This window comes from Brucella tritici (assembly GCF_008932285.1).
Lineage (GTDB): Bacteria > Pseudomonadota > Alphaproteobacteria > Rhizobiales > Rhizobiaceae > Brucella > Brucella tritici.
In genome coordinates this window covers 683,302-912,328 of record NZ_WBVY01000001.1, presented here as the reverse complement: position 1 = coordinate 912,328, position 229,027 = coordinate 683,302, and the positions used below count along the sequence as shown (strand labels likewise).

Here is a 229,027-nt window from a genome sequence, read left to right as displayed (position 1 = left end):
AAAGCTGATGGTAAGCCGTGTCGATCGCGGTCCTGTCGCCAATTGGTGGTGGACAATAGACCGCTTCTTCCTCGCTGCATGTCTGGCCCTGATGGGGCTTGGCATTCTGCTGTCATTCGCCGCAAGTCCTGCCGTGGCCCAGCGTATCGGCCTCGACGGGTTCCATTTCGTCGAGCGCCAGATTTTCTTCATGGTTCCGGCGGTGGCCGTCATGATCGGCGTGTCGTTTCTGTCGCCGCGTCAGATCAGGCGATTTGCTTTGATCCTGCTTGGTATTTCCCTCGTATTGATGGTTGCAGCATTGTTCTTCGGTATCGAAGTGAAGGGTGCGCGGCGCTGGGTCAATCTGGCGGGTATCTCCATCCAGCCATCGGAATTCATGAAGCCTGCATTTGTCGTGGTTTGCGCCTGGCTGTTCTCAGAGCGGGAACGCGGTGGCGAAATGCCCGGCAATTTTCTAGCCATGCTGCTGTTCGGCACTGTTGCCGCTCTGCTCGTTCTCCAGCCTGACCTTGGCCAGACAATGCTGACCACGGGCACATGGGGTGCGATGTTCTTCCTCGCAGGTCTGCCGATGTTCTGGATTCTGGTCCTGGGTGGTCTTGCTGTTTGCGGCGGCGTTTCAGCCTATTTCATGTTCGATCACGTGGCCGGGCGTATCAATCGGTTCATGACGGGTGAGGGCGATACGTTCCAGGTCGATGCCGGTCGCGAAGCGATCCTGCGTGGCGGCTGGTTCGGACAGGGGCCGGGCGAAGGCACCATCAAGCGCATCATCCCGGACAGTCATACCGACTTCATTTTCTCGGTTGCGGCAGAAGAATACGGCATCATCCTGTGCATGATCATCATGCTGCTGTTCGCATTCATCGTCGTGCGCGGTCTTTCGATTGCGCTGCGCGAGCGTGATCCGTTCACCCGTCTGGCAGTCTCGGGGATTGTCATTCTGTTCGGTTTCCAGTCGATCATCAACATGGCCGTGAACCTGCATCTCATGCCTGCAAAGGGCATGACCCTGCCGTTCATTTCCTATGGCGGTTCCTCGCTTATCGCCATCGCCATTACGATGGGTATTCTTCTGGCTCTGACGCGCCGCCGTCCGGAAGCCCGCATGACCCACACGGTCGGTAGCGGTGTCGATATGGGCAAACGCATTCCTGCGCTGTGAGGGGCCGATGGTAAAAGGCGTAATCGTACTGGCCGCCGGTGGAACGGGTGGCCATCTCTTTCCGGCGGAAGCGCTGGCGCATGAATTGAAGGCACGCGGATGGGACGTCCATCTGGCGACCGATGCGCGCGCGCAGCGTTTCGCCGGTGCCTTCGCGGAAGACCATATTCATGTCATTCGTTCGGCGACAATTGCAGGCCGTAACCCGATAGCGCTCCTGAAGACGTTCTGGTCACTATGGCAGGGCAATCTCGATTCCCGTAAATTGTTCCGCCGGCTGAAGCCCAAACTCGTCGCGGGCTTTGGTGGCTATCCGACACTGCCGCCGCTCTATGCCGCGAGCAACATGAACATCCCGACGATGGTGCACGAGCAGAATGCCGTCATGGGCCGCGCCAACAAAGGGCTTGCAGGTCGCGTGAAAGCAATTGCTGGTGGTTTCCTGCCCGAGACCGGCGGGGTCTATGCCGAAAAGACGGTCACGACCGGCAATCCGGTCCGTCCTCCAGTTCTGGCCGCGGCTGAGACTTCTTACAAGCCGGTCAAGGCGGATGAACGGTTCCGCCTGCTGGTCTTTGGCGGTAGCCAGGGCGCACAGTTCTTTTCGACAGCCATTCCCGCTGCTGTGGCCTTGCTGCCGGATAGAGACCGGGCACGGTTGCTGATTACCCAGCAGGCGCGCAAGGAAGACGAAGCCGCCGTGCGGGACGCTTACGAGAAACTTGGTGTTCCCGCTGATGTTGCGCCGTTTTTCAACGATATGCCGGCACGCATGGCGGATGCCCAGTTCGTGATTTCGCGATCCGGTGCTTCGACTGTTTCGGAGATCACGGTGATCGGTCGCCCGGCAATGCTGGTGCCGTTTCCACATGCGCTCGATCATGATCAGGCGGCGAATGCAGCCGCACTTGCTTCAGCAGGCGGTGGCGAGGTCGTTCGCCAGTCGGAATTGTCGCCAGAACGCTTGGCCGAGATACTCCAGGCTGCAATGAATCAGCCGGAGCGCCTCGAAGCACAAGCAAAAGCTGCAAAAAGCGTTGGTAAGCCGGATGCAGCGCGGTTGCTTGCTGATCTGGCAGAGGCTATTGCAGCAGGTAAATCTGTTCAGGAATTTAAAGAAGGAACTCGGCCATGAAAATGCCGCTGAATATCGGGCTTGTCCATTTCATCGGAATTGGCGGCATCGGCATGAGCGGTATTGCCGAAGTGCTGCACAATCTCGGCTATCATGTGCAGGGCTCGGACCAGTCCGACAGCGCCAATGTACAGCGCCTGCGTGAAAAAGGCATTGAGGTCTTTGTCGGCCACAAGGCTGAAAACATCGGCGATGCCGAAGTGGTTGTCGTTTCGACGGCGATCAAGAAGAACAATCCCGAGTTGGTTGCTGCACGCGAAAAACTGTTGCCCATCGTGCGCCGCGCCGAAATGCTGGCCGAACTGATGCGCTTCCGTCATGCGGTCGCGATTGGCGGCACGCATGGCAAGACCACCACGACGTCGATGGTTGCGGCCTTGCTGGATGCCGGGCACCTCGATCCAACTGTTATCAATGGCGGTATCATCAACGCCTATGGCACCAATGCCCGCATGGGCGATGGTGACTGGATGGTGGTGGAAGCGGATGAAAGCGACGGTACGTTCCTCAAGCTTCCTGCCGATATTGCGGTCGTCACCAATATCGACCCGGAACATCTCGACCATTACGGCAATTTCGACAATGTGCGCGCGGCTTTCGCGCAGTTTGTCGAGAATGTGCCGTTCTATGGCTTTGGCGTGATGTGCCTTGACCATCCCGAAGTGCAGGCTCTGGTGAGCCGCATCGAAGACCGCCGTATTGTGACTTATGGCCAGAACCCGCAGGCCGACGTGCGTTTTGTCAATCATCGCATGGATGGTGCGGCGAGCCTGTTCGATGTCGTGATCCGCTCCCGCAAGGGCGAGGCGACCGAGATCAAGGATCTGCGTCTGCCGATGCCGGGCCAGCACAACGTATCCAATGCGACGGCAGCAATCGCTGTTGCGCATGAACTGGGTATCTCTGCCGACGATATTCGTCGCGGTCTCGGCTCGTTCGGCGGCGTGAAACGTCGCTTTACCCATACGGGCACATGGAACGGCGTCGAGATATTCGACGATTACGGCCATCACCCGGTTGAAATCCGCGCCGTGCTGAAAGCTGCGCGCGAAGCCACGAAAGGCCGTGTGGTCGCCATCGTGCAGCCGCACCGCTATACGCGTCTGGCAAGCCTGTTTGACGAATTCGCGGCATGTTTCAACGATGCCGATACAGTCATCGTGGCGCCGGTCTATACGGCAGGCGAAGACCCTATCGAAGGCGTCAATTCCGAAACGCTCGTATCACGCATCAAGACCGCAGGTCATCGCGATGCGCGCTATGCCAGCGGTCCAGAGGCGCTGGCGCCGTTGGTCGCGTCGATTGCAGAGCCGGGCGATTTCGTAGTCTGCCTCGGCGCAGGCAATATTACGCAGTGGGCATATGCACTGCCGAAAGAACTGGCAGAACAGGGTAAGAAATAAGATGGAAAGCGGCGAGACGCTTCTGAAGAAGCTCGACGGCAAACTGTCGGGCTTGCGTGGTCGGCTGACGCCCGATACCGGCATGGACAAGATCACCTGGTTCCGCGCTGGCGGACCGGCACAGGTCCTGTTTCAGCCTGCCGACGAAGAAGACCTCTCCACATTTCTGAAAGCCGTGCCGGAAGAGATACCGATTCTCGTTGTCGGCATCGGCTCCAATCTGCTCGTACGCGATGGCGGGGTTCCCGGCTTCGTCGTGCGGCTTTCTGCAAAAGGCTTCGGCGAAGTCGAACAGGTTTCCGATACGCAGTTGCGGGCCGGGGCGGCCACGCCTGACAAGCGTGTGGCCGCAGCGGCTCTGGACGCGGGGCTGGCTGGCTTTCATTTCTACCACGGCATACCCGGCGGCATTGGCGGCGCTTTGCGCATGAATGCAGGCGCAAACGGCGTGGAAACACGCGAGCGCGTTGTTGAGGTTCGCGCCCTTGATCGAAACGGCGAGGTACATGTGCTTTCCAATGCCGGTATGGGCTACGCCTATCGGCATTCTTCTGCGCCATCGGATATGATTTTTACCTCCGTCTTGTTCGAGGGAGTTCCGGGTGAGCCAGATGAGATCCGGCGGGCCATGGACGAGGTGCAGCATCATCGCGAGACGGTGCAGCCTGTGCGCGAAAAGACGGGTGGTTCGACCTTCAAGAATCCGGAAGGCACATCGGCCTGGAAGGAAATCGACAAGGCAGGCTGTCGCGGTTTGCGTGTCGGTGGCGCGCAGATGTCCGAAATGCACTGCAATTTTATGATCAATACAGGCACCGCAACGGGGCGTGATCTGGAGACTTTGGGCGAAACGGTACGCGCCAAAGTTTTCGAAAATTCGGGTATTCGCCTTCATTGGGAAATCAAACGTCTCGGTTTGTTCCGCGAGGGTGAGCCGGTTGAAGAGTTTCTTGGAAAATTTTGATAAAAAAGTTGCCCGGATTTTCTACCTGATATTCCGGGCTTTTTTGCCTTCACAAGCGACGCGTAAGGTTCGTCCCTTCCTATAGGGTCTTGTCACGGAATCAATCCTCTGATTCTTTAGGGTTAACCACACAGTGATTTGATTCGGCAGGATTTTCCTGCCGCGGGTGCCTGCGGCCTGTGCTGCTGGGTTACTCGGATTCTGTTTAATTGATGCGCAGGGGATTGCGCAGAGGGGATGCTAACATGACGGGAAAGCACGTCGCCGTTTTGATGGGCGGTTTCTCTTCGGAGCGTCCGGTCAGCTTGTCCTCCGGAGCAGCTTGCGCTGCGACCCTTGAAGAGCGCGGCTATCGCGTGACGCGTGTCGATGTGGATCGCAATGTTGCCAGCGTTCTTGCCGAGCTGAAGCCTGACGTTGCGTTCAATGCGCTGCATGGTCCTTTCGGTGAGGATGGCGCTATTCAGGGCGTTCTCGAATATCTCCAGATTCCCTATACGCATTCGGGCGTGCTCGCTTCGGCGCTTGCCATGGACAAGGATCGCGCCAAGAAGGTTGCGGCTGCTGCTGGCGTTACTGTTGCCCCCTCGCTTCTGCTCAACCGTTTTGAAATCGGTACCGAACATCCGATGGAGCCGCCTTACGTCGTCAAGCCGGTTCGTGAAGGTTCGAGCTTTGGTGTTGTGATCGTTAAGGAGGATCAGACGCATCCTCCGCAAATCATCAGTTCGGCTGAGTGGAATTACGGTGCCGAAGTGCTGGTCGAGAAATACATCCCCGGTCGGGAATTGACCTGCGCGGTGATGGGTGATCGCGTCATGGATGTGTGCGAGATCATTCCGGTAGGGCATCAGTTCTACGACTATGATTCAAAATATGTTGCAGGCGCGTCTTCTCACGTGTGTCCGGCAAAAATTTTACCAAATATTTACCAAAAAATACAAACAATGGCCCTTACGGCGCATCGGGCAATCGGGTGTCGGGGCGTAAGCCGGTCAGACTTCCGTTTCGATGATCGTTTCTCTGAAGATGGCGAAGTTATCTGGCTGGAAATCAATACCCAGCCGGGGATGACTCCTACCTCGCTCGTGCCTGATATCGCCAAAGCGGCTGGTATCTCTTTCGGTGAATTGTTGAGTTGGATGGTGGAGGACGCGTCTTGTTTGCGTTGAACGGAAAATCGGACGGATATGGGCGCTCGGGCTCGATGCGGGATGCATCGGGGGCGATGGGTGCTGCTTTTGTCCTGCCGCGCTTCCTGCGCAAGCCGTTCCGCTTTGCCGTCCGCCTTTTCCAGGGCAATGTTAATATTCCGCGCCATGCCGGCACTGTCGGCATGCTGGGTTTCCTCGGTGCTACCGGCTTTTATGGCATGGCGGTTGGCGGTCATACGCCGGAGGTGGTCAAGGCGACTGCTTCCACGCTCGGTTTTGCAATCGAGGATGTAAAGGTCGTTGGAAACAACGAGACCTCCGATATCGATGTTCTGGGCCAGCTTGATCTCGACGGCGAGACGTCTCTTGTCGGTCTGAGCGCAGAAGAAGCGCGCCAGTCCATCGACAAGCTGCCCTGGGTTGAAAGCGCAGAAGTTCGCAAGGTTTATCCCGGCACCGTTCTTGTTTCGCTGCATGAGCGCAAGGCGTTCGCCATCTGGCAGAACGACAAGGACCTGTCGCTGATCGACGCCGCTGGCGACACGATCGTTCCGTTCCGTTCCGGCCGTTACAATTCGCTGCCGCTCGTCGTGGGCGAGGGCGCGGAAAAGAAGGTCAAAGGGTTCGTTGACGAGATTGCCGCCTATCCCGGTCTGGCCGGAAAGGTTCGCGCCTACATCCGCGTCGGCGACCGTCGCTGGGATCTGCTTCTCGATAATGGCGTGCGCATCATGCTGCCGGAAACCGATCCGCTGAAGGCATTGGCGCAGGTCGAAAAGCTCGATCAGGACCAGCATCTTCTGTCGCGCGATATCGCTGCGGTCGATCTTCGTCTCGGTGATCGTGTGACGGTCCAATTGACGGCAACTGGCATGGAGCAGCGCCAGAAGTTTCTGGCAGAGCGTAAAAAAGAACTATCCCGCACGGGGAAGCGCGTATGAGTATTCTGGGCGGCAAGGGATCATCACAAGGCGGAACTGCAGGGCGCAAGGTGCGCCTGTTAACGGTTCTGGATGTCGGATCGAGCAAGGTTTCCTGCGTCATCGCACGGTTGCGTCCGCATGAAGGCGGCGCACTGCTGCCAGGTCGCACGCACCGTATGGAAGTGCTGGGCATCGGCCATCAGCGTTCGCGCGGCGTCAAGTCGGGCGTCATCATTGATCTGGATGCGGCTGAGCAGTCGATTCGTCTTGCCGTCGATGCAGCGGAACGCATGGCTGGCCTTACCGTCGATAGCCTGATCGTCAATATTTCGGCCGGTCGCCTCAAGAGCGAAACCTTCACGGCAAGCGTCAATCTGGGCGGCCATGAAGTCGAGCAGACTGATATTCGCCGCGTTCTGGCCGCCGGTGCCAAGCAGGCGCTCGCAGCCGAGCGCCATCTCGTTCATTCGCTGCCGGTCGGTTATACGCTCGACGGTGAACGTGGCATTCGCGATCCTCTCGGAATGTTGGGCGACAGCCTTGGTGTCGACATGCATGTGCTGACTGCCGATGCGGCGCCGTTGCGCAATCTGGAACTTTGCATCAATCGCTGCCACCTGTCGGTGGAAGCCATCGTAGCGACGCCTTATGCCAGCGGTCTTGCGGCTCTGGTCGGCGACGAGGCTGAAATGGGTGCGGCCTGCATCGATATGGGCGGCGGTACGACGACGATTTCCGTCTTCTCCGAAGGCAAGTTCATTCACGCCGATGCAGTGGCCATTGGCGGCAATCACGTGACGATGGACGTGGCTCGCGGCTTCTCCACCCGGATGGAAGATGCCGAGCGCCTGAAGGTCATGTACGGCTCTGCTCTGCCGAGCGCTGCCGATGACCGCGATCTCATCTCCGTGCCACCCATCGGTGACGATGAGCGTGACGTACCCAATCAATATCCGCGCTCGGTGCTGACGCGGATTATCCGTGCAAGAGTGGAAGAGACGCTGGAACTGGTGCGCGACAGGCTCAACCAGTCAGGTCTTGGACATATTGTCGGCAAGCGTGTGGTTCTGACCGGCGGCGCAAGCCAGCTGCCAGGAATGCCAGAGGCGGCCCGGCGAATCCTTGCAAGAAATGTACGAATCGGGCGTCCTCTAGGAATAGCGGGATTGCCTGAGGCGGCTAAGGGGGCAGCTTTTGCCGCGACCGTTGGACTTCTGATTTACCCGCAGGTGGCCGGGATAGAAGAGCGGTCGGTGAAAGCAGCTTCCTCCGGTCTCATGACCGGTACGGGTGGGCGCATTCAACGTGTCAGCCAATGGCTGAAAGAGAGTTTCTGAGTAGCAAGTGTTGTGTAAGCTGTTGAAATAGCGTGTTGAATTATTGGGGCGTGACCATCTGGGTAACAACCAATCCACACCGCGGCGGCGAAGCGGTGGTAAGGCTTAAGAGGAACAAGGACCTATGACTATCAATCTGCAAAAGCCGGATATCACCGAGCTGAAGCCCCGCATCACCGTATTCGGTGTCGGCGGCGGCGGCGGCAATGCGGTCAACAATATGATCAATGCCGGTCTGCGCGGCGTGGATTTTGTCGTGGCCAACACCGACGCTCAGGCTTTGACGATGTCGAAGTCCGAACGCATGATCCAGCTTGGCGCTGCTGTCACAGAAGGCCTTGGTGCTGGTTCCCAGCCAGAGGTTGGTCGCGCGGCTGCTGAAGAATGCATCGACGAAATCGTTGATCACCTGAACGGCACGCATATGTGCTTCGTGACTGCCGGCATGGGCGGCGGCACCGGTACGGGTGCAGCTCCGGTCGTGGCGCGCGCTGCTCGCGAACGCGGCATACTCACCGTTGGCGTCGTGACCAAGCCTTTCCATTTCGAAGGCGCCCGCCGCATGAAGACTGCCGATCTCGGCATCGAAGAACTGCAGAAGAATGTCGATACGCTTATCGTCATTCCGAACCAGAACCTCTTCCGCATCGCCAACGACAAGACCACCTTCGCCGATGCTTTCGCAATGGCTGACCAGGTGCTTTATTCGGGCGTTGCCTGCATCACCGACCTGATGGTCAAGGAAGGCCTCATCAATCTCGACTTCGCCGACGTTCGTTCGGTGATGCGCGAAATGGGCAAGGCTATGATGGGTACGGGCGAAGCTTCCGGCGAAGGCCGTGCAATGGCTGCTGCCGAAGCTGCAATCGCTAACCCGCTGCTTGACGAAACCTCGATGCGCGGCGCGAAGGGCCTCCTGATCTCGATCACCGGTGGTCGCGACATGACCCTGTTCGAAGTCGACGAAGCTGCTACGCGTATTCGCGAAGAAGTCGATCCGGATGCGAATATCATCCTTGGCGCAACCTTCGACGAAGGCCTCGAAGGCGTCATCCGCGTTTCTGTCGTCGCTACCGGTATCGATAAGCAGTTAGGAGACGCGGCGCCTGCGCCGCTGGAATTTCGCCAGCCGGTAAAGCAGACCGCACAGGCGAAGCCAATGGCTCCGCATGGCGCACTTCGTCCTCCGGTTGTTGAACAGCCGCGTCAGGTCGATCCGATTGCCCAGGCGATCCAGTCTGCCGAAGCTGAAATTCCAGCCGCACCAGCAGCTCCTGCAGCTTCTGCTGAGCCGGAATTCCGTCCGCAGAGCCGCATTTTCCAGGCTCCGGCACCGGAGTCCTTCGAACGCGCTCCGGTTGCCCGTGCACCGATGCCGCAGGCACCGGCAGGTCATCAGGCAGCACAGCCACAGGCCTACCAGCAGCCGCAGATGCATGAACAGCCGGTTCGTGAACCGCGTCCTGCTCCGCGCATGCCTGCCGTTTCGGATTTTCCGCCGGTTGCACAGGCTGAAATTAATGCCCGTCGTGCTCCGCAGCAGCCTGCACAGGAAGAGCCGCGCGGCCCGATGAGCCTCCTAAAGCGCCTGACTCATGGTCTGTCGCGTCGTGAGGAAGATCAGCCTGCCGCTCGTCTGGAACCGGCTCAGCATCGTGAACCTAGCATGCGCCCGGCTGAACGTCGCGCTCCGCAGCAGGACTCGTCCATCTACGCACCGCGTCGCGGCCAGCTTGATGATCAGGGTCGTCCGCAGCCGCGTGCAGCTTCGGAAGAAGATCAGCTCGAAATCCCGGCCTTCCTGCGCCGTCAGTCGAACTGAGCCATTTCGGTGACTGAATAGGAAAGCCGCGGGTAACTCCCGCGGTTTTTTCGTTTCAGTAAACAAAATCAAAACATTCGTAAGAAAGCGTGATTTTGTTCAAGTCACGCAAATTATTATTTTAATTGAAACGGGGTGTGGTTGGGGCAGCACATGTTTGTGAACCCTGTGTATTTCCGGTCGCAATTTTAGCTATATCTATCCATATAGACGCAAAGAATTGCGAAATGGGCTGTGTTGAAATTCCGTTTGAACGGCCTGCATTCATTTTATTCAGCAGATTGGAACTGTCTTGAGCGCTTATCAAAAGACAATTGGTCGTGCGGTCACGCTTTCAGGCGTCGGCGTTCATGGCGGGGCCCCGGCTTCGGCGACGTTTTTCCCGGCCGATGCCGATACGGGTATCGTGTTTCAGCGCTCGGACCTGAAGGGCAAGGCACCGGAAGTACGGGCCCATGTTTCGCAGATTGGCGCCACTGACCTCTGCACGTCGCTTGGACCGAAAGAATCCAAGATCGACACGGTCGAGCACCTGATGGCGGCGGTCGCCGCACTGGGCATTGATAACCTTGTCGTTGAAATTGATGGTCCTGAAGTTCCTATACTCGACGGTACTTCTGCGCGTTTCATCGAAGCTTTCGATGAGGCAGGTATCGTCACGCAGGAAGCGAAGCGCCGCTTTATCCGTATTCTGAAAACGGTCCGCGTCGAAGCCGGTGGCTCCTGGGGTGAATTCCGTCCCTTTGCCGGTACACGGTTTGAGGTCGAGATCGACTTCGAGTGCCCGCTGATCGGCCGGCAGAAATTTGCCGACGATGTGGACGAAGCGACCTTCCGCAAGGAGCTTTCCACTGCGCGCACTTTCGGTTTCATGAAGGATGTGGAGCGTCTCTGGGCTTCCGGCCATGCGCTTGGCTCGTCGCTCGACAATTCGCTTGTCATTGGCGACGACAATTCTGTCATCAATCCGGGCGGCCTGCGTTTCAAGGATGAGTTCGTCCGTCATAAGACGCTCGATGCCGTCGGCGATCTGGCGCTTGCCGGTCTGCCGTTTCTCGGCTGCTTCCGTTCCTATCGCAGCGGCCACAGGCTGAATGCGGAAACGGTCAAGGCGCTGCTGTCGGACAAGACGGCGTTCGATATTGTCGAGGCCTCCGGTGTTCGCCAGAATTCCAGAGCATCCGATTTCGTTGCCGTGAAGCCGAATATCGCGGCTCCATGGGCGCTCTAAACGTTTGTTTGGAACCGCGAATCTTATCCGAATGCCGTTCCACACTTTTCGGGACGCGCTCTAAATTAGCCAAGAAATAGTATGTATCGGCGCATGGCCTTAATTGAGCCGTGTTCGCCGGTTCACCTCGCAATTGAGTCGATACGTCGTTTTACGGTGGATTGATCGGGGAGCATCTACCCACACGGGTAGCCAATACCGGGGACAATTCACACTGGTTACGCGTTTCGATACGCCGTCCGGCGGATTTCAGACCACTAGACGATTGCCGATTTCGCCTGCATGTGGTTTATGGACGGCCAAAACGGCGTCAGCTATGTTCGTACATTCGCTGAAGCTGAATGATTTGTATGGATGGAGCAGCCGTGCAGTGCTAGAAGCACGCAGTTCCAAACAGGAATGACGCTGCCAAAAGGCCGGAGACCGCATGACGAGTTTCAAATTCAAGGGTGTGACGAAAACCGCGCTGCTGACTGGCGCTATCGCCGTTCTTATCCCGCTCGCCGGTTGTGCCAGCAAGGACGACGACATCGATCTCACCAAGTATGTCGAGACGATCGATCCTGCCGACAAAACCTACAATGAAGGTCTCGCCAATCTGGATGCAGGTCGCCTTGATGAAGCTGCGAAGAAGTTCGCCGCCGTCGACCGCCAGCACCCCTACACGGAATGGGCACGCAAGTCGCTCGTGATGGCTGCCTTCACCAACTACCGCAAGGGCAATTACGAAGAAGCGATCTCGATGGCAAAGCGTTACAATACGCTTTACCCGACTTCGCCTGAATCAGCCTATGCCTATTACATCATCGGTCTTTCCTACTTCCGCCAGATTCCGGACGTGACCCGCGATCAGGCTGCGAGCCGTCGCGCGATCGCTGCGATGCAGGAAGTGGTCGATCGTTTCCCGGATTCCGAATATACGGATGACGCCAAGGCCAAGATCCGCTTCGCTCGCGACCAGCTCGCAGGCAAGGAAATGCAGGTTGGCCGCTATTATCTGGAGCGTAAGGAATACCTTGCTTCTATCAAGCGCTTCCGCGGTGTTGTGGAGGAATATTCCAACACCCGTCAGGTGGAAGAAGCCCTCGCTCGTCTCGTCGAAGCCTACTATGCGCTTGGCCTGACGTCGGAAGCCCAGATGGCAGCTTCAGTTCTCGGCAAGAACTATCCGGATAGCCCGTGGTACAAGGACAGCTACAAGCTTCTGCAAAGTGGTGGTCTTGAACCGCGCGAGAATGGCAATTCGTGGCTGGCCAAGGCTTCGTCGCTCATCACCGGCGGCGGCTCATAAGCTGATTCTCACATGCTGTCGCACCTGTCGATCCGCGATATTGTTCTGATTGAAAGGCTCGACATCGAGTTCAAGACAGGCTTGTCCGTGCTTACCGGCGAAACCGGGGCGGGCAAGTCTATCCTGCTTGATTCGCTTTCGCTGGCGCTAGGCGCACGCGGCGACGCCTCGTTGGTGCGTCACGGTGCCGATCAGGGGCAGGTGACAGCGGTGTTCGATGTACCGGGCGCGCATCCGGCCCGGATTTTTCTGCGCGATAATGGTTTTGACGATGATGGCGACATCATCCTGCGTCGCCTGCAGATGGGCGATGGTCGCACGCGCGTCTTCATCAACGATCAGGCGGCGAGCGTCGCGCTCCTTCGTGATCTCGGACGCAGGCTCGTGGAAATCCACGGCCAGCATGACGACCGCGCGCTGATTGATACCGATCTTCACCGTACATTGCTGGATGCTTTTGGTGGTCTCGAGCCAGAGGCGGCAGTAGTTCGCGAGCGTCACAAGGCCTGGCGCGATGCGGAAACCGCACTTGCCAAGCATCGTGCCCGCGTCGAGCAGGCCGAGCGTGAAGGGGATTACCTGCGCTCTTCGGTTGAAGAACTGACCAAGCTCGATCCGCAACCCGGCGAGGAAGAAGAGCTCGCCGAGCGCCGTGCGATCATGATGAAATCTGAAAAGATCGCCGGTGACGTGAACGAAGCTGGCGAGTTGCTGTCGGGGCAGGGATCACCTGTACCGACGCTGGCGAGTCTTGTGCGCCGTCTGGAGCGCAAGATTCCGGAAGCACCGCATCTGCTGGAGCCGGTTTGCAAGGCAATCGATGAGGCGCTTAACAGTCTGGCTCTTGCGCAGGACGGCATAGATCATGCCATGCGCGAGATTGATTTCGATCCGCGCGTGCTGGAACAGGTCGAGGAACGGCTCTTTGCTTTGCGCGCTGCCGCACGCAAATATTCTGTCGCGGTGGAGGGATTGCCTGCGCTGCGCGACAAGATGGATGCTGATCTCGCCGATCTGGACGCTGGAGCGGAAAAGCTTATCCAGCTTGAAGGTCAGGCGACTGAAATGCGGGCGGCCTATGACACGGCAGCGGCTAAACTTTCCGGTTTGCGCAAGGAAACAGCGGAACATCTGAAGGCTGCTGTGATGGCCGAATTGCCTGCACTGAAACTGGAGCGTGCAGAATTCATCGTTGAAATGACGACCGACACACAAGCGCGGGCGGCGGAAGGCATCGATACGGTTGAGTATTGGGTGCGCACCAATCCGGGCACGCGGGCCGGGCCGATGATGAAGGTCGCTTCGGGTGGTGAGCTTTCGCGTTTCCTGTTGGCGCTGAAGGTGGCGCTTGCGGATCGCGGTTCTGCTCCGACGCTCGTATTCGATGAAATCGATACCGGCGTGGGCGGTGCGGTGGCGGATGCCATCGGGCAGCGTCTTGCACGGCTTTCCGGCCGTGTGCAGGTTCTTTCGGTCACGCATGCGCCGCAGGTGGCAGCGCGTGCCTCCACACATTTCCTGATTGCCAAGTCGGCGACCAATGAAGACCGTATGTCTACCTCGATCCGATCCATCGGAGTGGACGAGCGGCAGGAAGAGATTGCCCGAATGCTGGCCGGAGCCAGCATCACCGATGAAGCACGCGCAGCAGCAGAGCGCTTGCTGGCCGAGAATTGAGCATTTGCGCGCCAAAAGTGCGAAGCGCCTACGCGGGGAAATCAGTCCACTGGACTGATTTCTGATCCCGCTTCGATGCGTCGGATAATGCGTACAAACAAAGAATAGCGCGCTTGTCTCCTGACAGAACGTTGTCAGTGTGACCACATGTTCGTAACCGAGCGCGGCTGTATGCGTAGCCTTATTTCTTGGTTATGTTGAGCAAAATTGAATCAGCAGGTTTTGCTCCGCTTATGACCGATACTCCCGTCGAAAAACTGACCGAACCTGAAGCCGTTTCAGAACTGGAACGTCTGGCGCGCGAAATTGCGCATCATGATGAGCTCTATCACGCCAATGATCGGCCAGAGATTTCCGATGCCGAGTATGACGCGCTGAAGCGTCGTAACGATGCGATCGAAGCGCGCTTCCGGCATCTGGTACGGGCGGATAGTCCATCCTTGCGGGTTGGCACTGCGCCGGTTTCGAAATTCGCGCAGGTTGTTCACGCACGCCCGATGCTTTCGCTCGGCAATGCGTTTTCGGACGAGGACGTGCGTGATTTCGTGGGCAGTGTCTATCGCTTTCTGGGGCATCTGCCGGATAATTCCATCGCATTTACCGCTGAACCGAAGATCGACGGACTTTCCATGTCGATCCGCTATGAGAATGGAATTCTGGTTAGCGGTGCGACTCGTGGGGACGGCACGACCGGCGAGAATGTCACGGCGAATATTCGTACTATTGCCGAAATTCCGAACCGGCTTCCGGCTGGAGCTCCGTCCGTCGTGGAAGTGCGCGGCGAGGTCTATATGGCCAAGAGCGATTTCCTCGCGCTCAACGAACAGATGGCTGCTGAAGGCAAGCAGACTTATGTGAACCCGCGCAACACGGCAGCAGGTTCCCTGCGCCAGCTCGATGCCAAGGTGACGGCGAGCCGCAAACTGAAATTCTTTGCCTATGCCTGGGGTGAGATGTCGGACATGCCTGCCGATACGCAGATGGGCATGGTGGAGATTTTCCGCGAATGGGGTTTCCCGGTCAATCCGCTGACGAAGCGGCTTCACGGTGCAGATGAATTGCTTGCGCATTACCGTGCCATTGGCCTAGAGCGCGCTGAACTCGATTATGACATTGACGGTGTCGTCTATAAGGTTAATCGGCTCGATCTGCAGACACGGCTCGGTTTCCGCTCGCGCAGCCCGCGATGGGCCATTGCGCACAAGTTTCCGGCAGAACAGGCTACGACGATCTTGCGCGGTATCGACATTCAGGTCGGGCGCACCGGCGCGCTGACGCCAGTGGCGCGACTGGAGCCGATCACTGTCGGCGGCGTGGTCGTCACCAATGCAACGCTGCATAACGAGGACTATATCAAGGGTATCGGCCTCAAGGGTGAGCGCATTCGTGCTGATGAGCATGATATTCGCGTCGGCGATACGGTCATCGTGCAGCGTGCAGGCGATGTGATCCCGCAGATTGTCGATGTCGTGCTGGAGAAGCGCCCGGCCGATGCCGAGCCATTCCATTTTCCGCATGAATGCCCGGTCTGCGGCAGCCATGCCGTGCGCGAAGAGGGCGAGGCGGTCTATCGCTGCACCGGCGGCCTGACCTGCGCTGCGCAGGCGGTTGAGCGCATTCGTCATTTCGTATCGCGCAATGCGTTCGATATTGAAGGTCTTGGCGAAAAGCAGGTCGAGTTTTTCTTCCATGCCGAAGATGACAGCCTGAAGATCAAATCCCCTGCCGATATCTTCACGCTGCAAAAACGACAGGCGGATTCGCCCCTCAAGAAACTGGAGAACATTGAAGGCTTCGGCACGACTTCCGTGAAGAAGCTTTACGATGCGATCAATGATCGGCGTGAAATTGCCTTGCATCGCTTTCTGTTCGGCCTTGGTATTCGTCACGTTGGCGAGGTGAATGCCAAGCGCTTTGCACGCGCCTATCTGTCTTATGCCGCCTTTGAAAAAGCGGCTCAGGAGGCTGTGCCGCCAAAAGAAGGCGACCGTACCGACAAGGGTAGTGAAGCCTGGCAGGAACTGATTGCGGTTGAGGGCATCGGTTCCATCGTTGCCGAAGCAGTCGTGGATTTTTATGCGGAGCCGCATAACGTGCAAGTGCTGGCCGCTCTTCTGGCCGAAGTGACGCCGCTTGATGAGGAAGCGCGTGTTGCTACGGGTTCGCCGGTCGAAGGCAAGACGGTGGTATTTACCGGCAGTCTGGAACGTATGTCGCGCGATGAGGCAAAGGCCATGGCCGAGCGCTACGGAGCAAAGACAGCCGGATCGGTATCGAAAAAGACCGATCTTGTGGTGGCCGGACCGGGCGCTGGTTCCAAACTCGCCAAGGCATCCGAGTTGGGAATCGAAGTCATTGATGAAGACGCCTGGTTTACACTGGTCGGAGAAGAATAATGGCTCCATTCAGCGGTTTTGGTGAAAAAGCGATCCCGTTTCTGAAAGCTCTGGATTTTCACCAGAATCGCGAATGGTTCGTCGAGAATAAGGATCTTTTCGAGCAGCAATTGAAGGAACCGCTTGGCGATCTTGTCGAGGAACTGACAGGTCGTTTTGAAAAGGCCGGTCTGCCGTTCAAGGGCGACCGTGTGAAATCGCAGTTCCGCATCAAACGCGATACGCGGTTTTCCAAGGACAAGGCCCCCTATAACCGTCACCTGTCTGCGCTGCTGTCACAATCGGGTACCAAATGGGACGAGAGTGGCTGCTTCTATGTCTGCATCGGCCTGCCGGGTGTCCGCGACTGCTACGCCTGTGTGGCTTGGTGGGGGCCAAAGAAGGAACTGCTTCTGGCTATACGCACGGCCATTGCAGAGAAGCCGGAAGAATTCCGCACCATGATCGCGAAACTCAAGAAAAACGGTTTGAAAATCAGTGACTACGACCGGCTGAAACGCACGCCGCGTGGTTTTGAGGCCGTGACCGATGATGATTTGCTGGAAGCAATTCGCAATCGGCATTTCTCGGTGCGGATAGAAATCGACCCTGAAACGATTACCCGCGCTGATCTGGCAGATCGTCTTGTCGACTTCACCGAACGGGCTCGCCCGCTTGTGGACTGGATGCACAAAATCGAAAAGACCGTTCCGCAACAATCATGATCGTTCATGAATGCATCAGCCGGATTTATGAGTGATGCGCAAATGCGGCATTCCTGTTTAATAGTATGATTTTTTGGGAAATCATATTCCACCGGGCCGCAGAATTTCCTAACTACTCTTCATTCGGAGGAGTGAATATTCGTGGACCAGACTTTTCGGCCCGTAAGGGCTTCAGCGCGCGCCGATATTATTGACGGTGTCCGGCGCGGACTTCCGCTTGTCGTTGCCGGAGCGCCCTTTGGCTTGCTGTTCGGCGCACTTGCAGTTGATAACGGATTGTCGCTTGCCGAAGCGGTGTTCATGAGCTCCATCATCTATGCCGGCGCCAGCCAGATGGTCGGGCTTGATCTTTTCGGCCAGAACATCGCGCCGTGGATGATCGTCATGTCGATCTTCGCCGTCAATTTCCGGCACGTGCTTTATTCGGCGACCACGGGTCGGCGCATCCGTCACTTCAAGCCATGGCAGAAGGCGCTGGCCTTTTTCGTTCTGGTGGACATCCAGTATGCGGAAGTTGAACAACGAGCCGAAGCCGGTAAGCCGGTCACCTTCGTCTGGTATATGGCCATCGGGCTCACATTCTATCTGACCTGGGTTCTCGAAGCGCTGATTGGTGGGCTGTTCGGCAATCTGATTACAAACCCCTATGCCTTCGGCATCGACTTTTTGCTGCCGATCTATTTTCTCGGCATGGTGATGAGTTTCCGCCATCGGCAGAACTGGTTGCCGGTCGTGATCGTCAGTGCGATTTCAGCCGTGGCGGCCTACAAGTTCGTGGGATCTCCGTGGCATGTGTCGCTGGGTGCGCTCGGCGGCATCGTGCTTGCGGCGATTATTGCCAAGCCACGCGAAGGGGAGGCGTAAATGTCCACCACGATCTGGATCATTCTTGCCGGTGCGCTCTGCACCTATCTCACCCGTATTGGCGGACATCTGGTGCTGTCACGCTTCAGCCATGTGCATTATCGGGTGGAAGCGGCGCTCAACGCCGTGCCTGCAGCTGTTCTGACAGCCATTGTGGCCGCGCCCGCTTCGGATCACGGCTGGCGGGAACTACTCGTGCTTGCGGTCTGCATCGTGCTTTCGTTGCGGCTCAGCATGATGACCATGTTCTTTGCAGGCGTAGCGCTTTTGATCGCGCTACGCCATTTCACCGTGTGAATGCATTATCAAAGCGGCGCGGTTACCGCTTCGAGCCATTTGCGTTCAGCGTCCTTGAGATGGGCTGAAAGCTTTTCGCGCACGCTGGCATGGTAGCGGTTCAGCCAGTCGATTTCCTCCTGCGTGAAAAGCGACTTGTCGATCAGGCGCCGGTCGATAGGGCAGAACGTCAGTGTCTCGAAGCCCATCATCGGAATGTCGCCGCCTTCAGGCACCTCCGGTTCGGTGACGATGATGAGATTTTCGATGCGGATACCGAATGAACCTGGCTTGTAATAGCCCGGTTCATTGGAAAGGATCATACCCGGCAGCAGTTCCTGCGCACCTTTTTTTGAAATGCTCTGTGGGCCCTCGTGCACCGACAGGTAGGAGCCGACACCGTGGCCGGTTCCATGCGCATAGTCGAAACCATGCTTCCATAGTGCGATACGCGCCAGAACGTCGATATCTTGCCCGCGTGTGCCTTTCGGGAAGCGAGCCGTCGTGATCGCAATCACACCTTTCAACACGAGCGTGAATGCCTTGATTGTCTCCGGCGTTACCTTGCCGATGGGGACGGTGCGGGTGATGTCGGTGGTGCCGTCGCGATATTGTGCTCCGGAATCGACCAGATAAAGCTCGCCATCTTCAAGCGTTCTGTTGGTGTCGGTATTGACGCGATAATGGATGATTGCGCCGTTCGGCCCCGCGCCGGAGATCGTGTCGAAGGATATGTCTTCCAGCGGCATCTGGAAGTCGCGCCCGGCATTGGCACGCGATTCTTCCAGCTTCTGCGCTGCGCTGATTTCATCGATTGTGCCGGGCTTCTGGGCGTCGACCCATGATAGGAAATTGACCATTGCCACACCGTCGCGCTCATGGGCGGCGCGTGAGCCATCAAGTTCCGCCTTGTTCTTGATTGCGCGTGGAATACGGGCAGGGTCTTTGCCTTCGATCACACTGCCGCCTGCGCTGGTGACAACGAGGCGGAGCTTCTCAGCTGCGAGGATCGGATCGAGAAGGATAGCTTCTCCCTTGGCCGCGAGAGCACTGAGGTGTCCTTCCAGATCGTTCGGTGCCGAGAGCTTGGCGAGCTGGGTCAGATAGGCGCGCGGTTCAATGGCGAGTTTGCGTTCATCGATGAAAAGCTCTGGTTCACCCTTTGCAGGAATGATGGCAAAGCTCAATGGAAGCGGCGTATTGGACACGTCCTTGCCGCGGATATTGAACACCCATGCGACTGATGACGGATCGGTCAGGATGGTAGCACGAGCGCCGCTTGCGGCAACTGCTGCCTGCATTTCCTTGATCTTGTCTTCCGCTTCATGTCCGGCGAAACGGGCCGGCTGGATAGTGACTTCCGCCGTCGGCACTTCCGGCTGATCGTCCCATACGGCATCGACGAGATTGATTTCGACCGGAACGAGCTGACCACCCTGAGCCTCCAGTGCTTCACGTAAACTGCGGGCTTCGGAAATGGTATGGAGCCAAGGATCGAAGCCGATATGGAGGCCCTTGCCGTTGTCTGCCAGCCAGGAAGCCGGCGGATTTGTGACGAGGCTTTCATAGGAGAAGACCTTCGGGTCGGTCTGGGCGCGGACCTGCAGCTCATAACGTCCATCGACGAAGATATAGGCGTTGTTCTTGAGGATGAGCGCGGCACCAGCCGAACCGGTGAAGCCGGTCAGCCAGGCGAGGCGCTGCGCATGGGGCGGAACATATTCGCCCTGATGCTCATCCGCGCGAGGAACCAGAAAGCCGTCGAGGCCAAGTTCAGCCATTTTCGCGCGCAGCTTCGCTACGCGTGGGCCACCATTGGCCGGATTTGTGGTAACGTCGAAACTCTGAAAAGCCATGGGCGTAACTCGCAAAATATAAGGAAAGCAGCTTTATTTCAGGTGGATCGCCACCCAGCCTTCGCGATGCAGCGTCTTCTGGTGGGTGAGTCCCTGCGCCTGATAGGCAGCGAGCACCGCATCATGCTGGCTATCAAGTATTCCGGACAGAATGATGGAACCGCCGGATGCCATATGTTCCTTGAGGGAAGGCGCGAGCTCGATAAGCGGATTGGCAAGAATATTGGCGACGATCAGGTCGAATGGCGAATAGGAACGGAAGATCGGGTGGCCGAAGCCTTCTGCCGTTGCCGTAACGATATGTTCTGCCACGCCGTTCTTGGCGGCATTTTCAGCGGCGACAGTAACGGCGATAGGGTCGATGTCGGTAGCCAGTACCGGAATGGGAGCCAGCTTGGCGATGGCGATGGCAAGAACAGCGCTTCCGGTGCCAAGGTCGAGCGCATTGGTCGGGTGTTCGCTATTGACCGTTTCCTCGATCAGTTCAAGGCATCCTGCGGTCGTTCCATGGTGACCAGTGCCGAAGGCAAGACCAGCATCGATTTCGATAGGGATGTCGCCTGCTTCGATCTTGTCGCGGTCGTGCGAGCCATGGACAAAGAAATGTCCGGCTCTGACAGGCTTCAGACCTTCCAGCGAATGTGTGACCCAGTCGATGTCGGGCAGTTCTTCGACGGCGAAAAGACCTGGCCCTACCAAGGCATCGATCCGCTTGGCGACATCTTCGGCGTCGTCCTCGACATAGACCGACACTTCGAAAATCTGCCGGTCTTCGTCGATCTCGGTGATAGCGATTGGGAAGCCGTCTTCCTCGAAAGATTGTTCGAGAATATTGTAGACGCGCTCGGCTGCCGCTTTATCCGCCGAAAAGAAAAGTCGTGATTGGGCCATAAAGTAAAAAGCTCTCTATCTTTGAGAGCCTGTTCCAAAAGCCGCCCTGTGTGGCTGCAAATGGCAATTTGTCTGCGTTCCGGTGCTCATGTAGCTTTCTCTGGTGCATCGTCTTATCCGAAAAGTCTGCAACTTTTCGGGACCATGCTCAGAAGTACATTGCGCTCCGGTACTCGAAAATCACCATTTTCGCACACATATGCCGCTTTTTGATTCAGGCTCTGACGCATTTCCGATGTAAATGCTTCGTAGATTCTATTTAGCTCTTTGCAGCGCCTTTGGCCAGATTCTTCAACTTTTCCAGAGCCGTATCCGGGTTTTCCTGATAGGCGATGGTGCTGCGGAAACGACCGCCCTTGTCGAGCAGAAATACCGATGCCGTGTGATCCATCGTATATTCGCCGTCTTCGCCCGGAACCTTCTTGGCGTAGACGTGGTAGGATTTGACTACATCAGCAATATTCTCCGGCGTGCCGGTGACGCCGATGATGCGGTCTGAAACATTGCTCACATAGGTCTTCATGACTTCCTGAGTATCGCGCTCCGGATCGACAGTGATGAAGTAAGCCTTGATATCACTGGCTTCGGGTCCAAGCTGCTTCAGCCAGCCATCCAGTTCATAAAGCGTCGTAGGGCAAACGTCCGGGCAATGGGTGAAACCGAAGAAGATGGCTGCCGGTGCTGCGCGCAGGTCCTTCTCGGTGAAAGGCGTGCCGTCCATCGTCACTAGGTTAAGCGGACCGCCGAAAGGTTCTTTCGCTGCTTCCTTATCGCGGAAAAGGTTGAGACCTGCAGCGCCAACTATGACGACGACGAAGGCGATGATGAAGATGGGCAGGAATTTTTTCATGTCCAGTCAGCCTTGAATTTCCGAACGCGCCTTTACTGCGCTGCTCGACAACTTATCTTTTCTTTATGCACTGCAGAACGGTCGATATAGCCGCATCCTGCCATCATGAAGAGCGTGGCGGTAATGTACGGCCATTTGTTCAATTTTCAATAATTTCTGAAACTTTTGACGATTTGTCGCGTAGTGGAATTGGCTCCTCATAGCCTATGGGGCCAGAGCCGTTCCCGCATGACCAAAGTTGAACAGCCTCTCCACTCTTTCTTTTTGCAAGGTTAGCTAAACTGATATATTTCCGTCATAAAGCTGCAATTTCTTGTGAGTGCCATAGTGGAAATCGATTATATAATCGCTTGGGTCGATGGGCAGGATCCGGCGCATATGGCTGCCAGAAAACAATTCTCTCCCGATTCCGCTCGCACGCATTTTGAAGCTGTAACCAGCGAACGTTATCTCGATAATGGCGAGATTTATTACAATATCGCTTCCGTTATCAAATTCGCGCCGTTCATCAAGCGTATTTTCATCATCACCGATCATCAGAAGCCACGGTTCCTCGATGCGTTCAAGCAGGAGGGCAAGTGCGATGCGTCCTTTATCCAGATCGTGTCCCATGATGACATTTTTAGAGGTCTGCCCGCTGCCCGTCCTTCGTTCAACGCCCGTGCTATCGAAGGCGCGATGTGGCGGATACCGGGCCTGTCGGAACATTTCATCTACTCCAACGACGATTTCTTTGTGAATGCTCCGCTGACAATTTCCGATCTTTATGAGAACGAACGCCCTGTTCTCCATGGTGACTGGGTGCGGCCTGAAAATACCCGCTGGAAGTACAAGCTGCGCCGATTGCTCGGCAAGATATCGCGGTACGAATATACGTTTCCGAAGTTCCGCATGGCGCAATGGAAAGGCGCCGTTGCCGCTGGCATGAAGGATCGCTTCATGTCGATCCACCATCACCCGCACCCCTTGCGGCGCAGCACGCTGGCGACTTTCTTCGCGGAGAAGCCTGACGTTCTGAATAAGCAGGTCAGTTTCCGATATCGCGATATCGAACAGTTCAATACGGTTGCTCTCGCCAATCATCTGGAAATCTTGCGGCACAAAGCCTCCGTTCGCCCGGTGAGAGAACTGGCTTATCTGGATTTCGTCCAGGAGAAGCGTTGGGCGGAAGAACTGCAAGCAATCGAAACAGGATCAGCACCCTTCGGCTGTGTGCAGGGGTTTGAGCGCTTCGATCCCGCGTTCCGTACCAAAATTCACCAGACCCTCATTGCGAAGTTTGACGATGTTCTGCCGAATGTTATCAAGGATTATCTTTCCGGCGAGGAAGATAGTGCGCAGGAAGCGGCTTAGACGCTTCGTTCCAGAACTGAATGTGCTGCGGGGAAGTTTGAGGTGAATTTGCAATGACATCGTCGAATGATCTGCGTTTCCAGAACAGCGAACCCCGCATTCATTCCACGGCCCAACTGAAATCCGTCAAGCTGGGGCGATATGCCGATATTGGCGAACGCGTGATTCTTCGTGAAGTCACGGTCGGTGACTTCACCTATTTCGAGCGAAACGGTGAGGGGATTTATGCCGAGATCGGCAAGTTCTGTTCTATTGCCGCGAATGTTCGCATCAACGCTCTCGAACACCCGATGGAGCGGCTGACGACTCATAAAATCAGCTATCGGCCGAATGAATATTTTCGCTATCTGGGCGTTGATGGAGAGTTCCGGGCAAGGCGTCAGGCGCAGCGCGTGGTCATCGGCAACGATGTATGGATTGGTCATGGTGCGGTCATCACGCCGGGCGTTCGGATCGGTCATGGGGCAGTGATTGGTGCGAATGCGGTCGTAACAAAGGATGTGCCACCCTATCATGTGGTCGGTGGTGTTCCTGCCCGTTTCATCCGCAAACGCTTCGACAATGCCATCATAGAACGGCTGCTTGAGCTCGAATGGTGGAACTGGCCGGTGGAAAAGCTCTATGAAGCAGTGCCGGACATTCAGACGCTCGAAATCGAAGCTTTTCTTGAGAAATGGAGCGGTTGAGTTCCAGCCCTTGCAAAGCCGCAATTGTTCACCCACCTTCGCATCACAACAGTTCTGGAGGCTGGAAGATATGGTCGGACTGAAGCGTTTTGCCGGGTTGTTGCTTGCTCCCATGCTGGTCGTTGCCGCTTCGGCGGCGCCGGCGGAAGAAGTTGGCAAGGTTGGCGTCGACTGGCTTGGAAACGATATCGTCATCGATGCGGTGCAGGACCCGAAAGTGCAGGGCGTAACCTGTCATCTGGCGTCGTTTTCGCGCGGCATGATCGACCGGCTGCAGAAAGGCAACTGGTTCGAGGACCCGTCCAATGCGTCCATCTCATGCGAGCAGACAGGGCCGATCACCATTGGAAATATCGAGCTTGGCAAGGGTGGAGAACGGGTTTTCTCCGAACGCACGAGCTTGATCTGGAAGAAGCTTGTCATCACGCGCATATACGACAAGACAAACAATACGCTGCTTTATCTCGCCCATGCGACGCAGGTTCAGGACGGTTCAGCGAAAACGTCGCTTTCAACCGTGCCGCTTTACAAGGGTGATGTCACATGGGCGAAGGGCAAGCCGGAATAGTCCGGCTGCCCTGATCCTTCATCTGTGATGGAAGCTAGATCGGCTGGACGAAACTGTCGAGAACGCGCTTCTGTCCGGCCTTGTCAAAATCAATGGTCAGCTTGTTGCCATCGATAAGCGAGATCGTGCCATTTCCGAACTTGATATGGAACACGCGGTCGCCAAGCTTGAAGGTCGATGGCTTGTCAGCCACCGACTTGGCCACCAGTTCACCGTCAATCGTGCGTCCCTTTACGGAGCCGCGCCCGGCACCAAAGCCGGAATCGGTCTCGCCATAGCCGATGCGTTCCACTTTGCTGCCCGAACGAGAACCCCAGTTGTTGCGTGTGGCATCAGACCGGTTCTGCTGCGCACGCTGCCAGCCGGGCGTCGAATAGGAGTTCTGGAACGGATCGGCCTTGTCGAAGCGGGACTGTCCATAGCTGCTGCCATAACCGCCGTAATTGCCTTCCAGCTCGGCCACTTCCACATGTGCTTCCGGCAACTCTTCCAGAAAACGGGAAGGAATGGTCGATTGCCACATGCCGTGGATGCGTCGGTTGGAAACAAACCAGATATGCAGGTTCTTCTTGGCGCGGGTCACGCCGACATAGGCGAGGCGGCGCTCTTCCTCAAGGCCGGAACGTCCGCCTTCATCAAGCGCACGCTGGTGCGGAAACAAGCCTTCTTCCCAGCCGGGAAGGAAAACAGTTTCAAATTCCAGACCTTTGGCCGAATGCAGCGTCATGATGTTGACGGCATCCAGATCCTCGTTCTGTTCGGCATCCATGACGAGTGCGACGTGCTCTAGGAATCCACGCAGGCTCTCATATTCCTCCATGGAACGGATCAGTTCCTTGAGGTTTTCAAGTCGGCCTGGCGCTTCTGCCGATTTATCGTTCTGCCACATGGCCGTATAGCCGGATTCATCCAGAATGGTTTCGGCCAGTTCCGTATGCGGCGTGTTGTCGATCAGGGACTGCCAGCGCAAGAAGTTTTCGACCACTTCGCGCAGTGCCGAGCGTGGCTTCGGCTTCAATTCCTCGGTTTCAATGAGATCGCAGGCCGCCGAGAACATGGAAATATCGCGTGCGCGGGCATAATCGTGGATTTGACGGATCGCGGCTTCGCCCAGACCACGCTTAGGCGTGTTGATGATGCGTTCCAGTGCCAGATCGTCGGCCGGTTGCGCGACGACGCGCAGATAGGCCATCGCATCACGGATTTCGAGCCGCTCGTAGAAGCGCGGGCCGCCGATGACGCGATAGTTGAGGCCGAGCGTGACAAAACGGTCTTCGAACTCACGCATCTGGAAGGAAGCACGGACGAGGATCGCCATGTTGTTGAGGAGGTGCCCCTGACGCTGGGCCTGCTCTATGGCTTCGCCGACAGCACGGGCTTCCTCTTCCGAATCCCACGCTGCGTGAACTTTTACCTTCGGATCGTCAGGATTGGGGGCTTCGGTAAACAGCGTTTTGCCAAGGCGGCCCTCATTATGCGCAATCAGGTGGGCGGCTGCGCCGAGGATATGTGCCGTGGAGCGATAGTTGCGCTCAAGCTTGATGACGACTGCGCCCGGAAAATCCTTTTCGAAGCGAAGAATATTGTCCACTTCCGCTCCGCGCCAGCCGTAAATCGACTGGTCGTCGTCGCCGACGCAACACAGATTGACTTTATCTCCGCTCACGCCGAATTCGCTGCGCTCATCGGCTCCGCGGGGTCCTTCGGACGCCCGAGCAGTCTGTACGGGTGAGTTTTCGGCTGGCGTTGGCACGGTCATCCGCGATTTAGGTCTTTGCGCCAGCAGACGCAGCCACAAATATTGTGCGGTATTCGTGTCCTGATATTCGTCCACCAGAATGTAGCGGAACTTCGCGTGATATTCGCGCAGGATATCCGGATGATTGCGGAAGATACGGATCGGATGCAGCAGAAGATCGCCGAAATCGCAGGCGTTCAATGTGCGCAGGCGCTCCTGATAGGCCTGATAAAGCTCGCGTCCGCGACCGTTGCCGAACGAGCGCGCATCGCCTTCGGGAATATCGGAGGGCCCGAATCCCTTGTTCTTCCAGCCATCGATCATGTTGGCGAAAGTGCGGGCGGGCCAGCGCTTGTCATCAAGCCCTTCAGCCTGAATGAGCTGTTTGATGAGGCGGATCACGTCATCGGTATCGAGGATCGTGAAATCCGATGTCAGATTTGCAAGTTCCGCATGGCGGCGCAAAAGCTTGACACCGATCGAGTGGAACGTGCCAAGCCATGGCATGCCTTCGACCGCGCCACCAACCAGATGACCGATGCGCTCTTTCATTTCGCGCGCGGCCTTGTTCGTGAAAGTCACGGCGAGGATCTGGCTTGGATAGGCAAGGCCGGTGGTCAGAATATGTGCGATACGCGTTGTCAGAACGCGCGTTTTTCCCGTGCCCGCACCGGCAAGTACCAGAACAGGACCCTCTGTCGTCAGAACAGCCTGGCGCTGTTCCGGGTTCAGCCCTTTCAGGTAATCGGGTTCGCCACGCTGCTGGTTGCGTGCTGCCATGGCACGTGCGGCAATGCCACCGGGAGCAGGCGTGCGGCCTGCCGGAGCGTCGTCATCGCCGAAAAACGGCATATCGTCGGGAAAGTCAGACATTTGACCCGAATGTAATGATTCGTGGCTGAAAGACCAGCGAAAGGGTTAAAATATTCGACTACTCTAATTGAGTGACGCGACGATCCGTAAAGTTCAGGCGATGCGAGGCCAGTGCTTCAACCAGTCCACGCAGTTCCGGTTCGCGCTGCAACAGATCGTCGAGTTCCGTCATCTGGTTCATCGCGATCAGCCGCAGAATGTCGTCCCGGATGGTCCCGTCAGCACGCCGTGGCAGATGGGCAACCGGTTGGATCAGTTCAACCTTCTGGCCCTTGAGCCTTGCGCGCAGGCTTTTTTCGTCGGCACTTAGCGTTTCCACGAATGCGTAGATGCCGACGCCCTTGGCTGGCAGCGAGTAAAGCGCAAGAGCTACATCCGTGACACGCGGATCGGATTTGAGGGCCGCCTGAATAGCTGGTCCTTCATTATCGATCCGGTCGCCGGTGCCTTCACCGTCCGACCAGCTGAAAATGCCGCGCGTGATGAAGTTGTAAACTTTCTTGCCTGTCGCCAGCCAGATGCGCGACGGCAGCGAACGGCGTGCCAGAATGCGCTTTTCTGTTGGTGTCATCATGTCTTTTGCGAAAGCGCGCTTCTGCTTGATGAGATGGCGGAAGTCTTCATAGGCCATCAGGCGATAGAGGGCGCCACGACGACGATGCACGCTTGCAAGCTGGAAATCGATGACTGCAGCTTCACCTTCAGGCGTCATAAGCCAGTTTTGCGGTTTGGCGAGATCGTTGTGGGTGACACCAAGACGGCGCATGTCGCGCAGGATGCGATGCGCGGTGCGATACCATTTCGGATCAGAAGGCCGCGCAAGATGCAGCGGTGTGCCTTCCGTCCAGGATCGATACAGCCCGTCCTTGTCGGTGGCGAGGAGCTGCGGGACACCTTCAATGCCGCGTACCGTCTTGAGACCGCGGATTTCACGCCGGGCCAATATCCATGCCAGCGGCTTCGACCACCAGGGAGCAGCGCTTACGACGCGACGGATGATACGAGTGTCGGGATCGCCTACGAAGTAGCCGGCATGGGTTTCCGAGAACACGTCGCGCTTGAACACGGCGGTTTCGACAAATTCCGGTATTTGATCGCCTTTCAAAGGCACATCTATATTGGGGTTCTGAACCATAAGGCTCCACTAGCCGCTTGTGTTCGATCAATCAAGTTTGATGGCGGACAACCCTTATTGCAATCACGTGATCGAAGGCGCACAAGGAACGCACAGATTTCGTGCGGCTCATCGGGGAAATGCAGAAAATGGCACAGGGCGACGACAGCAAACAGGCGATTGCGCAGATCATCCGGCAGGAACAGGCACTTATTTTTCCGTCATTTGACGAGAACGGCGCATTTGCGCTGGGCGCTCGCATTCGTGATATCGCCGTGAAGGAAAAGCTCGGCATTGCTACCGAAATTTCTCTGTGGGACCGGCAATTATTTTATGCGACGACCGCCGGAAGCACTGTGGATAATCAGGAGTGGTTGCGCCGCAAGTTCAATGTCGTGCGACGCTTTCATGCTTCGACCTATCGTCTTGTTCTGGAACAGAATCGCGACGATCGCATGTTTGCTCCTCATAAAGCATTGAATGTGGAAGATTACGCGCTCGCGGGTGGCGGATTTCCGATCCGCGTTTCCGGGGCCGGCGTGATCGGCGCCGTAATCGTATCGGGGCTGCCGCAGCGCGAGGACCATAATCTGGTTATCCGGGCTGTCGCCGAACACCTCGGGCAAGACCCGGTCGCATTGGCGTTGCCTGCTGTTTGAATATGAATTTCGGAGAATGAACGATGTCGCTTGAAAATGTTGTCGCGCTTGCACGCAATGAGAACGGTATTGCAGCAGCAGTGGGTATTCTCAAGCAGCGTTTCGGTGAGCGTGCGCAGACCGGTCAGGCTATCCGCGAGCAGCACGGCCACACGACGACCTATGTGCCGACACAGGCGCCAGACATCGTCATCTTTGCGGAGACTGCGCAGGAGGTGCAGGATGTGGTGCGTATCTGCGCTGAACATCGCGTTCCGGTTATCGCCTTCGGCGCCGGTTCGTCGCTCGAAGGCCAGGTGAATGCGCCCGCTGGTGGTGTCTCTCTTGACCTCACGCGCATGAACAAGGTGATTGCGGTGCACGCGGAAGATCTGGATTGCGTGGTGGAACCGGGCATTACGCGCCGGGAACTGAATGAATATTTGCGCGATACGGGACTGTTCTTTCCGATTGATCCGGGTGCCAATGCCACGCTGGGCGGCATGGCTTCCACCCGTGCGTCCGGTACGAATGCAGTGCGTTATGGGACCATGCGCGAGAATGTGCTGGCGCTGAAAGCCGTGATGCCCGATGGGCGGTTGATCGAGACTTCCAAGCGTGTGAAGAAGACGGCTGCGGGTTACGATCTCACGAGGCTGCTTGTCGGAGCCGAGGGAACGCTTGGCATCATCACCGAACTGACATTGAAACTACAGGGGATACCGCAGGCGATCTCCGGTGGTATCTGTCCTTTCCCGGATGTGGATTCGGCTTGCCGCACCGTGATTGAAACCATCCAGATGGGTATTCCGGTTGCGCGTATAGAGCTTGTGAATACGCTCCAGATGCAGGCGCTGATCCTCCACTCCAAACTGCCTTACGAGGCGCAGCCCTATCTGTTTGTCGAGTTCCACGGCACGGAAAATGGCGTGGCCGAACAGGCGGAATTGTTTGGAGAAATTGCTACTGGCAATGGCGGCGGTGAGTTCCGGTGGACGCACGATGCCGAGGAGCGTGACCGGCTCTGGCGGGCGCGTCACGACGCCTATCTTGCGTCCTTTCTGCTGAGACCCGGTTGCAAGGGCGTTTCCACCGATGTCTGTGTGCCGATTTCGCGTCTGGCCGATTGCATCGGCGAGACGGAAAAGGACCTTGCCGAAACAGGCCTTATAGCGCCGATTGTCGGGCATGTGGGGGATGGTAATTTCCACCTTCTCCTGCTTCTCGATACAGAAGATGCCAGCGAGATGGAGCGTGCCGAAGCTTTCATGGATAGGCTGGCCAAGCGCGCCATTGCCATGGAGGGAACCTGCACTGGCGAACATGGCATCGGGCAGGGCAAGATGAAGTATCTGGCCATGGAGCTGGGTGAAGCCACGGATTACATGCGGGCCATCAAGAAAGCGCTTGATCCCGACAACATCATGAATCCGGGCAAAATACTGATTTCGTGATTCAAATCAGCCGTTTGGACGGGTTTGCCAAGAATTTGATTCAGGCAGGCGTGCATATCGATATGGCTGCGATGCAATTTGCCTTGTTGTCGCCGGATCGATGCCGTTATGTTGCGCAGATAAAGACAGCGTGATTCACTCTTTGTTTCGCGTTAACTTGCAATCTGTTTGACCGGAGCTGGTTCTTGGGCCGCATATTCGTCATCGTCGGCGGGCTTCTCGTGCTGCTGTTGACGGCAGCACTTGTCGTGCCGCCTTTTGTTGACTGGAGCGGCTATCGTGCCGATTTCGAGCGCGAGGCGAGCCGTGTTCTGGGGCGCCCCGTCAAGGTCGCCGGTGACGTCAGCGCGCGGCTTTTGCCGTTTCCTTCCGTCGCGTTCTCTGATGTGCGTGTTGGGGCCGATGCAACTCATCCGGTGATGACCGTCGATACGTTTTCGATGGATGCTGAACTGATGCCGTTTCTACGCGGTCAGCTTCTGATTTTCGATATGCGTGTGGATCGTCCGCAGGCTACAATTTCTCTCGACAAAAGCGGCAAGGTTGATTGGGCAATCCGCCCGTCGACGCCGCTCGATCCGACGAAAATCAAGCTGGAACGGCTTTCCGTCAGTGACGGAACAATTACCCTTCGCGAACAGGCAAGCGGTCGTAGTCATACAGCTACCGAACTCAATGCCGTGATCTCGGCAAACAGCCTTGCAGGCCCGTGGCAGGCAAACGGAAGTCTCGTTCTTCAAGGCGAAAAGCTGGCAATCGACCTCACGAGTGGCGAGGCGAAGCCGGACGGGTCGCTGCGCGTTCGCGCACGTATTTCGCCGGAAGCAATCCCGGCTATTTTCGAGACCGATGGCGATGTGACCGTGACCGAAGGTCGGCTCGACTATGCCGGTGACTTTTCGCTTCGCTCTTCCGATATGGTTGCCAAGACGACTAAGGATCAGAAAACGCCGACGGAAACGCCCTTCTTCAGTGGCGTGCGCGTAACCGGTAAATTCAAGGCGGATCGCAATCGCTTCGATGCCGGCGAATTCCGGATGGAGCAGGGGCCTGCTGACAATCCTTATGTAGTGAATGGCAAGGCATTCATTGATTATGGCGACAAGCCGCGTTTCGAGGTCAGTGCCGATGGGCAGCAGCTTTTCTGGGGGCCGAATGAAGCCGCCAGCGAAGAACAATCCGGTTCCGCAATGCCGGTGGCTGATCGTATTACGATAGCACGCCGCGTTCTCGAGCAACTGCCCATTCCGACGATACCCGGCAATGTGGATTTGCGCCTTCCTGCCGTCATCGCGGGCGGCACAACAATACGCTCGGTCACAGTGAGCGCGGAACCCGACGGAAAGAACTGGAATATTCGTCAGTTCGCTGCCGATCTTCCGGGACGAACCAAGGTAGAAGCCAAGGGCACGCTCTCGGTTGGCAAGGATTTTGGCTTCAAGGGCGATATGCTCGTTGCCTCACGTCAGCCGTCCGGTCTGGCAAGCTGGCTCAACGAAACCGTTGACGATTCCGTGCGCAAGCTCGAAGGCGCGGGTTTTTCAGGACAGGTCGATCTTCGCGACGGAATGCAGCGGATCGATAATCTCGAAATTGCGTTGGGGAAGACGACACTCAAAGGCTCGTTCGTTCGCGAAGTGAAGGGGTTGGCGCAGCCAGCGATCACGTTGGCCCTCAATGGCAGCGCGGTTGAAAGCGAAGCGCTGCAAGCCTTTACAGCTTTTTTCTCCAGTGGTGATGGGCTGGGTTTTCTCGACGGTCAGTCGCTGAACCTGGCATTCAAGGCAGGGCCCGTCCGCTATCAGGACATGGAAGCCGGCAATGTCGACATAGCGCTTCGGCTGCATGATGGGCGCTTCGATTTCGACCGGCTGCTGGTCGGCGATGTAGCAGGTACAACGTTGACCGCAACGGGCACTTATGAGCCTTTTGCGAATACGCCGTCCGGCTCGCTCGATGCGACGATCCTGTCTGGTGACCTTTCGCGTTTCCTCTCGTTGATGGCCAATCGCTATCCGCAGCTCCCTCTGTTTCATGCGCTTTCGATCCGCGCGGCGAATTTTCCGGGGTTGTTCGAGGATAGCGAAATTAATGTCATTGCCAACGCGGTGGCACCGTCCGTGCCACAAGCCGACAAGGCGCCTGCAAAAGGCACGGCATCCAAGGGCAAGGGTGCCCGGCCTGTCGAGGCAAATATCAAAAACGCTCCCGGTGTCGGAGAATTTTCATTCAGCGTTACCGGAAAAACAGGCGGCATGAAGCTGGACCTTTCGGGCACAGCGAGCGGCGGCGAGGGTGAGAGCGAGCCGTTGCAGATGCAATTGAACGGCACGGCAATATCGGAACAAGGCGAGGCGGTACTCGCATTGATCGGCTTGCCCGCCTTGCCGCTTGGACTTGCCGGTGAACTCACTGCCGACCTGAGCATGCAGGGTGCGCCGAGCGCAGGCATGCGGACATTGCTCAAGCTCACGGCACCTGACGGGTCGGCTGTGGCAGATGGTGTTATTTCACTGGTCGGAGGGGATATCGCTGCCAGTGGCAAGGCCCAACTGAAGTCCGCCGATCTGCAACCGTTCATCGCAACGGCAGGTTTCGCACTGCCCGGATTTGGTGAAGGGCTTTCGGCAGACCTTGCCAGCGATTTTCAGTTTGCAAAGGGTATCTTGCGGTTCCCCAATCTCGCCGGAAAGCTGGATGGAGAAGATGTTTCCGCACGGCTGGAGGCCAACTTTGCCGATAGCGGTCTGCCGCAGTTGAAGGGGGAGGCCAAGCTCGCGACGCTTGAGGTCGCCAGTCTTGCAGCGATCATGCTTGGGCAGGATGCATTCGAGCCAGCAAAGCCCACTGCGAAGTCAATCTGGCCACGCGGAGCATTCGCGGTCCGCCCGTCACTGCCGCTGCTGCTGGACATGAAACTCAACGTGGCGCAGGCTCACATGGACGGATTTGGAACGGCCACGGACTTTTCCGCACGGCTTCTGAAGACCATGGACGGGCTCCAGTTGAATGAATTGACCGGCAATTGGGCTGGTGGATATCTCGTTGGCAACGTGTCTCTGAGCAATAGCGACAAGAACGCTATCCTCTCGACAGAGCTGAAATGGAGTGGCGCAAACCTCAAGGATTTTTACCAGCTAGCGAGTGGTACTGCGCCGCTTGGCGGTGTGGTGAAGGCTGCCGTTAATCTGAATGGCAGTGGCGAGAGCGTTGCGGCGCTGGTCGGATCGCTGGCCGGAACTGCAAGTTTTGACGTGGAGAATTTTACCGTCAATGGTCTGGATGGGACAGCATTACCTGCAATGATCGCGGCAGCCGATGCCACGGGCGACCAGTCTTCCGGTCCCGATAAGCTTGCTTCCAAACAATTTGTCGGCATTGCCGACAGGGCAACTGGGCAGGGTACATTTGCGCCCGGTAATGCGCGGTTTGACTTTACCGTCAGCGGCGGTGTCGCACGTATGGCTGCGGCAAATCTGAGTGATGGAAATGCTGCGCTTCTCAGCGATCTGCAGTTCGATCTGTCGACACTCGGAATTGGCGGAAACGGTACTTTGACATTTCAGAACGGGGATGGCGCCGATACTGGCATCTCGCCGCAGGTAGCCTTCTCGCTGGGTGGAAGCTACAGCGCGCCCGAGATGTCATTCGACAAGCAACCGCTCGTTCAGTTCCTGACCCAGCGTGCGCTCGAACGGGAACAGGAGCGTGTTGAATCCATGCAGGCGAGCCTGATGGAAAAGCAGCGTCTTCGTCGTCAGCTTGGGCTTTTCGAAGCGGATGAAGCGGAACGTGATCGTTCGCAGCGTGAGGACGAGGCGAGACGACGCGCCGAGGCCAGTGCGCGCGAAGTGGCTCGGAAAACCGCTGAGGAAGCCCAACGGCTTGAGGCAGAGAAACCCCAAGGTGAACCGGCTGGCGGATCGAAAAATCCCCTGGCATCGCCAGAGGACGGTCAATCCCTGAATGAATTCCTGAAAAGTTTGGAACCGACGCCTGCGCTACCAGCACCTCAGCCTTGAGTTATTTTGGACCTAAGCCAGTCGAGAACGTGGAGCCTGAGCGCGGAAGACAGATTGATTGACCTGTCACGCGTGCTGTCGATTTCGGCGATCAGAGCTGCCACGGAAAACTCCCGCTCGGCAGCAATCTCCTCAATAAGTTCGAAAAATGGGTCTTCAAGCGTGTAGCTGGTCGCGTGTCCCCGAATATTGACGGAATGTTTGCGTAATCGCCCAGACGAGTTCACTTTGTCTCGTCCGACTCATCGTTCTTTTCCAGACGGTTCCGATCCAGAAAACGTTCGGCTTTCGTTGCTTCCGTACGAGCGAAGGCTTTTTCAGTCTTCGTTCGACCGAATTGAACGCGGTTCTGGTCAGCCTGCTTTTCTTTTTCAGCGCGGGCTTTCTGCTTTTTGAACTGCCTGAGATTGACGATGTCGCTCATGGAACCACGCGGAAATGTTGAGGCTTCTGAAAAAATACTGCGTTTCGGTTCGATCTAGCAAGCTCGTAATAGGCTGGCATTTATTTCTGGGGGTCCTTCGGATTGGTAAACCACCAGATGGCCAAGGACACCAGGATTAGGAGTATGAGCCCTACTGTCATCTGCAGAAGAGGAAAGTTGGGTTCGTCCTTTGCCACAAAGAAGGCGGCTACGATACCGCTTATCCACAATACTGCCTGAGCAATTGCACGAATCATCGAACTCAATCCTGAACTGGTTGCCGTCAGAACAGAGTATAAAACGCCTGCTTGTTTTTCACCATTGATCACGATCAACAGTGAAACGGAACTGTCCAATCAAACAATCAGACGAAACCAGCAGGAGCTCTGGCACATTCTTCACATGAGGATGGAGCGCGCGGAATTACTTCTTCCGAAAGGCATCCAGAGAAACAACATCGGCAGAAGGTTTGGCTTCCTTGTCGGCGCCATCATCTGCATTGCTGTCTTTGGCCGCGGCGGCTTCTTTTTCGGCAGCAGTCTTGCGCGACTTCGATTTGGGCTTTTCTGCCTTCTCGACCGGTGCTTCTGTCGGGAGGATTTCGATAGGGGCTACATTGCCGCCTTCGTCATTGTCGCTTTCAGGCTGTGCGACCGCGACATCGAACTCGAGTTCGAAATTGACCGAAGGGTCGTAGAAGCCGCGGACGGCAGAAAAAGGCACTGTAAGCTTTTCAGGAATATCACCGAACGACAGGCCAACTTCGAACAGCTGATCTGTAACCAGCATGTCCCAGAACTGATGCTGCAAAACGATTGTCATCTGCTCGGGATATTTCTCCTTCAGGCGCGAGGAAATTCGCACACCGGGCGCTCCAGTCAGGAACGTGATGAAGAAATGATGGTTACCTGGCAAGCCAGCCTTGGCCACTTCCGCAAGAACCTTGCGAATGACGCCGCGTAGGGCTTCCTGAGCGAGAATATCGTAACGGATTAGGTCCTGTACCATGGTTTGCTTATCCCACGGATTCGGAGGTCGATGTCAAGTTCGTTCTCGCAGGAACCGATGATATATGACCTGAAAAAGCGACAGGGCGATGCCTGTGGCGGAAAGATGTGCAATTTTTGAACGCAGCAGGGGCGCTTGTCCTATCGTCTTCCGAAGGCCATCAGGAAGGTGCGCACTCCGTTGACGGCGCTCTTCTCTATGATTGCATCATCAACGCCTTGGCCCGTCAGCATATGATAGTGCGTATCGGCGTTGATAAGCGCCATGAAATGGCGTGCAGCAAGATCTGGATCCTCAACGCGCAAATGACCATCCATGGCAAGGCGCGCCAGACGTGCCGCTATGGCCGGAATGGCCTGTGCCGGACCTTTGGTACTGCAAATATTCGCTGCGAGCGGCAGATCGCTCTCGTTGGCCTGCATGACCTTGCGCAGAAACGCACCGGACGAATCGTAGATGCAATTCCGGCTCATGCGGATCGAGAAAGCCACCAGATCGTGCTCCAGATTTTCACCAGTCTGGGGGAAGGTAGCCAGAACTGCGAACAGACTCGCATTCATGCGCGCAAGCGCATCCTCAACGACGGCGGCAAGCAAGGCTTCCTTGTCGCGATAGTGATTATAGATGGTCTGACGCGACACGCCCGCTTCGTTGGCAATGAGGTCTATGCTCGCGCCCTGAAACCCATCGCGATTGAAAACGCGTGCCGCAGAGCACAAAATGAAGTCGCGCTTCATGCACTGTCCGGGCTTTATCGCCGCGGAATTCAGGCCCTTTTCGGATACAGCACGCTTCTCGGGCAGGGCGGTTATGTCGATTATGTCAGTAGGCTTCATAACTCCAACATAAGATAGCTTGACGTTTTGGACAATGGTGTCTAATTTTACATCAGTGTCAAATCTGTTTTGACCATACGTATAGAATGCCTTTCGCTGCAGAGTTTTCAAGTGTCGACCGTAATCGAAAGCAGGTCGAGATCATCAAGACGGAACGAAAACCGGTAGCGAATACAAACATTTATCTGTCCTGTGCCGGTTTTGCGAGCCCGATGGCGCCATCCTCCCAAGCAAAACCGGAGATCCGAAATCGGTGCGGGAATCTCACGAAACATTGATGAAAGCGCGTCCCCCATGGCTTCCAGTCTTGTGCGCAATGCCATTGTTCTTGGCCTTCTCTCCGCCATTGGCCCATTTGCGATTGATATGTATCTGCCAGCTTTGCCCACCATTGCCGCTGATCTGCATGCGGAAACGGGGGCTGTGCAGATGAGTCTTCTGGCCTTTTTCATTGCTCTCGCGGTTGCGCAGCTTTTCTGCGGGCCGCTGTCCGACATGGTCGGGCGTAAACTTCCGCTCTATGGCGGTTTGGTCCTGTTCGGTATCGGCAGTATCGGTTCTGCTATGGCAACCGATATAGATGTGCTGGTGCTTTTCCGCTTCGTTCAGGGGCTGGGAGCAGCAGCAGGCATGGTCATACCACGCGCTGTCGTGCGCGACCTTCATACAGGCATCGAGGCAGCACGCCTGATGTCGCTTCTGATGCTGGTTTTCTCCATTTCGCCGATTCTGGCACCGCTGACCGGCTCGGTCATCATCAGCTTCTTTGGCTGGCGTGGTGTTTTCTGGGCGGTCCTGGTCGCTGCCGGCATCGGTATCATTCTGGTGGCAACTGCACAGAAAGAGACGCGGACGGCAGAGGCACGACTTGAAAGCAATCTGGGCAGCGCCTTGCGTGGCTACGGTCGTCTGCTCAAGGACCGTTATTTCCTTGGGCTGGTTTTTGTCGGTGGCTTTGGCATCGCGTCTTTCTTCGTCTATCTCGCCAATTCGTCCTTCGTGCTTATCGACCATTACGGCCTGACGCCGACGCAATATGCCATTGCGTTCTCGGCCAATGCGGTATCTTTCTTCGGCGTGTCGCAGTTGAATGGGTGGTTGGGATCGCGCTTCGGACTTCGCCGCGTCATGCGATTCGCGGTCTCCGGATTTGCAGCGGCAATGCTTGCCATGTTCGCTGCCGCGCTCATGGGGCACCAGTCGCTCTGGCTGATCGCAGGCTTCCTGTTCGTGGGATATGGATTCCTTGGCCTCGTCATCCCGACAACGGCGGTACTGGCTCTTGAGGATTATGGCGAGATTGCTGGAACTGCTTCCGCGCTGATGGGAACGCTGCATTTTGTGATTGGCGGCGTGGCGATTGGTGTAACCGGCTCGTTCTTTGATGGAACGGCTCTGCCGATGGTGGGCGGGATCGCCGGTTGTGCGCTGACGGCCTTCGTGCTGACGCAGATCGTTCTTTCGCGCAAGGCGAGCGAACTGGATACGGAAGCTGCGGCTGCATAGATTTTGGAAAAGGGAAAGTGGAGGCTTCTGTTGCCAGGTGCCTCCGAACCCCGCCTTAAGGGGCTAACCCTAAGGACTTTAGAGTGGGTTTCCCGCACCGCCATTAGGCAGCGAGAGCATAACCCTGAGCTTTGTTGTCATTTGCAACTACTCAATTGACCCGATAACGGTGGTATCATGCCGAGTAAAAGAGCGATCTTTACACCCTTGTCGATCCTGTTTCGCCCCCGCCACAATACAAACCGATGGGCTGATCTGTATTCTGGTGGAGGCGCCGGGTACCGCCCCCGGGTCCAATGGGTTTATTACACCGTCCGTTTATCACCATAGTCAGCTTGCGCCGACAGGCCGTATATAGGCGCGGTTGATCGGGATTGGAAGAGGGTGCGCAGTTTTTAACGGGTTTTGCCTGAAGACCTCGACAACCTGACCTTGCGTTCATTTTTCATTGACAGCCTGCATTTGCTGGTCAATCCTCGCAACATATCGGGGTCGGCAAGTAAATTCTTATATAGCCGGATTCCGTGGCTGAAACGGGGTGATGTACCCCATTCGAAGGAGAGTGGATATATGAGTGAATATCTCGCGGATGTCCGTCGCTACGATGCCGGTGCCGATGAAGCTGTAGTCGACAAGATCGTCAAGCATCTGGGTATTGCGTTGCGCAATCGCGATTCCTCGCTCGTTTCGGCAACGGACCCGGAAGAAATGAAGCGCGTCCGCACCAATTGGGTTGCCAAGAAACTCGGCCTCAATGACGAAGCCAAGGGCGATGAAGTGGTTGCGCATGTTGCAGAAGTCATGAAGGGCGACCGCAACAAAAATCGCGTCACCTTCTATTATCTGGTTGCAAAGCAGCTCGGAAAACTCGGCGACCTTTGATCCACAGCGATCTCGCGAATCCGAAGCCCCGGTGTCTCACACCGGGGTTTTTTCTTTATAGTGGTTTCAAAACGAATCGGTTCCGGATAATCCCCATGCGCACCTATCTCGATCTTCTTCAACATGTGCTGGATAACGGCGTGGACCGTGGCGACCGTACAGGCACCGGCACGCGGTCGGTTTTCGGCTATCAGATGCGCTTCAATCTTGAAGAAGGCTTCCCGGTTCTGACGACCAAGAAGCTGCATCTCCGCTCGATCATCCATGAGCTGCTCTGGTTTCTGAAAGGCGATACGAATATCGCCTATCTGAAAGAAAATGGCGTATCGATCTGGGATGAATGGGCAGACGAAAATGGCGACCTCGGGCCGGTTTATGGTTATCAGTGGCGTTCTTGGCCAGCGCCAGATGGCCGGCACATCGATCAGATCGCGAATCTCCTGAAGATGCTGCATGGAAATCCCAATTCACGGCGCTTGATCGTATCGGCGTGGAACCCCGCGCTGGTCGATGAAATGGCCCTGCCGCCATGTCACTGTCTTTTCCAGTTTTATGTCGCGGACGGAAAGCTTTCCTGTCAGCTTTATCAGCGCTCGGCGGATATTTTTCTGGGCGTGCCGTTCAACATCGCTTCCTATGCATTGTTGACGATGATGATCGCGCAGGTCGCCGGGCTGAAGCCGGGAGAATTTATTCATACGCTGGGTGATGCGCATATTTATGCCAATCATTTCGAGCAGGCGCATTTGCAGCTTACCCGGACGCCAAAGAAATTGCCGACCATGTGGATCAATCCAGAAGTGAAGGACCTATTTGCCTTCCGTTTCGAGGATTTCCAGCTTGAAGGTTACGAAGCTGACCCGACGATCAAAGCCCCGATTGCGGTCTGAGGTGCACTATGTCCTCTAGTCGGCCGATAGTTTCGATCATTGTTGCTGCCGCCGAAAACGGTGTCATCGGGCGTGACAACGATATGCCATGGCGTCTCTCAACTGATCTCAAGCGTTTCAAGGCCCTGACACTCGGCAAGCCGGTTATCATGGGGCGACGGACCTGGGAATCCATCGGACGTCCCTTGCCGGGACGACCCAATATCGTGGTGACGAGGGACAAGGGATTTCAAGCTGAAGGCGCGAGCATTGTAGGTTCTCTCGAAGAGGCAATTGCACTCGGGCAAAAGCTGGCTTTTGACTTGGGTGTCGGAGAGGTGTGCGTTATTGGCGGCGGAAAGATTTATGCGCAGGCCTTGCCTCTTGCGGATCGCATTCATCTGACACGCGTTCTGGCTGAGATCGACGGAGATACGCATTTTCCGGAAATCGATCCGCAAATCTGGTGCGCCATTTCGCAGGAGGATGTGCCCGCCGGTGACAAGGATAGTCACCCAACGCGCTATTTCGTGTACGAAAAACGTGCTGTGTAAAGCATAGTTCACGAATTTTGTCGTCTTCGCGTTGAAAGCGGACCTCCCGATGCCTATAAAACGGAAACATTAGTTGATGACGGGAGTGGGCAGCTCGCTTTCCCGTCGCCTGGACGAGAGGTGAGGATGCCCTGGAGTAATCAGAATGGTGGCGGCGGCCCATGGGGTGGCGGCGGCGATAATAACAATAACAACAATAATGGCGGCCCCTGGGGACAAGGACCGAAGGGCCCACGCGGCGGCGGCCCGAACACACCACCTGATCTCGAAGATATTCTGCGTAAAGGACAAGATCGTCTGAAGCAGGTCTTCCCCGGTGGTGGTGGCAAGGGCGGCAGCAATCGCGGCGTTCTTTTCCTTATTGGCGCGGCAGTCGTCGGCTTCTGGCTCTTCCAGTCGATCTATACCGTGCAGCCGGACGAACTCGCTGTTGAACTGCGCTTTGGCAAGCCGAAGGAAGAAGTGTCCGAGCCGGGCCTGCATTTCCATTGGTGGCCAATCGAAACCTATGAAAAGGCGCAGATCGTCGAAAAGCAGATTAATATCGGTGGTCAGGGCAACCGGAGTGCCACGCAGGGCTTGATGCTGACGGGCGACCAGAACATCGTCAACGTTCAGTTCTCGGTTCTCTATCGCGTTTCCGATCCGCAGGCGTATCTGTTTAACGTCGATAATCCGGATGCAATGGTGCAGCAAGTTTCTGAAAGCGCAATCCGTGAAATCGTCGGTCGCCGTCCGGCTCAGGACGTTTTCCGTGACAACCGTTCCGCAATCGCATCCAGCGTTCGCGACATTGTTCAGCAGACGCTCGATACCTACAAGGCTGGTATCCAGATCAATGCCGTTTCCATCGAAGATGCAGCGCCACCGCGTGAAGTGGCTGATGCCTTTGATGAAGTGCAGCGTGCTGAACAGGATGAAGACCGTTTCGTAGAAGAATCGAACCAGTATTCGAACCAGAAGCTCGGTCAGGCTCGCGGTGAAGCAGCACAGCTTCGCGAAGAAGCCGCCGCCTACAAAAACCGTGTCGTTCAGGACGCGGAAGGTGAGGCGCAGCGTTTCAGCTCCGTTCTGGGTGAATACCAGAAGGCGCCGGAAGTAACGCGCAACCGTCTGTTCCTCGAAACCATGGAACAGGTGCTGAAGAGCACCAAGAAAGTTATTGTCGAACCTGGAAAGGATGTCGTGCCTTATCTGCCGCTGAACGAACTCATGCGCCAGCAGCCACGCCCAGATGCACGGTCTGGCGTGAATGCGACCACGACGACCCCGAGCGGAGGTAACCAGTAATGGCCCAGAACAGGCTCCCAATCATTGGCGGTATTATCGCCGTCATCGCTTTCCTGATCTACTCCGCTACTTTCATCGTATCTGAGCGTCAGCAGGCCATAGTGCTTCGTTTCGGTCAAATCGTTGATGTGAAGACGGAACCGGGCATCTATTTCAAACTGCCTTTTGGTTTCCTCGACGCAGACACCGTGCAGTTGATCGATGACCGTCTGCTGCGCTTCGATCTGGACGATATCCGCGTTCAGGTTTCGGGCGGCAAGTTCTATGACGTCGACGCGTTCCTCGTCTATCGCATTACCGATGCGCGCAAGTTCCGTGAAACCGTTTCGGGCAGTACGCTTCTTGCCGAGCAGCGTCTTCGTACCCGTCTCGATGCTGCATTGCGTAGTGTTTACGGCCAGCGCGGTTTCGAAGCGGCACTTTCGGAAGAGCGTGGCGACATGATGCGCGAAGTGCGCGACCAGCTTCGTCCCGATGCGACGTCGCTTGGCCTGACCATCGCCGATGTGCGTATCCGTCGTACCGATCTGACGGCTGAAGTTTCTCAGCAGACCTATGACCGCATGAAGGCGGAGCGTCTTGCCGAAGCGGAGCGTCTGCGTGCCCGTGGACGTGAAGCTGCCCAGCGTATCCGCGCTGTTGCTGATCGTCAGGTCGTCGAAACGATCGCGGAAGCACGCAAGGAATCGGAAATCCTTCGCGGTGAAGGCGATGCGCAGCGCAGTGAGATCTTCGCAGGCTCCGCAGGCAAGGACCCTGGCTTCTTCGCCTTCTACCGGTCGATGTCCGCTTATCGTGAAGCGCTTGAGACACCGGATACAACGCTGGTTCTCTCGCCGGATTCGGAGTTCTTCAAGTTCTTCCGTGATGCTGGCGGCAAGCTGGCAACGCCTGCCCAGTAACAACCGGGTCAAACGCTCATGAGCGATTTTCTAGCCGCCGTAGGTCTTCTCTTCGTTCTCGAAGGGCTGCTCTACGGCGGCTTTCCTTCTTTGGCAAAGAAGCTCGCTCGTGAAGCGAGCGAGACGCCGGAGAATATGTTGCGCATTGCCGGGATTGCAGCCCTTGCAATCGGCGTCGGCATTGTCTGGCTTGTCAGGGGATAAGCCGCTTTCCTTCCGTTATTTATCGTCTGTAGTCTATGCGGGGCCGTAAACAGGCCGTATTTTGCAGCGATCAAGCCTTAGTACATCTATCGCTAATCAAACGACTGCATGCAGACAGGAACGGAGCAGGGCTTCATGGCAATTGCACCAAAGGCGGGATTTGCTCGCACCCTTTTCGCAACCGTGGCATTGGGGGCGATGACCGTCGCTGGCACTCTTTCGATAGGAACGCCTCCGGCAATCGCGGCTCAGGGGCCGGCTTCCGTCGCCGATCTGGCCGAAGGGCTGCTGGATGCGGTCGTGAATATCTCGACCTCGCAGACCGTCAAAGAAGATGGCGAAAGTGACGGTGCGGTTCCAATGCCGCAGGTGCCGGAAGGCTCTCCATTCCAGGAATACTTCAAGGATTTCTTTGGCGACAAGGGCGGTGCGCAGGGAGACGAATCGCGCAAGGTCCAGTCACTTGGTTCCGGCTTCGTTATCGACGCCGAAAAGGGCTTCATCGTCACGAATAATCACGTCATTGCCGATGCAGATGAGATTGAAGTCAATTTCAACGATGGTTCCAAGCTGAAAGCGGAACTGGTCGGAAAAGACATCAAGACCGATCTGGCAATTCTCAAAGTTGACCCATCCAAGCACAAGCTGAAGGCCGTGGAGTTCGGTAATTCAGAAAAGGCACGCATCGGCGATTGGGTCCTTGCGATTGGCAACCCGTTCGGTCTCGGCGGTACGGTAACGGCTGGCATTATCTCGGCCCGCAAGCGCGACATCAATTCCGGTCCCTATGATGACTTCATCCAGACCGATGCGGCCATCAACCGAGGCAATTCGGGTGGCCCGCTGTTTGACATGGACGGCAAGGTGATCGGCATCAACACGGCGATTATCTCACCCTCCGGCGGTTCCATCGGTATCGGATTCGCCATCCCTGCCGAGATGGCTGTGGGTGTTATCGACCAGCTCAAGGAATTTGGCGAAGTTCGTCGCGGCTGGCTTGGCGTACGTATCCAGCCTGTAACTGAAGATATTGCTCAGAGCTTGGGGCTGAAGGAAACCAAAGGGGCACTGATTGCGGGGTTGATCGAAAATTCCGGCGTTGACAACAAGGCGATCGAGGCTGGTGATGTCGTGATCCGCTATGAAGGCAAGCCGGTCGATACTGCCCGCGATCTGCCGCGACTGGTTGCTGAAACCCCGGTCGGCAAGGAAGTCGAGATCGTTGTGGTTCGCCAAGGCGAGGAAAAGACCGTGAAGGTCAAGCTCGGGCGTCTGGTCGAGGACGACAAGAGCACCGAAGCTGCGACGGAAGATCAGGCTCCGCTGCCGGAAGGCGAGGGCGGTGATGAAGGCACAGCAACACCGGATACGCCGAAAAAGGAGCAGAAAAGCGATGCTGCCCCGAGCGTGCTTGGAATGAAGCTCAGCGAACTGAATGACGATGTTCGCGGAGAATTTGGCATTGCGGAAGATGTGGAAGGTGTTGCGGTCTTGTATGTTTCCCCCGGCTCAGCCGCAGGTGAGAAACGTATCGAAACCGGCGATGTCATCGTCGATATCGGACAGGTGAATGTGAAGACCCCCGAGGACGTGAAAAAGCGTATTGATGCGCTGCGCCGGGAAGGGCGCAAGAACGCGCTTATGATGCTGGCCTCACGTTCGGGAGAACTGCGTTTCGTAACTGTCCGGATCAACTGATCTTCAATTGAGTGTACCGCTGAAACGGCATTGCGGGGAAATCTGCAATGCCGTTTTGTTTTGCGGTTTGAATCACTTGGCGTCGGAACCGCACAAAGAGATTCGAGTACTCCTCATTCGTCATTCGAAATTGTAGAGCCTTCTGTTTCATTTGCCTCCGGTGTGCTATGGACCGGCGCCATTCGGAGTAGGGTGAGTTGGAAACAGTCGATATTGTGGTCATAGGCGCTGGCGCGGCGGGCATGATGTGTGCCATCGAGGCGGCCAAACGTGGGCGTTCCGTACTGGTCGTGGATCACGCCAAGGCAGCCGGTGAGAAAATCCGCATATCGGGCGGTGGTCGCTGCAATTTCACCAATCTTCATGCAAGCCCGAAGAACTATCTCTCGCAGAACCCGCATTTCTGTATCTCGGCTTTGAGCCGCTACACCCAGCGCGACTTCATCGCGCTCGTGGAACGTCACCGCATTGCTTATCACGAGAAGACGCTAGGCCAACTCTTCTGTGACGGTTCGGCGTTGCAGATAATCGAAATGTTGCTGGAGGAAATGAAGCGCCATGGCGCGCGATTGAAGCTTGGCTGCAGTGTGAGTGCGGTTGAAAAATCTGCGGAAGGCTTTTCTCTTCAGCTGTCGGACGGACCTGTTCGCTGTCGATCACTGGTCGTGGCCTGTGGCGGGAAATCGATTCCGAAGATGGGAGCTACAGGCTTCGGCTACGATATCGCGACACAATTTGGATTGCGGATTGTCGAAACACGACCGGCGCTGGTACCGCTGACATTTGAACCCAACACACTGGAACGGCTGAAGCCGCTGGCCGGCATTGCCGTCGATGCCGTTGTCTCCTGTGGCAAAACCAAATTTGCCGAGGCAATGCTTTTTACGCATCGTGGTATTAGCGGCCCTTCGATCTTGCAGATTTCTTCCTACTGGCGGGAAGGCGATGAAATCCGCATTGCGATGCTGCCGGAAACGGACATTTTCGAAGCACTGCGCGAGCAACGCAAACAGAACGGCAAGCAGGCATTGCAAACGGCACTGGCGCTCTACCTGCCGAGGAAACTTGCACAGACCATAGCCGAAGATATCGGTGCGACCGGCCATCTGGCGGATATGTCCGACAAGACGTTCCGCCGTGTCGAGGCGGCGATAAACGACTGGTGCATCAAACCTGCCGGTTCGGAGGGCTACCGTACAGCGGAGGTCACGCTTGGAGGGGTCGATACGCGCAATCTCGACTCCAAGACCATGGAAGCCAAATCCGTTCCCGGCCTGTTTTTCATCGGCGAAGTGGTCGATGTTACCGGGTGGCTCGGCGGCTATAATTTCCAGTGGGCATGGTCGTCGGGCTGGGTAGCCGGTCAGTCTGCCTGAATGCGATAGACGGAATGAAATTTCAAATGTGGAGTTTCATCCGGCACACGGGGATGGTCGAAATCGCTCGAGGGATCACGGGTCATGCCGATGCGCTGCATCACGGCTGTGGACCGTTCGTTGTTATGGACGGCGAAGGAAACGACTTCTGAGAGGCCAAGGGTGCCGAAAGCATATTCGATCAGCGCTTTGCCCGCTTCGGTTACATAGCCTTTGCCCCAAAAGGGAGTGGCCAACCGCCAGCCGATTTCAACAGTACCGTCCGGAAGATGAGGTTCGAGGTTGGTGCGGGCGAGACCGGCGAAGCCGATGCACTGACCGCCTTCTTTTTCCTCCAGCGCATAGAAACCGAGACCCGTTTCAGAAATCATCTTCTGGAGGTGATTGAACAGTTCATCCGATTGCGAGCGGTCCCTGCGAAAGGGAAAGAAACGCATTACCTCTTCATCGGAATTGATGACATGGAACAGGTCGCGGTCGCGATCCTCCCAGTTCCGGATGATGAGGCGCGGCGTTTCCAAAATGATCATTGAACGAAATCCGTCTTTCTATAGCCCTGAATATAGAGGAGGGCGGTCAGGTCGCCATGGTCAACCCGCATTCTGGCCTGCGCTGCCACGGTCGGCTTCGCGTGAAGTGCGACGCCAGTGCCTGCAAGCTGGATCATGCCGAGATCGTTCGCTCCATCGCCCACCGCGATTGCGTCATCCGGTGTGAGACCGAGGCGCTCGGCGATTTCCACGAGTTTCTCGACCTTGGCTTCACGACCGAGAATTGGCTCTGTGACAAGGCCGGTCAGATGCTTTCCATCGTCGATCAGCCTGTTTGCACGGTCTTCATTGAAGCCGATCATTTCGGCGATACGCTGGGTAAATGAGGTAAAACCGCCGGACACAAGCGCTGTGTAAGCACCATGTTTCCGCATGGTACGCACGAGTTCCGGCCCGCCGGGCATCAGTGTGATGCGGGTTGAAATGACCTTGTCGATGACATTGAGCGGTAGGCCTTTCAACAAGGCCACCCGCTCGCGCAAGGCCGGTTCGAAAGCGATTTCACCATTCATGGCGCGTGCGGTGATTGCCGCCACATGCTCGCGCAGTCCGGCTTCCTCTGCCAGTTCGTCGATACACTCTTGCTGGATCATCGTGGAATCCATGTCGGCAATCAGAATTTTCTTGCGCCGGAGCTCCTGTTCCTGCACGACCACATCGACCGGCGCGCCATCAAGCGAATGGCGCAGCAGGGTTTCGGCTTCTTCACTGCTGATCCCCGATGGAAGTGCAATGTCGCAGGCGATGTTGTTGGCCAGCCAATAGAGTCCGGTTGCATTCACCGCTGCTGAGGCTTTAATCCCAAGCGCTGATGCAAGCGATGCTTTGGCCGGGTTGGCAATCAAAGTGGCGACGAGAGAAACCTGTTGGGACATGGAGAACAATTCCGGCGATGAATGAGGGTGCGGTCACGAATGCAATCCTGATAGCTGGCCCGACGGCCAGCGGCAAGTCGGCACTTGCCATTCGCATGGCTCGTGAGACTGGCGGTTTCATCGTGAACACCGATTCCATGCAGGTTTACGATGTTCTTGATCTCCTGACTGCGCGACCGAACAAAGCGGATCTCGCTGCGGCTGAACATCATCTCTATGGACATATCGCCCCATCAATATCCTATTCGACCGGACGATGGCTGGATGATGTGGCTGAACTGCTATCTCAACCTACCATGAAGCACAGGACCCCAATCTTTGTTGGCGGGACGGGGCTTTATTTCAGAGCGCTACTCGGCGGACTGTCGCAGATGCCAGAGGTGCCAGGTGATGTTCGCGCCTACTGGCGAGGACGTATGGAGACGGACGGTCCAGAACTTCTTCACCGGCTTCTCAGCGAACGTGACCCGGATATGGCCGCAACCCTTCGACCCTTCGACAGCCAGCGCATCGTTCGGGCGCTGGAGGTTTTTGAAGGCACCGGAAAGTCGCTTCTTGCTTGGCAGCAGACGAAAGGGCAGGCACTGATAGACGATGAGAGCGCGCGCAAGATCGTATTGCTGCCGGACCGGTCATGGCTTTCAGAGCGTATTGCCCGGCGTTTTGCCCTGATGTGGGGCAATGGCGCGATTGACGAAGTCAAAGCGTTGCTGACGCTTGATCTCGACCCGGCATTGCCCGCAATGAAGGCCATCGGTGTGCGTGAGATCACGGCATTTCTGCAAGGCTCGATGTCGCGGGAAGAAGCAATTGAACGTTCGGTTATCGCCACCCGGCAATATGCAAAGCGCCAGTCGACCTGGTTTCGAAATCAGCTTGATGATCGCTGGTGTGTGAATGCAAATTCTGATGATGCCTTCGCTCGATTAACGACAACGAAATAACTCGCTGGCACTCTCTGAAACAGGAGAGGCGGGCGCGGACTATGCGATTTCATAAATCGGAGCGGGCATTTTTTATTCTGATTGTTTTGATGTTCGGTATCGGGCTGTTGCTATATCAAGCCCGTGTCGACATTGGACAATTGCAGACATCGCCCCTTGATGTGAGTGCATCGGAACTGGTTTCGAGGCTCGATCAGTTGAGTTACGTCACAATATGGGTGCTGATTGCGACTATCGCTTGCGGGCTATTCCTGATCTATCCGCAAATCCGTACCGATGCGCAGGACCGCGGCAAGCTGCAGGTCATCACGCAGGATCTTTCCGAACGGTCGCAGACCCTCGAACATGCCGCGCTGACGGATAGCCTGACCGGCATGCAGAACAGGCGGTATTTCGATGAGGCGCTGAAGGAATATCTGGTCCAGTTCGACCGAATTCAGCGCCCTGTGGGGTTGATGATTATCGATCTCGATCATTTCAAGACAGTGAACGATACATATGGGCATGACATTGGCGATATCGTGTTGCAAGAAGTGGCGCGGTGTCTGAAGGACTATACGCGGTATCATGATGTCGTTGCGCGGCTTGGCGGCGAGGAGTTTGCAGTTCTTGCGCCGAATATGGACGCGGAATTGATGATCAAGCTTGCCAATCGTATCCGCAAGGCCATATCCACGCTTGAAATCGATCTGGGCGATGAGAAGCTTGGCGTCACCGTCAGTATTGGCCTTGCCATATGGGACCGGCGCGAGAACTCGAAGGACCTCTATCGTCGCGCCGACAAGATGCTCTATGCCGCGAAGAACATGGGCCGTAACCGCGTCTGCGCCTAAAGCGTGTCGGATTTTATTATATTCAGATAGCGCGTTTTCAGTTTTTGTTTTCGTACATGTCTCCCAAAACCGGTTCCCGCTTTTGGGAGACATGCTTTAACGCTCGCGGTCCTTGCGAAAGCTGCGCACCAGTTCGCCCATCTTCTCAATGCTCTGTTTTGTGTCGAGGCTGAGGGAGGTTTGCGGCTTCAACGATGAAGAGCGATGGTAAGCTTCGTCCGTAGGCATTTGGTCCCGGCGACTGGTGGAGACCGGGCTGCCCCACAGATTATCCTCGTCTCCGATCTGGTCCACTGGTTCAGCCTGCGAACTGTTCTCAAAAGCACGCAACTTTTCAACGATACGGTCGAGCGATATTTTGCCATCGCTGCGCCAGCTTGAAAGAGCACTTTCGCTCTTGCTGCGTCCGGGAAGCTGATGCGGCGGGATGGTTTCGAATGTCAGACGCATCGGTGTCGAGAATGCTTCGCCAAAGGCTATCGCTTCGCGGTTAGCGATTGATGACAGAAAGCCAGCCATGCTTTGCGCGCCGCCACGAATAGCCCCCCTGATGATTTCCTGATCGCGCTCGTTACCCAGCCGCATCGCAAAAATCGAATTGCACTGTGACAGGATCGTTGGATCAAGCTCACCGGGGCGCTGGCTTATCACTCCGAGATAGGAGCCGTATTTCCGACCTTCTTTGGCAATTCGCGCTATGGCTTGTCTTGTCGGCCAGAACCCAGCGTCGCGGTCGGCGGGAATATAACGGTGGGCTTCTTCACAGATCACGAGCGTCTGCAAGCTGCCCTCGCTTGAAAGAGCGATATCGAATGCCAGACGGCACAAGACGGAAGCAACGGCATTGACGACTTCGGACGGCAATCCTGCAAGCTGGAATGTGCAGATGGGCTTTTCGTTTTGCGGTATGCGGAAAATCCGGCCAATGGCCTGCCGCATTGTTTCCGGGCCACCAGTTACGGCGAACATGAAACGGAAGCGGGGATCGGCAGAGATCGATTCCAGCCGAACCTTGAGGCTGCGCAGATAAGGTCGTTCCGCCTTGCTGTCGAGAAGTCCCATCCGCTCATCGATAAGGGATATCAGGTCAAGCAAACGATAGGCGATAGGCGTGTCGGCGCTGACGCTCTGGCGGTCGGCAAGCTGTCGTCGCAATGTTTTCGTGGCTGACAGTTCAGCGCCCTGTGTTTTTTCACGGGCAAGCTGGACCAGATCACGCAATATATCGAGTTCCATAGGGTTCGGCGCGCGCCCGCGAAAGATCACATCTGCAAATTCATCCAGCCGCAGCATCCAGAATGGCAATTCGATATTCGTCTGATCGACCGCCACGGCCAGATCGGGAAATGCGCTCGCGAACTCATTGTGTGGATCGAGGATGAGTACGCGCAGATTGGGCTTTTCGGCGACGATCCGGCGTAGCAGCAGCATGACTGCGCTCGATTTGCCGACGCCCGTTGTGCCGACAATAGCAAAATGCCGGGAGATAAGATCATCGACAGATATGTAGGCGGGAACGGTTGCATCCTGTGTGAGCGCACCGATTGAAACGCTGCTGTGAGCGGTTTGTGCATAAATGGCAGCGAGATCGGCGGCACGAATGCGATGTGCAATAGCGCCGGGGTGGGGGAATTGCGAAATGCCGCCGTTGAAAGTGGTTTGTCCGGTCGGCTGTATGCGAACTTCGCCCAGAAACTCGACATGGATATGGAGCGTGTTGTCACCGCCGCGTATCCAGACATCTCCGGGAACAAGCACGTTGCGGATGAGACCTACAACGCGATTATTGCCGGTCTGAATGGATATAAGCTGGCCTACGGCCCAATAATCGTCAGATGCTGCCGAAGAGGGACCTGACAACGCCGAGACGATTGCGCTCTCGCCGTCGCATTGGATGACGTGGCCTTCCGTACGATTGCGCTGCACATATTCGCCCTGCTCTCGCGCGTTGGAACTGTCCCCGATTTCGCTCATGCTGCCCACTCCGCCCCAGTCCTCAACAGGAGGTTTCGCGTCAGGATAAGAATCTTCCGTTGAAATAAAGTTATCGTTTGGGGCAGGTGAGCCTAAGAAAATATCGCAGGCGGTGTATTTATGCGTTGACGACACCAAATCCGGCTATTAGTGTCCGCCACCATGAACACGATTATTATTCTTGTGGTACGGGCGCGCATGGGCAGGATGGTGTAACCATCCGGCGAAAGCTCCCATGCGCGAAAGACAGGCTCCCTCGGGGGCCTTTTTTATTATCCAAATCAGAAATAAAATGCAGACGACGGGAAGAGAACAATGACTGCAGGTAAACGTGAGGCGGACGCAAACGCCGCAGAAACGCAAGAAGCGAGCAACCCACGCGAAATGACCGGCGCTGAAATGGTCATTCAGGCTTTGATCGATCAGGGTGTGGAGAGTATCTTCGGTTATCCCGGCGGCGCCGTACTTCCGATCTATGACGAGTTGTTCCAGCAGGACAAGGTTCAGCATGTTCTGGTCCGGCATGAGCAGGGCGCAGGACACGCTGCGGAAGGCTATGCACGTTCGACCGGCAAAGTCGGTGTGATGCTTGTTACGTCCGGTCCAGGTGCGACCAATGCAGTTACGCCGCTGCAGGATGCCCTTATGGACTCCATTCCGCTGGTTTGCATCTCCGGGCAGGTTCCGACAACGCTGATTGGCTCCGATGCGTTTCAGGAATGCGATACGATTGGTATCACGCGCCCCTGCACCAAGCACAACTGGCTGGTGAAGGACGTCAACGATCTGGCGCGCATCCTGCACGAAGCCTTTCATGTCGCTTCCACCGGTCGTCCCGGTCCCGTTGTGGTCGACATTCCGAAGGATATCCAGTTCGCCAAGGGCATTTATACGCCGCCGGAAACTGCGCCGCGCACCAGCTACCGTCCGGTTCTCGACGGCAATGCTCAGGCGATTTCGGATGCCGTTCGTCTGCTCCTCAATGCAAAGAAGCCCGTCATCTATTCGGGCGGCGGTGTGATCAATTCCGGCCCTGCAGCTTCCCGTCTGCTGCGCGAGCTGGTCGAGATCAGCAATTTCCCGATCACATCCACACTGATGGGTCTCGGCGCTTATCCAGCCTCCGGCAAGAACTGGCTCGGCATGCTCGGTATGCATGGCACTTACGAAGCCAACATGACCATGCATGATTGCGATGTGATGCTGTGCGTCGGTGCCCGTTTCGATGACCGCATCACCGGACGTCTGAACGCATTTTCTCCGAACTCGAAGAAAATCCATATCGATATCGACCCGTCGTCGATTAACAAGAGCGTGCGTGTCGACGTGCCGATCATTGGCGATGTCGCGCATGTTCTGGAAGATATCGTTCGGCAGTTCCGTGCCTCTGAAAAGAAGCCGGAAAAGCAGGCAATCGGTGCATGGTGGGAGCAGATCGATCGCTGGCGTGCCCGCAATTCGCTCGCCTATGCGCCGAACAAGGACGTCATCATGCCGCAATATGCAATTGAGCGGCTTTATGAACTGACCAAGGATCGGAAGACCTACATCACCACGGAAGTTGGCCAGCACCAGATGTGGGCTGCGCAGTTCTATGGCTTTGAGGAACCGAACCGCTGGTTGACCTCTGGTGGTCTCGGTACCATGGGTTACGGCCTGCCGGCGGCTCTCGGGGTACAGATCGCGCACCCTGATGCGCTGGTTATCGACATTGCAGGCGATGCCTCGATCCAGATGTGCATTCAGGAAATGTCGGCTGCCATCCAGCATAATGCGCCGATCAAGATCTTCATCCTGAACAACCAGTATATGGGCATGGTGCGCCAATGGCAGCAGCTCCTGCATGGCAACCGCTTGTCGCACTCCTATACCGAGGCAATGCCGGATTTCGTCAAGCTGGCCGAAGCCTACGGCGCGCATGGTATCCGCTGTGACAAGCCAGGTAATCTCGATGCCGCCATTCAGGAAATGATCGACATCGACAAGCCGGTTATCTTCGATTGCCGCGTGGCAAATCTCGCCAACTGCTTCCCAATGATCCCGTCGGGCAAGGCGCATAACGAAATGCTGTTGCCGGATGAAGCAACAGATGAGGCAGTTGCCAACGCCATTGATGCCAAGGGCCGCGCGCTCGTCTGATCCGGAGGAAAGAAATCATGAATGCACAGAACCTAGCTTCCGGATCGGCCTATTTCATTGCAGCCGAAACGCAAACGCCGGAAACGCATACGCTTGCCGTACTCGTTGACAACGAACCGGGCGTCCTTGCCCGCGTGATCGGTCTTTTCTCTGGGCGTGGCTACAATATTGAAAGCCTGACGGTTTCGGAAACCGAGCATGAAAAGCACCTGTCGCGCATTACAATCGTGACGCGCGGCACGCCGCATGTGCTCGACCAGATCCGCCACCAGCTGGCTCGTATTGTTCCGGTTCACCGCGTTGTCGATCTCAGCCACCGCGCCTTTGAACTCGGCCACGATCGTCCTGTCGAACGTGAGCTAGCGCTGGTGAAGGTCGCTGGCAAAGGTGAGGCAAGAGCCGAAACGCTTCGCCTTGCCGACGCTTTCAAGGCCAAGGTGGTTGATGCGACGACTGATCACTTCATTCTGGAGATTACCGGAAAGACCGCCAAGATCGATCAGTTTATCTCGATCATGAAACCGCTCGGGCTGGTTGAGACCTGCCGTACCGGTGTCGCAGCCATGAACCGCGGTCCAGAAGGCATGTAAAAGCTTCCGACAAAATCGATACAATATGTTTGAAAACCGGCACAATGTTTCGATTGTGCCGGTTTTTTATTAAGCTAATTTGTCCCCGTAAATTGGGGCCGTCCTATGTCTGTTGAAATTTTTCTGGCGCTTCTTGTCTTCGCCTTCGTGTCATCCGTTACGCCGGGACCAAACAATCTGATGCTTCTGGCATCCGGTGTAAATTTCGGTTTCCGCCGTACGATCCCGCATATGCTTGGTATCGGTGTCGGGTTTTTCATATTGCTGTTGGCGGTTGGTTTCGGTCTCGGCGCTTTGATTGAGACGGTTCCGTCATTCTATGCCGCGCTGAAGTTCGCGGGCGGTGCTTATATGCTCTATCTCGCCTGGAAAATTGCCATGTCGCGTTCCATCGGAGAGGCAAAACATCGCGATAAAGCCGAGCCTATGACTTTTTTGCAGGCAGCGGCGTTCCAGTGGGTCAACCCGAAAGCTTGGGTAATGGCGATCACGGGAATTGCCACCTATGCCAATCACGACAACTATTATGTCGCCGTGCTTCTGGTCAGCGCTGCATTCGCGATTGTGAATTTGCCGAGCGTTTCGGTCTGGGCAGGATTTGGCACATTGCTGCGCAACTGGCTTTCCGATCCTGTTCGATTGAAGTGGTTCAATCTTATTATGGCCTTGCTGCTCGTTCTGAGCCTGTGGCCGATGCTGAAATAGAGAATGAAGAGGCGAATGATGAAGCAGATTCCAACTTATGAAAATGTGATCTCGGCCGCAAAGCAGATCGAAGGTTACGCCCACCATACGCCGGTGTTCACATCATCAACTATCGACCGCGAAACCGGTGCGCAATTCTTTTTCAAATGCGAGAATTTCCAGCGCATCGGTGCGTTCAAGTTTCGTGGTGCCTTCAATGCTCTGTCGCGGTTTACAGATGAGCAAAAGGCGCGAGGTGTGCTGGCTTTTTCGTCCGGCAATCACGCGCAGGCAATTGCGCTCGCAGCAAAATTGCTCGGCATTGGCGCGACCATCATCATGCCTGAGGATGCGCCGCGCGCGAAGCTTGATGCAACGCGGGGCTATGGCGCGAAGGTTGTTACCTATAACCGCTATGAAGAAGATCGCGATGTGCTCTCGAAGCGGCTGGCCGAAGAGGGTGGGCTGACCCTCATTCCGCCGTTCAATCATCCCGATATTATCGCTGGGCAGGGAACTGCGGCCAAGGAATTGATCGAGGAAACGGGTCCGCTTGACGCTCTGTTCGTTTGTCTCGGCGGTGGCGGCCTGCTTGCAGGTTCGGCGCTCGCCGCGAAAGCCTTATCACCGGGCTGTGACGTCTACGGCGTGGAGCCGGAGGCGGGGAACGACGGTCAGCAATCTTTCCGCTCTGGCAAGATAGTTCGCATCGATGTGCCGAAGACTCTGGCGGATGGCGCCCAGACGCAAGCTCTCGGCGACATGACCTTTGCCATTATCCGCGAAACTGTTCGCGATATTCTGGCTGTCAGCGACAATGAACTGGTTGAAGGTATGAAATTCTTCGCCAGTCGGATGAAAATGGTGGTCGAGCCTACGGGGTGTCTCGCCTTTGCTGGCGCACGACAGATAGCGTCGAAGCTGCAAGGCAAGCGTGTGGGCGTGATCGTCAGCGGCGGCAATGTCGATCTCGACAGATTTGCGGCGCTGGTGAGCAAAAACGTTTGATCACGGTTTGATCTTGTTTTCAGGCGGCGAATCCTGTCTGAAAGGATCATGCAGTTTTCACCGGAACAGGATCAGGCGCTGAAGGCCGTCGGGCAATGGCTTAAAGACGGCCGCAGTCCCATTTTCAGATTGTTCGGCTATGCGGGTACGGGCAAGACGACGCTTGCCCGCTATTTCGCCGAGCATGTGGACGGCGATGTGCAGTTTGCAGCCTTTACCGGCAAGGCGGCGCAGGTGCTACGCTCGAAAGGCGCCAGCAATGCCCGCACGCTCCATTCGCTGATCTACCGCCCACGTGGCGAAGAAGCGATTGAAGACGAAACGACTGGCAAGACTTCCATCGCGCCGACCTTCTCGCTTAACCGGCAAAGCCCTGTCGCCAAAGCGGCGATGATCGTCGTCGACGAATGTTCCATGGTCGATGAGGCGCTGGGACGCGATCTGATGAGTTTCGGCACTCCGATCCTCGTTCTTGGCGATCCGGGGCAGTTGCCTCCTATTTCCGGAGGTGGTTTTTTCACGGAACACGATCCCGACTATCTCCTGACCGAGATTCATCGTCAGGCGCAGGACAATCCGATCATCCGTATGGCGCTCGATGTGCGGGAAGGGCGTGAGCTTCCCTATGGTGACCATGGTGCCGCAAGGGTTATCGGAAAAGGCGACGTTAATCAGGAAATGGTGCTGTCTGCCGATCAGGTGCTCGTCGGCACCAATCGTACGCGCCGCCGCTATAACCAGCGCCTTCGGGAGCTGAAAGGCTTTACTGCGGATTACCCACAGGCTGGCGACAAGCTGGTCTGCCTGCGTAACGATCCCGCCAAGGGACTTCTCAACGGTTCACTTTGGAAGGTGATGACATCATCCAAGGAAACGGTGAAGCCCGGCATCAATCTTTTGGTTACACCTGAGGACGATGATCGCGGTGTGGCGAAGATCAAGCTGCTCAAGGCACAGTTCGAAGATCCCGACAGTGAAATTCCCTGGCAGACTAAAAAGCGCTACGACGATTTTGATTATGGTTATGCCTTGACGGTACACAAAGCGCAGGGTTCCCAGTGGGATGAAGTCGTGCTCTTTGACGAAAGTTTCGCGTTTCGCGATACACGTGAGCGGTGGCTTTACACGGCGATCACGCGTGCAGCCGAACGTTTGACCATTGTAAAATAACTATTCGTCTGTTGGTTGGGCGCTGAGCCACTCCCAGGCTTCGTTTTCTTCGTCTGCTTCGAAAGCGCGAAGCTCTATGGACAGAAAAGGCTGCATGAGTGTTATGCTGGCCTGTATCCACAAGGGACCGCCAACGATTGCATAGTGACGAAGCTTTTTGAGAGACTTTGAACGCATGGAGAGCATGCTTTCTGAGAACGCAGCCGTCCAATCGACCCCTTCATAGCCGGTTAGGCGGATCAGTAGATCGATTTCTTCATGCGTTTCGTAAGCTGCGTCGAGAAGCCCGTAGAGATTCTCCAGTGAGGCATCGTCGAGATGTCCTTCAATTGCAAAAGCGAAAACGTCTTCCCTGTTTGTTGGAATGCGGCGAATGACAGGTATGTCCTCATTTCGCATCATAGACCTCCATTTATCGATCGGTTTAAACGCCCGAGCAGGGACAAAGGTTGCGGTCACTTACAAATTGATGCGAACTGGAAAACTCCGCAAACCCCGTTTGTTGCAGGCAGATTTCATGATTGGGGATTGCGGTTGCGGTGCGACGGCAAAACACTCACATTTTTTCATGGCAGGCGTTATAAAGCGGAATATTCATCCGGGAGTCTCCAATGCCTGCGAAATTATCGGTCAATCTCAACGCTGTTGCGATGCTGCGAAACCGGCGCGATTTGCCATGGCCAAGCGTTACCGGTCTGGGCCGCGCTGCTCTTGCCGCCGGAGCTGCCGGATTGACGGTGCATCCCCGTCCCGATCAGCGTCATATCCGGTTTTCCGATCTCGGCGATATACGCGCTCTGATCGATGATGAATTTCCGCAGGCAGAGTTCAATATTGAAGGTTTCCCAAGCGAAGCGTTCCTTGATCTGGTGGAGAAGCATCAGCCAGAACAGGTGACGCTCGTGCCTGATGATCCAACGCAGGCGACCTCGGATCATGGCTGGGACTTTGTGTCGAAGGCTGACTTTCTGGCTCCAATCGTGGCTCGCCTGAAAGCCGGTGGTATGCGTGTATCCTTGTTCGCGGACCCCGATCCGCTAGGCTACGAACGAGCGGCTTCAATCGGTGTGGATCGTGTGGAACTCTACACGGGCCCTTATGGTGCAACCTATGATGACCCGGCAGCTGCGGTGCGCGAGCTGGATCGACTGGAAAAAGCTGCAAATGCCGCTACGGAGCTTGGCCTCGATATTAACGCGGGACATGATCTGACAGTAGACAATCTGCCGGCGCTGGTGAAACGTATCCCGCAATTGAGCGAAGTTTCCATTGGACACGGACTGACCGCCGATGCACTGATGTATGGGATGCCGGTAACGGTCAGCCGCTACATCGCGGCCCTTGCGTAACGCGTCTGTCAATGCACTTGATGCATGGCTCAGACTGGAGCTGTGCAAAAAGCGCATTTGCATTCGTGTGAGACAAGCTTTAGGCGTCCGCCACTATTCATACGCGTTGGGGGGCGCAGGATCGTATGAGGGAAGCATTGAAGCAGTTTTCCGACATCTGCTTTCCGCGCCGAGGCAAGTCTATTGTCATTGCATTCGGGCAGATCGCCACTTTCAATCGGCGCCATGTCCATGATTAATGCTGATTTCGGCAACGCTACGGCAGCAATGCGGCAATTCGCAACTTTTTGCGAATACGCTCATTATCTCAATTCGATCCCCAGTAACTCCAGCCAGAATCTTTTCAGGAAGTTGCGAGGTGCCTGCATATGAGCGGCGAGCTAAATGGCAATGACACGCCGGCACAGGCCGCTATGCCTGCCGTCGGTGTTCCTGAAAGCGTCGCTTTTGCAGAAGATGCCGAGCAGCACAATGAGAGCATGAAGACGCTGGTGCTTGGGGCGCTGGGCGTTGTCTACGGTGACATCGGCACCAGCCCTATCTATGCTTTTCGCGAAGCCCTCCATGCGGCGGCGAGCGATGGCATTCTTTCCCGTAGCGACATTCTTGGTGTTGTTTCGCTGATCTTCTGGGCGCTGACGCTGGTTGTGACCATCAAATACGTGCTGTTCGTTTTGCGTGCGGACAACAACGGCGAGGGCGGCATTCTTTCGCTGATGGCGCTTGTCAGAGGTGCGCTGAAAGGCAGGCCTGATCTGATCCTGGGCGTCGGCATCTGCGGTGCAGCGCTGTTCTTTGGTGACGCGGTCATTACTCCTGCAATCTCTGTTCTTTCGGCAATGGAAGGTCTTGAGATCGTCGCTCCAGACTTAACGCCATTCGTGGTTCCCATAACAGTCGTTATTCTCGTCACGCTGTTCTCGGTGCAGAAATTGGGCACGGGAAAGGTCGCCATCGTCTTCGGTCCGATCATGGCATTGTGGTTTCTGGCGTTGGGTGCGTCGGGCCTATGGCATATTTTCGATGACCCCACGGTTATGATGGCGCTCAATCCCTATTATGCGGTACACTTTCTGACGGTCAGTCCCGGTGTGGCGTTTATTACAGTTGGTGCCGTATTCCTTGCGATGACCGGCGCTGAAGCTCTTTACGCCGATCTGGGGCATTTCGGACGCAAGCCGATCGTACGTGCATGGTTGTGGGTGGTGTTCCCATGCCTGCTGCTCAATTATTTCGGGCAGGCTGCGTTCATCCTGTCGCATGGTGAAGCGGCAGCATTGCCGTTCTTCCAGATGATGCCGAGTTTCGCGCTTTGGCCGATGGTTCTGCTGGCAACGGCGGCAACCGTGATTGCAAGTCAGGCGGTAATAACTGGTGCCTATTCGGTGGCACGCCAGGCTGTTCAGCTCAACATTCTGCCGCGCCTTGAAATTCAGCACACGTCGGAAAAGCTGCATGGCCAGATTTATATTCCGCGCGTGAATCTGCTTTTGGGGCTGGCCGTGGTCATTCTGGTGCTTGGGTTCGAGAAGTCCAGCAATCTGGCAGCAGCATATGGCATTGCCGTCACTGGCAACATGCTGGTCACCACGGTTCTTCTTTATATCGTGATGACCCGTATCTGGAACTGGCGCGTGAGCCGCGCCCTGCCGATTATTCTCGGCTTCCTGATCATCGATATCATGTTCTTCAGTGCGAATATCATCAAGGTTCATGAGGGCGGCTGGGCTTCGATCGGTATTGCCGTCGTGCTCGTCCTGATCATGTGGACCTGGGTGCGGGGGACGCGGCACCTCTTTCACAAGACGCGTAAGGCTGAAGTTCCGCTTGATCTCATCGTTCAACAAATGACCAAACGTCCGCCGACCATCGTTCCGGGCACGGCGGTGTTTCTGACGGGTGATCCAAAGAGTGCTCCGACTGCGCTCATGCACAGCCTGAAACACTATAAAGTTCTGCACGAAAACAATGTCATACTGACGGTTGTGACCGCATCGAAACCATGGGTTTCAAGTGCTGATCGTGCGCGCGTGTCCCAATATAACGAGCGCTTCATGCAGGTAACGCTCACTTTCGGCTATATGCAGCAGCCGAACATTCCGCGCGCGCTTGGCATATGCCGCAAGCTTGGCTGGAAATTCGACATCATGACGACGTCGTTCTTCCTGTCGCGCCGTTCGCTCAAGGCATCGGCCCATTCCGGCTTGCCGCTCTGGCAGGACAAGCTGTTTATTCTGCTCGCCCGAACCGCGTCTGACGCGACAGAATATTTCCAGATTCCAACCGGCCGTGTGGTGGAAATTGGAACGCAGGTGAATCTGTAAATCCATCGGAATCGATAGTTTTAAAGGGCGCTTTCCCGGTTTCGGGGAGGCGCTTTTTTGCATTTGATGTCGATAAAAAATATTCCCGTGTCAGGCGGCTGCAATTTTAGAAAACATGCTTGACCACTGACGAAACAATAATTATGAATTGGGAACCGTACCGTACGGTACAAGGTGGAGGAAGAGGCCCGTGACTGATACCAGCGACGAATTGCAGGCTCAAAAGCAGCAGGCTCTTTCGCCGCGTCAGAACGATGTTCTGGAGCAGGCGTTGCGCCTTCTAGTGGAGGGCGGGGATCGCGCTTTGACGACGGCAAGCATTGCACGTGCCGCCAACTGCTCGAAAGAAAGCCTCTACAAATGGTTTGGTGATCGCGATGGTCTGCTGACGGCGATGGTTCGCTGGCAGGCATCGAAGGTCCGTGTTGTGCCGCTGACCCGCGAGAAGCTGGATGCGGAATCTCTTTTCTCGAGCCTGGAGCATTTCGCACGCGACTGGCTGCTGGTTCTGTCGGGAAAGACATCGATTGCCTTGAACCGGCTGGCGGTGAGCCATGCGGCGTCTGGAAAATCGACATTGGGCGATATCGTTCTTGCCAACGGTCCTGTGGCCATGGCCAAGCGCCTCAAACCCATTCTCCATATGGGGCAGGAGGCACGTTTACTGGCCTTCGACGATATCGATGAGGCATTTCGCACGTTTTTCGGGCTTGTCGTCCGGGACATGCAAATACGGTTGCTGCTTGGCGACCATCTGGAACTGACTGACGACGTGGTCATCCGGGATGCCCGGCGCGCCACCAAGCAGTTTTTTGCCCTTTATGGGGCCTAATCACATCGGTGGACGCAAGAAAGCCGAAGAACAATCTGAACGAAGGGAATAAGGAAATGCGCGTTTACTACGATCGGGATGCAGACGTTAACCTGATCAAGTCGAAGAAGGTGGTTATCGTCGGTTATGGCAGCCAGGGCCGCGCCCATGCGCTGAACCTCAAGGATTCCGGTGCCGCCAACGTGCGTGTTGCCCTTCGTGAAGGTTCTGCAACCGCGAAGAAGGCACAGGCTGACGGCTTTGAAGTGATGAACGTCGCCGATGCCGCCAAGTGGGCCGATCTCATGATGATGGCAACCCCTGACGAGCTGCAGGCTGACATCTACAAGGAACACATTCACGACAATCTTCGTGATGGCGCGGCAATCGCTTTCGCCCACGGTCTCAACGTGCATTTCGGCCTCATCGAGCCGAAGAAGTCGATTGACGTCGTCATGATCGCACCGAAGGGCCCAGGCCATACGGTTCGCGGCGAATACCAGAAGGGCGGTGGCGTTCCTTGTCTCATCGCCATTCATCACGACGCCTCGGGCAATGCTCATGATCTGGCTCTCTCCTACGCTTCGGGCGTTGGCGGCGGTCGTTCGGGCGTCATCGAAACCACCTTCAAGGAAGAGTGCGAAACCGACCTGTTCGGAGAACAGGCCGTTCTTTGCGGCGGCGTGGTCGAACTGATCCGCACCGGTTTTGAAGTTCTGGTTGAAGCTGGCTACGCGCCGGAAATGGCTTACTTCGAGTGCCTGCACGAAATGAAGCTGATCGTGGACCTGATCTACGAAGGCGGCATCGCCAACATGAACTACTCGATCTCGAACACTGCCGAGTGGGGCGAATATGTCACCGGTCCGCGCATCATCACTGCTGAAACCAAGGAAGAAATGAAGCGCGTTCTGAAGGACATTCAGACCGGCAAGTTCACTTCCGATTGGATGCAGGAATATCGTGCAGGTGCAGCGCGCTTCAAGGGCATTCGTCGCAACAACGACAGCCACCAGATCGAAGAAGTCGGCGAAAAGCTCCGCGGCATGATGCCGTGGATTGCAGCGAACAAGCTCGTCGACAAGGCACGTAACTAAAAACAGTGGGTTTCAGGTTTTGGTTGTCTGCAAATGATGCAAACGCCAGAGCCGGAATATCATCTGATTTTGAAATTCGATGAAACATGAAAAGAGGGGGCGTTTCTTGCGCCCCCTTCATACATGGTGCGTTGTAACGGGGGTGATCGTGAGCATATGGCGAACGAAAATAACCCAAATTCTGCGCCAGTTTTTTCGTTTCGTGCACTTTGAAGGCCAAAACAATTCCGAATATCTTTATTCCATAGAAGCATGGGAAAAGCTGTTCTCGTCTGCTGAAAAGTGCGCTAGAGCTTCACATCCAATAGCCAAGTTTTGAGGAGACTTAGCTATTACAAGTTCCGTAAAATGTACGGATAGCCTAATTGAGGAGATTTCCCGTGTTGGACTGGGAAAATGTATTTGCAACGCGCTCGAAACGTATGCGCGCATCGGAAATCCGCGAACTGCTGAAGCTTCTGGAACGTCCAGATATTATTTCGTTTGCGGGCGGAATTCCTGATCCGGCTCTTTTCCCGCACGAAGAATTCCAGGCAGCCTATAAGGATATTCTTACTGGTCCTGAAGCCAATGCCGCGCTGCAATATTCTGTTTCGGAAGGCTACAAGCCGCTGCGCATCTGGCTGGTAGGTGAGCTCGCCAAGATCGGCATTCCCTGCACGGAAGACAATGTGTTCATCACATCGGGTTCGCAGCAGGCTCTTGATTATCTGGGCAAGCTGTTTTTGTCGCCTGCTGATACAGCACTTGTGACCGCGCCGACTTATCTCGGCGCGCTGCAGGCTTTCAACGCTTATGAGCCGAACTACGATACGCTGGCGATCAACGGCAATCGTACCCCAGCATCCTACGCTGAAGCTGCCAAGAAGGCTGGCGGCCGGGTCAAGTTTGCTTATCTGTCCGCCGATTTCAGCAACCCAACCGGCGAAACTGTCGATCTTGCCGGGCGCGAGAAACTGCTCGCTCAGGCGGATGAACTCGACATTCCGGTGATCGAAGATGCTGCCTATCAGTATCTTCGCTACAATGGTGATGCGATTTCGCCGATCCTGGCGCTCGACATTGGCCGGAACGGTGGTGACATCGAGAAGACCCGCACCGTCTATTGCGGTTCTTTCTCCAAGACGCTGGCTCCGGGATTGCGCGTTGGCTATGTGGTTGCGTCGAAGCCGGTTATTCGCAAGCTTGTGCTGATGAAGCAGGCTGCGGACCTTCATTCGTCCACGATCAACCAGATCGCCATTCAGCGCGTTGCGAGCAACGGCTTTGGTGCTCAGGTGGCAAAGCTGCACAAGGTTTATAAGCACCGCCGCGACAAGATGCTTGAAGCGCTGGCGAAATATATGCCGGAAACCACAAGCTGGACGAAGCCTGAAGGCGGCATGTTCATCTGGGTTACGCTGTCGGAAGGTATGGATGGTGCCGCGCTGCTCGCTGCATCCATCGATAGTGAAAAAGTGGCGTTTGTTCCAGGTCGGGCATTTTTTGCCGATGGCACCGGTGCCAATACGCTGCGTCTCAGCTATTCATGCGCCAATGATGAGATGATTGATGAGGGCATCAAGCGCCTTGGCCGTTTGATACGGACTCATACGAAATCCGCTGCTGCCTGAGTTGGTGGAAATAAAAAAGCCGGGTTTTTACCCGGCTTTTTTCTTACTGGAATGGCGAATTGCAGCCTGTTCTCGGACCGGCCAATGGCTGGAACGTATTGTCGGATGTCCGATAGCTGCGATAGCGGTTTGAACACCACTGAATATGGTTGCTGCTTGGCCGCGCACCGGCGGTTGGCGGTTGCATCGTGCGTCGATATTGCAGGGCATCGCCGTTCTTGTAGTTCAATACGCCGTGTTCGGTAACATAAGTTCCACTTTCCCGGCAAAGCGTTGAACCATAGCAGTTGCGAGCGCTGGGATCTGTGCGATTGGCACCGGCCTGACCGCCGATAATCAATGGCCCGCTCGGTTTCAGCGAGGGAAGATACTGGCTGTTACGCAGTTCGACGGCTGAACTCACACTTGCAATGCCCGCAACGAACAGTCCTGTCAGTATCGTCAGGCACAGAATTTTTCGCATCGTTTCGGCTCGCTTCAATCAAAGTTCTCCCGATATATGGGTATATTCTATATCCAAGTCACTGCTTCGGCAGAAATTTATTGGTTTCGGAAATCATCCTCTTGCCAATCGCACGGCAAGCAGAGAGATTGCGAAGACATGTTTACCATAGCCACTTTCAATGTCGAAAATCTGATGCGCCGGTTCGATTTTTCCGGCTTTCGCAATGAATTGCATCAGGATCGCACCTTGCAATTGTTCGAAATCAACGATGAGGCGCAATATCGCCTTCTCGAGCAGGCACGCGCTGTAGCGCACGCAGACGATACGCGCCAGATGACAGCGCTCGCTATTGCCGAAACACGGGCTGATATTCTTTGCCTGCAGGAAGTGGACAATCTCGCTGCGCTCAATGCCTTCGAGTATGGCTATCTTTTCAAGATGATAGGCCATGGCTTCCGGCATAAATATCTCATAGATGGCAATGACAGCCGTGGGATCGATGTTGCCGTTATGATGCGCGACACGACACGGGACGGACAGCCTATCGAGGTCGATGAAGTCACGAGCTATGCCTACGTAACTTATAATGATTTTGGTCTCTATGAGCCGGTTCTCGCCGAACTGGGGATCCAGGCTCATGATCGCATTTTCAAGCGGGATTGTCTGAATGTGGATTTCCGCATTGCAGGAAAGCCCATATCGCTTTTCGTGACTCATATGAAATCGATGACGGGTGCGCGCAACGGATTTGATGGACGGACAGCATCTCTGCCGGTGCGACGCGCAGAGGCACGCGCCATACGCCGTATCATCGAGGATAAGTTCGGGTCGTCTAATGTTGCAAATCGCCGCTGGCTGATTTGCGGTGATTTCAATGATTACCGTGAGCGGATCATTATCGGCGGCGATGAATGGAATGGCTATCAGTTCACGCCCATGGTTGAAGAAGAAAGCGCGCTCGACGTGCTTTTAGGGGACGGCTTCGCGGTCAACCTGGTCGAGCGCCGCCCCGTTATGGATCGCTGGACACTTTACCATACGCGCGGGCCGCAAGAGCGTCATCTTTGCCAGCTCGATTACATCATGGCTTCACCTTCATTCGCTGAGAAGAATGAGAAGGCGGTTCCAAATATCATCCGGCGGGGGCAGCCCTGGCGCACTATATTTCCACCCGACCAGCAGGTTGATCGTTATCCCCGAACTGGATGGGATCGCCCGAAGGCAAGCGATCATTGCCCGGTCGCAGTGACATTGAACATGGTTTGAGCGATGAAACAGGTTCGGGAAAACACCGTCCACATTATCGATAGTGCTGAGGTTCGGGTGCTGTCTGGTCCTCTGCCGTACACCGTGGAGAACAGGGAAGCGATTGTTTCGAACTGGACGCATGAGCGGGCTGCGAACCCCACTTTGTTCGATGGCGAGTTCTATCTGGCACCGGAAGCTGAATTGACGGGCAGCGCTTTTCATGCCGGGTTCAAGCGCACCAGTTTTGCAACCCTGATGCACTGGCGACGTGACGTATCGCAAGAACGTCCGTGGCATATTTTCGGTGTCGGCGTGATTGTCTCGAGCGAAGGGCATTTGATTGCCGGGCGTATGAGTGCACAGAATGCGGGTGCGGGAAGGGTCTATTTTCCGGCAGGCTCGGTGGATGATAATGACATTGTTGATGGCTATGTCGATTATGACGCCAATCGGCAACGGGAGGTTCGCGAGGAAACGGGTCTCGATCTTCTCGATGCGCGCGCGGAGCAGCAAATCAGTCTCGTGACCGGAAACCGCAGCATCGCGCTTTTCCGCCGTTACTATTTTGATGTGCCATCACCGGAACTGGTGTCGCGGATTGAACAATATCTTTCTGGTGAGGAAGAACCGGAACTATCTGAGATCATACCAGTGAAGGCAGCGGGTGCGATGGGTGACGCAACACCGTCCTATGTGCGAGCGTTTGCCGACTGGCATTTCAATAATCGCTAAACTTGGTCGGACTTGCAGATGACAGCGGCGCGAAATTGGCTATGCTCGCAGATAATGCCAAGCATGAGGCATTGGAGTGAAATCGTCCTTGCGGTCGGTTTTGTGAGCAAGTCGAGGGGAGAATGAGGGATGAGTGACGCCGCCGTTTCCGGCAGATTCTATGAGGTTTTCGACGTTTTCGCCGACAAGGCTCTGGCTGGAAATCCGCTGGCTGTCGTCCATGATAGCGAAGGTTTGACCGATACGCGTATGCAGGCCATCGCACGCGAGTTCAATCTTTCCGAAACGGTATTCATTTTTCCTCCGAGCAATCCCGCGCATGAAGCGGCGGTGCGTATCTTCACACCTGATTATGAGCTTCCCTTTGCCGGGCACCCGACAGTGGGCGCCGCCGTGTCGCTTGCTCGCCGTCGCAAAACGGGTGATGAGACTGACAGGCTCGTAGCTCTGGAAGAAAAGGTCGGTATTGTTCGCTGTGGTGTCATACTTGGCGAAAATAGCGCATTTGCAGAATTTGATCTGCCACGCTTGCCAGAGCGAGTTGACGTCAAGGTCGAGAAGGAAGAGGCGGCCGCCGCGATTGGTCTCGGCACGCATGAAATTGGATTTGAGAACCATGTACCCGCCGTCTGGAGCGCAGGTACGCCTTATCTGCTCGTACCGGTTCATAATCTGATTGCTGCAGCAAAAGTGTCCATTGACCCAGTTTACGTGAGCGAAAGCCTGCCGCACGTTGATGGCCGGCCTTTGCCGATATACGTTTATTGTCGCGAAACAATTTTGTTCGACAGTAATTTCCACGCGCGCATGTTCGTAACGGGTGCGAATGTCTATGAAGATCCGGCTACGGGCTCGGCTGCTGCCGCCTTTGCAGGCATGATCCAGAAAAACGACAAGCCTGTTGATGGCAGTTCGCAGTGGTGGATCGAGCAGGGAATGGAGATGGGGCGGCCTTCGCGGATTCGTCTTGAACTGGATGTCGCCAAGCAACAGCTCACAGGAGCGCGGATTGGAGGCACGGCGGTCAAGATCGCGGAAGGGCGTCTGTTCGTTTGAGAATCTGGCCCTGCTTGTGTTTTGATTACGGTCAAAGCCATAACGCTGCCCTATGTTAGTTTATCGATAGATAAGCAAACGGCGGAGGCGAGCCATGATGATCAGGGAAATGTCGGAATACGATATCCGTGACATGATACAGCACACCCATCTGGGGCGGCTGGCTTATGTTCTCGATAATCGTCCTTTTATCATACCACTCAGTTTTCGGTTCAGCGGTGGTTCGCTCTATTCTTTTACTACCGACGGGCAGAAGACCGAAGCCCTGCGCAAGAACGATGCGGTTTGTATCCTTTTCGATCATATCGAGTCTCGGACCAACTGGCGCACCGTTGTGCTGAACGGTCATTATCGGGAAATCGATCGTGATGACGAAAAAAATGCGATCGTCGCGCTTATGGCTTCGGAACCGACCTGGTGGGAACCGGCATACATAAAGACGGTCGCGAAGGACGGACACGAACGCAAACTTGAACCGATCTTCTTCCGTATCGATATCGAAAGCGCGACGGGTCACCAGACTGGCTGAAAAGGAAGAAGGCCCGATAATTTCGGGCCCTTTCGATGTGGCTTTATTTTACCACTAGAACCGGTGTGTTGCTGCGCGTCAGGACTTCGTAGGTTTGACTGCCAAGAAGCATACCTTTCAGTCCGCGACGACCATGGGAAGCCATGACGATAAGATCGTTGCGCAGTTCCTTGGCTGTCTCAATGATGGATGTCGCCGGATGTGGGGCAACCTCATGCAATGTATGGACCTCGACTTGAGCTTCAGCCGCCAGTTCGCGAGCACGGGCGAGGGATTTATCGGCGTATTCGTTCCATTCCTGCTCGAAACGCTCGATGAAGGCGGGGCTATCCGTCCAACCGCCAGGAAGCCCTGAAACAGAATAGGGAGCGGTCACAGTCAGTACCGTCACCTTCGCGCCGACAGTACGTGCCAGCTTAAATGCGTGGACGAGCCCGCGCTCTGCAAATTCTGACCCATCGGTGGTTACGAGAATATTCTTATACATGCTGCCCTCGCTGTTGCTTTCCTATCTTTAAGCTACAGCATCGATCCAAAAACCGGGATCGATTTTTGGAAACAACGATGCGTAGTGCTAGTAAATTAGAGCGACCTTTGTGCGTTCAAATGGACGCACGGCGCTTTAATGCGTTAAAGAGCCATATCAAATCCCTTGCCTGACGAGTTATTGAGACGGAACGATTGCATGCCCCTCGACTGCGACGCATTTCATGCCAGCTGGATCGCGACAGTTCTCAATCTCGATTGGCCGTCGCGCAGTTCGTCCCGCATCGAGGACGATGTCGAACGCATAAAGCGCCAGAAAGAAGAGCTGCTCAGGCTTTTCGATGAAGCATCCGAGCATGGTATCAATGCTGTCATCTTTCAGGTTTCGCCGACTGCCGATGCTTTTTACCAGTCATCCTATTTACCGTGGTCGTCCTATCTGACGGGAACTCTAGGCAAAGATCCGGGCTTTGATCCGCTGAAGTTTGCAATTCAGGAAGCGCATAAGCGCGGCATAGAACTGCATGCATGGCTTAATCCCTATCGTGTTTCGATGGATACGAAGCCATCTACCCGCAAGGAATTGCGGAATTCGTCAAACGAGTCGCCAGCCAGTGTTTTCAAGTCCCACCCCGACTGGGTAAGCGTTTCGGCCGACCGTTATGTTCTCGATCCCGGTATTCCGGCGGTTCGCGAGTGGGTGACGAATGTGACGGCAGAGGTCGTGCAGAAATATGATGTCGACGGCATTCAGTTCGATGATTATTTCTACTACGAAACAGCATCATCGAAACTCGATGACGACAAATCATATGCACGGTTTGGCACACGCTTTTCGAGCAAATACGAATGGCGCCGCTACAACACCCATACGCTGGTGCGGGAAATTTCGGACAGGATAAAATCCATCAAACCAAATGTTCGTTTCGGCATCAGCCCGAGCGGCGTTTGGCGCAACGCTGCCGACGATCCGCGCGGTTCTGCAACCCGCGCCGGAAAAACCAATTATGACGGAGATTTTGCCGACACCCGGCGTTGGGTGAAAGAAGGGATGATCGACTATATCGCGCCGCAGATTTACTGGTCCTTTGGCCGCAAGGATGTGTCCTACGGGACGATTGCGAAATGGTGGGCCGATACGGTTCGTGACACGAAGACAGATCTCTACATCGGTCTCGCACTCTATCGGGCCGGCTCAGGAACCACACTCGAACCCAGCTGGCAGGCGGGTGAAGGTGTGACCGAAATCAAGCGCCAGCTAGAACTCAATGAATCTTTGCCAGAGGTGAAGGGGAGCATTCTATTTCGTCAGGGGTTCCTCTCTGATCCGAAGCTCAAAGGTGTGTCGAACTATCTGAAGAAGACGTGGGGCAAATGCAAACCGCTGAAAGCTGACGGAAAAAAGTGATGATGGATTGCTGAATTGTCGCTTGTTTGATTGAAATCAAAGAGCTTCGTTTGAGCGGGTGCTAACGAACAATCGTTGCCGGTTTCCACCAGAGTCGGTGACCCGGGGTGCCGAGGCCCTACTCGAATGGCACCCCGGCTAAATCAATCTGTCGAGCGCATGAGCGCGATCTTTCCGTAACGTCGCCTATCGACAGCCAGCGGGTGCTGTCGGCGTTGCTCCCCTCTGTTTCATCAAATCAGCACCCGCGTCTCCAACAACCTTGTTGTATATTTTAGCGGTTCTTGATCCTAATCAAGGCGGATGATTGCCACCGTGGTTAGAGCAGATTCAACCGGGAGTTTGCGTTTTTGGATCGCTCCCCCAATTCACCGGTTGCTAAATGAAAAGGTAGTTCCATATCCTCCCAAGAAGGTTCTGGCCGATGCCGGAGGCAGGGCGGGGGATAATGAAACCCCTTGCAGACAGTGACCGCTTGCCGGTGCTTCATCTGAAGACGGCATTGTGACGACGATGGCAATGAGGGTGTTTCATTATGGCTTTCAACCGTAAGCAATGGATACTGGCAGGAGCGATTATCGTCTTTGCCGCAGGCGGGTATTATGCCTGGAAAGCGTTGAACGGCGATGGGTTGCCGGAAGGTATCGCCAAGGGCAACGGTCGCATCGAGGCGGTTGAGATCGATATTTCGACGAAGAGTCCGGGCCGTATTCGCGAAATCCTTGCAGATGAGGGCGATTTCGTGCAGGCCAATGACATTCTCGCACGCATGGATACGGATCAGCTGGAAAGTCAGCGCAAGCAGGCTGAGGCGCAATTGCGCCGGGCAGAGATTGGTATAGAGACGGCGCGCAGTCTTGTCACGCAGCGCGAAGCCGAGCACACGGCTGCAGAGGCGACCGTGGCACAGCGGGAAGCGCAACTGGATGCTGCCCAACGTCGTCTGGTCCGCTCCCAGCAATTGACGCAATCGCGCACGGTTTCCCAGCAAGTTTTGGACGATGATCGCGCGACGGCGCAGGGCGCAGAAGCGGCTGTCGGTGCAGCCAAGGCGCAGCTTGCGGCCACGGAAGCAGCCATTGGGGCAGCCAAGGCGCAGGTGGTGGATGCCGAGGCATCGGTTGAGGCCGCCAAGGCCGCAATCGCAAGCATTGAGGCAGATATCAACGACGCCACTTTGAGGGCGCCCAAGCCAGGACGTGTTCAATACCGCGTTGCCCAACCGGGAGAAGTACTTTCCGCAGGTGGGAGGGTGCTCAATCTTGTCGACGTCAGCGACGTTTATATGACCTTCTTCCTGCCGACGGCGCAGGCCGGGCGGGTGGCCATGGGTGCCGATGCCCGGATCGTTCTCGATGCCGCGCCGCAATATGTCATTCCTGCAAAGATCAGCTTTGTGGCTGACGTGGCCCAATTTACGCCGAAGACCGTTGAAACGGAGGAAGAGCGCCAGAAGCTGATGTTCCGCGTAAAGGCGAAAATCCCGCAAGAACTGCTTCAAAAATATATCCAGCAGGTGAAAACCGGATTGCCGGGCATGGCTTATGTCAAGCTTGACGCTAATGCTGAGTGGCCGAAAAATCTTGCGGAAACCGTGAAATGAACGACGTTCCTGTCGAAGCTGGCGCCAAAGACGACAGCTTTGTCGTCCGCGCGCAAGACGTAGGACTGTCCTACGAGAAGGCACATGCTCTGCGCGAGGTGAACCTTGATATTCCCGCTGGTTGCATGGTTGGTTTGATCGGGCCTGACGGGGTTGGGAAATCGAGCCTGTTATCGCTGGTCGCCGGAGCGCGAACGATGCAACAGGGACGCATCGAGGTTCTCGGCGGTGATATTTCAGATAAGCGGCATCTTCAGTCTGCTTATCCCCGTATCGCCTATATGCCGCAGGGGCTTGGGAAGAACCTCTATCCCACGCTTTCGGTGTTCGAGAATATCGACTTTTTCGGACGGCTGTTCGGACATAATCGAAAAGAGCGTGAGCGTCGTATCGTCGATCTTCTGGCGCGCACGGGCATGTCGGCTTTCGCGGACCGCCCGGCTGGCAAGCTATCAGGCGGGATGAAGCAGAAGACCAGCCTATGCTGTTCGCTCATCCATGATCCGGACCTGCTTATACTCGATGAGCCAACGACAGGTGTTGACCCTCTATCTCGGCGCCAGTTCTGGGAGCTGATTGATGACATCCGCAAGGATCGGCCAGGAATGAGTGTCATCGTCGCCACGGCCTATATGGAAGAGGCCGAGCGCTTTGACTGGCTGGTCGCTATGAATGATGGGCAGATTCTGGCGACGGGTACACCGCACGAATTGCTGCAGCGCACCAACACTCCCAATCTCGATGCGGCTTTCATCGCGCTCTTGCCGGAGGAATTGCGGAAAGACCATCAGGATATCGAAATTCCACATCGCGATTTCGGTGCGGATGCTGAGATCGCGATTGAGGCAGAACACGTCACTGTTCGCTTCGGCAACTTCACTGCCGTGAATGATGTAAGTTTTCGAATTCCGCGTGGTGAAATCTTCGGATTTCTGGGGTCCAACGGTTGCGGCAAGACCACGACCATGAAGGTTTTGACCGGGTTGTTGCCTGCCAGTGAGGGAACGGCGCGGCTGTTCGGGCGAGAGGTCGATCCCAAGGATATCGATATACGCCGTCATGTCGGATACATGTCGCAAGCGTTTTCGCTTTATTCAGAGTTGACCGTTCGTCAGAATCTGGAACTCCATGCCAAATTGTTCGATATGGCACCGGATCTGACCGAGCGCCGTATTCAGGAATTGACCGAACGCTTCGATCTTATTGAGGTTATGGATTCCTTACCCGACGCCTTGCCGCTCGGTATCCGCCAGCGCCTGTCACTGGCTGTGGCTTTGATCCATTCACCTGATATTCTCATTCTTGATGAGCCGACATCGGGTGTGGACCCGGTCGCTCGTGACGCTTTCTGGCAAATCCTCGCCGATCTGTCGCGCACGGACAATGTTACGATCTTCGTTTCTACCCATTTCATGAATGAAGCCGAGCTTTGCGACCGGATTTCGCTGATGCATGCAGGTAAAGTTCTGATTAGCGATACGCCTAAGGCGATTACCGAAAGTCGCCATGCTGAGACTCTGGAAGAAGCTTTCGTCGCATATCTTCAGGACGCCATTGGTGAAACAGAACAGTCAGCGCCATCGCCTGCAATTGTCCCAGAACAGATAACAGAGGCAGGCGAAACGCATCCAAAGAAGGCTTCAAGCTGGATGCCGGACTTGCGGCGAATGCTGGCCTATACGCGGCGCGAGGCGCTTGAACTGAAACGCGATCCGATCCGCGCAACATTGGCTATACTCGGTAGTGTCATCCTGATGTTTGTCATTGGCTATGGTATTAACCTGGATGTCGAGAATCTGAAATTTGCGGTGCTCGACCGTGACGATACGACGATCAGCCGTGATTACACGCAGCAAATTGCAGGTTCGCGCTATTTTTCCGAACAGCCTCCCATAACCGACTACGATGATCTGGACCGGCGAATGCGGGATGGCGAGATCAGTCTGGCTATCGAGATACCGCCGAATTTTGCCGCAGATGTCATGCGTGGGCGCCCGGTGGAAGTTGCCGCCTGGATTGACGGCGCTATGCCCACACGAGCCGAGACAATCAAAGGCTATGTTCAAGGCATGCACGCCAACTGGCTGACGCAGAAAGCCCGGGAGCTTTACGGTAGTGCGGCGAATGTCGGCAGCTTCAATCTGGAGATACGCTACCGCTATAATCCCGATGTGCAAAGCCTCGTGGCAATGGTGCCGGCGGTCATTCCGTTGCTGCTGCTCATGATCCCTTCGATGCTGGCAGTGTTGAGCGTGGTTCGCGAAAAAGAATTGGGGTCGATTATCAATTTTTACGTGACGCCCGTGACGAAATTCGAGTTTCTATTCGGCAAGCAACTGCCCTATATCGGGCTGGCATTTTTGAATTTCCTGATGTTGACAGCCTTTGCGGTGTTTATTTTCAGGGTGCCGTTCACAGGGAGTTTTCCGACTTATGCGCTGGCGGCGCTGCTTTATGTCACGATCGCGACCGGCATGGGGCTGGTGCTGTCCACCTTCATGAACAGCCAGATCGCAGCGATCTTCGGAACGGCGCTTCTGACACTCATTCCGGCTGTGCAGTATTCCGGTATCATTGACCCCGTATCGTCGCTGCAAGGTGCGGGCGCGTTCATCGGTAAAATCTATCCGGCGACCTATTTCGTAACCATTTCGCGCGGGGTTTTCTCCAAGGCCTTGGGGTTCGCCGATCTCGCAGGTTCGTTTTTGCCGCTGCTGATTGCGGTGCCGGTTCTCATGGCGCTCGCTATCGTTCTTCTTAAGAAACAGGCGAGCTAAGATGCGGATATCCAACATATTCCAGCTTGGCGTGAAGGAACTGCGCGGTCTGGCGCGCGATCCAATGCTGCTGATCCTGATCGTCTATGCTTTTACGCTTGCAATTTATACGGCTTCCAAGGCGATGCCTGAGACTCTCAACAATGCGGCGATAGCTATTGTCGATGAAGATCAGTCGCCTGTTTCGAGCCGGATCACGACGGCATTTTATCCGTCATATTTCGTACCGCCGAAGCTGATTTCGTCCTACGAAATGGATGCCCGGATGGATGAGGGGCTTGATACATTTGCACTGAACATACCGCCGAATTTCCAGCGTGATCTTTTGGCTGGCCGTTCGCCGACCATTCAGCTCAATGTCGATGCAACCCGAATGAGTCAGGCCTTTACCGGTGGCGGCTATGTGCAGTCGATTGTGTCGAGTGAGGTGAGCGAATTCCTCAATCGCTATCGCGGTAGTGCACAAACGCCCGTCGAACTCAATCTCAGGGCGAGGTTCAATCAGGATTTGAACAAGGGGTGGTTCGGGGCGATCAACAATGTGATTTCATCGGTTACGATGCTATCGATCATCCTGACGGGGGCCGCACTTATTCGGGAACGCGAACACGGAACCATAGAACATCTATTGGTGATGCCAGTGACGCCGGTTGAAATCATGGTCAGCAAGATTTGGTCCATGGGGCTGGTCGTGCTGGTTGCCTCGGCGTTTGCACTGGTTTTCGTGGTGCAGGGGCTGCTTGCCGTTCCGATCTATGGGTCGGTGTCGCTGTTTCTCGTTGGTGCAGCGCTCCAGCTTTTCGCAACGACCAGCCTTGGTATTTTTCTGGCCACTGCGGCTGGGTCAATGCCGCAGTTTGGAATGTTGCTGATGCTGGTGCTTTTGCCTTTGCAGGTGCTTTCGGGAGGGACAACGCCCCGGGAAAGCATGCCTGAAATCATCCAGACAATCATGCTGGCAGCGCCGAATACGCATTTCGTCATATTGGCGCAATCGATCCTGTTTCGCGGAGCAGGGCTGGGTGTTGTCTGGCCGCAATTCCTGGCACTGATCGTCATTGGCTCGGTGTTGTTTTATTTTGCGCTCCAGCGTTTCCGCGCATTCCTGCGATAGGAAAATTCTTTGAAAACAGGAGGCTGAATCCATTCCTTGTGAATGTGATTCAGTTTTCTGTGCCGGATTGCGCTTCAGCGGAGTTGCGAATCCTTAACCATGTTGCTATCGCAATTCTCAGGAAACGGTTCCGCTATTGAGGCGGATGAAAAGGGAACACGGTGAAGCCATTCTGGCTGATGCCGCGACTGCCCCCGCAACTGTAACCGGAGAGCTATCCTCCACAGCCGCGTAAGCGGTGAAAGCCACTGAGAGCAGTCGATGCACTCGGGAAGGCGGAGGGAAAGCGACGACCCGGAAGTCAGGAGACCTGCCGTATCCGGTCACCCATGCATGGATACGGGGTGTGTCCAGGCGCGGCTGTCCGTGGCGGTGACATTGTTGAAATGTTGCCGTCGGGAAGAGGGGCACTTCAGTGCCATGATTACTTCAACCTGCGGTGCGAGGAAAAGCCGGTATCGGTCTCCGGTCCGGCGGGTTGAGGGAAAATGCATCTTTTGAAATCATCTGTTCTATTGGTATCGGCCAGTGTTCTTGCGCTGCCGTCCACGACGCTTGCTCAGAGTCTGCCAGACAGCGATGGTAGTGTCGTCCTTGATACAATCGTGATCACGCCCTTGCGTCGCGCATCTTCGCTGCAGCGCTCGACCTCGTCCGTGACTGTGATCGATTCAGCGGACATAGAACGCTCGGCAGCCCCGGATCTGCAGTCGCTGCTGAAGTCCTATAGTGGGGTTTCCATCAAGACGAATGGAGGGCAGGGGTCATCTTCGGATATCTACATGCGCGGCATGTCGTCCAAGCAGACGGTCGTTCTCATCAATGGCGTGCGCACAGCGTCGGCGACAAGCGGTGCAACCGCGCTTGCAAACATCCCTCTGAGTTCCATCGACCGTGTTGAAATTGCTAAGGGCGCTCATTCGGCGCAATACGGCGCCGATGCCATGGGTGGGGTGGTCAATATCATCACCAAGCAGGGCGGTGCCTGCGGTGAGCGCTCCTGGTGTGGCAGCCTTTCTACCGGTGTCAGCCACCCATGGGGTGGGTATGCGTCCGGGTCCATTCAGGGACGGAGCAACGACGGTGTCGACTATGCCTTCGGTGCAGCCATAACCGGCACGCAAGGATATGACTTCACCACATCGGATGCCTATGGCCATGAACCTGATCGCGATGGATTTCTGCAGGGCTCTTTCAATTTTGCGCTGTCGAAGGATTTCGACTGGGGTAAAATTTATGCGGACGGTCTCCTTAGCCGAGGGCGCAATCAGTATGATGCCAAGGCACCATCACCGAACCAGGCCGATAGTGCCGCATTTACCGGCAAGATCGGAACACGCATCGATCATACGGCGGATTGGTCATCGACACTGGAATTCAGCACCGGTATCGACAACAGCCGTAACTTTCGGAAAGGCGTGAGCGGTTCGGATCGGTTTGAAACCAAGCGGTATGGTGTCTTTGCCTCGACTGAAAAGAGTTTCGACACCGGCAAGGTCAACCACACCGTGACCGCTGGTGTGGAAGCTTACCGCGAGGAGATCAATACCACCGTTGCTTATGATGAAACCAGCCGCGATATGGCTGCTGTATTCGGTCAATATTCGCTCGAATATGAGGCGCTGCGTTTCGATGGCGGGCTGCGTTACGACCATAACAGCCAGTTCGGCGATGTCGTGACCTATAATCTGGGTACGAGTTATGAAGTGCTGCCAGACCTTGTTTTACGGTCATCCTATGCCACGGGTTTTCGGGCACCAACCTTCAACGAACTCTATTATCCGGGCTTCGCCAACCCTGATTTGCAGCCGGAAAAGTCCCGTTCGTATGAAGTTGGCTTGAACTGGCAGGCTACGGCTTCGACAAGCCTTGATCTGGCGTTCTATCAGACATGGTTGCGCGATGCGATCATGAGCACCGCGCCATCCTATCTGCCTTACAATGTTGCCAGCGCGAAGGTTACGGGTTTCGAAGCCACATTGGCGCATCGTTTCGATGATCGCTGGGGCGTCAAGGGATCGGTCGATCTGAAGCAGCCAATCGATGAAGATACGGACCAGGATCTTCCCTATCGTGAACGTTTCAAGGCGGCGGCTGAGGTCAATTTCACTCCTATTGAAAAGCTCGATCTGACAGCAAGATTGATCTATGGCGGTTCGCGTTATGCTGATGCTGCGAACAGCAAGAAGCTTGGAGACTATGTGACGGCTGATTTCGTGGCACTCTATTCCATCGACAAGCAGTCGCAGTTGAAGTTCTCGGTCGAGAATATTTTTGACAAGGATTATCAGACCAGCTCCGGCTATATTGCACCGGGACGCACGATCAATGTCGGATTGACCCGGAATTTCTGAGGCTGAACAGAGAATGAAAAGGGCATCCGCAAAATGGATCACCAGCTTCTGCCTCGCGGCGGGACTGGCCCTTTTCGTTCGAAATTCTGCAGACGCCGCGGACATTCCCCATCACGTCGTTTCCATTAACGTATGCACCGATCAGCTTGCATTGCTGCTGGCCAATGAGGGCCAGTTGCAGTCGATTTCGTACTTGTCACAGGACCCGGAATTGTCCGTCATGGCTGCGAAAGCTCGGGAGTTGCCGGTCAACCATGCGCAGGCAGAAGAGGTCTTTCTGATGAAGCCTGATCTCGTGCTGTCGGGCACATTTTCGTCGAGGGCAACGGTTGGGCTATTGCGCAGGCTCGGTGTTCGTGTGGAAGAGTTCGCGCCAGCACGCTCGTTCGGTGATATAGAAGATCATCTGCGCCGCATGGGTGAGCTGCTCGGAAGACAGGCGGAAGCCAGCCGGGAAATCGACAAAATGAAAACTGCTCTGGCGGCAATCCAGCCCCCGGTCCGCCGCAAGACGGTCGCGCTTTATAATGCCAACAGTTACACATCAGGTCGGGGAACGCTGGTTGATGAGGCCGTGCGTCTTGCCGGGCTTGACAATCTGGCCGACAAGGCAGGGATCAGCGGTTCAGCTCCGCTGCCGCTGGAAAAGCTGGTGCTCGAGAAGCCGGATATTCTGGTGCGTAGTTCAAGAGATCGCGCGCCTGCGCTGGCTTTCGAGAATTTTGAACATCCGGCGTTGCGGGCGCTTGAAAAACAGGCGAGGGCGGTGACGATAGCGGATAATCTGACAGTTTGCGGTGGGCCATTCAGCGTCGAAGCCGTGGCGGAACTTGCGGAGGCGGCGCGTGACTGAACGTAACCGCTTCTATCTTCTGCTCGTCGGGCTGGCCATGCTTGTGGTTTTGCTCTTCATCATTTCGTTGCTGACCGGGCCGGCGACGATCGGTATTACCGACAGCCTCAAGGCGCTTTTCGGCGATGACAGCGAAATGATCGTGCTGGTCATGCGCGAAATTCGCCTGCCGCGGGCACTGCTCGCGCTTCTTATCGGGGCCTCGCTTGGATTGTCCGGCGCTGCCTTGCAGGGCTACCTGCGCAACCCGCTTGCGGAACCCGGCCTGCTTGGCGTGAGCGCATCCGCGTCGTTCGGCGCGGTTATCGCTATTTACAGCGGTCTCTCACTTCTGTTTCCGCTGGCTTTGCCGCTCCTCGCGCTTGCAGGTGCCTTTGTGTCGGTGTTTCTCGTCAAGCTTCTGGCAGGGCGCAATGCCGGTACGCTTGCGGTCATATTGGCCGGTGTCGCGGTGACGAGCCTCGCTGGTGCATTGACGGCGCTGGCGCTGAACCTGTCGCCCAACCCATTTGCCGCAATGGAAATCGTCTTCTGGATGCTCGGATCGCTGGCCGATAGATCGATGACGCATGTGGCTCTCGCCGCACCATTTATCCTTATTGGCTGGGCGATGCTCCTGGCACTCGGGCGATCACTCGACAGTCTGACACTGGGGGCCGATGCTGCGGCAACGATGGGTGTCAATCTGGCTCGTGTGCAGCTTTTTGCCGTGCTGGGTACAGCTGCCTGCGTGGGTGCTTCCACCGCTGTTGCCGGTGCTATCGGTTTCGTAGGGCTGGTCGTTCCTCATCTTCTGCGTCCGCTTGTCGGTGCGCGTCCATCACGATTGCTGGTTGCAAGCGGTTTCGGCGGGGCCGCCCTGTTGTTGGCGGCTGACGTATTGGTGCGTGTCGTCATGCCGGGGCGTGAACTGAAACTGGGCGTTCTGACGGCAATCATTGGCGCACCATTCTTTCTATGGCTTGTGTTCAAGTATCGGAGGCAGCTTGTATGACATCGCTTTCGATAAAAAATCTTTCCGTTACGCTTGGCGGGAAGGCGGCACTCAGCGACGCAAGTTTCGATGTTCATGGCGGTGAATTCATCGGACTGATTGGACCTAACGGCGCGGGGAAAACGACATTGTTACGCGCCATTCTGGAACTGGTTGCTTCCCGAGGGGAGATTTCGCTCGACCGGGGCGATGTACGCCAGATGAGTGCTTCCACAAAAGCGCAGAACCTCGCTTATCTGCCGCAGGAGCGTGATGTTGCGTGGCCGGTATCAGTGGAGATGCTTGTTTCTTTGGGGCGCTCTGCTTTGAAGCCGGTTTTTGCAAGTATGAGTGCGCAGGATAAAATGCTCATCGAGACTGCAATGCAGCGCATGGACGTTACGCGATTTCGAGAAAGGTCGGCGATGGAGCTTTCCGGTGGAGAGCGGGCACGCGTGCTGATCGCACGCGTTCTGGCGCAGGATACGCCCGTAATACTTGCCGATGAGCCGGTGGCCGGGCTCGACCCTTCTCATCAGCTTGGGCTGATGGAAACTTTCGCTAAACTTGCAAAAGAGGGCAGAACTGTCGTCGCTTCATTGCATGAGTTGAGCCTTGCGGCACAGCATTGCACGCGCCTTATTCTGCTCGACAAGGGACATATCGTTGCGGATGGGGAACCAACGAAAGTTCTCACGCCACAGCTATTGCATGATGTCTACGGTATTCGAGCGAAAATCATGACGGTGGATGGCGAGTTCATCGTCCATCCGACCTCCCGTGTAGGCTAGACATTTTTCCACAGACGCTCGCGGGAAGAGGCGTAGATGGTTTCTACCGTCTTCTGGACTTCATATCCTTCGCGAAAATCGGCGGGATTGTTCTTCTGTCCCATTGCGGCAAGCAGGAAGTCGCGGACTTCGATTGTCTTGAGATCATTGAAGCCAATCTGATGGCCGCCAGCTACGCAAAATGCGCCATAGGGTTCGTGTTCAGGTCCGGCGAAAATCTTGCGGAAGCCCTGTTGTCCCTTTTTGTCGGAAAAGAGAAACAGGTCGAGTTCGTTGAAGCGTTCCTGCGAAAAGAACAGGGAGCCTTTCGATCCAGAAATCTCGAAATCGTGCTGCATCTTGCGACCGCTGGTGATCCAGCTTGCTTCGAGTGTGCCGGTCGCTCTGTTTTCAAAACGTACGAAAGCGCGGCAAACATCGTCCACTTCCACAGGTTTTATCTGCGAAAGGTTCAAACTATCTGGGCGCTCATTTATGATTGTGACGGCGTCTCCCATAACCGCCGTTATCGGGCCAACAAGATGGCGTGCTGTAGCGATGATATGGCTGCCTATATCGGCTAACGCTCCTCCACCGCCTGCCGGATCGAGACGCCAGGTCCATGGAATGTCAGCGTCGGCCATGAAGTCTTCCGCATGAATACCGCGAAAATTGCGAATTTCGCCCAGTTCACCGCTGTCGATGATTTCCTTGGCCAGTTTTATCATCGGATTTTTCAGATAGTTGAACCCAACGGCAGTCTGAACACCTTTCCGTTCCGCGGCGAGCGTCATTTCGAGGCACTCAGCAGCGGTGGGTGCAAGCGGCTTTTCGCAATAGACGTGTTTGCCCGCTTCAATGGCGGCGAGCGCCATTTCCCTGTGAAACCGGTTTGGCGTTGTGATGTCGATGAGATTGATATCCGGGTTTGAGATCAGTGTACGCCAATTGTCGGTAGCATTTGCAAATCCCAGTTGTTTTGCGGCTTTTTTTGCCAATTCCACATTCACATCGGCCAATGTGTGAAGCTGCACTTCAATCGGTAAGTCGAACACCCGGTTGACGTTTGCGAGCGCGAGGGCGTGCGTCTTGCCCATGAAACCGGACCCGATCAAACCTGTCACCACAACCTCAGCCCTATCAGCCATTGTCATTCCTCCAGAAACGATGGTCGAAGCGTTTGGTGCTGCGCAACTCCTTTGGGAAATAAGCATATCGTCGGCAGCTTATGCGATTGACATGGGCTACCAGAAATGGAATTATAATTCCACGATAATTTGTTATGAATGTTTCATTCTATTGAAGAGATCCACGAGCTGCGTGTGTTCACGGGTAAAACGCTTGGAGGAGCGCCGGAATACAGCAGGCGAAAGGTAAAGCGTTAACGCAAACCGGCGGGGAGTGCCGGACAAGGGAGGAGTGAACATGCAATCTCTATTGAAGTCGGCCGTAGCCGGGGTGGCCTTGCTGGCTGCGTCTTTCGCAGCTCACGCGGCCGATATTAATATCGTCGTCGTCAGTCATGGTCAGGCTTCGGACCCCTTCTGGTCTGTCGTGAAGAATGGTGTTGCCGAAGCGGCGAAGGATACCGGCGCGAAGGTTGATTATCGTGCGCCGGAAACTTTTGACATGGTGCAGATGGCCCAGCTTATCGACGCCGCAATCAATCAGAAGCCGCAGGGTATTGTGGTTTCCATTCCAGATGCGGATGCGCTTGGACCGTCAATCCAGCGGGCTGTAGCAGCCGGTATTCCGGTCATTTCCATGAATTCCGGTTCCGATGCCTCGAAGAAGCTCGGCGCTCTGCTGCATGTCGGTCAGGATGAATTCGATGCCGGTAAGGTCGCAGGCGAAGCATTGAAGAACGCTGGCGGCAAGAAGGGCATTTGCGTCAATCAGGAAGTGGGTAACGTCTCGCTCGATCAGCGCTGCGCAGGCTTCAAGGAAGGCTTTGGCGATGTAACGGTTCTGCCGACATCGACCGATCCTGCTGAAAACGAAGCCAAGGTTCGTGCTGCCTTGGCATCTGATGCTGCCGTCGACACAATCCTGACGCTCAATGCGACATTGGCAGGTGAACCGGCTGTGAAAGCCGCTGCCGAAAGCGGTCGCAGTGGAATCCATGTTGCGACGTTCGATATGTCGGCGGGCTTCCTGGAAGCTGTCGAAAAGGGGCAGGCGGATTTCGCCATCGACCAGCAGCAGTTCCTGCAAGGCTATCTTCCGGTATCGTTCCTCGCGCTTAACGCGAAATACGGTTTGATGCCGGGTGGCAATGTCCCATCGGGTCCGAACCTGATCACCAAGGACAAGGCCAAGCAGGTCGTGGAACTTTCGGCCAAGGGCATCCGGTAAGCATCATTTAGACCATCTGATATCGAACCCGCCCATGAAAATGGGCGGGAACGGGTCTCTGTACCCAAAATGAATCAGGAGAAGATCATGAGTGAGCCACTTCCCCATGAAAAGGCCAGCACGGCGGCGCTATCGAAGGATGAGCGACTTCAGTCGGCGAGCCCATTGCAACGGCTCCTGAGTCGGCCGGAATTGGGGGCGGTCTCCGGCCTGATCCTTATTACGATCTTTTTCGTCTCAGTTGCCAATCCGGCTATGTTTACCGCAGCCGGCATTATGAACTTCATGGCCCCTGCTTCGCAGCTCGGTATTCTAGCCGTCGCTGCGGCACTTCTCATGATTGGCGGTGAATTCGATCTCTCTATTGGCTCGATGGTGGCTTTCGCTGGCTTGATCTTCGCCGCAGCTTTGGTTGTATGGCAGGTGCCGCTTGCCATCGCCATCATCGTTACCTTGCTGTTCGCCGCATTTGTGGGTGTGGTGAATGCCCAGATTGTTATCCGGACTGGATTGCCATCATTTATCGTAACGCTCGCATTCCTGTTCATTCTGCGCGGTCTGTCGCTGGTTGGGCTGAAATGGGCAACAGGCGGCGCTACCCAGTTGCGTGGGGTGAAGGAAGCGGTTGCAGGCAGTTATCTTGCCGGTATTTTTTCGGGCGATGCCTTTCAGGGATTTTTCGCCTGGATGGCTGAAAACGACCTGATTGACAAATTTCCCAATGGTGAGCCTTCGGTAAAAGGTGTGCCGGTCGAGGTTCTCTGGTTCATCGCCATTGCCCTTATCGCAACCTATGTGCTGGTGCGCACACGTTTCGGCAACTGGATTTTTGCGGCAGGCGGTGACGCTCTGGCTGCTCGGAATTCCGGCGTGCCTGTGCGTCGCGTCAAGACGACGTTATTCATGTGTACGGCAATGGCTGCGGCGTTGGTGGCTATCCTTACCGTTCTGGATGCCGGTTCAACCGATGCGCGCCGTGGCTTCCAGAAGGAGTTCGAGGCGATTATCGCTGCGGTCATCGGCGGCTGTCTGCTGACCGGCGGCTATGGTTCTGCAATTGGTGCGTTCTTCGGAGCGATCATCTTCGGCATGGTGTTGATCGGGCTGACCTATACCCAGATCGATCAGGACTGGTATCTGGTGTTCCTCGGCGGAATGCTTCTGATCGCGGTGCTCTTCAACAATTTCATTCGCAAGCGCGCGACCGGCGAGCGCTGAGAGGGAGATTTGCCATGACGACACCCATCATTGAAGTTCGCAATCTTGTTAAACATTTCGGTCCGGTCATTGCGTTGAACGGCGTCTCGCTGAGTGTGGAACCGGGACAGGTGCATTGTCTGCTTGGCGATAATGGTGCAGGCAAATCAACCCTGATCAAGACGCTTTCCGGTGTTCACAAGCCGACCAGCGGCGACTTTCTGGTCGAGGGGAAGCCAGTCATCTTCAAAAGCCCACGCGATGCGCTCGATCATGGCATTGCAACCGTCTATCAGGATCTTGCGATGATCCCGCTGATGTCGGTCATGCGGAATTTCTTTCTTGGACGCGAGCCGACAAAGGGCGTCGGGCCCTTCCGCTGGTTCGACACGCTGCAGGCCGAAGAAATAACGCGCGAAGAGATGCGCAAGATCGGGATCGATGTGCGTGATCCGCAGCAAGCTGTCGGTACTCTGTCCGGAGGCGAGCGCCAATGTGTGGCGATTGCCCGCGCCGTCTATTTCGGCGCAAAGGTGCTGATCCTCGACGAACCGACCTCTGCGTTGGGCGTGCGGCAAACGGCTATGGTTCTCAAATACATCAATCTTGTGCGCTCACGCGGGCTGGGTGTGATCTTCATCACACATAATGTTCGTCATGCTCATGCAGTCGGTGACAAGTTCACAGTTCTCAATCGCGGGGTAACGCTTGGAACACGCACGAAGAACGATGTGGACATGGACGAACTACAAAGCCTCATGGCGGGCGGACAGGAGCTCGCCAACCTGACTGCTGAACTGGGTGGTCGGGTTTGACAGGGATTTTCGGAGCGTAGAATGAGTGGACAAATCAGCGGTAAAGTTGCTGTCATCACAGGAAGTACGCAGGGGCTCGGAGCAGCAACAGCGAAACTGTTTGCCGAAAGAGGCGCTGAAGGTCTTGTGATATGCGGGCGTTCGGTTGAAAAAGGACGCGCGCAAGTCGATCAGTTGGTAAATCTCGGAGCCAAAGCCGTCTTCGTGCAGGCTGATCTTGAGAAGGTGGAAGACTGCTGCAAGATCGTATCGGAAGCTGACCGTGTTTTTGGAAAGCTAGACGTCCTCGTAAACGCTGCAGGTCTGACGGATCGGGGCACCATTCTGGACACCAGTCCGGAATTGTTCGACCGTTTATTTGCTGTGAATACGCGAGCACCATTCTTCCTCATTCAAGAGGCAATAAAACTGTTCCGACGCGATAAGGTGCAGGGGACAATCGTCAATATTTCTTCGATGTCGTCGATGGGCGGCCAGCCTTTTATTGCAGCTTATTGTGCTTCCAAGGGGGCACTGGACACCCTGACCCGGAATGTGGCCTATTCGGTTCTGCGCAATCGTATCCGCATCAATAGCCTGAATATAGGTTGGATGGCATCGGACGGTGAAGATCGTATCCAACGTGAATTTCATAATGCGCCGGAGAACTGGCTGGATGACGCGGCGAAGAGCCAGCCTTTCGGCAGATTGATCGATCCAAGTGAAGTTGCTCGCGCGATAGCATTTCTGGCTTCGGAAGAATCCGGCTTGATGACGGGTGCCATCGTGAATTTCGATCAATCGATCTGGGGTGCCTATGGTACATCTCCGCATCCCGATCACCCGCTTTGAGTGGCTGACAGTATCTCGATGCTTGATTGAGAGGGGTAGTAACCGCTTCAATAGCTGAAATGGCTCCATAGATATTTCATTCGAACCGAGAATGCTTCGTGCGTTGCTTTGTTCGAGTATTGCTTGAGCAAACTGTAAAATATTGTGAGAAACTTTTACGATCCTGCTTGCGCTTGCAATTTCAGGTAGTTAGAGCATCTGTCTGCCTGACCGATTCAGGCTGTGTGTTTCAAGCAGTTGTTTCAGCCGTATTTACGCGATGTCGAAGCCTCCCTTTCGTCCGCGAATTCGTTCTGGCAATGGCTTGCACAGACACCGTTTTAATTTGCGCTGAAAGGACCAGCATCGTGGAGCAGGCAAAGAACGGAACCCGTAAGGGTGGGCGCAAGGCGCTATGGGCGGCGGTTGCGGTAATCGCTATCGCTGCGGCCGGTTTGACCGGATACAAGATCACACTTGAGAAGACGATTACGTCTCAGCTTGAAAAGCGTGGCGGCAAGGCTTCGTCCGTCGAAGCTGACTTTCTCGGACGTATTCATCTGCGCGACGTGACGTTGCCGCTGAAGGATGGCTCCAACGTTCGTATCGCTTCGGTTGACGGACGTCCCAAGTTTCTGTTCCTCACCGGCATGCTAAATGCGTCGGGCATTGATACGGAGATCGGAAACTACAAGATTTCAATTCCAAGCGTGGCAATCGAGGACGCTAATTTCGATACCGCCATGCTGAAAGATACTTTCGGCAATAGCGGTCTGACGCTGCCGGAGCGGGTTGGTCGGTTCTCGGCAAAGCGCCTGACTGCGCAGGAAATCAAGGTTATCCAGACCGTCGCGAATAACGAACAGAACATTGTCTACAAGGACGTTGCACTGGAAGATATCAACCTCGGTAAGGTTGCTCGTTATACGGCGGGCGGCACGGCTTTCGACTTCACGATCCAAGTTCCGGGTGAAGACGGTGAAAAAGTCTCGGACAAGATGACAGGCACTATGGGGCCTGCAGAAGGCAAGGACATCGATGGTGTCTTCCTCGCCCGTCTCTACACCGAAAAGGCAGGCCCGGACGACAAGGAAGCTAAGCCGGTCTATGGTCCGTTCTCGGCGAAGAATATCGTCATGAAGACGAAGGATGCGAATTTCAGCTATGATGAAATTCGCAGCAGTGGGTTCACGGCTCGCATGCCTGCCGTGCCGTTTACCGAAACCTTGAACAAGCTCCAGTCCCTCGAAAATGCGGACGAACTTTCGCCGGAAGAAACGCGCGAGCTTATTCTTCAGTTGAGTTCTCTGTTTGACATGATCGGCAAAGGCGATGTCGAAATGCTCGGCATGAAAATCGAGCCGACTGATGCGTCGAAAGGCAAAGGCGGTATCGAGCGCGTCGCAGTTTCTTTCGACAATCAGAAGATGGATGCGACGATCAAAGGTTTGGCCTTCTCCGAAGGTCAGGACTACATGAAGATGGAGGAAGCTTCCTTGAAGGGCTTCTCCTGGGCAACTTCAGTCGAAGCCCTGAAAAAGTTTGCCGCGCTGAATGAGGACGAAGTTGAAAACTTCCCTTTCACGACCATGCTTCCGGAATTCGGTACGCTTAAGGTCGTGGGGATCGACGCCGATCTGCCATATGAAAAGTCTGAAGATGTTGATGCAGGCGAAGAAAACGCGGACGATGGAGATCAGGCTGTAACCGAAGAACCGTCGGTTCCTTCGCTGCCTGAACGCATTCAGTTCGCCATGAAGAGCTACGAAGTCGCTCTCAACAAACCTTACAACGGTATTCCGACCGATGTACGCGTCGCGTACGAAGATATGTCGCTCAAAGTGCCGACACAGGCTGATGACGAGTTTTACCAGCAGCTTCGGGCACTTGGCTATGATAGTCTCACCATGTCGTCAAACTTTGAGGCAAGCTGGGATGAAGCAAACCAGAATCTGATCATTAAGGACATCTCGATCAGCGGCAAGGATATGGGTACCGTATCAATGTCCGGTTTGATGGGCGGTCTGACGAAGGAATTCTTTTCTGGCGACAAGGTGATGATGCAGGTCGCTCTGCTTGGGCTCAAGGCCAAGCAAGTAAACCTGAAAATTGAGGAAAAGGGCATCATCTCCAAGGCTATCAAGACTTATGCTAAAGAAAAAGATATGTCGGAAGATGAAGTGCGCAGCACGATATCTTTGATGGCTGCAGCCTCTCTGCAGGAGCTGGCAGCTGACCAGCCACAATTGCAGGATGTTGCGACGGCGTTTTCTACTTTCCTCGCAAAGCCAAACATTTTCGAGCTCTCTGTCAAAGCGAAAGCTGAAAAGGGAATTGGCGCTCTCGAAATGGTAGCGGCATCGCAAGATCCGCTCACTCTGCTCGACAAAGTCGATATCGAAGCCAAGGCGGAATAATCGACTATTCCATCGACATATGTGAAACGCCGGCCTTTGGTCGGCGTTTCTGTAACCAGAGCTTCACCAAAACATTACACAAGGGTCATGCCCTTGATATATAAGGGTCCTAGTAAGCCTCGGAAATAACGAGGCCAATATGACCAGAAAAAATGTCCTGCTTATCGTCGTTGATCAATGGCGAGCAGATTTTATCCCTCACCTGATGCGGGCGGAGGGGCGCGAACCCTTCCTCAAAACTCCCAATCTTGATCGCCTTTGCCGGGAAGGCTTGACCTTCCGCAATCACGTCACGACCTGCGTGCCGTGTGGCCCGGCAAGAGCAAGCCTGCTTACGGGGCTCTACCTGATGAACCATCGGGCAGTGCAGAACACCGTTCCGCTCGATCAGCGCCATTTGAATCTCGGCAAAGCTCTTCGTGCCATCGGCTACGATCCCGCGCTCATCGGTTACACGACGACGACACCTGATCCGCGCTCGACGTCCCACAGAGATCCGCGTTTTACGGTTCTTGGCGATATCATGGACGGGTTTCGCTCCGTAGGCGCATTCGAACCCAATATGGACGGGTATTTTGGCTGGGTGGCGCAGAACGGCTTCGAACTGCCGGAGAATCGCGAAGATATCTGGCTGCCGGAAGGGGAGCATTCCGTTCCGGGCGCTACCGACAAGCCGTCGCGTATCCCGAAGGAGTTTTCGGATTCTACATTCTTCACCGAACGCGCGCTGACATACTTGAAGGGGAGGGATGGCAAGCCTTTCTTCCTGCATCTTGGCTATTATCGTCCACATCCGCCATTCGTCGCCTCCGCGCCTTATCATGCGATGTACAAGGCCGAAGATATGCCTGCACCCGTTCGCGCGGACAGTCCGGATGCCGAAGCGGCACAGCATCCCCTTATGAAGCATTATATCGATCACATCAGGCGCGGTTCGTTCTTTCATGGGGCGGAAGGGTCGGGTGCAACGCTTGACGAGGGTCAGATTCGCCAGATGCGCGCCACCTATTGCGGCCTGATTACGGAAATCGACGATTGTCTGGGGCGGGTCTTCGCTTACCTTGATGAAACGGGTCAGTGGGACGATACGCTGATCATCTTCACCAGCGATCACGGTGAGCAGCTCGGTGATCATCATCTGCTTGGCAAGATTGGCTACAATGACGAAAGTTTCCGCATTCCGTTGGTTATAAAGGATGCAGGACAGAACCGGCACGCTGGCCAGATTGAAGAAGGCTTTTCCGAAAGCATCGATGTCATGCCAACCATCCTCGAGTGGTTGGGCGGGGAAACGCCACGTGCTTGCGACGGACGTTCGCTACTGCCGTTTCTGGGCGAGGGAAAGCCCGCCAACTGGCGTACAGAACTGCATTACGAGTTCGACTTCCGCGACGTCTTCTACGATCAGCCGCAGAATTCGGTCCAGCTTTCCCAAGATGATTGCAGCCTTTGCGTAATTGAGGACGAAAACTACAAGTACGTGCATTTTGCGGCCTTGCCGCCACTGTTCTTCGATTTGAAGGCAGACCCGCACGAATTCAACAATCTGGCTGAAGATCCCGCTTATGCGGTTCTCGTTCGCGACTACGCCCAGAAGGCTTTGTCGTGGCGGCTGTCTCATGCCGACCGGACACTCACCCATTACAGATCCGGCCCGCAAGGGCTGACAACGCGCAACCATTGATCTCAGGAGCAACCAAATGATCAATCTGACCCGACGCGGAATGCTTGGCCTTTCAGCCGGTGCCGCCGGTTCGCTCGTCCTGCCGCGCTTTGCAATCGCACAGGCTGACAATCGCCCATCGATCACTATTGCAGTCCAGAAGGTGGCGAACAGCAATACGCTCGACGTTCTTCGCGAACAGTCGAATGTCGGCGAACGCGTTTTCTTCTCCAGTATATGGGAAGCGTTGATCGACCGCGACTGGCTGGGCGGTCTTTCCGCAGTACCAGGTCTTGCGACCGAATGGACCCGCATTGACGACAAAACCGTTGAACTGAAACTCCGGCAAGGCGTGAAGTTCCACAATGGCGACGAGATGACCGCCGAGGACGTTGCCTTCACTTTTGGCAAGGAACGTATGTTTGGCGACACGCAGCCAGCCGAAGGCAAGACAATATATGTCTCAGAGAAAAACCCGCTCGGTCGTGAAAGCAAGGAACTGCCGCTTGAAGTGCCAGCAACGGCACGCCGCTCGTGGCCAGCCCTTCTTGGTGTCGAAATAGTCGACAAATATACCGTACGCTTCAAGAACGGTACGCCGGACGTCACGATGGAAGGCCGCATTTCCCGTTACGGCAGCCAGATCATGAGCCGTCGTGGTTGGGAAGAGTCGCCGAGCTATCTCGATTGGGCGCGCAAGCCGGTTACTACCGGGCCTTACAAGGTTGTTGAGTTCAAGCCGGACAATATGCTGGTGCTCGAGGCTCATGACGAATATTGGGGCGGACGCCCGCCGCTAAAGCAGATCCGCTTCATCGAAGTGCCGGAAGTAGCTTCCCGCATCAATGGTCTGCTCTCGGGTGAATATCAGTTCGCCTGTGATATTCCGCCGGATCAGATCGAGGGCATCGAAAAGAACGACGCTTTCGAGGTTCAGGGCGGCACGATTCTTAACCACCGTCTAACCGTGTTCGACAAGTTCCATCCACAACTGGAAAATCCGTTGGTACGTCGCGCATTCACCCATGCGATCGATCGCCAGGCGATCGTAGATTCGCTGTGGGCCGGTCGTACGGTCGTTCCGGCTGGTCTCCAGTGGGATTATTATGGCGATATGTTCGTTCAGGGCTGGAATGTTCCGGAGTATAACCCGGATCTCGCAAAACAGCTTTTGAAAGAAGCCGGTTACAAGGGTGATGCAATCCCTTACCGCCTGCTCAACAATTACTATACCAACCAGACCCCAACTGCGCAGATCCTTGTGGAGATGTGGAAACAGGTGGGTCTGAACGTTGAAATCCAGATGCAGGAAAACTGGCAACAGGTTCTGGAGAAGAGCCCAGGACGTGCCGTGCGCGACTGGTCCAATTCCGCGCCTTTCAACGATCCGGTTTCTTCCATCGTCAGTCAGCACGGTCCGAATGGCCAGCAGCAACAGGTCGGCGAGTGGACGAATGAGGAAGCAAACAAGCTTTCCGTCATTCTGGAAACCAGCACCGACCATGCCAAACGCAAGGAAGCGTTCAAGCGGATGCTGGAAATCTGTGAACGGGAAGACCCTGCTTACACAGTCCTTCACCAGAACGCGACGTTCACTGCCAAGCCGAAGTCATTGAAGTGGAAGGCGGCGCCTGCTTTCGCAATGGATTTCCGCAAAAACAACTGGGCATGATCCATTTGTAGAGGCGGGCCCGGTTCGGCCGGGCTCGCTTTTCCTTTGGGGTTTCAAGCCCCGCGACTGTGAATGAACCAGAAGGATTGCATCATGCCGCTGGTCGAAATTTCCAATCTCAAAGTAGCCTTTGATGGCGTGCCGGTTCTGCATGGTATCGACCTCTCGATTGAGCGGGGCGAGGCCGTCGGATTAGTCGGGGAGTCTGGCTGCGGCAAGTCTGTGACCTGGCTGGCGGCGCTCGGCCTCCTGCCGAAGAAGGCGTCGATCTCCGGTAGTGTTCTCCTGGAAGGAACAGAATTGCTGACCGCATCGCGCAGCACGCTCGAAGGTGTTCGGGGTGGTCGTATTGCGATGATCTTTCAGGACCCGTCGAGTTCGTTGAATCCGGTTATCCGGGTTGGGCGACAGATTGAGGAAGCCGTACGGCTTCATCGTAACCTGAAAGGATCAGCCGCCCGGACGGAAGCTTTGCGATTGATGGAACTGGTGGGGATACCGGATGCAGGCCGACGCATCGATAATTATCCGCACGAATTTTCCGGTGGTCAAAACCAGCGCTTGATGATTGCCATGGCGCTGGCAGGTAATCCCGATATCCTGATTGCAGATGAGCCTACGACAGCACTTGATGCTACGATTCAGGCTCAAATTCTTGATCTATTGGCTGCATTGCGTGCGGAAACCGGCATGGCTGTGGTCTTTATCAGTCATGATCTTGGGGCTGTATCGCAAATTTGCGAACGGGTCTCCGTCATGTATGCCGGGCGTATCGTCGAACAGGCCCGGACCGAAGCGCTTTTTACTGCTCCGCGTCATCCTTACACGCACGGCCTGTTTGATTCCATTCCCAGCCTTGAGGGCGGGCGCAGCCGACTCATACCCATCGAGGGCACAGTTCCTGAGCCCGGCAAGCTTCCGCAAGGTTGCTCATTCTCGCCACGCTGCTTGAGCGCGAGTGACCTCTGCGCTCGAAGCCTCCCAAGACTCGGTGTTCCGCAGGACGATGCCGGTGAGGGGCGTATGGTCGCCTGTTTTCATCCCTATCCGGCCGCGTCGCATTTGCTGCCGTCCATCGGCGGCCATATTTCAACCCCGGCGAGCACAAGGGCAATAGCACAATGACAGCCGCTCTCATCGAAGCTCGCGATATTGTCAAAACATACACGTCGCGCAAAGGCCCTTTTGCAAAACCTGTCGCAGTGCGCGCCGTCGACGGGCTTTCCATATCGGTCGCTCCGGCAACAACGCTGGGCATCGTTGGCGAGTCCGGTTCGGGTAAATCCACGACCGGGCGGCTGCTTCTCGGTCTGGAAGATCCCAGCGAGGGAGAGGTGACGTTTGAAGGTTCAGCCCTGCCTCGCCAGAAGACTGCAGGCTGGCGCGCTTTACGGGCGCGTATGCAGCTCGTCTATCAGGACCCTCTGGCAGCTCTGGACCGACGGTTGCCGATTGGCCGTCAGATTGCCGAGCCACTGGAGATTCACGGAATTGGAACCGCTGTTGAGCAGAAAGCGCGTGTTGCGGAGCTGATGCGAGCGGTCGGTCTCCGTCCCGATCAGGCTTCTCGCTATCCGCATGAGCTTTCGGGCGGGCAGCGCCAGCGTGTCGTCATTGCACGCGCCATCGCATGCAAGCCGCAACTCATTGTTTGCGATGAGCCTGTATCGGCGCTGGATGTTTCCATCCAGGCGCAGGTTGTGAACCTTTTGCGCGATTTGCAGGAACGTGAAGGCATAGCCATGGTTTTCATCAGCCATGATCTGAAGGTGGTGCGTAATATTTCGGATCGCGTTGCGGTTATGTATCTGGGCCGTATCGTCGAAGAAGCATCCTCGGATGAAATTTTTGCCCGACCGCTCCACCCCTATACGCAGGCGCTGGTGTCCAGTGTGCCGGTGGCCGGTGTTCCCCTCAGCGACCGCATCATCCTGCAGGGAGAGCCACCGAACCCTGCCGCGCGACCTGATGGTTGCGCCTTTCATCCACGTTGTCGTTTTGCGGCTGCGCGCTGCAGCAGCGCGACACCTGAACTCCTCGATATGCCAGCGGGACGCAAAGTAGCCTGCCATTTTGCAGGAACCCTGCAGACGGACAATTCTCATGCTTAGATTTCTGATGGTTCGCGGGGTTCGCGCATTTGTCACCATTCTTCTCGTGGTAACATTTGCTTTCGTCGTCCTGCGCATGTCTGGTGATCCGGCCCAGATCATCATGGGGCCGGATGCTCCACCTGAAGCCATAGCTGCCTTCCGGAAAAATTGGGGGCTTGATGACCCGCTCTGGCAGCAATATTTGCGTTATTTCGGAGCCATCGCGCGGGGCGATCTGGGAATATCGATGCGCGACGGCCAATCTGCAATCACACTGGTGACCGAGCGCATTCCCGCGACGCTTCAGCTTACGATACCGGCATTGCTGATCAAGCTTGGGCTTGGCATTCCGGCCGGAATTTATGCTGCGCTGCATCGCAACAGCTTCATTGACCGGGCTGTCATGGCTACTGCCGTCATCGGCTTCACTTTACCGAGTTTTGTTCTTGGCCTGCTGCTTGTGCTGGTGTTCTCTGTATCGCTTGGCTGGCTGCCCTCGGGCGGACAGGATAGCTGGATGCACGCCATTCTCCCCATCGTCACGATGGGGCTCGGCGGTGCGGCCATTCTGGCGCGGTTCTCCCGCAGCGCGATGATCGAGATTCTGGGGCAACCCTATATTCGTACGGCGAGCGCCAAAGGTGTGTCCTGGCGCAATGTGGTATGGCGGCACGCACTGCCTAACGCGGCTATTCCGATTGTCACTATCGTCGGGTTTATGGTCGGATCGCTGATTGCAGGAGCAGTGGTTGTTGAATCGCTCTTCTCATGGCCGGGCGTGGGCAGGTTGCTCGTGGTCTCGGTTGCCAATCGCGATCTTGCTATCGTGCAATGCATCCTGCTTCTTGTGGCGGCGACGATGGTTATTTCCAATTTCATTGTCGACCTTCTCTATGGTTATCTCGATCCGCGTCTGCGTCAGGCGCAGGGCAAGGCGTGAGACTGAACCGATGACGGATATGACCGCCAATACCGCCGCCGCTGTCGTGCAGCCGAAAAAGAACCGTAAAGGCATTCCGCTGATGGTCATCATCGGCTTTATCTGGATCGCAGCAATGATCCTGATTGCGCTGACTGCGGACTGGATAAAACCCTACAACATCACAGCCTTTGACCTGAAAAACCGCCTCGCACTGCCAGGGAACGCACAGCATTGGCTGGGTACCGATGAGCTGGGACGTGACGTGCTTTCACGCCTCATCGAATCCATTCGCATTTCGCTGCTCATCGCGTTTGGTGCGACGATCATTTCAGCGGTGTTCGGGACGGCGCTTGGCTTTCTTGCAGCTTATTTTCGAGGTGCTGTAGAGCAGGTTGTGGTCATGTTGGCTGATTTTCAGGCGGCGCTACCATTCCTGATTCTGTCGCTTGCCGTGTTGGCATTCTTTGGCAGCTCACTTCTACTGCTGACCTGCCTGATGGGTTTCTACGGTTGGGAACGTTATGCCCGTATCGCACGTGGACTGGCCGTTTCGGCCAATGCACAAGGCTATGCGGCAGCGGTTACCCAGCTCGGCGCTACGCCGTCGCGCGTGTATCTCAAGCATATCCTCCCGAACATTGCTTCGACACTGATTGTCTCGATGACGCTGACATTCCCGGAGATTATTCTTCTCGAAAGCAGCCTTTCGTTTCTAGGATTGGGCGTGCAGCCGCCCATGACCAGTCTTGGCAATATGGTTGGTTATGGTCGCGAATATCTCACTCGTGCACCGTGGATCATGCTGGCGCCATCATTTGTGATCATGTTCACGACGCTATCGATCAGCTTTGTGGGTGATTGGCTGCGCGACAAGCTGGATCCTACTACGAGATAAAGCCGATCGCCTTCCAACACTTGGACCTTGCGATTCTGAAAGCGAGTTGTTTAGTGTGAGGCGACAGAGTTTTTATGGGAACTGACGTCTTATGTTGAAGAATATCAATCCATTGCTGACCGGCTCGTTGCTCGAGGTTCTTGCCGATATGGGGCACGGAGACGATCTCGTGATCGTTGATGCCAATTATCCGGCGCAGTCTTCTGGTGTCCACGTACTGGATTTTCCAGGAATCACTGCGACGGATATGGCGGAAGCCGTTCTGTCGCTGCTGCCTTTGGACGATTTTGTCGACAAGCCAGCCGCTGTCATGCAGGCGCCCAATGAAACGCCAGCGATTTTCAAGGAGTTTGAAGCGGTCATAGAAGCGGCCGAGGGACGGAAGATTTCTGTCGATCCGATTGAAAGATTTGCCTTTTATCACCGCGCTCGCGATGCTTTCGCGATCATTCGTACGGGTGAGAAACGACTTTATGGCAATATCATTTTCAAGAAGGGAGTCATCCGCTCCTGAGCGATGACATTGATATCAACGCATGAAAAACCCGGGCATTGAGCCCGGGTTTTTAATTTCAGCTTTATTCCTGCGGTTTCTCGGCTTGATCCTTCATCGGGCCTTTGTGCTCCCCACCCTTGTGGTTGCCCATGTGGTGTGGACCCTTGTGGTGAGAGCCCCTGGCCTGGTGATGCATCTTCGCAGCACGCATTTCGCTGCGATCGATTTTGCCATCCTCGTTCCGATCCAGTGCAGCGAATTCCTTCTTGCGCTGGTTCTCCACTTCCGCAAGCGTAACCTTACCATCGCCATTGATATCGAGACGACGTTCCATGCGGTCGGCTGCACGGCTCACGATACGCTTGAGTGCCAATGCTTCGATTTCGGCTCGAGAAAGTACGCCGTCGCCATCGGTATCGGCGGCCCTGAGATCATCCATGCGAGAGAATTTCTCAAGATCGACGGGGCCACGTTTGCCCTTCATATCTTTGTTTGATGCGACGGCCGTCTCTGCTGCCGGTTTATCAGTATTTGCACTGTTGTTTTCTTGTGCTAGTGCGGGGACAGCAAGCAAAGATGTTGCAATTACAGCGATAAATGCGGTCTTCGATTTCATGGCTATTTGACTCCATTACTCTTTTACAGGGGCGCCGATAAAAGGCGTGTGAGTAATGTCTTTCTTTTTAGATGAACCGCATATGAATATGCCAATTAATTATCGGTAATGTATTGGGGGGTGTATGAGAAAACCGGAGCTGAAGCATTCTCTAAAGCAGGCAATCATCTGCTTTACGGAGACACATGTCTGTCCGAACGGGAAGATTTTGTCTGACCCTTCAGGATCAGTTATCAGCGGAAGCATTTGTTTTCAGAAGAGAAAATGGTGGGTGATGTAGGGATCGAACCTACGACCCGCTGATTAAGAGTCAGCTGCTCTACCAACTGAGCTAATCACCCACTCGCTTTGCCGAGGCAGCGGCCCCGGTGAAGTGAGCGGTTCTATAACGGCCTCTTTTCCACCTGTCCAGCCTTCAACTGCAAAATTTCTGAAAAAAATAACAGCTTGTCCAAAAAGCCCGGAAATGTGGGGCTTTCAAAAATCCACTTCCACTCGCTTTCGGTGTATTTTTCCAGGAATGTGTATTCTGGTTGTATTTTCTGAGCGCTCTTTTGAGAATCAGAAATGAGAGATTCTTGATTTGATTCATTTTTTCATGTCTCCGGCGTTGTAAGCCGAACCTTGCGGCTCCATATTCTCGAAGCTGGACTAATACGTTCGGTGGGGAGGTTTCGTTCAGGGAGTAGAACCACGCCGCAAATGTCGCAGTCATGTCATCAATTATTGATGCTTGTCTGAGAAGCTACGGCATATAAAAGACTTGATCGGTTGGTAGTGGTTCTGAAGTCACGGACACCGGCACCGCCCCTGGAATTTGTCAGAGCAAGGCGCTTCATGCACCGGGTTGCCCTTGCCGAAGAAAACAGAAACGGCTCACATCGTTTCAAAATCCGGTTCGCGACATTTGAGGACGGAATGGAAAGCATAATAGGCGATCTCGGACAGTTTATTTCCGATCATCGGGCATGGGCTGGGCCTATCGTGGGCATCATCGCCTTTGGCGAATCTCTCGCCATTATAGGAATGTTCATTCCAGCCACTCCGATCATGATCGCCATTGGTGGCCTCGTGGGTGCCGGAATCATTGAACCCATTCCCGTCATCATCGGCGCGATCATTGGTGCTGTCATCGGCGATATTATCTCCTATTTCCTGGGCTGGTGGCTTGGCCGCAACATTATCCACAAGTGGCCGCTCAACAAGCACCGCAGCGGTGTCGCGCGTGCGCGCCTTCTATTCCGTCGCTATGGCTTTTCGGCGGTGTTTCTGGGCCGCTTCTTCGGTCCTGTACGCTGCACCGTGCCGATGGTTGCCGGCATGATGTCGATGGATCAGACGCGTTTCCAGACCGCTAATGTCCTGTCTGCCCTGGTATGGGCCCCACTGATGTTCCTTCCGGGCTGGCTAGCTGGCCGTGGCGCTGGCGTTTTTGCCAGAATGGACGGCGATCACATGTTCTGGTTCGTAATCGGGATCACGATCGTCACAATCATCGTGACGATCATTGGCGTTCGTTTTTTCAAAGCCCGTCCACGTCGGGAGCGTAAGCGCCGGGTTCATGTCTCACCGGCCGAATAATAATCGGTCTCTTGTGCAGCAGGCATCAGTCTGCTTAATAACAAAACCATATGTTCCATATGGCAACTGGTGTTGCTGAGGCTTGGAGCCTCGCAAACACCTCATATAAGGTTCATCGCGCTTTATGCCCGACGACAGTTCTGACGATTCGTCTTCTCGAAGTCCGAGTTCCCCGGAGGGGCGTTCGGGCTTCCCGCGCGTTGAACAATTCCCGATAGTCTTTGTTCGCTTGGGGCTGGACCGCACAAAAGCGGCCCGGCCACAAACTGCTTGCGGCGTAGTTTCCAATTTTCATTTCTGCTGATCTTTAAAGGAGCCGACATATCATGGACTGGTCCATGGACTGGATTGCCGACCCCAATGCCTGGATAGGTTTGGTGACATTGGTGGTACTCGAGATTGTTCTCGGTATCGACAATCTCGTCTTCATCGCCATTCTGGCCGACAAACTGCCTCCGCACCAACGCAATCGTGCGCGGCTGATCGGCCTTAGTCTCGCTCTTCTGATGCGTTTGGTACTACTGGCGTCGATTTCCTGGATCGTCACTCTGCGAGAGCCCTTGGTGTCGCTGATGGGGCTGTCATTTTCGGGGCGCGATATCATCATGCTGATAGGCGGCCTCTTCCTTCTCGCCAAGGGCACGATGGAACTCCACGAGCGGCTGGAGGGCGATCATGGGCCAAAAAGTTCCAAGGTCGTGCATGCTGTGTTCTGGCAAGTGATCGTTCAGATTGTCGTTCTGGATGCGGTATTCTCGCTCGATAGCGTCATCACGGCTGTTGGCATGGTCCAGCACCTGCCGGTCATGATGATTGCTGTGGTTATCGCCATTGGCGTGATGATGCTTGCTTCCAAGCCGTTGATGGACTTTGTCAACAAACACCCCACCGTCGTCATCCTCTGTCTTGGCTTTTTGATGATGATTGGCTTCAGTCTGGTCGTGGAAGGTTTCGGCTTCCACATTCCAAAGGGTTATCTCTATGCGGCGATCGGCTTCTCGGTATTGATCGAAGCGGCTAATCAGATGTCGCGACACAATCGTGAAAAGCTGGTTACCACCAATGATCTGCGAGAACGCACGGCAGGCGCAGTCCTGCGCCTGCTCGGTGGTGGTCGCGGTGAAAATCCGCTCTCTGATACGATTGATGTGATTGCCCAGCAGACAGCCGCCAGTGACGTCTTCCTGCCAGAAGAAAAGGAGATGATCCGCGGCGTTCTCGATCTGGCTGATCGACCTGTGCGTTCCATCATGTCGCCGCGCAACGAGATCGAGTGGCTTGACCTCGATGAAGACGAAGCGGAACTGGATGCGGCCATTCGCAAGCTGTCACATTCACGCGTCATCGTTGCACGTCGTCTGGTGGATGAGTTCATCGGCGTGGCGCTTGTGAGGGATCTTCTGCTCGATATCGGCGACAGGAAGCCTATCGACTGGGACAAAATCGTAAAACAACCGCTTGTCGTGCATGAAAATGCAAATGTGTTGCGCGTTATGGAACAGTTGCGCAACTCACCTGTTCAGATCGCGGTGGTCGTGGACGAGCACGGTTCTTTCGAAGGCGTCGTGACACCCACCGACGTTCTGGAAGCCATTGCCGGTGAGTTTCCTGATGAAGATGAAGAGGCAGCTGTCGCGCAGTCGGACGGCCATGGTGGTTATCTTGTGGATGGCTTTACCGATATTCGTCGGCTGAGTGGTCTTCTTGAACGCGACCTTCTCGATGATGGTGATCGCTATACGACGCTGGCCGGTTATGTTCTCTGGCATCTCGGGCACTTGCCGCTGGGTGGGGAAAGCTTCGTTGCCGATGGTCTGGAGTTCAAGATCGAGTCGATGAACGGTCGTCATATCGGCAAGGTACGCATTACGCCCTCAATCGACTATGAGGTCTAACAGGAATGAATTTGCGGGCTGGTTGGTCAGGCTCGCAAATTATTTCACACAGTTAACTCCGATAAAATAAGTAGGTTATTGACAAAAGCCGAGAAGCCTTCAAAATTAACCTATCGTTCATTGTTGCGGCGAAAGCGCGACAATATTTGAGCGGAAGGCAATGAGGAGGCTAGGCATGAAGCGAACCGTTCAACTGCTCGCTACGAAAATGAAGAATACGTTTTTGCGTGTTCCGGCCTTTTTGGAGCAGCCTTGGCGCGAAATGAAGTTGAATGCGGAAGAGATTGCAGCCCGCCGCCGTAGTCGGCTGGAGCGTGGCGAGCATAATTTTCTCTGGTGCTGGCAGCATCGCGGTTTCTGGTGAGACCAGAAGCCCAAGGATGGTTTGAAGGCAGGGGGCGAAAGTCTCCTGCCTTTTGCATTTCATTTTATGGTTTCGATCCTGATGAGAATTATTTTCTCATGCCGGCATGTGGTTTGGGCGCAGGTTCCATGAATGGCTTTGAAAGTAGTTTATATATTTAAATCAATGATTTAGATTGATTTTGTCTCTTCTCTCGTTAGATTTGTTTTCCGAAAACAATCGAGTTTAGAGCGCTTTTCGCAAACAGCGCGGTGGGGATGGGTCTAATGAGAAAAATTATTCTATATACGGCGGTAGCCCTCGGTCTCGGCGCCGCTCCGGTTCATGCGCAGGAGCCTAAGGAAATCCTCAACGTTTCCTATGACATCGCGCGAGAACTCTACGAACAGGTCAACAAGGCCTTCATCGTAGACTGGAAGACCAAGACCGGTGAAGATCTGACCGTCAATCAGTCCCATGCGGGCTCCTCGAAGCAGGCGCGTTCGATCCTGGAAGGGCTTGAGGCGGATGTCGTTACCTTCAATCAGGTAACCGACGTGCAGGTCCTGCACGACAAGGGCAATCTCATTCCGGCAGACTGGCAGAAGCGACTCCCGAACAACTCGTCACCCTACTATTCATTCCCTGCTTTCCTCGTTCGTGAGGGTAATCCGAAGAACATCAAGAATTGGGATGATCTGGCGCGTGACGACGTGAAGGTGATCTTCCCGAATCCGAAAACTTCGGGCAATGCGCGCTATACCTATCTTGCTGCGACGGCGTACGCGAACGAAGCATTCAAGGGCGATCAGGCAAAAGTTCACGAATTTATCGGGAAGATTTTCAAGAATGTGCCCGTGTTCGATACGGGCGGCCGTGGCGCAACGACGACTTTTGCCGAACGTGGCATTGGCGACGTTCTGGTGACCTTCGAGGCCGAAACACGCGGAACCGAAAAGGTTCTTGGACCGGACAAATATGACGTTGTCGTACCGGAAGTCAGTCTGCTGGCAGAGTTTCCCGTTACGGTCGTCGACAAGGTAGTGGACAAGCGCGGATCGCGCAAGATTGCCGAAGCCTATCTCGATTATCTTTACTCGTCGGAAGGCCAGGAGATTCTGGCTCAAAACTTCAACCGTGTGCATGACAAGGACGTCATCGCAAAGCACAAGGATATCTATCCTGATGTACGTCTCGTGACGGTTGAAGATGCTTTCGGTGGCTGGGAGAAGGTGCAGAAGGAACATTTCGCCGAAGGCGGAGTGCTCGATCAGCTCTTCACCGGTAAGTAAACAGAGCTAATTGGCGATCCCTGAGGGATCGCCTTGCTTTTTGGAAAAATTCAGTGGCGCTTCTAAGCATGAAACGTAATTCTGTGCTACCAGGGTTCGGACTGACCCTCGGCTGCACTTTGCTTTATCTGGCTGTCATCGTGGCCTTGCCACTGCTAGCCATGATTCTGAAAACGGCAAGTCTCGGCTGGAGCGACTTCTGGAATATCGTGACCTCAGATCGGGCACTGGCGACCTATAAGATCACCTTGAGTGCAGCCGCAGTGGCAACAGTATTTAACGGCTTATTTGGTCTCTTGCTGGCCTGGGTGCTGACCCGATACGAATTTCCCGGCAAACGCCTGATTGATGCTGCAGTCGATCTTCCTTTCGCGCTACCGACTGCCATAGCAGGTTTGGCATTGGTAACGCTCTTTGCCCAGAATGGCTGGTTCGGACGGTTCCTTGAACCGATTGGAATAAAGGTTGCTTATGCACCGCTCGGCATCATGATCGCGATGTTTTTCACCAGCATTCCATTTGTTATCCGCACGGTGCAGCCGGTACTGGAGGATATGAGCGCTGATGTCGAAGAAGCTGCCCGCAGCCTCGGGGCCAGCTCCTGGCAGACATTCTCACACATTATCTGGCCGACCATTTTTCCAGCTTTCCTTGCAGGCTCGTCGCTTTCCTTTGCCCGCAGCCTCGGTGAGTTTGGTTCGATTGTCTTTATCTCAGGCAATCTTCCCTTCGAAACTGAAGTAACATCGCTGCTCGTTTTCATCCGGCTTGATGAATATGATTATCCAGCCGCCGCAGCACTTGCATTCGTGATGCTCATTACGGCGTTCCTGATGCTTCTTGTGACCAATCTCATTCAGGCAAGGCAGCTTCGTTATGCAGAACGCTAGCGCAAGCCTGCAGGCACGTAATTCCGGTCCGATGCGTAACCTGTTGATCTGGCTGGCGGCTGGCTTGTCGCTGATCTGCATCGGGGCACCACTCGCCGTTATCTTCTCTTATGCTTTTAGCAAGGGTGTAGATGTCTTCTTCGGCGAAATATTGAAACCTGACACATTGCATGCGGTCTGGCTGACCATTCTGACGGCTATTGTCGTGGTGCCTATCAATATGGCGTTCGGTGTTTGCGTCGCATGGCTCGTAACCAAGTTCCGTTTCCCCGGACGGCGGCTGCTGATTACATTCGTGGAAATACCGTTCTCAGTCTCGCCTATCGTGGCCGGTGTGACCTATCTCTTCCTCTACGGATCGCAAGGTTTGCTGGGGCCATTGCTGGAAGCCTATGACATCAAGATCATGTTCACGGTTCCGGCGATCTTCCTTGTCAGCCTCTTTGTCACTTCGCCTTTCGTGGCGCGTGAACTGATCCCGCTGATGGAAGTGCAGGGGAGTGAAGAAGAAGAAGCAGCACTGACGCTTGGAGCCAATGCCTGGCAAACCTTCTTCTACGTGACCTTGCCCAATATCAAATGGGCACTGCTCTATGGAGCTGTACTTTGCAATGCGCGTGTGATGGGAGAGTTTGGAGCAACGTCGGTCGTTTCGGGTGCCATCCGAGGTAAGACCAATACGCTGCCGCTTCAGGTGGAACTACTGTTCAATGACTATAACGTCGCTGGTGCATTCGCTGCGGCTTCGACGCTCGCGTTGATTGCTCTTCTGACGCTTGTCCTGAAGGTTCTGCTTGAACGTAGGCAAGGTGCCTAAGATCGAAGAAGCCGTCCATTCGAGGAATGGACGGCTTGCGGTCACGCTGCTTGGGAAAGCGTGTTGTTCATCGGTTCTCTGTGAAGAGAAGATGCGAGGATAATTCCTTCCGGCCAGCGGCTGAATCCACTTGCTACATTGATGTGGCCAGCATGGCCGAGATCGACAAATCCCGATCCCCACACATGGGACAGAGCTTCTGCCTTGGCAAAGCTCATATATTCATCGTTGCGGCTTGCGACGACGATGGATGGAAAACCCAGCTCCTGGCGCGGGAGCGGAGCAAAGCTCAGGAATCGATCGTCCTTACGAGCCATTGTTTCGGCGTCGGCCGGTGCAACCAGTAGGGCGCCCGCCACATGAGCCGCCGACGGGCGGCTGGCCAGATGTGCGACCAGTGCGCAGCCAAGACTATGGGCGACCAGAACGGCCCCCGGATTTTCGGCGAGTTTTGCTTCGAGCGCGTGCATCCAGTCGGATAGCACCGGATAGTGCCAGTCGTCCTGCTCGACGAGTAATGCTGACGGATCGTCATGCAACCATTGGCGCTGCCAGTGGCCTGCTTCCGATCCCTTGTAGCCGGGGATGATCAATGTCGCAGGCATGTGTTTTTCCTTTTGGATAAGGCCTTGGGAGGGCGTTCAGTTTCGCAATTTGTTCCATTTGCGAAACTGTTTCCAAGATAGGCGGTCAAAGCCGCCATTTTAAGAAAAACAAATTCAAATTGGGACGGTTTTCGTGAAAACTATGCTCCGGCTGTAATCTATTTTTATTTCTGCTGTTTGTCGTTCCATCGCAAGAGGAACTGGGATTTCTCGAAGACCAGCACGACTACAAGCGACATTGCGAACGGGATAAGCAGGTAGAGCAGACGGAAGACGATCAGCGCTGCCAGAACGTCAGCCTGATTCATATCCGGCAAGCCGGTGAGGAACACGAGTTCCAGAACACCGAGGCCGCCTGGAGCATGCGAGATTAGGGCCGCGGAAAACGAGACCAGGAAAATGCCCAGAATGATGAGGAAACCGGGATTGCCGGCCTCTGGCAAGGCAAAATAGATGATGCCAGCGGCGCCTATCAGCTCCAGCGGTGCGACGATGAGCTGCTGCACCACAACCGACATTCGCGGATATTCCAGACGGAAACTGCCGATCTGAAGTGGACGCAGACGCAGCCAGCTACCGAAGACATAAAGCAGCACGAATGCCAGCATCAAAAGTGCAATGATAATGGAGACGGTCGGCGTCAGTTCCTCGTTGAAACGCATCAGAATATGCGGTTCCAGCAAGAGAACGACGCTGGAGGTCATTATGACTCCGAGAATGAATGTGAAGGAGCAGAAGGCGATGAGGACGGCGATTTCACTGCCGGGCATGCCTTGAGAGGAATAGGCCCTGTAGCGTACGACAGCGCCTGAAACGACCGAGGCGCCGATATTGTGCGATAAGGCATATGTGGTGAAGGAGCAAAGCGCGATGAAGAGCCAGGAAATCTTGCGCTTGAGGTGCAAGAGCGCAATGCGATCATAACCGGCGAGCGAACTGTAGGCCAGAAGCGCCGATGCTGTAGCCAGAACCCAATGATGGGTGCGGATGGCATAAAGACTGTCCAGAACATCATCGAGCGAAATGCTGCGAAGCTCGCGATAGAGAAGCCAAGCCGAAATACCGACTGCGCAAATGCCTACGACCGGCCAGATGTAATCCTTTGCTCTCATCAACCGGTCACCATGCCTTCATGCTTCATATCATCCCCTTTATTGCCCATGATATCGGTCGATCCTTCTCCCGATACTATCCCTAATATGTCAGTCTGAGATTCGTTTTCTTCAGAAACAATTCCGGCATTTTTCTTTCTGATCTCAGTTCCGATTGCCTTTGCCATGGCTGTTGCGATTTCTTCTTCGCCCAGAATGACAAAATCTGCGCCAAGATCCTTTAAATATTGTGCTTCCGCCTTCGAGCAGGCGCGTACGACGATGCTGATTTCCGGATTTGCCGCTCGGGCTAATGCTGTGACCCGTCCAGCCTCGAAGGCATTGGGGATTGCAATAACCAGATTTTGCGCCATTGCCGGATTGGCCGCTTTCAGTATCTCTGAATCCGAGGCGTTGCCGGCAATGGCTTCGACGCCTTTGTCCTTGAGCGAGGCGCTGACCTTCGACGAATCCTCGATGACGAGAAAAGGCGTCGTCTCCGCCTGTAATCCTGCTGCAATCCTTTCGCCGATCTGGCCATAGCCAACAACAATCGTGTGTCCGGTCAGCAAAGTTTGGGGTAACGGCTCAGGCTCGGAAATACTGAGTTCGACACCGGGAGCCTCACCGGCTGGTGTTTCGTGTTTGCTTCGCTTTTCGATCCATGGCCGCATTCGTTCCGCTACGATGAACATAACCGGATTGAGGAAGATCGACAGGATTGCACCAGCGAGAATAAGGTCGCGTCCAGCCGGTGGGAGAAGATTGAGGCTGACGCCCAACCCCGCCAGAATGAAGGAGAATTCACCGATCTGCGCAAGACTTGCCGAAATGGTGAGCGCCGTGCTGACAGGGCGACGGAAAGCGCGCACGATGAAGAATGCCGCGACTGATTTGCCGATGAGGATAATGGCAAGCGTTCCGAGCAGGGGTAGTGGATCGCGGAGAAGGCTCATCGGGTCGAACAACATTCCGACCGAGATAAAGAACAGCACCGCGAAGGCATCGCGCAAGGGCAGGGACTCTTCCGCTGCCCGATGGCTGAGTTCGGATTCGCTCATCACCATGCCAGCGAAGAAGGCACCCAACGCAAAGGAAACGCCAAACAGATGGGCAGCGCCGAAAGCCACGCCCAGTGCAATGGCGAGCACACCGAGACGAAATAGTTCGCGGGAGCCGGTCTGAGCCACGACATTCAGAAGCCACGGTATGACCTTGCGCCCGACGATAAGCATCAGGGCGACGAACAGAACGACCTTGGCAATGGTGAGAAGGATGATGCCGCCAATACCGAGGCCGAGCCACGAAGCGATGGGATCGCTTGCTGCCGAGCCTTCGGCACGACCAGTTACGCTGGCGACTGCCGGAAGCAGAACCAGCGCCATGACCATTGCGAGATCTTCGACGATCAGCCAGCCGACTGCAATGCGTCCGCGCTCCGTATCGATCAGGCGGCGCTCCTGCATGGCGCGCAACAGGACGACCGTACTCGCGGTAGAAAGGGCCAGACCGAAAACGAGACCCGCCTGCACATCCCAGCCAAGGGCGAGGCCAAGGCCGGTGCCAAGTGCTGCTGCGGCTGCGATTTGTGCGAGTGCGCCGGGAACCGCGATGGCTTTGACGGAAAGAAGATCCTTAAGGGAAAAATGCAGACCAACGCCGAACATCAGCAGGATGACGCCAATCTCGGCAAGCTGAAGAATGAGGTCCTGATCTGCAACGAAACCGGGTGTGTGGGGACCGGCAATAACACCGGCCAGAAGATAGCCGACGAGAGGGGAGATTTTCAGACGGGTGGCTATCGCACCGAAGATGAAGGCCAGGCATAACCCGATGACGATTGTCGCAATCAAAGGCGTGTCATGGGGCATCAGGTGCCTTCCCCCTCTGGCTTCTCAATTCTGTATGTGGGAGCCGGGCAAGGTCTGAACCTTGCCCGGCAAACGGGTTATTTCTGCGCGGCGGCGCTGTCTTCAATAGCCTGATGCGCTTCCTTGCGATGCTGCCACCAGTTGCCCAGCAGAAGCAGAATCGGAGCGGCGATGAAGATCGACGACGATGTTGCGATAACGATACCGAACAGCATCGGCACGGCAAAATTATGAACCGCGCTACCGCCCCAGATAGCCATCGGGAGCATACACAGGAAAGTCGTCACTGATGTATAAATACAGCGGACGAGAACCTGATTGATACTCATGTCGATGATTTCGCGCAGCGGTTTCGATTTATAAAGACGCATGTTTTCACGCATGCGATCATAAACCACGACCTTATCGTTTACCGAGTAGCCGATAGCGGTCAGAAGTGCTGCAATGGCGGTCAGGTTGAAGTCGAGCTGGAACAGTGCAAAGAAGCCAACCATCTTGGTGGTGTCCAGGACGAGCGTAATGATCGCGCCCATCGCAAAGAACCATTCGAAACGCCACCAGAGATAGATGAGCATGCCAAGTGCCGACAGAATGACGGCAATGAAGCCGGAACGCGCCAGCTCACCGGAGACCTTGGGACCGACCACTTCCGTACGCTCGATCTTCACGCCGGGATCAAGCTCGGTTACGGCTTCGCGCATCTTGTTGACGGCAACCGTCTGCGCTTCCTCGCCACCGTCCTGACGCTGAACGCGGATCAGAACATCGTTCGGGCTACCGGCAGACTGAAGTGCTACTTCACCAAGCCCCAGCGCGCCGAGTTTCTCGCGCAGTTGTGCCAGATCGGCTGGTTGTGACGTGACGATTTCCGCCTGGATACCGCCCTTGAAGTCGATGCCGTAATTCAGCCCCGGCTTGAAGAACAGGCCAATCGACAGGATCGACAGCACGATCGAGACGCCGATGCCGACGAAGCGGGCGTTCATGAAACTGATATTCGTCTTTTCTGGAACGAACTTCAGGAATGGCTCGATGACGAGCACCTTCAGCTTACGCTTGCGGACGTACCAGGCCATCGCCATGCGAACCAGCGTCACATCCGTGAACATCGAGATCGCAATACCGAGCATCATGGTGATAGCAAAGCCACGAACCGGACCGGTGCCGAAGGTGAACAGCAGCAAGGTCGAGATCAAGGACGTAACGTTCGCATCCACAATGGTAGAGAAGGCGCTATGGAAGCCCTTATCCAGCGCGGCCATAGCCCCGAGGCCCCGCCGCGTTTCTTCGCGAATACGTTCATTGATGAGAATATTGGCGTCAACCGCGATACCGATACCGAGAATGATACCGGCGATACCGGGCAAGGTCAGCGTTGCACCGATAAGGCTCAATGCGGAGAAGGTGAGCAAGGTGTGGAGCAGCAGCGCCACATTGGCGATGGTACCCCAAACACCATAAAGGAGCTGGATGAATACCGCGACAAGCACGAAGCCGACGATACCGGTAATGAGGCCCATCTTGATGGCATCGCCGCCAAGGTCCGGACCAACCGTACGTTCTTCGATGACGGTCAGCGGAGCGGGCAGGGCGCCAGCGCGCAAGAGAGCCGAGAGGACGACGGTATCCTGAACTGTAAAGCTGCCGGAAATCTGGCCCGAGCCGCCGGTGATCGGTTCACGGATGACGGGGGCGCTCAGCACCTTGCCATCGAGCACAATCGCAAATGGACGATTGACGTTCTTTGTCGTGATGTCGGCGAACTGGCGTGCGCCGAGACTATCGAAACGGAAGGACACGATCGGCTCATTGGTGCGCTGGTCAAAACCTGCACGCGCATCGGTAAGACGCTCGCCGGAAAGGGCAACCTGATCCTCGATCGGGTACTTGATGTTCGGGTCCTTGGAATCCGGCATGATGGTCACGCCAGGAGGCGGTGCATCGTTCGGATTGGCATCGGCGACCATATGGAAGCTCATTTTTGCGGTGCTTCCGAGAAGCTGACGAAGCTGAGCCGGGTCCTGAAGGCCAGGAAGCTGAACCACAATACGATCCGAGCCTACACGCTGGATGGAGGGTTCAGCGACACCGACCTGGTCAACGCGCTGACGGATGATTTCAAGGCTCTGCTGGAGAGCGGCATCAAGACGGTAGTTGAAGCCTGCCTCTGTCAGAGTCAGGCGCACCTGATTGTCAGTAGAGGCAACATCAATGTCATTGATTGCCGTACCGAAACCGCTGGTATTGACCTGAGAGATCAAGGTACGCAGTGCCGTTTCCGCCTTCGAGCGCTGGTCGGCATCAGGGATGGTCACGACAACGGCATCGCCGACAGCACGGATCGACTGTGGCTGGATACGTTCGGCGCGCAGCTTGCTGCGGGCATCGTCAAGCAGAGAACGCAAACGGTCCTTTTTCAGGCCGGCTGCATCGACTTCAAGCACGAGATAGGAGCCGCCGCGCAGATCAAGGCCGAGCGTGACCTGACGCTTCGGGAACCAGGACGGCATCGCGTCAAGGTGCTTTTGGGTGAAGAAGTTGGGCAAGGCAATGATGATGCCGATCGCAACGATCAGGCTATACAGCACAACCACCCATTTCGAAGTACGCATGGATTAAGGTTCCGGTTGGTACGCCCCAATTGCCACTTAGTATCAAGTGGCGGTACGGGCATTGTTTGTAATGGCGTTAGGATTGGTAAGGGCCAATCATCAAGATTGGCGCATTATGCGCTTTTCGGAGGCGCACGGGCAGAGCCAAAATGTCCCTGCAAAACTGCGAGGCGCCGGAAATTCTGCGCCGCTTCGGCTGATCTCGTCTTTGGAAGAACAATCTCTGCCGTTGCAACAGGGAGTGCTGCTCCAGTGCGATCGAGATAAGCGGTTTTGATCTTGGCTGCGATAGCTTCGATCAGGATTGCCCGCATGGGCTGTGGTGAAGGGGTAGACTGCTGGCGAACAGGTGTTGCAGGACTGCCTTCGACCTGCCTTGCGACAATGCCACCGGAGTGACCGCGAGCCGCATCGTCATCGAGCGTTGAAAAATCCACGGCGAACAGAAAAGCTGTAAACGACAGGACGCACGTAACGAACAGCATGAAACCATGCCGTTTGTGCTGCTCCGTGTTTTTCATGCCCTTCATCAAATCGCCAAGACTTTCTTTAGAGTCTATCCGTGGAGTTGAGCCAGCTTTTCACACTCATTGCGAATCCTCATTAATCATTTGTGTTCGCACGAACAAGGAAATACTGGCATCAAGGCTTGTCTAATACGGTATGGGTCCGCTTCCTACACGCTACAATATCTTGTAAGCAGCCACGCCTTGCATCCGTTTTAGGGCGCTTTATGTTGAAACCATGTCTTGTTTAACGGCAGAATTGAATTGGCATATTCATCGACGTTTCGTGTTCTTGCATTTTCTCTTCTGATCAGCGCCCTGCCGCTGGGCAGCTTTGCGCCGGCTTTCGCGCAGGACAACAAACAGCCAGCCCCGCAGGCAACACAAGCTGCACCAGCCGCTGCTTCCCAAAGCGATTCAACCCAGCAAGCGCCGACTGCCACTGATCAGCAACAGGCTCCTGCGCCCGTTTCTGGTGTCGTTCAACAGCAAAAGCCGGTTATCAATGACCTGAAGCAGCAGACAAAGCGGATCAGCGACCAGCTTCCAAAGGCTGCTTCGAACGATGAATCACTGGCCAACCTCAAGCTTCAGCTGGACTCTCTTTCAAAGAAGCTTTTGGAAGCTGGCGTTGCATTTCGCCCGCGCCTCAGTGAGATCAATACAAGACTGGAGCAGCTGGGGTCTGCACCATCCGGCGATCAGCCGCCGGAACCGGTAATCGTCAGTGAAGAGCGCGCCCGGCTGACCGCTGAGAAGGCTGAAATAAATGCCGTTGTCGGCGAGACGGAAGATACGTCGCTTTCCGTCAATCAGATGTCCGCAAAAATCGGCGATATGCGCCGGGATCTGTTTGCAAGGACACTTTCCCAGCGTGTGAACATCGATACAACGCTTGGCACGGAGGTCGCATCAGCCGCCAGCAACCAGATGGTTTCGCTCTGGCGTATCGTTCAGTCCTGGTGGCGTTTTGTTAGCACGTTCAAGCTTAAATCATTTCTTGCCGCCGCCTTTTTCGCGTTCGTGGCCGCACTGGTCATCCAGATTGGGGCAAGACGCGTTCTAGGCGCGATTTATCAACGCGATCCGACGATTGAATCCCCATCTTATCTAAGCCGCCTTTCAGTGGCGTTCTGGTCTACGGTGATACCGTCAGCGGCTGTTGGTGTTTTCCTAGCTACGACGTATTTTTTTCTCAATTATTTCAATGTATTGAGAACGGATATTGCTGCTCTTTTCCAGTCGTTGTTCATTGTGCTGGGGCTTGTTTTCTTCATTCATCGGCTGGCATCCGCCTGTATCAGTTCGGATATGCCGCAGTGGCGACTGGTTCCGGTCGCCCCCCGACCGGGGCGTGTTTTGGGCTGGCTGATAACGGGAACGGCGCTGACAAGCGGGCTCGATTCCTTCTTCGGGACGGTCAACCAGATACTCTCGTCGCCGCTGTCCCTGACGATGGCGAAGAGCTTGCTGGCCACCGTGATGGTCGGTGTTCTTATTCTGGCAATTGCCTTCCTGAAGCCCGTTGAACGCGAAAAGGATGGCGCCGTCCGGTCATGGCCGCGTGCATTCCGAACATTCCTCATCATATTGGGGCTTTTGCCAATTCTTGCTGCCGTGTTCGGCTATATCGGCATGGCGCGCTTCATATCGCAGCAGATTGTGGTGACAGGCGCTTTCCTTGTTACCATGTATATGGGCTTCCTGACCGGTCGCGCGATTTCCGAGGAGCAGGCTTTCGCGTCCAGCCAGATCGGCAAGGCAATGCGGGAGCGTTTTCATTTCGATGACGCAACCCTTGATCAGCTTGGTCTTCTGGCAGGAATTCTGATCAATCTCGTCGTTGCCTTGATCGGTATTCCGCTGGTTCTGATGCAACTCGGCTTCCAGTGGGCCGAACTGAAAAGCACCTTCTATCAGTTGATGACCGGCTTCCAGATCGGCAATATTTCGATCTCGCTCATGGGACTTTTGACGGGCGTTCTGCTGTTCGTGATCGGTTATCTGCTGACGCGCTGGTTCCAGAACTGGCTCGATAACAGCGTCATGGCACGCGGGCGTGTCGATTCCGGTGTTCGCAATTCCATCCGCACAGTCATAGGCTATGTAGGGCTTTGTCTTGCGGCCCTGATGGGCGTATCGGCGGCCGGGTTCAATATGTCGAACCTTGCACTTATTGCCGGTGGTCTGTCTCTCGGTATCGGTTTCGGTCTCCAGAATATCGTCCAGAATTTCGTTTCCGGTCTCATTCTTCTCGCAGAACGTCCGTTCAAGGTTGGCGACTGGGTGGAGGCCGGTACAGTCAGCGGTGTCGTCAAGAAGATCAGCGTGCGCGCAACGGAGGTGGAAACCTTCCAGAAGCAATCGATCATCGTGCCGAATTCGACGCTTATCAACGGGAATGTCGGCAACTGGACGCATCGCAATAAACTTGGACGCATCGATATTAATGTGCAGGCTTCCTATACGGCAGAACCTCGCCGGGTTCATGCATTGCTTCTCGAAATCGTTCGAGGCCACCCTTCGATCCTGAAGAACCCGGAACCTTTTGTTTCGTTTCAAAGTATGAACGATTCACTGATGGTCTTTGATGTTTACGCCCATGTGGCCGACATAACGTCGACAGGCGGCATCAAGAACGAACTGCGGTTCCAGATTGTCGAACGCTTCCATGAGGAAGGCTTGCATCTGTCCTCGTCCTCGACTGATCTTGTTCTCAAGGGGCCGGAAATCGAGAAGCTTTCAGAGCTGATGCAGAAGGAAAAGGAGCTTTCCTCTGCGGCCGGGAAGAAAAAGGCGAACGCAGTGAAGCCTGAAGCGAAGGAAGATACCGACGACCGCGCTTGATGAACATTTCGTTCAGTTGCAGTTCAGTTTTGTCCGCTTATAAAGAAGATGACAGAGGGCAATAGGGCTCATGCGACATCGGACATATCGCGGCGGGAGCGATGGAAAGGTCGGGACGGTATGAACAGAAATCAGGTCAACAGCTTGGGTAAGCTTGTTCTTGGTGCAGCAGTCGGCTTTGTAGTCTTGGCAGGCAACGCATATGCGGCCCAGATTTCCAACAACGATAGTGGGCCTCAGACGATTGTGGTCACCGAAGGTGCTTCCAAGCGCGAAATGATCGTCGCGCCCGGTGAAACTGTCGAATTTTGCGCCTCGGGCTGTTTTGTGACCTTTCCGAACGGAGATCGTGAAGCTCTGACTGGCGGCGAAACGATTACGCTCAGCGGCGGCAAGGCTACCTTGAAATAGTCTTTCCATTTCAGGATGCAAAAAAGCCGAGGCACTGCCTCGGCTTTTTATGTAGAAGATGTCTCTGTTAGCTGCGAGGCTTGAGGTTTTCGGGGTCGTAGAGAGGCTTGTAGCCAATCGAGACGACTTCAACCGGATAAGTCTCGCCGAAATATTCCACGCTCAGTTTGCGGCCCTCCTGACAATAGGCCCATGGCAGGTAAGCGAGAGCAATGTTTTTGCCAATGGTTGGACCATAGGCGACCGAGCTTGTGAAGGATCGACGTCCAAGTTCGTCGACGAGCGTCTCTCCTGTTTCCGGATTCTGTACCGGCATGATGCCGACAGGATAACGCGCGACACCCCTGGAATCCACATTGTCAGTCATGACGAGTGTACAGAGCATCGCAGGTTGATGCTCGCGGGCGCGATATTCCACATGCTTTGCCTTGCCGCGGAAATCCGCCTCCTTGACCTTCGGGCGAGCGAGGTCGGCTTCGAGAAGGTTGTACTCCGTCAGCAGATCGGCGTTCTGCAGGCGCAGGCTCTTTTCCATGCGGCGGGTGTTGGCATAGGTTTCGACGCCCACCGCAATCACGCCGGTGGAGCGAAGCGCATCCCAGACGGCAAGGCCGTCTTCGTAGCGCATATGCAGTTCCCAGCCTTGCTCGCCGACATAGGAAATGCGGAATGCGGTAACATCCTTGCGTGCAATCCGGATTGGCTTGATGGCAGCGAAGGGGAAGTTTTCCGCATCAAGACCTTCCGGATTCTCAACGACCTTCTTCAGATTCTCGCGTGCATTCGGACCCCAGATGCCGATTGTGACGTATTTCTCTGTCACATCGGTGATTGTTACGTCAAAGCCCTTATCTTCGGCCACACGGCGCATATAGTGGAAGTCGCGAGGCCCTGCATCGGCGCCATTGATCATGCGGATGCGGTCTGCCATGCGGATTGCCGTGAAGTCGGCGCGCACCATGCCTTCGTCATCAAGGAAGTGGGTATAGATACCCTTGCCGATATTTGCATCGCCGCCAATCTTGGCAGCGCACAGCCATTCCATCAACTCTACATGGTCAGGACCTTCGATATCGTACATCGCAAAGTGCGAGAGATTGATAATGCCGCAATTTTCAGTCAGTTCCAGATGTTCGGCATTGGAGACGCGCCAGAAATGGCGGTTGTCCCATTCGTTCTCACGCACTGGTACGCGATCACTATATTTTTCGAGAAGGTGCTCATTGGCGGCATAGCCATGCGCACGCTCCCAGCCGCCAAGCTCCATAAAATGACCGCCAAGTTCCACTTCGCGCTCATAGAATGGCGAACGGCGGATATTGCGGCCCTTGGAGAAGGGTTCACGCGGGTGGACTGCCGGATTGTACACCTTCATCGCCGTTTCTGTGCAACGATCCCAGATGAACTGCTCGGTCATCTGATGCGGATAGAAACGGGAATAGTCGATAGCGTGATGGTCGATTGATGTGCGACCATCCGTCATCCAGTCCGCGATGAGCTTGCCCATGCCGGGACCGTCCTTGACCCAGATGGCGACTGCATACCACAGACCGCGCACCTTCTGGCTTTCACCCATGGATGGACCGCCATCGGTCGTGACCTGCAGGAAGCCGTTGAAGGAGTGGCTTTCGTTGTAGCCGAGTTCGCCCAGAATAGGTGTCAGTTCGATTGCGCGCTCAAGCGGTTCCAGAATCTGGTCCATCTCAAGATCGCGCTGCGATGGTGAGAGACGTGCTTCGTGCTTTTCCAGAAGGTCGCGCGGATGACACAGGCGCGGGTTCTTTTCTTCGTAATAGCCCCATTCGATCTGGCCGCCTTCGGCAGTCTTCGGGTCGCCAGTGTCGCGCATATAGGCAGAGTTGCCCTGATCGCGCATGAGTGGCCAGCCGATTTCCTTGCCGGTGCCTTCAAACTCGTTATAGGGGCCGAAGAATGTCAGCGGATGGTCGATCGGCATGACGGGCAGGTCTTCCCCCACCATTTCGGCGATGAGGCGTCCCCAAAGGCCAGCGCAGATAATGACATAATCAGCTTCGACGGTGCCGCGATGCGTGACGACCCCCTTGATGCGACCGTTTTCGACCAGCAGTGACTGGGCAGGCGTGTTGGCAAAGCTCTGCAACTTGCCAGCAGCTTCCGCCTGATCGATCAGCTTGCCGGCGACGGTCTGCGAACGTGGGATAACCAGACCTGCATCCGGGTCCCACAGTCCGCCTTGAACCAGACTTTCCTCGATAAGCGGGAATTTTTCTTTGATCTCTGCCGGTTCCATCAGCCTGGCGCGGGTGCCGAAGGCTTTACCCGATGCGACCTTGCGCTTGATTTCATCCATGCGGGCATCGTCGCCAACGCGCGCCACCTCGATGCCGCCAACGCGAGCGTAATGCCCCATCTTTTCATAAAAATCGATTGAGTAGAGCGTTGTCCAGCAGGAGAGGAAGTCATGGCTCGTCGCATAGCAGAAATCCGACGCATGGGCGGTCGAGCCGATATCAGTCGGAATGCCGGACTTGTCGATGCCGACGATATCGTCCCAGCCGCGCTCGATCAGATGGTGTGCCACCGAGGCTCCAACGATGCCGCCAAGCCCGACAATCACAACTTTCGCCTTTTTAGGAAACTCTGCCATTTTATGCGTCCCTAGAGCATTTCCAGCAAAAGTGCGAAGCGGCTTTGCGTCGGATAATGCGTGAAAAAGATGGATAGAGCGGTTTCAACGACTCCGTAATAACTGGAACCGCTCTAGTTGGTATTTGACAAAACCATAGTCGTTGGCTGGACGCGACATTTGCCTTTATACGACATATTCGCAGCGTCGGACGACTGCATCGCAGCTTCTGGAAATCCCGGAAGGTTGAGTATCTGCTGTCCTGTTCGCGACATATCCAACAATCCTGCATCCATAGATGGTTCGATCTGTGGAACTGATTCCGGAAAAGCCTGTATGATTTTGATTTTATTTTGAAAGCTGACTGGAGTGGAGCTGCTCCATTCAAGATGCAGCTCCATCTTTCCTTAGTGTCGCGTTTAAGCGGCGATGAGCATTTTGCGCTCTGCCCGTTCCTGTTGTGGCGAGCGTCCGTATAATTCCCGATAGCATTTGGAAAAATGCGACGCCGAAACAAAGCCACAGGCGACTGCGACCTCGACCACAGGCATGGACGATTGCAACAATAGATGCCGTGCGCGATCGAGTCGAATTTCCAGATAATAACGTGCCGGAGACCGGCCCATCTCCTGTCGGAAAAGACGCTCCACCTGACGCCGCGAAAGACCAATCGTATGGGCTACATTGATCAATGCCTGCGGCTCTGAAAGATTGGCTTCCATCATCTCGATGATGGTCAACACCTTGGAATTCTGAATGCCGAGCCGGGCACGCAGAGGCAAGCGCTGGCGATCCTGCGGGCTGCGGACACGATCAGTCAGCGCCTGTTCACAGATCTTGTTGACCAGGTTGGCGTCGAAATCATCTCCGATCAGTTTCAGCATCATATCGAGAGAGGCGGTCCCGCCTGCGCAGGTGTAAAGGTTGCCATCGACCTCAAAGAGATCGGCATAGACCTCGGCCTTGGGGAAGGCTTCCGAGAAGCCCGGCAGATTTTCCCAGTGAATTGCACAGCGCTTGCCAGATAAAAGCCCGGCAGCGGCCAGTATATGGGCGCCCGTACAAAGCCCACCGACTGCCACGCCGCGATTATATTCTTCGCGCAACCACGCAAAGACCGACTTGTTCCTGAATTCTTCCACATAAACGCCGGAGCAGACGAATACCATCGAGGGGCGCTGCTCGCGCTGCAGGAAGCGTCGCTCGTCTTCCAGCGATGCGTTGACTGCGCATTCCACACCATTGGATGCGGTCACCGGTTTTCCGTCAACCGATGTCAATCGCCATCGATAAGCATCATAGCCCAGCATCCGATTTGCGATGCGCAGCGGTTCGATGGCCGTTGCGAACGCAATCATCGAAAAGTTTGGAACAAGAAAAAAGACAATAGACCGCTTAACCGATGAAGCCTGGATCATGCCCGATCGTTCCCATTCTCGAAGGCTCTGACTGCGGTTCCCGACGCAGCTGAAGCCTTGTGTCTCCGTCACGACTCCGGGTGGTTTTGGGCCCGGTTTTTCCCGGTCGCTTTCAGACCGGTGTTCCTGTCGCGTCAACCCGGATTCACAGGGGGACGGTGATGGCGCAAACAAGACAGTGTTCTATTGAGACACAGAACGGGTAGGTTGCAAAGTGCGGCTAAATGCCTGCCGCGAAAAGGTAATTCAATGTCGGGAAATTGAGGGCGGATCGTATGATCGCCCTCAATTGGCTTTACTTCCCACGCTTGAACTCTTCCGTGTTTTTGGCGATGCCTGGCAGACGATCATCCACGTTCGGCCAGCCGATATCGTGCAATATGTGCTCAGGCAGCGCTTCCAGAACACGACGGCTCCGTCTCACGCGACGCTCGAATGACCAGATTTCCACCTGCTTTTGCACTTTGGCGTAAAATTCGAGAAACCACGATGGTGCCCTCGCAGCGGATGATGTTGCCGTAAAGCGCATGGCAGTTGTCCGGCCGTTGGGAGCGGATTGGCACTGAATGGTCATTTTCTCTCTCCTCATTCAGAAGGTTCGGTAGATACGCTCGCTGCAGCTCTGCTTGTTCGTGTCTTGAATGTGCATTCGGCTTGACGTTCAATCAAACGAAATATAGAAAGGTTTAAGATCAGAAAATTTGAACAATGTACTGAAAACGGAGTCCGTGATGACAGCGCCCGTTCAACACCCCCTTCCAATGCTCGATATTGATGTGCTGCGTACATTCGTGGCGATCGCCGATACGGGAAGTTTTTCCTCTGCGGCGAACGCGGTGTTTCGCACCCCGTCTGCGGTTTCGATGCAGATCAAGAAGCTGGAAGAACAGATTGGCGTTGCAGTTTTCGATCGGGATGCACGCTCGGTGACGCTGACGAGCGATGGCGAAATTCTGCTTGGATATGCGCGTCGTCTTCTGGCGCTCAATCGAGAAGCAGTTTCGAAATTTGTAGCGCCCACGGTGACTGGCGTTGTTCGATTGGGCTCGCCGGACGATATCGGCGAATGCGTGCTGCCGCTGGTGTTGAAGCGTTTTGCTGAAAGCCATCCCGGCGTAACGGTCGATGTGGTGATCGACCAGAGCAGCAACCTGCGCAAGCGGCTCGATGAACGGCGACTGGATGTGACGCTGATCAATGTATCTCATACGATATTGAACAAGGGCGATGTGGAAGTTCTGCTGGACGAGGAACTGGTTTGGGCTGGTGCCAAATGCGGTACGGCCTATCGTCGGGAGCCTCTGCCGCTTTCCATTTGGGAAGAGGGCTGTGCCTGGCGTGGCAGTGCGCTGGAGGCGCTTGAAAGCAGCGGCCGTCCTTACCGTATTGCCTATATGAGTTCGCATTCGACGGGACAGCGTGCTGCGATCATGGCTGATCTCGCGATTGCACCGTTCGGTAAAACCCTATTGAGTGACGGGATTGTTGCCCTGGGGCCGGAGCATGGTCTGCCTGCTCTGGGCCGCTATCAGCTTGGCATGGTTGTGAAGCCCGAAGCTGGCCCGCACATTCAGGTTGTTGCCGACCATCTGCGAAGTGTTTTCGAAGGCTACCGCCGTTCCGGGCGCTTCGAGACGTTTCGTTCCTGCTGATGGTGGTTCACAGTTTATTGGGATGGTAACTAATGCATTCTCTTGCCAGTGAAAAACGCTGCGCTAGATTTATTTTGTGACAGCCGAGTGAATCGGCTTCACCGCCAGATGCCGGGCAGGGGCTTCGTATGTGGCGGGAGGCATAACTGGTTTGAATAGACTTGGAACTCTATGCATCTGCTCCTTCAAAAGAGCAGAAACGCGCATCCCATTGGAGAGACTGTCATGAAGCTGACCCGACTTGTCCCTGTAGCTATCGTTCTCTGCGCATTTACGCTTGCGTCCTGCGCAAATACTGTTCGCGGCGTTGGTCGCGACGTAAAGGGCACCGCCCATGCGGTTCAGGAAACTGTAGAGTAAAGAGAACAGAAGGGCCCGGGTATACCGGGCCTTTTCTTTATGGAGCCAGAAAATAGCTGACTGTTATGTGCTTGTCCGGTCGGGTCTTGTATTGAATATCGGTGGTGGTGATGATGTTTTGAGGCACAGGAATGTTCTCATTCTGCAATAATGCTGCAATACGGTCATTCGGTACAGCACCACCAAACCACATAACGAGCACGGGTGGTGTCAAATGCGCTCTGGCGTCCGGCGTTTCGGGATGCACCACACGCAAGGACGAATCAAACAATCTGAAATTGCCCGGTATCTGCGCATTGTCCGTCAGGATCGTCTTGAACGGACCTTTCGCCTGCACTTCTTCGTAAAGATGCCGATAGTCGAGTTGGCCATAGGGCGGTGAACTTGAACCGTAAGTCAGATAATAGCTCAGGACTGGCGGAACGATGAGTGCGACGACCGCGCTGACGACGGCATAGTCGATCAACGCCCTGTTTCCGATCCGGTATCGGGCAAAAAGGCTGGCCATTAGTGCCGGAGTGAGGAACAATACCGGCTGCAGCCAACGATCTTTTACGTTATTTGCGCCGGTGGCGACAACGCCGACCAGAACGATAACCAGCCCGACGAGAATCAGGAGGCGTATGAACTTCTCGCCGACGGCGAGCGGGGTAGACGGTGCCGTTCTCTTTTTCCAGTGAATGAGCGCGATAATGCCCGCGATTGCCAGTGCAAGGATCGAGAACAGAAACGCTGCTTCGACGAGGCTCTCGACCCCCATCAGTCGATCGAACACGACATTGCCTGAAGCGCCGATCTCGAACTTGTTGGCGCGCGCCAGGACGCTTGATTTGTGGGCCAGCATCCAGAATGCAGTTGGACCAAAGCAGATTGCAAATGCCAGGATTGTAACGAAGCTCAACTTGGAAAGCAGTATGCGGCGATATTCTGGAATAAGAAGTCCCGTCACGATCAACATGAGCAGGAAGAATGAGGCATTGAACTTGCCGAGAAGCGCGGCCGCCATGGCGGCGCCAAGCGCGGCAGCGGAGCCTGCATGACGCGCGCGCATATGCCAGGCAAAGGCCAGAAAGGCCCAGCCACAACCCGCTGTTCCTGCAACCGAATGCGTCAGGGCACGCTGCGATTCCCATCCGATCTGTGGGATGAGAAACAGGCCAAGCATACTGGCTGACGCAACGATGCGCGAAAAGCCGAGCAGTCTCATGGCACCGTAAACGCTCAGGAAAAGGCTGGCGAGAATGCTGAACTTGACGATCTGGAGCGTGAGCATCGATGTGCCTAGCACTGACGCTACCAGATTGGTAATCCATGTATAAAGAGGGGGCTGCGACCCGCCATACCCCCAATCCAGATAACCGATATTGGCGAGTTGCTCGGCGTCATCGAGACCGGCGCCGTTGGAAACGACGGTGACAAGAATGGTCTGGAACGCGAAATAGCACAGCACAAAAACTACAGCCAAAGGCAGGCCGAAAAGCCTCCTGTCGGCAGTGGAAACAGCGGTGGCTGATCGTTGTGCAGTCAAACTCATTGCCCTGAATAAAAAATAATCTGTACAGGCTTCACCGGAAGCGTTCTGCATTTCACAGGATTATGTCCGGATTTCAATCGGACGGCTCAAAAAGCTTTGTAACAAAGGCGTGTAATTGTGCAATTTTGCGGGATCAAGAGCAACGGGCCAGATTTAGGCAACTATTCGTAGGCCTAAATGGCAAAAACCGCGCTGCCAGAGGTGCACGGTTTTGCCAATTACGCATGGCATCTCCGCCGAACAATACACTGGCGGGATATACTGAGCTCCGGTACGCAGTACCAGATCCGGAGCGTTGAGCCGGGGTGACCCCGTCTCTTGCTCCTTTCTAGCCCAACATCGTTACCGTACGGTTATCAGAGACTTAAGCAAATCTAAACAATGCAAGTTTTTTGCATTGGCAATTGTTTACTTTGTTCCGGATTTGGCGCGTAGGTAGTTGATGATGCCCGAAAAGTCTTCGCCGCCATGACCTTCACCGTCAAAAAGGCTGTAAAGTTCCTGTGCATGTGCGCCAAGCGGCGTTTCCGCGCCAGCGCTTTGGGCGGCTTCCTGTGAAAGTTTGAGGTCCTTCAGCATCAAAGCTGCCGCAAAGCCGGGTTTATAGTCGCGGTTTGCCGGTGATGTCGGAACGGGGCCTGGAACAGGGCAGTAGGTTGTCAGTGACCAGCATTGCCCCGATGACGTTGACGCCACATCGAAGAGCGCCTGATGGGACAGGCCCAGTTTTTCAGCCAGGACAAAGGCCTCGCTGACACCGATCATCGATATGCCGAGGATCATATTGTTGCATATCTTTGCAGCCTGTCCTGCACCGTCGCCGCCGCAATGAACGATCTTTCCGGCCATGGGCTGCAGGATCGGCTCTCCGCGTTTGAACGCCTCGTCGCTGCCACCAGCCATGAAAGTCAGCGTACCTGCCGAAGCGCCACCGGTGCCGCCGGAAACGGGTGCATCAATGGAAAGATGTCCGTGGCTCGCGGCCAGTTCATGTGCTTTGCGTGCCGAATCCACGTCGATTGTGGAGCAGTCGATGAAAAGTGAGTCTTTTCGAGCTTTTGGTGCAATATCTTCATAGACAGAGAGAACGTGCTTTCCTGCTGGCAGCATGGTGATGACCACGTCGACGTCAGCAACTGCATCCTGCGCGCTCAACGCTATCGAGAGGCCATTGGCCTGCGCTTCATCAAGATGTTGCGGCAAGAGGTCGAAGCCGCGGACGGTGTGACCGGCTTTCACAAGGTTGGCGGCCATCGGGCCACCCATATTGCCAAGGCCGATAAATGCTATTGTGGCCATAATGAATTCCTCCCTTGGCGGTTGTTAACTGGAAGTACGTGCATCTTATCCGAAAGCCGTTCCACTTTTCGGGATGCACTTTGAAATCAACGTCCGATCATCTGGCGCGCAATGATCACACGCATGATCTCGTTTGTACCTTCGAGAATCTGGTGCACGCGGAGATCACGGACAAGCTTTTCGATCCCGTATTCATGCAGATAGCCGTAGCCACCGAAAAGCTGCAGCGCTTCGTTCGCCACATTGAAACCCGTGTCGGTAACGAAGCGCTTCGCCATCGCTGACCATTTGCCTGCATCATGTGTTTTGCGATCGAGCTTGCTTGCAGCGGTGTAAAGAAGCAGGCGCGACGCGGAGAGTTCGGTTTCCATATCCGCCAGGCGGAATTGCAGCGCTTGAAAACGATCGATTGTCTGGCCGAAAGCCTTACGCTGGCTGCAATATTCCAGCGACTTGTCGAGTGCCGATTGCGCGCCGCCGAGTGAGCAGGCGGCAATATTGAGCCGGCCGCCGTCAAGTCCTGCCATCGCTATGCGAAAGCCGGTACCTTCTTCGCCGAGAAGGTTTTCAGCGGGGACGCGACAATTATCGAATATGACGGTTCTCGTCGGTTGCGCATTCCAGCCCATCTTGAATTCATTCGCGCCAAACGAAAGGCCGGGTGCATCTTTTGGCACAACGATGGTGGAAATTCCCTTGGGGCCGTCCTCACCGGTACGCACCATCGTCACATAGACATCTGTGGCGCCTGCACCGGAAATGAACTGCTTGGAACCGTTGAGAATATAATGGTCGCCATCGCGTGTGGCCCGTGTTCTAAGCGCGGCGGCATCCGAACCCGATCCGGGCTCGGTCAGGCAATAGCTGGCAAGCGATTCCATCGACGTGAGCTTCGGCAGAAAGCGCTGGCGCTGTTCGTCGTTACCGTAGGTGTCGATCATCCACGCGGCCATGTTGTGGATGGAGACAAAAGCCGAAAATGAAGGGCATGCGGTTGCCAGCGCTTCAAAAATAAGCACTGCGTCGAGCCGTTTGAGTGCCGAGCCGCCTACATCTTCACGCACATAAATGCCGCCCATGCCAAGCGGCCCGGTCTCTTGCAATACATCGACCGGGAAATGTTTTTCGCGATCCCATTCCAATGCATACGGGGCAACGCGATCACTGGCGAAGGCTCGCGCCATATCCTGAATGGCAAGCTGATCTTCGTTCAGTTCGAACTGGTTCTGGTCGGCAGCATCCATGGTTTCCTCCCTGTAGCACCGTACCTCTTCCCCTGGACTAGATCATAACCGCGGAGGGCTGCCAACGCTCCATTGGAATAATGTTGCTCACATTTGTAATAAACTGATGCGCATTTTTGCATAGATGCTCGCCGATCAAGGTCCCGTTGCCAGCGAGTTCAGTTTAAGTTACGCAGCAATTTATGGCACGCGCAATCATGTTTCAGGGAACGGGTTCGGATGTCGGCAAAAGTGTTCTTGTTGCCGGACTATGCCGCGTTGCGCGCAATCGCGGTCTCAATGTTCGCCCTTTCAAGCCGCAAAACATGTCCAACAATGCAGCGGTCAGCGACGATGGCGGTGAAATCGGCCGGGCTCAGTGGTTGCAGGCATTGGCTTGCGCTGTACCGTCGTCTGTCCATATGAACCCGGTACTCCTCAAGCCGCAGACCGACATGGGTAGCCAGGTCGTCGTGCAGGGAAGGGTGCGGGGCGAAGCGCGCGGGCGCTACTATCAGGAATTGAAGCCGCAACTCATGGCGGCTGTCATGGAATCCTTCGCCATGGTCAGCGAAGGCGCGGACCTTGTGCTGGTGGAAGGGGCAGGGTCGCCGGCTGAAATCAATCTGCGGGCTGGCGATATCGCCAATATGGGGTTTGCCACGCAGGCCGATGTTCCGGTTGTTCTCGTAGGCGACATAGACAGAGGCGGCGTTATCGCTTCTCTCGTCGGCACGCACACTATTCTTTCCGAACAGGACCGCGCCATGGTTCGCGGTTTTCTGATCAACAAGTTCCGGGGCGATATCTCGCTTTTTGATGACGGGCTGGCTGCCATTACCCGGTTTACCGGCTGGCGCTCTTTCGGCGTTGTCCCGTGGCTGAAAGCGGTATCGAGACTGCCAGCCGAAGATTCTGTCGTTCTTGAACGTGCCGTTCGCGGAGACAAGAAGTCGCTTGTGGTTGCTGTGCCGATGTTGCCGCGCATCGCCAATTTCGACGATCTTGATCCGCTAAAAGCTGAACCGGATGTAGAAGTGGTCATGGTGCCGCCCGGTTCGAGCATTCCCGGTGATGCGGGTCTTGTCGTTCTGCCGGGGACGAAGTCCACGATAGCCGATATGCAGGCGGTTCGTGACCATGGCTGGGATCGCCAGTTGTCTGCCCATGTGAAACGAGGCGGTCATGTGCTCGGTATCTGCGGCGGGTTTCAGATGCTTGGTCGCCATATCAGCGACCCGTCTGGTATCGAGGGGCATGTACGCGACATTGACGGTCTTGGTCTTCTCGATATCGAAACTGTGATGGAGCCTGAAAAGGTGGTCCGCAATGTGCAGGCGACCTCGCTTCTCCATGATGTGCCGCTGCAAGGTTATGAAATTCATATCGGTCGAACGACCGGACCGGATATGGGGCGTCCCTTCGCCCGCATTGGCGAGCATGACGATGGAGCTGTATCGCCAGATGGGCGTATCACGGGGACTTATCTCCATGGTGTTTTCAATGCGGATGAATTTCGCCGGAGATTTCTGGAAAATCTTGGTGTGCGGAGCAGTTCGGTGAACTATCGCGCTGGCGTGGAAGCTGCATTGGATGAGTTGGCCGAAGGGTTGGAAGCCTGTCTTGATATCGATGCACTGTTCAAAATCCGTTGAATGTGAGCTTGTATCTTTACCATGTTCCGCACTGCCTTAAATCTTATTAATTGCTAGTTATTTTAAACGATTTATTTTATTATCATAGTTGTATAGAAATATTTTTATTATATGTGAATATTTATTAACTTAGTATTATATTTATTTAATGGGTGTTTATTGAGTGTTTTTGTTTCTTCTGGGTCTGCATCTCGTTTCAGTAATCTAAGAGTGCAGAATCTGCTCCTTTATTCTTTTGTGGTAGTCAGTGGTTTTTTTATTATTTTCCCTCAGACTGATTTGATTGTCTCCCGATATTTTTTCAAAGCGGGTAGTTTCTATTTTTCTCACAATCCAAACTGGATCGCATTGCGAGATTTTCACCGGCTCAGTCAATGGTATCTGTTAGTATCTATGGTCACGCTCGTGGCACTCTATGCTTTATGGCGTCATCCACTTTCAATCATTGCGCCGCATAAGGTTGTCTATGTTGTACTTACCTACGCGCTTGGCCCTGGTGTTCTCGTCCATAGTCTAAAACTTCTTATTGGTCGGGCGCGACCGAGGAACCTAGTGGAGTTCGGAGGGACGACTGATTTTACCCCAGCTTGGCAGTTAGCGCGCATGTGTGGTCATAGTTGTTCGTTCCCATCGGGTGAATCGTCGGCAGCGGCTGCAATGCTGCCGCTCTTGATCCTTGTACCGGCACGTTTTCGATTAAATGTAGCGGTTATTTTAGTTCCGGTTCTTGCACTCGTATCATTGAATCGCGTGTTTATGGGGGCACATTTCCTGTCTGATGTTGTCATCGCCTGGACGCTCATCATTGGTCTCATGATTTGGCTTTGGTCCAGAATTTCACGTCATGCCGATGTAATTGATGGCTGGGTGCGACTGAGAGGCCAAAACCTTCGAATGTGGTTGTATGTTCGCTGATTGACGCCGAAGGGGCGAAAGCCTACTGTCAAAATCGTGCAACAGGTCTTTGCCGGGACGAATCCCGGCGATACCAAAAAGGGAATGCGACGGACGGACCCAATCCGGGCGTCTTTATCGCAGCCGACCCCGCGACTGTAGAGCGGTGAGGGATGAGGCAAGCCGGGCAGCCGGTAACCACTGGAAGCATTAAAGGCTTCTGGGAAGGTAGCCTCAATCCCCGCGACCCGTGAGCCAGGAGACCTGCCTGTTGCGTGAAGGCATAGAGCCTGAACCCCATGGGAGGTCTTTCCCTGCTGCCTGCACGGAGGTTGTCATGGCTGCACGTACTCAAGATTCTGTTTCCAGCACACTCGCAATGCCGCTTGCTGCCCGTCTGGGCACTGCTGTGGTGTCACTGCTTCTCGGCGCGTTCCTGATTTACGGTGTAGGGCTTGCCCATTCCGATACGCTGCACGATTCAGCACATGATACGCGCCATTCTTATGGTTTTCCCTGCCACTGAGCAGCCTAACCTTTTTGAGAATTGAAGCTGAGCAAGGCTCGATGGCGGACGGCCATCGGCGCGAAATTGCTATTGAGGGACAGAAATGTTGATCCGTTATTTGTTGGCGACACTTGCTGCCGGTCTTCTGGCCGGGCTGCTGGTTACTCCCGCCATGTATTTGAAGACAGTGCCTTTGATCCTGCAAGCCGAAGTCTATGAAGATGCTGGTGGGGGGCACAGCCATGGCGAGGCGGAAGCCACGCCGCATGATCATGGTGCCGCTGCCGCAGATGCTGAAGAAGAAGGCGCCGAACTGCCTTTTGGGCGATTGGGCAATACGATCCTTGCCAATCTCGTAGCAGGAGCGGGGTTTGCCTTGCTGCTTGGTGGCGTGGCCTTGCTTCTAGGGCGCCGCATTACGGTACAGAATGGCATTTATTGGGGTGTTGCGGGCTTTTTTGCGGTCGCTTTTCTGCCCGCGTTGGGCTTGTCACCGGAATTGCCGGCAATGCCTGCGGCTGATCTGGCCGAACGTCAGCTCTGGTGGATTGCAACCGTGGCGCTGAGCGGTCTGGGGCTCTATCTCATCGTGTTGCGCCAGGAAATCTGGGCAAAAATCCTCGGTCTGGTGTTGATCGTGGCTCCACATCTCTATGGTGCTCCGCATCCGGAAGAGATCTCGTCACCGATTCCATCATTGCTTGCTTCGCAATATGCAGTCGCATCGCTGGCGACGAACCTGTTCATGTGGGCGGTGATCGGCCTCGCACTCGGCTGGTTCATCCAGCACTATGCATCGTCCGAGATTGAGGGCTGATGAAAATGGCTTCGCCGGGAAAATCGGTTCTGGTCCTTGGCGGAGCCCGTTCGGGCAAGTCGTCCTATGCCGAGAAGATGGCTGCGTCCTCGGGGCTTCAGCTGCTCTATCTGGCAACAGGACGCGCCTTCGACAAGGAAATGGAAAGCCGCATTGCCATTCACCGCGACCGCCGTGGTTCAGAATGGCAGACGGTAGAGGAACCGCTCGATCTCATTGGCGCACTAACATTGCATGTTGCTGCGGATCGGTTCGTGCTGATCGATTGTTTGACCCTGTGGCTGACCAATCTGATGATGGCCGAGCGCGATATAGCAACAGAGACGGCAAGTCTTGTTGCTATGCTGCCGAACCTTGCCGGGCCTGTTGTTTTTGTTTCGAACGAAGTTGGACTTGGGATTGTGCCGGAAAATCGCATGGCACGGGAATTTCGCGATCATGCAGGCTTTCTGCACCAGGCAGTGGCCGCAGTTGCGGATGAAGTTTATTTCATGGCGGCAGGGCTGCCGCTCAAGATGAAGGGATAAATCGATGCAGGGACAGAAAATTCCCGCAACAGTCATCACGGGTTTTCTCGGATCGGGCAAAACGACGATGATCCGCAACCTGCTGGAAAACGCTGACGGAAAACGCATCGCGTTGATTATCAATGAGTTCGGTGATCTCGGTGTCGATGGCGGTATTCTGAAAGGTTGTGGTATCGAGACTTGCCGCGAAGAAGATGTGATCGAGTTGAACAATGGTTGCATCTGCTGCACCGTTGCCGATGACTTCATCCCGACCATGACCAAGCTTCTGGATCGCGCTGATCGTCCAGATCATATTGTGATCGAGACCTCCGGTCTGGCATTGCCGCAACCACTCGTCGCCGCATTTAACTGGCCGGAAATCAAGACGCAGGTAACAGTCGACGGTGTAGTAACCGTGATTGATGCGGCAGCCGTTGCCGAAGGTCGTTTTGCCGATGACCACGACAAGGTGGATGCACAGCGCGCAGCGGATGAATCTCTTGACCATGAAAGCCCCTTAGAGGAACTTTTTGAGGATCAGATTCATGCTGCTGATCTGATTGTTCTCAACAAGGCCGATCTGATTGACGCCTCGATGCTCGACGGTGTTAAGGCCGATGTGGCCGAGCGTTCGTCGCGCCGGGTGAATATGGTTCCTGCGAGCTTTGGCAAACTGGGAGCTGACGTTTTGCTCGGCCTTGGCGTTGGCACTGAAGACGACATCGCCAACCGCAAATCCCACCATGAAATCCATCATGCAGATGGACATGAGCACGATCATGACGAGTTCGAGAGCTTCGTAGTCGAAGCGGGCTCTGTGGGCGATCCCAAGCTGTTCACGGAAAAACTGAAAGCGGTCATTGCGGAACACGATATTCTTCGCCTGAAAGGCTTTGTCGATGTGCCGGGCAAGCCGATGCGTCTGGTCGTGCAGGCAGTCGGTCCACGCATCGAGCATTATTTCGACCGTCCATGGGGCAAGGATGAAGCGCGCTCCACGCGACTGGTCGTGATCGGGCTGCACGACATCGATGAAGCAGCCATCGCCAAGGCCGTGAAAGACGCTGTCTGACCGATGCATCTTCTTCTTGCCCAGAAAGGAACAATCAGCGACGGCAATGAAGCCGTCGATCTCGGCCAGACGCCGGGAGAAATATTGTTTCTTTCCGCAGCCGATACTGAACTGGCCAGTCTGGCGCAGGCACATAGACTTGCGCCGGATTTGCCAAGCTTGCGGCTGGCCAATTTCCTGGGCCTCACCCATCCCATGTCGGTGGACGCTTATGTGGAGCGTACTGCCAGATATGCGAGCCTTATAGTAGTGCGCATCATTGGCGGCGAGACATACTGGCCCTACGGGCTGGAAGCGCTGCATGCCTGTGCCGTCAGTCACGGTATCAAGATCGCCGTATTGCCGGGAGACGACAAGCCGGATCATGGGCTGGACCGGTTTTCGACGATCTCTGTCCACGAGCGAAATGAACTCTGGCAGTATCTGATCGAGGGCGGTGCGGCGAATGCAGGCGCATTCCTTCGCTATTGCGCTGCGCTGATCGCAGGTTCCGAGAAGCCGGAAAGTGCGGCACCTCTGCTCAAGGCTGGTCTGTGGTGGCCGGGAGAGCATGTCTCCTCGCTAGACAGCATCCGCACGCATTGGAATGATGCAAAGGCACCTGTCGCTGGCATTATTTTTTATCGGGCGCTGGTGCAAAGCGGACAGACACAGCCCGTCGATGCGCTGATTGCTGCTTTGCAGGCAAAAGGCCTCAATCCGCTTCCAATATTCGTTTCGAGCCTCAAGGATCGATTGTCTGCGGCGGTCGTGGACGGCCTGTTCGAGGATTGTCCGCCGGATATCGTTTTGAACGCCACGGGATTTGCAATTTCTTCGCCGGGGGCGGAGCGCAAGCCGACTGTCCTCGATAAGCGCGGCAATATGGTGTTGCAGGTGATTTTCTCCGGCACGCCGAAGGCGGTTTGGGAGCGCTCGCAGCAAGGGCTTCTGGCGCGCGATCTGGCGATGAATGTCGCTTTGCCCGAAGTGGACGGGCGTGTGCTTTCGCGTGCCGTGTCCTTCAAGTCTGCAAAGCAGTTTGATGCGGCAGTGGAAGCGAATATCGTGACACACGAGCCGCATGAAAACCGCGTGGGCTTTGTGGCGCAACTTGCTGCAAACTGGGTGCGTTTGAAGCGGAAATCACCTGATGAAAGAAGTGTTGCGCTTATCCTCGCGAATTATCCGAACCGTGACGGACGGCTTGGAAACGGGGTAGGGCTCGATACGCCAGCCGGAACGGTTGAAGTACTGCACGCTATGGCGAAGGGCGGCTATCCCGTCGCTGACCTGCCCGCGGACGGTGATGCGTTGATGCGTGTCTTGACGGCAGGTCCGACCAACGCTGCGCGTGACGGACGTGAGATACGTGAAACGATTTCACTGAATCAATACAAGGCTTTCTTCAAAAAACTTCCCGTTGCGATTCAGAAGGAAATCGAAGGCCGCTGGGGCGCGCCGGAAAATGACCCTTATTTTGCGCAGGAGCTTGTCGCTTTCGCATTGCCATTGATGCGGCTGGGTGAAACCTTCGTGGGTATTCAGCCCGCACGCGGTTACAACATCGATCCGAAAGAGACTTATCACTCGCCTGATCTGGTGCCGCCGCACGGCTACATTGCTTTCTACGCTTTTCTGCGTGAGGTCGCAGGTATCGACGCCATTGTGCATATGGGCAAGCATGGAAATCTGGAGTGGTTGCCGGGGAAGGCGCTCGCGCTGTCGGAAAACTGCTATCCCGAGGCCGTGTTCGGTCCTACACCGCATATCTATCCGTTCATCGTGAATGATCCGGGCGAAGGCACGCAAGCCAAGCGTCGCGCCAGCGCAGTCATCATCGACCACCTGACACCGCCGCTGACACGCGCCGAAAGTTACGGGCCGCTGAAAGACCTCGAAGCACTGGTAGACGAATATTACGAGGCCTCTGGTGTCGATCCGCGCCGCCTGCTGAGGCTGAAAGGGCAGATACTCGATCTTGTGCGCGACATTGGGCTTGATCGCGATGTGGGTATTCACGACCATGACGATGCAGACATGGCGCTGCAAAAGCTCGACGCCTATCTGTGCGATCTCAAGGAAATGCAAATCCGCGATGGTCTGCATATTTTCGGGCTGGCGCCTGAAGGCAGGCTACTGACCGATCTTCTGGTTGCGCTGGCACGTGTGCCGCGTGGCGTGCCAGTTTCGCTTGGCGGTGCGCCCGGCGATCAAAGTCTCCAGCGTGCAATCGCTGCGGATTGCGGGCTTGGCGAAACATTCGATCCCCTTGACTGCAATATGGCAGAGGCGTGGACGGGCAATAAACCTGATCTCTTGCGGGCTGCGAGTCCTGCAACCTGGCGTATTGCGGGCGATACGGTGGAGCGTATCGAATTGCTGGCAGCCAGCTTCGTTGCAGGTGATACAGAGTGTCCCGCAGACTGGTCACAGACGCGGGCGGTTCTCCAATCCATAGAGGAACATCTGCGCTCCATGGTGGTTTCCTGCGGGCCTTCGGAGATAGATGGTTTTCTTGCGGCACTTGGCGGGCGGTTTGTGCCGCCGGGACCATCTGGTGCGCCAACGCGTGGCCGACCCGATGTACTGCCGACCGGTCGGAATTTCTTCTCCACCGATAGTCGTGCCGTTCCCACTCCCGCAGCATGGGAGCTTGGACGCAAATCTGCGGAACTCCTGATTACCCGTTACACGCAGGATCATGGTGAATGGCCGACATCGTTCGGCCTGACAGCATGGGGCACGTCGAATATGCGCACCGGCGGCGACGACATTGCGCAGGCCTTGGCACTGATCGGTGTCAAGCCGGTCTGGGATATGGCGTCACGTCGGGTAACGGGATACGAAATTGTTCCGATTGCAAAGCTTGGCCGTCCACGGGTCGATGTGACATTGCGCATTTCCGGCTTTTTCCGCGACGCATTTCCAGAGCAGATTGCACTGTTCGACAAGGCCGTGCGCGCAGTCGGCGCTCTTGATGAGGATGCCGAAGACAATCCAGTCGCAGCGCGCATGCGGATTGAGCAGGCGCGCCTCGTTGCAGACGGAGCAGACGAAAAGACAGCCGAGCGTCGTGCGGGTTATCGTGTCTTCGGGTCCAAACCCGGCGCTTATGGCGCAGGCTTGCAGGCCCTGATCGACGAGAACGGCTGGGCCGGACGCAACGATCTGGCGGAAGCGTGGCTTGTCTGGGGCGGTTACGCCTATGGTGCAGGCGAGGAAGGACAGGCAGAACGCGGTCTTCTTGAGGAGCGTCTGCGTTCGGTTCAGGCTGTTGTGCAAAATCAGGACAATCGTGAGCACGACCTTCTCGATAGCGATGATTACTACCAGTTCGAAGGCGGGATGGCTGCGACCGTTGAAAGCTTGAGCGGCGCCATGCCTTCGGTCTATCACAACGACCATTCCCGCCCGGAAAAGCCGGTGATCCGGGCACTTGAGGAAGAGCTTTCGCGCGTCGTACGTGGTCGTGCAGCCAATCCGAAATGGATCGCAGGCGTCATGCGCCACGGCTATAAGGGTGCGGCAGAAATTGCGGCCACTGTCGACTATCTGTTCGCCTTTGCGGCGACCACCGGCAAGGTCGGGAACCATCATTTCGAGGCGGTCTATCAGGCTTATATCGCCGACAAGTCGGTGCATGATTTCATGGCCGGGAAAAACCCGGCAGCACTTGCCGAGACGGCAGCGAAACTCAACGATGCCATCGTGCGCGGATTCTGGACGCCTCGCTCCAACTCTGCGCGGTTTGAGCTGGAAACATTGAGTTCAAATCTTCAAAAATTGAATCCGGAAAGGGCGGTAAATGGCTGAGAAATCGGAAAAACTTCTTTCGATGACGGAAGAGGAACTGAATGCACGCCATGCGGATAAGATGCGCAAGAAGAAAGCTGCCCGCGACAAGATTCAGGCGACAAAGACTGAAGAAAAAGGGCTGGTGATCGTCCATACCGGTAAGGGCAAGGGCAAGTCGACCGCCGGTTTCGGGATGGTTTTCCGTGCGCTGGGCCATGGAATGAAGATCGGCGTGGTGCAGTTCGTCAAGGGCTCGTGGGACACGGGCGAGCGCTGGGTGCTCGAAAAATTCCCTGAACAGGTGACGATTTCAGCGCTGGGCGAAGGCTTTACGTGGGAAACACAGGATCGCACGCGAGACATCGCCATGGCACGTGGCGCATGGGAGCAAGCCAAGGCCATGATATTGGATGAAAGCTACGATATGGTACTCTGCGACGAGCTTAATATCGTGCTTCGTTATGATTATCTGCCGGTCGAGGAAGTGATCGAAGTTCTCAGGGCCAAGCCGGAGATGAAGCATGTCATCATCACTGGTCGCAATGCCAAAGACGAGTTGATTGAAGCGGCTGACCTCGTGACCGAAATGGAGATGATAAAGCATCCATTCCGCTCCGGCGTGAAGGCACAGAAGGGCATTGAGTTCTAGTTTTTCTTTTGCGCATTATCCTGCGCAAAACCGTTTCACACTTTTGCTGGAAATGCTTCAATGATCGCTAGCTGGCAATTCTGGGCGCTGATGTCGGCAGTGTTTGCTGCATTGACGGCAATCTTCGCCAAGATAGGTATTCAAGGCATCAATTCGGATTTCGCGACACTTGTGCGCACGCTGGTCATCATTGGCGCGTTGTGCCTGTTCCTGACCGTTACCGGCCAATGGCAGAAACCCGGCGAGATTTCCGGAAAGTCGTGGCTGTTTCTGGTGCTTTCAGGTCTGGCGACCGGCGCGTCGTGGCTTGCCTATTTCCGGGCCTTGCAGATTGGGGATGCATCGCGCGTTGCGCCGATCGATAAATTGTCGGTCGTGCTGGTGGCACTGTTCGGTGCGGCATTCCTTGGCGAGCGCATGTCCACCATCAACTGGTTCGGCATTCTACTTATCGGCTGTGGCATGGTGCTGGTCGCGCTTCGGGTTTAGAGCGCATCCCGAAAAGTGTGAAACGGTTTTCGGAAAAGATGCGCGGCCCAAAACAAATATTTAGAGCGCTGATCTGATACAATCAGATCGAAACGCGCTCTAGAAACCAACCCACTGTCGCAGCGGGTTGGTTCCGTCCATCAGGAGGCGGACCGCCAGTGCCAGGCTGACAACGATCAAAAGCGGTTTGATGATGCGCGAGCCGACCTTCATGGCGAGGCTTGCGCCGATCTGTGCGCCAATGAACTGGGCGATGCCCATGCAGATGCCGATCTTCCAGTTGATGACGCCGACAGCGGCGAAGGTGGCAAAGCCGCCGATATTGGATGCGCAGTTGAGAAGCTTTGTGTGTGCGGTGGCTTTCAGCACGCCGAAACCGGCCAGTGCCACGAAAGCAAGCATGAAGAACGAACCAGTCCCGGGGCCGAAGAGACCGTCATAGAAACCGATCAGCGGAACAAGGGTGATACCAAATAAAAACGGGCCGATACGTCGTGCGCGGTCGACATCACCGAGGCTCGGCTTGACGGCAAAATAGACCGCAATCGCGATGAGCAGGATCGGCAGGGCCGCGCGCATGATGTCCACAGGGAGAACCGTTGCCAGCAACGCGCCGAATACCGAGCCGATGAGGGAGGCAAGCGCTTCCGGCCAGTGTTGTTTAATGTCCACGTGCCCTTTGCGGGCATAGGCGATGGTTGCCGATGACGAACCGAATAGCCCCTGCAGCTTGTTCGTGCCCAGCGCTTCAACGGGTGGAATTCCGGCCAGCAGCAAGGCGGGGATTGTAATCATTCCGCCGCCGCCGGCGATGGAATCGATGATCCCGGCAATAAATGCCGCAGCCGTCAGGAGCAGGGTAAGCGTGTCAAAGAATTCAAGCATCGGGGGAGCCTAAAGGAGAGGTTGGCGCAACATAGAGCAGCCGTTCCGCGAATGCCAGTCGAACAAGGATAATCTGCGAAGAAAGCCAGTTCGTTGAGCGAGATTGTTTTCCGGCTCATCCGGCGTTATTCATTATACACTGACCGATAGCTTCGAGGGGTTCCATGAGCGAGAGCATTTTTGAGCGGATTACCGCTTTTCTCAGCAAGAAGAGCGCCGTGCAGCGTGTGGCCGACGATCCGGCGCTCGCTTCTGAATTGCTTTTGCTATTGCATGTAGTGTTTGCCGATGGCGACCAGCATCCGGCTGAAATAGCCGCGTTCAAGGAAATTGCCGAAAAGAATTTCGGCATTCCGCCGGAAGAGCTTCCGGAAGTGGCCGAGTATCTCAAGGATTTTGCTTACGAGACGACAACCAAGCAAGCAGCCAACATGTTGGCGGAGATGGCGCCCGAACGTCGTCTGGCACTGCTTAGTGACCTCGTAAAGATTGCATGTTCCGATAACCGGCTGGATCGTTCCGAGGCGACGATGATTCAACGCATTGCCGATACGCTCGGCGTGAAGCCGGAAGACTTGCACAAAGCGCGTCAGTCGTCGCCCTGTGGGTTCTAGAAACTTCAATACGGTCCTTGGTGTGGGCGGTTCGTTGGGCGTGACACTTGATGAGCTGGTGGTTTTGGCCAGCCAAGTGCTGTCACGAGGTTCCTGTTTACGGCCTGATGCCATTGCGACCCTGAGCACCAAGCGCTGCGAGCCGGTCTGGAACGAGCTTGCTGCGCATTTTGAGTGTGCACTTTGTTTCTTCGATGCTGAGCGGCTGGAAAAGGAAACTCCGCGTCTTAGAAATCCATCGGAGGCTGTTTTTCGTTCTGTGGGATGTCATGGTGTAGCCGAAGCGGCTGCGCTAGCGGCGACCGGAGCGAATGGTTTTCTTGCAGTCGGAAAAACCGTATCAGGCCGGGCAACCGCTGCTTTGGCTGTCGCCCGGAGCTGACTTTGGATTATGCGGTATTGGTCTTACGTCGCTGAACAATGTAGGCCACGAGCGTCGCGACCGAGAGCAGAGCTGCGGTTGCTACAATCACGGCAGTATAAGCATTTTCAAAAGCTGTCGATGCCAATGCTGTCAGGAGTTGTGCGTCGGCTGGCGGCAGCGATTGAGCCGCCAGAAGTGCTTCATCCAGACTGTCGCGTACGATTGCTGGAATGCCTGCACCTTCGGGAATCACAAGGCTTGCCGTGTAGAAGACTGACAAGATGCTTCCGAAAACCGTGACCCCAAGGGCGTTGCCGAGTTCATAGGAAACCTCTTCAACCGAAGCCGCCATGCCTGCCTTTTCAGCAGGGGCATTGGTTATGATCGCGGACGACGCACCTGTCATCGCTGCACCGACGCCGAAGCCCAGAATTGCAAGCCCGGCCAGATAGAATGACGCTGAAGTTTTATAGGTCAGGATATAGATGATCACGCCAAGCGCCGTGATCCCCAGCGACGACCACAGGAGCTTGCCCGCACCAAGTCGCGGCAGCATGATGCCAGCGAGCGGACCTGCAACGAAGGCAGCCAGAGGAATAGGCAAGATCGACAATCCGGCATGCAAGGGTGTCATGCCTTCAATCAGTTGCATGCGCTGGCTGAAGACGAGTTCCATCCCCGTCATTGAGCCGGACGCCACGAGAGCTGCGAAAACGCCCATCGAAAACAACCTGTTGCTGAACAGGGAGAAGTCGATCAACGGGGCTTTGCTCGTGAGCTGCCTGCGCACAAAGATGAATGACGCAACCAATCCGACAGCCAGGGCGGTCGCGAATATGGTCATTGATGCATCGCGCTTTGCGAGCTCCTTTGCGGCATAGGTGAGTGCAATCAATCCGATCATGATCTGGATCGAGCCAATCAGGTCCCATTTGCGTTTTGAACCAAGCGGACGGTTTTCGAGTGTGAAGACGGAGAGTGCCAGCGCGACCAGCACGACTGGCACATTGATGAGAAACACCGATCCCCACCAGAAGTATTCGAGCAGAATGCCGCCCGCCACCGGGCCGATAGCGGCACCGCCTGATGCAATAGCCGCCCATATGCCGATCGCCAGCGAGCGTTCCTTGTCATCGGTGAATGTCAGCCGGATGATGGAGAGCGTCGCGGGCATCATCATGGCTGCACCGCAAGCGAGAAATGCGCGAGCAGCAATAAGGAATTCGGGGTTGGGCGAGTAAGCCGCGCAGAAGGAGGCAAGCCCGAAGACTGCCAGTCCAGACATGAACATGCGCTTGTGGCCGACCTTGTCGCCGAGCGTGCCGAGGCCGGGCAGGAGGCCTGCGACGACGAGCGGATAGATGTTCATGATCCAGAGCTTTTCCGAAGCGCTGGCTGCCAGATCGTGAGTAAGGCGGGGCAGCGCCGTGTAAAGCACGGTCATGTCCACGACGATCAGGAACAATGCGCTGGAAACAATAGTCAGAACCAGCCAGCGATTTTTCGGCAACATTGGATAGTACCTTTCAATACGCTTGTATTCAAACTTGCGAGGAGGGCTCACTTAATATAAATCCGTCTGTATGGAAAGTAATAATTTGCACAAAATGGGCAGGCCGCGTTCAATCGACCGCGACCATGTGCTCGATATGGCGGAAAAGCTCGTCGCTGAAGGTGGTCTGGCGGCCCTGACGATGGACGCTGTCGCACAGGCTTCCGGTGTGACCAAGGGAGGCGTTCAGTATTGCTTCGGCAATAAGGACGGACTTTTGAAAGCGATGATCGGGCGGTGGGGCGATCGTTTCGACGCACAGGTCGACAAGAAAAAGCAGGGCCGGATGGACGCGCTTTCTCATATCGCAGCCCATATTCGTGTGACCCGCGAAAGCGATGCCGAAGATGACTCGCGCTTTGCGGCCATGATGACCAGTCTCATTCCCAATACCGAGCATCTGGATGAAACCCGTCTCTGGTATCGCAAGCAATGGGATGGACTTGATGTCTCTACACCGGAAGGACGCAAGGCTCGGCTGGCCTTCATAGCCAATGAAGGCGCCTTCCTGCTGCGCAGTTTCAATTTCTTCGAACTGACGGACGAAGAATGGCAGTCGATCTTCAACGATATCGAACAGCTTTTGCCGGAAACGGATTGACTTTCCACGTCATGGAAAGTCAAGTCCGCGGTTCAGGAAGGGAAAATCGTGACTGTTCATTTCATTGGAGCCGGTCCCGGCGCGGCGGACCTTATCACCGTGCGCGGTCTGCGCCTGATCGAGCAATGTCCTGTCTGCATCTATGCGGGATCGCTGGTGCCGAAAGAGATTGTTGCCGGAGCCCCTAAGGATGCGCGTCTAGTCGACAGTTCATCGCTGACCCTTGATGAGATTATCGCTGAAATGGAAGCCGCACATGCGCAAGGTTTCGACGTTGCGCGAGTTCATTCCGGCGATCCGTCGATCTATGGAGCGATGGCCGAACAGATGCGTCGTCTGGACAGCCTCGACATCCCTTATGACGTGACACCAGGTGTGCCTGCTTTTGCGGCGGCTGCCGCTGCCATGAAACAGGAACTGACCATTCCGGAGGTCAATCAGACCATCATCCTGACCCGCACCTCGATGAAATCGTCTGCCATGCCTGAAGGCGAAGACCTTGCCACGCTCGGGCGGTCGGGGGCCACGCTGGTGATTCATCTTTCCATCCGAAACCTCAGCAAAATCGAGGCCGATCTGACACCTCTTTACGGCGCTGATTGTCCGGTGGTTATCGCCTACCGCGTTGGATGGCCTGACGAACAGATTCTACGCGGTACGTTGTCGGATATAGCGGAGAAGGTGGCCGCATCCGGGTTGAAACGCACAGCAATGATTTTTGTCGGACGCGGACTGGACCCTAAAAACTTTCGCGATTCAGCGCTTTATCATGAAGCGCATAGCCACGTGGCGCGTTCAAAAGCCTAGCGCCGCGCGGGCGAATATGATCGCATCTTCTGGCGAGGCGACAATGTTTTTGGCTGCAACCGGTGGACGGGAAATCATCATGACCGGAAGTCCAAGCGCGCGGGCAGCTTCGATTTTTGCATAGGAAATGGTGCCGCCTGAATTGCGGCTGACGATCAGCCCGATCCGGCGGTTTTCCAGAAAGTGCTTCTCCGCAGCGTAATCACCGGGTCTTGCCAGAACGATCTCGCAATCCTGTGGTAGTGCCACATCCGGCGGATCGATCATGCGGATGACGAAATGAACGTAGGCGCGCTCCGCGAAAGGCGCGATATGCTGGCGACCGAGGGCCAGAAACACACGCTCGCCGGATGGGATGGCGCTCGCGGCTTCTGCTTCATCGGAAATATAGATCCAATGATCTCCCGGCTTTTCCTCCCAGGCGGGGCGCTCGAGCCTCACCAATGATATGCCACGCTTGCCTGCCGCCTGAACCGCATTTTGCGAGATGCGTGCAGCATAGGGATGGGTCGCATCGATAATGAGATCGATCCCCTCGCTATCGAGATAGGCGGCGAGGCCGTCAATGCCTCCAAGGCCGCCGCTGCGAACGGTACCAGCTAATTTCGCTGGATTGCTGGTGCGTCCGGCAAGCGAGGTAATGGCATTGACAGGCAGCTCCGCAAAGGCTGTTGCAAGTGCGGCAGCCTCGGTCGTTCCACCGAGAATGAGTATCTTGTGGTCAGACGCGCGCAAGGATATTTCCACTACGGTCGGTCACGATAATCTCGACTTCCACAGGCGCGCCGCGAAGGGTTTCGAGTGCTGTTTCCTTTGCCTTGAGCGCGATCGGCGTGGCCATATCGACGCCAATTGATCGAGTCAGTTCAAGCACTTCCAGGGCAGTGTTCGCAAAGAGAATCTGATCCTTCATGCTTTCCGGCACCCCAGCCTTTTCGGCGATGGCCCAGAGGAAGCTTTTATCAACTTGCGACCGTGAAGAATGAAGATCGAGCGCACCTTGCGCAAGCTTTGTCAGCTTGGCAAAGCCGCCTGCAATCGTGAGTTTGTCGATGGGGTGATCACGCAGATATTTGAGCACACCGCCTGCGAAATCGCCCATGTCGAGAATGGCAAAATCCGGCAGATTATAGAGCGCCTGCGCGGCGTCTTCGGATGTCGAGCCAGTCGCGCCGAGGACGTGTTTTTGACCGGCAGCGCGCGCAACATCGATGCCGCGATGGATCGAATGAATCCAGGCCGAGCAGGAAAACGGATGAACCACACCCGTGGTGCCGAGAATGGAAATGCCGCCGACGATACCGAGGCGCGGGTTCCAGGTCTTCTTGGCAATCTCTTCGCCGCCCGGCACCGATATCGTAATGACGAGATCGGCGGGCAGGCCATATTCGGCGCAGATCTGCTCGCAGATTTCTGTCATCATGCGGCGTGGAACCGGATTGATGGCGGCTTCGCCCGGAGGAATTTGCAAGCCGGGCCGTGTAACTGTTCCAACCCCTTCGCCGGCGCGAAAGACGACGCCGGTTCCGGGCGGGGCGGGGAATACCGTTGAGATGATCGTGGCGCCATGGGTCACGTCGGGATCGTCGCCAGCATCCTTGACGATGCCTGCCATCGCATAGCCTTCGCCCAGTCCCTCATAGGCGAGCTGGAAATAAGGCACTTCGCCTTTGGGCAGAATTATGCCGACAGGGTCGGGAAATTCCCCGGTAATGAGCGCTGTCAATGCGGCCTTGGTGGCAGCGGTTGCGCAGGCGCCAGTGGTCCAGCCGCGGCGAAGCTCGGCTTTTTCCTGACTTTTATTCGTTGGAGCGGTTTCGTCATTCATGGACGCCTTATAATGTATCTGATAGCTGTGCCGCTAGTGGATCAATGTGGTTGACGAGAATGAACAAGGCTGAAGAAACGGCAGCATGTGTCATTGCGAGGAGCAAAGTGACCTTGCCTGCGATGGAACCCGGCCATGTCTGGCTCGTTGGGGCCGGGCCGGGCGACCCCGGCCTTTTGACGCTCCACGCTGTCAATGCTCTGCAGCAGGCGGATGTCATCGTTTATGACGCGCTGGTGGATGATGCCTGTCTTTCTCTCAAGAATGCGGATGCTGTTCTGGAATATGCAGGCAAACGCGGCGGTAAGCCGTCGCCGAAACAGCGCGATATATCCCTACGGCTTGTCGAACTTGCGAAACAGGACAAGAAGGTGCTGCGCCTGAAAGGTGGCGATCCGTTTGTGTTCGGAAGGGGAGCAGAAGAGGCGCTGACCTTGGTGGAACATGGTGTTCCGTTCCGCATCGTTCCCGGTGTGACCGCAGGAATCGGTGGCCTTGCCTATGCAGGTATTGCAGCCACCCATCGCGATATCAATCAATCGGTGACGTTTTTGACCGGTCACGATGCCAGCGGGTCGATGCCCGACGGGATCAACTGGACCGGCATTGCCAGTTCCGCGCCGGTTATCGTCATGTATATGGCGATGAAACACATAGACCTCATCGCCAGGCGGCTGATCGAGGCTGGACGTTCGCCGGATGAGCCTGTCGCCTTCGTGTGCAATGCAAGCCTCCCCAACCAGACCGTACTTGAAACGACATTGGCGCGGGCTGCAAAAGATGTTGAAGTGGCGGGGCTGAACCCGCCTGCAATCGTTGTTGTGGGCGAAGTGGTTCGTCTGCGTGCGGGGCTCGATTGGATGGGTGCGTTAAGCGGTAAAATCCTGTCCAGCGATCCGCTTTCCAGACGAAACCAGAATGAAGGAGCGCAAAGCGCATGAAGGGTTTCATGATAGCGGCGCCAGCTTCCGGGTCTGGCAAGACAACGGTAACGCTGGGTTTGCTGCGCGCCTTGAAGCGGCAGGGAGAAGCGCTTGCGCCGGTGAAGGTCGGTCCCGACTATATCGACCCCGCCTATCACAAGGCTGCGAGCGGGATGGAGTGCTTCAATCTGGACCCTTGGGCAATGCGGCCTGAACTTATCAGCGCACTGTCTTCCCGCATGACTGAAAGCGGCGCCAGACTTCTGGTTGCCGAGGGCATGATGGGGCTCTTTGACGGAGCGATAGACGGCAAGGGTTCCTCTGCCGATCTGGCCCGGCTTCTCGATCTGCCGGTGGTGTTGGTGGTGGATTGTGCCCGGCAATCACATTCCATTGCCGCGCTGATCTGGGGTTTCAGCCAGTTCCGCAAGGACGTGCTGATTGCCGGAATTATCCTCAATCGCGTCGGTAGCCCTCGCCATGAGGCAATGTTGCGCGGCGCGCTGGAGCCGCTCGGCATTCCGGTTCTTGGTGCCTTGCCTCGTGATACCGCTCTTTCGCTGCCGGAACGGCATTTGGGGCTGGTGCAGGCGGGAGAACACTCCGATCTCGAAAACTTTCTCGAACACGCTGCCGATGTGATGGAAGCGCATATCGATCTTGATACGCTGCAAACAATCTGGTCGCGACCGAAGCGCTTCGATGCGATGGCCAATGTTCCGCGCCTGAAGCCGCTTGGCAGCCACATTGCCGTTGCCCGCGATGACGCATTCGCCTTTGCCTATGCGCATTTGTTTGAAGGCTGGCGCAGGCGAGGGGCGGAAATTTCGTTCTTCTCGCCGCTCGGCGATGAGTCTCCGAGACAGGATGCCGACGCGATCTATCTGCCGGGCGGTTATCCTGAATTGCACGCAGGGCGTTTGGCGCAGGCCGGACGTTTTCAGGCGGGCATACGCGAAGCCGCAGCACGTGGGCTGACGGTTTACGGCGAATGCGGCGGCTACATGGTTCTCGGCGAGAGCTTGCAGGATGCAGAGGGGGTTGCCCACCCTATGCTGGGTCTTCTGCCGCTTGAGACGAGCTTTGCGAACAGAAAATTGCATCTCGGCTACCGTGTGCTGGAACCGCTTGCAGGCTCTCCCTGGACGGAGCCATTGAAGGCGCATGAGTTTCACTATGCCAGCATCGTGCGAGAAGGAAAGGCTGATCGCCTTTTCTGTGCACGTAATGCTGTCGGCGACGATGTTGGTGAGGTGGGCTTGCGGGTCGGTTCCGTTTCAGGCTCGTTCATGCATGTCATCGATTTTTGCGGAGAGAAAGCTTGAGCGCAGAAATCGAGCATGGCGGCGCGCTCGACAAGGCCGTCGCGCGTTTTGGCGGCAGGCCGCAAGATTGGCTCGACCTTTCGACGGGCATCAATCCCGAGCATTTTCCACTTCCCGAACTGACACCGGCAATCTGGAATCGCCTGCCGGATGAAGGGCTGCTGCAGGAAACGCTGCGACTGGCTCGCATCTATTATCGGCTGAACGAGAAAGCATCAATTGTTGCAGCGCCCGGTACGCAGGCTCTGATTCAGCTCGTTCCGACGCTGATTGCCCCGTCGACGGTTGCAGTCCTCGGGCCTACTTATCAGGAGCACGCGGCCTCATTTTCCGCTTCCGGCTGGAAGGTTGTGCAATGCGCGACGATTGACGAAATTCCAGACGAGGCGACTGCGGCAGTCATCGTTAACCCGAACAATCCCGACGGTCGTGTGATTTCGAAAGAGGCTCTCCTGCGTCTTTCGCAAAAGCTCGGTGCTCGCGGTGGGTTTCTGGTTGTTGACGAGGCTTTCGCCGATGCACATGAGGCCGTCAGTGTCGCGGCAAATGCGGAAGATGCACCGATGATCGTGCTGAAATCCTTCGGCAAGTTCTTCGGTCTTGCTGGCATTCGCTTGGGCTTTGCAATTGCAGGCGCTCGTTTCGTTGAGACATTGGAGCGGCGGCTAGGACCATGGGCGATTTCCGGCCCGGCGCTGGCAATCGCCAATCATGCTTTCAGCAATGCTGGAACGCTTGCGGATTATCGCGCCCGTATCGATCTGCGGCGGCAGGAATTGTCGGCTGTTCTGGGAAAATACGGTCTGAAGGAAATTGGCGGAACGGCGCTGTTTTCTCTCGTTGAACATGCGGATGCACTGGGGATTTATACCAGATTGTGCGAGAGACATATTCTGGTCCGGAAGTTCGATTACGCCCCACGCTGGTTGCGCATTGGTTTGCCTTTGGATGATGTGGCGCTTGCGCAGTTTGAAAAGGCGTTGAAATTTTGATTCAGTTTTTCTGGTCAAGCTCATGGAAATAAAGCTGATTATCCTTTCGCTGGCGCTTCTTCTGGATCGTTTTGTCGGCGACCCGCCACAGCTATGGCACAGGGTGCCGCACCCGGTCGTCCTGTTCGGGAAGGCGATCTCGTGGGGCGAAAAGCGCTGGAACAATCGCAATCTTCCTGCCTCGGTGCTTCGCCGAAACGGCATGTGGCTGACGATTGGGCTGGTGATGGCCTGTGTGGTTCTTGGGCTTGTGCTTGAACTCTCTTTGCCTTTCGCCGGGACTGCCGGTGCAATTGCCGAAATCCTGATTGTGACGGTGCTGCTTGCACAGAAAAGCCTTGCCGATCATGTGCAGGCGGTCGCACTGGCATTGCGGGAGGAGGGTATCGAGGGCGGTCGCCGGGCTGTGTCGATGATCGTCGGGCGCAATCCCGAACATCTCGATGAAGGCGGTGTCAGCCGTGCAGCGATAGAAAGTCTTGCCGAGAACGCTTCGGATGGCATCGTTGCGCCTGCGTTCTGGTTTCTGGTCGGCGGCTTGCCCGGCCTCTTCGCCTACAAGCTCATCAATACTGCCGACTCTATGATCGGTCATCTGAATGACCGCTATCGTCACTTCGGTCGTTTCGCCGCGAAGCTGGACGATGTCGCCAATTATATTCCAGCCAGACTGACCGGGCTGTTTGCTTCCCTCGCCACTGCGATCACGAAAGACAGGCTTTCGGGAAAAGAGGCGTTCTCGGTCATGCGCCGTGATGCGCGTCTGCATCGCTCGCCCAATGCGGGCTGGCCGGAATCGGCCTTTGCAGGCGGGCTGGGATTGGCGCTTGCCGGTCCGCGTCAATATGGTGCCGAAAAAGTCGAAGGGCCGATGCTGAATGCATCCGGCAAACGCGAGGCCAACGCGGATGATATCGATGCCGCGCTTCATCTTTTCTGGTCGACGATGAGCCTGATGACCGGACTGGTGATTGCTGCAAGCCTGATTGGACTACTTGTCGGCTAGCACGAACCGCTTGCCATCGAAACGCTGCAGGCGGTTCGGGTTGTCGGTTCGGATACCATTGCCGTCGAACTTGATGGTGCCAAGAACGGTTTCAAAGGAATTGTTGCGGAGTGTGTCGATAATCGGCTGCTTCTGCTCGTCGGCTCGCTTGATTACATCGGCAGGGATTTCCGCGCTGGCATAGCCAATGATTGCATAGGCGTCTGCAAGTTTCCCGGCCTGACGCAATGCATCGATTGCAGGCTTTGCTGTCGAAAGATCCTGCGGGTGGAGCGGTGCAATCATCAATGTGCCCTGACTTAAAGGCTGTGCGCCTGGGGCGGCATCAAGAAGACTGCCGCCCGCAATCGTCAGCGGATAGTTCAGCGCGGCAGCACTTGCGCCTATAGCCGCTATATCGTCACGCTCGCCGCCGACATAAACATGGGTAGCGCCTGCACGTCGCAGCCGGGCGACCAGCGCATTCTGATTGTCGAGACCCGGACGATAGGTGTCTGTGAAAACCGGTTGCAATTGCTGCTCTTTAAGGCTGGTCAGAACACGGGCGGCGCGTTCGCGCCCTTCAATGGTGCCGTCATCGATGATTGCAAAGGGTTGCGCGCGCCAAAGGCTACCAAGGAAGCTCCCGGTCGCCTGCGTTTCCTTCTCAAGACCAGTTGCAAGACGGAATACCGCCATAGGTGCTGGCGCACGCCTTTCGGTCAGCGTTGGTTCGCTGACGCCTGATGTCACTATGGGTATATTACTGGCTGCGAGGACGGGAAGTGCTGCCTCAAGCGCTTCGGGGCACAGGAAACCGGTCGCTATACGGACGTTTTCCTTCACAAATTGCTCTGCGGCCTCCTTGCCGCCTTCGGCATCGCAACGGTCATCGAAAATAACGAGTTCTGCGCCCTTCGCCGTGGCCGCGACGCGAGCGCCTTCGGCGAGCTGATTGCCCAATGGAGCGAAGGTCCCGGACAGCGGCGCTGCAAGCCCAACGCGCATATCCTCCGCCTGTGCCAGTACTGAACTGGCCAGCAGTGCAAGGATGATACTTGTCAGCGCTGCGGTCGGACGTTTCCCAAACTCGATCACGTGATCCGTCTTCATTAAACAATTCGTGGCATTTTCAACGAAAAGTGGGTAGCTGTTTCCTCGCCTTTGTGCAATGCCCGTTATGGGGGCCTGTTATTTGGGCCGTTATTGCGGGCTTGTTAATAAGGCAGCTGGCTTCAGGTAACATGCCATTGGGCGAGACGGATTCTGTTTGACGTGCAAACGATTAAGAACATCATTTCAAGTGCAGCCTCGGTGGAATCCAAGTCCTATCGGGATGCGATGAGTCATTACGCTGGCGCGGTGCAGATCGTCACGACGGCCGGTAGTGTGGGAAGGCGTGGTCTTACGCTGACCGCCGCCTGTTCGGTGTCGGACAATCCGCCGACGATCCTGATCTGTTTGCAGAAGATTCATGAAGAAAACCGGCTGTTCATCGAAAACGGTGTTTTTGCTGTGAACACGCTCGCAGGGTCGCATCAGCAGCTTGCGGATGCATTTTCCGGCCGTATCGGACTGACGCAGGATGAGCGTTTCGAACTGGCGCGTTGGGATGTGCAGGTGACCGGAGCGCCCATATTGCAGGGTGCGCTTGCTGCTTTCGACTGCCGGGTTGTCAGCGTACAGGATCATTCCACGCATCATGTACTCTTCGGGGAAGTCGTGGGCCTGCGGTCCAAATCCGAGGACGAGGCGCTGGTCTATCTCAACAGGCGCTACCATACGCTGGAGCTGTAATCCGATGAGCCGCAGAATGTCGAAGCATGGAATAGGTGGCCTGTTTGGGGCATTGTTTCTGTTCTCGACTGTAATGGCATCGGGGGCAGCATCGTTGCCACCATACAAAGACGATTATTTCGCCTATCCCGGCATTATCAGCAGCGCTGACAACGGCGATTACAAGATCATCGATTACAACGAGATGCGTGATATCAACGGGCGCGATGCGGTGCCCGAAAAGCGAGTAAAAGACGCCTATGTGTCGCTGAAGGCACGTGCCTACCAGAAGGATATTACCTTTCCTACCGCTGCCGGGCCGGTGAAGGCCGTGACGGTGGGCAAGCGCGAAGGCGCGTCCTTCATCGTCATCTACCTGCATGGTCGGGGTGGCAATCGCCTGCAGGGCATGAATGATTTTACCTTCGGGGGCAATTTCAACCGTGTGAAGAATCTCGCGGCCCTGAATGGCGGTCTCTATATTACGCCGGATTTCAAGGATTTCGCCGATGCGGGAGAGGCGCAGATTGCCGGGCTGATCGAAGCAGCCAAGGCATCGTCGCCAAATGCTCCGTTGATCCTGTCCTGTGGTTCGCAGGGCGGAACACTATGCTGGCGCATAGCCTCCAATGAAAAGACGGGAAACCAGCTTGCTGGTCTCATTCTGCTCGGCTCACTTTGGGATGACGGGTTTTTCAAGTCACCGGCATTCAAAAAACGCGTACCGGTTTTCTTTGGACATGGAAGCCGTGATCCGGTTTTTGCAATCGATAAGCAGGAGGCTTTCTATCGCGAGATCCGAAAGCGTGCGCCGGGCTATCCGGTTCAGTTCCGGCGTTTCGAGAGCGGCAACCATGGTACGCCGATCCGGATGTCGGACTGGCGCGAGATGTTGAACTGGATTCTCGCAAAACAGTGACGCCAGACTGTGGATGCGAATCGAAATTCTGGCAATGTGACCTTCCTGCCACTCGACAATCGAGCAAAACCGAATAGTTATCGAACTTAAAATTTTACCTACTCAGCAGATCCTATGAGGTAGATCATGTACGGACGCGCCCGCACCGGAGCCCGTTTTCTAGCCATTGCCATGTTGGCCCCGCTTGCCGCTGCCTGCACGACGACTGTTCCGACCACGACGGCGACGCCGGGCAAGACCGATGCCCCGATCAGCGCGCCGACGATTTCGATGCCTCGCTTCACGCCGACGGCTTATGTCGATCCGGCGCTCGCGCAGCCGTGCATCACTGCCGCTGCCAACAAGTATTTCCTGCCGGAGCACGCTATCTCCGCCGTCAACTCCCGTCCGGGCTCTGCAGGCGGCACCGATGTTGATCTCAAGGTCGACTTGCGTACCGCAGTTTGCCAGCTAACCGCCAAGGGCGGTGTGCGCGCCGTTATCGATACGTCACCGAAGAGCGCAGATCAGGTTGCAGCCGAAGCCGCAGCAGCCAAGGCAGATGCAGCTGCCGCTACCCAGCCGAAAAAGGCCAAGGCGAAGAAGAACTGATTCAACAATCAGGGCTAACATATGAAAAAGGCAGGGATTTCCCTGCCTTTTTGTTTGTCATTTCTCTGGCTTTTTGCCGTACCAGCGCGGCGTATAAACCCACTCCCTGCCATCAGTCTTCGCAAAAATTTGCGTGTGGGACGAGCCGACGATCACCACGGTTCGCATGTCGACATCATCCGGTGTGAGTGCGCCGAGCGTGGTTGTCCGTGTCGTCTCCGCCGGTCTGCCGATGTCTCGTCCAAGAACAACGGGTGTTTCGGGAGACCGGTATTGCCGCAGGATTTCAAGCGCGCGACCAAGCTGATGCGGGCGTGCCCTGGAAATGGGATTGTAGAACGCCATGGCGAGATCGGCTTCGGCGGCGAGCGCAAGGCGCTTCTCTATAATTTCCCAGGGCTTCAGATTATCCGATAGTGAAATAATGCAGAAGTCGTGCCCGAGCGGCGCCCCGATGCGTGATGCAGCAGCCATCGCCGCGGAAATACCGGGCTGGATGACAAGCTCCACACCATGCCATGCGGCATTATCCGTTTCGTGGAGCGCTTCGACAACCGCCGCGGCCATGGCGAAAACACCAGGATCGCCCGAGGAAACCATGGCGACATGCCGCCCGGAAGCCGCGAGTTCGAATGCATGGCGTGCGCGCTGCATTTCTTCCCGATTGTCGGTCATATGAAGGGTCTGGTCGGCGCGGAAAGGACGAAGATTCTCCTCGGCCATCCGCACATAGGTCTCATAGCCGAGAATGTCTTCGGCCTGTTCCAGTTCATGCTGAACGGCAGGTGTCATCAGCTCTCGTGATCCCGGCCCAAGGCCGATAACGACCAGCTTACCGCGTTTTCGACCGACGAACAGAACATCTGCCGGGCTGGCAGCCACCGCAATGGCAATCCCCTCGCGCTCTGTCAGCTCGACCGGCTGTTCCACCGAACGAAGGATGATCTCACGAGCATCCTTTGCATCTGCAACATAGCGCAGCGGAACGCCGAAGCTCTTTGCCGCGTGCTGAAGCTGTGGCGAGGTGCAGTCTTTTTCGCGGGCGAGAAGCAGTGCCAGAGAGGCCGGGGCAATGCCTGCATTGGCGAGAGCATCCTCAATATCGTTCTGAATGTTCTCGCTGACCCTATCGACGCCAATCGCCACGCTGCGAGGATAATAAATCAGCTCGTCTGGCCGGGGCGTGCGAATGTGGGGCGTTATGCTGATTGTCAGCGCGCCGTCATTGGCGAAAGGCAGTTTGGAATTGGCAAGCCAGCGTGATGTCTCGTCAAGCCGCACCTTCTGTCCCGCAAGAAGGTTCGACGTGAAATTTTTCGCGTCGTCGGGATTGGCAAGGGTCAGTTCGGCAGGCGGGTGCAACAGATTGATCCCGAACCGCAGTTCACCGGATGTGGTTATGGCGGGCGCAACCTCAAGTGCTGCTGCGATCTGCCGGGCCATGTCGTTGACCCCGGAGAGACCACCCAGAAGCGGCACAACCGCGCTTCCATCTTCGGCCACGGCAAGAACCGGCGGTTCGACACGCTTGTTCTGCAGAAGTGGTGCCAGTGCCCGGATCACAATACCGGCTGCGCAAAGCGCAATGATGGGGCGACCTTCCTCATAATGCGATCTGATCGCATCGCCGAAATGCACGAAAGTGTTGTCCAGCGACGCAACACGGTTCTGGAGGCCGCGTATCTCGGCATGCTGCAGAGCTGTCGCGATGCGTTGCGCGGCAGGCACTGCGGCTTCTCCGAGAACCAGAATCGCAGGGATCATGCGCCGTTCCATTTTTGCCCCGGAACGAGAATGATCGAGAAATAGGGGCAGTCGCTGCCATCGACTTCGGCAAGCGGCACAATGCGCTGACTGGCCATGGTGGCGCGCTCGACATAGAGCGCACGGTCCATGAGACCGAGATCGCCCAGCACAGCGCGAACCTTGTCGAGGTTTTTGCCAAGCTTCATGATAGCCGCAGCGCCTGTATCCGCGAGCCGCCGCGTCAGTTCCTCCGCGCTCATGACGCCGGACAGAACGGACAATGTCTGATTGCGATAGACCAGTGGCGCGCCCAGCACAGCCGAAGCGCCAAGGACGGAGCAGACGCCGGGCACGACTTCCGTTTCATACTGGTCTGCAAGCCGGTCGTGAATATACATGAACGAGCCATAGAAAAATGGATCACCTTCCGCGATCACGGCTACATCCTGACCGCGATCAAGATGGCTCGCTATCGTGCTCGTTATCTCGCCGTAGAAATCGCTGACGATCTGTTCGTAGTCCATATGTGCGGGGAGCTTTTCCGTTGTCACCGGATAGATCAGCGGCACCAGAACCTGTTCCGGTGAGAGATATTCCTCTACGATGGTGAGGGCATTGCCCTTCTTCCCCTTGGCGGCGTGATAAGCCACAACCGGTGCGCTTTTGAGGAGGCGCAGGGCTTTCAGCGTTATCAGTTCGGGATCGCCGGGGCCGACGCCCAGGCCAAACAGTCTGCCTTTTACCGTCATTATTCGCGCTCCGAGGCGAGCGCATTGACTGCGGCTGCCGTCATGGCGCTGCCACCGCGTCTTCCGCGTACAATCACATAAGGTACACCGCGGCTGTTGGCGGCGAGCTCGTCCTTGGATTCTGCCGCGCCGACAAAGCCGACCGGCATGCCGATGATGAGCGCAGGTTTTGGCGCGCCAGCATCCAGCAATTCGAACAGGCGGAAGAGGGCGGTCGGCGCATTGCCGATTGCAACAATACTGTTGCGCAGATGCGGGAGCCAGAGGTCGAGCGCTGCGGCCGAGCGGGTATTGCCGATCTTCGTCGCAAGCTCAGGAACCGATGGGTCGCCAAGTGTGCAGATAACTTCGTTATTGGCGGGCAGACGAGAACGGGTGATGCCCTCTGCCACCATGCGCGCATCACAGAGAATGGGCGCACCGGCGAGCAGGGCGTCGCGCCCGGCCTTGCCAGCGCCTTCCGAGAAAGCGAGGTCATTGACCACATCCACCATGCCGCAGGCGTGAATGACACGGACTGCAAGCTTTTCCAGATCGGCTGGTATCCGGCTTAGATCTGCCTCGGCGCGAATGATGGCGAAAGACCGGTCGTAAATGGCCTGTCCGTCGCGAATATAGTCTGTCATGATGACCACTCTAATCAGTGTAGGGCGTTCAGAAGGCGCGCCGCTTCGTCAATGGTAATATCAGTCGCCAATAGCCGTCCAAAGCGTGATGGTCCAGCCCCGTCTTGCGGAAACGGCTCGTGCGCATAAAGATCGTAGCGACCCGTCGCGCGCGCCAGAAGCGTGTGCGGTAAAGGTGCAAGAGCGGCGCATGACTTGGCGCATCCCGTGATGTGCACGGATGATTTTCCCGCAGTCAAATGCACTGCCAGCCTTTTACCGTCCGTCTGTGTGTCGGCGAGTGCGGAGACGCAGCCATTTGATCCCGAACAGGCACGAAGCCGCGCATGTGGGGCTTCGGCTGTCGTTCCGAGGTCAAGCAAACGAAATTTCTCGGTTACTTCACCAATCTGGGTTTCGCCTACATAAGGGAGGATAACACCTTGCCATGGCGTAAGGCGCAGTTCACGCTTTCCGCTGTCGGCGAGGTTTGCCAGACCTGCGAGTTGCTGCGGTGTCAGCCGTCCCATGAGCGGCATGGCGCCAATATAAAATGAACCGTTAGATTGCTGCCTGTTGCCGAGATGCGAGAATGGCACCGGCGCCTTGCGCTTCCAGCCGATTGCCGGGTGGATGGGAAATGACAACTCCCGGTCCAGTTCCGCCAGAAACTTTGATGGAGGAGTGGCTTCGAACAGATGCTTCATCCGTGCAAAGCTGCCTTGGCGTAAAAAATGGTGGAGCATCGCGTCGATGAAGGGCAGGGCATGTTGCGCATCGAAAGCCCCCATCGCTTCCCTGTCGGGAGACGAAGCAAGGCCAAAAGCAAAGGTCTTGCCGTCTATCACTGAAAGCCAGATGTCACCCGGATGAGAAATCATCGCGCAGTCTTCGCCGCCGTCGATCTGCAGCGAGAATTTCGGCGACAGGGCATAGAAAGCCTCATTGGCCTGCAGCATGTCCAGCACTGACGATGCCAGTCCGGTGACGTCGCATACCTGGCCCCGGTCAATGCCAGCGGTGGGGCTGACCATCACATTGCGAATATCATCCGCGCCGGGATTGTCGGTGCCAAGGCCGACCTCCTGAAGTGCTGCGACAACACCGTTCCAATGTCTGGGCTCAATGCCGCGCAACTGGATATTGGAGCGAATCGACAGCTCTATTGCGCCTGCATCGAAACGTTCAGCTATTGCTGCAATCGAACGCGCCTGATCGGCTGACAGGCGACCGAGCCGCAGTTTGATACGGGCAATAGCCCCATCCCTGGCCATGACCATACGTGAAAGTCCGGGGCAGGCGTTGCGCCTGTCAGGTTTTATTGCGTCGGTCTGGCGGTTTTGCTGGCTCAACATATTGGCCTTATACGCCTTGCCGCTTGCACTTGCTACTGCCCCGCCATACGAACAGGGAAAAGGAGCATCGCGCATGGCACGCTGGCTGACAGTGATCGGGATCGGTGAAGACGGGTTGGACGGGCTTGGAAAAACCGCACTCACGGCGCTCAGCTCCGCTGCGGTCATTTTCGGCGGCAAGCGTCATCTGGATTTTCTGAGTGATAATATCAAAGCCGAGCGCGTGGCCTGGCCATCTCCCTTCGACGAAGCTTTCGCGATGATTGAGGCATATCGCGGCCAGCCGGTCGTTGTGCTGGCAAGCGGTGATCCGATGTTTTTTGGTGTAGGTGCGACTTTGTCCCGGCATTTTTCGCCGGAAGAAATGCATGTTCTTTCCTATCCGTCCTCGCTTTCGCTCGCCGCTGCGCGTATGGGCTGGCCGCTTCAGGATGTGCGAACAGTCAGTGTGCACGGTCGCCCGTTTGAACTTTTGCTCCCGCACATTCTGCCGGGCGAGAAACTTCTTGTGCTCAGCAATGACGGTTCGACGCCAGCAAAGGCCGCGGCAATGCTCAAGGACAAGGGTTTTGGCCAAAGCGTGATGACGGTGCTTGAACATATTGGCGGGCCGAAGGAAGGCCGGGTTCAAGGTATTGTCGAAAACTGGTCGCACGAGCGATGCGCCGATCTCAATGTGCTGGCAATTGAATGCATCGTCGCGCCGGAAGCGAACCTGTTTTCTCCCGTCGCCGGTCTGCCCGATGACGCTTTTGAGAATGATGGCCAACTGACCAAGCGCGACGTGCGCGCTGTTACTCTGTCGCGATTGCAGCCATTGCCGCGACAACTGCTCTGGGATGTCGGCGCCGGTTGTGGATCGATCGGCATTGAGTGGATGCGCGTTCATCCTTCATGTCGCGCGATTGCCATCGAAGCGGACCAACAGCGGCAGGCGATGATCGAGCGAAATCGTGCGGCTTTGGGTGTCCCCGGATTGCAGCTGGTTAGGGGTGAAGCACCGTTGGCGCTGGAAGGGCTGGATGAGCCGGATGCGATTTTCATCGGTGGCGGCGTAACGGATGACGGCGTACTGCAAGCCTGTTGGAACGCCCTGAAACCAGGCGGCAGGCTTGTCGCGAATGCAGTGACCTTGCAAAGCGAGATGCTGCTTTTCAACTGGCGTGAGAAGTTCGGTGGAGGATTGACGCGCCTTGGCGTCGCGCAAGCTGGCGCACTCGGCTCTTTCGATGTCTGGCGGCAGGCGCTGCCTGTCACAATTTATTGCGGGTTCAAAGTTAAAAGATGACTTGAACAGTCATGTTATATTCGGGTAAGGCTGGGAAAATTGTTTCCCAAAGGAGGACGGGGCATGTCCGAACTCAACGCCAATACCCGCTTTGCACTCACAAATGCCGGTCATGTGGTCAATCAGCTTCTCGATCATTTTGTGGAGCATGCTGATGTGCATCGACAGGGCAGCACGGCCAAGCTGGTATTAAGCTTCGGTCAGGCAGATGTGCAATGGGATGATGAAACGGTTAGTGTCGACGTCACGAGCGAGGACGAAACCGGTCTTGCCTATATGAAATATTCCATCGCCGAACATGTGCTGGAATTTCTCGACAAGGGCAGCGCCAAGCCGAAGATTATCTGGGAAGGTGATGGGGCTGCTGGACTGCCGCTGCCCTATTTCCGCGAAATGCAGGTCGTCGCAGTGTCGAATGTAACGCCGCATATGCGTCGTATTCGTCTGAAGGGCGAAAACCTGTTCCGCTTCTCGCAGTTGGGTCTTCATATCCGCCTGCTGTTTCCACCCGAAGGTCTTGCCAAGCCGCAATGGCCCACAACTGGCGAAGATGGCCGTCCCGTCTGGCCGGATGGCGACGCCAAGCTTGCCACGCGTGTCTATACGATCCGCAACATCGATCCCGCAGCCGGATGGGTGGATATTGATATGGTCGTTCATGGCGACGATTGCGATGCGCCGGGTTCGGGTTGGGCTGTCAGCGCCAAGCCGGGCGATATTGTCGGGATGACCGGTCCGGGCGGCGGTGATGCAGGCGATGCGAAGTGGTATCTGCTGGCGGGCGATGAAACCGCGCTGCCCGCCATCGGGCGCATTCTGGAACGGTTGCCGGAAGGCACCAAGGCGGTTGTGCGCGTCGAGATTGGCAGTGATTCAGAACAGCAGGAACTTGTCTCGCGAGCTGATGTCGATCTGCAATGGCTGAACCGCGATGGCGCAGAAGCCGGAACGACGACATTGCTGCAGGATGCGGTGCGTGCGGTCGAACTACCGGAAGACGAGGAAGACATTTACGTCTGGGCCGGTTGCGAGTTCAACGCATTCCGGTCGATCCGCACCTATATGCGCAAGGAACGTAATGTTGCGAAGGATCGCCAGCTTATTGTCGCCTATTGGCGGCGCGGGCAGGATGGCGACACCCCGCGCAAGGCATCCGACGATTGATGCAATGAAAAAGGGGACCGGAAGGTCCCCTTTGTTTTTTGCATGTCTTTATTCCAAAACTGGTTACCACTTTCGGGAGACAAGCTTTTGCATTACCTGCGGAAGCCTTCGCTGGCCCGCATCAGGTTTTTCGTATAGTCGGCATGGATATTGCCGCTGACAAGATCGTCTGCCTGCAACTGCTCGACGACCTCGCCATTGCGCATGACGGCAAGCCGGTCGCACATATGGGTTACAACGCCAAGATCGTGACTGACCATCACGAAGGTCAGGTTGCGGTCGCGCCGAACCTGTTCGAGCAGGTTCAACACTTCCGCCTGAACCGATGCGTCGAGCGCTGAGGTCGGTTCGTCAAGCAGCAATATGCTGGGCTCAACGATCAGGGCACGGGCAATGGCTATACGCTGGCGCTGGCCGCCTGAAAGCTGGTGCGGATAGCGAAAGCGGAAGCCGGAACCAAGGCCAACTTCATCGAGAGCCGTCACGATGCGCTGTTCCGTGTCGCCGACGCCATGGATGGCAAGCGGCTCCAGCAACAGCCGATCCACGGTCTGCCGGGGATGCAGCGAGCCGTAAGGGTCCTGAAACACCATCTGGACATTGCGATAGAATGCCTTGTCGCGCGGTGTCTTCAGCAATTGCCCATCTATACGGATTTCGCCGTCTTCGACGGGTGCCAGTCCTGCAACAGCGCGCAGCAGGGTCGACTTGCCGGAACCGGATTCACCCACGAGGCCGTAGGATTCACCGCGCGCTACGTCGATGCTCACCGATTTCAGCGCATGGAAATGGTCGAAATAGACGTCGATATTGTCGACGCTCAGTGCAGATGCCGTGCTCATAGCTTTCCCCGTCATAGCTTCCATGCCTCCTCGCGCTGCAAGGTTGGCAGGGGATGGCGATCGGCTCCGATTTTCGGCATGCAGTTCAGCAATCCTTGCGTATAGGGATGTTTCGCATTGGCGAGGTCCTTCGCCGCAATTTCCTCTACGATCTTGCCCGCATACATCACGATGACGCGGTCGCAGAAGGAAGAAACGAGGCGCAGGTCGTGGCTGACAAAGATCAGACCCATGCCGCGCTCGGCAACCAGCTTATCCAGAATGCCGAGCACTTCGAGCTGAACCGTCACGTCGAGGGCCGAAGTCGGCTCGTCGGCGATCAGCATTTCCGGCTCGGCCACCAGCATCATGGCGATCATGACGCGCTGGCCCATACCGCCCGAAACTTCGTGCGGATAGAGCTTCATCACGCGTTCTGCATCGCGAATCTGTACGGCTTCGAGCATGGCGATGGAACGCTTGCGAATCTCATCGCCGCTGAACTTGCCGTGAGCCTTCAGCGTTTCGGCAATCTGCTTGCCGATGGTCATGACAGGGTTGAGAGAATATTTCGGGTCCTGCAACACCATGGCGATGCGGCCACCGCGCAAGGCGCGGCGCTCACGAGCCGATACATTCAGAAGATCGATGCCATCGAACTCAAGTTTCCTGGCGGTGATCTGCGCATGCAGCGGCGTGAGCCCCATGATGGCGCGACCGGTCTGGGATTTGCCAGAGCCAGATTCGCCAACGATACCGAGACGCTCGCGGCCAAGCTCGAAGCTGACACCGCGCACCGCCTCGATTGCGCCTGTGCGCGTCGGGAAGGTGACGCGCAGGTCTTCAACAGTCAGAAGAGGCTTCATTGGTTGTTACCCCGCGGATCGAGCGCATCGCGCAGGCCATCGCCCAGCAGATTGAAGCCAAGGCTGACGATGAGGATCGCGATACCCGGCATGGCGGCAACCCACCACTGGTCGAGAATGAAGCGGCGACCGGAAGCGATCATCGCTCCCCATTCAGGCAGTGGCGGCTGTGCGCCGAGGCCGAGGAAGCCAAGACCGGCGGCGGTAAGGATGATACCTGCCATGTCGAGCGTCACACGCACGATCAGCGAAGAAGTGCAGAGCGGCATGATATGACGCACGACGATGCGGATCGGTGACGCGCCCATCAGGCGAACGGCGGAGATATAATCCGAGTTGCGCACGGTTAGCGTTTCTGCACGCGCAATACGCGCATAGGGTGGCCATGAGGTGATCGCGATGGCGATGATGGCATTTTCGATGCCGGGTCCGAGAGCCGCAACGAATGCCAGCGCCAGAATGAGCTTCGGGAAGGCAAGGAAGATATCGGTGATGCGCATCAGCACGGCATCGACCCATCCACCGGCATAACCAGCCACAGTGCCGACCAGAAGGCCGATAGGCGCGGCGATGATGGCGACCAGAAGCACCACATAGAGGGTGAGGCGGGAGCCATAGATCAGACGCGAAAGAATATCGCGTCCCTGATCATCGGTACCGAGCAGATAGCCGGGTGTTCCCGGCGGTAGAAGACGTGCATTGGCGAGATCGCCAACAACCGGCGAATGTGGTGCCAGCACATCGGCCAGCGCAGCAACGACGAGCAGCCCGATGATGATTAGCAGGCCAAGGACGGCGAGCTTGTTGGCGGTGAAACGCCGCCAGACCATATAGGCGCGGCCGAGGCGGGCTTGCGTGCGCGATTGTGGCCGCTCGGTAAGCAGCCATTCGCGCCATGAGAGGTTGGAAGTATCTGTCATTTGGCTCATCGTACGCGCGTCCTTGGATCGAGAACCCGATAGAGAAGATCGGACACAAGGTTGAGCGCGATAAAGACCGACCCGATGACGATTGTGCCACCGAGAACGGCATTCATATCAGCGTTTTGGAGTGAATTGGTGATGTAGAGTCCGAGACCGGGCCAGGAGAAGATGGTCTCGGTCAGGACCGAACCTTCCAGAAGTCCGGCATAGGAAAGCGCAATCACGGTAACGAGCGGGACAGCGGCGTTGCGCAGCGCGTGACCCCAGATGATGCGGGTTTCCGAAATGCCCTTGGCGCGAGCAGCAACGATATATTCCTGTTCCAGCTCATTGAGCATGAAGGAACGGGTCATGCGGCTGATATAGGCCAGGGAGAAGTAGCCGAGCAAAGCCGACGGCAGGATAAGATGGGAGATAATATCCTTGAGGGCAGGCCAGTCGCGCTGGAGAATCGCGTCGATCAGGTAGAAACCGGTGATCGGCGTGAAAGTATATTCGAATGTGATGTCGATACGTCCGGGACCGGAAGTCCAGCCGAGCCGCGCATAGAAAATCAAAAGCGCAAGCATACCGAGCCAGAAGATTGGCACCGAATAGCCGACGAGGCCGATCACGCGCACAATCTGGTCGACAAGGCTGCCGCGCTTGACGGCAGCGAGAACGCCGAGCGGAATGCCGAAGAGGGCGCCGATGATGGTGCCTACGGTGGCAAGTTCCATCGTTGCCGGGAAGACACGGCGAATATCGGTCATGACCGGATTGGTCGTGAGCACAGAAGTGCCGAAATCGCCTTGCAGCACGCCCTTAACGTAAAGATAGAACTGCTGATAATAGGGCAGGTTGAAGCCCATCTCTTCCCGCACGCGCGCCACGACATGCGCAGGAGCGCGGTCGCCGACGATGGCAAGCACGGGGTCGATGGGCACCACACGGCCAATAAAGAATGTGACGGCCAGAAGGCCCAGATAGGTCGTGATGACGATAACCAGAAAGCTGGCTAACGACGCGGCAAGGACCGTTGAACGCCGGGGCGCTCGCCTTACCTTTTTGGTGGTTACAGTGTTACTCAATGTTTTGACCGCTTCCGACAATGAGAACATTTCAGAACAGGGTGGTCTGAAGTCCCAGTCATCTTTGCTTGAAAAGCCCTAGAACGGTTTTGATGAGCCGTTCCATTTCGTGTTGTGACGCATTTCCGGACAGAAAAAAGGTTCGCTGGAAACGCTCTGGAGCGGCTTTCCTTTTTGATTCAGAAAACCGCTCCATCTTCTTGTTTTCAGGCCGATTCAGCGCATGAAAAACTTTCATGCGCCAAGGCGTGACCGACTATTCCTTGCTGACGTTCGCCAGGAAGTTGGAGTCGAATGTCGGGCCGAGCTTGTAGCCCTTCACGTTGCCGCCAATGCCGGCAACTTCAACCTGCTGGAACAGCATGACGAACGGGCTCTGGTCGAGAGCTTCCTGCTGAAGCTTCTTGTACTGTTCAGCACGCTTGTCGTTGTCGCGTTCCAGAAGAGCTGCCTGCGTCTGCTTGGTCAGTTCCGGGATGTCCCAGGCGTTGCGCCACGCAAGCGTCTTGGTCGATGCATCGTCGCTATTATCCGGGTTGCTGGTGAAAGCTTCGGCGTTGGAATTCGGATCCCAATAGTCCATGCCCCACTGGCCGATATACATATCGTGGTTACGGGCACGATACTTGGTCAGCGTCTGCTTGCCGTCGCCGGGGATGATTTCGATCTTCACGCCAGCCTGAGCAGCAGTCTGCTGGAAGGATTCGGCAATTCCGGTGACCGGCTGGCCGTTACGGACGTCGAACGTGACCGAGAGACCGTCCTTCAGACCCGCCTTGGCGAGAAGTTCCTTCGCCTTGGCAACGTCGAGCTTGTACGGTGCAGCATCGAGAGAACCAAGAACGCCTTTTGCCTGATAGGTCTGGCGGATTTCACCAATGCCCTTGATGAGGGTCGAGCCGATTGCATCATAATCGACCAGATATTTGAACGCTTCGCGAACTTCCGGCTTGGCCAGATTTGCGTTCTTCTGGTTGAGGCTGATGTAATAGACCGTGCCCTTGGCAGCGCTGGCGGTCGTCAGCTTGTCGTTCTTCAGAACGGCTTCGTAGTCGCCCGGCTCCAGATTGCGTGCCACATCGACGTCGCCGGATTCAAGCATCAGGCGCTGCGTCGCGCTTTCCTTGACGTGACGATAGAAGACGCGCTTGAGCTTGGCCTTTTCGCCATAGAAATTGTCGTTGCGCTCCAGAATGACGACTTCATTGGCGCGCCATTCGCGGATCGTGAACGGTCCCGAGCCCGCCGACTTGGTCTTCAGCCATGCATTGGCATAGTCGGTGTCGTATTTGTAGTCGTCGGTCGGCGTAACTTTCTCGGCATGTTCTTCGAGAAGCTTCTTGTCGACGACAGCAGCGACGGTCGCGGTGAGGCAGTTCAGCACGAAGCTCGGTGCATATGGCTTGTCGACGGTGAAGACAAACGTATCGTCGTCTACGGCTTTCGCCTTTTCGTTGACATTATCCTTGGTCAGGCCGAACTGGGTCAGGATGAAGGCCGGGCTTTTGTCGAGACGCACAGCGCGCTCGAAGGAATAAGCCACGTCGGCAGACGTTACCGGGTTGCCGGAAGCGAACTTGATGTCCTTCTTCAGCTTGAACGTATAGGTGAGGCCGTCGTCGGAAACGGTCCAGCTTTCTGCAACGCCCGGCACGACTTTAGAAGTATCGTTGATGTCGAGGCGAACGAGCATGTCATAGGCGTTACCGATGAATTCAGCCGGGCTCAGTTCGAAGGATTCTGCCGGGTCCAGCGTGATCGTGTCATCGATGGCCCATGCCTGAACCAGCGTGTCGGCAGGCGTGGCCGACCAGGCCGGATTTGCGGCCAGCACGGCGGCTAGCGCTGCACCGGCAGCCAGAATACGAAAACGTCCGAAATGCATCATGTTGAGAGTTCCCTTCCTGTGATCTTGTTTGGGATTTGTCTTTGTTTTTTCGCGCATCTTGTTCCGAAAACCGTTTGACACTTTTCGGGATGCCCTCCAGATCAGTCTGCTTCGTGCCAGGCCTGTTTCAAAACCCTTACCCAATTGTCCCGGCAAAGTTTTTCCAGCTCTTTTTCACCATAGCCTGCTTTTCGCAGTGCATCGACAAGGTTTTGCGTGCCGGCTGCATCGCCGATTTCGGCTGGAATTGTAGCGCCGTCATAATCCGATCCCAGCGCCACGCAGTCGATGCCCATGCGTTCAACCATGTGATCCACATGGCGAACCACATCGGTAAGCGGCGTGTTGGCGTCTTCCTTGCCATCGGCGCGCAGCATCGTTGTGGCGTAGTTCAGCCCGGCAAGGCCCTTGCTCTCGCGGATCGCATCAAGCTGACGGTCGGTCAGGTTGCGGGCGACAGGGGTGAGGGCGTGTGCATTGGAATGGCTGGCGACCAGCGGCTGATCGCTGAGTTCGGCCACATCCCAGAAACCCTTTTCCGTGATATGCGCCAGATCGATCAGAATGCCCTTGGTGTTGCACGCTTTGACCAGACGCTTGCCTGCATCAGTCAGTCCGGGGCCTGTATCGGGGCTCATCGGATAGGCGAAAGGGACACCATGGGCGAAAACGTTATTTCGGCTCCAGACCGGTCCGAGCGAACGCAAACCGGCAGCATAAAAGACTTCAAGCGCTACCAGATCGGCATCGATGGCTTCGCAGCCCTCCATGTGGAGCACGGCGGCGAATGTGTCGCTGTTCAGCGTTTCCTCGAGTTCACGACCGTTACGGCAGAGCTTCCAGCCGCCCGCAGCTTCCAGCCTCAGCGCAATGGCTGCCATTTCGAGAGCGATGTCGAGGGAGGGACTGCGTTCCAGCGGCGATGAAAGCGGTGTTTCGTAGTGGCCGTTGGCATCGGGCTTGCCCAGTTCGATATGCTCGCCCGAAGGTATGTAGATGGCGCATATGCCACCGGCGAGACCGCCTTTGCGCGAACGGGGCAGGTCGATATGGCCGATATCCGTCCCGTCGATAAATTCCTTGATCGGGTCCTGGCCCTTACGGGCATTTTCCCAAAGCCGCAGAAGGACATCGTTATGTCCGTCAAAAACGCGCTGCATTCTTTCATTCCTGACTGCATGGCCTGCGACAGCAGAGCCACATATCCAAGTGTTCAGGCGCGAGGAGACAACACGGCAAGGTAAGATAACCTCCCGATATGGTGGTTGAGCTTTTCGCTCTTATTGTTCCCCGCACTTCCACTACCAATTTATAATCGGTTAGTGCCTGTCGGAGTCAAGCCATCGAATGACGTAGTCAGGCTGCGAAATGAAGATAAATTTATGCAAAACGAAAGGGCTGCGCTATGAAACGCAGCCCTTTGTGCAAATGCAGAATTGCTTGATGCTAAAACAGAATGAAGTCTCGCATCGGATCGCGAAGTCTCAAGCATTTCCTGTTTCGCTTGAATCGTCGGAAATGCTCTAGCTGCTTGTTTTTAAGCATGTCCTTATCCCGAAACCGGTTCCCACTTTCGGGAGACATGCTCTAGAACTTGTAGTTCAGGCCGGCCTTGATCGAATGGTTCTTCAGATTGTTGCGCTGTTCAACGCCGTTGACGCGGGACTTCACGTCATTGAAGCGCTGAAAATCATACTCGGCCTTGACGGAAAGCGGGCCGGTCAGTGCCTGTTCGACACCGGCGCCGATCAGTGCGCCACCTTCCCAGCCCGGAGCCGAGGTGGTGTTGTCCTTGGCCTTGAAGCGGGTCACACCGTAACCGGCCGTGCCGTAAACGAGCGTCTTGTCGAAAGCATAGCCGACCTTGCCCTTGGCATTGCCGTTCCATGACTGCTGAAGGCTGCCGCCATGACCGATGCGATGTTCGGCTTCGGCGAAGTTTCCTTCGAGTTCTCCGCCAAACACGACATTGCCGCTCTGCATGTTCTTGCCCACGACAACGCCGCCCAGAGCGCCGGTGCGGTTGGTGAAAGGACCGGGGACCCTCGATGAAGAAGCGCCGATCTGTGCGCCGACATAATTGCCGGACCAGTCATGCGGGCCGCTGGCAACCGGATCATTATAGGAATAGTCCGTTGCTCCCATCATGTCGGCAGCGAAAGCCGAGCCTGCAAAAGCAACGATTGCGGCGCCGAGCGCCACTGCGGTGATAGAACGCTTCAACATTTTTTACTCCGATTTTCCCGTCCGGAAACGCTGGCGGGAAACATGCCTGAATTCATTGGAGCGCGTTTCGATCTGATTGACTCAGATCGGCACTCCAATCATTTGCATTGACGCGCACCTTTTCCGAAAACCGTTTCACACTTTTCGGGGTGCGCTCTGAAACCATCGAAAAGCCGTGCCTTCGAACTGGCTTTCGTCTCACCTCTGATTGTGTCTAAATTTAAGAAAATTCGAGTGATTTCCATGCATTGCGCAACCATTCTTCGCGCTATGCTTAACAATTGGTAACTGCTTGATCGCGAAATTTTTGTTAGATCAATCCTAGTCCACGGAAGCTGGCATGGCCGTGCTTTCCGACAATGACATGGTCATGCACCGTGATGTTGAGTGCTTTGGCAGCATTGACGAGCTGCTTGGTCATGTCGATGTCGGCGCGTGATGGTGTCGGATCGCCGGAAGGATGGTTGTGCACCAGAATAATGGCGGTGGCGGAGAGCTCCAGCGCCCGTTTGACGACCTCTCGCGGATAGACAGGTGTGTGGTCTACCGTACCGGTCTGCTGAACTTCATCGGCAATCAGCTTGTTCTTCTTGTCGAGGAAGAGAATGCGGAACTGCTCGCGGGTCTCGTAAGCCATGGCTGAGGTGCAATATTCAATCACCTTGTTCCACGAGCCCAGCACTTCGCGCTCCATGACCGTGCTGCGCGCGCTTCGCTTGGCGACAGCCTCTACAAGCTTGAGTTCATGCGCCACAGTGGGGCCGGCGCCGGGAACTTCGGCTATCAGCTTTTCGGGGGCGGCCAGTACTTCGGCAATCGAGCCGAACCGCATCAGCAGGGCCTTGGCGAGCGGCTTGGTGTCGGCGCGGCGAATGGCGCGAAACAACAGCATTTCGAGCAGTTCATAATCTGCCAGCGCATCAGGGGCATCCCTGAAACGCTGTTTGAGACGATCACGATGCCCGGCATAATGCGGCGTGTCGATCTTCGGCGTTAATTGCAGCGTGTCGCTGAAGCCGGGCAACTCGTCGCTACCCGGTTCATTCCTGTGCTTTGCCATCCTGTTTAAACCCCCGCAAAAACAGACCAGACAATTACCGAGGCGATATTCCTTCGCCGTTATCTCATGGAAGGCGGGCCGAAGACATTGGCCGGAGACAGGGTGAATATCTCGCAGCCGTCCTTGGTAACACCCACCGTATGCTCATATTGTGCCGTCAGCGAACGGTCTCTGGTAACCGCCGTCCAGCCGTCGGCAAGAACTTTCACATGCGGCTTGCCGAGATTGATCATCGGCTCGATCGTAAAGATCATGCCTTCCTTGATCTCGACGCCTTCATTTGGTGTGCCGTAATGAAGGATATTTGGCGCATCGTGGAACAGTTGCCCCACACCGTGGCCGCAGAAGTCGCGTACGACAGAGCAGCGCTCGCCTTCGGCATAAGTCTGGATCGCAGCACCGATAGCCCCGGTCTTCACACCGGGTTTGACGGCCGCAATCCCGCGCAGCAGACTTTCATAGGTGACTTCAAGCAGGCGCTCGGAAGCGCGCTTGATTTCACCCACTGCATACATGCGGCTTGAATCGCCGTGCCAGCCATCGAGGAGATAGGTCACGTCGATATTGACGATATCACCCTCGCGCAGCGGCTTCTCGTTGGGAATGCCATGGCAGACGACGTGATTGATCGACGTACAGGTTGATTTCGTATAGCCGCGATAGTTCAGCGTTGCCGGAAACGCGCCGTGATCCATGCCGAACTCGAACACGAAACGGTCGATTTCGTTGGTGGTCACACCCGGCTTGACGATATCGTTGAGTGCGTCGAGACAGCGTGCCGTCAGATTGCAAACCGTGCGCATACCCTCGAAGGCCTCGGGGCCATAGAGCCTGATCTGGCCCGTATATTTCATGGGTGCGTTTGTTGCTTCGATATAGGTTACCATCACTCGATCCGTCTTGGTCTACTCAATTGGCACCACTTCAGCGGCGTCAATGCTTTTATCCGTTATGTGGCACCGAACGGCCCAAGCCTCAACCCCGTTTGCACGTGCACGTTCAAAAGCGCGTGCGTAAGTGGGATCAAGATCGCCGGAAATGCTGAATCTGTTGCAATCGTTTCGCTGGATAATAAACAGCATCACGCCCCGATGACCAGCGGCAACCACGTCGACCAGTTCATCAAGATGTTTTGCGCCTCGCGCCGTCACCGTATCGGGGAATTCCGCCAGTCCGGGCGTGCGGATAAAGTGGACATTCTTGACCTCGACATAGGCTCGCGGGCGCGGACCGTCATCCAGCAACAGGTCGATGCGCGAGTTCCGGCCATATTTCTGCTCACGCTTGAGGCTGGCATATCCTGCGAGGTCCGGAATGAGGCCCTTGAGGATTGCTTCTTCGGCGATCCGGTTCGGCAAGCCGGTATTTACGCCGACCAGCGTGTTATCCGCTTCGACGATCTGTAGCGTATGGGCATATTTGCGGTGAGGGGCATCCGAAACGCTCAGCCAGACGCGGGAACCCGTAGCAGTCAATCCGAGCATGGAGCCGGTGTTGGGCACGGAAGCCGTGATGAAGCGCCCATCGTCAAGCGTGACGTCGGCAAGAAATCTTTTATAGCGGCGTTCAAGCTTGCCGGTAACCAAAGGTGTTTGAAAAATCATGCGCCGATTTAGAGCGGTTCGGCGATTGTGCGAAAGGCTTTTCTGTTAGCTTCGCGAAAATAGTCGGGAAACGAGAGCGGTTGGCCTAGAACAGCGCCTTAACGACGTCGGCCCAGCTCATATCCGCGCCAAGAACCATCGCTGCTGCAACAAGGCCAGCGCCGAGAAAGGTGAGGGTGGTTCTTGTTTCGCTTGTCATTATTCTTCCCCGTCAAATCAGGTGTTCGGACTTGGGAAGAATTTCGCGGGAGAATTTGCCCGGATTGTGATGCGTTAATGGCTATTCCGGGCAATTTGCAGGCTTTTTACGGATAGGGTAAACGCGCCCGTTTTTGTTACCGTTTTACCCAGTTGAAGACGAGTTCCTCGCGAAAAGCGAAGCGGACGACATGGCTTGCCACAACCTCTTCGAGGCGAGCGAGGTTTTCTTCCGAGGTTTCAACAGTGGTGGTCAGTTTTTCCGCGTCGGCATCAAGAATCACGAGACGATTTTCGCCAAGATCGATGGTGCCGTGTTCCGGCGTGAATTCGACCGCGAATTTGTGTGCCCAATGTTTGCAGAGCTGTTGAAGGTAACGGCTGGCATGGGCGGTGGTAACGATTGCTGTTGCTTTCGACATTATGCTGTCCTTTCGAAAAGGTTGCAGCCCGGCGCGTAGCAACATCCTGGCAATTCAGCCAGTAATATTTGCGTCAATTCTAAAGGGAAAGAAAACCAGCAATGGTACGCCCAAGGGGAATCGAACCCCTGTCTGCGCCGTGAAAGGGCGCTGTCCTAACCGCTAGACGATGGGCGCCTGCTGGTGTGGGGCGCTTATAGTCAGGAAATTTCTGACATGCAAGCCCCTTTTTTCACCTGTCTGTGAATAAGTTCAGACAGCATAAACTAGTGCCTATCGGGCGCTAACGGATTGAATTGTAAGGGAAAAAGAAAAACCAGCAATGGTACGCCCAAGGGGAATCGAACCCCTGTCTGCGCCGTGAAAGGGCGCTGTCCTAACCGCTAGACGATGGGCGCCTGCTGGTGTGAGTGGGCTTATATTCAGGAAGGTTCTGACTCGCAAGCCCCAAAAAACACTTTTCTGAAAAAAATCGAATGTACTGCAAAAATGGGGAAAACTTCGGCGGGCGGATTCCTTATTTCCTTGAATATAAAGGCAAAAGAAAAAGCCGGATCATGTGATCCGGCTTTTGTGTATCCCTGATGCGCCTCTTTTATTAGCCCTTGCAGCGCCAGTTCCAGTCGCGTTCCGGTCCGACATCGACGTGAACCGATGTCGTATGGCAATAGGTGCCGACGCCGCCACGCCCGGACATGGAGCGGGCGAAACGGGCGACTTCCCACTTGGAAACGCCGTCGATTTGAATATCTGCGGCTGCACAGATCATATGGAGTGATTTGCGGGCGCCGTTGACCTTGCGATTGTAGGATGGGCTGCGATAGCCGGAAGTTACCATCACCGGGCGACGGAAATGCCGCTCCATGGTTTTCAGCATGGATATGAGCTGTGGCTTGAGGCAGGCAACATCCACGGTCTGTCTTTGAACTTTCAGGCCATTGGGTGCGAGCCGGGCGAGGCCCGGAGCCGAAGCAAGCGTTACGTTTGCGAATTCATCGTCTTCGTTCGCGTCAATATCGCTATCGTCATAAAGGCTGTTGCGATGCTTGATTTCCACGCCGCCATTGGGACGCACACCGGGCAGTGAATAATTATAGTCGTGCTTCGCAGATGGTGAAACTGGCTTGGCGACTGCGAGCTTCTTGTTTTCGGTTCGGTCAGAGCGCGTGCCAGCCGATTCGTCGGAGAAAAGCCGGGCTATGCTGCCTTGCGAGGCCGTTGGGCGTTGCGGCGAGGCGTAAGCGCTCTTCGTTGACCCGAACAATGAAGCAACCTGAACAGGCTTTTCGGCTTCGGCAGGTTTGGCCGCTGCGGTCTGTTCTGGTGCTGCTGCTTCGGCGGGCTTTTCTTCCTTTGCCGGTTCCGGCTGTTTTTTTGCGGTTTCGGCTGGAGCGGCTGCCGCTGGTTGCTCTGCGGCTTGCGCAGGTGCTGGTTCGGCGCTCTTGCTGCCACCAAACATGCCGAAAAGCGATGAGCTCTTGGGCTGCTGCGGGGCGAGGGCAGCGATCTGTGTCGGTTGCTGTTCAGCGGCTGCCGCAGCTTCGGTCGGTTTTGTCTGCTCTTTATTATTGGTGTTTGTCGCTTCAGCCACTGTTGCGGGGTTTGTTTCACCCGGCTTGGCTTCTGCCTTTTTCTCTTCTGACGAAGGGGCCGTCGTTGCTTCGGCGGCGGCTGTCTGATCAGCAGCACTTTGCAATGTATCGGCAATCACGGAGCCATCGGAGGCGGAGGTCATCTGGAGCGGTTTGCCGTCTAGGCCCGTACCGGTCGACGTGCAGGAGGTGACAAGAAGCGCAAGCAAAGCCACGCTACCTGAAAGAAACCTGCCGGTGGTCCGGTGTGTAGAATGCGCAAATTTCAACAGTCTGCTCCAGCTCGATTTCCCTGACCAGTTTGGCGACCCGATTTCATTCGAGCCTACCTGGTTTCGGGAGATCGGCTCTCCCGTGCGAGGCTGACATCATCCCTGATGGCTATCGTCCCCACAGCTCCCGACTGTTCGTGCCGGGAAAGAAATTCAGAAATATCAGCGTGTTATGATGGTCACTTCAGAGTTATGACTGTCATTTCGCTGTATTGGACAAATCACCTGATTGGCAATTGGTTACCAATTTTTAAGTTTTTTAATCGCTGAACGCAACTATTGATGCGCATTTAGCGTTAAAAGACTTCGCGTTCGGTGCGGGCTATTCGATAATAACGAAATATTACTTTATGTAACTATTGGTTACATTAACTATTCGTGTTTGTCAGTCGGGATAGTCTGCGAGGGGTGATCCGGCCTTCACCGTAAGGCGAATTTCCGATTTACATCACTCACTTGTTGACAGGACGCCTCGACTTGGTGCTATCCCTTGGCAATTGCTTTATCCTTGTCTGGTGTTGTGGCCAACAGCATCTTATGCGGCATTAACCGGGAACAGAAACATGACCAAGCGCACGCGGCAGATCGCCAATCTTTTGCTGGCCGCAACAGCGGCGGCGATGCTCACGGCATGCGCGGGCGGAAAAGAGTTTCAGGGCACCCCGCAGGAAGGTGCTTTGCGCACCGGTGTTTTCCCCACATTCGGCCATATGCCGAAGGCTGCGACCACGCAGATCACTGCAGAAGAAAAGCAGCAGCTTACGACCAAGCTTGATACCGACCGCACGCGACTGGCGGCATCCAGAGGCGCCGGCGCCGGCTTCACGCCCGCCGAGGCTGCGAGCCTGCGCCAGCAGGCACAGCAGGAAACGGACGCTACCCTGAAACAGATCGAAAGCGGGGAAGAGTAAGCCCTCTTCCTTGGTTTTAGGCACGCATCTTATCCGAAAACCGTTTCACACTTTTCGGGATGTGCTCTAAAGACGAAATCCGCGTTCTTTGACGCGGCAACACGTCTCGACCCGATTCGAGAACAGGTGTATAGCTCCATTGCGGCGCATACGCGCCATTACGTTCAACCCTCCACCGGAACAGGATCATGTCGGAAGAATTCCATAAAGTCCGTCGTCTGCCCCCTTATGTCTTTGAACAGGTCAACCGTCTGAAGGCATCGGCGCGAGCGGCGGGCGCCGACATCATCGATCTGGGCATGGGCAACCCCGATCTCCCGACCCCGCAGAATATTGTCGACAAGCTGTGCGAGGCCGTGCAGGACCCGCGCGCCCATCGTTATTCTGCATCCAAGGGCATTCCGGGGCTGCGCCGTGCACAGGCACAATATTATGCGCGCCGTTTCGGCGTGAAGCTCAATCCCGATACGCAGGTCGTCGCCACACTCGGTTCCAAGGAAGGTTTCGCCAATATGGCGCAGGCCATCACCGCGCCGGGCGATGTGGTTCTGTGCCCGGACCCGACCTATCCGATTCACTCCTTCGGCTTCATCATGTCGGGTGGTGTGATCCGTTCGATTCAGGCCAAGCCGGATGACAGTTTCATTCCGGCTCTGGAGCGCGGCGTGAAGCATTCGATCCCGAAGCCGATCGCGCTGATCCTGAACTTCCCGTCCAACCCGACGGCCTATGTGGCAACGCTTGATTTCTACAAGGATGTTGTCGCATTTGCCCGCAAGCATGACATCGTCATCCTGTCGGATCTTGCTTATTCGGAAATCTACTTCGACGACAATCCGCCGCCATCCGTGCTGGAAGTGCCGGGCGCCATGGATGTGGCCGTGGAGTTCACCTCCATGTCGAAGACATTTTCCATGCCGGGCTGGCGCATGGGGTTTGCGGTTGGCAATGAGCGCCTGATCGCGGCTCTGACCCGCGTGAAATCCTATCTCGATTATGGCGCGTTCACGCCTATTCAGGTTGCTGCGACGGCAGCACTGAATGGCGATGGAAGCGACATTTCCTATGTCCGCAATGTCTATAAGCAGCGCCGCGACGTGCTGGTTGAAAGCTTTGGCCGCGCGGGCTGGGATGTTCCGCCGCCAGCCGCAACCATGTTCGCCTGGGTTCCGATTCCGGAACGCTTCCGTCCGTTGGGTTCGCTCGAATTCTCCAAGCTTCTGGTGGAGCAGGCCGATGTGGCCGTTGCACCGGGCATCGGTTTTGGCGAACACGGCGATGATTATGTGCGTATCGCGCTGGTCGAGAACGAACATCGCATTCGTCAGGCTGCGCGCAACATCAAGCGGTTCCTCTCCGCCAAGGACGAGAACCTGCAGAATGTAATTCCGCTCGAAGGTCGTCGCGGATAATATTTTCAAGATGGCCACGGGCGGCCTCATGCAGCCCGTGGCTTCCCACCCGATTAAGCCACTCCATACAGAAGGTCGATATAATGAGTGATGCATTACGGATCGGCGTTGCCGGCCTCGGCACCGTTGGTGCTTCGGTGTTGCGTATCCTGCGTGACAAGTCCGAAATGCTCACGCGCCAATGCGGCAAGCCTGTAACGGTTACGGCGGTCAGCGCCCGCGACCGTACGCGGGACCGTGGTATTGATCTTTCCGGTATTGCCTGGTTCGACGATCCGGTCGAACTGGCCAAATCTGCCGATATCGACGTTTTCGTTGAGCTGATCGGCGGCGAGGACGGTCCGGCCAAGGCTTCCGTGGAAGCGGCTCTGCGCGCCGGTCGCCATGTCGTCACGGCGAACAAGGCCCTGCTTGCGCGCCATGGCGTTGCGCTTGCGAAGATCGCTGAAGACAAGGGCGTTCTGCTCAATTTCGAAGCGGCCGTTGCAGGTGGCATTCCGGTCATCAAGGCGATGCGTGAATCGCTGACGGGTAATACGGTTTCGCGCGTCTATGGCATCATGAACGGCACCTGCAACTACATCCTGACCCGGATGTGGGAAGAAGGCATTTCGTTCGAAGCATGTCTCAAGGATGCCCAGCGCCTCGGCTATGCCGAAGCCGATCCTACTTTCGACATCGAAGGCAACGATACGGCACACAAGCTGGCGCTGCTGACCAGCCTTGCCTTCGGCACGCAGATCGCTGCCGATGACATTTATCTCGAAGGCATCAGCAATATTTCGCTGGCCGATATCCGCGCTGCCGATGAACTCGGCTATCGCATCAAGCTTCTGGGCGTGGCGCAGAAAACCGATACAGGCATTGAACAGCGCGTGCATCCGACCATGGTTCCGACCTCGTCGGTCATCGCGCAGGTTCATGGCGTGACCAATGCCGTGGCAATCGAAACCGATCTTCTGGGCGAGCTTCTGCTTTCTGGTCCCGGTGCGGGTGGCAATGCGACGGCATCTGCCGTAATCGGCGATGTCGCGGATATCGCCAAGAGCCGTCCGGGTTTCCAGCACGGTCCGGTGTTCGGTACGCCTGCCAAGGCATTGCAGCCTTACAAACGGGCCAAGATGCGCAAGCATGCAGGCGGTTACTTCATCCGCCTGACGGTTCTTGATCGTATCGGCGCTTTTGCGGCCATTGCCAAGCGCATGGCTGAAAACGATATCTCTCTGGAATCGATTGTTCAGCGTCCACCAATGGATGGCGCAGCGAGCGAAGGCATCAAGACGGTCATCCTCGTCACGCATGAGACGACTGAAGCAGCCGTCAAGAAGGCGCTGGAAGCAATCCTCAAGGACGATCATCTGGTCGATAAACCGCAGATGATCCGCATCGAACGCGCCGGGTGAGAACCGGCGTGACTGCCTCTCTTGCAGGTTGGATTCACCTTTGTTATGAAAGCCGGGTCGGATTTGATCCGGCTTTATTCGTTTCAAGAGACAAAACAGGAAAAGGAGGGCTGTATGATGTATGTGACGCGTCACGACCATCACCGTCAGCACGGCCCCGATTTTGCCCTGCATAAGTAATTTGTGCAGGGCGGAAAAAGACTGAAATCACTGTCTTATCTGCCTTTTCCTGAAGGCGCGGTCGTTGAACCGCTGCCGGACATTCGCCAGCACATCTATTCGTGTCACGGTTTGGAAACCGGGCATTCGTGCGTGGCAGAATTGGGCTGATTGCCATGTCTCTTGTTTCTATCCAGAATCTTTCCCTGACCCTTCATGAACCTCTGTTTGCCAATCTCGATCTCGTTATAGGCGGGGGTGAGCGGCTTGGCATTGTCGCTGCCAACGGGCGCGGCAAGACCAGTCTTCTCCGTCTTCTTGTCGGTGAGGGGGAGCCAACGCTTGGCACCATCACACGGTCGCGCGGGCTGAAGATCGGCTATGTCAGCCAGTATGTGCCTGAAAGCCTGTTCAGTCGCAGCTTTTACGAGGTTGTGCTGGAGGGGCTTGACGAAGAAGCGCGCGATTATGAAAGCTGGCGTGCCGATATTGTGCTGGATGATCTCAATGTCACCGAAGAGCTGCGGCAGCGCCCCATAGGGCAGTTGAGCGGCGGCTGGCAGCGGCTCGCACTTCTGGCGCGGGCATGGGTTTCGGAACCCGATGTTCTTCTGCTCGACGAGCCGACCAACCATCTGGACCTTGAAAAAGTGCGGTTGCTGGAAGATTGGCTGAATGCGCTGCCGCGTTCGGTTGCGGTGGTCGTCAGCAGTCACGACCGCGCTTTCCTTGATGCGGTTACGAAGCGAACATTGTTTCTGCGGGCCGAAAAATCACCGGTTTTCGCTTTGCCATACAGTCAGTCCCGCGTCGCGCTCGATGAAATCGACGCGGCCGATGCGCGGCAGTTTGAAAAGGACATGAAAACAGTCCAGCAATTGCGCAGGCAGGCGGCGAAGCTCAACAATATCGGCATCAATTCGGGCAGTGATCTGCTCGTGGTCAAAACCAAGCAGTTGAAGGCGCGGGCCGACAAGATCGAGGAAAGCGCCAAGGCGGCGCATGTGGAGCGCTCTGCTGGCAAGATCATCTTGAACAGCCGTGGTAGCCACGCCAAGGCTCTGGTTGTTCTCGATCAGGCCGAAATTGCCACGCCCGCTGGAAGACTTCTCTTCAAGACGGGACAGCTATGGATCAATCCGGGTGACCGAATTGTCCTGCTGGGCGCCAACGGCATGGGCAAGACCCGTTTGCTGACGCTGGTGCGTGAGGCCATCCTTGCACCGGATCAAGCGCAGGTCGGGATCAAGGCGACACCGTCCCTTGTGCTTGGATATAGCGATCAGGCCTTGTCGGAGCTTCGCCCCGACTGGACACCATTCGAGACGATCGCGAGAAGTTTCGATATTGGCGACCAGCGGACGCGATCCTTGCTGGCCGGTGCGGGCATGACACTTGAAATGCAGGCCAAGCCGCTGGAACGCTTGTCCGGTGGGCAGAAGGCGCGACTTGCCATGCTGGTTCTGCGGCTGACCAATCCGAACTTCTATATTCTCGATGAGCCAACCAATCATCTGGATATCGAAGGTCAGGAAGCGCTGGAAGTGGAACTGCTCCGCAATGAAGCGGCGAGCCTGATCGTCTCGCATGACCGCAGTTTTGTTCGCAATGTCGGCAACCGTTTCTGGATGATCGAAAGAAAAAAGCTGGTCGAAGTGGAAAGCCCTGAGTTTTTCTTTGAAGGAATCGGAAGCTGATTGGCATCGATGGACTTGGATGTTGTATTGAGATACTGGATGTTGCGCAGAAGCTTGATACTGGAATCTTATATATCTTCCTGTCTTTATGGTATGGCTTGATCATAATCCGCTAAAGGTTGATTTTCATGATTCGTTCTACGTTAACAACTTTTGTTTTAGCCGGCCTCGCTCTCGGTGCAATCGCCTGTTCCAGCCAGCAACTTGTTCCCGATGAGGTGGCTCCCGTCATTCCTGAAGCCGTGGCGGATACGGACGTTCCCGGCATCGGGCGCATTGGCAAGTGGATGATTGACCCCGATGGAGGGATCGCGGATTGGGGTGGTATGCAATATGAAGGGCAGACCATCCATGAGGTCATCAATATTATCTTCATTGATTCAGGTGCGAGCAGTGCGGATGACGCCAAGGCGCGGCTGGTGGATGCCATGACCAAGGCTGGCTATCCGGTGCGCTATCACCATTCGTCTGGATACCGTGGTGTTGTGGATGGCGAAGTATACGGGCAAGTACCGGAACAAGATGCTTATGCCTTCTCCAATCGGATCTATTTTCTGGATAACAATCATGGTCGTATTTTTGGACCGCGAAAAACCGCCAATGGCTGGGTATTTACTGGCGCATTAAGCCGTGAACACGTGGACTATATTCACAGGGTTCACGTCTATGCATCGTTTAGCCAGGCCCGCGATGATCTGGCCACTCGGTTGACGGAGAACAGCATTTACAAGCGCGATGGAGTTGTGCCGTTGGATAACGGCAGTACCGCAGATTACACCACCGGGGATCATGATGGAAATGCCGTTGTGATGAAGGCGCGGTAGGAAAGACACCGGCTAAGACGGGAAGTTCTGGTCTGGTCGCAATCCAACTGGATCGCTTTTTGTAGCCGTTTGTCATCACATCCGGCAGGGACATGAAACGAAGCGTGTATAGCTTAAATCGATTAAGGGTTTGAGCGTACAGTGTTTTCAGGTTTTGCGTACTTGCAGGGGGCGGGGGACTTTGACAAAAGGTTTGCACAGTGTCGCTATAAGAGGCGGCAGTCGCGGACTTTATACGCCGCATCCACGCAATTCGAATTCAGGACTTTGTTCAAATGGCCAAGACCGCAGAGCAGCACCCCCACGGACTGGATCGCATTCTCACACTCGAACTGGTCCGCGTGGCCGAGCGTGCAGCGGTTGCCGCGGCGAGGCTGCGTGGCCGTGGCGACGAAATGGCTGCCGATCAGGCTGCTGTCGATGCCATGCGCCAGGAATTGAACCGCCTTCCGATCGCCGGAACGGTTGTTATCGGTGAAGGCGAGCGCGACGAAGCGCCGATGCTCTATATCGGCGAAGAAGTTGGCACCAAGCAGGGGCCGGACGTCGATATCGCGCTTGATCCGCTGGAAGGCACGACGATCTGCGCCAAGAACCTGCCGAATTCGCTCGCTGTTATCGCGATTGCCGAGAAGGGCAATCTGCTTTACGCGCCTGATGTTTACATGGAAAAGATCGCCGTTGGTCCGGGCTACTCGAAGGGTGTCGTCGATCTTGACGCCAGCCCGACGGATAACATCATGTCCGTCGCCAAGGCGAAGGGTGTGAAGCCGAACGAAATCACGGCCTGCATCATGGACCGTCCGCGCCATGCGCGTCTGATTGAGGAAGTCCGGGCAACCGGCGCTGCGATCCGCCTCATCGGCGACGGTGACGTGGCCGGAGTGATGCACACGACCAACCCGGACGAAACCGGCATCGACATCTATATCGGTATTGGAGGCGCGCCTGAAGGCGTTCTGGCTGCAGCAGCTCTGCGCTGCATTGGTGGCCAGATGCAGGGCCGCCTTCAGCTCAATACCGATGAAAAGATCGCTCGTGCCGCGAAGATGGGCATTGCGGACCCGAAGAAGGTCTATTCGCTGGAAGAAATGGCCAAGGGCGACGTGCTTTTTGCCGCTACCGGCGTGACGGATGGCAACATGCTTTCCGGCGTGAAATTCGCCCGCGACTATATCCAGACGCACACCATCGTCATGCGTTCAAGCTCGCAGACAGTGCGCGAGATCAAGGCGCGGCATCAGGATCTGTCGAAGTTCTAGGAGATTGCGCTAGAACGGTTCAGCCTAAACCTTGGCAGGATTGAACGTAGAATAGTCAAAGGCGGCATTGCAAAAATGCCGCCTTTTGTGTCTTTAGAAAATTATGACGACAGAGCGCTTTTTCCTCGGAATAAAACAATCCGCAACCGGACAGAAATGGGTAGACCGGCTTGGCCTGCGTGAGGCCAATACGGCGCTTGCCATTGCGCAGCATCACGGCATTTCCGATCTGGTTGCCCGCGTGCTTGCCGGGCGGGGGGTGTCGGTTGAAGGCGCGCCGGAATTTGTCGATCCGACGCTGCGCAATCTCATGCCCGATCCCGCGACGCTTACCGATATGGAGAATGCCGCAGGGCGGATTGCCGGTGCCATTCTGCGCCGCGAGACCGTGGCCATTTTTGGCGACTACGATGTCGATGGGGCGTGTTCTTCCGCTTTGATGGCACGTTTTCTCAAGCATTATGGCATTCAGCACTCCATCTATATTCCCGACCGGATTTTTGAAGGTTACGGTCCCAATCCCGATGCCATGCGCGATCTGGTCGCCAAGGGGGCGAGCCTTATCGTCACAGTCGATTGTGGCACCAACAGCGCGCCGTCCATTACAGCTGCCAGGCAGGCCGGAGCGGATGTCGTCGTGCTCGATCACCATCAGGTCGGCGGCGATCTGCCGGAGGATGCGGTGGCTATCGTCAATCCCAACCGCGAAGACGATATTTCGCAGCAGGGGCATCTTTGCGCGGCAGGCGTGGTCTTTCTGACATTGGTGCAGGTGACCAAAATCTTGCGCGAACGCGGCAAGGGATCAGGCCCCGATCTTCTTTCCCTGCTCGATCTGGTGGCACTGGCGACGGTCTGCGACGTGGTGCCGTTGACAGGTGTCAACCGCGCTTTCGTCGTCAAGGGACTGGTCGTTGCGCGGTCGCAGAGCAATGTCGGCCTTGCTGCCTTGGCGCGCGTTGCCCGCATTGGTGAACCGCTCAATGTCTTTCACCTCGGTTATCTTATCGGGCCGCGCATCAATGCTGGCGGGCGCATCGGCGATGCGGGGCTTGGCGCACGACTGCTGACATTGGACGATCCCGCAACCGCGGATCGGATTGCAGTCGAGCTTGACCGTCTCAATCAGGAGCGTCAGGCCATGGAAGCCGAGATGATTATGGAAGCGGAAGCGGAAGCTTCGCTGGAAATCTCCGGCGGTGCGGGCGCGTCGGTGATCGTGACTGCAAGTGACCGCTGGCATCCCGGTATCGTCGGGCTGCTGGCCTCACGGCTCAAGGAAAAGGCCCGGCGGCCAGCCTTTGCCATTGCTTTCAACGCCAATGGCGTTGGATCGGGTTCAGGGCGTTCGATCACGGGGCTTGATCTGGGCAAGCTGGTGCGTGGTGCGATGGAGCGCGGGTTGCTCGTCAAGGGTGGCGGCCATGCCATGGCGGCGGGCATTACCATCGAGCGCGCAAATCTTGGCGCGTTGCGGGCTTATCTTGAAGAAGAATCGGCGCATATCGTTTCGCGCCTGCGCGAAAACCAGAGCCTGTCCATCGATGGCGCACTGGCCGCATCGGGTGCAACAGTATCGCTCTACGAAGCCTTGCAGAAGGCTGGGCCATACGGTTCGGCGCATCCGCAACCCATTTTGGCGCTGCCGCACCATATACTGGCCGATGTGCGTGGCGTCGGGCGCGATCACGTGCGTGTCGCGTTGCGTGGTGCGGATGGAAAGCGCGTCAATGCCATAGCCTTCCGGGCGGCTGAGGGTGATCTTGGACGCTTCCTGTTCAACAATATCGGCCAGAGCGTCCACGTTGCAGGCAATCTGTCGCTAAATCATTGGAATGGCTCGGTCACGCCTCAGATACAGATTCTGGATGCGGCTTTGCCTATTTGAAGTTCCGGGCCCATTTGAAATTTCTGGATTTTTTTGCCTTCACGCTCTTGTGAGGTGTGGGGGCGAATTCCCATATGAGCACTGATTTAAACATTCAGACATGACTCTAAGTGGGAGAAACCGATGCCGGGTTCCGGAAGCCGCCTGACCAAACTGACAGCTGCCATGGTATTGGGGCTGATTGCCTCTTTTGCAGCGGTCGATTTCGCCGAGGCTCGCCGTGCGGGCGGTGGCGGTTTCGGCAGCCGTGGCGCACGCACCTATTCTGCGCCAGCGCCGACGCGTACTGCACCTAACAATGCTGCGCCGATGGAACGTTCTATGACGCCGAATACCGGCGCGACGCAGACCAACCGTCCGGGAGCAACCGGCGCGCAGAATGCTGCGCAGGCACAGCGTTCCGGCGGTATGTTCGGTAACTTTGGCCGTTCCATGCTGGGCGGTCTTCTCGTCGGTGGCCTGATCGGCATGCTGCTCGGCAACGGCCTTGGCGGTCTTGCCGGCATGTTCGGCCTGTTATTGCAGGTTGCGGTGATCGCGCTCATTGCCATGTTTGTCATGCGCATGTTCGCAAATCGTCGCCAGCCGGCTGCGGCAGGCGCCGGTAACGCAGGCGCGCAGCCTTTCGGCGCGGCAAAGACCGCATCCCCGCAAGCTGGTTTCGGTGGCCGTACGTCTTCGGTGAACCCGTTCGAGGCCAAGCAGGCAGCTGCTCCGGTTACTCCCGCCGCTCCGGCGGTTGAAGATGAACCGATGGATGTCGGTCAGGAGGATCTGGATCGTTTCGAACAGATGCTCTCCGAAGTCCAGACCGCCTATGGCCGTGAGGATTATGCAGCGCTGCGCAAGCTCGCGACCCCGGAAGCCATGTCCTATCTGGCCGAAGAACTGGGCGAGATCGCTTCCAGCGGCATGCGTAACGAAGTGAAGGACGTCAAGCTTCTGCAGGGCGACGTTTCCGAAGCTTGGCGCGAAGGTAATGTCGAATACGCAACCGTTGCGATCCGCTATTCGGCGATCGACGTGATGCTGGATCGCAATACCGACGCTGTCGTCGAAGGCAATCCGGATGAGCCGGTGGAAAGCGTCGAACTCTGGACGTTCACCCGCACGGATGGCGGTGAATGGCTTCTCGCAGCCATTCAGGGAACGGAATAACCGTTCAGGATTGAAAAAAGCCCCGCCCTTGTGGCGGGGCATTTTTATTACCAGCTACCGATGTTTTCGGTTGAAGCCCACGGCTCCTGCGGCGCCAGACGGTCGCCCTTCTGGATCAGCTCGATGGAAATGCCATCGGGCGACTTGATGAACGCCATGTGCCCGTCACGCGGCGGGCGATTGATGGTAACGCCTGCATTCTGCAGCTTCTGGCAGGTGGCATAGATGTCATCGACCAGATAGGCGAGATGGCCAAAATTGCGGCCGCCCGTATAGGTCTCCGGATCCCAGTTGAAGGTGAGTTCCAGCTCGGGCGCCCGCTCTGCCTTAGCCCGGTCCGTATCGGATGGCGCAGCGAGAAAGATCAGCGTGAAGCGGCCTTTTTCATTTTCGGTGCGACGGATTTCTTCGAGGCCGAGTTTGTTTACATAAAAATCGAGAGATTCGTCGATGTCGCGAATTCGGACCATCGTGTGCAGATAGCGCATAGTCTTTTCCTCGGCTGTTGTAATTCAGGCGGTGCTGTCGTTCGGAAACGCAAGGACATCGAATCCGATGTTGGAGGCCGGACGTCAAGTTATCACGGACAGAATGGTGTTCAAAAATTTTGAGCAGCAGACGTGACGGGAAATGTCCCGGAAACATCATTGCCAAATTGACGACCGGCCATATTTCAGGTGGTGGGTCGGTTTAAAATTGCTGGCGGGCTGGAAAAAGTAACCATGAAGTTGTGAAGTCTGTGGTCTTCATGGGGACGGATGCAAGTTAGGGCTTGCCGCCTCCGGTTAAGGAAGTGTTATTCTTTGGACAAGAATCAGGTTGGAATCGCAACGGAAGAACAGAGGAGGGGCGAACGCATGGCGGACAAGTCTGTGTCAAATGACCAGTTTCACAGCCAGCACGCCTCGGAAGAGCTGGGCGATATCATCGAAGTATCGGGCCATATCAAATGGTTCGACGTAGCCAAGGGCTACGGCTTCATTGTTCCAGACCAGCCGGGCCTTAATGACATTCTTCTTCACGTGACGTCACTGCGTCGCGACGGCTTCCAGACTGCACTGGAAGGTGCACGCATCGTTTGTGAAGTTCGCAATGGTGATCGTGGCCTGCAATGTTTCCGCGTCCTGTCGATGGATACGTCTACCGCCATTCATCCGGCGCAGATGCCACCGCAGCGCACCCATGTGACTGTTACGCCGTCGAGCGGCCTTGAGCGCGTGATCGTCAAGTGGTTCAACCGCACCAAGGGCTTCGGCTTCCTGACGCGCGGCGAGGGGACGGAAGATATTTTCATTCATATGGAAACGCTGCGTCGTTTCGGCATGATGGAACTGCGCCCCGGTCAGGTCGTGCTCATTCGCTTCGGCGAAGGCGACAAGGGCCTGATGGCTGCTGAAATCCATCCGGATATAGGCACGGCAATTCCAGTTTCGCATTAGAGCATGTCTCCCGAAAGTGGGAACCGCCTCCGCGGGGAAATCAGTTCGCTGGACTGATTTCTGATCCCCGCTACGGCGGGATAGAGACATATGTAAAAACAAATGGATAGGGCGGCTTCAATGTTCCGCTTTAATCAGAATGGCTCTCGAGCGCTCTCACTGTTTGTTTTGACGCGCATCTCATCCGAAAACCGTTTCACACTTTTGGGGACGCGCTCTAAAAGCGCGCCAAATTTCTCAATTTTTGTAACAAGCAGGTGAAGGCCGCTTTGTGCGGCCTGCGTGGTCTTGTCGTCACTCTGTCCCGTTGATAGGTTCCAAGCCTGTTTGTTTACAAGCCAGTTTGTTTATCTGAGTGGGCAGGGTATGGGTCGCATTTTTCTTGCTTTAGCGTTTGTTTTCTTCGCATTCGCCGCTCAGGCGGATGAAACACAGCCGATGCGGCTGCCTGTCGACAAGGAACCGCTGACATTCGTCACCGCCAATGGCAACAAAGTGAATTTTGCGCTGGAAGTGGCTGAAAGCGATGATGCGCGTGTACGCGGCCTGATGTGGCGCACGGATTTTCCCAAAGACCGGGCGATGATCTTCGTGTTCGGAGAGATGCGCCGGGTCATGATGTGGATGCAGAATACACCGTCGCCTCTTGATATGGTTTTCCTTGATGACAAGGGACGCGTATCGGCCATTCACGAAAATGCGGTGCCATTCTCCGAAAATATCATTTCATCTGAGGTTCCGGCAGCGTATGTCGTGGAACTTCTGGCCGGCACGGTTAAACGAGCCGGCATAAAGCTCGGTGACAAGGCTATCCATCGCGTGATCTGCGGTGCGTGCAAGCCTTGATATCGAGACAAGACAATCAAGAGGAATAATCAGGTGAGTGCCCTCGATATCGAATATTTCGAACATGATGGCTTGCGTCTGGCGTATCGTCAGGACGGAGAAGGCGATCCGATCCTGCTCATTCACGGCTTTGCGTCTTCAAGTATCGTCAACTGGGTTTCGCCCGGATGGTTCCGCACGCTGACCGAAGCCGGATATCGCGTCATCGCCATCGATAATCGCGGGCACGGGCTTTCCGCAAAGCCCCATGACGCGGACGAATATACGCCGACCAAGATGGCGGCGGATGCGGCAGCACTTCTCGATCATCTCGGGATCGAGAGCGCGCACGTCATGGGCTACTCCATGGGCGCGCGCATTACCGCATTTCTGGCGATTGAACACGCCGAGCGCGTTCATAGCGCTGTTTTTGGCGGTCTTGGCATCGGCATGGTGACGGGCGCTGGCGACTGGGAGCCTATTGGCGAGGCGCTGCTTGCAGAAGATCCGACCACGATCACCCATCCGCGTGGGCAGATGTTCCGCAAATTTGCCGACCAGACCAAGAGTGACCGTATCGCCCTTGCAGCGTGCGTGATTACCTCCAAGGAGCTGGTTCCTGCTGCAGCGATTGCACGCATCATGCAGCCTGTTCTCGTGGCCGTCGGCACGACCGATGATATTGCAGGCAGCGCGCAGGAGCTGGCTGATCTTTTGCCAAATGGACAGGCCGTCGATATTCCGGACCGCGACCATATGCTGGCCGTTGGTGACAAGGTCTACAAGCAGGCGGTGTTGCAGTTTTTGATAGAAAATCCGCTCTGACGGGAATTTGATCTTGGACAAAGAGCGCGTCGACGGGGCGCGTCAAATTCGGCTGTGTCAAGGCAAACCATTTTAAGTTATGCTGCGCGCCGAACTCGTATTGCGGCGTGGGGACTGAGCGAAAGTTCGGCTGTCGTCTCCTCCTCGCGCGGTGCAAAACTGGAGTATGCATATGTCCGTTCGCACATCAGCGAAAGCGACCCCCGGTCTGGGGCAGGTCGATCCTATCTGGCATTCCATCCGTGCCGAAGCGGAGGAAGCGGCCAAGAACGATCCCGTATTGGGTACGTTCCTTTATGCCACGATCCTCAACCAGCCGAGCCTGGAAGATGCGGTCATGCATCGTATCGCCGAACGTCTTGGCCATGCCGATCTGAGCGCCGATATTTTGCGCCAGACCTTCGACGCGATGCTGGATGCCAATCCTGAGTGGTCGCAGATTGTGCGCGTCGATATTCAGGCGGTTTATGATCGCGATCCGGCCTATAGCCGCTTCATGGACCCTATCCTTTATCTGAAAGGTTTCCATGCGATCCAGACCCATCGTCTGGCGCATTGGCTTTACCATGAAGGCCGCAAGGATTTTGCCTATTATCTGCAGAGCCGTTCGTCATCGATCTTCCAGACCGATATTCATCCGGCCGCACGGCTTGGCAGCGGTCTGTTCCTCGATCATGCGACCGGACTTGTGGTCGGCGAAACAGCCTTGATCGAAGACAATGTTTCGATTCTTCACGGTGTCACGCTCGGCGGCACAGGCAAATCGAGCGGCGACCGCCATCCGAAAATCCGTCATGGCGTGCTGATCGGTGCTGGCGCGAAAATTCTTGGCAATATCGAAGTCGGTCATTGCTCGAAAATCGCTGCTGGCTCAGTGGTTCTGAAGCCCGTCCCGAACAATGTCACGGTAGCCGGTGTGCCAGCCCGGATCATGGGCGATACGGGTTGCGCCGAGCCTTCCCGCGTCATGGATCAGATGCTGGGCGAGGGGATTTAGGCGATACATCGTATTGTTGCAGGCTGAACGGGCCGCTTGCTGGTTTTTTCCAGTATGCGGCCTATATTCTGTCAAAAGAAGCTATTAACTGCCGACAACCCTTGAGCACGGCTTTGCCGGGGGTTTACATAGGAAATGGCCGGATGCAATAAACCGGCTCAATTCAATATCAGGAGAAGCCGGTTGAAACCCGAAGAACTCAAAAAACTGGACGCCTATTTCAAACGGACCTTCAACAATCCCGGCCTGCAGGTGAAAGCGCGTCCTCGCAAGAATGACTCCGCCGAGCTTTACCTCAACGATGAATTCCTCGGCCTGGTCTATAAGGACGAGGATGAAGGCGAACTCTCCTACAATTTCTCGATGGCCATTCTCGACGTCGATCTTTGATCGGTCGCGGTAATCGCGTCGCGTGCGACGCTGATGCCGGGCAGGAATGCTCTCTGACGCCCTTTCCGATGGAGAGGGCGTTTTGTTATCCTGACACGGCTATCCCTGAGTTCTGGATATCCCTATGAAATTCGGTTTTTCATTAGTCATGCTCCTGATGGCCCTGTCTTTAGCTGCGCGCGCAGAAGTTCTGGGAACAATCGAAACCGAGCAGGACGATGGCTCGCGCTCGGTAATTGAGATACTTGATGAGCCGCAAAGCATCGGGAAATGTGACGGCGCTTATGCTGCGGCAGCCTATGTCATGGATCGTGATTTTTCCCTTCTTGCAGGAAAAGGATGCTGGAAGCTTCTTGGATCGGCAGAAATGTTAAAGCTGGAAATCGTGTTGGCTGCCACGGAAGAACATCTTTTGAGCGGAGTTCCGCTCAGCCAGATCAAGTTCGCTGAAGACGGTCGCTCCAAATTTCAGCATCTGGTCGGGCAATAAAGCGTGTCGCGCTTTATCAAATTTGAAAGGCACGCTTTAAGCTTTTGTTTTCAAGCATGTCTTTATCCCCAAACCGGTTCCCACTTTGGGGCAACATGCTTTAGGATCAGTCGATCTGTTTTGTATCGTTTCCCAGAAGATGCGTGTTCGCAAAATCGACGACCGCCTTGTCCAGTGATTGCCAGTCGACAAGCATGGAGCGGGGGAAGCGATAGAGTATCTGCAGGTCGCGTCCGAACTGGACATCGCGCTCGCATGAATTGAAGCTTTCCGCAGCACTATCCGCAAGGCATCGCGCAACGAATTCCGGCTTGCCGCTGCTCTGATCTGACAGGACGAGTTCCTCGCCCTTGTAACCGCTGTTTTCGAGAAAGCGGTGCACCGTCAGGTTTCCGGGCGCTGCTTCTCCGTTCGGGTCAATCAGTTCGGCATAGATCGGCAGATAACGCCCGCTCATATCGCGCGACATGGTTCGCTGCTCGATGGACATGAAAATGAGATGCCGCTTTGGAGTGAGGAGGTTGAAGATGGCGCGGTCGCGTTCCGTGTAGCCGGTAAGGCCCGGCCAGCGGGCATAAAGATCGAGACGCCCTGTCACCCCATCTCGTCGCTGGTTTGAAAAGCGGATCATATTGGCTGGAATCGACAGGACGTTGTTGCCAATGATGATTTCATAAGCGTGCGTGCTGTCGGAGTGTCCGCCCCGCGCAATCAGGGGACCAAGCAGACGTCCGCCAACATTCACGGCAACCGAGAGCAGAATCAGAGCGATAACCGCCAACAGCAGCCAGCCGAAGAGGCGACTTCCCATTTTCGAGGCGGTGTAATCTGGTGCTGTTTCCATCTGGGCGTCATGGTGATGATATTGCAAAAGAATATCGGTCTTTTATGGTTAACAGAGCGTGAAGTCGTGCTTGTATGACAGCTTGAAACGGCTTAGCGATTCTATATCGAGCTTGCTGATGGAGGAAGAACATGCCGATCTATGCATATAACGGGCACAAGCCGCTATTCGCGGACCGCAGCAGCAACTGGATCGCGCCCGATGCGACCCTGATCGGCAAGATCGTTGTCGGCGAGAATGCCGGTTTCTGGTTCGGTGCCGTTTTGCGCGGCGACAATGAGCCGATCACCATTGGGGACGACACCAATGTTCAGGAACACACCATCATGCATACGGATATCGGCTTTCCGCTGACAGTCGGTGCAGGCTGCACAATCGGGCATCGGGCCATTCTTCATGGTTGCACCGTCGGCGACAACACATTGATCGGCATGGGCGCCATCGTTCTCAACGGCGCGAAGGTCGGAAAGAATTGTCTGATCGGGGCAGGGGCGCTTGTAACCGAGGGCAAGGAAATACCGGACAATTCGCTGGTGGTCGGCTCTCCTGCGCGAATTCTCCGGGAACTGGACGATGCTGCGGTCGAAAAACTCAGGCTTTCGGCAGAACATTACGTCGAGAAGGCCCGGTCTTTCATGCGTGGGCTGGAACCGGCCTGAAATGAAAAAGGACGGGGCCAGAGGGAGACTGACGGCCCGTCCTTGTTCGTTTTATCGTTCTGGTCAGTTCTTGATGCTGCCGACCAGGAGTTCGCGGTCACTCTTGATCGAAACCCAGCTTCCGGTGTTCGTGGTCGACTGGCGCTTCAGATAGCTATAGTCGGTCTTGTTCCAGGCGAGGACGCGGGTATCGAGATTGTCGAGGATGAAGTCGCCGCGGTCGGTGCGAACGGTCAGAACCGCATGGCCTTCACCGTTTGGTTGACGGACCACCGTGAAAAGCAGCGTATTCGCCGGGATGCCGAGCGCCATCAGTTCTCGACGCTTCAAAAGCATGTAGTCGTCGCAGTCACCCACTGTTGTCGGGTATTCCCAATATTCCTCGCGGCCCCAGGCTTCCATATCGGTCATCGGCGCGATCTTTTCGTTGACGCTCGCATTCACCGTAATGATCTGTTTCCAGATTTCCGGTGTCAGCTTCAGCATATTGCTGTTGCGACTGGTGATGTTGCATTCGGACTTGTAGCGCTCGCAGAACTCGTAATGGCCAATGGGCTGCGAAGTGCGTTCACCGGTCGTCATCCACGGTGAATTGGAGGCGGGACTTGCTGCCTCTGCCAGTCCGATTCCGAGCAACATCAGGATGGCTGCGATGATGGTTTGTTTTGTCATTCTTTTGTCTCCCTGTTGGAGACCAAGATGACTTAGACAATTTGAAGGCACGCAAATTTGCGCGCGAAAATGCGAGTCAAATTCGATTAAAACTGCAAATAACGCTGAAACTTTTTGTCAACGAACGGACAAATTTGGGGCAAATCGGGCTGTTTTTGCGGCTTTTTCGTGATTGCGGGCAATTCGCGGTTTGCCATTCCGTAACCTTGACGCGCATTCATCTTTTGGGCGGATGCTTTCAGCCGAAAAGACTGTCCAGTGTTGTGCTGGTCTGGATGGTAGCGAATTCGATTGCAAAACCGCCCTGGAAATGACGGACGACGGTTCCCCGGATCGGTCCAAGCATGACACCGCTCCTGATCGCGGGCTTGAACTCGCTTTCGATGGCCGCACCGGAAAGCGAAAGGTCGGCAATGCGGCACAGTCTCTGGGCGCCGTCGGCGAATGTAATGTTGTGCTGGGCCTTGCGCGGCACGACGCGTTCGTGACGGCGATCTTCGGGCAAGGAAAGTTCGTGCTTGTTGGCGAGCCAGGTCAACTGTGCGGAAAGCTTGTCTTTCTTCTGTTCGGAGGTCGACAGGAGAATGTGGAAGCCTTCGGATGTAATCTCGTTGGCAATTCCTTCGATCCGTCCCACATGGTCGATATAGGCGATGATGCGTTCGCCGTTGCGCGGCGTTGCAATGCCGCTCATGAGCGCAGTTCCTGGCGACATGCGCTTGATGATACAAGGAAATTCGCTGCGATTTTCCAGCATATAGCGACCGTTGAGATCGACATTCACGGCGTTGAAATTTTCCTGCCGCACATTGCTTGCAGAAGATGCCGCAGCAAATCTGTTCATCAAAGCCGATCCATCTCGAAATTTGGCACTCTTACTACCTGTTACAATACAGTAGCCGTCGATAAAGAGAAATCGCGATTTCAACCCTGCGTCAGGCTTTGCCGCCCTTGATAACGCGCAATTTCGGAACGGCATGTGGCTGCGTCAGGCGAACATTCGTCCACTCTCGCCCTGCTCGGGGCGCATTTACTGTGATGGCGGCCGATTTTCGGACGTCATTTGCCAGAATCAGATCGGGAGCCACCGGTTCGATAGAGTTCAGATGGCCGAGGACGATTGGATCGGCTCCGACCCACGTGACGGAATCAAGCACAGCGATGCTGCCGAGAAGGCTGATCTGCCCATTCGACGCTTCCAGCGGGGCGAGAAACATTTCCAGACCGAGGCTTCGTCCGGACATGCTGATTCCCACATGCGAAACGAGGGCAGGGACTTCGAGGCTACTCACATTTTCCGTCAGTTCACCAAGGGCTGCCCGGTCCCGCTCGGACCAGAGCGAGAGAAACCGTGTGTTCTTCAGTTCCCGACCGAAAAGGGTGCAGATGCGTGTTCCCGCCAGACGAAACGACAGGTCGCCGTCTTTTTCAGCCTCAAGGAAGAAGAGGTCGGACAGGTGGCGCCCGAGCTTGCGCGGCTCGATCTGTTCGCGCATTGGCGCACGAAAGAAACCGTTTTCCGTGCGAGCCAAGCGCTGCCATTCGCTGAAAATCGCGATCGTACTGCGGTGTTTCATCATGCGCCGTTGATTTGTCCGTTGCACGCGGAGGCTGCCTCCGCTGTTGAACGCATTAAAATAGTATTAACGACGAGGATGCCAGTTTAACCCTTTCTTCATCCACCGGGCTCGTCTGTTAAGGTTAATAATAAGTAATGGTTGCATGGCGCTGAAAGACGCGCTTTGATAAGGCATCAGACGAAGCCTTTGACTTGGTTGGCGTTTTTCTGAGCTCCAGATTTAATTTCGCGAAAGATTTCTGTTCGCGTCAAGGCCGGCCGGGAACCTCCGTCGGCCTTTATTTTTAACAAATTCTGCCCTATCAACATGCATCGACCAGACGCAAAAGGCTCCTTCGGTCTGATTGCGGTGCTTCGCATAAAATAGAAAGCAGCAGTTCATGAGCGTTCCCCAGCCGGAAATGAACGGCAGTAACCGCCGGTCGGGCGGTAGTGAGCCGATATTCAATATTCCGGGCGTTGTTCTCGCTCTGATTGGTCTGTGCGCTGCAGTCTATGTTTATCAGAACTACCTCATCAGCGAGCAGCAGAACTATGAGTTCATGCTGAACTTTGCGCTCATCCCGGCACGTTTCTCGCTGGCGGATGGGTTTACCGATCCCGCAGCACTTTTCACGCTCATCAGCTATTCCTTCATGCATGGCGGCTTTGCCCATATTGCCGTCAACATGATCTGGCTCGCAGCTTTCGGTTCCCCGCTCGCGGGCCGTATCGGTACGGGGCGAATGATCGTTTTCTGGATATTCACCTCGGTGATTGCCGGGTTGACCCATTATGCGATCTATCCGGACAGCGTTTCGCCACTGGTGGGGGCATCGGGTGCGATTTCGGGAATGATGGGTGCAGCGGCGCGTTACGGCTTCCGCCGCATCGGCCATGGACGCAGATCGGAATTCGCTGGCCCTGTTCTTCCGGTTGGGCTGACCCTGACGCTGAAGCCTGTCCTGACTTTTGTGGGTGTCTGGTTCCTGATCAACATCATTACCGGCCTTTATTCGACTGGCGGGGCGGACCTTTCGAGTATAGCCTGGGAAGCGCATATAGGCGGTTTCATTGCCGGGTTCTTCGGTATTTCACTGCTGGACCGCCCACGCAGCTATGATGCCGTGCTGAGGCGATAAGTTCTGCACTCTTTTGGCTTTGACAAAGCCTTCTCCCCATTTGATGCCACTTGCTAATCTGACGTTCGAAGCGCACCATCATGGAACGTGGTGGGAGGAGCTGCGTTCTGCTTCATATGGCGTTTGAACGCCGGAAGCAGCGAGTGCTAAATCTTGGAGGGACTTTGGCATGACCGTAAGATCGATTCTCGAGACAAAGGGCAGGGATGTGCTGGTTATCGCACCTGCCGATACGCTATCCCACGCCGTCGCCATGTTGAACAAACACAAGATCGGCGCGCTGGTGGTGTGCGACGAGGCCGGTCGAATCAAGGGTATCCTGTCTGAACGCGATGTTGTGCGTGCCGTCGCCGCTCAAGAAACCAAGGCCATGAGCATGCCGGTGGCCGAAGTCATGACGGCAAAAGTGCAGGTGTGCCGCGAACATCATACGATCAATCAGGTGATGGAGATCATGACGCGAAGCCGATTCCGCCATATGCCGGTGGAAGAAGGTGGCAAGCTCGTGGGAATCATCTCAATCGGTGACGTCGTGAAGCGGCGCATTGAAGACGTCGAGCGCGAGGCGGAAGATATCCGCACCTATATCGCTACCGCCTGAGAGCCTGTTCCAAAAGTCGCCCTGTGTGGCTGCAAATAGTAATTTATCTGCGTTTCGGTGCTCATGCCGTTTTTGGATTCAGGCTTCGAAGCGATTTTTCCATTCTCCCGGATGGGAAGGCCAACCGGGAGAGGTTTTTTTGCAGTCGAATCAACGTGCGCGGAGATATCGCTCGGCAGCATAAAGCGAGATTGCAGCCGCATTCGATACGTTGAGCGACTTGATTTCGCCCGGCATGTCGAGGCGGGCAAGCGCGGTGACTGTTTCGCGCGTCTTTTGACGCAAGCCTTTGCCCTCCGCACCAAGCACGAGAGCGATTCGCCCGCCGGACAAGGTGGCTTCCATTTCCAGCGGCCCTTCCGAATCAAGACCGATGGTCTGGAACCCGAGGCTGTGCAGCTCTTCAATCGCTTCGGCCAGATTGCGCACTTCAATATGCGAGATCATTTCGAGGGCACCGGAGGCGGCTTTTGCCAGAACGCCGGTTTCCTGCGGGCTGTGACGGCTTGTAGTAATCAGCGCGCCGGCACCGAAGGCTACGGCCGAGCGCATGATGGCACCGACATTGTGCGGATCGGTTACCTGATCGAGGACGAGAAGCAGCGGGCTGTCCTTCAGTTCGGACAGTTTACGCGCGCGCAGCGGCTCTGCTTCGATCATGACGCCCTGATGGACGGCTTCGGAACCGGTTTCCTTGTCGATGTCGCGCGGATCGACTATTTCGACGGGGAAGGGGAGAGATTCGGCCTCTCCGATCTCGAGCCGGGCGAATCCGTTTCGCGTCGCGCGCATGCGCAATATCTTGCGTTCCGGGTTTTCCACGGCGGCGCGGACCGTATGCAGGCCATAAAGCCGAACGGTTCCCTCGGTCACGGCGCTTGCCGAAATGGAAGGACGCTGCGGTTTGCGCGGTGATTTGCCTTCGGTCACGGCCTTCTGGTCGCGATGCTGGCGGCGCAGGCGCGCATAATGAGAATCTTTTGGTGTGCGGGGCGAGTTTTGATCGGTCATGGCGTGCTTATAACTCTTTAGGTGAGCGGAAGATAGCGACTTCACCTGTGATTGCTATCAGGCTGTTCTGATTGCCAAATAATCTCTGATGGCTGGAAAATCCTGAGAAATGCGGGCGTTTGAGCCTATGGAACAGGAGCGTTGAAGAGGAACTTTCCACGACGTTGTGGACGGACATGCATTCTTTTCGCTTTTACCCTGTTGACAGGGGATAAGCTTATCGTCATAAGGCCCCTCGCGGATCGACGGCTGGCCCAACAGTCAGCCAGAAGCCCCGCGGAAATGCCTAGTCGCTCGACTCTGCTGATAGTGATATCTGGAGGGATGCCCGAGTGGTTAAAGGGGACGGACTGTAAATCCGTTGGCTATGCCTACGTTGGTTCAAATCCAACTCCCTCCACCACTGTCGGATCAGAGTTAAGAGTGCGCGGGTATAGCTCAATGGTAGAGCAGCAGCCTTCCAAGCTGAATACGCGGGTTCGATTCCCGCTACCCGCTCCAAATTTTTCAGAGCGGTTTGGCGTGTAAGGAATCATCGACGGGCGGTTCGCCGTTCCGTTTTGGCATAAATGCTGGCCCGGAAGCCAAAAGGCTTTTGTGCTGGCGCTTGAGCGGTTCTAGAACAAAGAGAACAACGGCGATGGCAAAGAGTAAGTTTGAACGTACGAAGCCCCACGTTAACATCGGCACGATTGGTCACGTTGACCATGGCAAGACGTCGCTGACGGCAGCAATCACGAAGTTTTTCGGCGAGTTCAAGGCGTATGACCAGATCGACGCCGCTCCTGAAGAGCGCGCCCGCGGCATCACGATCTCGACGGCACACGTCGAGTATGAAACGCCGAACCGTCACTATGCACACGTCGACTGCCCAGGTCACGCTGACTATGTGAAGAACATGATCACCGGTGCTGCGCAGATGGACGGCGCGATCCTGGTTGTTTCGGCTGCTGACGGCCCGATGCCGCAGACCCGTGAGCACATCCTGCTCGCTCGTCAGGTTGGCGTTCCGGCAATCGTCGTATTCCTGAACAAGTGCGACCAGGTTGACGATGCAGAACTGCTCGAACTGGTTGAACTGGAAGTTCGCGAACTTCTGTCGAAGTACGACTTCCCGGGCGATGAAGTTCCGATCATCAAGGGCTCGGCTCTTGCTGCTCTGGAAGATTCTTCGAAGGAACTGGGCGAAGACGCCGTTCGTTCGCTGATGGCCGCTGTTGACGACTACATTCCGACCCCGGAACGTCCGATCGACCAGCCGTTCCTGATGCCGATCGAAGACGTTTTCTCGATCTCGGGCCGTGGTACGGTTGTGACGGGTCGCGTTGAGCGCGGTATCGTCAAGGTTGGTGAAGAAGTTGAAATCGTTGGCATCAAGGCAACGACGAAGACGACGGTTACCGGCGTTGAAATGTTCCGCAAGCTGCTCGACCAGGGCCAGGCTGGCGACAACATCGGCGCTCTGATCCGCGGCGTTGGCCGTGAAGACGTTGAACGCGGCCAGGTTCTCTGCAAGCCGGGTTCTGTGAAGCCGCACACCAAGTTCAAGGCAGAAGCCTATATTCTGACCAAGGACGAAGGTGGCCGTCATACGCCGTTCTTCACGAACTACCGTCCGCAGTTCTACTTCCGCACGACGGACGTGACCGGTGTTGTCACGCTGCCGGAAGGCACGGAAATGGTTATGCCTGGCGACAACGTCGCTATGGACGTCACCCTGATCGTGCCGATCGCAATGGAAGAGAAGCTCCGCTTCGCTATCCGTGAAGGCGGCCGCACCGTCGGTGCAGGCATCGTCTCCTCGATCATCGAGTAATCAATTTGACTGGCGGTTACGCCGCCAGTCTGGCATTCTGCCGATCAGGCATTGCAATGCCGCATAGGGGTATAGCTCAGTTGGTAGAGCGACGGTCTCCAAAACCGTAGGTCGCGGGTTCGAACCCTGCTGCCCCTGCCATTTCATAACGGGTGCTCATGGCTTGACTATGGGCGCCCGTTTTCTATATTGTATGTTAGGCGGCAATCTATGCCGCCTTACCTTTTCAGTGGTGGCGCAGGCTTCGGCAGGGCGACGCCGTTGAAAATGATAATTCCCTGCAGGATTTGTTGGCCGGGCAGGGGAGGATCGCCGCCGCACGATTGGATGGTGCGCCGAGTGATATTCGCAAGGATCGGATTTCCGATAAGCCTGTATGGTATTCTTTTAACCTTTGGGCTTGTTTTTTCCGGGAATCGATTCTATGTAGCGTCAACAGACACGCGGCGCGTGGGGCTGAATTTTCAGCTTTGCGTGCCGTATACGCGTGACTTCAGGCTTCTGATTCGTTTCGACGGGGCGGGGGTTGAGGGTAGCGCCGGATCAATGACAGAGCGGCAGATGGCATCCAAGACGAATCCGATCACCTTTTTTCAGCAGGTCCGCGCCGAAACGGCGAAGGTAACCTGGCCTACACGGCGTGAAACGGTCATCTCCACCATTATGGTGGTGATCATGGCGTTTCTGGCTGCCGTGTTCTTTTTTCTTGCCGACCAGCTTATGGCCTATGGCGTAGAATTTATTCTCGGCCTTGGTCGATAAGTTAGGATTGGGGAGTTTTTAGATGACGGCGCGCTGGTACATCGTTCACGCCTATTCCAATTTCGAAAAGAAGGTCGCCGAGGATATTGAAGCCAAGGCGAAGCAGAAGGGTCTGTCCGAGCTGATCGAGCAGATTGTTGTGCCGACCGAGAAGATCGTTGAAGTGCGCCGCGGCCGCAAGGTTGACGCAGAGCGCAAGTTCTTCCCAGGTTACGTGCTGGTTCGTGCAACCCTCACGGATGCCGTCTTCTCGCTTATCAAGAATACCCCGAAAGTCACTGGTTTCCTTGGCGATTCCAAGCCTGTTCCGGTTTCCCAGAAGGAAGTCGACCAGATTCTGAACCAGGTTCAGGACGGTGTCGAACGTCCAAAGACTTCGGTATCCTTCGAGATTGGCGAAAACGTTCGCGTTTCCGATGGTCCGTTCGCTTCGTTCAACGGTATCGTTCAGGAAGTCGATGAAGAGCGCGCGCGTCTCAAGGTTGAGGTTTCCATCTTCGGGCGCGCAACGCCTGTGGATCTGGAATACGGTCAGGTCGACAAGCTCTGATCGTTTTGCCCGCAAGGGCATTCATCCCGACCGAACTTCGGACGGGATGAAATGGTGGAAGGGAAGGCGGCTTAGCCGGTCGTCGATCTCCGAACCACCGAGCTGCCCGCCAGTCGAACTGGCGTCAGTCGAGAGCCGGATTATCCGGCATTAATCGAGAAAGCCGGATTATCCGGCAAGTTATAAAGGCAGAAAGCAATGGCTAAGAAAATTGCAGGCCAGCTTAAGCTCCAGGTAGCGGCAGGTGCGGCCAATCCGTCGCCCCCGATCGGTCCGGCCCTGGGTCAGCGCGGCATCAACATCATGGAATTCTGCAAGGCGTTCAACGCTGCCTCGCAGGAAATGGAAAAGGGTTCGCCGATTCCAGTCGTGATCACCTATTACCAGGACAAGTCTTTCACTTTTGTGATGAAGACGCCTCCGGTAACCTACTTCCTCAAGAAGGCTGCTAACCTCAAGTCCGGTTCGAAGACTCCGGGTAAGGCGAGCGCCGGCACGATCTCCCGCGACAAGGTTCGCACGATCGCTGAAGCGAAGATGAAGGATCTGAACGCCGCTGATATTGAAGCAGCGATGCGCATGATCGAAGGTTCTGCCCGTTCGATGGGCCTGGAAGTGGTGGGCTGAGACGATGGCGAAGATTTCCAAGCGCATTAACAAGATCCGTGAAGGCGTCGATCGCAACAAGCTGTACGATCTGTCGGCTGCTATCGGCCTCGTCAAGGAACGTGCTGTCGCCAAGTTCGATGAAACCATCGAAATCGCGATGAATCTCGGCGTTGATCCGCGCCACGCTGACCAGATGGTTCGCGGCGTTGTCAACCTGCCGAACGGCACGGGCCGTACGGTTCGCGTTGCTGTTTTCGCTCGCGGCGACAAGGCTGAAGAAGCCAAGAAGGCTGGCGCCGACATCGTCGGTGCGGAAGAACTGTTCGAAATCGTCAATGGCGGCAAGATCGAATTCGATCGCTGCATTGCAACCCCGGACATGATGCCGCTCGTTGGTCGTCTCGGTAAGGTTCTCGGCCCGCGTGGCATGATGCCGAACCCGAAGGTTGGTACCGTCACCACCGACGTTGCAGCTGCTGTTGCTGCTTCCAAGGGCGGTGCAGTCGAATTCCGCGTCGAGAAGGCTGGTATCATCCATGCCGGTATCGGCAAGGTTTCCTTCGACAATGCCAAGCTCGAAGAAAACATCAAAGCTTTCGCTGACGCCGTCATCAAGGCAAAGCCGTCGGCTGCCAAGGGTGAATACGTCAAGCGCGTATCGCTTTCCTCGACCATGGGCGTTGGCGTCAAGGTCGATCCGGCAACCGTCAAGGTCGTCGCCTAAGTTTTCAGGGCTCCGGTTCGCCGGAGCCTAAGCCTTTCCGAGAGGGGAGGCGTGGCTGCCAGCCGGTCCTGCAATGCGGGGCGAATGGCAAGAATTCCGGATCGCAAGATCCGGATAGCCGGACGAAAGTCCGGTTATCCTGTCCGAGATTGCAGGCGGATCATCATCTTCGGGTGATAATCCTTAAACATATGGCCTGCATGAGACGTGGAATAACCCTGTTTCGCGTGTGAACGCATGCAAGGTTTGAACCGTAGTTGCCTTTGAGTGATGCCTGGCTTCCAGGATAGCTGAAGGGGACAGGATCCTCGAACGTCGGGCTGACTGTGAAGTTCGTCCGGCAAAGGCAACCCGGCAGGGCCATGTGGTCCTGCCTACTGGAGAGAGACAGTGGATAGAGCGGAAAAACGCGAATTTGTCTCGTGGCTGAACGGCGCTTTTAAAGAGTCCGGTTCGGTCGTCGTGGCCCACTATACCGGTCTCACCGTTGCGCAGATGAGCGATCTTCGCTCCAAGATGCGTGATGCAGGTGGGTCCGTTAAAGTCGCGAAAAACCGCCTTGCCAAGATCGCTCTTCAGGGCACGGAATCGGAAGGCATTTCTGATCTGTTTACAGGTCAGACGGTTGTTGCTTACGCAAACGACCCGATTGCTGCTCCGAAAGTAGCCGTCGAATTCGCCAAGGCTAACGACAAGCTCGTTATCCTCGGTGGTGCAATGGGTGCAACGACGCTTAACGCCGATGGCGTCAAGTCGCTTGCTTCGCTCCCATCGCTCGACGAACTGCGCGCAAAGCTGGTTGGAATGATCCAGACCCCGGCTCAGCGTCTCGCAGTACTTACCAGCGCACCAGCGGGCCAGATCGCTCGCGTTATTGGCGCGCACGCCCGGAAGAACGAGGCGGCGTAAGGCCGTTTTTCGCTGTCAATTGTTCAAACCTTGAAACTAAGGAAATACCAAAATGGCTGATCTCGCAAAGATCGTTGACGACCTGTCGGCACTGACCGTTCTCGAAGCTGCAGAGCTTTCGAAGCTTCTCGAAGAGAAGTGGGGCGTTTCGGCTGCTGCTCCTGTTGCAGTTGCTGCTGCCGGTGGCGCTGCTCCTGCTGCTGCTGCTGAAGAAAAGACCGAATTCGACGTCGTTCTCGTTGACGGCGGCGCTAACAAGATCAACGTGATCAAGGAAGTGCGCGCAATCACCGGTCTCGGCCTCAAGGAAGCCAAGGACCTCGTCGAAGGCGCTCCTAAGGCTGTCAAGGAAGCCGCTTCGAAGGACGAAGCTGAGAAGATCAAGGCACAGCTCGAAGCTGCTGGCGCCAAGGTCGAACTCAAGTAAGTTCGGACTATTCTGGCGGATGGTTTTCCATCCGCCAGTTCCCGCCGGACTTTCCTGGTGGGTCGGATAACTGGAACCCTTTTCCTGAGTGCCGGAACGGCTTTCAGGAAACGGGTTTTAGCCCGTTAAGAGCGCCGCGTGTCGGTAACGATGCGGAAGGCAGCTCTGGAAAGTTTGCACATGATCCTTTTCGATCCATCCGATCTGAAGGGGCCGATCTGAAGGACCATGTGCTCGAAGGACCGCCGAAGGGCGGCGCATGATAAAGGCCGCAAGGCGTGAGCAAGCCGCAAGGCTATAGAACGAGGAGCGACGATGGCTCAGACCCATTCATTCAATGGTCGCAAGCGCGTACGCAAATTTTTCGGCAAGATCCCAGAGGTCGCCGAGATGCCGAACCTTATCGAGGTTCAGAAGGCATCTTACGACCAGTTCCTTATGGTTGAAGAACCATCCGGTGGGCGTTCTGACGAGGGTTTGCAGGCGGTTTTCAAGTCTGTTTTCCCAATTCAGGATTTCTCCGGCGCTTCAATGCTCGAATTCGTTCGCTACGAATTCGACGCACCAAAATTCGACGTTGACGAATGCCGTCAGCGCGATCTGACGTATTCGGCGCCACTCAAGGTGACGCTGCGTCTTATCGTGTTCGATATTGACGAAGATACCGGCGCGAAGTCGATCAAGGACATCAAGGAACAGGATGTCTACATGGGCGATATGCCGCTCATGACCGACAACGGCACCTTCATCGTCAACGGCACCGAGCGCGTAATCGTTTCGCAGATGCACCGTTCGCCGGGCGTCTTCTTCGACCACGACAAGGGCAAGACCCATTCCTCGGGCAAGCTCCTGTTCGCAGCTCGCGTCATCCCTTATCGCGGTTCTTGGCTCGATATCGAATTCGATTCCAAGGACATCGTCTACGCACGTATCGATCGTCGCCGCAAGCTGCCGGCAACGACGCTGCTGATGGCGCTCGGGATGGACGGCGAAGAAATTCTGTCGACGTTCTACAAGACTGTCACCTATTCGCGTGATGGCGACAACTGGCGCATTCCGTATTCGGCTGACCGCTTCAAGGGCATGAAGATCATCTCCGATCTCATTGATGCGGACACTGGCGAAGTCGTTCTTGAAGCCGGCAAGAAGCTGACCGCCCGTTCGGCCAAGCAGCTTGCTGAAAAGGGCCTCAAGGCCATCAAGGCGACGGAAGACGATCTGTTCGGCTCGTATCTTGCGGAAGATGTCGTCAATTACGCAACCGGCGAGATCTATCTCGAGGCCGGTGACGAAATCGACGAGAAGGTCCTCAAGACCCTGATCGACACCGGCGAGACGGAAATCAACGTCCTCGACATCGATCATATCAACATCGGCGGCTACATCCGTAACACGCTGGCTGTCGACAAGAATGAAAGCCGTCAGGAAGCCCTGTTCGACATCTATCGCGTCATGCGTCCGGGCGAACCGCCTACGATGGATTCCGCCGAAGCGATGTTCAACTCGCTGTTCTTCGACGCTGAACGCTACGACCTTTCGGCCGTTGGTCGCGTCAAGATGAACATGCGTCTGGATCTCGACGCGGAAGACACCGTGCGCGTTCTGCGCAAGGAAGACATCCTGGCCGTGGTCAAGATGCTGGTGGAACTGCGCGACGGTCGTGGTGAAATCGACGACATCGACAATCTCGGCAACCGCCGTGTGCGTTCGGTCGGCGAACTGATGGAAAATCAGTATCGCGTCGGTCTGCTTCGTATGGAGCGTGCGATCAAGGAACGTATGTCCTCGATCGAAATCGACACGGTCATGCCGCAGGATCTGATCAACGCGAAGCCGGCTGCTGCAGCCGTGCGCGAGTTCTTCGGTTCCTCGCAGCTGTCGCAGTTCATGGATCAGACCAACCCGCTTTCGGAAATCACCCACAAGCGCCGTCTCTCGGCTCTTGGACCGGGCGGTTTGACCCGCGAGCGCGCTGGCTTCGAAGTCCGCGACGTGCATCCGACCCACTATGGCCGTATCTGCCCGATTGAAACGCCGGAAGGCCCGAATATCGGTCTGATCAACTCGCTTGCAACCTTTGCCCGCGTCAACAAGTACGGCTTCATCGAAAGCCCGTATCGTAAGGTGATCGACGGCAAGGTAACGAACGACGTTGTCTATCTGTCGGCCATGGAAGAAGCCAAGCACTCTGTTGCGCAGGCTAACGTCGAGCTTGACGAGCGGGGCGGTTTCGTTGACGAATTCGTCATCTGCCGTCATGCAGGCGAAGTGATGATGGCTCCGCGTGAAAACGTGGATCTGATGGATGTGTCGCCGAAGCAGCTCGTTTCGGTTGCTGCGGCTCTCATCCCGTTCCTGGAAAACGACGACGCCAACCGCGCTCTCATGGGCTCGAACATGCAGCGTCAGGCTGTGCCGCTCGTTCGCGCTGAAGCGCCGTTCGTCGGTACGGGTATGGAAGCGGTCGTTGCACGTGACTCCGGTGCTGCTATTGCAGCGCGCCGTGGCGGTGTGGTCGATCAGGTTGACGCAACGCGTATCGTTATCCGTGCGACCGAAGATCTCGATCCGTCCAAGTCGGGCGTCGATATCTATCGCCTGATGAAGTTCCAGCGTTCGAACCAGAACACCTGCATCAATCAGCGTCCGCTTGTGCGCGTTGGCGATCCCATCCAGAAGGGTGACATCATCGCTGACGGTCCGTCGACGGATCTGGGCGATCTGGCTCTTGGCCGCAACGTGCTCGTCGCGTTCATGCCGTGGAACGGTTACAACTACGAAGATTCGATCCTTCTTTCCGAGAAGATCGTTTCGGACGACGTGTTCACTTCGATCCACATCGAAGAATTCGAAGTTGCTGCCCGCGATACCAAGCTTGGACCTGAGGAAATCACCCGCGACATTCCGAACGTTTCGGAAGAAGCGCTGAAGAACCTCGACGAAGCCGGTATCGTGTACATCGGTGCTGAAGTGCATCCTGGCGACATTCTTGTCGGCAAGATCACGCCGAAGGGCGAAAGCCCGATGACGCCGGAAGAAAAGCTTCTGCGCGCCATCTTCGGTGAAAAGGCATCGGACGTCCGTGACACTTCCATGCGTATGCCGCCCGGAACCTACGGTACCATTGTTGAAGTTCGCGTTTTCAACCGCCACGGCGTTGAAAAGGACGAACGCGCCATGGCTATCGAGCGCGAGGAAATCGAGCGTCTCGCCAAGGACCGTGACGACGAACAGGCTATCCTGGATCGCAACGTCTATGGCCGTCTTGCCGACATGATCGATGGCAAGGTTGCTGCAGCGGGTCCGAAGGGCTTCAAGAAGGGCTCGACGATCACCCGTGAGCTGATGACCGAATATCCGCGGTCGCAGTGGTGGCAGTTCGCTGTCGACGACGAGAAGCTCCAGGGCGAACTCGAAGCGCTTCGCAGCCAGTACGACGACTCCAAGAAGCTGCTCGAAGCACGCTTCATGGACAAGGTCGAAAAGGTACAGCGCGGCGACGAGATGCCTCCAGGCGTCATGAAGATGGTCAAGGTCTTTGTCGCTGTGAAGCGCAAGATCCAGCCAGGCGACAAGATGGCTGGCCGTCACGGCAACAAGGGTGTGGTTTCCCGCATTCTGCCAGTCGAGGACATGCCGTTCCTCGAAGACGGTACGCATGCCGACATCGTGTTGAACCCGCTTGGCGTTCCGAGCCGTATGAATGTGGGCCAGATTCTGGAAACCCACCTTGGCTGGGCATGCGCTGGCATGGGCAAGAAGATCGGTGAGCTCATCGACGTTTACCGCAAGACGGCCAATATTGAGCCGCTGCGCGAAACGCTGGAGCACATCTATCCGGACAACGACCGCAACGAACCGGTCCGGTCTTATGACGACGATTCCGTCCTCATGCTGGCCAACCAGGTGAAGCGCGGCGTTTCGATCGCAACGCCGGTCTTCGACGGTGCGGTGGAAGCCGACATCAACGCGATGCTGACGGATGCGGGTCTTGCAACGTCTGGTCAGTCGACGCTTTACGATGGCCGTACGGGTGAGCCGTTCGATCGTCAGGTGACCATGGGCTACATCTATATGTTGAAGCTCCACCACTTGGTCGACGACAAGATCCACGCTCGTTCGATCGGACCTTACTCGCTCGTTACGCAGCAGCCTCTGGGCGGCAAGGCCCAGTTCGGTGGCCAGCGCTTCGGCGAAATGGAGGTCTGGGCTCTGGAAGCATACGGTGCGGCTTACACGCTGCAGGAAATGCTTACCGTCAAGTCGGACGACGTTGCAGGCCGTACCAAGGTCTACGAAGCGATCGTACGCGGCGACGACACGTTCGAAGCAGGCATTCCGGAGAGCTTCAACGTTCTCGTCAAGGAAATGCGTTCGCTCGGCCTCAATGTCGAGCTGGACGATACGCGTGACGAACAGCAGCAGGCCCTGCCTGACGCAGCGGAATAAAGCTCAAGGGCGCGCCACGGTATTGCCGCAGCGCGCCTGTATAATCGTTTCCAGAATATGCGGGACACGGTCCTGCGCCGGAGACGAAACTACGGCAAGCCAGTTCATAACTGCGTAGTACCGCGATTTCTTTTCAGGATGGCAAGGATTTTCAGCTTGTCATCGACGACACAGGGCGACGGATCGCCCTCAAGGAGAACGGCATGAACCAAGAGGTCATGAATCTTTTCAATCCTCAGGCTCCGGCACAGACGTTCGATTCCATCAGAATCTCGATTGCCAGCCCTGAGAAGATTCTGTCCTGGTCATACGGCGAGATCAAGAAGCCGGAGACGATCAACTACCGCACGTTCAAGCCTGAACGCGATGGTCTCTTCTGCGCGCGCATCTTTGGCCCGATCAAGGACTATGAATGCTTGTGCGGCAAGTACAAGCGTATGAAGTACAAGGGCATCATCTGCGAAAAGTGCGGCGTGGAAGTCACGCTCTCGCGCGTTCGTCGCGAGCGCATGGGCCACATCGAACTCGCAGCCCCGGTTGCCCACATCTGGTTTCTGAAGTCGCTGCCGAGCCGTATCGGCACGCTGCTGGACATGACGCTCAAGGATATCGAGCGCGTCCTGTACTTCGAGAACTACATTGTTACCGAACCGGGCCTGACCTCGCTGAAGGAGCATCAGCTTCTTTCGGAAGAGGAATACATGATCGCCGTCGACGAGTTCGGCGAAGATCAGTTCACGGCTCTCATTGGTGCTGAAGCTATCTACGAGCTTCTGGCTTCGATGGAACTCGAAAAGATTGCCGCAGATCTGCGCGTCGATCTGGCCGAGACCACCTCGGATCTGAAGCAGAAGAAGCTGATGAAGCGTCTGAAGATCGTCGAAAACTTCCTGGAGTCGGGAAACCGCCCGGAATGGATGATCATGAAGATCGTTCCGGTCATTCCGCCGGATCTGCGTCCGCTCGTGCCGCTGGATGGCGGTCGTTTCGCGACGTCTGATCTGAACGATCTCTATCGCCGCGTCATCAACCGTAACAACCGTCTGAAGCGCCTGATCGAACTGCGCGCGCCTGGCATCATCATCCGTAACGAAAAGCGCATGCTGCAGGAAGCTGTTGACGCGCTGTTCGACAACGGCCGTCGTGGCCGCGTCATCACCGGCGCCAACAAGCGTCCGCTGAAGTCGCTGTCCGATATGCTCAAGGGCAAGCAGGGCCGCTTCCGTCAGAACCTGCTCGGCAAGCGCGTCGACTATTCCGGTCGTTCGGTCATCGTGACCGGTCCGGAACTCAAGCTGCACCAGTGCGGCCTGCCGAAGAAGATGGCGCTCGAACTGTTCAAGCCGTTCATCTACGCACGCCTTGACGCCAAGGGTTATTCCTCGACCGTCAAGCAGGCGAAGAAGCTGGTTGAAAAGGAGCGTCCGGAAGTCTGGGATATCCTTGACGAAGTGATCCGTGAGCATCCGGTTCTTCTGAACCGTGCGCCTACGCTGCACCGTCTTGGCATTCAGGCCTTCGAACCCACCCTGATCGAAGGCAAGGCTATCCAGCTGCATCCGCTCGTTTGTACGGCGTTCAACGCCGACTTCGACGGCGACCAGATGGCTGTTCACGTTCCGCTGTCGCTTGAAGCCCAGCTTGAAGCACGCGTGCTGATGATGTCGACTAACAATATCCTGCACCCGGCCAACGGCGCACCGATCATCGTTCCTTCGCAGGACATGGTTCTCGGCCTCTATTATCTGTCCATCGTGGCAGACAAGGAGCCGGGCGAGGGCATGATGTTCGCCGATATGGGCGAGCTGCAGCATGCGCTTGAAAACAAGGTCGTCACGCTGCACACCAAGATCAAGGGCCGTTTCAAGACGGTCGATGCCGAAGGCAAGCCTGTGTCGAAAATCTACGACACGACGCCTGGCCGCATGATTACCGGTGAGCTGCTGCCGAAGAACGTCAACGTGCCGTTCGACATCTGCAATCAGGAGATGACCAAGAAGAACATCTCCAAGATGATCGACCACGTCTACCGCCATTGCGGTCAGAAAGAGACGGTTATCTTCTGCGATCGCATCATGCAGCTCGGCTTCGCTCATGCCTGCCGTGCAGGCATCTCCTTCGGCAAGGATGACATGGTCATTCCGGACACGAAGGCGAAGATCGTTGCTGACACCGAAGCGCTTACGACCGAATACGAACAGCAGTACAATGACGGCCTGATCACTCAGGGCGAAAAGTACAACAAGGTCGTCGACGCCTGGGGCAAGGCTACCGACAAGATCACCGAAGAGATGATGGCGCGCCTGAAGGCCGTCGAATTCGATCCGGTGACCGGTCGCCAGAAGCAGATGAACTCGGTCTACATGATGTCGCATTCGGGTGCCCGTGGTTCGGTCAACCAGATGCGTCAGCTTGGCGGCATGCGCGGCCTCATGGCCAAGCCGTCGGGTGAAATCATCGAAACCCCGATCATCTCGAACTTCAAGGAAGGCCTGACCGTTAACGAGTACTTCAACTCGACCCACGGTGCCCGTAAGGGTCTGGCAGACACCGCCTTGAAGACGGCTAACTCGGGCTACCTGACCCGTCGTCTCGTTGACGTTGCACAGGATGCGATCATTTCGGAAGTCGATTGCGGCGCCGAAATCGGTCTCACCATGCAGCCGATCGTCGACGCCGGCCAGATCGTGGCTTCGATCGGCCAGCGCGTTCTGGGCCGTACGGCTCTCGATCCGATCCTGCACCCAACCACCGGCGAAGTCATCGTCGAGGCTGGCCGCATGATCGAGGAAAAGGACGTCGAGATCATCGAGAAGGCTGCTATCCAGTCGATCCGCATCCGCTCGGCCCTGACCTGCGAAACCCGCAACGGCGTTTGCGCCAAGTGCTATGGTCGCGACCTTGCACGCGGTACCCCGGTCAACCAGGGCGAAGCTGTCGGCGTTATCGCTGCTCAGTCGATCGGCGAGCCGGGCACTCAGCTCACCATGCGCACCTTCCACCTTGGCGGTACTGCACAGGTTGTTGACAGCTCGTATCTCGAAGCTTCGTACGAAGGCACCGTCAAGCTGCGCAACCGCAATGTGGTTCGCAACTCCGATGGCAACCTCGTGGTGATGGGCCGTAACATGGCTGTCCTGATCCTCGACGCTACGGGCAAGGAACGTGCGGTCCATCGCGTGACCTACGGTTCGCGTCTGTTCGTGGACGAGGGCGATGCGGTCAAGCGCGGCCAGCGTATTGCCGAGTGGGATCCGTACACCCGTCCGATCATGACCGAAGTTGAAGGCTACGTTGAGTTCGAAGATCTCGTCGATGGTCTCTCGGTTTCGGAATCGGCTGACGAGTCGACCGGTATCACCAAGCGCGTCGTTATCGACTGGCGTTCGACCCCTCGCGGTTCGGATCTCAAGCCTGCCATGGTCATCAAGGACAAGGCTGGCAAGATCCTGAAGCTGTCGAAGGGTGGCGATGCCCGCTTCATGCTCTCCGTGGAATCGATCCTTTCGGTCGAGCCGGGCGCGCATGTTAAGGCTGGTGACGTTATCGCCCGTCTGCCGATGGAAAGCGCCAAGACCAAGGACATCACCGGTGGTCTGCCGCGCGTGGCCGAACTGTTCGAAGCACGTCGTCCGAAGGATCATGCCGTCATCGCCGAGATCGATGGTACCGTTCGTTTCGGTCGCGACTACAAGAACAAGCGTCGCATCATCATCGAGCCGAACGACGACACGATCGAGCCGGTCGAGTACCTCATTCCGAAGGGCAAGCCGTTCCATCTTCAGGACGGTGACGTCATCGAAAAGGGTGAGTACATCCTCGACGGTAACCCGGCACCGCATGACATTCTGGCGATCAAGGGCGTCGAAGCTCTGGCTTCGTACCTCGTGAACGAAATCCAGGAAGTCTATCGTTTGCAGGGCGTTTTGATCAACGACAAGCACATCGAAGTGATTGTCCGTCAGATGCTGCAGAAGGTGGAAATCACGGAATCCGGCGATACCGGCTACATTCCGGGCGACCACGTCGACCGCATCGAGCTGGAAGAGATCAACGAGCGTCTTATCGAAGAAGGCAAGAAGCCGGGCTCCGGCAATCCTGTCCTGCTCGGTATCACCAAGGCTTCGCTGCAGACGCCTTCGTTCATCTCGGCTGCGTCGTTCCAGGAAACGACCCGCGTGCTTACCGAAGCTGCGGTTGCCGGCAAGATGGACACGCTGCAGGGTCTCAAGGAAAACGTCATCGTTGGCCGTCTCATCCCGGCTGGTACTGGCGGCATGACCAACCAGATCCGTCGCATTGCGACTGCACGCGACGAGCTGATCATCGACGAGCGCCGCAAGACTTCCGGCTCTGCCGAAGCCAATGCGATGCTGGTCGACATGACCAACAGTGCTGCCGAGTAAGATCGACAGATATGAAACTGAAAAAGGCCGCCTTTCGAGGCGGCCTTTTTGTTTTCAAAGCGGTCATTGCAAAGGTGCAAAGCGACCTTGCGCAGTTAAAAAAATGCCGGTCGGAACCGGCATTTTTCTGATGCTTATTCTTCTTCTTCGTCGTCGCCGTCGAATTCGATCAGCGCGACTTCGCCGGTGAGCGCGGTGGCCCAGGCGCTCTTGTGCGGTTCTTCTTCCGGCTCTTCGGTCAGTGTGCCCATCTCGAGAAGCTCGGCTTCATGATAGCCTTCTTCAGCAAGAATGCTGAGGACCGTCTGGACCAGATCTTCATTCTCGTCCGATTTGAGAAGCAGGTGCACTTCAACCGGAGATTCTTCACCTTCGTTCCAGACGTCAGCGATGACGAGATGAACGATCGGCGAATCGTCGCCGGCTGCTGGGGATGTGGAAGACATTGAGAAACCCTTAATATTCTGTTGCGTTTCGACTCAGATGTGCTTCAATAACCTGACCTGAGTGGCTGCGCCATGCTTGCATAGGAAAATGACGGTTTTGATCGCGAAATATTAGCGAATAGACGTCAAATGCGGCGCAACAACCTGTCCGGACGAAGCCAAAACGCCGGTTTAGGGCCTTCCATTGAAGAAACTTGATCCGCTGCCCTTGACGAAACGTCGCTAAAGACGTATCAGCAGCCCATCTGAGCCGATGTGAGACAAGCTTTTTCGGGGCGACGCGCCCTGAAGTTCATCTCAAACAGGGTTCGTTTTACGATCGAAATGCAACTTGCCGTTCGCATGAAGCGTCAGCTTCCTCTGCTTTTGTTCGGGGTGGTCACCGGTTGTCGTGACTTGTCCCGAATTTGTGCATCAGCATGGCGGTGAAACGGCCCGTATGGGCGTGGATACGAGATTTTTTATAGAGGAAGGTTGTATGCCAACCGTAAACCAGCTTATCCGCAAGCCGCGCACTGCGCCGGTAAAGCGCAATAAGGTTCCTGCACTGCAGGCAAACCCTCAGAAGCGCGGCGTTTGCACCCGCGTTTACACGACGACCCCGAAGAAGCCGAACTCGGCTCTCCGTAAGGTTGCCAAGGTTCGTCTGACGAACGGCTTCGAAGTCATCGGTTATATCCCTGGTGAAGGGCATAACCTGCAGGAGCACTCTGTCGTCATGATCCGCGGCGGTCGTGTAAAGGACTTGCCGGGTGTGCGTTACCACATCATCCGTGGCGTTCTCGATACCCAGGGTGTCAAGAACCGCAAGCAGCGCCGTTCGAAGTACGGTGCAAAGCGTCCGAAGTAAGATTTTCCGGGGATACCGGCCGCCAGAAGGTGAGCTGAGCCCGATGTAATTGAAAGAAGAGACGAAATGTCCAGACGCCATAAGGCTGAGAAGCGTGAGATCAATCCGGATCCGAAGTTCGGCGATCTCGTTATCACGAAGTTCATGAATGCAGTCATGCTTCATGGCAAGAAGTCGGTTGCTGAAAGCATCGTTTACGGTGCTCTCGATGTAATCGAAGCCAAGGCCAAGTCCGAGCCGGTCGCGCTGTTCCATCAGGCGCTCGACAACGTAGCTCCGCACATCGAAGTCCGTTCGCGCCGCGTTGGTGGTGCAACCTATCAGGTTCCGGTTGATGTGCGTCCAGAACGCCGCCAGGCACTTGCCATCCGTTGGCTCATCAATGCTGCTCGTGGCCGTAACGAGACGACGATGATCGATCGTCTTTCCGGTGAGCTGCTTGATGCTGCTAACAACCGTGGTTCTGCTGTGAAGAAGCGTGAAGACACGCACCGCATGGCTGAAGCCAACCGCGCCTTCTCGCATTACCGCTGGTAATCGTCGAAACCTATTCAAAGAGCGACTATCATGGCCCGCGAATATAAAATCGAAGACTACCGCAATTTCGGTATCATGGCTCACATCGACGCCGGTAAGACGACGATGACCGAGCGCATTCTGTTCTATACCGGTAAGAACCATAAGATCGGCGAAACCCACGATGGTGCGTCGACCATGGACTGGATGGAGCAGGAACAGGAACGCGGTATCACCATCACGTCCGCTGCCACGACCACGTTCTGGCAGGGTCAGGATGGCAAGAAGCGCCGCTTCAACATCATCGACACGCCGGGCCACGTCGACTTCACGATTGAAGTTGAACGTTCGCTCCGCGTTCTCGACGGCGCAATTGCACTGCTCGACGCCAACGCTGGCGTTGAGCCTCAGACCGAAACCGTGTGGCGTCAGGCTGAAAAGTACCACGTCCCGCGTATGGTCTTCGTCAACAAGATGGACAAGATCGGTGCCGATTTCTACCGTTGCGTAGAAATGGTCGGTTCGCGTCTTGGCGCAGTAGCACTTCCGGTTCAGCTGCCGATCGGCGCTGAAAACGAGTTTGAAGGCGTCATCGACCTGATCGAAATGAAGGCTCTGACCTGGGATGGCACGATCGGCGCTGCTGCGACCGTTGGTGAAATTCCTGAGCACCTCAAGGATCAGGCTGAAGAATACCGCGAAAAGCTCATCGAGCTGGCTGTGGAAATCGACGAAGCTGCCATGGAAGCTTATCTCGAAGGCACCATGCCTACGAATGAACAGCTCCGTGCGCTGATCCGTAAGGGCACCATCGAAGTCAAGTTCCACCCGATCCTTTGCGGTACTGCGTTCAAGAACCGTGGCGTTCAGCCGCTTCTCGACGCCGTTGTGGAATTCCTTCCGGCTCCGACCGATGTTCCTGCGATCAAGGGCATCGACGTCAAGACGGAAACCGAAACCACCCGTGAATCTTCGGATGAAGCACCGCTTTCGATGCTCGCATTCAAGATCATGAACGATCCGTTCGTTGGTTCGCTGACCTTCGCTCGTATCTATTCGGGCAAGCTGACCAAGGGCGTTTCGCTCGAAAACACCGTCAAGGGCAAGCGTGAGCGCATCGGCCGTATGCTGCAGATGCACTCCAACAGCCGTGAAGACATCGAAGAAGCCTTTGCAGGCGACATCGTTGCTCTGGCTGGCCTCAAGGAAACCACCACTGGCGATACGCTCTGCGATCCGCTGAAGCCGGTTATCCTTGAGCGCATGGAATTCCCGGATCCGGTTATCGAAATCGCGATCGAACCGAAGACCAAGGCCGACCAGGAAAAGATGGGCATCGCGCTCAATCGTCTGGCTGCCGAAGATCCTTCCTTCCGGGTCAAGTCGGACGAAGAATCCGGTCAGACCATCATCGCCGGCATGGGCGAACTTCACCTCGACATTCTCGTTGATCGCATGAAGCGCGAATTCAAGGTTGAAGCCAACGTCGGTGCTCCGCAGGTTGCTTATCGTGAATCGATCACCCGTCAGGCTGAAATCGATTACACCCACAAGAAGCAGTCGGGTGGTTCGGGTCAGTTCGCTCGCGTGAAGATCATCTTCGAACCGCATGATGGCGACGATTTCATCTTCGAATCGAAGATCGTCGGCGGCTCGGTTCCGAAGGAATACATTCCGGGTGTCCAGAAGGGTATCGAAAGCGTCATGGGTGCAGGCCCGCTGGCAGGCTTCCCGATGCTCGGCGTGAAGGCCACCCTGATCGACGGCGCATACCATGACGTTGACTCGTCTGTTCTCGCCTTCGAAATCGCGTCCCGTGCAGCGTTCCGTGAAGGTGCGCAGAAGGCTGGCGCCCAGCTCCTCGAACCGATCATGAAGGTCGAGGTTGTTACGCCGGAAGATTACGTTGGTGACGTTATCGGCGATCTGAACTCGCGTCGCGGTCAGATTTCCGGCACCGAAGCCCGCGGCATCGCCACGGTCGTCAATGCAAACGTTCCGCTCGCCAACATGTTTGGCTACGTGAACAACCTGCGTTCGATGTCCCAGGGCCGTGCACAGTACACGATGCAGTTCGACCATTATGAGCCGGTTCCGACGGCGGTCGCACAGGAAATCCAGAAGAAGTTTGCGTGATCTAAGGGTCACGCTCCCAATTAAAAGAATGCCTGAGCAGGCTAAATTTACGGAGAGCTCAAATGGCAAAGAGTAAGTTTGAACGTACGAAGCCCCACGTTAACATCGGCACGATTGGTCACGTTGACCATGGCAAGACGTCGCTGACGGCAGCAATCACGAAGTTTTTCGGCGAGTTCAAGGCGTATGACCAGATCGACGCCGCTCCTGAAGAGCGCGCCCGCGGCATCACGATCTCGACGGCACACGTCGAGTATGAAACGCCGAACCGTCACTATGCACACGTCGACTGCCCAGGTCACGCTGACTATGTGAAGAACATGATCACCGGTGCTGCGCAGATGGACGGCGCGATCCTGGTTGTTTCGGCTGCTGACGGCCCGATGCCGCAGACCCGTGAGCACATCCTGCTCGCTCGTCAGGTTGGCGTTCCGGCAATCGTCGTATTCCTGAACAAGTGCGACCAGGTTGACGATGCAGAACTGCTCGAACTGGTTGAACTGGAAGTTCGCGAACTTCTGTCGAAGTACGACTTCCCGGGCGATGAAGTTCCGATCATCAAGGGCTCGGCTCTTGCTGCTCTGGAAGATTCTTCGAAGGAACTGGGCGAAGACGCCGTTCGTTCGCTGATGGCCGCTGTTGACGACTACATTCCGACCCCGGAACGTCCGATCGACCAGCCGTTCCTGATGCCGATCGAAGACGTTTTCTCGATCTCGGGCCGTGGTACGGTTGTGACGGGTCGCGTTGAGCGCGGTATCGTCAAGGTTGGTGAAGAAGTTGAAATCGTTGGCATCAAGGCAACGACGAAGACGACGGTTACCGGCGTTGAAATGTTCCGCAAGCTGCTCGACCAGGGCCAGGCTGGCGACAACATCGGCGCTCTGATCCGCGGCGTTGGCCGTGAAGACGTTGAACGCGGCCAGGTTCTCTGCAAGCCGGGTTCTGTGAAGCCGCACACCAAGTTCAAGGCAGAAGCCTATATTCTGACCAAGGACGAAGGTGGCCGTCATACGCCGTTCTTCACGAACTACCGTCCGCAGTTCTACTTCCGCACGACGGACGTGACCGGTGTTGTCACGCTGCCGGAAGGCACGGAAATGGTTATGCCTGGCGACAACGTCGCTATGGACGTCACCCTGATCGTGCCGATCGCAATGGAAGAGAAGCTCCGCTTCGCTATCCGTGAAGGCGGCCGCACCGTCGGTGCAGGCATCGTCTCCTCGATCATCGAGTAATGAAGGTTTGTGCAGGAACGCTCGCTTTGGAGCGAGCGTTCCCGCGTAACAAGGAACAGATGAAATGAACGGTCAAAACATCCGCATTCGCCTTAAGGCGTTTGATCATCGGATCCTTGACGCTTCGACGCGGGAAATCGTGTCGACTGCCAAGCGTACCGGTGCAAATGTGCGCGGACCGATCCCGCTTCCAACGCGGATCGAAAAGTTCACAGTTAACCGGTCGCCGCACATCGACAAGAAGAGCCGCGAGCAGTTCGAGATGCGCACGCACAAGCGTCTTCTCGATATCGTTGACCCGACCCCGCAGACGGTGGACGCGCTGATGAAGCTCGATCTTTCCGCCGGTGTCGATGTCGAGATCAAGCTTTAATCGGCTTGAGGACGGAAGGAACGAACCCGATGCGTTCAGGTGTTATTGCACAGAAGCTGGGCATGACCCGCGTCTATAACGACGCCGGCGAGCATGTGCCGGTGACGGTTCTCCGCATGGAGAATTGCCACGTGGTAGCTCAGCGTACAGTTGAAAAGAACGGTTACACGGCTGTTCAGCTTGGCGTTGGACTTGCCAAGGTAAAGAACACGTCCAAGGCTATGCGCGGTCATTTCGCGAAGGCCGAGGTCGAGCCGAAGGCGAAGGTCGCGGAATTCCGCGTTTCGCCGGACAACCTCCTCGAAGTCGGCGCTGAAATCACCGCCGAACACTTCGTCGCCGGCCAGAAGGTCGACGTGACGGGTACTTCGATTGGTAAGGGCTTTGCTGGTGTTATGAAGCGTCATAACTTCGCCGGTCATCGCGCTTCCCATGGTAACTCCATTACCCACCGCGCTCACGGCTCGACCGGTCAGCGTCAGGACCCGGGTAAGGTGTTCAAGGGCAAGAAGATGGCTGGTCACATGGGCCAGACCCGCGTAACCACGCAGAATATTGAAGTTGTCTCGACGGACAGCGATCGCGGCCTCATTCTGGTTCGCGGTGCGGTTCCGGGCTCCAAGGGCGCCTGGATCATCGTGCGCGACGCGGTAAAGGTCTCGCTGCCTGAGAACGCGCCGAAGCCGGCCGCTCTGCGTGCAGGTGCCGCGAAGGCTGAAGCTGTCGCGACTGAGGGAGCCGAATAATGGATCTCACGATTACCACTCTTGAAGGCAAGGATGCCGGCAAGGTCAAGCTGAACGAAGAAATCTTCGGCCTCGACCCGCGTGACGACATTCTTCAGCGCGTTGTGCGCTGGCAGCTGGCTCGCCGCCAGCAGGGCTCCCATAAGGCTCAGGGCCGTGGCGACGTAAGCCGCACCGGCGCCAAGATGTACAAGCAGAAGGGTACGGGCCGCGCTCGTCACCATTCCGCTCGCGCTCCGCAGTTCCGCGGCGGTGGTCAGGCTCATGGACCGGTTGTCCGTTCGCACGATCACGATCTGCCGAAGAAGGTTCGCGCTCTTGGCCTGCGTCATGCCCTGTCTGCAAAGGCAAAGGCATCTGACCTGATCATCATCGATGATCTGGCTGCAACGGAAGCCAAGACGAAGCAGCTTGTTTCGCAGTTCGCCAAGCTCGGTCTTGAAAATGCACTCGTCATCGGCGGTGCAGAGATCGACGTGAACTTCCAGCGCGCGGCTTCGAACATCCCGAACATCGACGTTCTGCCGGTGCAGGGGATCAATGTTTACGACATTCTTCGCCGCGGCAAGCTCGTTCTTTCCAAGGCGGCTGTCGAAGCCCTTGAGGAGCGTTTCAAATGACTGATCTTCGCCATTACGACGTGATCGTCAGCCCGGTTATCACCGAGAAGTCCACCATGGTTTCCGAACACAACCAGGTTGTCTTCAACGTAGCCCGCAAGGCAACGAAGCCGGAAATCAAGGCTGCAGTCGAAGCGCTGTTCGGCGTCAAGGTTACCGCAGTCAACACTGCAGTGCGCAAGGGTAAGGTCAAGCGGTTCCGCGGCCTTATCGGGCGCCAGAGCGACGTCAAGAAAGCGATCGTTACTTTGGCCGAAGGCCAGAGCATCGACGTTTCGACCGGTCTCTGAGAGGCCATGGAGTAAGAGACAATGGCACTCAAGCATTTTAATCCGATCACGCCAGGCCAGCGTCAGCTGGTCATCGTGGACCGTTCGGAACTCTACAAGGGCAAGCCGGTCAAGTCCCTGACCGAAGGTCTGTCCAAGAAGGGTGGCCGCAACAACACCGGTCGTATCACTGTTCGCTTTCAGGGCGGCGGTCACAAGCGTTCGTACCGTTTCATCGACTTCAAGCGTCGCAAGCTTGACGTCGTCGGCACCGTCGAGCGTCTGGAATACGATCCGAACCGCACCGCGTTCATCGCGCTGATCCGTTACGAAGACGGCGAACTGGCATACATCCTGGCACCGCAGCGTCTTGCTGTTGGCGACAAGGTTGTTGCAGGCAATGCTGTCGATGTGAAGCCGGGCAACGCAATGCCGCTCGCTTCCATGCCGGTTGGCACGATCATTCACAATGTCGAGCTGAAGCCGGGCAAGGGCGGTCAGATCGCTCGTTCGGCTGGCACCTACGCCCAGCTCGTCGGTCGCGATCAGGGCATGGCCATTCTGCGCCTCAACTCTGGCGAACAGCGTCTGGTTCCAGGTGCCTGCTTCGCTTCGGTCGGCGCAGTATCCAACCCGGACCACGGCAATATCAATGACGGCAAGGCCGGTCGTTCGGTATGGCGTGGCAAGCGCCCGCACGTTCGCGGCGTTGCAATGAACCCGGTCGATCACCCGCATGGTGGTGGTGAAGGTCGTACTTCGGGTGGTCGTCACCCTGTTACTCCGTGGGGCAAGCCTACGAAGGGCAAGAAGACGCGTTCGAACAAGTCGACCGACAAGTTCATCATGCGTTCGCGCCATCAGCGCAAGAAGTAAGAGAGGTAGTCTAAAGTGGCTCGTTCAGTTTGGAAAGGTCCGTTTGTCGACGGCTATCTTCTCAAGAAGGCTGAGAAGGTACGCGAAGGCGGTCGTAATGAAGTTATCAAGATGTGGAGCCGCCGCTCCACCATCCTGCCGCAGTTTGTCGGTCTGACTTTCGGCGTCTACAACGGCAACAAGCATGTGCCGGTGTCGGTTTCGGAAGAAATGGTCGGACACAAGTTCGGTGAATTCGCGCCTACGCGTACCTATTACGGTCACGGCGCGGACAAGAAGTCGAAGAGGAAGTAACGATGGGCAAGGCTAAAGCTCCCCGTCAGCTCAAGGACAACGAAGCGCAAGCTGTTGCCCGTACGCTGCGCGTCAGCCCGCAGAAGCTGAACCTTGTTGCGAGCATGATTCGCGGCAAGAAGGTGAATGCGGCACTTGCCGATCTGACGTTCTCGCGCAAGCGGATCGCCGATACGGTTAAGAAGACGCTCCAGTCCGCAATTGCGAACGCAGAAAACAACCATGACCTCGACGTCGATTCTCTGATCGTCGCCGAAGCCTATGTTGGCAAGTCGATCGTCATGAAGCGCTTCCACGTCCGTGGTCGTGGCCGTGCAAGCCGTATCGAGAAGCCGTTTTCGCATCTCACCATTGTTGTCCGCGAAGTCGCGGAAAAAGGGGAGGCCGCATAATGGGTCAGAAGATTAATCCGATCGGTCTTCGTCTCGGCATCAACCGCACCTGGGATTCGCGTTGGTACGCGAATACCGGTGAGTACGGCAAGCTGCTGCATGAAGATGTCAAGATCCGCGAATTCCTCACCGAGGAACTGAAGCAGGCTGCGATCTCCAAGATCGTGATCGAGCGTCCGCACAAGAAGTGCCGCGTGACGATCCATTCGGCTCGTCCGGGCATCATCATCGGCAAGAAGGGTGCAGATATCGAAAAGCTCCGCAAGAAGCTTTCCGAGATGACCAATGCCGATACGTCGCTCAACATCGTTGAAGTTCGCAAGCCGGAAATCGACGCTACGCTGATCGCTCAGTCGATCGCTCAGCAGCTCGAACGCCGTGTGGCATTCCGTCGCGCCATGAAGCGTGCTGTTCAGTCGGCAATGCGTCTTGGAGCCGAAGGTATCCGTATCAACTGCTCGGGTCGTCTGGGTGGCGCGGAAATCGCTCGCATGGAATGGTACCGTGAAGGTCGCGTTCCGCTTCATACGCTTCGCGCCGATATCGACTACGGCACGGCAGAAGCGAAGACCGCTTATGGTATCTGCGGCGTGAAGGTTTGGGTCTTCAAGGGCGAGATCCTTGAACACGATCCGATGGCTTCCGAGCGTCGTGCGGTCGAGGGTGACAATCAGGGTTCCTCGTCGAACCGCCGCCGCGAAAACGCTTAAAAAGCGGGCCGCGGGCGAGAAATTTGGAGTAGAGAACAATGATGCAGCCTAAGCGCACCAAGTTCCGCAAGCAGTTCAAGGGCCGTATTCACGGCAACTCGAAAGGCGGCACGGATCTGAATTTCGGTGCATTCGGTTTGAAGGCCGTTGAGCCGGAACGCGTCACTGCACGTCAGATCGAAGCGGCCCGCCGCGCGATCACCCGTCACATGAAGCGTGCCGGTCGCGTGTGGATCCGCATCTTCCCTGACCTGCCAGTTACGTCGAAGCCTACCGAAGTCCGTATGGGTAAAGGTAAGGGTTCGGTTGACTACTGGGCATGCCGTGTGGCACCAGGTCGCGTGATGTTTGAGCTTGACGGCGTACCCGAAGATGTGGCACGCGAAGCCCTCAGACTCGGCGCAGCAAAGTTGCCGATCAAGACGCGCTTTATCCAGCGCATTGCTGAATAAGAGAGAGGCAACTATGAAAGCCGCAGACGTTCGGGCGAAGAGCCTCGATCAACTGAATGACGAGCTGGGCACCCTGAAGAAAGAGCAGTTCAATCTGCGCTTTCAGAAGGCCACCGGCCAGCTCGAAAAAACCGCGCGCGTGAAGCAGGTTCGCCGCGACATCGCGCGTATTAAGACTATTGCCCGCCAGAAGGCGGCCGCAAGCAAGGCATAAGGAAGAATATAATGCCTAAACGCGTTCTGCAGGGCGTTGTCGTCAGCGACAAGAATGACAAGACTGTTGTGGTCAAGGTTGAGCGCCGCTATTCGCATCCGCTCCTCCAGAAGACCGTGCGTCAGTCTAAGAAGTACAAGGCGCATGACGAAAACAACCAGTTCAAGGTTGGTGATCTCGTTTCCATTCAGGAATCGGCTCCAATCTCGAAGGACAAACGCTGGGTCGTTCTGACGAACGAAGCAGCAGGCTAAATTATAAACACGCAGCTTAGGTAGGGCAGGAGCCCTTAACCAGCTGAGAGGAAAGAAGGCGGCCAGTCATGATTCAGATGCAAACAAACCTCGACGTGGCGGATAACTCCGGCGCACGTCGTGTCATGTGCATCAAGGTGCTGGGCGGCTCGAAGCGGCGTTACGCTTCCGTTGGCGACATCATTGTGGTGTCGATCAAGGAAGCTATTCCGCGCGGCCGCGTCAAAAAGGGTGACGTGATGAAGGCGGTTGTTGTACGCACCGCCAAGGACATCCGTCGTCCGGACGGCAGCGTTATTCGTTTCGATAACAATGCAGCCGTTCTCATCGATAACAAGAAAGAGCCGATCGGCACGCGTATCTTCGGACCGGTTCCGCGCGAACTCCGCGCAAAGAACCACATGAAGATCATCTCGCTGGCCCCGGAAGTTCTGTAAGGAAGCAAGACGATGCAGAAGATTCGCAAAGGCGACAGCGTTGTCGTGCTGTCCGGTAAGGACAAGGGCCGTAAAGGCGAAGTTCTCAAGGTTATGCCAAAGGACGAGCAGGCGCTCGTTCGCGGTATCAACATTGTGAAGCGTCATCAGCGTCAGACCCAGACCCAGGAAGCCGGCATTATCTCCAAGGAAGCGCCGATTCACCTGTCCAACCTGGCAATTGCTGACCCCAAGGACGGCAAGCCGACCCGCGTCGGTTTCCGCGTCGAGGACGGCAAGAAGGTTCGTGTCGCAAAACGTTCTGGAGCGCTGATCGATGGCTGAAGCTAAGGCACTTCCCCGCTTCAAGAAGCTTTACAATGAGAACATTCGTAAGGCTCTGCTTGAAGAATTCAAATACGACAACGAGATGCAGATTCCGCGCATCACGAAGGTTGTCCTCAACATGGGCGTTGGCGAAGCCACTGGCGACTCCAAGAAGCCGGCTGTAGCTGCTGAAGACCTTGGCTTGATTGCTGGTCAAAAGGCTGTTATCACCCGCGCCCGTAACTCGATCGCAACGTTCAAGTTGCGTGAAGGCATGCCGATCGGCACGAAGGTTACCCTTCGCCAGGATCGCATGTACGAATTCCTTGATCGTTTTATCACGATCGCTCTTCCTCGCGTTCGCGACTTCCGCGGCCTGAACCCGAAGAGCTTTGACGGACGTGGCAACTATGCCATGGGCATCAAGGAGCACATCGTGTTTCCGGAAATCAACTACGATAAGGTTGATCAGATCTGGGGCATGGACATCATCGTTTGCACGACCGCCAAGACGGATGATGAAGCGCGCGCTCTTCTGCGTGCATTCAACTTCCCCTTCCGGCAGTAACGGCAAGCGTAGCGAGGTATATTAATATGGCCAAGACTAGCGCAGTCGAAAAAAACAAGCGCCGCGAAAAGTTGGTTAAGCGTCATGCTGATAAGCGTGCACGTCTGAAGGCGATCGTAATGGATCAGGGCCTTCCGCTGGAGGAGCGCTTCCGCGCCACTATCCGGCTTGCCGAACTGCCGCGCAATTCATCGAAGGTTCGTATTCGCAATCGTTGCGAAGTTTCGGGCCGTCCGCGTGGTTATTACCGTAAACTGAAGATGTCGCGTATTGCGCTCCGTCAGTTGGGTTCGCTCGGTCAGATCCCGGGCATCGTCAAGTCGAGCTGGTAAGGAGTAGCATATGTCTGTGTCAGATCCTATCGGCGACATGCTGACCCGTATTCGTAACGCAGTAGGCCGCAAGAAGACGAAGGTTACGACCCCGGCTTCCAAGCTGCGCGCTCGCGTTCTTGATGTCCTTCAGTCCGAAGGCTACATCCGCGGATACACGCAGAGTGAATTCGTGAACGGCAAGGCCGAGATCGAAATCGAACTGAAGTACTACGAAGGTGTTCCGGTTATCCGTGAGATCAGCCGCGTATCGAAGCCTGGCCGTCGCGTTTACGTATCGGTCAAGTCGATCCCGCAGGTCGCGAACGGCCTCGGCATCTCGATCCTCTCCACGCCGAAGGGCGTGATGGCGGATCATGAAGCCCGTGAACAAAACGTTGGTGGTGAGCTGCTCTGCCGCATCTTCTGATGCGGTTGACAGCGAACAGATAAAAGACAGGTATTAAAATGTCTCGTATCGGTAAAAAACCCGTGCCGGTCCCGGCAGGCGTGACCGCCAGTGTTGATGGGCAGATCGTCAAGGCCAAGGGCGCGAAGGGTGAACTCTCCTTCGTCGTGCACGATGAAGTTCTGGTCAAGATGGAAGACGGCGCTGTCAGCGTCGATCCGCGCGACCAGTCGAAGGAAGCTCGTTCGAAGTGGGGCATGTCCCGCACGATGATCTCCAACATTTTTGTTGGCGTGAAGGACGGCTTCGAAAAGAAGCTCGAAATCAGCGGCGTCGGTTACCGCGCTGCCATGCAGGGCAAGAATCTGCAGCTTTCGCTCGGCTTCAGCCACGAAGTGGTCTACGACGTGCCTGCCGGCATTACTGTTGCCGTTCCGAAGCCGACGGAAATCGTCGTCACCGGTATCGACAAGCAGCAGGTCGGTCAGGTCGCGGCTGAGATCCGCGAATATCGCGGCCCCGAGCCTTACAAGGGCAAGGGCGTCAAGTATGCTGGCGAGAAGATCGTCCGCAAAGAAGGCAAGAAGAAGTAAGGGAAGCGCGTCATGGCATCGCCAAAAGAAACTTTGCAGCGTCGCGCTGCTCGTGTACGCCGTCAGGTCAAGGCTGTTGCAAACGGCCGTCCGCGTCTCAGCGTGCACCGCTCTTCCAAGAACATCTACGTTCAGGTTATCGACGACGTTCGCGGTGTTACCATCGCAGCTGCTTCGACCCTGGATGGCGACCTGAAGGGCAAGCTCAAGACCGGCGCCGACTCCGCAGCAGCAGCTGCAGTTGGCAAGCTGGTTGCCGAGCGTGCCGTTAAAGCAGGCGTCAGCGAAGTAGTGTTCGACCGTGGTGCATTCATTTACCACGGCCGCGTGAAGGCTCTCGCCGAAGCTGCCCGCGAAGGCGGACTGAGCTTCTAATAGCATTTTGTGCTTCCGGAAAAGAAAAAGGAAATCAGGATATGGCACAGAGAGAACGTAACCGCGAAGATCGCGGCCGTGAGGAGCGCGACAGCGAATTCGTCGATAAGCTCGTTCACATCAACCGTGTTGCTAAGGTCGTCAAGGGCGGCCGTCGCTTCGGTTTTGCTGCGCTCGTCGTTGTTGGCGACCAGAAGGGCCGCGTAGGCTTCGGTCATGGCAAGGCTCGTGAAGTGCCGGAAGCTATCCGTAAGGCTACGGAAGCTGCCAAGCGCGACATGATCTTCGTACCGCTGCGTTCGGGCCGTACGCTGCATCACGATGTTGAAGGCCGTCACGGCGCTGGCAAGGTTCTGCTTCGCGCAGCTCCAGCTGGTAAGGGTATCATCGCCGGTGGTCCGATGCGTGCAGTGTTCGAAACGCTCGGCGTTCAGGACGTTGTTGCCAAGTCGCTCGGTTCGTCGAACCCTTACAACATGGTTCGTGCGACGTTCGATGCTCTGACGCATCAGATGCATCCGAAGGACATCGCTGCACAGCGCGGCATCAAGTACTCGACCCTTCAGGCTCGCCGCCATGATGTGGTCGGTTCGGAAGAATAGCCGATAGTTTGTGTTAGTCCGGGGCCACGCAGTTCCAGCAAAAGTGTGAAGCGGTTTTGCGTTTGGAACTGCGAATTAAATGGCCACCGGATACGCCATAGACAAGGGATTTGAGTGATGGCTGAGAAGAAGGGCAAGACGGTTACGGTCGAGCAGATCGGAAGCCCAATCCGTCGTCCAGCCGAGCAGCGCGCAACGCTGATCGGTCTGGGTCTTAATAAAATGCACCGCCGCAGCACGCTGGAAGATACTCCGGCAGTTCGTGGCATGATCGCCAAGCTTCCACACCTCGTTCGAGTTGTGGACGAGGCGTGATAGCGCAGGGAGATAGAGATATGAAACTCAACGATCTGCGTGACAAGCCAGGTTCTGTCAAGGCGCGCAAGCGCGTTGGCCGTGGTATCGGTTCGGGCACCGGCAAGACCGGTGGTCGTGGTGTCAAGGGTCAGAAGTCCCGTTCGGGCGTCGCGATCAATGGCTTTGAAGGCGGCCAGATGCCAATCTACCGCCGTCTGCCGAAGCGCGGCTTCACCAACATCTTCGCAAAGAGCTTCAACGTTGTATCGCTTGGCCGTATTCAGGCAGCTATCGATGCAGGCAAGCTCGACGCCAAGGCTGTTGTGAACCTCGATTCGCTGAAGGCTGCTGGCGTGATTCGTCGTGCCAAGGACGGCGTTCGCATCCTTTCGGACGGCGAACTGAAGGCAAAGGTTGCTTTCGAGGTAGCCGGTGCTTCCAAGGCCGCGGTCGAAAAGATCGAAAAGGCTGGCGGTAGCATCAAGCTTCCTGAAGCCGCTGCCGAATAAGGCTTCGATACAAAAATAAAAAGCGGCGGCCTTAGTGCCGCCGCTTGCACATTTATGCCAATGCGCATATCTGGGTAGGGTCTTTTTAGTCTCGAGGCGCGACCGCTATAGATTGCGCTGACGGGGGCGGAGGACCGGAGACTTTTCACCGGAGAAATTTAATGGCATCGGCTGCTGAACAGCTAGTTTCCAATCTCAATTTTTCGGCTTTCTCGAAGGCAGAAGAACTCAAGAAGCGCATCTGGTTCACGCTGGGTGCTTTGCTCGTATACCGGTTCGGCACCTATATTCCGCTTCCCGGCATCAATCCTGACGCGCTTGCGCAGGCTTTCCAGCAGCATAGCCAGGGTGTGCTCGGACTTTTCAACATGTTCGCCGGTGGCGCCGTTGGTCGTATGGCCATTTTCGCGCTCGGCATCATGCCTTATATCTCTGCCTCCATTATCGTGCAGCTCATGACGTCCGTTGTGCCGTCGCTTGAAGCGCTGAAGAAGGAAGGCGAGGCGGGTCGCAAGATCATCAATCAGTACACGCGTTACGGCACGGTGCTCCTGGCACTTGTGCAGGCCTACGCGATTTCGGTCGGTTTGCAGTCCGGTAATGGAATTGTCACGAATCCGGGTCCGTTCTTCATCGTTTCGTCGGTGATCACCCTTGTCGGTGGCACGATGTTCCTGATGTGGCTCGGCGAGCAGATCACAGCGCGCGGTATCGGCAACGGTATCTCGCTGATCATCTTCTCCGGTATCGTGGCCAACCTTCCGCACGCTATTTCCGGTACGCTGGAACTTGGTCGTACCGGCGCGCTGTCGACGGGGCTTATTCTGGGCGTTATCATTCTTGCCGTCGTGCTGATTGCGGTCATCGTTTTCGTTGAACGTGCACAGCGGCGCCTTCTGATCCAGTATCCGAAGCGTCAGGTCGGCAACCGCATGTTCCAGGGCGATACGTCGCATCTGCCGCTGAAGCTCAATACCGCAGGCGTCATTCCTCCGATTTTTGCCTCGTCGCTGCTGCTTTTGCCCGCGACTGTTGCAGGCTTCGCCAACACGACGGAAATGCCTGCCTGGGCAACCACCATTCTCAATGCACTTGGTCATGGTCAGCCGCTTTACATGCTGTTCTATGCTGCATTGATGGCATTCTTCTGCTTCTTCTACACGGCCATTGTGTTCAATCCCAAGGACACCGCTGACCAGCTCAAGAAGCATTCCGGCTTTATTCCGGGCATTCGTCCGGGTGAGCGTACCGCCGAATACATAGACTATGTGCTGACACGCATCACTGTTGTCGGCGCTATCTATATCGTGCTTGTCTGTCTCCTGCCGGAATTCCTGATTTCCGCAACCGGTGTGCCGTTCTATCTTGGTGGCACTTCGCTGCTGATCGTTGTGAGCGTGACGCTCGACACGGTTGCGCAAATTCAGGGGCATCTGATCGCCCATCAGTATGAAGGGCTGATCAAGAAGTCCAAACTCAGAGGTGGGAAACGCAATAAATGAGACTGATACTTCTTGGGCCGCCCGGAGCAGGTAAGGGGACGCAGGCTGGACTTCTTACCAAGAAGCATGGAATTCCTCAGCTTTCGACCGGCGACATGCTGCGTGCAGCGGTCGCCCAGCAGAGCGAGATCGGGAAGCGCGCCAAGGCCGTGATGGATGCCGGGCAACTGGTTTCCGACGAGATCGTGAACCAGATCGTATCGGAGCGCATTGATGCTCCAGATTGCGCGAACGGTTTCATCCTCGACGGTTATCCGCGCACGGTTCCCCAGGCTCAGGCTCTGGGAACCATGCTGGCGGGAAAGGGCCTCAAGCTTGATGCAGTCATTGAGCTGAAGGTTGACGAGAATGCTCTGGTCAAGCGGATGGAGAGCCGCGTGGCTGAAACGATTGCCAAGGGTGGTCAGGTCCGTTCGGACGACAATCCAGAAGCTTTCCGCAAGCGTCTCGTCGAATATCGCGAAAAGACTTCGCCGCTTTCGAGCTATTATGCCGGGACAGGTGAGCTACGCGTCATCAACGGTATGGCGCCGGTTGAAGAAGTTACTGCCGAAATCGAGAGAATTCTGGTTCCGGCATGAAAATAGACGGGGCTTGCAGAAGCCTCATTCCATTACGGGCAGGGAAAGCGTGAAGCGTTTTCTGCCCGTTTATTGCTTCCAGAAGTCAGCTTAGTTGTCTGTCAGGTCGGTTTGATGGCTTTACGGACAGTTAAGAGTTGACTTTTTCGGGCGATTCCGTCAAAGACTGCGCCACTTCAACTGGTTTTGAATGGCGGGTATCGGCGGAAATCGAAAGAGGCCGGTACCGGTCGTTTAATGCTGTCTGGTTGATCGCATCTGCCAGATGGAAATTTTTATAACTCAAGGAGAACAGACGTGGCACGTATCGCTGGCGTCAACATCCCGACGAACAAGCGCGTTGTTATTGCGCTTCAGTACATCCACGGGATCGGACCGAAATTTGCTCGGGAAATCGTAACGAAGGTCGGCATTGCTGACGATCGTCGCGTTAACCAGCTGTCGGATGCTGAAGTCCTTCAGATCCGCGAAGCAATCGATGCTGACTACCAGGTCGAAGGTGACCTGCGTCGTGAAGTTTCGATGAACATCAAGCGCCTGATGGACCTGGGCTGCTACCGCGGTCTGCGTCATCGTCGTTCGCTGCCGGTTCGCGGCCAGCGCACGCACACCAACGCACGTACCCGTAAGGGTCCGGCGAAGGCAATCGCAGGCAAGAAGAAGTAATTTCGACGGGACATATGTTCCGTCGGGCCTTTCCGGTGCGCCGGTTGGGTTTGATGCTGGTCCTTTCTTGAGGACCGGTGTAGCCGCTGGAATTACGGCGGTGTAGAGATCGATTGAAAGGACTGTCATGGCCAAGGAAGCCACGCGCGTTCGCCGTCGCGAGCGTAAAAACATCTCGTCGGGCGTTGCCCACGTAAATTCGACGTTCAACAACACCATGATCACCATCACGGATGCTCAGGGCAATGCGATTGCCTGGTCGTCTGCCGGTGCTCAGGGTTTCAAGGGTTCGCGTAAGTCGACCCCGTTCGCCGCTCAGATCGCTGCTGAAGATTGCGCCAAGAAGGCACAGGAACACGGCATGCGCTCCCTCGAAGTCGAGGTTTGCGGACCGGGCTCTGGCCGTGAATCTGCGCTGCGCGCCCTTCAGGCTGCCGGCTTTGTGATCACGTCGATCCGCGATGTTACGCCGATCCCGCACAACGGTTGCCGTCCGCGCAAGAAGCGCCGGGTCTAATCCTCGTTCACATGCCGTACGAGCCTCGGGCTTTTCAAGTTCGGGGCTCCTCTGCGGTTTCTACACTTGATCGCTACGATAGGATGGTAGCGACGATTGATAGAGGGATACTTACATGATCCAGAAGAACTGGCAGGAACTCATCAAGCCGAACAAGGTGGAATTCATCACCAACGGCTCCCGCACGCATGCAACCGTCGTTGCTGAACCGCTGGAACGCGGCTTTGGTCTGACGCTCGGTAATGCTTTGCGTCGCGTGCTTCTGTCGTCGCTTCGCGGCGCTGCCGTGACCGCCATTCAGATTGATGGCGTTCTGCATGAATTCTCTTCGATCCCGGGCGTCCGCGAAGACGTTACGGATATCGTTCTGAACGTCAAGGAAATCGCCATCCGTATGGAAGGCGAGGGCCCGAAGCGCATGGTCGTCCGCAAGGAAGGCCCAGGCGTTGTTACGGCTGGCGATATTCAGACTGTCGGCGATGTCGAGATTCTCAACCCGGATCACGTCATCTGCACGCTGGATGAAGGCGCTGAAATCCGTATGGAATTCACCGTCAACACCGGCAAGGGCTATGTGCCTGCCGACCGCAACCGCGCAGAAGATGCTCCGATCGGGCTTATCCCGGTTGACAGCCTCTACTCTCCGGTTCGCAAGGTGTCGTACAAGATCGAGAACACCCGTGAAGGTCAGGTTCTCGATTATGACAAGCTGACGCTGAACATCGAGACAAACGGCTCGGTCAGCGGTGAAGACGCAGTGGCATATGCTGCTCGTATTCTCCAGGACCAGCTGGCGATCTTCGTCAACTTCGAAGAGCCTCAGAAGGAAGCTCCGCAGGAACAGGTTGCGGAACTGGCTTTCAACCCGGCTCTGCTCAAGAAGGTGGACGAACTCGAACTGTCCGTCCGTTCGGCAAACTGCCTGAAGAACGACAACATCGTCTACATCGGCGATCTGATCCAGAAGACGGAAGCCGAGATGCTGCGGACTCCGAATTTCGGCCGCAAGTCGCTCAACGAGATCAAGGAAGTTCTGGCATCGATGGGTCTCCATCTCGGTATGGAAATCCCGTCCTGGCCGCCGGAAAATATCGAAGATCTCGCAAAGCGCTACGAAGACCAATATTAAGACCGGTAATCCGGCTAGAACTAATTAAGGAGAAGGCTCATGCGTCACGGTAACGGATACCGTAAGCTGAACCGCACTGCCTCGCACCGCAAGGCGATGTTCGCCAACATGGCTGCTTCGCTTATCGAACACGAGCAGATTGTGACGACGCTTCCTAAGGCTAAGGAAATTCGCCCGATCGTTGAAAAGCTTGTCACGCTTGGCAAGCGCGGCGATCTGCATGCTCGCCGTCAGGCTATCTCGGCTATTCGCGACGTCAAGCTCGTCGCAAAGCTGTTCGATACGCTGGCTGCTCGCTATGCAACCCGCAACGGCGGCTATATCCGCATCATGAAGGCTGGCTTCCGCGCTGGCGACAATGCGCCTCTGGCAGTTGTTGAATTCGTGGAACGCGATGTCGATGCAAAGGGCAAGGCTGACCGCGCCCGCGTCGAAGCCGAACAGGCTGCGGAAGCAGACGCAGCATAATCTGCACTGTTTCTGACTATTGAAAAGGGCCGCCTTGTGCGGCCCTTTTTCTTTGCGCAGGCCGTTTTTCCAGTCGTTCGGGCGCAGGCGTTTCACGAAAAATTGCCGGTTTGCTGTCCAAGGTCACAATGTGGCCCTTTATCCTTGCCCTCAGTTGACTACATTCAAGACCGAGTCTTGCATGCTTTCCCGAAAGCGGCAGTAAGCTTGATAAGCGCGGAGTATGTGCATGAATTGGCGACGTTTAGGTATATTGGGTCTTGTAGTGGCGTCGGTCGGGCTGGCAGTGCCGTTCGCTATGGCGCAGGATGCGCCTGCAACGCCCCCCAGGGAAGTGCCGCTCAGCCGCGGTGATATGCAACTTTCCTTCGCTCCTCTCGTGAAAGAGACGACGCCGGCCGTTGTCAATGTCTATGCGGCGCGACAGGTGCAGGCCCGGGCACAGTCGCCATTTGCGGGCGATCCGTTCTTCGAGCAGTTTTTTGGGCGGCAGTTCGGGGAAAGCAAGCCGCGCATACAACAATCGCTCGGTTCCGGCGTGATCGTCGATAGTTCTGGTATTGTCGTGACGAACAATCACGTCATCAAGGACGCTGACGAAATCAAGGTCGCCTTGTCAGATGGGCGGGAGTTTGAAAGCAAGCTGCTTCTGCGAGATGAAACCACGGACCTCGCTGTGCTGAAAATCGAAGCCAAGGACAAGTTTCCGGTGTTGGGTCTTGGTAACTCCGACGAAGTCGAAGTCGGTGATCTGGTGCTCGCCATCGGTAACCCGTTCGGCGTCGGGCAGACCGTGACGAGCGGTATCGTATCGGCGCAATCCCGCACACAGGTTGGCATTTCCGATTTCGATTTCTTCATCCAGACAGATGCTGCCATCAATCCGGGTAATTCGGGTGGCGCATTGATCGACATGCGCGGACGCCTGATCGGTATCAACACTGCGATCTATTCGCGCTCTGGTGGCTCGGTGGGTATTGGCTTTGCTATTCCGTCCAATATGGTTCGCGCCGTTATAGAAGCTGCGCAGAATGGCAGCAAAAGTTTCGAACGCCCTTATATCGGTGCGACGTTCCAGGGCGTGACCTCCGATCTTGCCGAAGGGCTTGGAATGGAAAAGCCTTATGGGGCTTTGATTACAGCCGTTGCAAAAGGCGGCCCTGCGGAATCGGCAGGACTGAAGATCGGCGATGTGGTCCTATCCATTCAGGGCGTTCGCGTCGATAATCAGGATGTGCTTGGTTATCGCCTTTCGACTGCGGGCATCGGAAACACTGTGTCGGTCGAAATCATGAGGGATGGAAAGAACCAGACCATCCCGGTGAAGCTCTCCAAAGCGCCTGAAGTCAAGGAAACTGCACCACAGGTAATTAAGGGCGATAATCCTTTCGCCGGTGCCGCTGTCCTTGTGCTGACGCCGTCCACGGCTACAAAACTGCGACTCAAGAGTGATAGCCATGGCGTAGTCATCGTGGACGTCTATTCCGGTTCGCCGGCGGCAAGGCTCGGATTACGCCCTGGCGACATTGTTCGCAGCATCAACGGGAATCCTATCCGCTCCGTGGAGGATATGACTGCGGTTCTGGGTGGGGGACGTGGTCTCGGCTGGCGGCTTGAGGTGGAACGCAACGGAACGCTGTTGCGTCAGTTTGTGCGTTAAAACTATCGGTCAGTATATCGCCAAAAGTTGCATGCCGCTTCGGGTCGCATTATGCCTGAAGCGGCATTAGTCTTTTGATAGAGCGAATGAAATGAGCGACCTTTTCTCAGCAGCGGCAGACCCGAACGCGGACCGCAACCGGCCGCTTGCTGATCGCCTGCGTCCGAAGCATTTGTCGGAAGTAACCGGTCAGGAACATCTGACCGGGCCCGAAGGTGTGCTGACACGCATGATTGCGTCCGGTTCGCTCGGCTCCATGATCTTCTGGGGGCCTCCCGGTACCGGCAAGACGACCGTTGCGCGCCTGCTTGCAGGGGAGACCGATCTGGCGTTTGAGCAGATTTCGGCGATTTTCTCCGGCGTTGCCGATCTCAAGAAGGTCTTTGAATCGGCCCGCGCGCGACGCATGTCGGGACGCCAGACACTGCTTTTCGTAGACGAAATTCATCGCTTCAATCGTGCACAGCAGGATTCGTTTCTGCCGGTCATGGAAGACGGCACCGTTATCCTGATCGGCGCCACGACGGAAAACCCGTCTTTTGAGCTCAATGCGGCTCTTTTGTCCCGGGCGAGGGTGCTGACTTTCCATCCTCACGACGGCGAGAGCATTGCAACGCTTCTGACCCGTGCCGAAGAGCAGGAAGAACGTTCCCTGCCACTGGACGAGGAAGCGCGGGCAAGCCTTGTTCGCATGGCAGACGGCGATGGACGCGCGGCGCTGACGCTTGCCGAAGAAGTATGGCGCGCGGCACGTCCCGATGAAGTGTTTACCGCTGAAAAGCTGCAGGATGTCGTGCAACGCCGTGCCCCGGTTTATGATAAGGGGCAGGACGGACATTATAATCTGATCTCGGCGCTGCATAAGTCGGTGCGGGGATCGGACCCCGACGCGGCGCTTTATTATCTTTCCCGTATGTTTGATGCAGGTGAAGACCCGTTATATCTCGGGCGGCGGCTTGTGCGCATGGCCGTTGAAGATATCGGCTTGGCTGACCCGCAAGCACTGGTTATCTGCAACGCTGCCAAGGATGCCTACGACTATCTCGGTTCTCCGGAAGGTGAACTGGCGCTGGCGCAAGCCTGTGTCTATCTTGCGACGGCTCCGAAATCGAACGCTGTCTATGTGGCTTATAAAGCGTCGATGCGCGCGGCCAAGGAAAACGGTTCCCTGCTGCCGCCGAAGCATATTCTCAACGCACCGACCAAGCTCATGAAGAATGAGGGTTATGGGGAAGGCTATGCCTATGACCATGACCAGCCAGACGCGTTTTCAGGACAGGATTATTTTCCGGAAAGCATGGGCAGGCAGAAGTTCTACGATCCGCCGGAGCGGGGCTTTGAGCGGGATATCCGCAAGCGCCTCGAATACTGGGCGCGTTTGCGACAGGAGCGTCAGGGGCGCCGTTGAAGTTTGAAGCGGTTCTGTTTCAGCGGAAACCCTCCAAGCATGGTTTTCAGGCAGTTTCGACCGTTGAAAACGCGCTATCCCCATAGTTATCCACATTCATCCACAATTTGGGCCGCTGTCATATTGGCAGCGGCTTTTGCTTTGCTGCTTCACGCGGGTTTGAAGGCCTCGGGAACACGTGACCCATCGTTAGAAAGGTCTTCTTAATCTTTACATTTTATCAATCTTTGCAAAGAGACGAGGTTTTCCATGATGCGCGTTTTGTTTCTCGTCGCGCTCGTGATCCTAGGAGGCTGCGCGACCGCCCCACGGCAGGTCAACAATGTATGTGCGGTCTTCGATCAACGCGACGGTTGGTTCAATAACTGGCAGACGGCTGCCACGCGGGTTTCGCGCGAGTTCGGTGTGCCGGTTCCGGTTCTGATGGCCACAATCTATACCGAATCCGGCTTCCAGCCCTATGCTCGCCCGCCACGGACCAAGATTCTCTGGATTATCCCGTGGAAGCGGGCCTCCAGCGCCTATGGTTATTCGCAGGCGCTGAATGGCACCTGGGATCGTTACAAGCGGGAAACGGGTCGGTGGACGGCATCGCGCACCAATTTTGCGGACGCTATCCATTTCATTGGCTGGTATCACTATCAAAGCTATCTGAAGAACGGCATCAATCGCGCCGATGCCTACAGTCTTTATCTCGCTTACTATTCGGGCCATGGCGGTTATGCACGTGGTGCCTGGCGCGGGAATGCCACGGCGCTCAACGGCGCAAAACGGGCCCAATCCATGGCCAATCGTTACGCCACGCAGTTGCGCAGTTGCGGAGGCATCGGCTAAAAAGCAACAGACCGGATTCAGTCTCGCATTTGAGACACCATCCGGCCTTAATCGCTACTATCATGCGAGCGGATTCGCTAATTGAGGATGACCATTTCATGCTGAAGAAGATCGGTATTGCCCTTTTCGCCGCCACATTTCTGGCAGGCTGCACCACCGACCCCTATACCGGGGAACAGAAGATGTCGAACACTGCGGGCGGTGCTGCGATTGGCGCGGCCGTGGGCGCCCTCGGTGGCCTGATGGTCGGCGGTTCCAGCCGCGCGCAGCGCAATGCCGTTCTGATTGGTGCCGGTATCGGTGCACTCGGCGGTGGTGCAATCGGCAATTACATGGATCGTCAGGAAAATGAGCTCCGCGCACAGTTGCAGGGTACCGGGGTTTCCGTGACCCGTAACGGCGACCAGATCATCCTGAATATGCCGTCCAGCATCACTTTTGATACCGATCAGGATCAGGTGAAGAGCCAGTTCTATCCGACGCTTAATTCGGTCGCGATTGTGCTGCGCAAGTTCAACCAGACGCTCGTGGACGTTTATGGCCATACCGATTCGACCGGCAGCGTCAGCCACAATCAGGCTCTTTCGCAGCGCCGTGCCGCTTCGGTCGCAAGCTATCTGGGTTCGCAGGGTATTGATCCGCGTCGCTTCGCCGTTATTGGCTATGGTGCGAGCCAGCCAGTTGCCACTAACGCAACACCGGAAGGCCGTGCACAGAACCGTCGCGTGGAAATCCAGATCTCGCCGCTTCGCGCCGCAAGCTGATTCCCTTTCCGGGTTAATAGGCTTCAAAAAACGCAGTTCTTCGAAAGAAGGGCTGCGTTTTTCTTTGTCTTTCCGAATCGGCAGGAGGGCAGTTTGGTTTGAAATAAGTTAATTCGTGGATAGTTCGATTATTTTCGTGTTCGCTGATGTTAGAGAACGATTATAGAACAAAAATACGGAATTGTTTATATTCAATAGGTTAGCGTCATTGCCAAATGAGAACAAAACAGATACAAATAGATAGTGGCAACGAGCCTGCCGGGCTTCTAGCGAGACAAGAGGATGGTGTAAGATGTCTCAGAATTCATTGCGACTTGTTGAGGAAAATTCAGTGGACAAGACTAAGGCTCTCGATGCGGCGCTGTCGCAAATCGAAAGGGCGTTCGGTAAGGGCTCGATCATGCGCCTGGGGAAAAATGCCCCGGTTATAGAGATCGAAACCGTTCCGACCG

At 55.8% G+C, this 229,027-nt stretch carries 217 protein-coding genes, 6 tRNA genes, 1 other RNA gene and 2 riboswitches (2 of these 226 running past the window's edge); of the genes, 164 read left to right on the top strand and 60 right to left on the bottom strand.

The annotated features are described in order from the left end of the window. The 16 genes from murD to F9K94_RS04445 form a co-directional block, all read left to right on the top strand. On the top strand, positions 1–8 hold the end of the coding sequence (murD, locus tag F9K94_RS04525; protein ID WP_151643883.1) for a UDP-N-acetylmuramoyl-L-alanine--D-glutamate ligase. Its footprint begins 1,396 nt before the window's first position; 8 of the gene's 1,404 nt are visible here — the last part of the coding sequence; its start codon lies off the left edge, out of view; the stop codon is at positions 6–8. Beyond that, positions 8–1,168: a putative lipid II flippase FtsW gene (gene ftsW / locus F9K94_RS04520; protein WP_061346006.1), complete on the top strand. Its 1,161-nt coding sequence runs from the start codon at positions 8–10 to the stop codon at positions 1,166–1,168. Before murD ends, ftsW begins: the two co-directional genes overlap by 1 nt. 7 nt (positions 1,169–1,175) lie before the next feature. Next, a complete protein-coding gene (murG, locus tag F9K94_RS04515) occupies positions 1,176–2,303 on the top strand; it encodes an undecaprenyldiphospho-muramoylpentapeptide beta-N-acetylglucosaminyltransferase (protein ID WP_151643881.1) in 1,128 nt (375 codons plus the stop codon). Beyond that, positions 2,300–3,706 (top strand): UDP-N-acetylmuramate--L-alanine ligase, encoded by a 1,407-nt coding sequence (murC, locus tag F9K94_RS04510; protein ID WP_151643879.1) that lies wholly within the window; start codon positions 2,300–2,302, stop codon positions 3,704–3,706. The genes murG and murC overlap by 4 nt, the downstream gene beginning before the upstream one ends. Position 3,707: 1 nt before the next feature. Beyond that, positions 3,708–4,670, top strand: a complete 963-nt coding sequence (gene murB / locus F9K94_RS04505) for a UDP-N-acetylmuramate dehydrogenase (protein WP_151643877.1) — start codon at positions 3,708–3,710, stop codon at positions 4,668–4,670. A 245-nt stretch (positions 4,671–4,915) separates the two neighbouring features. Beyond that, the gene (locus F9K94_RS04500; RefSeq protein WP_151643875.1) at positions 4,916–5,842 is read left to right on the top strand and encodes a D-alanine--D-alanine ligase; all 927 of its coding nucleotides are present in this window, start codon (positions 4,916–4,918) and stop codon (positions 5,840–5,842) included. Then, positions 5,830–6,765: a cell division protein FtsQ/DivIB gene (locus F9K94_RS04495; protein ID WP_151643873.1), complete on the top strand. Its 936-nt coding sequence runs from the start codon at positions 5,830–5,832 to the stop codon at positions 6,763–6,765. The genes F9K94_RS04500 and F9K94_RS04495 overlap by 13 nt, the downstream gene beginning before the upstream one ends. Beyond that, positions 6,762–8,084, top strand: coding sequence for a cell division protein FtsA (ftsA, locus tag F9K94_RS04490; protein WP_010659734.1), 1,323 nt, complete (start codon positions 6,762–6,764; stop codon positions 8,082–8,084). Before F9K94_RS04495 ends, ftsA begins: the two co-directional genes overlap by 4 nt. A gap of 124 nt (positions 8,085–8,208) precedes the next feature. Beyond that, positions 8,209–9,906, top strand: a complete 1,698-nt coding sequence (gene ftsZ / locus F9K94_RS04485; RefSeq protein WP_151643871.1) for a cell division protein FtsZ — start codon at positions 8,209–8,211, stop codon at positions 9,904–9,906. Positions 9,907–10,198: 292 nt separating this feature from the next. Next, a complete protein-coding gene (gene lpxC / locus F9K94_RS04480) occupies positions 10,199–11,137 on the top strand; it encodes a UDP-3-O-acyl-N-acetylglucosamine deacetylase (RefSeq protein ID WP_081104458.1) in 939 nt (312 codons plus the stop codon). A 427-nt stretch (positions 11,138–11,564) separates the two neighbouring features. Further along, positions 11,565–12,428: an outer membrane protein assembly factor BamD gene (locus F9K94_RS04470; RefSeq protein ID WP_010659737.1), complete on the top strand. Its 864-nt coding sequence runs from the start codon at positions 11,565–11,567 to the stop codon at positions 12,426–12,428. 12 nt (positions 12,429–12,440) lie between these two features. Further along, complete coding sequence (gene recN, locus F9K94_RS04465) at positions 12,441–14,105, top strand: DNA repair protein RecN (protein WP_151643869.1); 1,665 nt, start codon at positions 12,441–12,443, stop codon at positions 14,103–14,105. A 233-nt stretch (positions 14,106–14,338) separates the two neighbouring features. Then, positions 14,339–16,501 carry an NAD-dependent DNA ligase LigA gene (ligA, locus tag F9K94_RS04460; protein WP_151643867.1) on the top strand — a complete coding sequence of 721 codons (2,163 nt, stop codon included), beginning with the start codon at positions 14,339–14,341 and terminating at the stop codon, positions 16,499–16,501. Next, the gene (locus F9K94_RS04455) at positions 16,501–17,205 is read left to right on the top strand and encodes a DUF2461 domain-containing protein (RefSeq protein WP_151643865.1); all 705 of its coding nucleotides are present in this window, start codon (positions 16,501–16,503) and stop codon (positions 17,203–17,205) included. The genes ligA and F9K94_RS04455 overlap by 1 nt, the downstream gene beginning before the upstream one ends. Positions 17,206–17,346: 141 nt before the next feature. Then, on the top strand, positions 17,347–18,069 hold the full coding sequence (locus tag F9K94_RS04450; protein ID WP_061346016.1) for an AzlC family ABC transporter permease: 723 nt from the start codon (positions 17,347–17,349) through the stop codon (positions 18,067–18,069). After that, positions 18,070–18,366, top strand: coding sequence for an AzlD family protein (locus F9K94_RS04445; protein WP_061346017.1), 297 nt, complete (start codon positions 18,070–18,072; stop codon positions 18,364–18,366). A gap of 8 nt (positions 18,367–18,374) precedes the next feature. On the opposite strand, the gene F9K94_RS04440 is transcribed toward F9K94_RS04445, so the two are convergent. The 3 genes from F9K94_RS04440 to F9K94_RS04425 form a co-directional block, all read right to left on the bottom strand. After that, on the bottom strand, positions 18,375–20,201 hold the full coding sequence (locus tag F9K94_RS04440) for an aminopeptidase P family protein (RefSeq protein WP_151643863.1): 1,827 nt from the start codon (positions 20,199–20,201) through the stop codon (positions 18,375–18,377). A gap of 33 nt (positions 20,202–20,234) precedes the next feature. Then, complete coding sequence (locus tag F9K94_RS04435; protein ID WP_061346019.1) at positions 20,235–21,092, bottom strand: 50S ribosomal protein L11 methyltransferase; 858 nt, start codon at positions 21,090–21,092, stop codon at positions 20,235–20,237. A gap of 259 nt (positions 21,093–21,351) precedes the next feature. Continuing rightward, complete coding sequence (locus F9K94_RS04425) at positions 21,352–21,942, bottom strand: SCO family protein (protein ID WP_061346020.1); 591 nt, start codon at positions 21,940–21,942, stop codon at positions 21,352–21,354. A gap of 378 nt (positions 21,943–22,320) precedes the next feature. Here F9K94_RS04425 and F9K94_RS04420 point away from each other — a divergent pair, with 378 nt between their 5' ends. From F9K94_RS04420 to F9K94_RS04410, 3 genes are all read left to right on the top strand, one after another. Continuing rightward, positions 22,321–23,295 (top strand): hypothetical protein, encoded by a 975-nt coding sequence (locus F9K94_RS04420; RefSeq protein ID WP_192799435.1) that lies wholly within the window; start codon positions 22,321–22,323, stop codon positions 23,293–23,295. A gap of 53 nt (positions 23,296–23,348) precedes the next feature. After that, a complete protein-coding gene (locus F9K94_RS04415) occupies positions 23,349–23,981 on the top strand; it encodes a DapH/DapD/GlmU-related protein (RefSeq protein ID WP_151643859.1) in 633 nt (210 codons plus the stop codon). 70 nt (positions 23,982–24,051) lie between these two features. Continuing rightward, a complete protein-coding gene (locus tag F9K94_RS04410; protein WP_151643857.1) occupies positions 24,052–24,549 on the top strand; it encodes a CreA family protein in 498 nt (165 codons plus the stop codon). Between the two features lie 34 nt (positions 24,550–24,583). Here the strand turns inward: F9K94_RS04410 and F9K94_RS04405 are convergent, their stop codons facing one another. Both F9K94_RS04405 and F9K94_RS04400 read right to left on the bottom strand, forming a co-directional pair. Then, complete coding sequence (locus F9K94_RS04405; RefSeq protein WP_151643855.1) at positions 24,584–27,160, bottom strand: ATP-dependent helicase; 2,577 nt, start codon at positions 27,158–27,160, stop codon at positions 24,584–24,586. A gap of 58 nt (positions 27,161–27,218) precedes the next feature. Continuing rightward, positions 27,219–28,295, bottom strand: a complete 1,077-nt coding sequence (locus F9K94_RS04400; RefSeq protein WP_151643853.1) for a serine/threonine protein kinase — start codon at positions 28,293–28,295, stop codon at positions 27,219–27,221. A gap of 128 nt (positions 28,296–28,423) precedes the next feature. Between F9K94_RS04400 and F9K94_RS04395 the strand changes: the two genes are divergently transcribed. From F9K94_RS04395 to F9K94_RS04385, 3 genes are all read left to right on the top strand, one after another. Next, positions 28,424–28,933: a heme-degrading domain-containing protein gene (locus F9K94_RS04395; RefSeq protein WP_104755955.1), complete on the top strand. Its 510-nt coding sequence runs from the start codon at positions 28,424–28,426 to the stop codon at positions 28,931–28,933. A gap of 23 nt (positions 28,934–28,956) precedes the next feature. Continuing rightward, positions 28,957–30,366: an FAD-binding oxidoreductase gene (locus tag F9K94_RS04390; RefSeq protein ID WP_151643851.1), complete on the top strand. Its 1,410-nt coding sequence runs from the start codon at positions 28,957–28,959 to the stop codon at positions 30,364–30,366. Between the two features lie 185 nt (positions 30,367–30,551). Beyond that, a complete protein-coding gene (locus F9K94_RS04385; RefSeq protein WP_151643849.1) occupies positions 30,552–34,388 on the top strand; it encodes an AsmA family protein in 3,837 nt (1,278 codons plus the stop codon). On the opposite strand, the gene F9K94_RS04380 is transcribed toward F9K94_RS04385, so the two are convergent. The 4 genes from F9K94_RS04380 to F9K94_RS04360 form a co-directional block, all read right to left on the bottom strand. Beyond that, complete coding sequence (locus F9K94_RS04380) at positions 34,379–34,615, bottom strand: ribbon-helix-helix domain-containing protein (RefSeq protein WP_151643847.1); 237 nt, start codon at positions 34,613–34,615, stop codon at positions 34,379–34,381. The genes F9K94_RS04385 and F9K94_RS04380 overlap by 10 nt on opposite strands. Then, positions 34,612–34,812: a DUF4169 family protein gene (locus F9K94_RS04375; RefSeq protein ID WP_151643845.1), complete on the bottom strand. Its 201-nt coding sequence runs from the start codon at positions 34,810–34,812 to the stop codon at positions 34,612–34,614. The genes F9K94_RS04380 and F9K94_RS04375 overlap by 4 nt, the downstream gene beginning before the upstream one ends. A gap of 423 nt (positions 34,813–35,235) precedes the next feature. Then, positions 35,236–35,820: an SspB family protein gene (locus F9K94_RS04365; RefSeq protein ID WP_151557315.1), complete on the bottom strand. Its 585-nt coding sequence runs from the start codon at positions 35,818–35,820 to the stop codon at positions 35,236–35,238. A gap of 140 nt (positions 35,821–35,960) precedes the next feature. Continuing rightward, on the bottom strand, positions 35,961–36,656 hold the full coding sequence (locus F9K94_RS04360) for a TetR/AcrR family transcriptional regulator (protein ID WP_151643841.1): 696 nt from the start codon (positions 36,654–36,656) through the stop codon (positions 35,961–35,963). A 294-nt stretch (positions 36,657–36,950) separates the two neighbouring features. Between F9K94_RS04360 and F9K94_RS04355 the strand changes: the two genes are divergently transcribed. Further along, positions 36,951–38,162 (top strand): multidrug effflux MFS transporter, encoded by a 1,212-nt coding sequence (locus F9K94_RS04355; RefSeq protein ID WP_192799434.1) that lies wholly within the window; start codon positions 36,951–36,953, stop codon positions 38,160–38,162. Positions 38,163–38,178: 16 nt separating this feature from the next. Here F9K94_RS04355 and ssrA read toward each other — a convergent pair. Then, positions 38,179–38,546: a transfer-messenger RNA gene (gene ssrA / locus F9K94_RS24370) on the bottom strand. Positions 38,547–38,732: 186 nt separating this feature from the next. Between ssrA and F9K94_RS04350 the strand changes: the two genes are divergently transcribed. The 8 genes from F9K94_RS04350 (at position 38,733) to F9K94_RS04315 (ending at position 45,937) form a co-directional block, all read left to right on the top strand. Next, positions 38,733–39,044, top strand: coding sequence for a DUF2853 family protein (locus F9K94_RS04350; RefSeq protein ID WP_061346034.1), 312 nt, complete (start codon positions 38,733–38,735; stop codon positions 39,042–39,044). 95 nt (positions 39,045–39,139) lie between these two features. Further along, on the top strand, positions 39,140–39,934 hold the full coding sequence (locus F9K94_RS04345; protein WP_061346035.1) for a thymidylate synthase: 795 nt from the start codon (positions 39,140–39,142) through the stop codon (positions 39,932–39,934). Positions 39,935–39,942: 8 nt separating this feature from the next. Continuing rightward, positions 39,943–40,467, top strand: coding sequence for a dihydrofolate reductase (locus F9K94_RS04340; RefSeq protein ID WP_151643839.1), 525 nt, complete (start codon positions 39,943–39,945; stop codon positions 40,465–40,467). A gap of 126 nt (positions 40,468–40,593) precedes the next feature. Continuing rightward, positions 40,594–41,757, top strand: a complete 1,164-nt coding sequence (gene hflK, locus F9K94_RS04335) for an FtsH protease activity modulator HflK (RefSeq protein ID WP_151643837.1) — start codon at positions 40,594–40,596, stop codon at positions 41,755–41,757. Continuing rightward, on the top strand, positions 41,757–42,659 hold the full coding sequence (gene hflC / locus F9K94_RS04330; protein WP_010659764.1) for a protease modulator HflC: 903 nt from the start codon (positions 41,757–41,759) through the stop codon (positions 42,657–42,659). The genes hflK and hflC overlap by 1 nt, the downstream gene beginning before the upstream one ends. Before the next feature lie 18 nt (positions 42,660–42,677). Next, positions 42,678–42,863, top strand: coding sequence for a DUF2065 domain-containing protein (locus F9K94_RS04325; protein WP_006467185.1), 186 nt, complete (start codon positions 42,678–42,680; stop codon positions 42,861–42,863). 135 nt (positions 42,864–42,998) lie between these two features. After that, a complete protein-coding gene (locus F9K94_RS04320) occupies positions 42,999–44,561 on the top strand; it encodes a Do family serine endopeptidase (protein WP_151643835.1) in 1,563 nt (520 codons plus the stop codon). A gap of 197 nt (positions 44,562–44,758) precedes the next feature. Then, positions 44,759–45,937 (top strand): BaiN/RdsA family NAD(P)/FAD-dependent oxidoreductase, encoded by a 1,179-nt coding sequence (locus F9K94_RS04315; protein ID WP_151643833.1) that lies wholly within the window; start codon positions 44,759–44,761, stop codon positions 45,935–45,937. Here the strand turns inward: F9K94_RS04315 and F9K94_RS04310 are convergent. Then, positions 45,925–46,467, bottom strand: coding sequence for a GNAT family N-acetyltransferase (locus F9K94_RS04310; RefSeq protein WP_151643832.1), 543 nt, complete (start codon positions 46,465–46,467; stop codon positions 45,925–45,927). The genes F9K94_RS04315 and F9K94_RS04310 overlap by 13 nt on opposite strands. Beyond that, positions 46,464–47,363: a phosphoserine phosphatase SerB gene (gene serB / locus F9K94_RS04305; protein WP_151643830.1), complete on the bottom strand. Its 900-nt coding sequence runs from the start codon at positions 47,361–47,363 to the stop codon at positions 46,464–46,466. Before serB ends, F9K94_RS04310 begins: the two co-directional genes overlap by 4 nt. A 17-nt stretch (positions 47,364–47,380) precedes the next feature. On the opposite strand from serB, the gene miaA reads away from it, so the two are divergent. Both miaA and F9K94_RS04295 read left to right on the top strand, forming a co-directional pair. Continuing rightward, the gene (gene miaA / locus F9K94_RS04300; RefSeq protein ID WP_151643828.1) at positions 47,381–48,307 is read left to right on the top strand and encodes a tRNA (adenosine(37)-N6)-dimethylallyltransferase MiaA; all 927 of its coding nucleotides are present in this window, start codon (positions 47,381–47,383) and stop codon (positions 48,305–48,307) included. 41 nt (positions 48,308–48,348) lie between these two features. After that, positions 48,349–49,140, top strand: coding sequence for a GGDEF domain-containing protein (locus tag F9K94_RS04295; protein ID WP_151643826.1), 792 nt, complete (start codon positions 48,349–48,351; stop codon positions 49,138–49,140). A 96-nt stretch (positions 49,141–49,236) separates the two neighbouring features. Here F9K94_RS04295 and F9K94_RS04290 read toward each other — a convergent pair whose 3' ends face one another. Continuing rightward, positions 49,237–51,114 (bottom strand): ATP-binding protein, encoded by a 1,878-nt coding sequence (locus F9K94_RS04290; RefSeq protein WP_151643824.1) that lies wholly within the window; start codon positions 51,112–51,114, stop codon positions 49,237–49,239. A gap of 315 nt (positions 51,115–51,429) precedes the next feature. Here F9K94_RS04290 and F9K94_RS04280 point away from each other — a divergent pair, with 315 nt between their 5' ends. The 5 genes from F9K94_RS04280 to F9K94_RS04260 all read left to right on the top strand — a co-directional run bounded on the left by F9K94_RS04280 (position 51,430) and on the right by F9K94_RS04260 (position 56,705). Continuing rightward, positions 51,430–53,253, top strand: coding sequence for an acetolactate synthase 3 large subunit (locus tag F9K94_RS04280; RefSeq protein WP_081104459.1), 1,824 nt, complete (start codon positions 51,430–51,432; stop codon positions 53,251–53,253). Between the two features lie 17 nt (positions 53,254–53,270). Then, a complete protein-coding gene (gene ilvN / locus F9K94_RS04275; RefSeq protein WP_061346045.1) occupies positions 53,271–53,843 on the top strand; it encodes an acetolactate synthase small subunit in 573 nt (190 codons plus the stop codon). Between the two features lie 105 nt (positions 53,844–53,948). Further along, on the top strand, positions 53,949–54,548 hold the full coding sequence (locus F9K94_RS04270) for a LysE family translocator (RefSeq protein WP_151555662.1): 600 nt from the start codon (positions 53,949–53,951) through the stop codon (positions 54,546–54,548). A gap of 18 nt (positions 54,549–54,566) precedes the next feature. Beyond that, complete coding sequence (locus F9K94_RS04265; RefSeq protein ID WP_151644128.1) at positions 54,567–55,535, top strand: threo-3-hydroxy-L-aspartate ammonia-lyase; 969 nt, start codon at positions 54,567–54,569, stop codon at positions 55,533–55,535. Between the two features lie 48 nt (positions 55,536–55,583). Next, positions 55,584–56,705, top strand: coding sequence for an ATP-dependent DNA helicase (locus F9K94_RS04260; protein ID WP_109989079.1), 1,122 nt, complete (start codon positions 55,584–55,586; stop codon positions 56,703–56,705). Here F9K94_RS04260 and F9K94_RS04255 read toward each other — a convergent pair whose 3' ends face one another. After that, positions 56,706–57,104, bottom strand: coding sequence for a SpoIIAA family protein (locus F9K94_RS04255; RefSeq protein WP_192799237.1), 399 nt, complete (start codon positions 57,102–57,104; stop codon positions 56,706–56,708). Between the two features lie 212 nt (positions 57,105–57,316). Between F9K94_RS04255 and F9K94_RS04250 the strand changes: the two genes are divergently transcribed. The 5 genes from F9K94_RS04250 to F9K94_RS04230 all read left to right on the top strand — a co-directional run bounded on the left by F9K94_RS04250 (position 57,317) and on the right by F9K94_RS04230 (position 63,899). Then, positions 57,317–58,054 carry a pyridoxine 5'-phosphate synthase gene (locus F9K94_RS04250; protein WP_151555664.1) on the top strand — a complete coding sequence of 246 codons (738 nt, stop codon included), beginning with the start codon at positions 57,317–57,319 and terminating at the stop codon, positions 58,052–58,054. A gap of 368 nt (positions 58,055–58,422) precedes the next feature. After that, a complete protein-coding gene (locus F9K94_RS04245) occupies positions 58,423–60,378 on the top strand; it encodes a potassium transporter Kup (protein ID WP_151643822.1) in 1,956 nt (651 codons plus the stop codon). 190 nt (positions 60,379–60,568) lie between these two features. Continuing rightward, complete coding sequence (locus F9K94_RS04240) at positions 60,569–61,210, top strand: TetR/AcrR family transcriptional regulator (protein WP_109989083.1); 642 nt, start codon at positions 60,569–60,571, stop codon at positions 61,208–61,210. A gap of 56 nt (positions 61,211–61,266) precedes the next feature. Next, on the top strand, positions 61,267–62,286 hold the full coding sequence (gene ilvC, locus F9K94_RS04235; RefSeq protein ID WP_061346051.1) for a ketol-acid reductoisomerase: 1,020 nt from the start codon (positions 61,267–61,269) through the stop codon (positions 62,284–62,286). 380 nt (positions 62,287–62,666) lie between these two features. Beyond that, a complete protein-coding gene (locus F9K94_RS04230) occupies positions 62,667–63,899 on the top strand; it encodes an aminotransferase-like domain-containing protein (protein ID WP_151643820.1) in 1,233 nt (410 codons plus the stop codon). A 43-nt stretch (positions 63,900–63,942) separates the two neighbouring features. On the opposite strand, the gene F9K94_RS04225 is transcribed toward F9K94_RS04230, so the two are convergent. Further along, entirely contained in the window at positions 63,943–64,362 is a 420-nt protein-coding gene (locus F9K94_RS04225) for a BA14K family protein (RefSeq protein WP_061346470.1), read from the bottom strand. Positions 64,363–64,500: 138 nt separating this feature from the next. On the opposite strand from F9K94_RS04225, the gene F9K94_RS04220 reads away from it, so the two are divergent. The 4 genes from F9K94_RS04220 to F9K94_RS04205 all read left to right on the top strand — a co-directional run bounded on the left by F9K94_RS04220 (position 64,501) and on the right by F9K94_RS04205 (position 67,909). Then, positions 64,501–65,610: an endonuclease/exonuclease/phosphatase family protein gene (locus tag F9K94_RS04220; protein WP_151643818.1), complete on the top strand. Its 1,110-nt coding sequence runs from the start codon at positions 64,501–64,503 to the stop codon at positions 65,608–65,610. A 3-nt stretch (positions 65,611–65,613) separates the two neighbouring features. After that, entirely contained in the window at positions 65,614–66,324 is a 711-nt protein-coding gene (locus F9K94_RS04215) for an NUDIX domain-containing protein (RefSeq protein ID WP_151643816.1), read from the top strand. A gap of 129 nt (positions 66,325–66,453) precedes the next feature. After that, positions 66,454–67,380 carry a PhzF family phenazine biosynthesis protein gene (locus F9K94_RS04210; RefSeq protein WP_061346055.1) on the top strand — a complete coding sequence of 309 codons (927 nt, stop codon included), beginning with the start codon at positions 66,454–66,456 and terminating at the stop codon, positions 67,378–67,380. A gap of 94 nt (positions 67,381–67,474) precedes the next feature. After that, entirely contained in the window at positions 67,475–67,909 is a 435-nt protein-coding gene (locus tag F9K94_RS04205) for a pyridoxamine 5'-phosphate oxidase family protein (RefSeq protein ID WP_151643814.1), read from the top strand. 43 nt (positions 67,910–67,952) lie between these two features. Here F9K94_RS04205 and F9K94_RS04200 read toward each other — a convergent pair whose 3' ends face one another. Next, positions 67,953–68,396, bottom strand: a complete 444-nt coding sequence (locus F9K94_RS04200; RefSeq protein ID WP_151643812.1) for a universal stress protein — start codon at positions 68,394–68,396, stop codon at positions 67,953–67,955. 198 nt (positions 68,397–68,594) lie between these two features. On the opposite strand from F9K94_RS04200, the gene F9K94_RS04195 reads away from it, so the two are divergent. The 8 genes from F9K94_RS04195 to F9K94_RS04155 all read left to right on the top strand — a co-directional run bounded on the left by F9K94_RS04195 (position 68,595) and on the right by F9K94_RS04155 (position 80,268). Further along, a complete protein-coding gene (locus F9K94_RS04195; RefSeq protein WP_151643810.1) occupies positions 68,595–69,803 on the top strand; it encodes a glycoside hydrolase family 10 protein in 1,209 nt (402 codons plus the stop codon). Positions 69,804–70,338: 535 nt separating this feature from the next. Then, positions 70,339–71,406 (top strand): HlyD family secretion protein, encoded by a 1,068-nt coding sequence (locus F9K94_RS04185; protein WP_061346059.1) that lies wholly within the window; start codon positions 70,339–70,341, stop codon positions 71,404–71,406. Further along, on the top strand, positions 71,403–74,183 hold the full coding sequence (gene rbbA / locus F9K94_RS04180) for a ribosome-associated ATPase/putative transporter RbbA (RefSeq protein ID WP_151643808.1): 2,781 nt from the start codon (positions 71,403–71,405) through the stop codon (positions 74,181–74,183). Before F9K94_RS04185 ends, rbbA begins: the two co-directional genes overlap by 4 nt. A gap of 1 nt (position 74,184) precedes the next feature. Beyond that, the gene (locus tag F9K94_RS04175; protein WP_151643806.1) at positions 74,185–75,297 is read left to right on the top strand and encodes an ABC transporter permease; all 1,113 of its coding nucleotides are present in this window, start codon (positions 74,185–74,187) and stop codon (positions 75,295–75,297) included. A 108-nt stretch (positions 75,298–75,405) separates the two neighbouring features. Further along, positions 75,406–75,629: riboswitch (cobalamin riboswitch) on the top strand. Positions 75,630–75,785: 156 nt separating this feature from the next. Continuing rightward, positions 75,786–77,651: a TonB-dependent receptor domain-containing protein gene (locus F9K94_RS04170; RefSeq protein WP_151643804.1), complete on the top strand. Its 1,866-nt coding sequence runs from the start codon at positions 75,786–75,788 to the stop codon at positions 77,649–77,651. 13 nt (positions 77,652–77,664) lie between these two features. Continuing rightward, the gene (locus F9K94_RS04165) at positions 77,665–78,504 is read left to right on the top strand and encodes an ABC transporter substrate-binding protein (RefSeq protein ID WP_151643802.1); all 840 of its coding nucleotides are present in this window, start codon (positions 77,665–77,667) and stop codon (positions 78,502–78,504) included. Continuing rightward, positions 78,497–79,498, top strand: coding sequence for a FecCD family ABC transporter permease (locus F9K94_RS04160; RefSeq protein WP_151643800.1), 1,002 nt, complete (start codon positions 78,497–78,499; stop codon positions 79,496–79,498). The genes F9K94_RS04165 and F9K94_RS04160 overlap by 8 nt, the downstream gene beginning before the upstream one ends. Continuing rightward, entirely contained in the window at positions 79,495–80,268 is a 774-nt protein-coding gene (locus F9K94_RS04155) for an ABC transporter ATP-binding protein (protein ID WP_151643798.1), read from the top strand. The genes F9K94_RS04160 and F9K94_RS04155 overlap by 4 nt, the downstream gene beginning before the upstream one ends. On the opposite strand, the gene F9K94_RS04150 is transcribed toward F9K94_RS04155, so the two are convergent. Next, positions 80,265–81,395 (bottom strand): Gfo/Idh/MocA family protein, encoded by a 1,131-nt coding sequence (locus F9K94_RS04150; protein WP_151643796.1) that lies wholly within the window; start codon positions 81,393–81,395, stop codon positions 80,265–80,267. The genes F9K94_RS04155 and F9K94_RS04150 overlap by 4 nt on opposite strands. A 277-nt stretch (positions 81,396–81,672) precedes the next feature. Between F9K94_RS04150 and F9K94_RS04145 the strand changes: the two genes are divergently transcribed. The 12 genes from F9K94_RS04145 to F9K94_RS04090 all read left to right on the top strand — a co-directional run bounded on the left by F9K94_RS04145 (position 81,673) and on the right by F9K94_RS04090 (position 95,600). Beyond that, positions 81,673–82,602 (top strand): sugar ABC transporter substrate-binding protein, encoded by a 930-nt coding sequence (locus F9K94_RS04145; protein ID WP_012091817.1) that lies wholly within the window; start codon positions 81,673–81,675, stop codon positions 82,600–82,602. Between the two features lie 87 nt (positions 82,603–82,689). Then, positions 82,690–83,820, top strand: a complete 1,131-nt coding sequence (locus F9K94_RS04140) for an ABC transporter permease (protein ID WP_151643794.1) — start codon at positions 82,690–82,692, stop codon at positions 83,818–83,820. A gap of 14 nt (positions 83,821–83,834) precedes the next feature. Next, on the top strand, positions 83,835–84,614 hold the full coding sequence (locus F9K94_RS04135; RefSeq protein ID WP_151643792.1) for an ATP-binding cassette domain-containing protein: 780 nt from the start codon (positions 83,835–83,837) through the stop codon (positions 84,612–84,614). A gap of 21 nt (positions 84,615–84,635) precedes the next feature. Further along, positions 84,636–85,445, top strand: a complete 810-nt coding sequence (locus tag F9K94_RS04130) for an SDR family oxidoreductase (RefSeq protein ID WP_151643790.1) — start codon at positions 84,636–84,638, stop codon at positions 85,443–85,445. A 347-nt stretch (positions 85,446–85,792) separates the two neighbouring features. Beyond that, on the top strand, positions 85,793–87,841 hold the full coding sequence (locus F9K94_RS04125) for a hypothetical protein (RefSeq protein ID WP_151643788.1): 2,049 nt from the start codon (positions 85,793–85,795) through the stop codon (positions 87,839–87,841). A 139-nt stretch (positions 87,842–87,980) separates the two neighbouring features. Then, entirely contained in the window at positions 87,981–89,525 is a 1,545-nt protein-coding gene (gene pehA / locus F9K94_RS04120; RefSeq protein WP_151643786.1) for a phosphoric/sulfuric ester hydrolase PehA, read from the top strand. 16 nt (positions 89,526–89,541) lie between these two features. Then, positions 89,542–91,176 (top strand): ABC transporter substrate-binding protein, encoded by a 1,635-nt coding sequence (locus F9K94_RS04115; protein WP_061346070.1) that lies wholly within the window; start codon positions 89,542–89,544, stop codon positions 91,174–91,176. Between the two features lie 93 nt (positions 91,177–91,269). Further along, positions 91,270–92,301: an ABC transporter ATP-binding protein gene (locus F9K94_RS04110; RefSeq protein ID WP_235920561.1), complete on the top strand. Its 1,032-nt coding sequence runs from the start codon at positions 91,270–91,272 to the stop codon at positions 92,299–92,301. Then, positions 92,298–93,287, top strand: coding sequence for an ABC transporter ATP-binding protein (locus tag F9K94_RS04105; RefSeq protein ID WP_151643784.1), 990 nt, complete (start codon positions 92,298–92,300; stop codon positions 93,285–93,287). Before F9K94_RS04110 ends, F9K94_RS04105 begins: the two co-directional genes overlap by 4 nt. Further along, positions 93,280–94,209: an ABC transporter permease gene (locus F9K94_RS04100; RefSeq protein ID WP_151555688.1), complete on the top strand. Its 930-nt coding sequence runs from the start codon at positions 93,280–93,282 to the stop codon at positions 94,207–94,209. Before F9K94_RS04105 ends, F9K94_RS04100 begins: the two co-directional genes overlap by 8 nt. Before the next feature lie 10 nt (positions 94,210–94,219). Beyond that, positions 94,220–95,086, top strand: coding sequence for an ABC transporter permease (locus F9K94_RS04095; protein WP_061346074.1), 867 nt, complete (start codon positions 94,220–94,222; stop codon positions 95,084–95,086). A 91-nt stretch (positions 95,087–95,177) separates the two neighbouring features. Beyond that, entirely contained in the window at positions 95,178–95,600 is a 423-nt protein-coding gene (locus tag F9K94_RS04090; RefSeq protein WP_151643782.1) for an RbsD/FucU family protein, read from the top strand. Positions 95,601–95,664: 64 nt separating this feature from the next. On the opposite strand, the gene F9K94_RS04085 is transcribed toward F9K94_RS04090, so the two are convergent. Further along, positions 95,665–96,198, bottom strand: coding sequence for an EF-hand domain-containing protein (locus F9K94_RS04085; protein WP_151643780.1), 534 nt, complete (start codon positions 96,196–96,198; stop codon positions 95,665–95,667). A 265-nt stretch (positions 96,199–96,463) separates the two neighbouring features. Continuing rightward, positions 96,464–96,539, bottom strand: a tRNA-Lys gene (locus F9K94_RS04080). Between the two features lie 577 nt (positions 96,540–97,116). On the opposite strand from F9K94_RS04080, the gene F9K94_RS04070 reads away from it, so the two are divergent. The 6 genes from F9K94_RS04070 to cysW all read left to right on the top strand — a co-directional run bounded on the left by F9K94_RS04070 (position 97,117) and on the right by cysW (position 103,016). Beyond that, positions 97,117–97,779, top strand: coding sequence for a DedA family protein (locus tag F9K94_RS04070; RefSeq protein ID WP_061346472.1), 663 nt, complete (start codon positions 97,117–97,119; stop codon positions 97,777–97,779). Positions 97,780–98,105: 326 nt separating this feature from the next. Further along, a complete protein-coding gene (locus F9K94_RS04065; RefSeq protein WP_151643778.1) occupies positions 98,106–99,674 on the top strand; it encodes a TerC family protein in 1,569 nt (522 codons plus the stop codon). A gap of 175 nt (positions 99,675–99,849) precedes the next feature. Then, positions 99,850–100,038: a hypothetical protein gene (locus tag F9K94_RS04060; RefSeq protein ID WP_104755894.1), complete on the top strand. Its 189-nt coding sequence runs from the start codon at positions 99,850–99,852 to the stop codon at positions 100,036–100,038. Positions 100,039–100,304: 266 nt separating this feature from the next. Continuing rightward, positions 100,305–101,309, top strand: a complete 1,005-nt coding sequence (locus F9K94_RS04055) for a sulfate ABC transporter substrate-binding protein (protein WP_151643776.1) — start codon at positions 100,305–100,307, stop codon at positions 101,307–101,309. 68 nt (positions 101,310–101,377) lie between these two features. Continuing rightward, positions 101,378–102,199, top strand: coding sequence for a sulfate ABC transporter permease subunit CysT (cysT, locus tag F9K94_RS04050; protein ID WP_061346079.1), 822 nt, complete (start codon positions 101,378–101,380; stop codon positions 102,197–102,199). Continuing rightward, positions 102,186–103,016 (top strand): sulfate ABC transporter permease subunit CysW, encoded by an 831-nt coding sequence (gene cysW, locus F9K94_RS04045; protein ID WP_151643774.1) that lies wholly within the window; start codon positions 102,186–102,188, stop codon positions 103,014–103,016. The genes cysT and cysW overlap by 14 nt, the downstream gene beginning before the upstream one ends. A gap of 41 nt (positions 103,017–103,057) precedes the next feature. On the opposite strand, the gene F9K94_RS04040 is transcribed toward cysW, so the two are convergent. The 5 genes from F9K94_RS04040 to F9K94_RS04020 form a co-directional block, all read right to left on the bottom strand. Further along, positions 103,058–103,621, bottom strand: a complete 564-nt coding sequence (locus F9K94_RS04040) for an alpha/beta hydrolase (protein WP_151643772.1) — start codon at positions 103,619–103,621, stop codon at positions 103,058–103,060. A gap of 164 nt (positions 103,622–103,785) precedes the next feature. After that, entirely contained in the window at positions 103,786–104,733 is a 948-nt protein-coding gene (locus F9K94_RS04035) for a lysylphosphatidylglycerol synthase domain-containing protein (RefSeq protein WP_061346082.1), read from the bottom strand. Then, the gene (gene ybaL / locus F9K94_RS04030) at positions 104,733–106,583 is read right to left on the bottom strand and encodes a YbaL family putative K(+) efflux transporter (RefSeq protein ID WP_151643770.1); all 1,851 of its coding nucleotides are present in this window, start codon (positions 106,581–106,583) and stop codon (positions 104,733–104,735) included. The genes F9K94_RS04035 and ybaL overlap by 1 nt, the downstream gene beginning before the upstream one ends. Before the next feature lie 77 nt (positions 106,584–106,660). Continuing rightward, complete coding sequence (secD, locus tag F9K94_RS04025) at positions 106,661–109,195, bottom strand: protein translocase subunit SecD (protein ID WP_151643768.1); 2,535 nt, start codon at positions 109,193–109,195, stop codon at positions 106,661–106,663. A gap of 113 nt (positions 109,196–109,308) precedes the next feature. Beyond that, complete coding sequence (locus F9K94_RS04020; protein ID WP_151643766.1) at positions 109,309–109,725, bottom strand: hypothetical protein; 417 nt, start codon at positions 109,723–109,725, stop codon at positions 109,309–109,311. A gap of 240 nt (positions 109,726–109,965) precedes the next feature. Here F9K94_RS04020 and F9K94_RS04015 point away from each other — a divergent pair, with 240 nt between their 5' ends. Beyond that, on the top strand, positions 109,966–112,548 hold the full coding sequence (locus F9K94_RS04015) for a mechanosensitive ion channel family protein (RefSeq protein ID WP_151643764.1): 2,583 nt from the start codon (positions 109,966–109,968) through the stop codon (positions 112,546–112,548). Between the two features lie 120 nt (positions 112,549–112,668). Beyond that, positions 112,669–112,959, top strand: a complete 291-nt coding sequence (locus tag F9K94_RS04010; RefSeq protein WP_151555724.1) for a hypothetical protein — start codon at positions 112,669–112,671, stop codon at positions 112,957–112,959. A gap of 67 nt (positions 112,960–113,026) precedes the next feature. Here F9K94_RS04010 and F9K94_RS04005 read toward each other — a convergent pair whose 3' ends face one another. The 3 genes from F9K94_RS04005 to F9K94_RS03990 form a co-directional block, all read right to left on the bottom strand. After that, positions 113,027–115,588, bottom strand: a complete 2,562-nt coding sequence (locus F9K94_RS04005; protein ID WP_151643762.1) for a GcvT family protein — start codon at positions 115,586–115,588, stop codon at positions 113,027–113,029. Between the two features lie 398 nt (positions 115,589–115,986). Beyond that, a complete protein-coding gene (locus F9K94_RS03995) occupies positions 115,987–116,985 on the bottom strand; it encodes a GlxA family transcriptional regulator (protein WP_012091847.1) in 999 nt (332 codons plus the stop codon). Between the two features lie 295 nt (positions 116,986–117,280). After that, on the bottom strand, positions 117,281–117,559 hold the full coding sequence (locus F9K94_RS03990) for a DUF1127 domain-containing protein (RefSeq protein ID WP_151643758.1): 279 nt from the start codon (positions 117,557–117,559) through the stop codon (positions 117,281–117,283). 157 nt (positions 117,560–117,716) lie between these two features. On the opposite strand from F9K94_RS03990, the gene F9K94_RS03985 reads away from it, so the two are divergent. Together F9K94_RS03985 and F9K94_RS03980 are read left to right on the top strand one after the other, a co-directional pair. Beyond that, positions 117,717–118,637 (top strand): LysR family transcriptional regulator, encoded by a 921-nt coding sequence (locus F9K94_RS03985; protein ID WP_061346091.1) that lies wholly within the window; start codon positions 117,717–117,719, stop codon positions 118,635–118,637. Between the two features lie 225 nt (positions 118,638–118,862). After that, complete coding sequence (locus F9K94_RS03980; RefSeq protein WP_012091850.1) at positions 118,863–118,997, top strand: entericidin A/B family lipoprotein; 135 nt, start codon at positions 118,863–118,865, stop codon at positions 118,995–118,997. A gap of 37 nt (positions 118,998–119,034) precedes the next feature. Here the strand turns inward: F9K94_RS03980 and F9K94_RS03975 are convergent, their stop codons facing one another. From F9K94_RS03975 to F9K94_RS03965, 3 genes are all read right to left on the bottom strand, one after another. After that, positions 119,035–120,531 carry a glycosyltransferase family 39 protein gene (locus tag F9K94_RS03975; RefSeq protein WP_151643756.1) on the bottom strand — a complete coding sequence of 499 codons (1,497 nt, stop codon included), beginning with the start codon at positions 120,529–120,531 and terminating at the stop codon, positions 119,035–119,037. Between the two features lie 408 nt (positions 120,532–120,939). Then, positions 120,940–121,830 carry a 3-hydroxyisobutyrate dehydrogenase gene (gene mmsB, locus F9K94_RS03970; protein ID WP_151643754.1) on the bottom strand — a complete coding sequence of 297 codons (891 nt, stop codon included), beginning with the start codon at positions 121,828–121,830 and terminating at the stop codon, positions 120,940–120,942. 86 nt (positions 121,831–121,916) lie between these two features. Continuing rightward, on the bottom strand, positions 121,917–123,074 hold the full coding sequence (locus tag F9K94_RS03965; RefSeq protein ID WP_151643752.1) for an isobutyryl-CoA dehydrogenase: 1,158 nt from the start codon (positions 123,072–123,074) through the stop codon (positions 121,917–121,919). A gap of 182 nt (positions 123,075–123,256) precedes the next feature. Between F9K94_RS03965 and F9K94_RS03960 the strand changes: the two genes are divergently transcribed. From F9K94_RS03960 to F9K94_RS03920, 9 genes are all read left to right on the top strand, one after another. Then, a complete protein-coding gene (locus F9K94_RS03960) occupies positions 123,257–124,708 on the top strand; it encodes a cobyric acid synthase (protein ID WP_151643750.1) in 1,452 nt (483 codons plus the stop codon). 159 nt (positions 124,709–124,867) lie between these two features. Continuing rightward, positions 124,868–125,623 (top strand): phosphatase PAP2 family protein, encoded by a 756-nt coding sequence (locus tag F9K94_RS03955; RefSeq protein WP_151643748.1) that lies wholly within the window; start codon positions 124,868–124,870, stop codon positions 125,621–125,623. Positions 125,624–125,649: 26 nt separating this feature from the next. Then, positions 125,650–125,888: riboswitch (cobalamin riboswitch) on the top strand. A 51-nt stretch (positions 125,889–125,939) separates the two neighbouring features. Beyond that, entirely contained in the window at positions 125,940–126,128 is a 189-nt protein-coding gene (locus F9K94_RS03950) for a CbtB domain-containing protein (RefSeq protein WP_061346096.1), read from the top strand. 85 nt (positions 126,129–126,213) lie between these two features. Further along, entirely contained in the window at positions 126,214–126,927 is a 714-nt protein-coding gene (locus F9K94_RS03945) for a CbtA family protein (protein ID WP_151643746.1), read from the top strand. A gap of 5 nt (positions 126,928–126,932) precedes the next feature. Continuing rightward, complete coding sequence (cobU, locus tag F9K94_RS03940) at positions 126,933–127,454, top strand: bifunctional adenosylcobinamide kinase/adenosylcobinamide-phosphate guanylyltransferase (protein WP_151644126.1); 522 nt, start codon at positions 126,933–126,935, stop codon at positions 127,452–127,454. Positions 127,455–127,458: 4 nt separating this feature from the next. Further along, positions 127,459–128,508 carry a cobalamin biosynthesis protein CobW gene (gene cobW / locus F9K94_RS03935; protein WP_061346098.1) on the top strand — a complete coding sequence of 350 codons (1,050 nt, stop codon included), beginning with the start codon at positions 127,459–127,461 and terminating at the stop codon, positions 128,506–128,508. Between the two features lie 3 nt (positions 128,509–128,511). Further along, positions 128,512–132,303 carry a cobaltochelatase subunit CobN gene (cobN, locus tag F9K94_RS03930; RefSeq protein WP_151643744.1) on the top strand — a complete coding sequence of 1,264 codons (3,792 nt, stop codon included), beginning with the start codon at positions 128,512–128,514 and terminating at the stop codon, positions 132,301–132,303. Further along, a complete protein-coding gene (gene cobO, locus F9K94_RS03925) occupies positions 132,296–132,934 on the top strand; it encodes a cob(I)yrinic acid a,c-diamide adenosyltransferase (protein ID WP_151555735.1) in 639 nt (212 codons plus the stop codon). The genes cobN and cobO overlap by 8 nt, the downstream gene beginning before the upstream one ends. Positions 132,935–132,994: 60 nt before the next feature. After that, positions 132,995–133,423, top strand: a complete 429-nt coding sequence (locus tag F9K94_RS03920) for an EamA family transporter (RefSeq protein ID WP_151643742.1) — start codon at positions 132,995–132,997, stop codon at positions 133,421–133,423. 99 nt (positions 133,424–133,522) lie between these two features. Here the strand turns inward: F9K94_RS03920 and F9K94_RS03915 are convergent, their stop codons facing one another. Next, positions 133,523–134,308: a TSUP family transporter gene (locus F9K94_RS03915; RefSeq protein ID WP_061346102.1), complete on the bottom strand. Its 786-nt coding sequence runs from the start codon at positions 134,306–134,308 to the stop codon at positions 133,523–133,525. Positions 134,309–134,472: 164 nt separating this feature from the next. Here F9K94_RS03915 and F9K94_RS03910 point away from each other — a divergent pair, with 164 nt between their 5' ends. Together F9K94_RS03910 and F9K94_RS03905 are read left to right on the top strand one after the other, a co-directional pair. Further along, the gene (locus tag F9K94_RS03910) at positions 134,473–134,922 is read left to right on the top strand and encodes a tellurite resistance TerB family protein (RefSeq protein ID WP_151643740.1); all 450 of its coding nucleotides are present in this window, start codon (positions 134,473–134,475) and stop codon (positions 134,920–134,922) included. Next, positions 134,912–135,304: a cobalamin biosynthesis protein gene (locus tag F9K94_RS03905; RefSeq protein WP_151643738.1), complete on the top strand. Its 393-nt coding sequence runs from the start codon at positions 134,912–134,914 to the stop codon at positions 135,302–135,304. Before F9K94_RS03910 ends, F9K94_RS03905 begins: the two co-directional genes overlap by 11 nt. 7 nt (positions 135,305–135,311) lie before the next feature. Here F9K94_RS03905 and F9K94_RS03900 read toward each other — a convergent pair whose 3' ends face one another. Continuing rightward, positions 135,312–136,799, bottom strand: a complete 1,488-nt coding sequence (locus F9K94_RS03900; protein ID WP_151643736.1) for an MFS transporter — start codon at positions 136,797–136,799, stop codon at positions 135,312–135,314. A 94-nt stretch (positions 136,800–136,893) separates the two neighbouring features. Here F9K94_RS03900 and F9K94_RS03895 point away from each other — a divergent pair, with 94 nt between their 5' ends. Then, positions 136,894–137,439, top strand: a complete 546-nt coding sequence (locus tag F9K94_RS03895; RefSeq protein WP_061346106.1) for a TetR/AcrR family transcriptional regulator — start codon at positions 136,894–136,896, stop codon at positions 137,437–137,439. Between the two features lie 48 nt (positions 137,440–137,487). Further along, entirely contained in the window at positions 137,488–138,246 is a 759-nt protein-coding gene (gene cobM, locus F9K94_RS03890; protein WP_061346107.1) for a precorrin-4 C(11)-methyltransferase, read from the top strand. Here the strand turns inward: cobM and F9K94_RS03885 are convergent. Continuing rightward, on the bottom strand, positions 138,235–138,981 hold the full coding sequence (locus tag F9K94_RS03885; protein WP_151643734.1) for a cobalt-precorrin-6A reductase: 747 nt from the start codon (positions 138,979–138,981) through the stop codon (positions 138,235–138,237). The two genes, cobM and F9K94_RS03885, sit on opposite strands and share 12 nt — an antisense overlap. Further along, positions 138,968–140,074 carry a cobalt-precorrin-5B (C(1))-methyltransferase gene (locus F9K94_RS03880; protein ID WP_151643732.1) on the bottom strand — a complete coding sequence of 369 codons (1,107 nt, stop codon included), beginning with the start codon at positions 140,072–140,074 and terminating at the stop codon, positions 138,968–138,970. The genes F9K94_RS03885 and F9K94_RS03880 overlap by 14 nt, the downstream gene beginning before the upstream one ends. A gap of 59 nt (positions 140,075–140,133) precedes the next feature. Here F9K94_RS03880 and cobA point away from each other — a divergent pair, with 59 nt between their 5' ends. From cobA to cbiB, 4 genes are read left to right on the top strand one after another with little or no spacing between them, the layout of a single operon-like run. Continuing rightward, positions 140,134–141,015 carry a uroporphyrinogen-III C-methyltransferase gene (gene cobA / locus F9K94_RS03875; RefSeq protein ID WP_151643730.1) on the top strand — a complete coding sequence of 294 codons (882 nt, stop codon included), beginning with the start codon at positions 140,134–140,136 and terminating at the stop codon, positions 141,013–141,015. Next, entirely contained in the window at positions 141,012–142,322 is a 1,311-nt protein-coding gene (locus F9K94_RS03870) for a cobyrinate a,c-diamide synthase (RefSeq protein WP_151643728.1), read from the top strand. Before cobA ends, F9K94_RS03870 begins: the two co-directional genes overlap by 4 nt. Next, complete coding sequence (cobD, locus tag F9K94_RS03865) at positions 142,319–143,314, top strand: threonine-phosphate decarboxylase CobD (RefSeq protein ID WP_151643726.1); 996 nt, start codon at positions 142,319–142,321, stop codon at positions 143,312–143,314. Before F9K94_RS03870 ends, cobD begins: the two co-directional genes overlap by 4 nt. 22 nt (positions 143,315–143,336) lie before the next feature. After that, positions 143,337–144,320, top strand: coding sequence for an adenosylcobinamide-phosphate synthase CbiB (gene cbiB, locus F9K94_RS03860; RefSeq protein ID WP_151643724.1), 984 nt, complete (start codon positions 143,337–143,339; stop codon positions 144,318–144,320). Here the strand turns inward: cbiB and F9K94_RS03855 are convergent. Then, entirely contained in the window at positions 144,306–145,397 is a 1,092-nt protein-coding gene (locus F9K94_RS03855; protein WP_151644124.1) for a branched-chain amino acid ABC transporter substrate-binding protein, read from the bottom strand. The two genes, cbiB and F9K94_RS03855, sit on opposite strands and share 15 nt — an antisense overlap. Before the next feature lie 177 nt (positions 145,398–145,574). On the opposite strand from F9K94_RS03855, the gene F9K94_RS03850 reads away from it, so the two are divergent. From F9K94_RS03850 to F9K94_RS03840, 3 genes are all read left to right on the top strand, one after another. Further along, positions 145,575–146,096 carry a flavin reductase gene (locus F9K94_RS03850; protein WP_061346114.1) on the top strand — a complete coding sequence of 174 codons (522 nt, stop codon included), beginning with the start codon at positions 145,575–145,577 and terminating at the stop codon, positions 146,094–146,096. A gap of 4 nt (positions 146,097–146,100) precedes the next feature. After that, positions 146,101–146,994, top strand: a complete 894-nt coding sequence (locus tag F9K94_RS03845; RefSeq protein WP_151643722.1) for an alpha/beta hydrolase — start codon at positions 146,101–146,103, stop codon at positions 146,992–146,994. A 126-nt stretch (positions 146,995–147,120) separates the two neighbouring features. Next, entirely contained in the window at positions 147,121–147,585 is a 465-nt protein-coding gene (locus tag F9K94_RS03840) for a hypothetical protein (protein WP_061346116.1), read from the top strand. Between the two features lie 57 nt (positions 147,586–147,642). On the opposite strand, the gene cobJ is transcribed toward F9K94_RS03840, so the two are convergent. From cobJ to cobG, 4 genes are read right to left on the bottom strand one after another with little or no spacing between them, the layout of a single operon-like run. Beyond that, complete coding sequence (gene cobJ / locus F9K94_RS03835; protein WP_192799432.1) at positions 147,643–149,349, bottom strand: precorrin-3B C(17)-methyltransferase; 1,707 nt, start codon at positions 149,347–149,349, stop codon at positions 147,643–147,645. Then, complete coding sequence (locus F9K94_RS03830) at positions 149,346–150,080, bottom strand: precorrin-2 C(20)-methyltransferase (protein WP_151643718.1); 735 nt, start codon at positions 150,078–150,080, stop codon at positions 149,346–149,348. Before F9K94_RS03830 ends, cobJ begins: the two co-directional genes overlap by 4 nt. Beyond that, a complete protein-coding gene (locus F9K94_RS03825) occupies positions 150,080–150,706 on the bottom strand; it encodes a precorrin-8X methylmutase (protein WP_151555754.1) in 627 nt (208 codons plus the stop codon). The genes F9K94_RS03830 and F9K94_RS03825 overlap by 1 nt, the downstream gene beginning before the upstream one ends. Positions 150,707–150,720: 14 nt before the next feature. Further along, complete coding sequence (gene cobG / locus F9K94_RS03820; RefSeq protein WP_151644122.1) at positions 150,721–152,040, bottom strand: precorrin-3B synthase; 1,320 nt, start codon at positions 152,038–152,040, stop codon at positions 150,721–150,723. Positions 152,041–152,113: 73 nt separating this feature from the next. Between cobG and cbiE the strand changes: the two genes are divergently transcribed. Together cbiE and F9K94_RS03810 are read left to right on the top strand one after the other, a co-directional pair. Beyond that, the gene (cbiE, locus tag F9K94_RS03815; protein ID WP_151643715.1) at positions 152,114–153,328 is read left to right on the top strand and encodes a precorrin-6y C5,15-methyltransferase (decarboxylating) subunit CbiE; all 1,215 of its coding nucleotides are present in this window, start codon (positions 152,114–152,116) and stop codon (positions 153,326–153,328) included. Between the two features lie 63 nt (positions 153,329–153,391). After that, a complete protein-coding gene (locus tag F9K94_RS03810; RefSeq protein WP_151643713.1) occupies positions 153,392–154,492 on the top strand; it encodes a siderophore-interacting protein in 1,101 nt (366 codons plus the stop codon). Positions 154,493–154,584: 92 nt separating this feature from the next. Here the strand turns inward: F9K94_RS03810 and F9K94_RS03805 are convergent, their stop codons facing one another. From F9K94_RS03805 to F9K94_RS03740, 14 genes are all read right to left on the bottom strand, one after another. Then, complete coding sequence (locus tag F9K94_RS03805; RefSeq protein ID WP_151643711.1) at positions 154,585–155,334, bottom strand: ABC transporter ATP-binding protein; 750 nt, start codon at positions 155,332–155,334, stop codon at positions 154,585–154,587. Positions 155,335–155,345: 11 nt separating this feature from the next. Then, positions 155,346–156,179 (bottom strand): ABC transporter ATP-binding protein, encoded by an 834-nt coding sequence (locus F9K94_RS03800; protein ID WP_061346123.1) that lies wholly within the window; start codon positions 156,177–156,179, stop codon positions 155,346–155,348. Beyond that, positions 156,176–157,108 (bottom strand): ABC transporter permease, encoded by a 933-nt coding sequence (locus F9K94_RS03795; RefSeq protein WP_061346124.1) that lies wholly within the window; start codon positions 157,106–157,108, stop codon positions 156,176–156,178. The genes F9K94_RS03800 and F9K94_RS03795 overlap by 4 nt, the downstream gene beginning before the upstream one ends. Next, positions 157,105–158,202, bottom strand: a complete 1,098-nt coding sequence (locus tag F9K94_RS03790; RefSeq protein ID WP_407922022.1) for an ABC transporter permease — start codon at positions 158,200–158,202, stop codon at positions 157,105–157,107. The genes F9K94_RS03795 and F9K94_RS03790 overlap by 4 nt, the downstream gene beginning before the upstream one ends. Positions 158,203–158,428: 226 nt before the next feature. After that, a complete protein-coding gene (locus F9K94_RS03785) occupies positions 158,429–160,060 on the bottom strand; it encodes an ABC transporter substrate-binding protein (RefSeq protein ID WP_151643709.1) in 1,632 nt (543 codons plus the stop codon). Between the two features lie 101 nt (positions 160,061–160,161). Next, the gene (locus F9K94_RS03780) at positions 160,162–161,220 is read right to left on the bottom strand and encodes a dipeptidase (protein ID WP_151643707.1); all 1,059 of its coding nucleotides are present in this window, start codon (positions 161,218–161,220) and stop codon (positions 160,162–160,164) included. A 427-nt stretch (positions 161,221–161,647) separates the two neighbouring features. Further along, a complete protein-coding gene (locus tag F9K94_RS03775; RefSeq protein ID WP_061346127.1) occupies positions 161,648–162,286 on the bottom strand; it encodes an outer membrane protein in 639 nt (212 codons plus the stop codon). Positions 162,287–162,596: 310 nt separating this feature from the next. Then, a complete protein-coding gene (gene radC / locus F9K94_RS03770; protein ID WP_151643705.1) occupies positions 162,597–163,346 on the bottom strand; it encodes a RadC family protein in 750 nt (249 codons plus the stop codon). A gap of 59 nt (positions 163,347–163,405) precedes the next feature. Next, entirely contained in the window at positions 163,406–164,233 is an 828-nt protein-coding gene (map, locus tag F9K94_RS03765) for a type I methionyl aminopeptidase (RefSeq protein ID WP_151643703.1), read from the bottom strand. A gap of 18 nt (positions 164,234–164,251) precedes the next feature. Continuing rightward, on the bottom strand, positions 164,252–164,950 hold the full coding sequence (gene sfsA / locus F9K94_RS03760; RefSeq protein WP_151643701.1) for a DNA/RNA nuclease SfsA: 699 nt from the start codon (positions 164,948–164,950) through the stop codon (positions 164,252–164,254). A 335-nt stretch (positions 164,951–165,285) separates the two neighbouring features. Next, a complete protein-coding gene (locus F9K94_RS03755; RefSeq protein ID WP_151643699.1) occupies positions 165,286–165,570 on the bottom strand; it encodes a DUF2218 domain-containing protein in 285 nt (94 codons plus the stop codon). Between the two features lie 102 nt (positions 165,571–165,672). Continuing rightward, positions 165,673–165,747: transfer RNA gene (locus tag F9K94_RS03750), tRNA-Glu, on the bottom strand. Between the two features lie 146 nt (positions 165,748–165,893). After that, positions 165,894–165,968: transfer RNA gene (locus F9K94_RS03745), tRNA-Glu, on the bottom strand. A 200-nt stretch (positions 165,969–166,168) separates the two neighbouring features. Continuing rightward, on the bottom strand, positions 166,169–167,431 hold the full coding sequence (locus tag F9K94_RS03740) for a YcbK family protein (protein ID WP_151643697.1): 1,263 nt from the start codon (positions 167,429–167,431) through the stop codon (positions 166,169–166,171). Between the two features lie 566 nt (positions 167,432–167,997). Between F9K94_RS03740 and F9K94_RS03735 the strand changes: the two genes are divergently transcribed. The 8 genes from F9K94_RS03735 to F9K94_RS03700 all read left to right on the top strand — a co-directional run bounded on the left by F9K94_RS03735 (position 167,998) and on the right by F9K94_RS03700 (position 178,148). Continuing rightward, entirely contained in the window at positions 167,998–168,345 is a 348-nt protein-coding gene (locus F9K94_RS03735; RefSeq protein ID WP_151643695.1) for a hypothetical protein, read from the top strand. A gap of 188 nt (positions 168,346–168,533) precedes the next feature. After that, positions 168,534–169,757 (top strand): LL-diaminopimelate aminotransferase, encoded by a 1,224-nt coding sequence (locus F9K94_RS03730; protein WP_061346134.1) that lies wholly within the window; start codon positions 168,534–168,536, stop codon positions 169,755–169,757. An 83-nt stretch (positions 169,758–169,840) separates the two neighbouring features. Then, the gene (locus tag F9K94_RS03725; protein ID WP_151643693.1) at positions 169,841–171,160 is read left to right on the top strand and encodes a homoserine dehydrogenase; all 1,320 of its coding nucleotides are present in this window, start codon (positions 169,841–169,843) and stop codon (positions 171,158–171,160) included. 335 nt (positions 171,161–171,495) lie between these two features. Continuing rightward, positions 171,496–173,016 carry an ABC-F family ATP-binding cassette domain-containing protein gene (locus F9K94_RS03720; protein WP_151644120.1) on the top strand — a complete coding sequence of 507 codons (1,521 nt, stop codon included), beginning with the start codon at positions 171,496–171,498 and terminating at the stop codon, positions 173,014–173,016. Between the two features lie 128 nt (positions 173,017–173,144). Next, a complete protein-coding gene (locus F9K94_RS03715) occupies positions 173,145–173,840 on the top strand; it encodes a hypothetical protein (RefSeq protein WP_151643691.1) in 696 nt (231 codons plus the stop codon). Positions 173,841–174,115: 275 nt separating this feature from the next. Further along, a complete protein-coding gene (gene glpX / locus F9K94_RS03710) occupies positions 174,116–175,102 on the top strand; it encodes a class II fructose-bisphosphatase (RefSeq protein ID WP_010659880.1) in 987 nt (328 codons plus the stop codon). Positions 175,103–175,205: 103 nt separating this feature from the next. Further along, complete coding sequence (gene recJ / locus F9K94_RS03705) at positions 175,206–176,990, top strand: single-stranded-DNA-specific exonuclease RecJ (protein WP_151643689.1); 1,785 nt, start codon at positions 175,206–175,208, stop codon at positions 176,988–176,990. A gap of 123 nt (positions 176,991–177,113) precedes the next feature. After that, positions 177,114–178,148, top strand: coding sequence for a Tim44 domain-containing protein (locus tag F9K94_RS03700; protein ID WP_151643687.1), 1,035 nt, complete (start codon positions 177,114–177,116; stop codon positions 178,146–178,148). Positions 178,149–178,195: 47 nt separating this feature from the next. On the opposite strand, the gene gloA is transcribed toward F9K94_RS03700, so the two are convergent. Then, positions 178,196–178,636 (bottom strand): lactoylglutathione lyase, encoded by a 441-nt coding sequence (gene gloA / locus F9K94_RS03695; RefSeq protein ID WP_151643685.1) that lies wholly within the window; start codon positions 178,634–178,636, stop codon positions 178,196–178,198. Positions 178,637–179,005: 369 nt separating this feature from the next. Here gloA and F9K94_RS03690 point away from each other — a divergent pair, with 369 nt between their 5' ends. From F9K94_RS03690 to F9K94_RS03665, 6 genes are all read left to right on the top strand, one after another. Next, the gene (locus F9K94_RS03690; RefSeq protein ID WP_061346479.1) at positions 179,006–179,587 is read left to right on the top strand and encodes a cold-shock protein; all 582 of its coding nucleotides are present in this window, start codon (positions 179,006–179,008) and stop codon (positions 179,585–179,587) included. Positions 179,588–179,953: 366 nt separating this feature from the next. Beyond that, on the top strand, positions 179,954–180,433 hold the full coding sequence (locus F9K94_RS03685) for a DUF192 domain-containing protein (RefSeq protein ID WP_151643683.1): 480 nt from the start codon (positions 179,954–179,956) through the stop codon (positions 180,431–180,433). Between the two features lie 33 nt (positions 180,434–180,466). Then, positions 180,467–181,237: an alpha/beta fold hydrolase gene (locus F9K94_RS03680; protein WP_151643681.1), complete on the top strand. Its 771-nt coding sequence runs from the start codon at positions 180,467–180,469 to the stop codon at positions 181,235–181,237. 172 nt (positions 181,238–181,409) lie between these two features. Beyond that, positions 181,410–182,234: a serine O-acetyltransferase gene (cysE, locus tag F9K94_RS03675; protein ID WP_010659889.1), complete on the top strand. Its 825-nt coding sequence runs from the start codon at positions 181,410–181,412 to the stop codon at positions 182,232–182,234. Between the two features lie 183 nt (positions 182,235–182,417). Continuing rightward, complete coding sequence (locus F9K94_RS03670; protein WP_010659890.1) at positions 182,418–182,624, top strand: DUF3126 family protein; 207 nt, start codon at positions 182,418–182,420, stop codon at positions 182,622–182,624. A gap of 124 nt (positions 182,625–182,748) precedes the next feature. Continuing rightward, positions 182,749–183,114: a hypothetical protein gene (locus F9K94_RS03665; RefSeq protein WP_151643679.1), complete on the top strand. Its 366-nt coding sequence runs from the start codon at positions 182,749–182,751 to the stop codon at positions 183,112–183,114. A gap of 106 nt (positions 183,115–183,220) precedes the next feature. Here F9K94_RS03665 and F9K94_RS03660 read toward each other — a convergent pair whose 3' ends face one another. Beyond that, positions 183,221–183,958, bottom strand: a complete 738-nt coding sequence (locus F9K94_RS03660) for a hypothetical protein (RefSeq protein WP_151643677.1) — start codon at positions 183,956–183,958, stop codon at positions 183,221–183,223. A 131-nt stretch (positions 183,959–184,089) separates the two neighbouring features. Here F9K94_RS03660 and F9K94_RS03655 point away from each other — a divergent pair, with 131 nt between their 5' ends. Then, the gene (locus F9K94_RS03655) at positions 184,090–184,617 is read left to right on the top strand and encodes a gamma carbonic anhydrase family protein (protein ID WP_151643675.1); all 528 of its coding nucleotides are present in this window, start codon (positions 184,090–184,092) and stop codon (positions 184,615–184,617) included. A gap of 63 nt (positions 184,618–184,680) precedes the next feature. Here F9K94_RS03655 and F9K94_RS03650 read toward each other — a convergent pair whose 3' ends face one another. The 3 genes from F9K94_RS03650 to F9K94_RS03640 form a co-directional block, all read right to left on the bottom strand. Beyond that, complete coding sequence (locus F9K94_RS03650) at positions 184,681–185,289, bottom strand: transglutaminase-like cysteine peptidase (protein ID WP_061346144.1); 609 nt, start codon at positions 185,287–185,289, stop codon at positions 184,681–184,683. 238 nt (positions 185,290–185,527) lie between these two features. Then, on the bottom strand, positions 185,528–186,133 hold the full coding sequence (locus F9K94_RS03645; protein WP_061346145.1) for a PilZ domain-containing protein: 606 nt from the start codon (positions 186,131–186,133) through the stop codon (positions 185,528–185,530). A gap of 91 nt (positions 186,134–186,224) precedes the next feature. After that, on the bottom strand, positions 186,225–186,866 hold the full coding sequence (locus F9K94_RS03640) for a PAS domain-containing protein (protein ID WP_235920572.1): 642 nt from the start codon (positions 186,864–186,866) through the stop codon (positions 186,225–186,227). A gap of 382 nt (positions 186,867–187,248) precedes the next feature. Between F9K94_RS03640 and F9K94_RS03635 the strand changes: the two genes are divergently transcribed. Continuing rightward, on the top strand, positions 187,249–187,989 hold the full coding sequence (locus F9K94_RS03635; protein ID WP_061346146.1) for a rhomboid family intramembrane serine protease: 741 nt from the start codon (positions 187,249–187,251) through the stop codon (positions 187,987–187,989). 169 nt (positions 187,990–188,158) lie between these two features. Beyond that, on the top strand, positions 188,159–188,590 hold the full coding sequence (locus tag F9K94_RS03630) for a CBS domain-containing protein (RefSeq protein WP_061346147.1): 432 nt from the start codon (positions 188,159–188,161) through the stop codon (positions 188,588–188,590). Positions 188,591–188,740: 150 nt separating this feature from the next. Here the strand turns inward: F9K94_RS03630 and rlmB are convergent, their stop codons facing one another. Continuing rightward, entirely contained in the window at positions 188,741–189,601 is an 861-nt protein-coding gene (gene rlmB, locus F9K94_RS03625; RefSeq protein WP_061346148.1) for a 23S rRNA (guanosine(2251)-2'-O)-methyltransferase RlmB, read from the bottom strand. 318 nt (positions 189,602–189,919) lie between these two features. On the opposite strand from rlmB, the gene F9K94_RS03615 reads away from it, so the two are divergent. The 12 genes from F9K94_RS03615 (at position 189,920) to rpoC (ending at position 204,253) form a co-directional block, all read left to right on the top strand. Continuing rightward, a tRNA-Tyr gene (locus tag F9K94_RS03615) sits at positions 189,920–190,004 on the top strand. Between the two features lie 24 nt (positions 190,005–190,028). Further along, positions 190,029–190,102, top strand: a tRNA-Gly gene (locus tag F9K94_RS03610). A gap of 139 nt (positions 190,103–190,241) precedes the next feature. Next, the gene (gene tuf / locus F9K94_RS03600) at positions 190,242–191,417 is read left to right on the top strand and encodes an elongation factor Tu (protein WP_061346149.1); all 1,176 of its coding nucleotides are present in this window, start codon (positions 190,242–190,244) and stop codon (positions 191,415–191,417) included. Positions 191,418–191,482: 65 nt separating this feature from the next. Then, a tRNA-Trp gene (locus tag F9K94_RS03595) sits at positions 191,483–191,558 on the top strand. A 420-nt stretch (positions 191,559–191,978) separates the two neighbouring features. Next, entirely contained in the window at positions 191,979–192,179 is a 201-nt protein-coding gene (secE, locus tag F9K94_RS03590) for a preprotein translocase subunit SecE (protein ID WP_061346481.1), read from the top strand. A 22-nt stretch (positions 192,180–192,201) separates the two neighbouring features. Further along, entirely contained in the window at positions 192,202–192,729 is a 528-nt protein-coding gene (gene nusG, locus F9K94_RS03585; protein ID WP_006467043.1) for a transcription termination/antitermination protein NusG, read from the top strand. A gap of 198 nt (positions 192,730–192,927) precedes the next feature. After that, the gene (rplK, locus tag F9K94_RS03580) at positions 192,928–193,356 is read left to right on the top strand and encodes a 50S ribosomal protein L11 (protein WP_010659903.1); all 429 of its coding nucleotides are present in this window, start codon (positions 192,928–192,930) and stop codon (positions 193,354–193,356) included. Positions 193,357–193,360: 4 nt separating this feature from the next. Continuing rightward, positions 193,361–194,062, top strand: coding sequence for a 50S ribosomal protein L1 (gene rplA / locus F9K94_RS03575; protein ID WP_061346150.1), 702 nt, complete (start codon positions 193,361–193,363; stop codon positions 194,060–194,062). A gap of 390 nt (positions 194,063–194,452) precedes the next feature. Then, positions 194,453–194,971, top strand: a complete 519-nt coding sequence (gene rplJ, locus F9K94_RS03570) for a 50S ribosomal protein L10 (protein ID WP_010659905.1) — start codon at positions 194,453–194,455, stop codon at positions 194,969–194,971. 52 nt (positions 194,972–195,023) lie between these two features. Then, positions 195,024–195,398 (top strand): 50S ribosomal protein L7/L12, encoded by a 375-nt coding sequence (rplL, locus tag F9K94_RS03565; RefSeq protein WP_061346151.1) that lies wholly within the window; start codon positions 195,024–195,026, stop codon positions 195,396–195,398. A 315-nt stretch (positions 195,399–195,713) separates the two neighbouring features. Further along, positions 195,714–199,847: a DNA-directed RNA polymerase subunit beta gene (gene rpoB / locus F9K94_RS03555; protein WP_061346152.1), complete on the top strand. Its 4,134-nt coding sequence runs from the start codon at positions 195,714–195,716 to the stop codon at positions 199,845–199,847. A 203-nt stretch (positions 199,848–200,050) separates the two neighbouring features. Then, on the top strand, positions 200,051–204,253 hold the full coding sequence (rpoC, locus tag F9K94_RS03550) for a DNA-directed RNA polymerase subunit beta' (RefSeq protein ID WP_061346153.1): 4,203 nt from the start codon (positions 200,051–200,053) through the stop codon (positions 204,251–204,253). A 134-nt stretch (positions 204,254–204,387) separates the two neighbouring features. Here rpoC and F9K94_RS03545 read toward each other — a convergent pair whose 3' ends face one another. Further along, entirely contained in the window at positions 204,388–204,699 is a 312-nt protein-coding gene (locus F9K94_RS03545; RefSeq protein ID WP_061346154.1) for a hypothetical protein, read from the bottom strand. Between the two features lie 478 nt (positions 204,700–205,177). Here F9K94_RS03545 and rpsL point away from each other — a divergent pair, with 478 nt between their 5' ends. The 36 genes from rpsL to recA form a co-directional block, all read left to right on the top strand. Next, positions 205,178–205,549: a 30S ribosomal protein S12 gene (gene rpsL / locus F9K94_RS03540; RefSeq protein ID WP_002964366.1), complete on the top strand. Its 372-nt coding sequence runs from the start codon at positions 205,178–205,180 to the stop codon at positions 205,547–205,549. 66 nt (positions 205,550–205,615) lie between these two features. Further along, the gene (gene rpsG, locus F9K94_RS03535) at positions 205,616–206,086 is read left to right on the top strand and encodes a 30S ribosomal protein S7 (RefSeq protein WP_010659910.1); all 471 of its coding nucleotides are present in this window, start codon (positions 205,616–205,618) and stop codon (positions 206,084–206,086) included. 30 nt (positions 206,087–206,116) lie between these two features. Further along, positions 206,117–208,201: an elongation factor G gene (gene fusA / locus F9K94_RS03530; RefSeq protein WP_010659911.1), complete on the top strand. Its 2,085-nt coding sequence runs from the start codon at positions 206,117–206,119 to the stop codon at positions 208,199–208,201. Positions 208,202–208,263: 62 nt separating this feature from the next. Further along, the gene (gene tuf, locus F9K94_RS03525; protein ID WP_061346149.1) at positions 208,264–209,439 is read left to right on the top strand and encodes an elongation factor Tu; all 1,176 of its coding nucleotides are present in this window, start codon (positions 208,264–208,266) and stop codon (positions 209,437–209,439) included. 64 nt (positions 209,440–209,503) lie between these two features. Beyond that, positions 209,504–209,812 (top strand): 30S ribosomal protein S10, encoded by a 309-nt coding sequence (gene rpsJ, locus F9K94_RS03520; protein ID WP_002964363.1) that lies wholly within the window; start codon positions 209,504–209,506, stop codon positions 209,810–209,812. Between the two features lie 29 nt (positions 209,813–209,841). Continuing rightward, positions 209,842–210,558, top strand: coding sequence for a 50S ribosomal protein L3 (gene rplC / locus F9K94_RS03515; protein WP_012091910.1), 717 nt, complete (start codon positions 209,842–209,844; stop codon positions 210,556–210,558). Next, positions 210,558–211,178 carry a 50S ribosomal protein L4 gene (gene rplD, locus F9K94_RS03510; RefSeq protein ID WP_010659915.1) on the top strand — a complete coding sequence of 207 codons (621 nt, stop codon included), beginning with the start codon at positions 210,558–210,560 and terminating at the stop codon, positions 211,176–211,178. The genes rplC and rplD overlap by 1 nt, the downstream gene beginning before the upstream one ends. Next, a complete protein-coding gene (locus F9K94_RS03505) occupies positions 211,175–211,468 on the top strand; it encodes a 50S ribosomal protein L23 (protein WP_006467028.1) in 294 nt (97 codons plus the stop codon). Before rplD ends, F9K94_RS03505 begins: the two co-directional genes overlap by 4 nt. 21 nt (positions 211,469–211,489) lie before the next feature. Continuing rightward, on the top strand, positions 211,490–212,323 hold the full coding sequence (gene rplB, locus F9K94_RS03500; RefSeq protein WP_061346155.1) for a 50S ribosomal protein L2: 834 nt from the start codon (positions 211,490–211,492) through the stop codon (positions 212,321–212,323). A 15-nt stretch (positions 212,324–212,338) separates the two neighbouring features. Further along, positions 212,339–212,617 (top strand): 30S ribosomal protein S19, encoded by a 279-nt coding sequence (gene rpsS, locus F9K94_RS03495; RefSeq protein WP_006467026.1) that lies wholly within the window; start codon positions 212,339–212,341, stop codon positions 212,615–212,617. 2 nt (positions 212,618–212,619) lie between these two features. Then, a complete protein-coding gene (rplV, locus tag F9K94_RS03490; RefSeq protein ID WP_010659918.1) occupies positions 212,620–213,009 on the top strand; it encodes a 50S ribosomal protein L22 in 390 nt (129 codons plus the stop codon). Beyond that, positions 213,009–213,719, top strand: coding sequence for a 30S ribosomal protein S3 (gene rpsC / locus F9K94_RS03485; RefSeq protein ID WP_006467024.1), 711 nt, complete (start codon positions 213,009–213,011; stop codon positions 213,717–213,719). The genes rplV and rpsC overlap by 1 nt, the downstream gene beginning before the upstream one ends. Positions 213,720–213,757: 38 nt before the next feature. Then, entirely contained in the window at positions 213,758–214,171 is a 414-nt protein-coding gene (gene rplP, locus F9K94_RS03480) for a 50S ribosomal protein L16 (protein ID WP_006467023.1), read from the top strand. Positions 214,172–214,184: 13 nt separating this feature from the next. Next, positions 214,185–214,385, top strand: coding sequence for a 50S ribosomal protein L29 (gene rpmC / locus F9K94_RS03475; protein ID WP_006467022.1), 201 nt, complete (start codon positions 214,185–214,187; stop codon positions 214,383–214,385). Between the two features lie 11 nt (positions 214,386–214,396). Beyond that, positions 214,397–214,639, top strand: coding sequence for a 30S ribosomal protein S17 (gene rpsQ / locus F9K94_RS03470; RefSeq protein WP_010659919.1), 243 nt, complete (start codon positions 214,397–214,399; stop codon positions 214,637–214,639). A 68-nt stretch (positions 214,640–214,707) separates the two neighbouring features. Next, positions 214,708–215,076 (top strand): 50S ribosomal protein L14, encoded by a 369-nt coding sequence (gene rplN, locus F9K94_RS03465; RefSeq protein ID WP_004683923.1) that lies wholly within the window; start codon positions 214,708–214,710, stop codon positions 215,074–215,076. Between the two features lie 12 nt (positions 215,077–215,088). Further along, positions 215,089–215,400 carry a 50S ribosomal protein L24 gene (rplX, locus tag F9K94_RS03460; protein WP_006467020.1) on the top strand — a complete coding sequence of 104 codons (312 nt, stop codon included), beginning with the start codon at positions 215,089–215,091 and terminating at the stop codon, positions 215,398–215,400. Then, positions 215,393–215,950 carry a 50S ribosomal protein L5 gene (gene rplE / locus F9K94_RS03455; RefSeq protein ID WP_010659921.1) on the top strand — a complete coding sequence of 186 codons (558 nt, stop codon included), beginning with the start codon at positions 215,393–215,395 and terminating at the stop codon, positions 215,948–215,950. The genes rplX and rplE overlap by 8 nt, the downstream gene beginning before the upstream one ends. Before the next feature lie 26 nt (positions 215,951–215,976). After that, positions 215,977–216,282, top strand: coding sequence for a 30S ribosomal protein S14 (gene rpsN, locus F9K94_RS03450; RefSeq protein ID WP_010659922.1), 306 nt, complete (start codon positions 215,977–215,979; stop codon positions 216,280–216,282). 10 nt (positions 216,283–216,292) lie between these two features. Then, a complete protein-coding gene (rpsH, locus tag F9K94_RS03445) occupies positions 216,293–216,691 on the top strand; it encodes a 30S ribosomal protein S8 (RefSeq protein WP_006467014.1) in 399 nt (132 codons plus the stop codon). Positions 216,692–216,729: 38 nt separating this feature from the next. After that, positions 216,730–217,263, top strand: coding sequence for a 50S ribosomal protein L6 (gene rplF / locus F9K94_RS03440; protein WP_010659923.1), 534 nt, complete (start codon positions 216,730–216,732; stop codon positions 217,261–217,263). 12 nt (positions 217,264–217,275) lie between these two features. After that, the gene (rplR, locus tag F9K94_RS03435) at positions 217,276–217,638 is read left to right on the top strand and encodes a 50S ribosomal protein L18 (protein WP_010659924.1); all 363 of its coding nucleotides are present in this window, start codon (positions 217,276–217,278) and stop codon (positions 217,636–217,638) included. 41 nt (positions 217,639–217,679) lie between these two features. Then, a complete protein-coding gene (rpsE, locus tag F9K94_RS03430; protein ID WP_151643671.1) occupies positions 217,680–218,240 on the top strand; it encodes a 30S ribosomal protein S5 in 561 nt (186 codons plus the stop codon). Positions 218,241–218,357: 117 nt separating this feature from the next. Then, entirely contained in the window at positions 218,358–218,555 is a 198-nt protein-coding gene (rpmD, locus tag F9K94_RS03425) for a 50S ribosomal protein L30 (protein ID WP_002967737.1), read from the top strand. A 20-nt stretch (positions 218,556–218,575) separates the two neighbouring features. Continuing rightward, positions 218,576–219,046 carry a 50S ribosomal protein L15 gene (rplO, locus tag F9K94_RS03420; protein WP_061346156.1) on the top strand — a complete coding sequence of 157 codons (471 nt, stop codon included), beginning with the start codon at positions 218,576–218,578 and terminating at the stop codon, positions 219,044–219,046. 161 nt (positions 219,047–219,207) lie between these two features. Continuing rightward, entirely contained in the window at positions 219,208–220,548 is a 1,341-nt protein-coding gene (gene secY / locus F9K94_RS03415) for a preprotein translocase subunit SecY (protein WP_061346157.1), read from the top strand. Further along, on the top strand, positions 220,545–221,129 hold the full coding sequence (locus tag F9K94_RS03410) for an adenylate kinase (RefSeq protein ID WP_010659927.1): 585 nt from the start codon (positions 220,545–220,547) through the stop codon (positions 221,127–221,129). The genes secY and F9K94_RS03410 overlap by 4 nt, the downstream gene beginning before the upstream one ends. 297 nt (positions 221,130–221,426) lie before the next feature. Then, a complete protein-coding gene (rpsM, locus tag F9K94_RS03405; RefSeq protein WP_006467002.1) occupies positions 221,427–221,795 on the top strand; it encodes a 30S ribosomal protein S13 in 369 nt (122 codons plus the stop codon). Positions 221,796–221,922: 127 nt separating this feature from the next. Then, positions 221,923–222,312 (top strand): 30S ribosomal protein S11, encoded by a 390-nt coding sequence (rpsK, locus tag F9K94_RS03400; protein ID WP_002964339.1) that lies wholly within the window; start codon positions 221,923–221,925, stop codon positions 222,310–222,312. 115 nt (positions 222,313–222,427) lie between these two features. Continuing rightward, on the top strand, positions 222,428–223,441 hold the full coding sequence (locus tag F9K94_RS03395; RefSeq protein ID WP_061346158.1) for a DNA-directed RNA polymerase subunit alpha: 1,014 nt from the start codon (positions 222,428–222,430) through the stop codon (positions 223,439–223,441). A 39-nt stretch (positions 223,442–223,480) separates the two neighbouring features. Further along, the gene (gene rplQ / locus F9K94_RS03390) at positions 223,481–223,909 is read left to right on the top strand and encodes a 50S ribosomal protein L17 (protein WP_006467000.1); all 429 of its coding nucleotides are present in this window, start codon (positions 223,481–223,483) and stop codon (positions 223,907–223,909) included. Between the two features lie 229 nt (positions 223,910–224,138). Then, positions 224,139–225,569 carry a DegQ family serine endoprotease gene (locus F9K94_RS03385; RefSeq protein ID WP_151643669.1) on the top strand — a complete coding sequence of 477 codons (1,431 nt, stop codon included), beginning with the start codon at positions 224,139–224,141 and terminating at the stop codon, positions 225,567–225,569. Between the two features lie 91 nt (positions 225,570–225,660). After that, on the top strand, positions 225,661–226,977 hold the full coding sequence (locus F9K94_RS03380) for a replication-associated recombination protein A (RefSeq protein WP_151643667.1): 1,317 nt from the start codon (positions 225,661–225,663) through the stop codon (positions 226,975–226,977). Positions 226,978–227,226: 249 nt separating this feature from the next. Continuing rightward, positions 227,227–227,811, top strand: coding sequence for a transglycosylase SLT domain-containing protein (locus F9K94_RS03375; protein ID WP_061346161.1), 585 nt, complete (start codon positions 227,227–227,229; stop codon positions 227,809–227,811). Between the two features lie 98 nt (positions 227,812–227,909). Then, complete coding sequence (locus F9K94_RS03370) at positions 227,910–228,575, top strand: OmpA family protein (protein ID WP_010659932.1); 666 nt, start codon at positions 227,910–227,912, stop codon at positions 228,573–228,575. Positions 228,576–228,867: 292 nt separating this feature from the next. Beyond that, positions 228,868–229,027: the 5' end (the start) of a recombinase RecA gene (gene recA, locus F9K94_RS03365; RefSeq protein ID WP_012091915.1), read on the top strand. The gene runs 926 nt beyond the window's last position; the window shows 160 of its 1,086 coding nt (coding positions 1–160); its start codon is at positions 228,868–228,870; the stop codon falls past the right edge of the window.

What these genes read in the sequence shown, in the direction of transcription:
- rplX (WP_006467020.1), top strand. Translation starts at nt 215,089, where the DNA reads ATGCAGAAGATTCGCAAAGGCGACAGCGTTGTCGTGCTGTCCGGTAAG.
- cobJ (WP_192799432.1), bottom strand. Translation starts at nt 149,349, where the DNA reads ATGATCCCTGCGATTCTGGTTCTCGGAGAAGCCGCAGTGCCTGCCGCG.
- F9K94_RS03995 (WP_012091847.1), bottom strand. Translation starts at nt 116,985, where the DNA reads ATGATCCAGGCTTCATCGGTTAAGCGGTCTATTGTCTTTTTTCTTGTT.
- F9K94_RS04110 (WP_235920561.1), top strand. Translation starts at nt 91,270, where the DNA reads ATGCCGCTGGTCGAAATTTCCAATCTCAAAGTAGCCTTTGATGGCGTG.
- ilvC (WP_061346051.1), top strand. Translation starts at nt 61,267, where the DNA reads ATGCGCGTTTACTACGATCGGGATGCAGACGTTAACCTGATCAAGTCG.
- F9K94_RS04175 (WP_151643806.1), top strand. Translation starts at nt 74,185, where the DNA reads ATGCGGATATCCAACATATTCCAGCTTGGCGTGAAGGAACTGCGCGGT.
- F9K94_RS03845 (WP_151643722.1), top strand. Translation starts at nt 146,101, where the DNA reads ATGAGCCGCAGAATGTCGAAGCATGGAATAGGTGGCCTGTTTGGGGCA.
- F9K94_RS04310 (WP_151643832.1), bottom strand. Translation starts at nt 46,467, where the DNA reads ATGATCATTTTGGAAACGCCGCGCCTCATCATCCGGAACTGGGAGGAT.
- F9K94_RS04195 (WP_151643810.1), top strand. Translation starts at nt 68,595, where the DNA reads ATGCCCCTCGACTGCGACGCATTTCATGCCAGCTGGATCGCGACAGTT.
- F9K94_RS04425 (WP_061346020.1), bottom strand. Translation starts at nt 21,942, where the DNA reads ATGAAAAAATTCCTGCCCATCTTCATCATCGCCTTCGTCGTCGTCATA.
- cbiE (WP_151643715.1), top strand. Translation starts at nt 152,114, where the DNA reads ATGGCACGCTGGCTGACAGTGATCGGGATCGGTGAAGACGGGTTGGAC.
- rplE (WP_010659921.1), top strand. Translation starts at nt 215,393, where the DNA reads ATGGCTGAAGCTAAGGCACTTCCCCGCTTCAAGAAGCTTTACAATGAG.
- rpsJ (WP_002964363.1), top strand. Translation starts at nt 209,504, where the DNA reads ATGAACGGTCAAAACATCCGCATTCGCCTTAAGGCGTTTGATCATCGG.
- ligA (WP_151643867.1), top strand. Translation starts at nt 14,339, where the DNA reads ATGACCGATACTCCCGTCGAAAAACTGACCGAACCTGAAGCCGTTTCA.
- F9K94_RS04410 (WP_151643857.1), top strand. Translation starts at nt 24,052, where the DNA reads ATGGTCGGACTGAAGCGTTTTGCCGGGTTGTTGCTTGCTCCCATGCTG.
- cysW (WP_151643774.1), top strand. Translation starts at nt 102,186, where the DNA reads ATGCAGAACGCTAGCGCAAGCCTGCAGGCACGTAATTCCGGTCCGATG.
- F9K94_RS03895 (WP_061346106.1), top strand. Translation starts at nt 136,894, where the DNA reads ATGGGCAGGCCGCGTTCAATCGACCGCGACCATGTGCTCGATATGGCG.
- F9K94_RS03665 (WP_151643679.1), top strand. Translation starts at nt 182,749, where the DNA reads ATGAAATTCGGTTTTTCATTAGTCATGCTCCTGATGGCCCTGTCTTTA.
- F9K94_RS04420 (WP_192799435.1), top strand. Translation starts at nt 22,321, where the DNA reads ATGGCTGCCAGAAAACAATTCTCTCCCGATTCCGCTCGCACGCATTTT.
- F9K94_RS03650 (WP_061346144.1), bottom strand. Translation starts at nt 185,289, where the DNA reads ATGACAAAACAAACCATCATCGCAGCCATCCTGATGTTGCTCGGAATC.
- F9K94_RS04345 (WP_061346035.1), top strand. Translation starts at nt 39,140, where the DNA reads ATGCGCACCTATCTCGATCTTCTTCAACATGTGCTGGATAACGGCGTG.
- F9K94_RS04200 (WP_151643812.1), bottom strand. Translation starts at nt 68,396, where the DNA reads ATGTATAAGAATATTCTCGTAACCACCGATGGGTCAGAATTTGCAGAG.
- F9K94_RS03800 (WP_061346123.1), bottom strand. Translation starts at nt 156,179, where the DNA reads ATGAAGCCTCTTCTGACTGTTGAAGACCTGCGCGTCACCTTCCCGACG.
- F9K94_RS04320 (WP_151643835.1), top strand. Translation starts at nt 42,999, where the DNA reads ATGGCAATTGCACCAAAGGCGGGATTTGCTCGCACCCTTTTCGCAACC.
- rpoB (WP_061346152.1), top strand. Translation starts at nt 195,714, where the DNA reads ATGGCTCAGACCCATTCATTCAATGGTCGCAAGCGCGTACGCAAATTT.
- cobW (WP_061346098.1), top strand. Translation starts at nt 127,459, where the DNA reads ATGCAGGGACAGAAAATTCCCGCAACAGTCATCACGGGTTTTCTCGGA.
- F9K94_RS04270 (WP_151555662.1), top strand. Translation starts at nt 53,949, where the DNA reads ATGTCTGTTGAAATTTTTCTGGCGCTTCTTGTCTTCGCCTTCGTGTCA.
- F9K94_RS03410 (WP_010659927.1), top strand. Translation starts at nt 220,545, where the DNA reads ATGAGACTGATACTTCTTGGGCCGCCCGGAGCAGGTAAGGGGACGCAG.
- rpsH (WP_006467014.1), top strand. Translation starts at nt 216,293, where the DNA reads ATGTCTGTGTCAGATCCTATCGGCGACATGCTGACCCGTATTCGTAAC.
- rlmB (WP_061346148.1), bottom strand. Translation starts at nt 189,601, where the DNA reads ATGACCGATCAAAACTCGCCCCGCACACCAAAAGATTCTCATTATGCG.
- nusG (WP_006467043.1), top strand. Translation starts at nt 192,202, where the DNA reads ATGACGGCGCGCTGGTACATCGTTCACGCCTATTCCAATTTCGAAAAG.
- F9K94_RS03720 (WP_151644120.1), top strand. Translation starts at nt 171,496, where the DNA reads ATGTCTCTTGTTTCTATCCAGAATCTTTCCCTGACCCTTCATGAACCT.
- F9K94_RS04130 (WP_151643790.1), top strand. Translation starts at nt 84,636, where the DNA reads ATGAGTGGACAAATCAGCGGTAAAGTTGCTGTCATCACAGGAAGTACG.
- F9K94_RS04225 (WP_061346470.1), bottom strand. Translation starts at nt 64,362, where the DNA reads ATGCGAAAAATTCTGTGCCTGACGATACTGACAGGACTGTTCGTTGCG.
- F9K94_RS03700 (WP_151643687.1), top strand. Translation starts at nt 177,114, where the DNA reads ATGCCGGGTTCCGGAAGCCGCCTGACCAAACTGACAGCTGCCATGGTA.
- F9K94_RS03975 (WP_151643756.1), bottom strand. Translation starts at nt 120,531, where the DNA reads ATGAGTTTGACTGCACAACGATCAGCCACCGCTGTTTCCACTGCCGAC.
- F9K94_RS03735 (WP_151643695.1), top strand. Translation starts at nt 167,998, where the DNA reads ATGACCAAGCGCACGCGGCAGATCGCCAATCTTTTGCTGGCCGCAACA.
- F9K94_RS04365 (WP_151557315.1), bottom strand. Translation starts at nt 35,820, where the DNA reads ATGGTACAGGACCTAATCCGTTACGATATTCTCGCTCAGGAAGCCCTA.
- F9K94_RS03715 (WP_151643691.1), top strand. Translation starts at nt 173,145, where the DNA reads ATGATTCGTTCTACGTTAACAACTTTTGTTTTAGCCGGCCTCGCTCTC.
- rplC (WP_012091910.1), top strand. Translation starts at nt 209,842, where the DNA reads ATGCGTTCAGGTGTTATTGCACAGAAGCTGGGCATGACCCGCGTCTAT.
- rpmC (WP_006467022.1), top strand. Translation starts at nt 214,185, where the DNA reads ATGAAAGCCGCAGACGTTCGGGCGAAGAGCCTCGATCAACTGAATGAC.
- F9K94_RS03840 (WP_061346116.1), top strand. Translation starts at nt 147,121, where the DNA reads ATGTACGGACGCGCCCGCACCGGAGCCCGTTTTCTAGCCATTGCCATG.
- ybaL (WP_151643770.1), bottom strand. Translation starts at nt 106,583, where the DNA reads ATGCCCCATGACACGCCTTTGATTGCGACAATCGTCATCGGGTTATGC.
- F9K94_RS04415 (WP_151643859.1), top strand. Translation starts at nt 23,349, where the DNA reads ATGACATCGTCGAATGATCTGCGTTTCCAGAACAGCGAACCCCGCATT.
- F9K94_RS03775 (WP_061346127.1), bottom strand. Translation starts at nt 162,286, where the DNA reads ATGTTGAAGCGTTCTATCACCGCAGTGGCGCTCGGCGCCGCAATCGTT.
- F9K94_RS04070 (WP_061346472.1), top strand. Translation starts at nt 97,117, where the DNA reads ATGGAAAGCATAATAGGCGATCTCGGACAGTTTATTTCCGATCATCGG.
- F9K94_RS03980 (WP_012091850.1), top strand. Translation starts at nt 118,863, where the DNA reads ATGAAGCTGACCCGACTTGTCCCTGTAGCTATCGTTCTCTGCGCATTT.
- F9K94_RS04040 (WP_151643772.1), bottom strand. Translation starts at nt 103,621, where the DNA reads ATGCCTGCGACATTGATCATCCCCGGCTACAAGGGATCGGAAGCAGGC.
- F9K94_RS03660 (WP_151643677.1), bottom strand. Translation starts at nt 183,958, where the DNA reads ATGGAAACAGCACCAGATTACACCGCCTCGAAAATGGGAAGTCGCCTC.
- radC (WP_151643705.1), bottom strand. Translation starts at nt 163,346, where the DNA reads ATGGCAAAGCACAGGAATGAACCGGGTAGCGACGAGTTGCCCGGCTTC.
- F9K94_RS04500 (WP_151643875.1), top strand. Translation starts at nt 4,916, where the DNA reads ATGACGGGAAAGCACGTCGCCGTTTTGATGGGCGGTTTCTCTTCGGAG.
- F9K94_RS04010 (WP_151555724.1), top strand. Translation starts at nt 112,669, where the DNA reads ATGAACAGAAATCAGGTCAACAGCTTGGGTAAGCTTGTTCTTGGTGCA.
- F9K94_RS04360 (WP_151643841.1), bottom strand. Translation starts at nt 36,656, where the DNA reads ATGAAGCCTACTGACATAATCGACATAACCGCCCTGCCCGAGAAGCGT.
- F9K94_RS04145 (WP_012091817.1), top strand. Translation starts at nt 81,673, where the DNA reads ATGCAATCTCTATTGAAGTCGGCCGTAGCCGGGGTGGCCTTGCTGGCT.
- F9K94_RS03985 (WP_061346091.1), top strand. Translation starts at nt 117,717, where the DNA reads ATGACAGCGCCCGTTCAACACCCCCTTCCAATGCTCGATATTGATGTG.
- rpsK (WP_002964339.1), top strand. Translation starts at nt 221,923, where the DNA reads ATGGCCAAGGAAGCCACGCGCGTTCGCCGTCGCGAGCGTAAAAACATC.
- F9K94_RS04445 (WP_061346017.1), top strand. Translation starts at nt 18,070, where the DNA reads ATGTCCACCACGATCTGGATCATTCTTGCCGGTGCGCTCTGCACCTAT.
- F9K94_RS04245 (WP_151643822.1), top strand. Translation starts at nt 58,423, where the DNA reads ATGAGCGGCGAGCTAAATGGCAATGACACGCCGGCACAGGCCGCTATG.
- F9K94_RS03685 (WP_151643683.1), top strand. Translation starts at nt 179,954, where the DNA reads ATGGGTCGCATTTTTCTTGCTTTAGCGTTTGTTTTCTTCGCATTCGCC.
- F9K94_RS03545 (WP_061346154.1), bottom strand. Translation starts at nt 204,699, where the DNA reads ATGTCTTCCACATCCCCAGCAGCCGGCGACGATTCGCCGATCGTTCAT.
- recN (WP_151643869.1), top strand. Translation starts at nt 12,441, where the DNA reads ATGCTGTCGCACCTGTCGATCCGCGATATTGTTCTGATTGAAAGGCTC.
- rbbA (WP_151643808.1), top strand. Translation starts at nt 71,403, where the DNA reads ATGAACGACGTTCCTGTCGAAGCTGGCGCCAAAGACGACAGCTTTGTC.
- F9K94_RS03825 (WP_151555754.1), bottom strand. Translation starts at nt 150,706, where the DNA reads ATGACAGACTATATTCGCGACGGACAGGCCATTTACGACCGGTCTTTC.
- F9K94_RS04155 (WP_151643798.1), top strand. Translation starts at nt 79,495, where the DNA reads ATGACATCGCTTTCGATAAAAAATCTTTCCGTTACGCTTGGCGGGAAG.
- F9K94_RS04105 (WP_151643784.1), top strand. Translation starts at nt 92,298, where the DNA reads ATGACAGCCGCTCTCATCGAAGCTCGCGATATTGTCAAAACATACACG.
- F9K94_RS03960 (WP_151643750.1), top strand. Translation starts at nt 123,257, where the DNA reads ATGGCACGCGCAATCATGTTTCAGGGAACGGGTTCGGATGTCGGCAAA.
- F9K94_RS03830 (WP_151643718.1), bottom strand. Translation starts at nt 150,080, where the DNA reads ATGACGGTAAAAGGCAGACTGTTTGGCCTGGGCGTCGGCCCCGGCGAT.
- F9K94_RS04020 (WP_151643766.1), bottom strand. Translation starts at nt 109,725, where the DNA reads ATGAAGGGCATGAAAAACACGGAGCAGCACAAACGGCATGGTTTCATG.
- F9K94_RS03945 (WP_151643746.1), top strand. Translation starts at nt 126,214, where the DNA reads ATGTTGATCCGTTATTTGTTGGCGACACTTGCTGCCGGTCTTCTGGCC.
- sfsA (WP_151643701.1), bottom strand. Translation starts at nt 164,950, where the DNA reads ATGATTTTTCAAACACCTTTGGTTACCGGCAAGCTTGAACGCCGCTAT.
- F9K94_RS04255 (WP_192799237.1), bottom strand. Translation starts at nt 57,104, where the DNA reads ATGCGAAATGAGGACATACCTGTCATTCGCCGCATTCCAACAAACAGG.
- serB (WP_151643830.1), bottom strand. Translation starts at nt 47,363, where the DNA reads ATGTCCCAACAGGTTTCTCTCGTCGCCACTTTGATTGCCAACCCGGCC.
- map (WP_151643703.1), bottom strand. Translation starts at nt 164,233, where the DNA reads ATGGTAACCTATATCGAAGCAACAAACGCACCCATGAAATATACGGGC.
- rplQ (WP_006467000.1), top strand. Translation starts at nt 223,481, where the DNA reads ATGCGTCACGGTAACGGATACCGTAAGCTGAACCGCACTGCCTCGCAC.
- F9K94_RS03755 (WP_151643699.1), bottom strand. Translation starts at nt 165,570, where the DNA reads ATGTCGAAAGCAACAGCAATCGTTACCACCGCCCATGCCAGCCGTTAC.
- secE (WP_061346481.1), top strand. Translation starts at nt 191,979, where the DNA reads ATGGCATCCAAGACGAATCCGATCACCTTTTTTCAGCAGGTCCGCGCC.
- F9K94_RS03630 (WP_061346147.1), top strand. Translation starts at nt 188,159, where the DNA reads ATGACCGTAAGATCGATTCTCGAGACAAAGGGCAGGGATGTGCTGGTT.
- mmsB (WP_151643754.1), bottom strand. Translation starts at nt 121,830, where the DNA reads ATGGCCACAATAGCATTTATCGGCCTTGGCAATATGGGTGGCCCGATG.
- F9K94_RS03640 (WP_235920572.1), bottom strand. Translation starts at nt 186,866, where the DNA reads ATGAAACACCGCAGTACGATCGCGATTTTCAGCGAATGGCAGCGCTTG.
- F9K94_RS04055 (WP_151643776.1), top strand. Translation starts at nt 100,305, where the DNA reads ATGAGAAAAATTATTCTATATACGGCGGTAGCCCTCGGTCTCGGCGCC.
- F9K94_RS03880 (WP_151643732.1), bottom strand. Translation starts at nt 140,074, where the DNA reads ATGAATGACGAAACCGCTCCAACGAATAAAAGTCAGGAAAAAGCCGAG.
- F9K94_RS04260 (WP_109989079.1), top strand. Translation starts at nt 55,584, where the DNA reads ATGCAGTTTTCACCGGAACAGGATCAGGCGCTGAAGGCCGTCGGGCAA.
- F9K94_RS03810 (WP_151643713.1), top strand. Translation starts at nt 153,392, where the DNA reads ATGTCCGAACTCAACGCCAATACCCGCTTTGCACTCACAAATGCCGGT.
- F9K94_RS04005 (WP_151643762.1), bottom strand. Translation starts at nt 115,588, where the DNA reads ATGGCAGAGTTTCCTAAAAAGGCGAAAGTTGTGATTGTCGGGCTTGGC.
- hflC (WP_010659764.1), top strand. Translation starts at nt 41,757, where the DNA reads ATGGCCCAGAACAGGCTCCCAATCATTGGCGGTATTATCGCCGTCATC.
- cobN (WP_151643744.1), top strand. Translation starts at nt 128,512, where the DNA reads ATGCATCTTCTTCTTGCCCAGAAAGGAACAATCAGCGACGGCAATGAA.
- F9K94_RS04295 (WP_151643826.1), top strand. Translation starts at nt 48,349, where the DNA reads ATGCGATTTCATAAATCGGAGCGGGCATTTTTTATTCTGATTGTTTTG.
- F9K94_RS04400 (WP_151643853.1), bottom strand. Translation starts at nt 28,295, where the DNA reads ATGGTTCAGAACCCCAATATAGATGTGCCTTTGAAAGGCGATCAAATA.
- F9K94_RS03375 (WP_061346161.1), top strand. Translation starts at nt 227,227, where the DNA reads ATGATGCGCGTTTTGTTTCTCGTCGCGCTCGTGATCCTAGGAGGCTGC.
- gloA (WP_151643685.1), bottom strand. Translation starts at nt 178,636, where the DNA reads ATGCGCTATCTGCACACGATGGTCCGAATTCGCGACATCGACGAATCT.
- F9K94_RS03795 (WP_061346124.1), bottom strand. Translation starts at nt 157,108, where the DNA reads ATGAGCCAAATGACAGATACTTCCAACCTCTCATGGCGCGAATGGCTG.
- rpsN (WP_010659922.1), top strand. Translation starts at nt 215,977, where the DNA reads ATGGCCAAGACTAGCGCAGTCGAAAAAAACAAGCGCCGCGAAAAGTTG.
- F9K94_RS04455 (WP_151643865.1), top strand. Translation starts at nt 16,501, where the DNA reads ATGGCTCCATTCAGCGGTTTTGGTGAAAAAGCGATCCCGTTTCTGAAA.
- F9K94_RS04035 (WP_061346082.1), bottom strand. Translation starts at nt 104,733, where the DNA reads ATGAGAGCAAAGGATTACATCTGGCCGGTCGTAGGCATTTGCGCAGTC.
- rplO (WP_061346156.1), top strand. Translation starts at nt 218,576, where the DNA reads ATGAAACTCAACGATCTGCGTGACAAGCCAGGTTCTGTCAAGGCGCGC.
- F9K94_RS04470 (WP_010659737.1), top strand. Translation starts at nt 11,565, where the DNA reads ATGACGAGTTTCAAATTCAAGGGTGTGACGAAAACCGCGCTGCTGACT.
- rpsL (WP_002964366.1), top strand. Translation starts at nt 205,178, where the DNA reads ATGCCAACCGTAAACCAGCTTATCCGCAAGCCGCGCACTGCGCCGGTA.
- rpsE (WP_151643671.1), top strand. Translation starts at nt 217,680, where the DNA reads ATGGCACAGAGAGAACGTAACCGCGAAGATCGCGGCCGTGAGGAGCGC.
- ftsZ (WP_151643871.1), top strand. Translation starts at nt 8,209, where the DNA reads ATGACTATCAATCTGCAAAAGCCGGATATCACCGAGCTGAAGCCCCGC.
- F9K94_RS04350 (WP_061346034.1), top strand. Translation starts at nt 38,733, where the DNA reads ATGAGTGAATATCTCGCGGATGTCCGTCGCTACGATGCCGGTGCCGAT.
- F9K94_RS04325 (WP_006467185.1), top strand. Translation starts at nt 42,678, where the DNA reads ATGAGCGATTTTCTAGCCGCCGTAGGTCTTCTCTTCGTTCTCGAAGGG.
- F9K94_RS04140 (WP_151643794.1), top strand. Translation starts at nt 82,690, where the DNA reads ATGAGTGAGCCACTTCCCCATGAAAAGGCCAGCACGGCGGCGCTATCG.
- secY (WP_061346157.1), top strand. Translation starts at nt 219,208, where the DNA reads ATGGCATCGGCTGCTGAACAGCTAGTTTCCAATCTCAATTTTTCGGCT.
- F9K94_RS03655 (WP_151643675.1), top strand. Translation starts at nt 184,090, where the DNA reads ATGCCGATCTATGCATATAACGGGCACAAGCCGCTATTCGCGGACCGC.
- rplD (WP_010659915.1), top strand. Translation starts at nt 210,558, where the DNA reads ATGGATCTCACGATTACCACTCTTGAAGGCAAGGATGCCGGCAAGGTC.
- rpmD (WP_002967737.1), top strand. Translation starts at nt 218,358, where the DNA reads ATGGCTGAGAAGAAGGGCAAGACGGTTACGGTCGAGCAGATCGGAAGC.
- F9K94_RS03645 (WP_061346145.1), bottom strand. Translation starts at nt 186,133, where the DNA reads ATGAACAGATTTGCTGCGGCATCTTCTGCAAGCAATGTGCGGCAGGAA.
- pehA (WP_151643786.1), top strand. Translation starts at nt 87,981, where the DNA reads ATGACCAGAAAAAATGTCCTGCTTATCGTCGTTGATCAATGGCGAGCA.
- F9K94_RS03785 (WP_151643709.1), bottom strand. Translation starts at nt 160,060, where the DNA reads ATGATGCATTTCGGACGTTTTCGTATTCTGGCTGCCGGTGCAGCGCTA.
- miaA (WP_151643828.1), top strand. Translation starts at nt 47,381, where the DNA reads ATGAATGAGGGTGCGGTCACGAATGCAATCCTGATAGCTGGCCCGACG.
- tuf (WP_061346149.1), top strand. Translation starts at nt 190,242, where the DNA reads ATGGCAAAGAGTAAGTTTGAACGTACGAAGCCCCACGTTAACATCGGC.
- rpsC (WP_006467024.1), top strand. Translation starts at nt 213,009, where the DNA reads ATGGGTCAGAAGATTAATCCGATCGGTCTTCGTCTCGGCATCAACCGC.
- rplB (WP_061346155.1), top strand. Translation starts at nt 211,490, where the DNA reads ATGGCACTCAAGCATTTTAATCCGATCACGCCAGGCCAGCGTCAGCTG.
- F9K94_RS04215 (WP_151643816.1), top strand. Translation starts at nt 65,614, where the DNA reads ATGAAACAGGTTCGGGAAAACACCGTCCACATTATCGATAGTGCTGAG.
- F9K94_RS04100 (WP_151555688.1), top strand. Translation starts at nt 93,280, where the DNA reads ATGCTTAGATTTCTGATGGTTCGCGGGGTTCGCGCATTTGTCACCATT.
- F9K94_RS04435 (WP_061346019.1), bottom strand. Translation starts at nt 21,092, where the DNA reads ATGGCCCAATCACGACTTTTCTTTTCGGCGGATAAAGCGGCAGCCGAG.
- F9K94_RS03385 (WP_151643669.1), top strand. Translation starts at nt 224,139, where the DNA reads ATGAATTGGCGACGTTTAGGTATATTGGGTCTTGTAGTGGCGTCGGTC.
- F9K94_RS03915 (WP_061346102.1), bottom strand. Translation starts at nt 134,308, where the DNA reads ATGCTTGAATTCTTTGACACGCTTACCCTGCTCCTGACGGCTGCGGCA.
- rplV (WP_010659918.1), top strand. Translation starts at nt 212,620, where the DNA reads ATGGGCAAGGCTAAAGCTCCCCGTCAGCTCAAGGACAACGAAGCGCAA.
- rplF (WP_010659923.1), top strand. Translation starts at nt 216,730, where the DNA reads ATGTCTCGTATCGGTAAAAAACCCGTGCCGGTCCCGGCAGGCGTGACC.
- rplA (WP_061346150.1), top strand. Translation starts at nt 193,361, where the DNA reads ATGGCGAAGATTTCCAAGCGCATTAACAAGATCCGTGAAGGCGTCGAT.
- rpoC (WP_061346153.1), top strand. Translation starts at nt 200,051, where the DNA reads ATGAACCAAGAGGTCATGAATCTTTTCAATCCTCAGGCTCCGGCACAG.
- cysE (WP_010659889.1), top strand. Translation starts at nt 181,410, where the DNA reads ATGTCCGTTCGCACATCAGCGAAAGCGACCCCCGGTCTGGGGCAGGTC.
- F9K94_RS03380 (WP_151643667.1), top strand. Translation starts at nt 225,661, where the DNA reads ATGAGCGACCTTTTCTCAGCAGCGGCAGACCCGAACGCGGACCGCAAC.
- F9K94_RS03635 (WP_061346146.1), top strand. Translation starts at nt 187,249, where the DNA reads ATGAGCGTTCCCCAGCCGGAAATGAACGGCAGTAACCGCCGGTCGGGC.
- F9K94_RS04375 (WP_151643845.1), bottom strand. Translation starts at nt 34,812, where the DNA reads ATGAGCGACATCGTCAATCTCAGGCAGTTCAAAAAGCAGAAAGCCCGC.
- rplL (WP_061346151.1), top strand. Translation starts at nt 195,024, where the DNA reads ATGGCTGATCTCGCAAAGATCGTTGACGACCTGTCGGCACTGACCGTT.
- F9K94_RS04060 (WP_104755894.1), top strand. Translation starts at nt 99,850, where the DNA reads ATGAAGCGAACCGTTCAACTGCTCGCTACGAAAATGAAGAATACGTTT.
- F9K94_RS04170 (WP_151643804.1), top strand. Translation starts at nt 75,786, where the DNA reads ATGCATCTTTTGAAATCATCTGTTCTATTGGTATCGGCCAGTGTTCTT.
- F9K94_RS03690 (WP_061346479.1), top strand. Translation starts at nt 179,006, where the DNA reads ATGGCGGACAAGTCTGTGTCAAATGACCAGTTTCACAGCCAGCACGCC.
- rplP (WP_006467023.1), top strand. Translation starts at nt 213,758, where the DNA reads ATGATGCAGCCTAAGCGCACCAAGTTCCGCAAGCAGTTCAAGGGCCGT.
- F9K94_RS04165 (WP_151643802.1), top strand. Translation starts at nt 77,665, where the DNA reads ATGAAAAGGGCATCCGCAAAATGGATCACCAGCTTCTGCCTCGCGGCG.
- recJ (WP_151643689.1), top strand. Translation starts at nt 175,206, where the DNA reads ATGACGACAGAGCGCTTTTTCCTCGGAATAAAACAATCCGCAACCGGA.
- F9K94_RS04185 (WP_061346059.1), top strand. Translation starts at nt 70,339, where the DNA reads ATGGCTTTCAACCGTAAGCAATGGATACTGGCAGGAGCGATTATCGTC.
- F9K94_RS03900 (WP_151643736.1), bottom strand. Translation starts at nt 136,799, where the DNA reads ATGTTGCCGAAAAATCGCTGGCTGGTTCTGACTATTGTTTCCAGCGCA.
- fusA (WP_010659911.1), top strand. Translation starts at nt 206,117, where the DNA reads ATGGCCCGCGAATATAAAATCGAAGACTACCGCAATTTCGGTATCATG.
- F9K94_RS04280 (WP_081104459.1), top strand. Translation starts at nt 51,430, where the DNA reads ATGACTGCAGGTAAACGTGAGGCGGACGCAAACGCCGCAGAAACGCAA.
- F9K94_RS03780 (WP_151643707.1), bottom strand. Translation starts at nt 161,220, where the DNA reads ATGCAGCGCGTTTTTGACGGACATAACGATGTCCTTCTGCGGCTTTGG.
- F9K94_RS03730 (WP_061346134.1), top strand. Translation starts at nt 168,534, where the DNA reads ATGTCGGAAGAATTCCATAAAGTCCGTCGTCTGCCCCCTTATGTCTTT.
- F9K94_RS03370 (WP_010659932.1), top strand. Translation starts at nt 227,910, where the DNA reads ATGCTGAAGAAGATCGGTATTGCCCTTTTCGCCGCCACATTTCTGGCA.
- glpX (WP_010659880.1), top strand. Translation starts at nt 174,116, where the DNA reads ATGGCCAAGACCGCAGAGCAGCACCCCCACGGACTGGATCGCATTCTC.
- F9K94_RS04115 (WP_061346070.1), top strand. Translation starts at nt 89,542, where the DNA reads ATGATCAATCTGACCCGACGCGGAATGCTTGGCCTTTCAGCCGGTGCC.
- F9K94_RS03965 (WP_151643752.1), bottom strand. Translation starts at nt 123,074, where the DNA reads ATGGATGCTGCCGACCAGAACCAGTTCGAACTGAACGAAGATCAGCTT.
- tuf (WP_061346149.1), top strand. Translation starts at nt 208,264, where the DNA reads ATGGCAAAGAGTAAGTTTGAACGTACGAAGCCCCACGTTAACATCGGC.
- rplK (WP_010659903.1), top strand. Translation starts at nt 192,928, where the DNA reads ATGGCTAAGAAAATTGCAGGCCAGCTTAAGCTCCAGGTAGCGGCAGGT.
- cobA (WP_151643730.1), top strand. Translation starts at nt 140,134, where the DNA reads ATGAACAAGGCTGAAGAAACGGCAGCATGTGTCATTGCGAGGAGCAAA.
- hflK (WP_151643837.1), top strand. Translation starts at nt 40,594, where the DNA reads ATGCCCTGGAGTAATCAGAATGGTGGCGGCGGCCCATGGGGTGGCGGC.
- F9K94_RS04290 (WP_151643824.1), bottom strand. Translation starts at nt 51,114, where the DNA reads ATGAGCGAAATCGGGGACAGTTCCAACGCGCGAGAGCAGGGCGAATAT.
- cysT (WP_061346079.1), top strand. Translation starts at nt 101,378, where the DNA reads ATGAAACGTAATTCTGTGCTACCAGGGTTCGGACTGACCCTCGGCTGC.
- murC (WP_151643879.1), top strand. Translation starts at nt 2,300, where the DNA reads ATGAAAATGCCGCTGAATATCGGGCTTGTCCATTTCATCGGAATTGGC.
- F9K94_RS04090 (WP_151643782.1), top strand. Translation starts at nt 95,178, where the DNA reads ATGTTGAAGAATATCAATCCATTGCTGACCGGCTCGTTGCTCGAGGTT.
- F9K94_RS04440 (WP_151643863.1), bottom strand. Translation starts at nt 20,201, where the DNA reads ATGGCTTTTCAGAGTTTCGACGTTACCACAAATCCGGCCAATGGTGGC.
- F9K94_RS04405 (WP_151643855.1), bottom strand. Translation starts at nt 27,160, where the DNA reads ATGTCTGACTTTCCCGACGATATGCCGTTTTTCGGCGATGACGACGCT.
- F9K94_RS04220 (WP_151643818.1), top strand. Translation starts at nt 64,501, where the DNA reads ATGTTTACCATAGCCACTTTCAATGTCGAAAATCTGATGCGCCGGTTC.
- F9K94_RS03790 (WP_407922022.1), bottom strand. Translation starts at nt 158,202, where the DNA reads ATGTTCTCATTGTCGGAAGCGGTCAAAACATTGAGTAACACTGTAACC.
- F9K94_RS04085 (WP_151643780.1), bottom strand. Translation starts at nt 96,198, where the DNA reads ATGAAATCGAAGACCGCATTTATCGCTGTAATTGCAACATCTTTGCTT.
- ftsW (WP_061346006.1), top strand. Translation starts at nt 8, where the DNA reads ATGGTAAGCCGTGTCGATCGCGGTCCTGTCGCCAATTGGTGGTGGACA.
- cbiB (WP_151643724.1), top strand. Translation starts at nt 143,337, where the DNA reads ATGGAAATAAAGCTGATTATCCTTTCGCTGGCGCTTCTTCTGGATCGT.
- F9K94_RS04390 (WP_151643851.1), top strand. Translation starts at nt 28,957, where the DNA reads ATGTCGCTTGAAAATGTTGTCGCGCTTGCACGCAATGAGAACGGTATT.
- rplN (WP_004683923.1), top strand. Translation starts at nt 214,708, where the DNA reads ATGATTCAGATGCAAACAAACCTCGACGTGGCGGATAACTCCGGCGCA.
- ilvN (WP_061346045.1), top strand. Translation starts at nt 53,271, where the DNA reads ATGAATGCACAGAACCTAGCTTCCGGATCGGCCTATTTCATTGCAGCC.
- murG (WP_151643881.1), top strand. Translation starts at nt 1,176, where the DNA reads ATGGTAAAAGGCGTAATCGTACTGGCCGCCGGTGGAACGGGTGGCCAT.
- F9K94_RS03920 (WP_151643742.1), top strand. Translation starts at nt 132,995, where the DNA reads ATGATCGCTAGCTGGCAATTCTGGGCGCTGATGTCGGCAGTGTTTGCT.
- F9K94_RS04205 (WP_151643814.1), top strand. Translation starts at nt 67,475, where the DNA reads ATGATGATCAGGGAAATGTCGGAATACGATATCCGTGACATGATACAG.
- rpsQ (WP_010659919.1), top strand. Translation starts at nt 214,397, where the DNA reads ATGCCTAAACGCGTTCTGCAGGGCGTTGTCGTCAGCGACAAGAATGAC.
- F9K94_RS04340 (WP_151643839.1), top strand. Translation starts at nt 39,943, where the DNA reads ATGTCCTCTAGTCGGCCGATAGTTTCGATCATTGTTGCTGCCGCCGAA.
- F9K94_RS04095 (WP_061346074.1), top strand. Translation starts at nt 94,220, where the DNA reads ATGACGGATATGACCGCCAATACCGCCGCCGCTGTCGTGCAGCCGAAA.
- F9K94_RS03990 (WP_151643758.1), bottom strand. Translation starts at nt 117,559, where the DNA reads ATGACCATTCAGTGCCAATCCGCTCCCAACGGCCGGACAACTGCCATG.
- rplR (WP_010659924.1), top strand. Translation starts at nt 217,276, where the DNA reads ATGGCATCGCCAAAAGAAACTTTGCAGCGTCGCGCTGCTCGTGTACGC.
- F9K94_RS04065 (WP_151643778.1), top strand. Translation starts at nt 98,106, where the DNA reads ATGGACTGGTCCATGGACTGGATTGCCGACCCCAATGCCTGGATAGGT.
- F9K94_RS04265 (WP_151644128.1), top strand. Translation starts at nt 54,567, where the DNA reads ATGAAGCAGATTCCAACTTATGAAAATGTGATCTCGGCCGCAAAGCAG.
- F9K94_RS03910 (WP_151643740.1), top strand. Translation starts at nt 134,473, where the DNA reads ATGAGCGAGAGCATTTTTGAGCGGATTACCGCTTTTCTCAGCAAGAAG.
- F9K94_RS04210 (WP_061346055.1), top strand. Translation starts at nt 66,454, where the DNA reads ATGAGTGACGCCGCCGTTTCCGGCAGATTCTATGAGGTTTTCGACGTT.
- murB (WP_151643877.1), top strand. Translation starts at nt 3,708, where the DNA reads ATGGAAAGCGGCGAGACGCTTCTGAAGAAGCTCGACGGCAAACTGTCG.
- F9K94_RS04250 (WP_151555664.1), top strand. Translation starts at nt 57,317, where the DNA reads ATGCCTGCGAAATTATCGGTCAATCTCAACGCTGTTGCGATGCTGCGA.
- F9K94_RS03505 (WP_006467028.1), top strand. Translation starts at nt 211,175, where the DNA reads ATGACTGATCTTCGCCATTACGACGTGATCGTCAGCCCGGTTATCACC.
- cobU (WP_151644126.1), top strand. Translation starts at nt 126,933, where the DNA reads ATGGCTTCGCCGGGAAAATCGGTTCTGGTCCTTGGCGGAGCCCGTTCG.
- F9K94_RS04395 (WP_104755955.1), top strand. Translation starts at nt 28,424, where the DNA reads ATGGCACAGGGCGACGACAGCAAACAGGCGATTGCGCAGATCATCCGG.
- F9K94_RS03725 (WP_151643693.1), top strand. Translation starts at nt 169,841, where the DNA reads ATGAGTGATGCATTACGGATCGGCGTTGCCGGCCTCGGCACCGTTGGT.
- F9K94_RS04355 (WP_192799434.1), top strand. Translation starts at nt 36,951, where the DNA reads ATGGCTTCCAGTCTTGTGCGCAATGCCATTGTTCTTGGCCTTCTCTCC.
- ftsA (WP_010659734.1), top strand. Translation starts at nt 6,762, where the DNA reads ATGAGTATTCTGGGCGGCAAGGGATCATCACAAGGCGGAACTGCAGGG.
- F9K94_RS04135 (WP_151643792.1), top strand. Translation starts at nt 83,835, where the DNA reads ATGACGACACCCATCATTGAAGTTCGCAATCTTGTTAAACATTTCGGT.
- F9K94_RS04150 (WP_151643796.1), bottom strand. Translation starts at nt 81,395, where the DNA reads ATGGCTGATAGGGCTGAGGTTGTGGTGACAGGTTTGATCGGGTCCGGT.
- F9K94_RS03870 (WP_151643728.1), top strand. Translation starts at nt 141,012, where the DNA reads ATGAAGGGTTTCATGATAGCGGCGCCAGCTTCCGGGTCTGGCAAGACA.
- F9K94_RS03950 (WP_061346096.1), top strand. Translation starts at nt 125,940, where the DNA reads ATGGCTGCACGTACTCAAGATTCTGTTTCCAGCACACTCGCAATGCCG.
- secD (WP_151643768.1), bottom strand. Translation starts at nt 109,195, where the DNA reads ATGCGTACTTCGAAATGGGTGGTTGTGCTGTATAGCCTGATCGTTGCG.
- cobO (WP_151555735.1), top strand. Translation starts at nt 132,296, where the DNA reads ATGGCTGAGAAATCGGAAAAACTTCTTTCGATGACGGAAGAGGAACTG.
- F9K94_RS03395 (WP_061346158.1), top strand. Translation starts at nt 222,428, where the DNA reads ATGATCCAGAAGAACTGGCAGGAACTCATCAAGCCGAACAAGGTGGAA.
- rpsG (WP_010659910.1), top strand. Translation starts at nt 205,616, where the DNA reads ATGTCCAGACGCCATAAGGCTGAGAAGCGTGAGATCAATCCGGATCCG.
- cobG (WP_151644122.1), bottom strand. Translation starts at nt 152,040, where the DNA reads ATGTTGAGCCAGCAAAACCGCCAGACCGACGCAATAAAACCTGACAGG.
- F9K94_RS03805 (WP_151643711.1), bottom strand. Translation starts at nt 155,334, where the DNA reads ATGAGCACGGCATCTGCACTGAGCGTCGACAATATCGACGTCTATTTC.